Consider the following 210,193-nt stretch of genomic DNA (forward strand, 5'->3'; position numbering starts at 1 on the left):
GAGCTTGAAGTGATGGATCAGCGCTTCCATCGAGCGCTTCATCGCCGCGCGCTTCGGCGGCACCACCTTGCCGTCGAGGTTGGACACCGGCCCGCTGCCCTCCTTACCGAGCAACAGGTCGACGCATTGGCGCATGATCTTGGCCGACTGGCGCATCTCTTCCATGCGCACCAGATAGCGGTCGAAACAGTCACCGTTCTTGCCGATCGGAATGTCGAAATCCATCTCGGCGTAACATTCATAGGGCTGCGATTTGCGCAGGTCCCAGGGTGCACCCGAGCCGCGCACCATGACGCCCGAAAAACCCCAGGCCCAGGCGTCGGCCAGAGACACCGTCGCGATGTCGACATTGCGCTGCTTGAAGATACGGTTGCCGGTCAAGAGTGAGTCGAGGTCGTCGACCGATTTCAGGAACGGGTCGATCCAGCTGCCGATGTCCTCGACCAGCTTCTGCGGCAGGTCCTGGTGGACGCCGCCGGGGCGGAAATAGGCGGCATGCATGCGCGAGCCGCTGGCACGCTCATAAAACACCATCAGCTTTTCGCGCTCGACGAAGCCCCACAGCGGCGGCGTCAGCGCACCGACATCCATCGCCTGCGTCGTCACATTGAGGATGTGCGACATGATGCGGCCGATTTCCGAATAGAGAACTCGGATCAACTGGCCCCGCTTCGGCACCTCGATGCCGAGCAGCCGCTCGGCGGCGAGCGCAAAGGCGTGCTCCTGGTTCATCGGCGCGCAATAATCGAGCCGGTCGAGATAGGGCACGGCCTGCAGATAAGTCTTGGCCTCGATCAGCTTTTCGGTGCCGCGGTGCAACAGCCCGATATGCGGATCGACGCGATCGACGACTTCGCCGTCAAGCTCCAGCACCAGACGCAAAACGCCGTGCGCCGCTGGATGTTGCGGGCCAAAATTGATGTTGAAGTTGCGAACGGAGGTTTCAGCCATGAGCGTGTTGCTCGCGCGCCACGTGAATGGTGAATGGTGAATGGTGAATAGTCATTGGCCTGAATCGACCTCCAGCGATCGAATGAACGAACGCATCATCTTCCCAACTTCTCGAACCTGACCGACAACAGCCCTGCACTCTTCTCGTCCAACAGTCCCACGCTCATCGAAAGAAGCGTATGGGTTTCCAGTTCCTTCAACGAACCTTGCGCAATACGAAGGAACTGAACGAAGGGCTTGCGCTGACCGCGGCCGAAACCCTCGGCGATATTTGCCGGTATCGACGATGCCGCGCGCCGCATCTGGGATGTCATGCCGAACATTTCCTCTCGCGGGAATGCTTTCGTCGCGAGATAGATGTCCGCAGCCAATACCATCGAATCCTTCCATACGTTCAGATCTCGATAGTCGTTGATTTTCCCGGACGTTCCATCCCGCTTTTCCATTCACTATTCACAATTCACCACTCACTGCTTTGCCTTCTCGTCGCCTGGAAGGACGTAATCCGTCCCCTCCCAAGGGCTGAGAAAATCGAAATTGCGGAATTCCTGTTTGAGCTCGACCGGCTCGTAGATGACGCGCTTGGCTTCGTCGTCGTAACGCACCTCGACGAAGCCGGTCAGCGGAAAGTCCTTGCGCAGCGGATGGCCTTCAAAGCCGTAATCGGTCAGAATCCGCCGCAGATCCGGATGGCCTGAAAACAGCACGCCGTAGAGATCGTAGGTCTCGCGCTCGAACCAGTCGGCGCCGGGATAAATCCCGGTGATCGACGGCACGAGCGTCTCTTCGTCGGCCTGGACCTTGATGCGGACGCGGATATTCTGTCTCGGCGACAGCAAATGATAGACCACGTCGAAGCGCTTTGCCCGCGACGGATAATCGGCGCCGCAAACGTCGATGATCGAGATGAACTGGCATTTCGGATCGTCGCGCAGGAAGGTGACCACCTCGATCAGGTCGCGCGGCTCGACCGAGATGGTGAGTTCGCCATAGGCGAGCACCGCCACGCCGATCCGGCCGATCAGCTTCTCGCCGAGATAGGTCGAGAGGTCGTTCAACGCCTGGGTCATGCCGCTCACCGCTCTATCGTGCCGGTGCGGCGGATCTTCTTCTGCAGCAGAAGGATGCCGTAAAGCAGCGCCTCAGCGCTCGGCGGGCAGCCGGGCACGTAGATGTCGACCGGCACGATGCGGTCGCAGCCGCGCACCACCGAATAGGAATAATGATAATAGCCGCCGCCATTGGCGCAGGAGCCCATCGAGATGACGTAGCGCGGCTCCGGCATCTGATCGTAGACCTTGCGCAGCGCCGGCGCCATCTTGTTGGTCAGCGTGCCGGCAACGATCATGATGTCGGACTGGCGCGGCGACGCGCGCGGCGCGACACCGAACCTCTCCGAGTCATAGCGCGGCATCGACGTATGGATCATCTCGACGGCGCAGCAGGCGAGGCCAAACGTCATGAACATCAGCGAGCCACTGCGCGCCCAGGTGATCAGAGCCTCGGTCGAGGTGACGAGAAAGCCCTTGTCGGCGAGCTCGTTGTTGATCTCCAGGAAGAACGGGTCGTCAGACCCTACCGGCCTGCCGGTGTTGGGGTCGATGAGGCCCTTGGGCTTCGGCGCGACGAGCGTGCCGGAACTGTCGTTCAATCCCATTCCAGCGCTCCTTTTTTCCATTCATAGGCAAAGCCGATGGTCAGCACCGCCAAAAACACCATCATCGACCAGAAACCGAGCATGCCGATCTGACTGAACGACACCGCCCAAGGAAACAGGAAGGCCACCTCCAGATCGAAGATGATGAACAGGATCGACACCAGGTAGAAGCGGATATCGAACTTCATGCGGGCGTCGTCGAACGAGTTGAAGCCGCACTCATAGGCAGAAAGCTTTTCCGGATCGGGGTTGCGGTAGGCCACCAGGAAGGGTGCGGCGAGCAGCGCCAGCCCGACGATCAGCGCCACGCCGATGAACAGGACGATGGGCAGGTACGAACTCAACAATGCGTTCATTCTGCAGCTTTCCGTTGCGGCCAATCCACTCTGATTACAGCACCGGACCCACTTGCGGAAGCGTGACAGTTTAACCACTGAACCGTTTGAAGAGGGCTCTATGCTGCAACGCGGCGAGGGTTAGCGCAGCGCTTTCGGCGAAGCAAGTCAAACCTTGTTCAAATCGCGGTGCTGGACGGCATATCCGGGAAAACTGGTCCGATCCGCTCCTGTTTGATTTCCTTCACTTTTTACTCCACTTTTCTCTCCTGACATGGATGCCGCCAAAACCCTGCTAGCATAGCGCGGAATCGCAGGTCATTTTCTCTGTCCTAAAATCGTCCGGATACCGCCTTCATGAAGGAAAAAATCTCGCTTGCCATGGCCCGTCGCATTGCGCTCGCGGCACAGGGATTCAATGACCCGCGCCCCACCGGCACGCCCGACCGCCGGCATCTGGCCCGCGTGCTTGCCCGTACCGGCCTGCTGCAGATCGATTCCGTCAGCGCCGTGGTGCGCGCCCACTATATGCCTCTTTATTCGCGGCTTGGCCCCTACAAGCTGGCGCTGCTCGACGCCGCCGCTGTCACGCGCAAGCGCATGGTCTTCGAATACTGGGCGCACGAAGCCTCCTTCTTGCCGGTCGAGACCTATCCGCTGATGCGCTGGCGCATGCAGCGGGCCGAGCGCGGCGACGAAATGTACAGCGGGCTGGCCAAATGGGGCCGCGAGCACGCCGCCTATATCGAAGACATCTATCGCGAGGTCGCCGAACGAGGCCCGATCGCGGCGTCGGCTTTCGAAGGGCAGAAGGGTTCGGGCGGCTGGTGGGGCTGGAGCCATGCCAAGCATGCCTTCGAGTGGCTGTTCTGGGCCGGCCGCATCACCACTGCGCATCGCCGCGGCTTCGAGCGGTTCTACGATCTGCCGGAGCGCGTGCTGCCGCCGGCGGTACTCGCGCTACCGGTTCCCTGTCCCGAGGATGCACATCGCGAATTGCTGCGCATCTCGGCCCGCGCCCACGGCATCGCCACGGCAGGAGACCTGCGCGACTATTTCCGGCTGTCGCCCGCCGACATCAAGGGCCGCATCGAGGAACTGGTCGAGGCCGGCGACCTGTTGCCGGTGAGCGTCGAAGGCTGGAACAAAACAGCCTATCTCCACAAGGACGCCCGTTTGCCGCGCAAGATCGAGGCGCGCGCCTTGCTCGCGCCGTTTGATCCTGTCGTCTTCGAGCGGTCGCGCACCGAGCGGTTGTTCGACTTCCACTACCGCATCGAGATCTACACGCCGGCCGAAAAGCGCCGGTATGGCTATTATGTGCTGCCATTCCTGCTCGGCGACAGCATCGTCGGGCGCGTTGACCTTAGGGCCGACCGACCGGCCGGCGTGCTGCGCGTCCATGCCGCCTATGCGGAGCCCGGCGCCTCGCTGCAAACCGCAGCCGAGCTTTTCGAAGAATTGAAGCAGATGCAGGGCTGGCTCGGCCTGGAACGCATCGAGGTGACCGCTGCCGGCGACCTCGGCCGGCCGCTCGCGGATATCGCCGCGTCATAGACGTGCGTTGACACGACTACCCCCACAAGCCTAAATCCGTTCCAGACGGTCCCCTGCCCGCAACGGCAAGGGCCAAGAGGGAATGCGGTGCGAAATCTCGATTTCAAATCCGCGGCTGTCCCCGCAACTGTAAGCGACGAGCCAAGGCCGAAAACCACTGGGATGTTCCCGGGAAGGCGGCACCCAGGCGATGACCCGCGAGCCAGGAGACCTGCCGTCTAGGACATAAGAATCCGATCGCCTGGCGGGTTTTCCGGGCAAGGAGCCTGATTTGGAACGCGACAGCAGTTTTCCGGCTGAGACAGCGGATTTATTGTCCGGCCATGGTGATTCCCCGGCCGGCGTTACCGTCATCGTCTGCTCGTCCTGCCGTGACGAGACCGGTTCGGACGCTCATCCGCGCGCCGGCGAACTGCTCGCAGAGGACACGCGCCGCGCCGCTTCCAGCGAAAACATCAAAATCCGCACCGTCGAATGCCTTGGCAATTGCAAGCGCCGGCTCAGCGCCGCCATGCTGCGCGACGGCTGCTGGAGTTACGTCTTCGGTGATCTGACCACGACCAGCGGCGCCGATCTCGTCACCGGGGCAAAGCTGTTCGCCACCTCGACGGATGGGCTCATTCCATGGCGCGGCCGTCCCGATTGCCTGAAGCGCGGCCTGGTTGCCCGCATCCCTCCCCTTGACCTTCTGAAGGACTTGATATGACCGCTGCCTCCCCTTCGCGCGTTCCCTGCACCGTGGTCACCGGATTTCTCGGCGCCGGCAAGACGACATTGATCCGCCATTTGCTCGAAAACGCCAAAGGCAAGCGGCTGGCCATCATCGTCAACGAGTTCGGCGACATCGGCATCGACGGCGAGATCCTGAAGGGCTGCGCCATCGACACCTGCCCCGAGGAAAACATCGTCGAGCTGGCCAATGGTTGCATCTGCTGCACCGTCGCCGATGATTTCGTCCCGGCGCTGGACCAAATCCTGTCGCTGACGCCGAGGGTCGACCACATCCTGATCGAGACATCCGGCCTCGCTTTGCCCAAGCCGCTGGTCCAGGCCTTCCAGTGGCCGTCGGTGAAAAGCCGCGTGACGGTGGACGGCGTCATTGCCGTGGTCGACGGACCGGCGCTGGCTGATGGCCGCGTAGCCAACGACATGGACGCCCTGCAGGCCCAGCGCGCGCAGGACGAGACGCTCGACCATGACGATCCGGTCGAGGAAGTGTTCGAAGACCAGCTCGCCTGCGCCGACCTGATCATCCTGTCGAAGAGCGACCTGATGGACGCAGCCGGCTCGGCCCGTGCCAATGCCGTCATCGGCAAGCACGTTGCGCGGGCGGTGAAGATCGTACCGACTTCGCAAGGCAAGGTCGACCCGTCGGTGCTGCTCGGCCTCGGCCTCGCCGTCGAGGACGACATTGAGAACCGCAAGACCCACCACGACGACGAGCTCGACCACGAACATGACGATTTTGACTCGTTCGTCATCGACATCGCGTCCGTGTCCAACCCGGACGAGCTCGCACAACGGGTCGCCACGGCGGCGGAGGAAGAAAACGTGTTGCGCGTCAAGGGTTTCGTCGAAGTCGGCGGCAAGCCGATGCGGCTCCTGCTGCAGGCCGTCGGTCCGCGCGTCAACCACTATTACGACCGCGCCTGGACCGCTGAAGACGACCGCCGCTCGCGCCTGGTCGTCATCGGCCTGAAAGGGCTGAACCGCCCGGCCATCGAGCGTATCCTCGCCGGCTGACCCCAGGTACGAGCCGCGATGCACATCCTCACCACCACATCCGCCTCGCTCGACGATCTCGCCGAGCCTGTCGATCTCAGGCAAACGCCTGCGGATGTCGTGGCGCTGTCCTTCACCGACAGCGACCTGGCCGGGCTGGCGGCGGCGTGGAAGGCAGATGCGCACCGCCTGCCGTCGATGCGGCTCGCCGCCTTGCGCGACCTGCGCCATCCGATGTCCGTCGACCTGTGGATCGACAGCGTCGCCCGCCACGCCAAGGTCATTCTGGTCCGCATCCTCGGCGGCTATGACTGGTGGCGCTATGGCTGCGACCAGCTCGCCGTTATCGCGCGAAATCGCGGTATCAAGCTGGCGCTCCTACCGGGCGAGAGCCACGACGAGGATTTGCGACTGATCGAAGGCTCGACGCTGCCGCGGGAGGAGTTGGACGCCCTGCTTGGCTATTTCCGCGAGGGCGGGCCGGCAAATATGACGGCGCTGGTGCAGAGGCTGGCAAGTCTCGCTGGATCGGGTGCGGCGGTAGCCGAACCTGTTAGCGTGCCAAAGGCGGGATTTTACGAGCCGGGACTGGGGGTCGTAGAACGCGACGTCCCCCTCCCCCTCGAGGGGAGGGTCCGGCCGCAGGCCGGGGGTGGGGTCCTCTCCGAAGCGCGCCTACACAAAACGTCGCGCACTGCCGTGACGACCCCACCCGGCCCTGCGGGCCACCCTCCCCTCAAGGGGGAGGGAGACGCCGCGCCCATCATCCCCATCCTCTTCTACCGTTCGATGCTGCTGGCCGCAGATGTCGCGCCGATCGACGCGCTTTTTGCAGCGCTCAGGCAACGTGGTATGGCGCCGGTGCCAATCTTCGTCTCCAGCCTCAAGGACCCGGCATCGCTCGCCTTTGTCGAGACCGCGCTCTCAGCCCTGAAGCCAGCTGCCATCATCACCGCCACGGCCTTCGCCTCCGGCGCGGAACCCGGCATCGAAACCCTGTTCGACCGTGCCGGGGTGCCGGTCTTCCAGGTCATCGTCGCCACGACACGCCGTGACATCTGGCAAAACAATCAGCGCGGCCTGGCGCCTGCCGACCTCGCTATGCATGTCGTCCTGCCCGAGCTCGACGGCTGCATTCTCGCCGGTGCCATCTCCTTCAAGGGCGAAAGCGAGACCGATCCCGCATTGGCCTTCCGCGCCTTCGCCAACCGGCCGGAGCCGGATCGCGTCGCGCAAGTGGCGAACCGTGTCGAGGCCTTCGTGCGCCTGCAGCGGACGCCGCGTGCGGAGCGCAAGCTCGCCATCCTGATCCCCGACTATCCGAGCGCCCCCGGTCGCACCGGCTACGCGGTTGGTCTCGACGTGCCGTCCAGCGTGCTGGCAATGCTGCACGACCTGAGCGAACACGGCTACGCCGTTGAAAGGATTCCGCAAACGCCGCGCGAGTTGCTGGAGGTGCTGGAGCGTGGAGGTGAAGGGTTGGGGTTTGAGGACTATCTCGGGTACTCGGCGGAATTGCCTGCTGAAGCGATAGCTGCCGTGACGGCCGCATGGGGGAATGCGGCAGATGACACAAGTTTGTGCGAGGCACCCCCCTCTGTCCTGCCGGACATCTCCCCCTCAAGGGGGGAGATTGCGCTGTCATCTCTGTTTTCGCCAATCTCCAACGTCGCAGGGGTGGACAGAGCGCCGAAGCTGCCAATCTCCCCCCTTGAGGGGGAGATGTCCGGCAGGACAGAGGGGGGTGTTCAAGCGTCTGCCGCCGCAAAATTCGCCTTCCGCGCAGCCACCTTCGGCAACGTCACCGTGGCACTCGCACCTGACCGCGGGCGCTCAGCCGACCGCCGCGCCGACTATCACGACCCGACGCTGCCGCCGCGCCATGCGCTGGTCGCCTTTGGCCTCTGGCTGCGCAAGTCGCTCGGCATCCATGCAATTGTCCATGTCGGCGCCCACGGCACGCTGGAGTGGCTGCCCGGCAAGACCGTGGCGCTCAGCGAAAACTGCTTTCCCGAGATAGTCACCGGTCCCCTGCCCGTCATCTATCCCTTCATCGTCTCCAACCCGGGAGAGGCAGCGCAGGCCAAGCGGCGCATTGCCGCCGTCACGCTCGGCCATCTGCCGCCGCCGCTGACCGGCGCCGGGCTGGACGAAAACCAGCACAGGCTTGAACGACTGGTTGACGAATATGCTCAGGCCGACGGGCTCGACCGCCGCCGCCGCGACCGCCTGGCGAAGCTGATCGTCGAGACGGCGGAAAAGACCGGCCTCGCCTCAGAGGCAGGCGTCGCCAGGACCGACGCAGCCGACGAGGCTTTGCGCCGCATCGACGCCTGGCTCTGCGATCTCAAGGATTTCGCCATCAAGGACGGCCTGCACATTTACGGCCGCTCGCCGGAAGGCGAGGCTGATCCGGTACGGCGGCAAAGTGCGGCAGCTGAAAAAACCGCGCTGCTTGCCGCCCTCGACGGCCGCCACGTCGCTGCCGGTCCGGCCGGTGCGCCGGCACGGGGTCGGCGCGATGTGCTGCCGACCGGCCGCAATCTGTTCACCGCCGACCCGCGCACCATGCCGACGCCGACCGCCTATGATCTGGGCAAGGTGGCAGCGGAAGAAGTGGTCCGCAGCTACATGCAATCGCATGGCGACTGGCCGCGCTCGCTGGTCATCGACCTGTGGGGCTCGGCCTCGCTGCGCACCGGCGGTGAGGAGATCGCGCAAGGCCTGGCGCTGATGGGCTGCCGGCCGCAATGGGATTCCGCCACCGGCCGCATCACCGGCATAGATGTGCTGCCGCCGGCAACACTCGGCCGTCCGCGCATCGATGTCACCTGGCGCATATCGGGCCTGTTCCGCGACATGTTCCCGACCCAGATCGCGCTGATCGACGCCGCGGCCAACGCGGTGGCGACCCGCGACGAGGACGCTTCGGAAAACCCGCTCGCCGCTAGGACCCGCATCGACGGCAAGATCAGCCCGCGCATTTTCGGCACCTCGCCGGGCACTTACGGCGCGGGCGTCGAGGACTTGTTGTCGAGCGGCGACTGGGCCGCGCGCGAAGAGATCGGCCGCACCTATCTCGCCGCCACCTCGCACGCCTATGGCGGCTCCGAGGGCAAAGGCATTTCGGCGCCCGGCGCGTTCGAGGATCGCCTCGCCGAGGCCGACCTTCTGGTTCATACCGGCGACGACCCCGGCCGCGACATCCTCGAAGGCTCGGCCGACGTCGCCTTCATCGGCGGCTTTTCGGCAGCGGTTGCCGCGCTCGGCAAAAACGCCGACGTGATCGTCCTCGACACCACGGACCCGCAAAGACCGAAGCCGCGCTCGATCAGTGAGGCCGTGTCGCGCGTCGTGCGGGCACGCGCCGTCAATCCGCGCTTCATCGCCGGCCAGATGCGTCATGGCCCGCGCGGCGCCTCGGAATTCGCCGAGACGGTCGACCGGCTTGTCGGCTTTGCTGAGACTACCCATGCCATATCGGGCACGCTGATCGAGGCGGTGCACGACGCCTATCTTGGCGACCCCGTGGTCCGCGCCTTCATCCTGCGCGAGAACCCGGCGGCGGCGAAGGTGATTGCCGAGCGTTTGCTGTCGGCACGGCGGCGCGGGCTCTGGCATCCGCTGCGCAATTCGATCGATGACGATCTCGCCGCACTGATTGCCGAAGCGCAAGCTCTGGGAGTGGCGGCATGAACGCTTTCTCGCGCCGTGGCGCCTGCCCCGCTTTGTCGGCGCCGATGCAGACCGGCGACGGGCTGCTGGTGCGGCTCAATCCGGTCGCTGGAGGACTGTTGCCGAAATCGTTGATCGGACTCTGCGAATCCGCCTTGCGCCATGGCAACGGCATCATGGAAGTGACCGCCCGCGGCAGCCTGCAGATCCGCGGCCTGACGCCGGCAAGCGCGCGGCTGCTGGCGATGGAGGTCGATGCGCTCGGCATCGCGGTGCGCACCGGCGTGCCGGTCGAGACCGGCCCGCTGGCTGGGCTCGACCAGGAGGAGATAGCCGACCCGCGCCCGATGGCGGAGCGGATTCGGGCGGCAATTGAGGACGCCGGTGTTACGCAACGCCTTGGCCCGAAGGTTTCGGTGATCGTCGACGGCGGCGGGCAGCTGACAATGGATGCGGTTACGGCCGATGTCAGGCTGGTCGGGGTGCGGGCCGCCGACGGAATTAAGTGGCGGGTATCGCTCGCCGGAGATGCGCAGGGTGCCACGCCGCTGGCGATGTCCGAGGAAGATGCGGCTTGTGACATCGCCGTCGCCATTCTCAGGATGGTTGCCGAAAAGGGCCGCGATGCCCATGCGCGGGATTTGACGGCGAGGCAGCTGAGATCTCTCGCAAGTTGGCGATCCGTCGCGCCCCCCTCTGTCCTGCCGGACATCTCCCCCACAAGGGGGGAGATTGCGCCCTCATCTCGGCTTTCGCCTATCACCCGAGGTCCTGAGCCGCCGCTGAAGCTGCCGATCTCCCCCCAAGTGGGGGAGATGTCCGGCAGGACAGAGGGGGGCGCGACGGAACGCCAGCCCATCGGAGTTCTTAACCTAGCCACCACCGCAATCGCCCTTGGTATTGGCCTGCCGTTCGGCAGCATACCAGCGCCAAAACTTATCGATCTCACCCAATACGCCCTCACCCTCGGCACCACCGAAATCCGTCTGGCGCCGGGTCGCACGCTGCTTTTGCTTGGCCTCTCCCCAGCCGCATGTCTTTCACTCCAGAAAACCGCCGCAACCCTCGGCTTCGTCACCGACGCAGCCGACGCGCGCACCAGGATCGCCGCCTGCCCGGGTGCTCCCGCCTGTGCCTCGGGCCGCATCGCGACACGCGACATCGCCGAGACCATCGCCGTGGAAAACCTCGATATCCTCGATTCCTCGCTGACGCTGCACATCTCCGGCTGCGCCAAGGGTTGCGCCCATCCCGGTCCGGCGGCGCTGACCCTGGTCGGTGGCGAAAACGGAGCCGGACTTGTCGTGGACGGGACGGCAAAGGCATTGCCCGCCGGATACAGGCCGGGCTACGACGCCGCGCACGGCATCGGCCGCGTTGCAGCGGTGATCCGCAGCGCACGACATCCCGGCGAAACCGCTGCCGCCTGCCTGGCGAGGCTCGGCGCGGCCGGCATCACCGAAATCTATCGACAGGAATGAGCATGCCCGCCCTGAACGCCTACGACTACATCCATGATGGCACGGAGATCTACGAGCGCTCCTTCGCCATTATCCGCGCCGAGGCCGACCTGTCGCGCTTTTCCGAAGCCGAGGCCGAAATCGCTATCCGCATGATCCACGCCTGCGGCCAGGTCGAGGCTGTGCGACACTTCGTTTTCTCGAGCGATTTCGTCGCCGCCGCGCGCACGGCGTTGGGGGCCGGCGCGCCGATCTTCTGCGACGCGCAGATGGTCTCGCATGGCGTCACGCGCGCCCGGCTTCCGGCCGGCAACGAGGTGATCTGTACGCTGCGCGATCCGCGGACAGCCGACATCGCGAAAAAGATCGGCAACACCCGCTCGGCCGCGGCGATCGACCTGTGGGGCGAGCGCATGGCCGGTTCGGTCGTCGCCATCGGCAATGCGCCGACCGCCCTGTTTTATCTGCTGGAAAAGCTGCGCGACGGTGCGCCGAAGCCGGCGGCGATCATCGGTATGCCGGTCGGGTTTGTCGGCGCCGCTGAGTCGAAGGATGCGCTGGCCGAAAATTCCTATGGCGTGCCTTACGCCATCGTGCGCGGCCGGCTGGGCGGCAGCGCCATGACCGCCGCCGCCCTCAATGCATTGGCGAGGCCGGGCCTATGAATGCGATTGCAAAAGGCAGGCTTGTCGGCGTCGGCACCGGTCCTGGCGACCCGGAACTTTTGACGCTGAAGGCAGTGCGTGCTCTGGCCGAGGCCGATGTCGTTGCGCATTTCGCCAAGCGCGGCAACAACAGCAATGCGCGCGCCATTGTCGGCGCACATTTTCGCCCTGATCTGATCGAACTGCCGCTGCTCTACCCGGTGACGACCGAGATCGACAAGGACCACAGTGATTACCGGTCGCAGATAACGGATTTCTACGAGCAGTCGGCCGAAAAGGTCGCCGAGCACCTCAGCGCCGGCAGGATGGTCGCGGTGCTTTCGGAAGGCGATCCGCTTTTCTACGGCTCCTACATGCATCTTCATGTCCGGCTGGCGCACCGTTTTCCGACCGAAGTCATTCCTGGCGTCACCGCCATGTCCGGCTGCTGGTCGGCGACCGGCCTGTCTATCGTCCAGGGCGACGACGTGCTGACGGTGCTGCCGGGCACCATGAGCGAATTCGAGCTGACGCGTCGCCTCGCCGATACCGACGCTGCGGTGATCATGAAGGTCGGCCGCAACCTGCCCAAGATCAGGCGCGCGCTGGAGGCAACCGACAAGCTGGCGCGGGCCATCTATGTCGAGCGCGGCACCATGCCGGGCGGTGTCTCGATGCGGCTTGCCGACAAAAAGGATGGCCAGGCGCCTTATTTCGCCATCGTGCTGGTGGCCGGCTGGTCGGGCCGGCCAAACGCATTGAGAGCCGAAGCATGAGCGGCCGCCTCACCGTCATCGGCCTCGGGCCCGGCGACGCCGACCAGGTGACGCCGGAGGCAAGCCGCGCCGTTGCCGAGGCAAAATTCTTCTATGGCTACAAGCCTTATCTTGACCGGCTCGATCTGCGCCCCGACCAGATTCGCGTCGCTTCCGACAATCGCGAGGAACTCGCGCGCGCCAAGGACGCGCTGCTGAAGGCTGCGGAAGGCCACGATGTCGCCGTCGTGTCGGGCGGCGATCCCGGCGTCTTCGCCATGGCCGCGGCCGTCTGCGAGGCGATAGAGGCGGGCCCACCCGAATGGCGCGCGGTCGACATCGCCATCGTGCCCGGTATCACCGCCATGCTCGCCGTCGCCGCCCGCATCGGCGCGCCGCTCGGCCACGATTTCTGCGCCATATCGCTGTCCGACAATCTGAAGCCGTGGGACCTGATCGAGCTACGCCTGCTGGCGGCAGCGGGCGCCGGCTTCGTCATCGCGCTCTACAACCCGATCAGTAAGGCGCGCCCATGGCAGCTAGGCCGCGCCTTCGAATGCCTTGCTGCGATCCTGCCCGGCACCACGCCGGTGATCTTCGGCCGTGCCGCCGGCCGTCCCGACGAGCGCATCGAGGTTTTTCTGCTGGCGGACGCCGATGCCGCGAAGGCCGACATGGCGACCTGCATCATCATCGGCTCGCCGGAAACCAGGATCATCAAGCGGGGTGACAAGGCCGCGCTGGTCTACACGCCGCGTTCGGCAGCTGGCCCAAGAACATGACCGACCAGAAAATGATCGACCATCGCGGCAAGAGATTCGACGGTCTCAGCCGACGTGACGTCCGGCAGCGCCGGCCTGCGGATCATCACCACCTCGATTCCCAGCGCTCGCGCGGCCGCGATCTTGCCGTAGGTTGCCTCGCCGCCGCTGTTTTTGGAAACAACGACTTCGATGTGGTGTTGCAGAAGCAGGGCATGTTCGTCGACTTCCCGAAACGGCCCGCGCGCCAAGAGATAGGTCGCGTCGGGCACAGCGAGCCTGGGCTCGACCGGGTCGACACTGCGGATGAGATAATGATGCTGGGGAGCGGCCTTGAAGGCAGCGACCTCCTGTCGCCCGAGCGCCAGGAATACGCGGCGCGGCACCGATCCCAAAGCCGTCACCGCGCTGGCAACGGTGTCGACCAACATCCAGCGATCACCTTCGACCGCCTCCCATCCGGGACGCCTGAGCGTAACGATAGGCACGCCGGTCATGCGCGCTGCTTCCGCCGCATTGGCGGAGATTCGCGCCGCATAGGGATGCGTGGCGTCGATCAGCAGGTCGATCTTGTTCTGGCGGAGATACGCCGCCAGCCCGCCGGCACCGCCGAAGCCGCCGACCCGCACCGGCACCCCCTGCGCGGCCGGGTTTTCGGTGCGGCCGGCCAACGACAGTATGACCGAAATATCCGGGCGCGCGGCCAGCTTTCCGGCCATTTGCCGGGCTTCGGTGGTTCCGCCGAGGATCAGAATGCGGTGGGTCATCATGCCTGCTGAAGCTCCGCGCGGCGCCAAGCTCACCTCAAAGTGGCTCACGATCATCGGCATCGGCGAGGACGGTGTAGCGGGTCTCGGCGACGAGGCCAAGCGGTTGATCGCGGAGGCCGAATTCGTCTTCGGCGGCAAGCGCCACCTTGCCCTCGTCGCGTCGCTCGCCAAAGGTGAAGCGCGCGCCTGGCCGACACCTTTCGATGCCGAGCTGCGCGACGTGCTGGCGCTCTCCGGCAGACGCGTCTGCGTGCTGGCCTCCGGCGATCCCTTCTACCACGGTGTCGGCGTCACCCTCGCCCGCAAGGTCGCGGCGGAGGATATGCGGGTGATCCCCGCGCCCTCGGCCTTCTCGCTGGCCGCCGCCCGCCTTGGCTGGCCGCTGCAGGATATCGAGACCGCCTCGCTGCATGGTCGCTCGCTCGACCTGATCCGGCCGTTGCTGCATCCTTGCACCCGCATTCTCGCGCTGACCTCGGACAGCGATGCACCGGGAGCGATTGCCGGTCTGCTGACAGAGCTCGGCTTCGGCGCCTCGCAGCTGACCGTTCTGGAGGCGCTCGGCGGTCCGAACGAAAGGCTGCGCTCGGCGAGCGCCGGCACTTTCGACCTCGAAAAGATCAACCCGCTCAACGTGCTCGCGATCGAAGTTGAATCGACTTCGCAAGCACGCATCCTGCCGCTGACAGCGGGACTTGCCGATCATTTGTTCGAGCATGACGGCCAGATCACCAAGCGCGAAGTGCGCGCCGTCACCCTGTCCGCTCTCGCGCCAAGACGCGGCGAACTGCTGTGGGACATCGGCGCCGGATCGGGCTCCATCGGCATCGAATGGATGCTGGCCCATCCATCCATGCGTGCGATCGCCGTTGAGGCCGATCCGGCCCGCGCCGCGCGCATCCGACGCAACGCCGCGGCTTGCGGCGTTCCCGGTCTTGCCGTCGTTGAAGGTTCGGCACCGCAAGCGCTTGCCGGGCTGGAGACGCCCGCGGCGATCTTCATCGGCGGCGGCGGCAGCGATGCCGGCGTGCTGGAAGGAGCCATCGATGCCTTGCCTGCCGGAGGCCGCCTCGTCGCCAATGCGGTGACCCTGGAAATGGAGGCGCTGCTGCTTTCCCGTCACGCCGCGCTCGGCGGCGAACTCACCCGCATCGCTGTATCCCGTGCTTCGCCGGTCGGTTCGATGCAGGCGTGGCGGCCGGCTATGCCGGTTACCCAATGGAGCTGGGTGAAGCCATGATGGTCGCGGGCATCGGCAGCCGCAAAGGCGTCAGCGCAACGGACGTGCTTGCCGCGGTAGAAACCGCGCTGGAGGCGCACGGGCTTGCCCTGTCGGCGCTTTCGGCCCTCGCGACCGCGTCTCTCAAGCAGGATGAAGCGGCAATCTTCGCCGCCGGACGCGAACTCCGCCTTCCGGTGATCGTCGTCGAGCAGGATGAACTCAAAGCCGCATCTACGACCAGCCGTTCCGACCTATCGCAGGAGCATGCCGGCACGCCGTCGGTTTCCGAAGCCTCGGCGCTTGCCGCCGCCGGCAAAGGCGCAAAACTGCTCGGGCCGCGCACCGTGCTCGGTGCTGTCACTTGCGCCATCGCCATCAGCGGAGATGCGGCATGACCGTTCACTTCATCGGTGCCGGCCCGGGTGCTGCCGACCTCATCACCTTGCGCGGCAGCCGCCTGCTCGGCAGTTGTTCCGTCTGCCTCTATGCCGGATCGATCGTCGCGCCGGAGCTGTTGCAGCACTGCGCGCCCGGAACGCGGTTGATCGACACCGCGCCGATGTCGCTCGACGAGATCGAGGCCGAATATCTGGCCGCCCACGCGGCCGGCCATGATGTCGCCCGCCTGCATTCCGGCGATCTTTCGGTGTGGAGCGCCGTTGCCGAGCAGATCCGCCGGCTGGAAAAGCACGGCATTCCTTACACGCTGACGCCGGGCGTGCCGTCCTTCGCCGCTGCGGCGGCAGCGCTGCGCCGCGAGCTGACCATTCCAGAAGTCGCGCAAAGCCTGGTGCTGACCCGCATCTCCGGCCGCGCCTCGAAAATGCCTCCCGGCGAAACGCTGGCCGGCTTCGGCCGCACCGGCGCCACGCTGGCCATCCACCTTGCCATCCACGCTATCGACCGGATCGTCGCCGAACTGACGCCGTTCTATGGCGCCGATTGCCCGGTGGCGGTCGTCTTCCGTGCTTCCTGGCCGGACGAGCGCGTGCTGACCGGCACGCTGGCCACTATCGAGGCGCAACTGGCCGCCGATCCGATGGAACGCACGGCAATCATCTTCGTCGGCCGCTCGCTGGCGGCGGAGGGCTTTGGCGAAAGTTCACTGTACGACGCGCACTACCAGCGACGCTTTCGCGGACGGGACGGATTGTGAGCGGCAGCAACAGAAACACCATCGTCGAGCAGGCGCTCACCCGGCTCAACTTCAAGCCGCGCCAGCTTGAGCCCGGCCACGTCTGGCTGGCCGGCGCCGGCCCCGGCGATCCCGGCGGCCTGACGCTGGAAGTGCTGGCCGCCCTCGGACAGTGCGACGCGCTGGTTTATGACGCGCTGGTCTCGCCAGAAGTCGTCGCTGTCGCCGAGGGCGCGGAACTGTTCTATGCCGGCAAGCGCGGCGGCAAGCCGTCGATGAAGCAGGACGACATCACCGCTCTGCTGGTCCGGCTGGCGCGCGAGGGCCGGCGCGTCGTCAGGCTGAAGGGCGGCGACCCCTATATTTTCGGGCGTGGCGGCGAAGAGGCGCTGGCGCTGGCCGGGGAAACTATCCCGTTCCGCATCCTGCCTGGCCTGACGTCCGGCCTCAGCGCGCTGGCCGCGACCGGCATTCCCGGCACCATGCGCGGCATCAACAAGGCGCTGATCCTGGCGACCGGCCATGCCGCCGGCACCGATGATGATCTCGACTGGGCGGCAATCGCCCGCACCGGCCAGCCGGTGGTCGTCTATATGGGTATGGCCAACCTGCCGCTGATCGCCGCTTCGTTGCTAGAGGGCGGCCTGCCGTCTTCGACGCCCGCCGCGGTCATCGTTGCCGCGACGACGCCGCAGGAGCGTATCGTCGTCGCCACGCTCGCCACGATTGCCGAGGAAACGGCCGCAGCCGGCTTGACCTCGCCGGCGCTGATCGTCGTCGGCGGCATCGTCGGGATGCGCGCGGCACTAGCGGGTGAGCCATGACCCGCGCCATCATCATCGGCGCGCCGCGCTCGGGCTCGGGCAAGACCAGCGTCACCATCGGCATTTTGCGCGCACTTGCCCGGCGCGGCCTGAAAGTGCGCGGCGCCAAATCCGGCCCGGACTATATCGATCCTGGCTTCCACACCGCAGCCACTGGCCTGTCCGGTGTCAATCTCGACAGCTGGGCAATGCCGCCCGCCCTGCTCAACGCACTGGCCGGCGAAGCGACCGAAGATGCCGATTTTATCTTCCTCGAAAGCGCCATGGGCCTGTTCGACGGGATCCCTGCTGCTCCAGGCCGTTCCGGCTCGGCTGCCGATCTTGCCCGGCTTTACGGCCTGCCGGTGCTGCTTGTGCTCGATGTCTCCGGTCAGTCGACCACGGCAGCGGCCGTCACCAAGGGTTTTGCTACCTACGATCCGGATGTGCGCATGGCCGGGGTCGTACTCAACCGGCTGGGCAGCGAGCGCCACCGCCGGCTATGCGGCGATGCCATCGAAGCACTCGGTCTGCCTGTCGTCGGCGCTATCCTGCGCGATCCCTCGCTCAACCTGCCCGAGCGCCATCTCGGCCTCGTCCAGGCCGGCGAATATGAGAATCTGATGGCGCATCTCGACCGGCTGGCCGACATGGTCGAGCGCTCGCTCGACCTCGACTCCATTATGGCGCTGGCGGCGCCATTCACGCCCGCGCCGGGCAATTTCGACGACGCGCTGCCGCCGCCCGGCCAGCGCATCGCATTGGCCGAGGACGCCGCCTTCACCTTCCTCTATCCGCACGTTGCCGCGCATTGGCGCAAGGCCGGCGCCGAGATCGTTCCGTTCTCGCCGCTCGCCGATGAAGCGCCTGGCGACAATTGCGATGTCTGCTGGCTGCCCGGCGGCTATCCCGAACTTCATGCCGGCCGCCTCGCGGCCGCGGCGAATTTCAGGGCCGGCATGGCGCGGTTCGCCGCCACGCGGTCGGTGCACGGCGAGTGCGGCGGCTTCATGGTGTTGGGCGAAGCGCTCGAGGACGCGTCGGGCGAGACGCATCGGATGCTTGGCCTCCTCGGCCATTCGACCAGCTTCGCCAAGCGCAAGATGAATCTCGGCTACCGCGAGGCGCGGCTGCGGTCCGGCTGTCCGCTCGGCGGCCAAGGCACGCTGATCCGCGGCCATGAATTCCACTACGCGCAGATGATTGCGACCGGCAATGACGAGCCGTTGGCCGACCTCGCCGACGGTCAAGGAAATCCGCTCGGCGCCTCGGGCTACCGGCGCGGCAATGTCAGCGGCACGTTCTTCCATGCCATTGCGAGGGGCGGATGAAGGCCTCGCAACAGCAAATTCTCGACGACATCGCGCTTTGCCTCGTCTTCTTTACCCGGCTGCCGCTGCCGCGAGCCGACTTCCGTGGCCGCAGCCTTGCCGCTGCGATCTGGGCTGCACCCGTTGCCGGTCTCGCCGTCGCTCTGGCCGGTGCGCTGGTCTACGCCGGCGGCACGAGGCTCGGCCTCGCCGCTGGCCCTGCTGCAGCGTTGGCCCTTGCCGCGATCTTGCTCGCTACCGGCTGCCTGCATGAAGACGGGCTTTCGGATGTCGCCGACGGCTTTGGCGGCGGCAAGACGCGCGACAGGAAACTCGAGATCATGCGCGACAGCCGCATCGGTGCCTACGGCGCCTGCGCGCTCGGCATCTCGCTGCTGATCCGCTGGAGCGTACTCTCTGGATTCGTCGGCCCGACTCATGTCTTCTGGGCCCTCATTGCCGCGCATGCCGCGTCGCGCGGCCTGCCCGGCGCCTTCATGCACCTGCTGCCACCGGCCCGCAGCGATGGCCTCTCGGTTGATGCAGGCGCAGTCACGGCCGAAACCGCCGGTATCGGTACCGTACTCGGTGCGATCGCGCTGCTGGCGCTTGGGTTCAGTGCTGCCATGTTCGCGCTCATCCTGCTTGCGTTCTTGTTTGCCGCGTTTCGAGCGCTTTGCCTCAACCAGATCGGCGGCCAGACCGGCGACACCGTCGGCGCCCTGCAGCAGCTCGGCGAGATCGCAATCCTGCTCGTCGCTTCCGTTTCCCTGTCTTGACTCTGTTTCGGAGATTTTGCCCCCATGCCTTTCAAATCGCTCGATGAACTGCGCGCCGCCTGCCTCGACCTGCACAGCGGCAGCGACGCCGCGGCCAACGCCGTCGCCCACCGCCAGGACACGCTGACCAAGCCGCAAGGCAGCCTCGGCCGGCTGGAGACAATTGCCGCCTGGCTGGCGCGCTGGCAGGGCCGCGACATGCCAAAACTCGACCGCGTCAAGGTCTTCGTCTTCGCCGGCAACCACGGCGTCACCGCGCAAGGGGTGTCGGCTTTCCCTTCGGAAGTCACCGTGCAGATGGTGGCGAATTTCGCCGGCGGCGGCGCCGCCATCAACCAGCTTGCCCGCGTGGCCGGCGCCGAACTCGACGTCATCCCGCTCGACCTCGACCGCCCGACCGGCGACTTCACGCAAGAGCCCGCAATGGACGACGAGGCCTTCCTTGCCGCCGTCTCGGCCGGCTACGACACGGTCAGCAGGGAACTCGACCTCGTCTGCTTCGGCGAAATGGGCATCGGCAACACCACGCCGGCCGCGGCCATCTCGACCGCGCTGTTCGGCGGCGGCGCGGAAAGATGGACCGGACGCGGCACCGGCGTCGACGACGCCGGCCTCGTGCGCAAGATCGTCGCGATCGAGGCCGGCCTCAAGCGCCACGCCGAGGCGCTAGCCGATCCGCTGAAGGTAGCGGCAGCCCTCGGCGGCCGCGAGCTCGCGGCGATCCTTGGTGCGACGCTGGCAGCGCGTCATCTCGGCGTGCCGGTATTGCTCGACGGCTTCGTCGGCACCGCTGCCGCGGCACCATTGGCGAGATTGCATCCTGCCGGCCTCGCGCACACACTGGCAGCCCATGTCTCGGCCGAATCCGGCCACCGTCGTCTGTTGGAGGCGCTCGGCCTGCCGCCGCTGCTCGACCTCGGCATGCGGCTCGGCGAAGGCTCCGGCGCCTGCCTCGCAGTCAACATTGTTCGTTCAGCGCTCGAATGCCACGCCCGCATGGCAAGTTTTGCAGAGGCAGGGATCTCGGAGAAGTAAGGACCAGACGGCTGCGATGAATGAACCGCCATATCCTTTTCGTGACCCGAAGCAGGGCATTCGCGAAATCTATGCCCGAATTGTCCGCGATTTCGATCGGAAGGCTGGGGCCTTTGCCGGGCTCACATACAGTTCACCATGGATGTTGGCCACAGAGGATTGGGCTGAACGATCAGGTCATTCGGTCGAGGACCTATGCGAGATGATTTCTCAAAAGCGGATTTCCTACTTTTCCAAGGAACCCGCGGATCCAGAAACCGTCCGGATTTTTGAGGATTTTCGCAACGCGGCTGAGGAGTGGAGAGAAGAGACCGGCTACGCTGATCTGCCCACGCGCCTCACCCCCGAGATGAGAAGTTTTACGAATTACAAGGAGTTAAAAGCACACACGTGGAGACTGTGGAGTTCCATGGGGCTGGATCGACCGTCACACGATTATTTTCTTCGTGACCTCAGCTTTAGGGGCATGATGGAAGATGCTTTTGGCCACGAGGTTCTAGTCGGGATGAAACTAAAGCTTGGATATGGTGGGCCTATCCGGCTGGATTTTCACTTTCCTTACTACGCAGACGATGAACCTACATCCTTTGGACTGGGCGGTCTCTCGGGCGAGGCGCTATTCAATGCACTTCGACTGCCCAGGCATCCTGAACTCGAATGGATCGCAGGCAAGAGCAAAACAAACTTCGATGCCGTCGACGGCGTGATAGCCATAACGCGAGCAATCCTGACCTATCTGAGGCCCACCATCCAATAGTCGGGCGAGTCGACTAGTCGCTGGCCGACATGTGCGACGGGCAAAACGCTGTCTCGCGCCGCGGCTCGTTCTAAGGTCTTTCCACCAAATCCTGGAGATTTTTGGTGGGTGCGCACAGGATTGAACTGTGGACCCGCTGATTAAGAGTCAGCTGCTCTACCAACTGAGCTACGCACCCACTCGGCCGGCAAAACCGGCGTTGGCGGGCATATAGCCGCCGACATCCGCCATGTCCAGCCCCGTGGGATTCATTTCCCGACAAATCGCCGAAGTGCCGAGGTCGTCAAACAAAAAGCCTGCCTTCAGCCACCTTCACCGCATGGCCGCCGATGCGGGCGGCCGCCAGTTTGCCGCCTTCGACATTCAGTTCGAGGCGAATGCGCGAAGGCCGGCCCATCTCCAGCCCCTGCTCGATCCACAGTTGTGAAACGCCGTCGGTCGGGCCGTCGAAATGCATGATCGCGCCAGCGAACGCGGCCGCCGCTGAGCCGGTCGCCGGGTCTTCGTAGGACGGATTGCCGGGCACCATCATGCGGACATGGAAGGCACTGTCATGGTGCACCGTCTCGCGGCAATAGACATAGGGGCTGGCGAAGGCCCATTCGCTCTTGCGTGGTGCGAGCTCCGACCAGGCCTGGTTGTCCAGCCTGATCCGGGCGGCCGCCTCCAGATTGGCGACGGGGATGGTCACGTAGGGCACGCCCGCCGACCAGAACGAAACGCGGTGGTTCTCGAAGCCGATCTCGTGCGGCCCAAGGCCAAGGGCCGCGCCGATCGCCTCGGGATCGGCCGACAATGCCAGCTGCGCCGGCAGTTTCGCCAGGTCGAACTCGGCAAAGGTCGAACCGTCGTGCTTGCTGACAGCGCAGCGCACCGGGCCGATATTCTCCTCGAGCACGAAGATGCCGGCGGCCTCTCCCGCCATTTCGGCGAGCGCTATCGCCGAGCCGACGGTTGGGTGGCCGGCGAACGGCATTTCATAGTCGGGCGTGAAGATACGGATGCGGGCCCGGTGCTTCGGGTTCTCCGGCGGCAGCACGAAGACGGTTTCGGACAGGTTGAACTCGCGCGCCACCGCCTGCATCGCCGCAACGTTGAGCCCGTCACAGTCGAGCACGACGGCCAGCGGATTGCCGGCCAGCCGGTTGGTGGTGAATACGTCGTAAAGCAAGTAATTCCGCGGCTGCATCTCAGTAAGTCCTCTGCCTCATTCCAAACATGAGCGAAATTTAATTTGAATTTTGAACCATAAGGCCTGATTTGTGCACTGATGGGATATCACTGAACATAGGGGTCCGGCGTGGACCAGATTGTCAATCTGCCAAAGACGGAATCCGCTTCCGCCATCGAGACGGCGCTCGGGCTCGACCACCAGGGCCTGAAGACAAAACGTCGCGGTTGGCTTTACGCAGTGTTCGCACTGCTTGCCGTCGCCGCGAGTGTCGTCGGCTACCAGTGGTATGCGGGCTCGCCCGCCAAGATCGAGTATACCACGACACTGGCCGCCATGGCCGACCTTACCGTCGCGGTTTCGGCTACCGGCACGCTGCAGCCTCTCACCCAGGTCGATATTTCCAGCGAACTCTCCGGCGTCGTCCGCTCGGTTTCGGTCAACGAGAACCAGCTGGTGAAGAAGGGCGATGTGCTGGCCGCGCTCGACACCGCAAAGCTGGAGGTGCAGATAGAGCGCGCCCAGGCCTCCGCCAAGGCAGCGGCGGCGAGCGTCGAGGACGCCACCGTGACCCTGGCCGAAAACGAAAAGGCGCTGGTGCGCGCGGCGCAACTGACCAAGCGCGGCATGGCGACGGACCAGTCGCTTGAAGCGGCAACCGCCACGCGCGACCGCTCGAAGGCAGCGCTCGATATCGCCAAAGCCAACCTCGCCATGGCCAATGCCGATCTCAAGGCGCAGCAGACGGATCTTGCCAAGAGCACAATCTACGCTCCGATCGATGGCATCATACTGACGCGCTCGGTCGATCCCGGCCAGACGGTCGCCTCCTCGCTGCAGGCGCCGGTGCTGTTCGTCATCGCTGCGGATTTGAAGAACATGGAATTGAAGGCTGCGGTCGACGAGGCCGATATCGGCGCCGTCAAACCCGGCCAGCATGCGCGCTTCACCGTCGACGCGTTCCCCGAACGGCCATTCGACGCCGAAATCCGCGACATTTCCTATGCCTCGGTCACCACCGACGGTGTCGTTACCTATGATGCAAGGCTCGACGTCGACAATAGCGAGCTTCTGTTGCGGCCCGGCATGACAGCCACCGTCTCGGTCGTCACCAAGCAGGCCAAGAACGTGCTAACCGTGCCATCGATCGCCTTCCGCTACCGGCCGGCGCAAACGGCGGAGCGCGGCTGGAGCCTCACCGACCTGTTCACCGGCCGCATGGGGCGCCCGGGCGGCAACCGCCAGCGCCAGGCGGCGACGAAGCCCAGCGACGGCTCGCGCACGCTTTACGTGCTGGAGAATGGCCGGCCGCATCCGGTCAACGTCAGGGTCGGCTCGACAGATGGCGAACTGACCGAGATCGTTTCCGGCCTGGAGAAAGGCGCGCAAGTCATTACCGCCTCGCAGCAGCGGAGCTGATCGTGGCATCGGGCGCGACCCTCATCGGCTTCGACAAGGTCTGGAAAAGCTATGGCCAGGGCGAGGCCCGGGTGCATGCGCTGGCCGGCGTCGACCTCGCCATCAGGCGCGGCGAATTCGTCGCCATCATGGGCCCGTCCGGTTCGGGCAAATCGACGGCCATGAACATCATTGGCTGCCTCGACACGCCGACCGCTGGGACTTACAGCTTCGAAGGCATCGACGCCGGCCGTCTCGACCGCAACCGCCGCGCTCAGCTGCGCAACCTCTATGTCGGCTTCGTCTTCCAGGGCTATAATCTCTTGCCGCGCACCACGGCCGCCGAGAATGTCGAACTGCCGCTGATCTATCGCGGCGCCGGTGCCCGCGAGCGCCGCGGCCTTGCCATGCAGGCACTTGCCGAGGTCGGCCTTGTCGGCCGCGAGCATCATACGCCGGCCGAGCTGTCCGGCGGCCAGCAGCAGCGCGTGGCGATCGCGCGCGCCATCGTCACCAGGCCGACGCTGCTCGTTGCCGACGAACCGACCGGCAATCTCGACACCGCCCGCACGCACGAGATCATGGAACTCCTGACGCAGCTGAACAGCGAGCTCGGGCTGACTATCGCCATGGTCACGCACGAAGCCGATGTTGCCGGCTATGCGCAGCGCACGATCCGTTTCCTCGATGGCCATGTCGCCTTGGACACAGCCAATCTCGAGATGGCCTAGCCATGATCTGGGAAACCGTTCGCCTCTCGCTCCGCTCCATCCGCCGCAACGTGCTGCGCTCGTTCCTGACGCTGCTCGGCATCGTCATCGGCGTTGCCGCCGTCATCGCCATGCTGACCATCGGCTCGGGCACCACCGAAAAGGTCAAGTCCGATATTTCCAAGCTCGGCAGCAATCTGCTTGTCATCCGTTCCGGCCGTCCGGCCGGGCCTGGCGGACCTGGAGGGCTCGACCAGGTGGTCCGACCGCTGGGCGACAAAGATCTTGCAGCGCTTGCCGCGCATCTGGACGGCGCGCGCGCCATCTCGCCGGCGTCGCAAAAGCAGGTGCGCGTCATTTTCGGCACCGAAAGCCTGACCTCGGGCGTCACCGGCACCGACAGCGCCTATCTCGATGCCCGCGACTGGAAGCTGGTTTCGGGCCGCCCGTTCAGCGATTCGGAAACCCGCTCGGGCACCGGCGTCTGCCTCATCGGCGAGACGGTGCGCCAGCAGTTCTTCGGCGCCGGCGACCCCGAAGGCGAGATCATCCGCGTCAACCGCACTTCCTGCAAGATCATCGGCCTGCTCGAACCGAAGGGCTATACCGGCTTCGGCCAGGACCAGGACAATGTCGTGCTGATGCCGCTTGCGGCCTATCAGCGTCGCATTGCCGGCAATCGCGACATCGAATCGATCTATGTCGCCGCCGACGACGGTACGCCAACCACGGTGCTGCAGCAGCGCGTGGAGGACATCTTGCGCGACACACGCCGCATCACGCCCGACCGTGACGATGATTTCTCGATCCGCGACATGACCCAGATCGCCGATGCCATGGCCAGCGCCACCACCACCATGACTGGCATGCTCGGCGCCGTCGCCGGCGTCAGCCTGCTCGTCGGCGGCATCGGTATTATGAACATCATGCTGGTGTCGGTAACCGAACGCACGCGCGAGATCGGCATCAGGCTCGCTATCGGCGCCCATGAAAAGCATATCCTCATCCAGTTCCTGGTCGAGGCAACCGTGCTGTCGCTGCTTGGCGGCATTATCGGCATCCTGATCGGCCTGGCCCTTGCCGGCCTCGCCTCGGTGACGCTGACGATCCCGTTTGCGCCAAGCCCGGCGGTCATCCTGCTTGCGGTCGGCTTCTCCGCGCTGATCGGCATGGTGTTCGGCTTCTTCCCGGCGCTGCGCGGCGCACGGCTCAACCCGATCGACGCGCTGAGGCACGAGTAGCGCGCGCCTCCAGACGCTGCCAATTTTTTATGCAACCTGCCCTTGTCGCAGCACATTCTGCAATGATAACAATGCTGTTGGGGACTAAGGGGGGAACAATGGATGAGCAAGAAAGCGCGACTGGCTCTGGCGATGGTGATCGTCGAAGCCGCCTTGGCAGGGCTTTGGTGGAATTTGATCCTTTATGGGATGGAGAATCCCGATCGCGTCACCGCAGACTTTCAGCAGGTAATTGGGCAGACGATGGGAACGGCGATGGGCGCGCTCCTGGGTCTCGGCGTGCTGTTGTATTTTGTTGCCGCCCGCAACGACCCCAAGGCTATTGAAGGCAGGTCTCGACGTTAGAGTCGGAATCCTTGCCCGCAAAGTGCCATTCGATCAGCGGTCTCATATGCGGCATCAACCCGTCCGGCAGGTCGGCTGCATTGCGGATGATGATGGGGCCTTCGATTTCAGGCTCTGACTCGGCCGCGACGAAAGCGCTGATCCGCTGCGCCAGGTCGTCGGCGGAAGCCGTCTCACGATAGCGGCGAAAGATCACCGTGCCGCTTGCCGTCGACAGGGCGTAATGGCGCCTGCCGCGTGTCGCGCCTGACAGGTCGAGACCGGTCTCTTCGCGCACCTCGCGGATCATGTTGAAGTCGACGTCGACAAGGCCGTCGCGGAAATCGGTTGGCTCGAACGAACCGGCGGCGAAGTAGACGCGCCCGGCATTGACCGTATGCGGCGCCATGCGGATCGCCACCAACGTGTTGTCGCCGGCGACCAGCATGGCGTGAGCGTAGGCATGTTCGGCGCCAAGCACCTGTCGATTGCTGCGCCAAAGCATGAAGGTCGAATAACGCACCGCATGGCAACGGCCGACGAGGCGATTGTCGCGATAGCTGAGAGCGGAAAGCAGCACCACGGTGCCGTCGAAAAGCGCCGGCTTGGCCGCGGTCTCACGCCGCCAGTTCTCGGCGATCGCGTCGGCATGATCGCGCTCGAACGGATGCGGGCCGGAATCGAGCCTGACGTCGATGGCATCGACCGGCAGGATGACGTTGCGCGGCAGATCGAAACTCACGCCTGTCTCACACCATGTCGAGGGCAATTGCTACCGGGCAATGGTCGGATGCCTTCGGCCGGTCCCACCCGGCGCGTGGGAAGCGCTCGACCTCCTGGCCCGCCGGAAATATGGTGCGCCAAGGCTGGCCGTTGCGGATGATATCGGGAACCGCGGTGGCGTTCTGCCTGGCCAGCGCGCTCGACAAAAGGATGTAGTCGAGCTGGCAGAGATGCCGCTCTTCCGGTCCGCGCGTGTGATAGAAAGTCCAGCGGTCCATTTCCGGCCGCCGCTCGACCGCGTTTTCGCAAAAACCGCCGGCAGTGAGCACATCGATGCAGGACCGGCTCTCGTCGATGACCTCGAAACGGTAGCCGTCGACGGCATCGCCGGTAATCTTCACGCGCTGCCGGTAGTCGTTCATATCGCCGCAGATTGCCCAGCGCTTGTCGGCGGCATGGTCCTTGCCGAAGCGCTCCTCGATGATCCGGCGCACCGCTTGCGCCTCGGCGATGCGCAGCGGCATTGTCGCCTCGCGGCCGTCGAGGCCGTTACGGGGCGAGCCCATCGACTTGAAATGAACGAGGTAGAGCGTCAACGGCGCGCCAGCCACCGTCAGATCGATTTCCAGGCAGTCGCGCCGGAAGATGCGCTCATTGGCCTGATACCCAAGCGCTGCCAATTCCGGCGTGTGCAGGCCGAATTGCTCGAACGTGACATAGGCGTAGCTGGTCATGCGCACGAATTCGATCGGCTGGCCCTGCGCGGTCTCGTTGCGCATCATCACGGCGACGTCGATGCCGCGCGAATCATTGCCGGCGGTGGTGTATTTCTGCCGGTAGCCTTGCCCCACCATCTTGAACAAATAGCCATATTCGAAGGCCCTCAGCGCCTCGATATTGTCGACCTCCTGCATGCAGATGATGTCGGCGCGGGTGGCCGCGATCGCCAGCGCCGTCAACTGCCGCGTGTCGTCGGACTGCGCGATGGCCCGCGCCTGCTCGAGCATCTTGTATTCGGCCTCGCTCTGGATGTCGAAAAGCGCCAGCGTGCGATCTTCGTTGAGCTGATTGCGGTATCCGGAATAATCAAACCTGTTCATCAGGTTTTCGACGTTGAAGGTGGCAAGGCGCAGCGACATGGCTTTGACCTTTGCCCGCAAGCGCGCCCGAAAACAAGGGCGCAGAAATCAGGCGGCTCTGATTGATCGCGCGCTCGTTATGGTTGACGGAACCTTTTTGTTCATCTTCCGTTCAGATGGAAAGTTCCATCAATAGGCCCTTCCCCGGGGTATTCTGGGCGTGGGGCCTGAATCTTCGGAGAGTGCGATGAAACCGCTCTTTTTATCTTCCGCCAGATCCGGGCTGATGGCCCTCGGTCTGATCGCCGGCCTCTCGGCCCCGTCGCTTGCCGGGCCGATGCCCAAACCTCTGCTGCCGGTGGCGGGCAATGCCGCCGACATCGTGCAAATTCGTGAAGATTGGGCAGGCGGCAATGACAGGCAGATCTGGCGTTGGCGCAATCACGGCGTTCGGCAATGGCGCGGCGACGATGGTTGGAGATGGCGGTCCAACAATTTCCGCGGCCGTCATTTCTCGAGACACTGGGACAATGGCGGCTGGAATGACAACTGGCGTTGGCGCCATCACCGCCGCCATTACCGCGGCGGTTATTACGATGATGGTGCCGGCGCCGCGATTCTTGGGCTGGGCCTGGGGTTTGGCCTCGGCAGCCTATACAACAATTACAACTACTACGATGCGCCCGCACCGCGGCGCTACTACCGGACACAGCGGCTTTCCAGCGCGCATGTCCAATGGTGCTACAATCGCTACCGGTCGTACCGCGCCTGGGACAACACGTTCCAGCCCTATAACGGGCCGCGCCAGCAATGCTACTCGCCCTATAGCTGAGCAGGCCGGTAATAATATCGTCTGGCGCCGCGCGTTGCGGCGCCGATTTTTTCTTACGGCCAGCAACCGCGAAAAATCGCCAGCCTCCACTGGTGATAACGTTATTTTTATCAGGCAGGTCTAATAATCCTCCCGATCAGAACGCCCGAGACGCGAAGATGGCTGGATTGCGTGCGATGGCCGAGGACGAACAGAGGGACAAACACCGGCAGCGCGTCTTGAAGGGCGCGGCGATCCTGACCGGCATGACCAACTCCGAGGTCACATGCACACTGCGCAACATGCATGCGGGCGGTGCCGAATTAAAGGTCTCGATCGACGCGCGCGTGCCCGATGAGTTCCTGCTCTATGTTCCGACCGACGGCATTGCCTACAAGGCGGTGGTTCGCTGGCGCCGCGAGGACCGAATTGGGGTGATGTTCACCGGCACCGAACCAAAGCCCAGCTGGCACTACGGCTGAGATCCCGGCGCTATCCGGGTGGCAGGACTCGCAGTGTCTGCTCGTCAAACAGCGGCTCATCCTGGCCGACGCGAACGAATAGAAGCTTTCGCAGTTCGGGTGATTGCACCTCGAAATACTGAATGCCGTCCGGGGCTTCGCCCCATTCGCCGCAAGGCGGTTCGCCGACCTCGTCAGGGTCGGCAACGGCTTTCAATTCACTGAGATAAACGGCATCGGGACTGAAGACATACCGCAGGGTGCGCGTGGGCGCGACCCCTTCGGTGTAAGGCATGAGCACGCAACGTGTGCTGATGGCTTTCTCGGTCTTCTGCGTAAAAATGCGCTGCAACGCAGCGTCAGCGGCCTCGCCCGGCAGCATATCGAAGACTTCGACGACGGGATCGGCCGGCCCGCCGTCGCTGTATTTGATGGCAAGAGCATTGCCGCCAAGCTCGAAATGAATCCGGCGAAAACCGAAATCGCAGCGCTGCACCCAGGCAGCCAGCCCGACATCCTTGTCCGCCAGCCGTTCCCAAGCGCATTTGTCGACAGGCGGACGCGACGGCTTGCTTTGGTCGGCACGAGCGCCGGTTGCCATGGCCATAAGGACCGGCAGGGCGAAGATGCAGGCCGGCAGTCTCTTGCTATTCATCGCTACAACCCGTCAAGCTAAAGGCGTCCCAGGCTGAACCATCGGGATTGGCTTTGGCGAAATCGGGCCATTCGGTAAAAATCGCGCCGAAGTCAGGCAACAGCAACCCTGCCGGCGCCGGCGAGGCTTCGCGGGAACTCAACTGCTCGGCACCGCCTGCATTGAACGCATAGACCTGCCCATCCCACACTCTGCACAGCCCGGTGCCGTCCTCGAGACCAGCCTCACGATCGTCGTCGGTGCAGGTGTGCCGGATCGTGCCCACAGGAAACGAGTACTTGCCATTGGTCCAGGTAATGTCCGACGGCAGACGAATGTCGGTGTTGGGCACGATCAACGAAAAGACCTCGGTCGTCAGCGCGGCCGGCTCGTTGTTGGTTGGCCGGAACTGTATCGTCGCTCCCGAACGCGGCTCGCGATAGGTCGCATGGCTGAGCGAACATTCTGTTGCGTTCGCTGCTTGCAACAGGCTCAGCATGCTCAGAAAAATAGCTGCTGCTTTGTGGATGATCATTTAAGTCCCTTGGAGCAGCATCATTGTGAAGTCTGAGCACCGATGCTTTAGCATGGCCCAAGGCCACGTCGAAAAGAAGAAACGATGATGCGAAATCTCTTGATGCTCATTTCGATCTTAACATTTTCGTGCGGCAGCGCCTTTGCCGCGGAACAGTATGTGGGCATATGGTCCGGGAACAGATCGAACTGTACCGCCGTTGCGGATGTTCAACGCCAGACTGTCTACACATTATACCGCGACGCGCTGTCGGTCCCTGCTCTCGGCTGCGAACACGCAACGTTCCTCAAGACGCCCACGGGCTGGGTGGCGCGGGCCAGCCAATGTTACGGATCCGACCCGTCGGCCGAAGAGCCGTTCTCCCGTGTCATCCATATTGTGGTCGACGGGGCGACGTTGAGACTGACATGGCCGGGCTTCGACAGCGGAGTTCTTGTCAGGTGCTGACGACAAGTGTCCTCTTTCTCTGGATCTACAGCGTCTAGGACGGCAGCTTCAGCATTAGATCACCCCGACAAGCAGCGCGGCTCCGCCTATCAAGCCAACGGCGCAGACCCACAGGAGCCAAAGCCCGCTCACCCTGCATTCGAGAACCGCTGCAACTGGGTTGTCGGGGTCGTAGTGGACCTCGACCTTGTCGCCCTGGAGGTAGCGCTGCGATCGACCGCTGACGAGGCTCGGCAGCGAAGCCGTCACGTTTGCGCCGAAAGCGATGCGATCGGCGGCGTAGCGCTGGCCGGCGACGCTATAGCTGTAGACGATGCGGGATTTGAAGACTGTTCGCCAGGGCCGATAGCCGCCTCCGGACCTGTCGCGGGTCTCGAATTTCTGCAGGCCCGAGGCGTCGATGCGTCCTGCCGTGATCGGCCATTTGGCCGCCTGTTCCGCAAGTGACTTCTGGGCAAAGCCCATGCGCAGGACAAATAATCCCATGAAAAGCAGCAGGGCAGCGGCGCCGAGGTTCTGCGGCCTGGGCAAAAACGGCCGGATCGCTTCGAGGACGCCGCCGACGGAGAAGACCAATACAAGCGCGCCGACCACCAGCCCGGCCGAAAGCTGGACCATGAACTTGAAGGAGCCGTCGGGCATGGTGCGTTCGATCACGGCCTTGGCTGGATCGGCCGGATTGTAGAAGACGGTTACGCCGGCCCCGTTTGGAAATTTCGCAAGGGTTTCCGCCACGGCAAAGTTTCCAAGGTTCTCCTGCACGCTGTAGTGCGAACTGCGAAATGTCTTGCCGTTCACCTTGTATTCGAAGGTGATTGCCGGGAAGTTGCGGATTTCGGTCGACCCTCTGCTGTCCGAACCGGATCCCGAACTGGTCACCTCGCGAGCCTCGACCCGCGACGAGATGATCTTTCCCGGCGTCGGAGACCAGCGGCTGACCGCCCTCACCTCCCACCACTTCAGCAAGGTGATGAGGGACAGCATGCCGGCAACCGCGCAGGCAAACCCGACCAACAGAAATTTGAGTTCCAACTCTCACCCCCTTGGCACTTTTGTGCCATGCCCCGCACAGGCATATCACGGTGATGAGGATAGTGCGCCTGTCCAGAAGCCTAGAAACCACACAATCTTGATGCGAAAAGGCCGGCGGATCGCTCCGCCGGCCTTTCTTGATCGGCAATGAAATTGCGATCAGTTCTTGGCCTTGTCGACCAGCTTGTTCATGGAAATTCCCACGCGCCCGCAGGGCGAAGCCCGAGGACGGGTAACGAAACGAACGTGGATTTCCTTCAGTTCTTGGCCTTATCAACCAGCTTGTTCTTCGAGATCCACGGCATCATCGCGCGCAGCTTGGCGCCGACTTCCTCGATCTGGTGGCTGTCGTTGTTGCGGCGGATGCCCTTGAAGCGCGACATGCCGGCGCGGTATTCCTGCATCCATTCCGAGGTGAACTTGCCGGTCTGGATATCCTTCAGCACGCGCTTCATCTCGGCCTTGGTCTCGGCAGTGATGATGCGCGGGCCCGAGACATATTCGCCCCATTCGGCGGTGTTCGAGATCGAGTAATTCATGTTGGCGATGCCGCCTTCATAGATCAGGTCGACGATCAATTTGACCTCGTGCAGGCACTCGAAATAGGCCATTTCCGGCGCGTAGCCGGCTTCCACCAGTGTCTCGAAGCCGGCGCGGATCAATTCGACCAGGCCGCCGCACAGCACCACCTGCTCGCCGAACAGGTCGGTCTCGCACTCCTCGCGGAAATTGGTCTCGATAATGCCCGAGCGGCCGCCGCCAACGCCGCAGGCGTAGGAGAGCGCCAGGTCGAGCGCATTGCCCGAAGCGTCCTGGTTGACCGCGACCAGGCACGGCACGCCACCGCCCTTCTGGTATTCGCCGCGCACCGTATGGCCAGGCCCCTTCGGCGCGATCATCACGACGTCGACCGAAGCTTTAGGCTCGATCAGGCCAAAATGCACGTTGAGGCCGTGGGCGAAGGCGATTGCCGCGCCATCGCGGATGTTTGGCGCGATCTCGGATTTGTAGATGTCGGCCTGCAGCTCATCCGGCGTCGCCATCATCATCAGGTCGGCCCATTTGGCGGCATCGGCTACGCTCATCACCTTGAGCCCGTCGGCCTCGACCTTCTTGGCGGTCGCCGAGCCGGCCTTGAGGCCGATGGCGATGTCCTTGACGCCGGAATCCTTGAGGTTGAGCGCATGCGCCCTGCCCTGGCTGCCATAGCCGATGATAGCGACCTTCTTGCCCTTGATCAGGTTGAGATCGGCGTCGCGATCGTAATAGACACGCATTTTTCTTCCTTCCCGTTTTGAACCAGAGCATGATGCCGAAAAGTGTGAAGCGGTTTTCGGACGACATCATGCTCCATCTTTTAGTGTAGAGCCGGTTTCAGATTTCAGGTCGATTTGACCTGAAATCATCCGGCTCTATGGGCCCTGCGGCCCGGTTTTTGCCCGAAAAGAGCGAGAAACTGCTGCGTCGCCCGGACGGCATCGCCGCCGATCGCCACATCAGTCAATTCCAGCCGGTCGCCAAGCAGCAAGCGGATCTGCACGTCACGGGCGACCAGCCCGAAAAAGGTGCGGAACGCCGTCTCCGCGTCCGAAAATTCAAGGAACCCGGCCTGTCTCCCGGCCTCCAGCACCGGCTTGAGGCGCTTGGCCAGCGCAAATCGACCGTTCTCCAGCACGATGGCGCCGAGATCGTCCTTCCCCGAACTAGCATGGCCGACCGCCACCCTGTTCAGCGCGATCGAGGTGTCGCTCGAAATTACCTTGAGCCAGTCCGAAGCGAAGCGTTCGAGGCTCGCCGTCAGCGAAGGGAGGTCGAGCCCCTTGCGGTCGACCGGCACTACCCGCACCTTGGACGCCTGCCATTGTACCGTTGCCGTCAACAGCCCGTCGCGATCGCCGAACCATTTGTAGAGCGTCTCCTTCGAGCAGCTCGCCCGCCGCGCCACGGCGGTCATGGTCAACTGATCGCCCTCTTCGACCAGCAGGCGAAGGGCGGCGTCGAGCACGTCCTTCTGCCGCTCCGTCAGCGCCTCGCTGGTGTCGATGTCGGTCACAGCGTGCAACACAGTTTTTCCTCCGGAGGCAAACTCACCCGCAGTTCAGATACGAGCTCGATGGCGTACCGTACGTTACGGTTCGGCTTTATGGCGTATTGCCCGACCCGACGCAACCCTTTATTTCTGTTTGCTCCATGCGGGGCATCACGGGAGACACGGATCATGCTCGCCGGATTGCTTGCCTTGACCGTTGCCGCAGTGTTCGCCGGCGCGGCTATCTACGTCAGCGTCGCCGAGCAGCCGGCGCGGCTTCGCCTCGATGACAAGGCATTGCTGCAGGAATGGCAGCCTTCCTACAAGCGCGGCGCCGCCATGCAGGCCTCGATCGCCGTCATCGCCTGTATTCTGGGCCTCGTCGCCTGGTGGCTGACCGGCAATCTCGCTTATCTGGTCGGTGCCTTGCTGATCATCCTGCCTTGGCCATGGACGCTGCTGGTGATGATGCCGGCAAATAGGTTGCTGGAGGCGATGGACGCGAACTCCGTCAATCCTGAAGCTCGGACATTGATCGCCAAATGGGGCAATCTGCATCTGGTCCGCGTCGGGCTTGGCGTTCTGGCGACGTTGGCATTCCTCTTGGGCAGTGCCTGACCTCGCCAATCGGTGCCATCTTCGTCATGAAGGCGTGTCACTCCAGGGCAGGCGGATCTCGCAGGCGCCCAAGCAGAGCTGACAGCGCGTCGAGCTCATCATTGGAAAGCCGGGAGCCGACCAACTCCGCGATCGACCGGCCGTAGACAGCCCACATGCGGCGGCGCGTCTCGCGTCCCTTGTCTGTGACGCGGACTGTTTGCCCGCGGCCGTCATCGGCAACTGGAAGCTTCTCGACCTGCCCGTCGGCTTCGAGCCGCGCCAGCAGCCGGGAGATGTTGTACTGCGCAAACAGGGTGCGCTCGGTGAGTTGGAACGGCCGCAATCCGCCCTCGCCCGCCTCGGCAAGCTCATGCAGGACGTCGTACCAGGCAAGCGGCGGCAGGCCACTGTCCTTCAGCGCGTCCTCGGCTCGTTCCAACAACTGGCGCGAAACCCGCATCAGGCGGGCCCAGGCCTTGATGGCTGGAGGTGAAGGAATCCCGGTCATGATTGCATCGTAGGTGATAGATGCAATTGCATCAAGCTTGACGATCGATGCAAATGCATCTATATAGATGCAATCGCATCAATCATGAGAGGCAATTCCGATGAAGCATGAAATCTGCAAGATCGCCGACATTCCGGAAACAGGCAGCCTGATCGCTCCGTTCTTCGGCCGCGAGGTCCATGTCTACCGCAGCGGCGAGCGTATCCGCGCCGCCGCCAACGTCTGCCTGCATTTCGGTGGCCCGCTCGACTGCAAGGACGGCAAGCTCGTCTGCCAGTGGCACGGCGCCTCGTTCGACATGGCGAACGGTGATCGCCTCGAAGGCCCGGCGCGGAAGGGCTCCCGCCTGATGTTTCTCTCCACCCGCGTCGAGGACGGTGCCTTGAACTATGTCTGGGGGGAGTGAGATGACCGACAAGCTCACTCTCGTCAGCCATCATCTTTGCCCCTATGTGCAGCGCGCGGCGATTTCACTTCGCGAAAAGGGCGTGCCGTTCGAACGCATCACGGTCGATCTCGCCAACAAGCCTGCCTGGTTCAAGGCGATATCACCGCTCGGCAAGGTGCCGCTGCTCCGCGTTGAGCATGACGGCCAGGAAACGGTGATCTTCGAATCGCTCGTCATCCTCGAATTCCTCGAGGAAACCCAGCCCAATCCGCTGCATCCCACCGACCCCTATGCCCGTGCCCGGCATCGCGCCTGGATCGAGTTCGGCTCAGCAATCCTCAATGCCATCGGCCGCTTCTATTCAGCACTCACCGAAGCCGCCTTCATCGCCGAACGCGGGGCTCTGGCAGCAATGTTCGATCGCCTGGAAGTGGAACTGGCGAACGGCGCGGCTGGACCATGGTTCGACCGCGAGCGTTTTTCACTGGTCGACGCGGTCTACGGGCCGATCTTCCGCTATTTCGACATCTTCGACCGGATCGGCGATTTCGGCATCCTGGACCGAAAGCCATTTGTCTCGGCCTGGCGCAAGGCATTGCACGAACGCCCATCCGTGAAGGACGCGGTCGCTCCCGATTATCCGCAACGCCTCCACGCATTCTTGCAGGCTAAGGGTTCGCACCTTTCGGAAATCATCCGCCAAAACGATCCGGCCACAGCGCTTCCGCAAGCCCGATCGGCTTGAATGGATTGAGCACCGTTCCTGTAACCATGGAAGCAAGAAACTCCGGCGCCGGCGGGACTTTTGCCAGCGTCGCCACCAGCCTGTCGCGGACGAACGGCATCACAATCGAATCCGATTGATAAAACGGCGTCAGCACCAGCGACAGCGCCTGGAAGACCCGCACATGCCATCGCCGCGCCCGAACGTAAGCTTCCAGCGCAGTATCGATACGGGCCGTTCCTATGAGTGCGTAGTTGAGCGCGGCTGCATCGAGCAGCGCCATGTTCGCGCCCTGGCCGAGCTGCGGGCTTGTCGAATGGGCCGCGTCGCCGATAACGGCCAATCGCCGTCCGGCTGGCGTCTTCATCGTGTGATGGCCATAGCGCGCCAGCGAGAGCTGCTCGAAACTGTCGATCTGGTCGATGAAGGCCGCGCATTCAGGCCACAGCCCGGCCAATCTCGCCTTCCATGCATCGAGACCTGCCGCCCATACGCACTCGGCATCCGCCGGCTTCAGGCTCCAGAAGAATGCCGCCATCTTCCCGGCACCGGGCTCAGGCCGGCCGATCGGCAGCACGCCGATCATCACGCTCGCTTTGTCGTAGCGCTGCAGCAGGGCGTGCTCGTCGAAACCCTCGCCGCGCCAGCCGAGCGATGCCCATAGGCGAGCGATCGCGGTTCGCCCGGATTGGTTACGCACCGCCGCAGTTTGGAGCGCGAACCGCTGGCATCCACTACCAGGTCGAACGACCCTATCCGTCGTCCGTTGCCGCAGATCAATGTTGCCCGTTCGCCGGTTTCCAGCGTCTCGAGCTCGATACCTGTCTCGATGGTGATCGCCTGGCGCCGGGCGGCGCGGAAAAGCACGCCGAACAGAGCCGCGCGGTGCACCGCCAGCCCGAAGCGACCGCCGCGCTGGGCATCATAACGGACATCGAGCACGGTGCGGCCAGTTCTGGCGTCTGCACCATGCAGGCGGTCTATGCGGCTGCCCAGCGCCAGAATGTCGTCGAGCAGGCCGAGATCGGCAAGCACCGTCAGCCCGGTCGGCTGCAGGATCAGCCCGGACCCGACCGGCTTTGGCTGGTCGAAGCGCTCGAAGATGGTGACCCTATGTTCGGCGCGCGTGAGATAGAGCGCGGCGGCACGTCCAGCCGGCCCGGCGCCGGCAATCGCGATGTCCAGAGAATTGCCCATCTGCCCGACCCAACCCAGGCCGGACAATCCTTCAGCGCTGTCGCTAAATCAAGCCGCTGTCTCGGCCTTGAGGCTCAGCCCTCGGCAGCATCGAAAATCTTCCGCGCCTCGCGTACAGCGCCGTGATTGAGCTCGGCCCATTGGATCAGCTGATGCAAGGGTCCAAACATCGAGCGCCCGAGATCGGTGAGGCTGTATTCGACGCTCGGCGGTTTGGTCGGAAACACCTGGCGATGCACATAGCCGTCGCGCTGCAGATCGTGCAGCGTCTGGGTGAGCATGCGCTGTGAAATATCGGGCACCAGCCGCCGCAATTCGCCGAAGCGGTACGGCTTCTCGGCCAAGGCCTCCATCAGCAGTGAACTCCATTTATTGCTTATGCCCTGGATCACGTCGCGAACCGGGCAATCCGCAAGGTTTCCGCCACCGCTGCCTGCTTTGTATATCTCGAGCTTCGATCTCAGATTGACGATCTTGCCGTCCATGGCTGGTTCCCTGGATGTGCCTACCTCCCGCAAAACTGCCTTCTTTACGAGGATGGGTCAATTCCTATTTTAGTGCTGGTCTCTTTTTGAGACTAACATATGCACCCGCCGCTCCGGCGCAACGTCAGGACATCTCATGACCGACACCCTTCTCGTCACCGGCGCCTCCGGCCAGCTTGGCCGCGGCGTCATCAATCATCTGCTTGACACGCTCAAGGTCTCCCCTCAGCGCATCATCGCCGCCACCCGCAATCCGGAAAATCTGGCCGATCTGGCAGCCCGAGGCGTCACCATCCGGGCAGTCGACTTCGACGACACCGCGTCGTTGGCCAGTGCATTCACCGGCGCCGACAGGGTTCTGATCATTTCGACAAACGAGCTCGCCGTTCCGGGCAAGCGCCTGAAGCAACATGAGGCCGCGGTCGCCGCCGCAAAAAGCGCCGGCGTTTCGCATCTGCTCTACACGTCGATGCCCAATCCGGAGCCAGGATCGCCGGTACTGTTTGCGCCCGATCACCACGGCACCGAGCAGGCGATCAAGGCGAGCGGTATCCCCTACACCATCTTCCGCAACGGCTGGTATCAGGAGAACCTGTTCATGGCGCTGCCGCACGCCATCGCCTCGGGGCACTGGTACACATCCGCTGGAGACGGCCACATTGCCCATGGCGCGCGCGACGATATGGCAGCCGCGATCGCCGCCGGCCTTGCTTCGAGCGCAACCGAAAGCACGACATACACGCTGACCGGCCCCAAGGCCCACACGATGGCCGAGATTGCAGCCCTCGTCACCGAGGTCACCGGCAAGCCGATCGAAGTTATCCAGCTTTCGGATGAAGCGCTGACCGAGGGATTGAAGGCAGCCGGCGTTCCCGAAGCTTTTGCGCCTGTCATCGTTTCCTTCGACACCAACACCCGCTCCGGCCGGATCGGCATGGTGACCGACGCGGTCGAGACGCTGTCCGGCAGGAAGCCACAGCCGCTGAAGCAATTTCTTGAAGCAAACAAGGCGGCTCTGGTGAGCTGAGCCTCACAATGGCCGTGCCCTCAAAGGGCACGGCCATTTGTTCAGATAGCCACCTGCGTCCCGATCTCGACCACCCGTCCGGTCGGGATCTGGAAATATTCCGTCGCATCGGCCGCCGTGCGCGCCAGCCCGATGAACAGCTTGTCCTGCCAGACCGGCATGCCGGAATTGGGCGAGGCCTTGAGAGAGCGCCGCGACAGGAAGAAGGACGTCGTCATGATGTCGAACTTCCAGCCCTGTTTGCGGCAGATCGCCAGCGCACGCGGGATGTTGGGCTGCTCCATGTAGCCGAAGGTCAGCGTCACCCGCATGAACAGCTCGTTGACCATTTCCATCTTGACGCGCTCGCTGTCGGGCACAACCGGCTGCGGTGCCGTCACCACCGAAAGGATGACGTTCTGCTCGTGCAGCACCTTGTAATGCTTCAGGCTGTGCATCAGCGCGGTCGGCGCGCTCAGCGGGTCGCTGGTCAGGAACACCGCGGTGCCCGACACCAGATGCGGTTTCTTCTTCAGCAGATTGCCGGCGAGGAAATCGAGCGGGACCTCGTTCCTTCGAGTTTTTTCGAACAGGTATCTGGTGCCTCTTATCCAGGTCCACATGGTCATGACAATCACTGCGGCCACCGCCAGCGAGGACCAGCCGCCTTCGAACACCTTGACAATGTTGGCGGCAAAGAAACCGGTATCGACGGAGGCGAACAACGCCGTCAAGGCCACTGCAACGCCGAGCGGCCATTTCCAGATGCGGGTCATGACGACAAAAAGCAGTATGTTGGTCACCAGCATATTGCCGGTCACTGAAATGCCGTAGGCCGAGGCAAGCCTGCTGGATTCGCCGAAGCCGACCACCAGCAACATCACCACCAGCGCCAGCATCAGGTTGATGCGCGGCAGATAGATCTGGCCCGACTGTTTTTCCGACGTATGCTGGATAACGAAACGCGGCAGCATATTGAGCTGCACCGCCTGTCTGGTCAGCGAAAAAGCGCCGGAGATCACCGCCTGGCTGGCGATGACGGTCGCCGCCGTCGCCAGCACGACCATGGGAATAAGCGTCCAGCCCTGGTTCATCTCGAAGAATGGATGACCGACAACGCCGCCATTTGCCAGCACGAAGGCGCCTTGCCCGACATAGTTGAGCAACAGACAAGGGAACACGATTGCCAGCCAGGCGAGTACGATCGGCTTGCGGCCGAAATGGCCGAGATCGGCATAGAGCGCCTCGGCGCCGGTGACGGCGAGGAAGACCGCACCAACCGTGACGAAGGCGACATCGGGCGAGTTGACCAGGAACGACACGATGTAATGCGGGCTGATCGCCAGCAGGATTTCCGGATCGGCGATGATGTGGTTAATGCCGGAAAGGCCGATGGCCAGGAACCACAGCGCCGTGACGGGCCCGAACACCAAACCTACGCCGCCGGTGCCGAATCGCTGTACCGCAAACAGGATCGCCAGGATGGCCAGTGTCAGCGGCACCACATAGGGCTGGAATGTCGGCGTGACGACATTCATACCTTCGACCGCCGATAGCACCGAGATCGCCGGCGTAATGACTGCGTCGCCGAAAAAAAGCGCCGCGCCGACGATGCCGATGCCGAGGATCACCGCCGAGCGCGTCGGGAAACTGTTGCGCGCCAGCGCCATCAGCGACAGCACCCCGCCCTCGCCTCGATTGTCGGCGCGGAGCACGAACATGATGTATTTGATGGTGACGGTGATCGTCAGCGACCAGATGATCAGCGACAACACGCCGAGGATGTCGCCACGGTTGGCGACGTTGCCACCGGCCGATGCATGCAACGCCTCGCGAAATGCATAGATCGGGCTGGTACCGATATCGCCGTAAACCACGCCGAGCGCGCCCAGCATCAGCACCTTGGTGCTGTGCTGCTCGACCTCAGAATGGCTGGATTGTTCGACAGGTTCTGCCTCGTTACCAGCATTGGTAAGGGCCATGGACGACACTCCGGTAAGCGGGCGGTGCTCTACGCTTGCTGCGCTGCAATATCAAGTGCCGTCACGTAATGGCTCCGTCCCGATATTGCGAGTCCTCCACGACTTGGCAGACTCAGTCCGATCGGCAGACCACCTGGAATGTCGCAACGGACACATTTTTAAATAGCCACCTGCGTCCCGATCTCGACTACCCGTCCGGTCGGGATCTGGAAATACTCCGTCGCATCGGCCGCCGTGCGCGCCAGCCCGATGAACAGCTTGTCCTGCCAGACCGGCATGCCGGAATTGGGCGAGGCCTTGAGAGAGCGCCGCGACAGGAAGAACGATGTCGTCATGATGTCGAACTTCCAGCCTTGCTTGCGGCAGATCGCCAGCGCGCGCGGAATGTTGGGCTGCTCCATATAGCCGAAGGTCAGCGTCACCCGCATGAACAGCTCGTTGATTTGCTCCATCTTGACGCGCTCGCTGTCGGGCACGACAGGCTGCGGTGCCGTCACCACCGAAAGGATGACGTTCTGCTCGTGCAGCACCTTGTAATGCTTCAGGCTGTGCATCAGCGCGGTCGGCGCACTCAGCGGGTCGCTGGTCAGGAACACCGCGGTGCCCGACACCAGATGCGGCTTCTTCTTCAGCAGATTGCCGGCGAGGAAATCGAGCGGGACCTCGTTCCTTCGAGTTTTTTCGAACAGGTATCTGGTGCCTCTTATCCAGGTCCACATGGTCATGACAATCACTGCGGCCACCGCCAGCGAGGACCAGCCGCCTTCGAACACCTTGACAATGTTGGCGGCAAAGAAACCGGTATCGACGGAGGCGAACAACGCCGTCAAGGCCACTGCAACGCCGAGCGGCCATTTCCAGATGCGGGTCATGACGACAAAAAGCAGTATGTTGGTCACCAGCATGTTGCCGGTCACTGAAATGCCGTAGGCCGAGGCAAGCCTGCTGGATTCGCCGAAGCCGACCACCAGCAGCATCACCACCAGCGCCAGCAGCATGTTGACGCGTGGCAGGTAGATCTGGCCGGACTGTTTCTCCGACGTATGCTGGATCTCGAAACGCGGCAGCATGTTGAGCTGCACCGCTTGCCTGGTCAGCGAGAAAGCGCCGGAGATCACCGCCTGGCTGGCGATCACGGTCGCGGCGGTCGCCAGCACGACCATGGGAATGAGCGTCCAGCCTTCGTTCATCTCGAAAAAGGGATGACCGACAACGCCGCCATTTGCCAGCACGAAGGCCCCCTGCCCGACATAGTTGAGCAGCAAGCAAGGGAATACGATCGCCAGCCAGGCGAGTACAATGGGCTTGCGCCCGAAATGGCCGAGATCGGCATAGAGCGCCTCGGCGCCGGTAACGGCGAGAAAGACCGCGCCAACCGTGACGAAGGCGACGTCAGGCGAGTTGACCAAGAACGAAACGATGTAATGTGGGCTGATTGCCAGCAGGATTTCCGGGTCGTCGATGATATGGTTGAGGCCGGACAGTCCGATGGCCAGGAACCACACCGCGGTGACGGGCCCGAACACCAGTCCGACGCCGCCCGTGCCGAATCGCTGCACCGCGAACAGCATCGCCAGGATGACCAGCGTCAGCGGCACCACATAGGGCTGGAACGCCGGCGTGACGACGTTCATGCCTTCGACCGCCGATAGCACCGAAATTGCCGGCGTGATGACTGCGTCACCGAAAAAAAGCGCCGAGCCGACGATGCCTATGCCGAGGATCACCGCCGACCGCTTCGGGAAGCTGCCGCGTGCCAATGCCATCAACGACAGCGTGCCACCCTCGCCCCGGTTGTCGGCGCGCAGCACGAACATGATGTATTTGACGGTGACAGTGATGGTCAGCGCCCAGATGATCAGCGACAGCACCCCGAGGATGTCGCCGCGGTTGGCGACATTGCCGCCAGCCGAAGCATGCAACGCCTCACGGAACGCATAGATCGGGCTGGTGCCGATGTCGCCATAGACCACGCCGAGCGCGCCGAGCATCAGGATCTTGGTGCTGTGCTGCTCGGCCTTGGAGTGGCTGGATTGTTCGATGGGTTCCGCCTCGCTACCAGCGTTGGCAAGGGCCATGGACGACACTCCCATAGACGTGCGGCGCTCTATGCTGCGGGGATGGAAAGGACGCGCTGCCGTGCCGGGAACGCACGGCCTATCGGCTCGCCTTTCTCTACCAGCCACAAGCCTTCAGAAACCGCCTGACCGTTGCGGCCATGCCATACTCCAACGCATCGGCTGTCAACCCATGTCCGATCGACACTTCGGCCAATGCCGGGATACACCTGGCCAGTGCCGGCAAATTGCTCACCACAAGGTCGTGCCCGGCGTTGACCTGGAGCCCTGCAGCCAGTGCGGCATCCGCCGTTTTTCCCAATTTCTCCAATTCCTTAGCCGCTTTTGCCGAATCGGAATGATAGCTGCCATATGGACCCGTATAGAGTTCGATCCGGTCGGCGCCGGTGTCGCGAGCGGCTTTCACGCCAGCGGGATCCGGATCGGAAAACAGCGATACGCGAAAGCCTCCCTTCTTCAGGCGCTTGACGACCGGTGTCAGGAACGCAGCCTCGGCGGCGAAGTTCCAGCCATGGTCGGAAGTCGCCTGCGCCGGGTCGTCGGGCACCAGCGTCACCTGCTCCGGCTGGTGCTTTTCCACAAGTGCCAGGAAATCCTCGGTCGGATAGCCCTCGATGTTGAATTCCGCATTCGGGAACTCGTCGTCGATCAGCGCCCTGATCTCAGGCAGATCGGAATGCCTGGTGTGCCGCTCGTCGGGTCGCGGGTGCACCGTGAGCCCATGCGCGCCGGCGGCAAGGGCAATGCGTCCGAGCCCGGTCACGCTTGGCCACGGCAGGTCGCGCCGGTTGCGCAGCATGGCGATCGCATTGAGGTTGACGGAAAGCTTTGCAGGCATTTGCACGGCTCCAGGCTGATCTTGGCGCGCATCTATACCGCCTTTAACGGGAACAGACAGAGGGTTTCAGGTGTTCCAAGGTGTGCGAAGAAAATCGAGCGCAAGGAGTTCCCTGTTGAATTTTCTCGAGGCCGTGCCGGCGGTTCGCCGCATCGACACCGATCGCGAAGATCTTTTCGCCATCGATGTCGTCGGCCATGTCGCAGCGGCTGACGCCGAAAACCTGTTCGGATTGCTGGAGGCGGCCTATGCGCTGCATCCGAAGATCGACGTGCTGGTGCGCCTGATCGACCATGAGGGTGTCGACTGGGCCGACGTATCGGACGAGACGATCGAACAGGGCATAGCTCATGCCGTGGAGCATATCGGCCGCTGCGCGGCGATCGGTGAGCCGAACTGGATACCGGAGGCAAGAGCCTTTTTGCCTGCCTCTTTGCCTATCGAACTCCGGCATTTCGAGGCCAAGGACGAAGCCGCCGCCTGGGAATGGCTTGACGCCAGACCGATCGCCCAGCGCTGATACGACGGACCTGACAGCCCTATCGGACGATCGTCAGCCGTTCGGCCGCGCGCGTGATCGCGGTGTAGAGCCAACGCTGGCGAGTTTCCTTGAATGCCCAGCTTTCGTCGAAAAGCACGATCTCGTTCCATTGCGACCCTTGCGCCTTGTGCACGGTCAGCGCGTAACCGTAATCGAAATCGTCGAAGCGCTTCTTCTGCTGCCAGGGAATGTCGGCGTCGGGATCCTCGAATGCGGCTTTGAGCAGCTTGATCTTGGCGACGCCGCGATCCGGGTCATCTTCCTCTGGTGAGACCAGCAGATTGATGCCGGGCTTGACCGTCTCGCGCGACGAGGTCATCACCTTCCACAGCGAGCCGTTGAGCAGCCCCTTGGCCGGATCGTTGCGCAGGCAGACCAGCTTGTCGCCGGCCTGCGGATAATCGGCGTTGAACCCCTTCAGCTCGCGCAGCCGCTGGTTATAACGGCGGCGCGTACGGTTGGTACCGACCAGCACCTGGTCCGCCTTCAGCACCAGTTCCTGGGTGACGTCTTCCTTGCCGATCACTTGCGCCGCGCCATAGTCGCCACGCATGAATTCGCGGCCCTCGCGCACGTCGAGCGCCAGCCTGATGATCGGGTTGTCTCGCGCCTGGCGATGGATTTCGGTGAGCAGAATGTCCGGCTCGTGGTCGGTGAAGAAGCCGCCGCCGGAGATTGGCGGCAACTGGCCGGGATCGCCGAGCACCAGGATCGGCGTGCCGAAGCTCATCAGGTCACGGCCGAGTTGCTCGTCGACCATTGAGCATTCGTCGATGACGACGAGCTTGGCGCGCGAGATCGGGCTCTGCCGGTTGAGCGAAAATGTCGGCGACATCGATGTCTTGCCGGTCACCTCGTCCGCTACCGATTCTTCGCCCTTCGGCCGGTAGATCAGCGAATGGATGGTGCGGGCATTGACCGCGCCCTTGGAACGCAGCACCTGCGCCGCCTTACCCGTAAACGCGGCGAACTGCACCTGGCCGTCGACATGCTCGGCGAAATAGCGCGCCAGCGTCGTCTTGCCGGTGCCGGCATAGCCGAACAGCCGGAACAGCTGCGGCTTGCCGGCTTTCAGCCAGCCGGCCACCGCCTTCAGCGCTTCGTCCTGTTGAGGAGAGAATTCCATCAGCGCGACAGACCGGATTCGCGAGGGAAAGACAAGGTGACTGCCGTCACCATCAATTTTCATCGCCGGCAATCACGCCGCTGCGACAGGGTCAGGCTATCAGTGACGAACAGGAACGTAAAGAGAACAAGGCCAGGCGGCCGCAGCTTACCCGGCCCGCTGTGGATCGTTCTCCAGCTGGATCGGCTTGCCATGCGGCGTTGCGTGCGCGGCGCGTTCCCAGGCAGCGGCGAGCGCATCGACGTCGCGCTTTCCGGCAACGCCCTTGGCCAAAAGCAGCTTTTCCAGCGCTGCCAGCCAGTGCTCGTAGTAATCGTGACCGTCGCGCGCGGCGCCCGGCTGCTTCACCTCTGCCGACAAAGCATCCGCCCATTCGCTCCACGAAAACAGCCCGTTGTCGTGCAGTGCTACCGTCATGGCAAAGGCCTCTGCTTGCCACGGCTCGGCAAACACAGGCGCCTCGACACCGGTGGGCAGCATGGCGGCGACTGAGCCCGTCTCACACCGGCTCAAGGTAGCTCTCCCAGGCATCGATCGACACGACAAGTGTCGGATCGGCGCCCTCGCCCCAGATTTCGCCGCCGGTAAAGGCCACCGTATAGACCCATTGCGGGTTTTCGCCCTGGCCGTGCGCATTGCTGTCGGGAAAGACAAAGCCGTCGCGCACAGCCTCGACGACGCCTCGCTTGCCGCGTGCATAGCGCGGCAGTCTGGTGTGGCCGGTCGGATGAAAGTTCTTGGTTCGCACGGGGTCGCCCGCCTTGAACCGCGCAGGCGCGGCGACAGGCCGGTCGCAGTGCCCGCCCTTGGCCAGCACCGCCGGAACGTCCTTAGCCTTCAGCACCCGTTTGGGTGTCGCTGCCGGATCGACTGCGTCGCCCGTAGCCAGGTCGCGGTCGCTGACGAAACCATGGCGTTTGAGCAGCACCTCCAGCGCCTTGATCCATATCTGGTAGTAGCTGGAGGCATAATAATCCGCTGGATGCAGCGATTCCCGCGCGTGCCGGCTCTCGTCGATGGTCCAGGCGCCCATGGCGCCGGCGCATAACGTCACGCCCAGCGCCCGCCTTTCCCAATCGGCATGGAAATAGGGTTCGTCAGGTTCGGGCGCGACCGGCCCGAAACCCATCTGGCCGCCGAGATCCTGCGGCCCGTTCATGCTGGCTCCCGCGCCAGCGCCGTGCCGATCATGGCATCGCGCGTCACCAGATCGGCGAGCCGTGCCTCATCCCAGCCCTCCGTACCCCGGGGGCGCATCGGCACCACCAGATAGCGCAGCTCGGCGGTCGAATCCCACACCCGGATTGTCGTCCTCGCCGGCAAGGTCAGACCGAATTCCTCGAGCACGCCGCGCGGATCGATCACTGCGCGCGAACGGTAGGGCGGCGCCTTGTACCAGACCGGCGGCAGGCCGAGCACCGACCACGGATAGCAGGAGCATAGCGTGCAGACGACGAGGTTGTGCGTGTCGGCCGTATTGAACACCGCCTGCATGTGCTCGCCTTGCCGGCCGGTGTAGCCGAGCGATTCGATGGCCGCCGTCGCATCACGCTTCAGCCATGCGGCAAACCCGGGATCAACCCAGGCCTTCGCCACCACCTTTGCGCCGTTGCGCGGCCCGATCTTGGTCTCATAGGTGTCGACGATAACATCGATCGCCGCCGGATCGATCAGGCCTTTGCGGGTGAGAATCGTCTCCAGCGCGCGCACCCGCGCCGCAAAAGGATCAAGCTCGTTGTCGTGGTCGTGATTGTGCGGCATGGCGTCAAATTACGATCGCGGACCCCCGGCCGCAAGCACCACGGCTTGGGCCAGCGCTATTCGGCTGCCGCCTTCTGCGGCACCGGTTCTTCCTCCTCGTCGAACAGTGACGGCTGGTCGACCGCTTCGACCGGGCTCGGCTCGCCCCGGCGCCGTGCCCACAGCCTGACCAGCCAGCCGGAAAAATGCTCCATGTAGACGTAAATGACGGGCGTGACGAACAGCGTCAGTGCCTGCGAGGCGACAAGACCGCCGACCACCGCCACGCCGAGAGGCTGGCGCAATTCCGCGCTGGCGCCGGTGCCGAGCGCGATCGGGATGGTGCCCATCAGCGCGGCAAGCGTGGTCATCATGATCGGCCGGAAGCGCATCAGGCAGGCCTTGTGGATGGATTCGACAGGCGACATCCCCTCGCGCCTGAGTTCCAGCGCCACGTCGATCATCATGATGCCGTTCTTCTTGACGATGCCGATCAGCATCAGGATGCCGATCACCGCGATCACCGAAAGATCCATCCCCGCCAGCCGCAGTGCCACCAGCGCGCCGAGCACCGCCGATGGAAGCCCGGTCAGGATGGTGAGCGGGTGGATGAAGCTCTCATAGAGCATGCCGAGAACGATATAGATGGTCAGAATCGCGCCGCCGATCAGCAGCCCCTGGTTGGAAAGCGAATCCTGGAACGTCTTGGCCGTGCCCGAGAAGGCGGTCGAGATCGTCGGCGGCATGCCGATCTTGTCCTTCAGCGCGTTGATGTGGCTCACGCTGTCGCCGAGGGCCACGCCTTGCGGCAGATTGTAGGAGATGGTCACTGCCGGAAGCTGGCCGAGCTGGTTGACGGTCAAAGCACCGGCGGTCCGATCGACGCGGGCGAACGCACCGAGCGGCACCAGGCTGCCGCTCGCCGTTCTCACCTTGATGGCCAGCATCCGCTCGGGCGACCACTCGATCTTCGGATCGAGCTCCATGATCACGTCGTAGCTGTCGGCCGAACCGAAGATGGTCGACACCTGCTGGGTGCCGAAACCGCCATAGAGGCTGGAGCGCAGCGTGTCGGTATCGACGCCGAGGTTCGCCGCCTTGTCGCGGTCGATCACCAGCGTCGCCTGTAGCGCGTTGTTCTGCAGGTCATTGGTGACGTCGGTGAAGGCGGCATGATCGGCAGCCATCGCGTCCGTCAGCCTCTGCGCCCAGACGTTCGTCAGGCCGGTATCGAGGCCCTGAACGGCAAGCTGGTAGGCACTCGCCGAAGAACGCGCGCCGAGCCGCAGGTTCTGCACCGGCTGCATGTAGGTTTCGATGCCGGGCACATTGGCCAGCTGGCGCCGCAGGTCCGTAAGCACCTTGTCGATGTTCGGTCGCTGGTCCTTGTCTTTCAGCTGCACAAACAGCTGGCCCTGGTTGAGCGCATTGTTTCCACTGCCCGCCGACCAGCCGACATGCGCGACGTAGGGCGAATGGGTGAAGACATCCGCCACTTGCCCCTGCAGCTTCACCATCGCGTCAAACGAAATGTCCTGGCGCGCGATGGTCGTCACCGAGACCTGGCCGATATCCTCCTGCGGGAAGAAGCCCTTCGGCGAAATCTGGATCAGCCACACCGACAGCCCGGCGGTCACCAGGAAGACAAGGAAGACAAGGAAATTGTGGCGCAGGCAGAATGTCAGCAGCCTGTCATAGCCCTGCATGAAGACGTTTTGTCTATGGCCTTCACCGTGCGCTGCTTTCTGCTCGGCTTTCGATAATGACAACAGCCGCGAGCACAGCATCGGCGTCAGCGTCAGCGAGACGAACATCGACGCCAGGATGGCGACCGTCACCACCACCGCGAATTCGTTGAAGATGCGCCCGATCACGCCGCCCATCAAAAGCACCGGAATGAACACGGCGACCAGCGAGATCGAGATCGAGATGATGGTGAAGCCGATCTCGCGCGCGCCCTTGAGCGACGCCTCGAGGGCAGAGAGCCCGTCCTCCTCCATATGGCGGAAAATGTTTTCGAGCATGACGATTGCATCGTCGACGACAAGACCGACCGCCAGCGTCAGCCCCATCAATGAGACGTTGTCGATGGAAAAGCCGAACAGGTACATCACGCCCAGCGTGGCGATGAGCGAAATCGGCACCGCCACGGCCGGGATGACCGTCGCCGTTACCCGGCGCAGGAACAGGAAGATCACCGTCACCACCAGCGCGATGGTGAGCAAGAGCGTGAACTGCACGTCATCGACCGCCTCGCGGACCGATGTCGAGCGGTCGTTTAGCAACTGGATGCTCGCCGCTGCCGGCATCTGATCGTCGAAGGAAGGTAGCATCGCCTTGACGCGGTCGACGACGTCGACGGTATTGGCATCCGGCTGGCGCTGCACCGCCATAATGATGGCGCGGGTGCCGTCATACCAGCTTGCCGTCGTCGTGGTCTCGACCGAATCGATGACGCGGGTCACCTCGCCGAGCCGCACCGGATGGCCGTTCTTGGTTGCGATGATGATGTTGGAGAATCCTGCCGCATTGGTCAGCTGCGTGTTCGCGGTGATCGTCAGCTGCTGTTTGTTGTTCTTGAGCACGCCGAGCGGCGTGTTGCTGTTGGCCGAGGCAATGGCCGTCTGCAGCTGGTCGATCGAGATGCCGCGAGCGGCGAGCGCCGTCGGATCGATCTGGACGCGGACGGCATATTTTTGCTGGCCATAGATCGAAACCTGCGCAACGCCGTCGATCGTCGACAGCGACGGCGAAATCACATTCTCGGCAAACGCGTCGAGATCAGTCAGCGGAATTGTGTCGCTGACCAGCGACATCAGCAGGATCGGCGCATCGGCTGGATTGACCTTGCGGTAGCTCGGCGGGCTGGTCATCTCCGGCGGCAATTGTCGTTGCGTGCGTGCGATCGCTGCCTGCACGTCGGCGGCGGCTGCATCGATGTCGCGGTTGAGCACGAACTGAATGGCGATCGAGGTCGAGCCGAGCGAGTTGGTCGTCGAGATCGAATCGATGCCTGCGATAGTGGCAAACTGCTTGATCAGAGGCGTTGCCACCGAGGTCGCCATGGTTTCCGGCGAAGCCCCGGGCAGCGAGGCCGAGACGTTGACAACCGGAAATTCGGCGCTTGGCAGCGCCGCGACCGGCAGGAATTTGTAAGCAAATAGCCCGCCCAGAACCAGGGCGAACGACATGAGCAGCGTGGCGACGGGCCTGCGGATGCAGAATTCGGAAATCATGGCTGTGTTCCGCCCGTCCGGTCAGCCTCGGCAACCTTCGGAGCCGCCTGATCGCCGGTGCCGGTCGAAGCCTTGCCTTCGCGCACCGCCGCGCCGTTCTTCAGTTTGGTCTGACCCTCGACGACGACACGCTCGCCGCTTTTCAATCCTTGGCTAATTGCGGTGTTGGTGCCTTCTGTCAGCGCGACCTGCACGGGCCGCATTTCAACGGTGTTGTCCGGCTTGATCACATAGACGAACGGGCCCTTCTGGCTGGGCTGGACGGCGACCGTCGGAACGGACGTCATTTGTGGCATGATGCCGGCATCGAGCACGACGTTGACGTATTGGCCCGGCCATAGCGAAAGATCGGCGTTGGGCACACTGGCCCGCGTTGCGATCGTGCCGGACGCCGTGTCTACGCTGGAATCGACGAAATCCAGCGTTCCCTTGCCGATCGGCTTCGGGTCGCCGTCCTTGGTCAGCGTCACCGCACCTTGCTGCGGCGCTGCCAGCGCCTTGTGCAGCAAGGCAAGATCGCTTTCGGGGAGATTGAAGTTCACCTGCAGCGGGTCGACCTGCGTGATCGTCACCAGTGGAGTCGACGTGCTGCTGCCGTTGCTGGTGGTGACGAGATCGCCGACGGCGACGCTGACTGCGCCAAGCCTGCCGGAGATCGGCGCCCTGATCGTGGCGAAGCCAAGCTGGATTTGGTCCGCATCGATCGTTGCCTTGTCGGCGTCGACGGTGGCCGCGGCGGATTTCTGTGCCGCGACGGCCTGATCGTAGGTCTGCTGTGTTCCGGCCTGCCTGGCGACGAGATTTTTGGCGCGCTGAAGATCGGCCGTGGCGCTGGCAAGCAGCGCCTGGTCTTTTGCGAGCGTCGCCTGATCGCGTGCCAGTTGCGCCTTCAACGAGCGATCGTCCAGCGAGAAAAGAACGTCGCCGGCCTTCACCATCTGTCCGTCCTTGACCGCGATTGCGACGATCTGGCTCGAGACCCGCGCGTTGATGCTGACCACGGCAGGAGAGGACACAAAGCCGATGGCATAGCGCCGGACCGGGAAATCGGCCGTCGAAGCGGTGGCGGCAACCACCGAAGTCGAACGAGCGGCATTTGCTGCTGCAGCGGGTTTGTCCGCCGCCGCCGTGGTCTGCTTCGCCGACAGCATCTGCTGAAGACCGGTCATTGCGGTGGGCGAAAAATAGAGCCACGCCGCCGCAAGGCAGGCTGCAGCGATCACCGCAAATACGATCTTTCCGCGCATCGACAAAAGGCCTTCTCAACGCGACACGCCGATTTCCGCTGGTCGCACTCTAGCTCAACTCGCAGCCTCTTGCCGCGATTTTGCCAGATAATAGAGGATGCCGAAGGCGAAAAAGGGCCAAAACCCGTCATTACGAAGATTTAATGTGCAGTGCACAATAAAACGGCAGCTAGCGCAGCATCGGCCACAATGTCGCCGCCAGCATCACACCCATGGCGATGTTGAACCATTTGAGCCGCGCCGTATCCGCCAGAAAACCGCGCAGCGCCATGCCGAAACCGGCCCAGGTCGAAATGCTCGGCAGCATGACGACGGCGAACGCGGCCGCGATCAGCACCACGGACACAAGCGGGCGTTCCGGGTTCGTATAGACGGCCATGGCTGTAATCGCCATCACCCAGGCTTTGGGATTGACCCACTGGAAAGCCGCAGCCTCGATGAAGCGCATCGGCTGGCCCTTCGCCTCGCCTTCGCCGCCGAGCGAGCGCGACATGGCGATCTTCCAGGCGAGATAAAGCAAGTAGAGGCCGCCGGCGATCTTCAACCCGGTATGCAGGACCGGAAAGGCCGTCAACACGGCGCCAAGCCCGAAGCCTACGGCAAGCAACAGCACGAGGAAGCCGAAGCCGATGCCGAGCATGTGTGGCACGGTTTTGACCAAGCCGAAATTCACGCCCGAGGCCAAAAGCATGAAATTGTTCGGACCCGGCGTGATCGAGGTCACGAAGGCATAAACCAGCAGAGCAAGGAATGCATCGAAGGTCATGGAGGATCGCAATGATCAATAATACTGAAATACTGACTTAAATCGATGAAGTGCTGAGTGCAAATGCAATTCGTTGGTCCACGCGCCCTAAGCGTTCCTTCATTTCTTAGGCCAATATCCGCTGAGAACATCTATCTGCGGTAGGCTGCACCGACCATAGATCTGAATCCGGGGCAGTTTCGCGCTGACGGCGCACGCGTCGCAGCCCTTTGCGTCTCGGCGTATTCTCCGGAATCTTGACGCTGTGCGCCAGACCCAGGATCGCCAGAACCTGAATGAATAGCCAGCCGAGATCGATCTGTCCGTGTTCCAGACCAAGCCGTGCAGACTCGGGAAACGCGTGATGGTTGCCGTGGAAACTCTCGCCGAACGTTACCAGCCCGAAACGCGGCAAATTGTATCCTTGCACGGCAACGTCGTCGACGCGCCATCCTTGCTCCCCATCTCGGTGCGCAAAATGCCCAACCAACCAATGCCCGGTAAGCGACACTGAAACGCGCACCGCGATTCCCCATACCACCCAATCCCAGCCGCCAAGCGCGAAAAAGAGGATCGCCCAGGGCAGTTGTTGCAGCATCCAGGTGCGTTCGACGAACTTGTAGAACAGGTCATTCCTGATCGAGGGTTCGATGACGAAGGTGGGTGGATTGCGCAAAGCGACCGCGCAATGCATCTGCCAGAAGGCATCGGTGAAAAATGGCCGACGATGGGCATGGAGATCGTGACATGCGGTCTGGCGCTGAGCCCAGTCACGAATATCGTGAGCATAGATCATCCCAAAAGGACCGGCCATGCCGACGAGCACGCCAAGGTAGACCAGCGCATGCTCGACCCAGATATGAACCTTGAACGAACGGTGGATGAGCAGACGGTGCATCCCCACCGAGTGTCCGGCGCAGATTGTCGCCGCCGTTGTCGCAACGAATAAGGCGAAGGCACTCCAGCTAAATGTCATCGGTCCCAACACAATGGCGGCGATCGTCATCGCCCCGACCCAGATCGACTTTGCCGGCACCCACACGACTTTGCCGTCTTCGGCGTCACTGTCCTGTTGGGAAATCATTCTGCCCGTGGATATGGTTTTCATCGGTACCCCTCCTCCTGCATGAACATTTCCGGACCACAGCCTTGCCTTCTGGCGCGTCTTCCGTTACTTAGGCAGTAAGCTAATCGTCTACTACTACGAATTAGGTATTTAGGCAATAGTCTAAATGAAAATAAGAAAAGCGGACCGAGGCGCAGCCAACACCTCGGCATCACAAGGTGGCAGACAGTGATCGAAGATGCAGAGCACGCAGCGGATGCCGAAACGGCTGCTCACGCAAATGGCGCGATACAGCGCGTGTTTGAAGCGCTATCTTCAGCGCCCCGGCGCAAGATCCTCGCCTATCTTGCGCACTCTTCCCTAACGGCGGGCGAGATCGCGGCGCGCTTCGAGATGTCGAAGCCGTCGATCTCGCAGCATTTGAGCATTCTGGAGACGGCCGGGCTCATCGCCAAGGAGCGGCACGGACAGTTCATCCACTATTCTCTGGTCCAGAACAATCTTGTGAACACGCTGAATGGATTTGTTCAGGATGTCTGCCCGGTATCGCGCCCTATCAAGAGAGAAAGCAAAGAACTTGGTCGAGGCGAGGCAGCGCAAAGATCGCACTTGCGCAAATCTGAAAAGCCCTAGCGGCTTTGCATCGTTTTCATGAGCGCCTTGGCGTATCGGCAGGCGTCAAATTCCACAGCGATCTCGCAAGACTTTTTGTAGGCGGCCATCGCCTCGGCTTCGTCCACAGAGACGCCTTCACCATGCTGAAGGGCGCTGCCATACATGGTGCAACCCCAGGCATCGCCCTCATTGCAGCTCAGCTTGAATGTGCGATAAGGGCAAGATTCATTGGCACTACCGGCGGCAAGCAGTTTGTTTAGCCCAAGCCGACCCAAGAGAATTCCCGCGCCGCGATTTGTGCAGCCGCCGATACTGCCAGTAGCGCAGGCCTGGGCGAACATCTCCTCGGTCCATTGCTTGTCTTCTGGCGAGTGCTCCTGGATGACCCTGGCCGTCTCGAAACAGGCTTCGCCCCTGCGTCCGTCGAAACACCGCTTGGCACAGGCCAAGACGTCTTTCTCACAACCTTGGTAATCTATTCCCGGCGTGGAAAAGAGCGCGTCATCGACGCCCGACGCCCTGCGCCAAATATCGGCCGGGCATTGTTGGAAATAGTAGCTCGGTGTGCCCCTGCGGTCGATTTCTTCAAACAATTTCGGCAGCACTGACTTGTCGAATACCGGCTCCTGGCTGGCCGCCGCCGTCGTGACCGCAAGAACGATTGCGCCGGCGCCTGCTAGAATTGCCGCCGCGAGCATTATGATCACATCCCTTGCGGGCCGCGGTTCATCGCCGCCACTCCGGTACGGCAGATTTCAACTAGCCCGAGCGGTTTCATGATGGCGATGAACTGATCGAGCTTGGAGCCCTTGCCGGTGATCTCGAAGATGAAATGCTCGGTGTTGGCATCGATGACGCTGGCGCGGAATGCATCGGCGAGCCGGAGCGCCTCGACGCGGGCTTCGCCGGTGCCGGCGACCTTGACCAGCGCGAGTTCCCGCTCCAATGGCCGCTCCTGTCCGAATTCCTGCGACCGCACGGTGAGATCGACGACGCGGTGCACCGGCACGATGCGCTCGAGCTGGTGCTTGATCTGCTCCAGCACGTGCGGCGTGCCGCGCGTCACGATGGTGATGCGCGACAGGTGCTTTTCGTGCTCGGTTTCCGAGACCGTCAGGCTCTCGATGTTGTAGCCACGTCCGGAAAACAGGCCGATGACCCGCGCAAGCACGCCCGGCTCGTTGTCGACCAGGACCGAAAGCGTGTGGTTCTCTGGTTTTTCCGTCTCCTTGGCGATAAAATAGGCGGAGCCGGTCGGTTGCAACTGTGCGTTCATGATATGGATCTCGATTTCAAACTTTTGCGCTAATCTGCTGTTTCCGCACAGCTTCCTCGAACCAGGCTACACCAGTTCCCTGCCCTTGGCGTCGATCGCGTTGGCTACAGCTTCGTCGGTCGCCTCGTCAGGCAACAGCATCTCGTTATGCGCCTTGCCCGACGGAATCATCGGGAAGCAGTTGGCGAGCGTCGCCACGCGGCAGTCGAACAGGACGGGCTTCTTGACCCCGATCATCTCCTTGATAGCGTCATCGAGCTCGTCCGGCTTGTCGCAGCGAATGCCGTGGCCGCCATAGGCTTCGGCGAGCTTGACGAAATCCGGCATCGCCTCGGTGTAGGAGTGCGACAGCCGGTTGCCGTGCAGCAGCTGCTGCCACTGCCGCACCATGCCCATATATTGGTTGTTGAGGATGAAGATCTTGATCGGCGCCTCGTGCTGCACCGCCGCGCTCATTTCCTGCATCGTCATCTGCACCGAGGCGTCGCCGGCGATATCGATGACCAGCGCATCCGGGTGCGCGATCTGCACGCCGAGCGCGGCCGGCAGGCCGTAGCCCATCGTGCCCAGTCCGCCGGAGGTCATCCAGCGGTTCGGCTTCTCGAAATGATAGTGCTGTGCCGCCCACATCTGATGCTGGCCGACCTCGGTGGTGATGTAGGTGTCGAGGTCCTTGGTCAGCGCATAGAGCCGCTGGACGGCATATTGCGGCATGATCACCTCGTGGTTCATCTTGTAGGCGAGCGAATCGCGCGCGCGCCATTTGGCAATCTGCTCCCACCACGGGTGAAGCGCTTTCTTGTCGGCCTTGGCGGTTGCCCGCCACAGCCGCACCAGATCCTCCAGCACACGCCCGACATCGCCGATGATCGGCACGTCGGTGTGGACGTTCTTGTTGATCGACGACGGGTCGATGTCGATGTGGATCTTCTTCGAATTCGGCGAGAACGCGGTGAGCCGCCCGGTGATGCGGTCGTCGAAGCGCGCGCCGATGCAGAGCATGACGTCGCAATCGTGCATCGCCATGTTCGCTTCATACGTGCCGTGCATACCGAGCATGCCCATCCAGTTCTTGCCCGACGCCGGATAGGCGCCGAGGCCCATCAGCGTCGAGGTGATGGGAAAGCCGGTGAGGTCGACCAGCTCGCGCAGCAGATGGCTCGCCTCCGGGCCGGAATTGATGACGCCGCCGCCCGAATAGATGATCGGCTTCCTGGCGCCGGCCATCAGCTCGACCGCCGCCTTGATCTTTTCCAGATCGCCCTGGACCTTCGGTTGGTAGCTGGTGCGCGGCGCCGTCTGCGGCGGGACATAGATACCCTTGGCGAACTGCACGTCCTTCGGAATGTCGACGACGACCGGACCGGGGCGCCCTGTGGTTGCCACATGGAAGGCCTCGTGGATCGTTGCCGCGAGCTCGTTGACGTCCTTCACCAGCCAGTTGTGCTTGGTGCAGGGCCGCGTGATGCCAACCGTGTCGCACTCCTGGAACGCATCCGAGCCGATCAGCGAAGTCGGCACCTGGCCGGTCAGGCAGACCAGCGGGATCGAATCCATCAGCGCGTCCTGCAATGGCGTCACCGCATTGGTGGCGCCCGGCCCTGAGGTCACCAGCATGACGCCGGCCTTGCCGGTCGAGCGCGCATAGCCTTCCGCCGCATGGCCCGCGCCCTGCTCATGGCGGACGAGGATGTGCTCGACCTCGTCCTGCTGGAAGATTTCATCGTAGATTGGCAGAACCGCGCCGCCCGGATAGCCGAAAACATGCTTGACGCCGTTGTCCTTCAGCGCCTGCACCACCATTTCGGCGCCAGTCATTTCGCCCCTTGGCATTTCAGTTCTTGGCATCTCGCGCCGCTCATTCTGTCCACTGCTCATCGGTCTGGTCCCGTACTGTTCGCCATCTGGCGATTGCTGGTCGTTTAGTCGTATTTCGGGCAATAAAAAAGGCCCCCGAGGGAGCCTGTGTCTTGCGCATGGGAGGTCACCGCCCGGCGGTTACACCGCCTTGCCCACGCGCTTTCCTACGAGAATGAGTGCCTTTTTCATGGTGGCGGACAATAGAATTGGTTTGACGCCGCTGTCAACGGCGAATGTGCACTTGGCCTGACGTCGGCACATCCGCCCATTGTGCACCCGCGCCGCCTTTCCGCCGCGCGGGTCTTCCGTTTCAGGCGCAGAGCACCACACCCCTCGCCTTGGCCCAGCGCTCGATGATCTTGCGCTCCTCGAGCGAGGCGAGACGGTTGCCGAAACCGCGCACCTGCACCGCACGGTTTTGCGGGTCGAGTTCGATCGTCAGCAACCGCTCGATCTTGCCGAGCGCCGAGCGCCGCAGCACCCAGATCGAGGCATTGCCGGTGATGCATTTGGCCGCGTATATCGAGACGCAATGATGCATCGCCCGGCTCTCGGCGACCAGATCCTCGGCTGTCTTCAACTGACGGATGAAGAAACGCTCGCCATGCGCCTTTGCCTCCTTGGTCGACGGCTGCCAGTCCCAATCGTCGAGGCGCGAGCCGTCCCAGGCGCGACCCTGCGACTGCGTCCCGGCAGTATGCGTGGCCCGCCCGGCAGCCCGGCGGCGCATTGCCTCGATGCGTTCGATCGCGGCAATGTCTCGATGCCATTCCAGCATCTGCCGACGCAGCGAGGCGAGCGTGCGACCCTTCAGGCTGTACGCCGCATCGCGCTGGTGCACGGCGCCGATATAGTCGCATAGATCGTCGATCTCCTCCTTCGACGCGGGTTGCCCGCAGAAGAACCGTGTCACCTCGCGCCAGAAGGCCAGATCGTTACGTGGCGTGCGCGCGATTTTCGACTTGGCAAGTCGGGCCGCCAACCCGGAATCATCCGTGTAGGACCGGACGATCGCCACCCAAAAGGCCTCGTCGAACGTGAAATCGCCGGGCAAGTTCAAGAAGCAATGCACCTCCTTGCGAGACAGCCACGCACAGGCGCCCGCCTTGTAAAGCGAGTCACCACGCGCCACTGCGATATACCAAGCCTTGCGAAGCGCGATCTCGCCGGCATTCAACGCCGAGCTGTCCAGCCAGATCCCCTCGAGCGCGGCTGTAACCGGGTAGCGCGCATAGAGATGACGCGCCGCGGCCAGCCGCAGCCGCGCGGGGTCGCGCGTCTTCAGCTTTGGACGCCACAGCGCGCCGTCGCGGATTGCCATGCCGGCAAAGCCCCGACGTGCCTCGTCGAGCGCCCGCTCGAAATCCGGAGCGGGACGCGGGACGGGAAAAACCCGCCGCAGCGTTACGGCATATGCTTCAATGCGTTCGCGCTCGGCATCCTGCCTGCGCTGGATCATGGACTTTGCCATGGCCGTTCTTCCTGATTGGAACCCTGTCGGCCGCACGCAATTCCAGCGTCGGCACGGAATGTGTCGATCTGGATCGCCGGGTCATTGACAGGTCTCCTTTCAGGACGACGGATCAGAATGGGCGGCTTCTCTAAGGTCGCCGCCAATTTGACGCAAGAGCTATTCTTTCCATGCCCGCGATGGTCTGACTGGTGTTGCAAAGGTGCATCGTTGTCGCCATCAGCGTGTCCGGCCGACGCGTTTCCAGTAGATGAGGGTGCCTGTCAGCCCGCCATGCGGCATCAGCGCATAATCCGGTATTTCGCCGGCCAGCGTGAAGCCGAGCTTTTCATAGAGGCCGGAAGCCCCCTCCTCTTTTGCCGTGTCGAGGACCAACAGCGTGCGGCCTTTCTCCACGGCAACGGCTTCCGCCGCCTCCATCAGGCGGGTTGCGATGCCCTTGCCGCGATAATCGAGGCGGGTCATCAGCTTGGCGATCTCGGCCCGGTGCGGCTGGTTGGGAGGGCAGTCGAGCAGCAAGGTGACGGTGCCGACCAGAGCCTCGCCGTTCCAGGCCCCAAGCACCGCCCTTTCGCCTCTGGCGGCCGCATGAAGCGACCTGTTCCAGAAGGCCGCGGCCATCTCCGGCGCCAGCGGATGCATGAAGCTGACCGAGCCGCCGGCGGCGACTGTCCCGATCAGCAGATCCGCCAGCATTTTTTGCGTTCCGTCAGTCCTGGTGAGTGGCCTGATTTCGATCGAACTCATGTGGTTCCCCTGCGCCGTCCGTCAATCGAAATGACTGATCCGCTTCCGCTTCCTGGCCCGCCGGATTTCCGCGATGCGATCGGCGTCTTCCTCTTGCAGATGTCGCCCGCGTTCCAGCAGTTCGAGCGTGTATTCCTCATAGGTCAGGCCCAGCCGCTCGGCCTTGTCCAGCCGCATCAGCATGATCTCGCGGCTCGGCACTTTCCATGCCTGGGCATGGGCGGTCCGCCAGGCAAGAAACACATAGGGCTCACCCTTGCCCCAGGGCGGACCGTTATAGTCGTCAAGCGGCGGACCGCCATTGTCGGAGCGTTTCGGACGGCGCGCCTTCACCTCAGCTCCTGGCCAACGCAACCAGATAGTCGGCGGCGTCCGGCCCCGGAGCGTGAAAGACGCAATCGGATGGCGCGCCGAGCGCCAGGCAGTCGCCGGGTTCGAGCCGGTGAACGATGTCCCCCTCGGTGAATTCCAGCCGCCCGGAGATCAGCCATATCTGTTGCCTGATGAAGGCATAGGACGCCGCCGGGAAACTTACCTTGGCGCCGGCCGGCAACTGTATCCGGATCAGTTCGAGGGGTATGTCGGAGACCGGCGAAAGATGCCGCCGCACATAACCCGTAGCCGGATCGCGCCAGAGCGGCTGGTCACGTTCGCGAAGCAGGCCACCGCCCTGCAATTCCGCCCTTGCGATCAATGTGGACAGCGTCATGCCGAAGGCGGCCGCAATGCGCACAAGGAGCGCCGCCGTCGGGCTGGTCATACCGCGTTCTACCGTGCTCAGCATGGCTTTCGAAACATCGGACCGCTCCGCCAGCTCTGCCAGGGACCAGCCTCGAGCCACTCTTTCGGCATGTATTCGTCTGCCGATGGTCGAGGAGATGTCGTTCGCTATATCATCCATTAATCCAATATATCGAAATTTTTCTACCGAGCAACGGCCGTTTCATCCATTTTTCGCAAACTCCTTAATGTCCGCTAAACCATCCGGCCTCATCCCACCTTAACCCCGTTCGCCTAGGCTCATCGCTTGGAAAAAGGGATCGGCGTGTCCATGCTCGTTGAACGCGAAGCCTCCATTGGGGAACCAACTTTGCTGGAGCGCCGCAGGGCGGAGCAGAACGACAAGCGCATTCTGGGCAATGTCGTGCAATGCGACGGCGCGCGCGCCACCATCAGCGCCTATGCCGACGATATCGAAGGCACGGTCACCGGCCTGTGGAGCGTCGGCAAGATGATCTCGATCAATCTCGGTACATCACGAACCGTCGGCCTGGTCTATGAAATCGGCAAGTCGGATCGTGCCTGGAGCAGCGAGGGCCAGAATCCGATCGAGGTCAGCATCGAATTGATCGGCGAGGTGCGCGACGGTGCCGAACCCGGCGCGAAGCCGATCTTCGACCGTGGCATCACAACCTACCCGCATATCGGCGCCATTGCCCATCGTATCCGCAGCCGCGACCTGCAGGCCGTCTACGATCTCGCCGGTCGTCATTCGATCACCATCGGCACGCTGTCGCAGGACGAGGCCATCGACGCCAATATCGCCATCGACGATACGCTGGCGCGCCATTTCGCCATTGTCGGCACCACCGGGGTTGGCAAATCGACCGCCGTGTCGCTGCTCTTGCGCAAATCGATCGCCGCCCGGCCCGACCTGCGCGTGCTCATCCTCGATCCACACAACGAGTTCGCCGCGTCGTTGCCCGAACATTGCGTCAGGGTCGATTCGACGACCCTCGACCTGCCCTTCTGGATATTCAAGCTAGAGGAATTTGCCGAAGTGCTGTTTCGCGGCCGCGAGACGGTCCCGGAAGAGGTCGACGCCTTGCGCGATCTCATCCCCGCGGCCAAGAACCTCTACCGCAATCCGAACTCCGGCAACTATCTACGGCGCAGCACCGATGCGCTGACCGCAGACGCGCCGGTGCCCTATCGCATTGCCGACCTCATCAAGCTGGTCGACGAGCGCATGGGGCTGCTGGAAAGCAAGAACGATCGCCCGACCCTCAGGTCACTGAAGACACGTATCGAATCGGCGGCATCCGATCCGCGCTACCGTTTCATGTTCAACTCGCGCCTGATCGAGGACACCATCCACGAGACGATCGGCAACATCTTCCGCGTGCCGCATCACGGCCGCCCTGTGACCTGCTTCGAAATGGCCGGCATGCCGTCCGAGGTGGTCAATTCCGTATGCTCGGTGCTGGCGCGGCTGGCCTTCGACCTGGCGTTGTGGAGCGAAGGCCGCCTGCGGCTGCTCTTCCTGTGCGAGGAAGCGCATCGCTATATGCCGGCCGATCCGCGCCTCGGTTTCGCGCCGACGCGGCACGCGCTGTCGCGCATCGCCAAGGAAGGCCGCAAATATGGCTGTTATCTCGGCGTCGTCACCCAGCGCCCGGGCGAACTCGACCCGACCATCCTGTCGCAGTGCTCGACGTTCTTTGCCATGCGGCTCGCCAACGAGCAGGACCAGGCGATCATCCGCTCAGCGATCGCCGACTCCTCGGCTTCGACGCTGGCGTTCCTGTCTTCCATGGGCCAGCGCGAGGCCATTGCCTTCGGGGAAGGCGTGGCGACGACGATGCGGATGAAGTTCGAAAAGCTCTCAGAGGATTTGATCCCCGGCACCGCCAAGCGCGCGGACGCCTTGCGGTCCGAAACCGGCGACGAGGTCGACCTCGTGGCGATCGTCGAACGGCTGCGCAACGTGCCGAAATCACAGCAGGCAATGCCTTTCGCGGAAGTCGTCGATCAGGGCCGGCAGGCCGGCGATTCGGACTATCGCAAGCCGTCGGCCGCACGCACCCAGCGAAACGACGATTTCGACTTGCGCTACGGCCTCAAGCCGGCGACCTTCGGCCTGCGTCCCCCAGAATGATTGAGCCGAGCGACTTTTAGGCAGCGCTCGCAGATATCAAAGCTGAGTTTCGATGGCTGTCTTGTCTATAACTGACCACACCTGGCGAATTTTCCCTCTCTGAAACTCATAAAATACGTTCTCGGCAAACGAAATTCTCTTCCCGCTTACATCGAGCCCAAGGAACGTTCCCCTTGGCGCGCAGTCGAAGCTTAGCCGGCTCGCTACATAAGGCGGATCGGCAACCAATAGCTGAATGTCGAAGTAAAGGTCCGGAATTTCGTCGAAGTCTCTCACCAACATTTCGAGATAGCCGGACAATCCGAGCTTGCGACCGTTGTGGGTCACTTCATCATGAACAAACCGCCCCAGATTTGGCCAATCCTGCTTGTTCAGGCATGCAATATAGCCTCGGTAAAGACCGGAGAGATCGGATTTAGTCACGGCAACACCTCTATTTCCGCCAAGCCCCGCAAAGGCAGCATCTCAGCTTGACTGGGTGACGTCGGTCTGCGTGCACCGGAAACACAGAAAACGATACCAGACGGCCGGCATCACGAATTCAATGACGGAATTTCAGGCACAGACGCGGTTGCGCCCTTGCCTCTTCGCCTCATAGAGCTGGCGATCGGCGCGGCGATAGAACTCCTCGGCGGTTTCCTTGCGATCCCAGACGGCAAGCCCGACGCTGGTGGTGATTTTCAGTCGGACATTGCCCGTCAGCACCGACATGTTGGCGATCGCCTTGCGGATGCGCTCCGCGAATTTGGATAGCAGCTCGGCGTCCATATTGGGCGTGACCACCGCGAACTCCTCGCCGCCCAGGCGCGCCACCACGTCGTGATAGCGTGTCATGTCCTTGAGACAGTTGGCGACCGCCCGCAACACCTCGTCGCCGACATCGTGGCCGTGGCTGTCGTTGACCTGCTTGAAATGGTCGAGGTCGAGGATCATCAGCCCTACTGGTTTCTCGATGCGACGGAACTCTTCGAGATATTCCTTCAGCGCATCGTCGAAATAACGCCGGTTCTGCATGCCGGTGAGGCTGTCGGTGAGCGCCGCATGCTCTAGCGTCTCCGAACGCGCGCTGAGCGAAACGGTCATGGCGCGCAGCTTGCCTTCTTCCGTCGCCTGCTTTCGGATCAGCGGGTAGATGAAGAAAATGCCGAAGAACAGCGCAGTCGCCAGCAGCACGCCCGTCGCAAACAGCAGCTTGTTGAGATAGACGATTTCATCGAGTTCCGAAGGCGTATTGCTAATGTCGGCGGCCAGGGTTTGCAGGAGCCCATAGGCGTAAAGCGTCACCAGGCCGGCGGCCAGGATCACAAAAATAAAGACGAAAAAGGCTGATTCCGCCTTGTGGAAACGCATCTGCTCCCCGTTGGAAAGTTCGTAACGATCTTATGGCATGCGGGAACTTACGGACAGTTAACCTGGACAACTTCAACGCGAAATGTCCCCTCGGTGTCGACTTTTCAGGTTGCGCTCGAATGAGGGAGTGAGAGCATCGAGTCGATCCCCTCACCAGGACGCAATCTCTGCCATTCCGGGCCCAATTGGTGCCTGAACCAGGTCGCCTGCCGTTTGGCATATTGCCGCGTCGCGATTTTCGCGCGCTCGATGGCCTCGGGAAAACTGAAGGCGCCGGCCAGCGCGGCCTGAAGCTCGCGAACACCGATTGCTTTCATCGCCGGCAGGTCGGGATCGAGGCCGAGCGCTGAAAGCTGTTTCACCTCGTCCAGTGCCCCCTTGTCCAGCATGCGGTCGAAGCGAGCATCGATCCGCTCCACCAGCGCCGCTCGCTCCGGCTCGATGACGAAAAAGCGCGCGCTGCTCCTGTCGATCAACGGCCGGCCACGCGCGGCCTGCCAGTCCAGGATGGAACGCCCCGACGCGTCGAGCACCTCCAGCGCCCGCACGATGCGCTGGCCATCCGTCGGCTTAAGCATCATGCCGGCCGCAGAATCCTCGCGCAACAGGATGCGGTGCAATCTCACTGCGCCCTGTTCCTGGAGCTCGTAGCGCCAGCGATCGCGGATCGACTTCGGAATGTCGGGCATCTCCGAGATACCTTCCGTGAGCGCCCGGAAATAAAGCCCGGTACCGCCGACGAAAATCACTGGCCGCTCCGAGAGCGTGCCGTCGTCGATGAGCTTCGTGACATCACGCAACCAGGCGCCGGTGGAATAGGCGGTGGACGGATCGACGTGTCCATAAAGAAAGTGGGGGACGCGGGCGAGTTCGGCAGGACCAGGCCGCGCCGTCAGCACGTCGAGCACCGAATAGCCTTGCATAGAATCGGTGTTGACGATGACACCGCCATTGCGCTCGGCGAGGTCGAGTGCGAGCGCCGACTTGCCGCTGGCGGTCGGCCCGGCTATCAGGATCGCGTTCTTCACGCGGCCTTCGCCCGCCTGTCCGCTGGAATTTTCGATGCCGCTGATCGCCACGCTTCTATCCCATCCCGCCGGCCGCGCATTGACGCCGACGCTAGCGAATATGGCCTCGCGGTCGGTCGGCGCAAGCGCTGTTCGCTGGCTGGCCGAAGGCATCGCCTGCGAACTCGACTTGCCGGAGACCGCCGACGCTTCCGAAATAACGGCGCGCCTGCAGGCCGCGCTTGCTTCCGAACCGATCGACGTGGCCGTCCAGCCGGCTGAGAACAGGCGCAAGAAGATCCTGATCGCCGACATGGATTCGACAATGATCGACCAGGAATGCATCGACGAGCTTGCCGACGAGATCGGCGTCAAGGATCGCGTCGCCGCCATCACGGCGCGATCGATGAACGGCGAGATCGCATTCGAGCCGGCCTTGCGCGAGCGTGTGGCGCTGCTCAAGGATCTCGATGCCGCAATCATCGACCGCATCATCGACAATCGCCTGACGCTAGCCTCCGGCGGCCGCACGCTCGTCCAGACAATGGCGGCCAATGGCGCCTGGACGGCGCTGATCTCCGGTGGTTTCGACATCTTCACCACCCGCATCGCAGCATTGCTCGGCTTTCACGAAAATCGCGCCAACCGCCTGATCGAGCAGGATCGCCGCTTCACCGGCTTGGTCGCCGAACCGATCCTCGGCCGCGCCGCCAAGGCCGAAGCCCTTATCGAGATTTCCGCCCGCCTCGGCCTGACGCCTGCCGATGCCATTGCCGTCGGCGACGGCGCCAACGATCTCGACATGATCCGTCTTGCCGGCATCGGCGTCGCCTTGCACGCCAAGCCGGCCGTGGCAGCCGAGGCAAAGATCCGCATCGACCACGGCGACCTCACCGCCTTGCTTTATCTGCAGGGTTATCGCCGGGAGGAATTTTTCGAATGACGCCGATCCGCACGGAGCGCCTGATCCTGCGCAACTGGGGAGATCGTCACCGCGAGCTCTTCCATCGCATCAATTCCGACGAGCGCGTCATGGAATTCTTTCCGTTTCGGCGCGACCGTGCCCAGTCGGACGCCAAGATGGAGGAGTTGCGCGCGGCTATCGATCGCGACGGCTTCGGCTTCGCGGCCGCTGAGATCGCAGCCACAGGTGAATGCATCGGCTTCGTCGGCATAACCCGAACCGATCATTTGCCATTCCTGCCGCCCGGCACGATCGAGATCGGCTGGCGGCTGGCACCCGAATTCTGGGGCCGCGGCTATGTCACCGAAGCAGCCGAAGCCTGGCTCACCCATGGCTTTGAAAGACTTGGCCTCGACGAAATCGTGTCCTTCGCAGTCAAGGATAACAGCCGGTCCACTGCCGTCATGGAGCGCCTGGGCATGATCGCCGACCCGGCCTCCGACTTCGACCATCCCGGTGTTCCGGACAGCCACACCGCACTCAGGCGACATGTTTTCTACAGGCTGCCGCGCACAGACTGGCAGGCAAGAAAAAGGGCGGCCCGCTAGCCGCCCTTTTTCGTTTCAAGATCAGAGTGTTGCAGGCTCTTCCGGACTCAATCCATCCGGATTGTCACAAACCGCAGCTCGCCGGTCTTCGACGCCAGCATCAAAAGCGCGTTCTTGCGCCCCTGCTCCTTCAGCGCGCCGATCCGGTCCATGACGTCCTTGGGCGTTGCGACCGATTCCTGCGCGATCTCGGTGATCACCTCGCCCGGCTGGATACCGCGTTCGGCTGCCGCCGAATCCTTGGCGACGTCCGTCACGACGACGCCGGAGACATCGGTGGCGATGCCGAATTTCGTGCGCGTCTCCTCATTGAGCTCGCCGATCGTCATGCCGAGCACGGCAGCCGTCGAAACCGCAGGCGCCTTGTCGGCATCGTCCTGGTCGGTGTTGCCGTTTTCACCGCCGCTGGCAAGCTTTTCGCCGTCCTCGAGCCGGCCGAGCGTCACCTTGACGGTCTGCTCGACCCCTTTGCGCACGATGATCACGTCGACCGCCTTGCCGACCGGGCTCTCCGCCACGACGCGCGGCAGGTCGCGCATTTCATGGATGTCCTTGCCGTCGAATTTGATGATGACGTCGCCGGCCTGGATTGTGCCGTTGTCGACCGGCCCGCCCTTGATGACGCCGGCGACCAGCGCGCCCTTGGCGGTCGCCATGCCCAGGCTTTCGGCAATGTCGTCGGTCACCGGCTGGATGCGCACGCCGAGCCAGCCGCGCCGCGTCTCGCCGAACTGGCGAAGCTGGTCGACGACGCCCGAGGCAAGCTGCGACGGGATCGAGAAGCCGATGCCGATCGAGCCGCCCGATGGCGAGATGATTGCCGTGTTGATGCCGATGACCTCGCCGCTGCTGTTGAACAGCGGTCCGCCGGAATTGCCGCGGTTGATCGCGGCATCGGTCTGGATGAAGTCGTCATACGGGCCGGAATTGATGTCGCGATTGCGTGCCGAGACGATGCCGACCGTCACCGTGCCGCCGAGACCGAACGGATTGCCGATCGCCATCACCCAGTCGCCGACACGCATCGTGTTGGAATCGCCGAACTTCACCGCTGTCAGCTTGTGCCCTTTCGGATCGACCTTCAGCACCGCGACGTCGGTCTTGGTGTCGGTGCCGACCAGCGTCGCCTTGAGCGTCACCCCATCGGAGAAATTCACCTCGATGTCGTCGGCATCGGCAATGACGTGGTTGTTGGTCACCACGATGCCCTGCTCGGCGTCGACCACGAAGCCGGAGCCCAGCGACTGCACCTTTTGCCCGCCGCCGCCCTTGTCGCCGCCACGGTTCTTGAAGAAATCGTCGAAGAAGTCCTGGAAGGGCGAGCCTTCCGGCAGCTGCGGCATCGGCACTGCGCCCGGCCCCTCAGTGCCTTTAACAGTCTGCGACGTCGAGATGTTGACCACGGCGCCAAGCAGGCCGGCGGCGAGATCGGCAACCGAGGGCGGCCCGTCGGCTGCCATCGTCGGCGCCACGAACGACGGAACGGCAACGGCGCCGACCAGAAGCGCAGCGGCCCCGGCGATGAACGTCCGCCTCGCTGCACGCAGAAGGGTGGTGGATGTCATCGAAAGGCCTCCGGGTGTTCTGAAAAAAACCGCTTCGGCAAAAATGCCGGTCCGCGTCATGTTGGCAAGAAATAAGGCACGTTTGCGGCTATGGCTACCGCCAGAGAATAAATCCTCTGTTACGCCGGCTATCCCTGCACCGGCCCTACTGGCCGGTGCTTGGCTGCGCTGCCGGTGGGGCGGGAGCGGCAGGTGCTGGCGCTGGTGCCGCCGGTGCCACAGGCGTTTCCTTGCTGTCCGGGTCGCGGAAGAAGCGGAAGAACTCGGAATTCGGCGACAGCACCATCGTCGTTCCGGCGCTGTTCAGCGCCGTGCCATAGGCATTCATCGACCGATAGAAATCGAAGAAGGCCGGATCGCGCTGATAGGCCCCGGCAAACGTGGCACTGCGCTGGGCTTCACCTTCACCGCGCAGGATTTCAGACTCTTTTTGCGCTTCGGCGACGATTTCGACCACTTCGCGGTCGGCGCGAGCCCTGATCCGCTGCGCTGCCTCATTGCCTCGCGCCCTCAGCCGCTCGGCTTCGGCGAGACGTTCGGCCTTCATGCGATCGAAGGTCTGCTGCGAGACTTCGGCCGTGAGATCGGTGCGGCGGATGCGGACATCCTCGATCTGCAGGCCAAGCGAGGTGGCATCGGGCCTCAGCTGATCGCGCACCTCGCGCATCATCACCGCGCGCTCTTCCGAGAGCGCCGCCTCGAAGTCTCGCAGGCCATAGACGCGGCGCAAGGCGGCGTCGAGACGCGTCCTCAGCCGGGCCTCGGCCAGTTCGATCTGGCCGGACACCGCGGCGCGGAACACGCGCGGATCCGAGATACGATAGGCGATAAAGGCATCGACCTCATAGAATTTGCCGCCCGAAACCTGGACACGGATGTTGTCGAGGTCGAAGCGCAGGACCCTGTTTTCGATCAGCTGCACGGTGTCGGCATCGAAGAAGGAGAATGGCGCCTTGAAATAGATGCCCGGCTGGTTCTTGACGTCGACGATTTCGCCGAACCTGAGCACCAGCGCCTGCTGGCGCGCATTGACGACGAAGACCGACGAGTAGAGCAGGAACAGGATGACCGCGGCGATGACCGCAATGACGGGAAGACGGTTGGCCATCACTGGTTTCCTCCGGTGGCCGGTGTCGGCGCCTTCTGCTGCAATGCCGGCAGCGGCAGGTAGGGAACGACCCCTTGCCCGTTGCCTTGCTCGACGATGACCTTGCTCGAATCCTTCAGCACCCTCTCCATCGTTTCCAGGTAGAGTCGCTTGCGCGTCACCTCCGGCGCCTTGGCATATTCGTCATAAACCGAGATGAAGCGCTGCGCCTCGCCTTCGGCCTCCTGCACGACCCGGTTTTTGTAGGCGGCCGCGTCTTCGCGGATCTGTGCGGCCGCACCGCGTGCCTGGCCGAGCTTCTGATTGGAATACTGATTGGCCTGCTCGACGAACTTGTCCTCGTCCTGCTCGGCGCGCTGCACCTCGTCGAACGCGTCTGCCACCTCGCGCGGTGGCGCGGCGTCCTCGATCGAAATGGCGTTGACGTTGAGGCCGGCCTTGTAACCGTCCAGCGTCGTCTGGATGATCTCACGCACCGACGCCGCGATGCCTTGCCGGTCGTCGCGGAAAATGTCTTGCGCCGGGCGCCGGCCGACCGCTTCGCGCATCGCGCTTTCGGCGACCTGCTGCAGCATGCCGTCCGGGTCGGACACGTCGAACAGATAGGCCTTAGGGTCGGAGACCTGATAGGCCACAGAGAACTGCACATTGACGATGTTCTGGTCGCCGGAAAGCATCAGGCCATTGCCGCTGGAACTGCCGCCGCCGATACTGACAAGCTGCTCGGCGATGTTGGCGGTCTCGACCGTTTCGATAGGCCACCAATGGAAATGCAGGCCAGGCTGCGACAGCTCCGCCTTCGGCTTGCCGAACCTGAGTTCCACCGCAACTTCGTCGGGCTGCACGGTGTAGACCGCCTTGAACGCCCATAGCACCACCAGCGCCGCGGCAATCAGCCCGAACACGGCAGGGCTCGCGCCACCGCCGCCCGGCAGCGCGCGCCGCAACCTGTCCTGCCCGCGCCGGATGATATCCTCGAGATCGGGAGGCGAGCCCTGCGGGCCGCTGGGTCCTTTTGGTCCCTGACCCCAAGGCCCCTGATTGTTGCCGCCGCCCCACGGGCCGCCGCCGCCGCTCTTGTCGTTCCAGGGCATAAATGTCCTTTCGCTTGGAATTCCCTCAAGCGCCGGCTCACCGGCGCAAAATCCAATATTATTATTCTATAGGGATGCAGCGGCACGCTTTCAACGCGATCGGCTGCCGCCACTGTCCGCCTTTTGGGTCCATCTAGACCTGTCGCGACCCCTTTGTCGCCTTCAATGCACGTCGCGGCGCCGCTCGTAAACCGAATAGCGTGTCGCATGGCTGTCCTTTTCGCCAGCCTCCACCTCCTGCGAGCGGACGATCCGCCACAGCGCCGGATCGATCGGCGGGAAATGGGCATCGCCGTCGACCGCGGCCAGAACATGGGTCACGTGCAGCCGATCGGCCAACGGCAGCGCCTGAGCGTAGATCTCGCCGCCGCCGATGACGCAGATCTCGTCGGCGCCGGCCATGCAGCGCCCGCGCACCGTCGCCAGCGCGATTGCGTCCTCGATCGAGTGCGCGACTTCGACGCCCTCGGCGCGCCATGCCCTGTCTCGTGTCACCACGATGTTGAGCCTGCCCGGCAATGGGCGGCCGATGCCTTCATAGGTCTTGCGGCCCATGATGATGGGCTTGCCCATCGTATCGGCTTTGAACCGCTTGAGATCGGTGGACAGCCGCCACGGCAACCCACCCTCGCGCCCGATCACGCCGTTCTCGGCGATGGCGACATAAATCGCGAGGTCCATCAGCCGCCGTTTCCGCCATCGGATGGCTCCAGCAGCAATATGTCGATATCGTGCTCGGGGTAGAAGTTCTGCGCCTTCATCTCGAACGTCGTCGGTCCGATCTTCCTGACGTTTTCGCCGCAAAACGAGACCAGGTTCTTCGCATCGCCCTTGTCGACGGTCAGCTTGAAACTGCCGATGTTTCCCGACGCCCAGTTGCCGCCCGTGGTCAGGATATAGGCGATGCGGTTCTCGAAATATTTGGGGTAGCCGTCGGGATCGTCCTTGGCTGCCTTGCGCACGGCATTCTCGAAGGCATCGTCCATGCAGTAGCGTGTCTTGTAGGCGGCATACTGACCCTGGAACTGGCCGTCATAGAAGAAGCTGACCGAGGAGGTGCCGCCGACGCTCGGCTTGTAGCGATGCGAGACATGGACCGCCTTGTTGGCCGGAAACGTCGAGCGCCACCAATAGGTCGAGCGCAATTGCCAGAACGGCGTATAGACGGTCTTCATGCCCGAACCGTCGTCGGCAGTGTCCTCGATGATGATGCCGCGGTTGACCCAGTCGCCGGCGACCGCTTGCGGCAGCTTTGCCAGCGCTGCCTTGGCCGCATCGCCGAACGGATAGAACGGCACGCCCTGCGCCTTCAGGTCAGCGCCGATGTCGATGCCGAGCGCGAACACCTTCTGCTCGAGCTGCGGCTTTGCCGGTACCCCGTCGATCGTCACTTCGAAGCCGAGGAAATTGTCGCTCTGTGCCTCCGGAATCGCCGGTATTTCTTCGGGGTCGCCTTCGATGTCGGGCATCGGAAAGGCGACGATCGCATCGACATCCTTGTCGGTGTTGTTGCGGAAGACGTAATCGACCATCACTTTTTCCGGCGAGATGTAGAGATCCTCGCTTTCCATCGCCACCGCATCGCTGCGCGAAAGGATCAGCCCACCAGTGCCGAGTTCGGCCACCGAATCATTGGCGAGCGCAGGCGTAGCCGAGAGCGCCAAGGCTGCGGTCAGGACGTAACGGAACATGGAAACTCCCCCGGCGAGAATGCCAACATGACTCTAGCTGTTCAATGTGGCGTTTCAAAGCTTTTCGGCAAATGTGCCGGCGCCTGCCGGCATGTCGTGTCGGTCTAGACACGCCGGTCCCGATCGGGCAGGAGTTCGCCCATGCGCAAGCTTCTCGTCATCGGCATCGGCGCCGGCAATCCGGAGCACATGACGGTCCAGGCCATTAACGGTCTCAATCGGGCCGACGTGCTGTTCATTCCCGACAAGGGCGCCAAGAAGAACGATCTCGCCGAATTGCGCCGCCAGATCTGCGACCGCTTCGTCATTAATCCGAACTCGCGCCGTGTCGAATTCGAGGTGCCGGTGCGCGCCGAGCCGGCGCCTTCCTACCGCTCGACCGTCGACGACTGGCACGAGGCGATCGCCGCGATCTACGAAGGCCTGATCCGCGACGAACTCCCTGAAGATGGCTGCGGCGCCTTCCTGATCTGGGGCGATCCGTCGCTCTACGACAGTGCGCTGCGCATCCTCGAGCGCGTGCGCCTCAGAGGCAATGTAGCGTTCGAGCTGGAGGTCATCCCTGGCATCACCGCCATCCAGGCACTCGCAGCCAGCCACAAAATGGCATTGAACCGGATCGGCGACGCCATTTTGATCACCACCGGCCGCCGGCTCGCCGAGGAAGGTCTGCCCGAAAACGCCGGCAGCACCATCGTCATGCTGGACGGCAAATGCGCCTTCAACACGCTGGACGACAACGACGTCACCGTCCACTGGGGCGCCTATCTCGGGACGCCCGACGAGATCGTCATCTCGGGCCGGATTGGCGACGTCGGCGACAAGATCGTGAGCACCCGTGAGCAGGCCCGCCGGAAAAAAGGCTGGATCATGGACACCTATCTGCTGCGCAAGCCGGGCGAGCCAAAGAAGTAACAGGGATCACACGCGGCATGAATTCCGCCGGCGTCACGCTGCGTCGATCTCGGCCTGCAGCGCCTCCATATGCGCCGCCGCTGCTGAAGACGCAGCCCGCTCGATCGCGCGGAAGCGGCTGACCACAGCAAGCCCGACCGACGTCAACTGGGCGCCACCGCCTTTTTTGCCGCCCGTCTGTGCCGCAACCAGCGGCTTGCCGAACACGCGGTTCATGTCTTCGACCAGATCCCAGGCGTGCTTGTAGGACATCTCCATGCCGCGTGCTGCGGCCGAAATCGAGCCGAAGGCGGCGATCTGTTCCAGAAGCTCGATCTTGCCCGGTCCGATGCGGCCATCTGGATCGAGATTTATCCGCAAACTCAGCGACGGCATTTGCTCCTCCGCGGTCACGCTATTCTACAAGTTCTCCAGCGATACCGCTATTCCAAAACGATATAGCGAATCATCGGCCGTTCACTCATCCGCCTCGGCGGGCAGGCCGGCGCCGGTATTCGCCCGGTCGAAGCTCACCGTCTTGACCACGGCGAAGACCTGTCGACCAAGCCGAAGCCCCAGTGTCTGCCGCGACTGTTCGGTGATGCGGGCAAGCACGGTTGCGCCATTGCAGTCGAGGCCAATCTCGACCGTAGGTCCTTCGCCCGGCTCTATCGCCACGATCATGCCCGGCAATATGTTGAGCGCGCTGAGGCCAACCGGTTGCTCGGTGGCGATCATCACGTCGCGGGCACGGATGCGGACGCGCACCGGCGCACCGACTGGCGTTGCCAGAAGCGGCACCCGGATCTCGCCCGCCAATGAGCCTAGCACCGTCATGCCAAAGGCTTCGTCGTGGCGCAGAACCGCGGTATCCAGCACGGCACCGCCCTCGCCGCGCTCTTCGGCCGGCAATAGATCCAGACGCTGCATGATCGCTCCGGTCGGACCGGAAGCGGCGACCTTTCCTTGCATCAGCACCACGACGTCGCTCGCCAGCCGCGCCACTTCGGCGATCGAGTGGCTGACATAGACGATCGGGATTTTCGTCTCGTCGCGCAGCCGCTCGATATAAGGCAAGATCTCGGCCTTGCGCCCCTCGTCGAGCGAAGCCAGCGGCTCGTCCATCAGCAGCAATTTCGGACTGGCAAGCAGCGCCCTGCCGATTGCCACACGCTGCTTCTCGCCACCGGAGAGTTTTGCCGGCCGCCGGTCGAGCAAATGGCCGATCCCGAGCAGTTCGACCACGCCATCGATATCCGCGTAACGCTCAGCAGCCGGCGTGAACCAGCGGCCATAGCGCAGATTGCTCGCCACGCTCATATGCGGAAACAGCCGCGCATCCTGGAACACCATGCCGATCCGCCGTTTGTGCTTCGGCACGAACAGACCGGCATCGCTATCGACCAGCACGCGGCCCTCGGCCGCGATACGACCTTTGTCGGGGCGGATCAGCCCGGCAATCAAATTGATCAGCGTCGTCTTTCCGGAGCCGGAAGGCCCGAACAGCGCAGTCAGCCGCCCGGCGCTTTCGAAGCGGGCATTGACGGTGAAACCGCCAAGCCGGTGGCTGATGTCGACCTGAACCGTCATTCGATGTCCATCCGCCGGCCGACGCGCCGCGCCAGCACTTCCGAGGCAACAAGTGCCGCCATCGAGATGACGATCGAGATCAGCGTCAGCCTGAGCGCGCCGGCGTCGCCGCCGGGAACCTGCGTGAAAGTGTAGATCGCCGACGGTAGCGTCTGCGTCTCGTTCGGAATGTTGGAGACAAAGGTGATCGTCGCGCCGAATTCGCCCATCGCCTTGGCGAAGGAGAGGATCGCACCGGCGATCAGCCCGGGCAGGATCAGCGGCAGCGTGATCGTGCCAAATACCCATAGCGGATTGGCGCCGAGCGTGCCGGCGGCCGCCTCGATTTTGCGGTCGACGGCCTCGATCGACAGCCGGATGGCCCGCACCATCAGCGGAAAGCCCATCACGCCGCAGGCGAGCGCGGCGCCAGTCCAGCGGAAGGAAAAAACGATGCCGAAATGTTCGGCCAGGAAAGCGCCGGCCGGACCACGCTTGCCGAAAGTCAAAAGCAGCAAATAGCCGGTCACCACCGGCGGCAGGATCAGCGGCAGATGCACCAGACCATTGAGCAGCGTCTTGCCCCAGAACTGGCCGCGGGCAAGCACAAGAGCGATCAGAATGCCCGGCGGCAGGCTGGCAATCATCGCGACGGTCGCCACCTTGATCGACAGCCGGACCGCATTCCATTCGTCGGGAGCGAGATCCAGCAGCCAGTTCATGTGCGGTGCCGTACGTCAGTTGCTCGGCGCGAGGATTGTAAAACCTTGCGCCTTGAAGAGTTCGCCAGCCTTGGCGGATTGCAGGCATTTCAGGAACGCCGGGGTATCCCTGCTCTTCGAATCCGCAAGCTGGGCGACTGGATAGATGATCGGCGGATGGGTACCCGCGGGGAAAGTGCCGATCACCTTGACGCCGGGCTCCGCATGCGCATCCGTGGCATAGACGATGCCGAGTGCTGCCTCGCCGGTCGACACCAGCTTTAGGGCGGCGCGCACATTCTCGGCCTGCGCCACCTTGCCTTCGACGGAAGACCAGACACCGAGCGATTCGAGCGCCGCCTTGCCGTATTTGCCGGCTGGCACCGCCTTGACATCACCCATGGCAAGTTTGCCGTTACCGACCTGCCCGGCAAGATCGAACCCCTTTTCGATCCTGGTCTCGACCTTGGAATCCCGCGGAGCAATCAGCACGATCTGGTTACCGAGCAATTTCACTTGGGTTTCGGGCTTGGTCAGCTTCCTGTCGGCAAGATATTTCATCCAGTCGAGATCGGCCGAGATGAACAGGTCTGCCGGCGCGCCGCTTTCAATCTGCCTGGCCAGCGCCGAGCTCGCCGCGTAGGAAATGGTCGCCGCCTCGCCGACATCGGCCACGCAGGCCTTGTTGACGGCATCGAGCCCATCCTTCAGGCTCGCCGCGGCAAACACGACCACCTTGTCATCGGCATGGGCCGCCGGCACCGCGGCCATCAGCATGGCGGCGAGACCCGCGATGGCAATCGTCGTCGAACCTTTGCGCGCCAGCATGAAACTCTCCTCGTCTCAGAACGCCCGAAGCCGTCCATCGATATATCCATGTGAACATAACAAGGAAAGGCTCTTTACCGCCGACGGCATTCTGAGCTGAGGTTTTCCCGGCCTGCGATAATCTTCGTTGGATACAGCGGTACCGAGGCCGAAGGAAATATTCACATGAAAATCAGCGACCAGGGATTGCGCGTCAAGTCGACGTCGGCCAATCAAGATGGATGCTGACAACGCCCGAAGGCGCAGCAGCAGTAGGCAATGTCGACATGCACGGTCAGCTATGGTGCTAGACCGCGATCGGCGCCTTGATCGTCGCGTCGGCGAAATAGTTCTCGAGCCGGAAATCCTCGAAGCGGAAGGCAAAGAGATCCTTCACCTCGGGATTGATCCACAGCGTCGGCAACGCCTTGGGCGTGCGCCGCAATTGTTCGCGCGCCTGCTCGAAATGATTCGAGTAAAGATGCGCGTCGCCGAGCGTGTGGATGAAATCGCCGGGTTTCAATCCGGTCACCTGCGCCACCATCAGCGTCAGCAACGCATAGGAAGCGATGTTGAACGGCACACCGAGAAAGATATCGCCCGAACGCTGGTAGAGCTGGCAGGAAAGCTTGCCTTCCGAAACATAGAACTGGAACAGGCAGTGGCAGGGCGGCAAGGCCATGGCCTCCACCTCGGCCGGGTTCCACGCCGAAACGATCAGCCGCCGCGAATTAGGATTTTTGCGTATCTCCTTCAGAAGATTCGCAATCTGGTCGATGGCGCCGCCATGGCCGTCCGGCCACGACCGCCATTGTTTGCCATAGACCGGGCCGAGATCGCCGTTCTCGTCGGCCCACTCATCCCAGATCGAGACGCCGCGATCGTTGAGATATTTGATGTTGGTGTCGCCGGCCAGGAACCACAAAAGCTCGTGGATAATCGACTTCAGGTGCAGCTTCTTGGTGGTGGTGACCGGAAAGCCGCGGGCCAGGTCGAAGCGCATCTGGTAGCCGAATACCGAGCGCGTTCCGGTGCCGGTGCGGTCGCCGCGATCGGCGCCGTTTTCCAGCACATGCTTCAGAAGGTCGAGATACTGGCGCATCGGCTCCGGTCCGATTCGGGTTGTCAGCCATCATAGCCGAATGACCGTCGGCCGAACACAGCAAAGCGAGACGATTCCAGCAGAAGCTTCACCAGCACCGGCGGCGAGATTGCTCAGAGCGAGCCGAGCATGCCCAGATCCTTGGCGACGAGGTAATAGAATGTCACCCGGCTCTTGCTGTTGTCGGCCGCCATAGCCTTGCAGGTCTTTTCGATAGCCGCATCCGCCTTGGCACCGTCAGTGACGCCGAGCTTGCCGGCGACCCAGCTGTTCCTGACGCGCTTCAGTTCCTCCGGGTCGGTGCAGGACACCAGCGAGGAATCGCGGTTCCTGAGCGCGATGCCCAGATGCTTGACGATCTTGGCGACCGCGTCGGCATCCGCCGCCGCATCATATTTCTTTACGTCTGCGAGATAATCGGCCATCGAATTTCCCCTCGTCGGCGCCACGGGATCCGGTCAATGAGGATTGTGGCGCGCTGCCGCAAGTATGCGCTAGGTCTCCTCACCGCCACAAAGCTTCGGTTGAGACCGGCTGCAAGTCAACCCCTTGATGATCCACTTTGACACGGACGAAAGTGGCATTCCGGCCTTTCATTTTCCACCGTCAGTCCCTATATTCGCCTCGTCGGCTCGACCGACTATGGCGATAAACAGGCGATGAAATAAGCCGTTCGGACCCGGGGGCGGTACCCGGCGCCTCCACCAAAAACCGCTGCTCAGGAGCGGCTTTTGCTGGGGGCGAAATAGGATCGACGAAGGTGTAAAGATCGTACTTTTGCCCGGCATTGTACCACCGTTATCGGGCTAAACTTATAGTTGCCAACGACAACTATGCGGAAGCACGTCTCGCCGCGTAAGCGGTGCGATAGCTTCAATTCAAGCCCTAGTGGTTCGCACTTCTAGGCGGGGTTCGGAGGTACCTGGCAACAGAAACCTCCATTTCTCCCTCTCGACATATGCAGAAGCAGGCCCCGCCGGCCGGGCTTTCATGTGCCCTGACGGGTCCAAAAAACCCCTGTCTTCATACTTCCCCATCCAATCCATGGATCAGAAATGCGAAACGATTCCAATCGGTTTTTCGTGCTGACCGGCGGTCCGGGCTCAGGCAAGACAACGTTGATCGACTCTTAAGGTGGCAGGCCTCGCACCTCGGGCGAAGCCGGGCGCAGCATCATCACGACGAATTGGCGATAGGCGGCAAGGCCCTGCCCTGGCGGCTCTGTTCGCCGAGTTGATGCTGTCTTGGGAGTTGCGCTCCTACCGGATCGCGGGCGAGCAATCCGGCCTGGTCTTCTTCGATCGCGGCGTGCCGGACACTCTTGGCTATCTGCGCCTGACCGGGGGCCGGTTCCCGATCACGCCACGAATGCCGCCCGACGCTTCCGCTATGCCAGGCGCGTCTTCGTCGCGCCGCCATGGCCGGAAATCTTTCGGCAGGACAACGAACGCAAGCAAACGATGGACGAGGCTGAACGCACCTTTCACGCACTCGTCGCCGTTTACACGGAACTAGGCTACGAGCTGGTGCCGCTGCCCTTGGCGCCCGTCGAAACGCAGCTGCGGTTCGTCCTCTCCGAGACAGCGTCGTAGCGAAGCGCCGCAAGCGACGGTTTTGCGAAAGCCCAAGGGCCTCCCATCATCGGAACCTCCGATGGCAGCATTCGTATCTTCCCGTTTCCCTTCTCTCATGCCTTGCGGGACAAGGCCTCAGTTTCTCGCCGCATATCAGTCAGGCCCCGGCGAGCTATCTGATGGAGATAAGATGAACCAGGAAACCACACCAAAACACGAACGCATCCTGATCGTTGGCGGCAGTTCCGGTATGGGGCTGTCGCTTGCCGAACAGCAGCTTGCCGCCGGCGCCGAGGTTACGATCGTCGGCCGCTCCGAGGACCGGTTGTCGGCCGCACGGCAGCGCGTGCCTCACCCGGAAAGGCTGAGGACGATCGCAGCCGACGTCACTAGCGAGGACGAGGTCCAGCGCCTGTTCCAGGATGCCGGCACGCTCGACCACATCGTCTCGACCGCCGCCGACGTTACCGGCGTCTATGTGTTGCTTCCCGAGATGGATATCTCGGTGGCGCGGAAAGTGATGGATTCCAAAGTCGTCGGGCCGCTTCTTCTTGCCAAGCATGGCCCGCCTCGTCTGACGCCCGGGGGATCGATCACGCTGACCTCGGGCATCGCCGCCTATCGTCCGGCGGCGAAAGGCTCGGTGGTGGCAGCCGTTAATGGGGCACTTGGCTCACTCGCCTACGCGCTTGCCGTCGAACTGGCGCCGATCCGCGTCAACGTCGTCTCGCCGGGCTGGGTCGACACGCCGATTTGGGATGCCGTCGTCGGCAGCGGAAAGACAGCCGCGCTGGACGCCATGGCAAAGCGTCTGCTCGTCGGCCGGATCGGCCAGGCAGCCGACATTGCCCAAGCCATCACGTCCCTCATGCACAACGGCTTCATCACCGGAACCGTGCTTCATGTCGATGGTGGCCAGCGGCTGGTCTAGTGATGGCCAGATTTCGCGGACCATTGCGAGGAACAGCCGCAAGACCGGCGCTTGAATGCGCCGGTGGCGCCATACCATGGTGACCGGCGTCACCGGACTGCTTCCGACCCAAGGCAACACGACAATATTGGCGTCAGCCGCGGAAGCCACGAGACGCGGGACCAGCGCGCATCCAAGACCGCCTTCAACAAGGCTCCGTATCGCGCTCATGCTGGCGAACTCGCCGACGAGTTTTGGACGGTCAGGCAATGTTGCGGCAAACGTTTCGTCGAACATCCGCCTATAGACGCAACCGGGCTGGGTGACGAGGAAGGCCTCGTCGGCCAGATCGTCGGGCGTTATGGCAGAATATCCGGCCAACCGGTGATTTGCCGGCATTATGGTGACGAGCTCTTCCACTGCCACTTGCTCGCTTCGCAGCTCCGGCGCCGCCGCCGGGACGGCTCCGAAATGGAAAGATACGTCCAGCGCCCCGCTTGTCACGCCGGCACGCAACCCACTGCTATCGTCCGCCCTGAGGTTCAGTTCCACATCGGGATGGCGCCGATGGAATTCCGCCAGCAGAGCTGGCAAGCGTGTCGAGCAAAGCGTCTCCAGGCCGCCGACCGTCAGGCGACCGGCAACCGTGCCGCTCGCGTCGGCGACTGCGGAACGGGCTTCGTCCGCGAGGTCGAGGAGATCGTTTGCGTAGTCCAGCAGGCGTTGTCCCGCCGCCGTCAGCTTCAAGCCACGCCGTGATCTGTCGAACAGCGACGTGCCTAGATCGCTTTCCAGCGCCTGGATCTGTTCGGACACGCTCGATTGGGCAAGATGAACCCGCTCGGAGGCGCGTGTGATGTTCAAGGTGGTGGCGACGGCCACGAAGGTTTTGAGATGTCGAAGCTGCATGTCCTGAACCCGTCATATAGGCATAGGCTGCTTTGAACCGGGACCGCAAACGTGAAAAGGCCGGGAACATCGCCCGGCCTTTTTGTCTCGATAGGCGAAGTTTACTCCGCCGGCGCTTCCGCGACGTCCCGGCTGCGGCCGAGCGTTATTTTGGCCAGTGTGAAGGAGATCGCCGCGCAGAGCGTGATGCCCGCCACCATCGGCAGCGGCGTGCCGTCGAAAAACACGCCGGCGACGCCCATGGCGACCGCCCCGATGGCGAAGTGCAGCGTGCCCATCAGCGCCGACGCGGTACCGGCGATCTCGCCATGCTCTTCCATGGCCAGCACCGACGTCGTCGGGATGACCAGGCCGAGAAAGCCGTAGCCGATGAACAGCAGCGCCGCCATCACGTCGAGCCGGTCGACACCCGATGCCATCACCGCGAACAGCACCACCATCGTCGTCGCATAGCCTGTCACCGCGACGCGCACCACGCGCTGCAGCCCGAACCGCTCCGACAGCAACCCGGTCAGCTGCGACATGCCGATGAAGGCAACCGCATTGATCGAGAAGAACACGCTGTAGACTGAAGGCGACAGCCCGTAATGATCGATCAGGATGAAGGACGAGCTCGACAGATAGACGAAGAAGCTCGCAATGCCGAAGCCGGCGATGGCCGTCAGGCCAAGGAAGTTGCGGTCGCCCATCAGGAAGCGGTAGCCGGAAAGTGCCGTCCCGAAGGACGAACCGGCGCGCTCTTCGACCGGCCGTGTCTCCTTGAGCGAGGTCGCCAGCAGGATGGTGGCGAGCACGGCCGCGCCCGTCACCGTCCAGAACACGGCGCGCCAGCCGAAATTCTCGATGATCTGGCTACCGGTCAGCGGCGCTAGGATCGGCGACACCGAAAACACCAGCATCAGCAGCGACATCAGCTTGGCGGCCTCGGTGCCGGTATGCAGGTCGCGCACGATCGCACGCGGCACGGCCATGCCGGCGCTGGCGCCGAGCCCTTGCAGGAAACGGAAGGCGATCAGCCATTCGATCGAGGGAGCCAGCGCCGAGCCGACGCCGCCGACCATGAACAGCGCCAGGCCGCCGTAGAGCGGCAGCTTGCGGCCGACCATGTCGGAGATTGGTCCGACGACGATCTGGCCGAAGCCCATGGAAAGAAAGAAGATCAGCAGGCTCATCTGCACCGCGGCAGTGCTGGCATGCAGATCCTCGCCGATTGACGGCAGGGCCGGAAGATACATGTCGATGGCAAACGGGCCGATCGCGGACAATAGGCCGAGCACGACCGCAATGCGGAGGAATTTGGCGTTCATGATAGCAGGCTCTTTCGAATTCTGGTTGCCGCCGAGGACCGGCGTGTAACCCTAGGACGTTCCATCCCGTGGAGTTCCGACTCTTCTGCGGAACGAAACCCCCTTCTTGCAAGTCCACAAATTTAGACAGGCTTGTCTAATTCGTCAACCATCTCTATATAGTTTTGCATGAAGGCCAACGTCTCTCCTGACATTTTCCCGCCGCGAGGCCACGAGGCCAAGCGCATGTCGATTGTCGATGCCGCCGCCTCGGTCTTCTGCCGCGAAAGCTTTGCCGGTGCCAATATCGACATGATTGCCGCCGAGGCCGGCGTCTCCCGCCAGACCATCTACAATCATCACGGCGACAAGGAAAAACTCTTCGTTGCCATCGTCCGCGACCTCACCGAACGTTGCAATGCCGGCATCTTTGCTACGATTTCCACTTTTCCCGATCAGCCGAAGGATCTCGAGGCCGACCTCATCGCCTTTGCTGTGCGGATGAACCACAACTGCATCTGCAACCGCGACGGCAAATTCTTGCGCAAGCTGATCCAGACCGAGGGCGGGCGCTATCCCGAGTTGTTCGCCGAATGGCGCGAAGAAGGACCGGGCAGGACATGGCCGGCGATCGCCGCCCGCTTCGCCCGCCTCGCTCATGCCGGCTTCCTTGACATCGACGATCCCGATGTCGCAGCGCGCCAGTTCATGGCGCTTGCCAATGCCGAGTTGCAGACGACGTTCATGCTCGGCGGCACACCGACCGAGGACGAGGTGGTGCAGTCGGCGACAAATGGCGTGCGCACCTTCCTGCGCGCCTTCGGCAAGCGGCAGCCTATGGCCCGGGCAAGCAAACAGGGCGCGCTCGCCAGCGCTTGACGATCAAAGCCGTTTGACGATCAAATCGTCGCCAATGGGCTTCGCTTCCGCACGCCGGCGATCTATATCCGGTTTACGCCGCGCTCAAGCTTGATTACAGCTATCAGGACGATTCAACGGAACCCGACAGCCACATGGCCGACGACCACATCCGCTACGACATTCTGGCCCAGGAGGCGTTGCGCGGCGTCATGCGCAAGGTCCTGGCCGAGGTCGCGCGCACCGGTCTCCCGGGCAACCATCATTTCTTCATCACCTTTCTCACCGGCGCGCCGGGCGTGCGCGTGTCGTCGCGGCTGCGCGAGCGCTATCCCGAACAGATGACCATCGTCATCCAGTTCCAGTATTGGGACCTGAAGGTGAGCGACACCGGTTTCGAAGTCGGGCTGTCGTTTTCCGACGTGCCGGAGAAACTGGAAATCCCGTTCTCGGCCGTACGCGGCTTTTACGACCCGTCCGTCAACTTCGAGCTCGAATTCGACGTCAAGACCGATACCCCGGCGGAACAGGAGACAAAGGCCAAGCCTGCTCCCGAACCGCTGGCCATCGTCGCCGAGAAAAAGCCCGAGACGAAGAAGAAAACCGCCGAGGCGGAAAAGAAGCCTGCCGCGGCCGACGCCGGCGCCAAGGGCGCCGACGTGGTGTCGCTTGACGCCTTCCGCAAGAAGTGACCCGACGGGCGGCGTGACATGGCCGAGATCGTCAATCTCCGTCAGGCACGCAAGCAGAAGGCGCGAGCCGAGAAGGAGCGCCTGGCCGAACAGAACCGGGCGCTGCATGGCCGTTCCAAACCCAGCCGGGATCGCGACCGCCTGATCGCCGACAAGGCCGATAAATTCGTCGCCGGCCATCGCCGCGAAAATTCGGGCGATTCGGACAAATCCGATGCTTGAAGTGTGAGTAGGATCGTCTCGTGAGCCCGGTGGAAAAGCGCTCGGTCACCATTCGCGGCCACCGCACCAGCTATTCGCTCGAAAAGCCTTTTTACGACGACCTGGGCGCCATCGCGGCCGTGCGAAAACTGACGCTCGCCGCCCTTGTCGCCGAAATCGACGAGAGCCGCCCGCGGGATGCCAATCTCTCCTCGGCGCTCCGGCTCTATGTGCTGGATTGGGCCAAGCGCGGCAAGTTGTAGCCTTCAGGCAACGCTATCCTGTTTCCTGCGCCGGATACGGAAGCCCAGCAAAGCCGAGCGGTCGCGTTCTTCGGCCTGCCAAGCGGCGTATCCTGCAGTTTCAGGTCGGCGAGCGTGAACTGGCCAAAATAGGCGATGTTCGTGGCAAGCCGGATCAGCTTCAAAAGGGCAATGCCGGCAAACAACCCCGCCGTCGCAACCACCACTGCTATGCCGGCAATGAGCAGCACCCGGGCATCGGTGGTAAAATCGCGCAGATGGCCGGGGTTGGCGTGATCGGACTTCATTTGCAAACCTTGCTTTCTGGCGGCGTGCCGACTTGCGGATGGGTCGCCGGCCGTGCCACCGAAGATGGCGGGCACGAGCCATGTTGGTGCGCTCTGTATCGTAACGCGATATAAATGTTCAAGGCCCGTTTGCGGCTTTGTCGGAAAGGAATCGATGGCAGACACTTCGAAGCCACAAAAGCGCGGCGCAACGATCGGGCCGGCCGACTACCAGAGGCTGTCCGAATTTCGTTACCTGATCCGCTGCTTTCTCGAATTCAGCCAGATCCAGGCGCAGGAAGCCGGCCTGACACCACGCCAGCATCAGGCCCTGCTTGCAATCAAAGGGTTCCCCGGCGGAGGGCCGGTGACCATTGGCGACCTCGCGGAGCGCCTGCGCATCCGCCATCACAGCGCAGTGGAATTGGTCAACCGTCTTTGCGAAGCCGGGCTCGTCGCGAGGGACCACGACGAGGAGGACCACCGCCGCGTGCTGCTGCGGCTGACCGAGCGCGCCGACGACAGTCTCGCCAACCTGTCAGCCGCTCATCTCGACGAACTCGGGCGGATCGAGCCGATGCTGAAGCGCTTGCTTGCTGGACGCGACACATAAGGGATGCGCCGTCACCCGCCATTCAGCGATTTTAGCAGATCGTCGATCGACGAGGGATCGAACTTGAGCTTTGGCGGGGGCTGCACTGGCGGTGGCACGTTATTTGCGGCCGGTGGCGCCCGTTCCGCTCGCTCCGCCGCGGCCTTGCGTTCGGCGTCGAGCCTTGCCTTCTCTTCCGAGGCGATCCGCAACGCCTCTTCCGCCCTCTGGCGTTGCTGTTCTTCGGCCTGCGCTGCTTCCTCGGCAGCCTGTTGCGCCGCCTTGGCTTTGGCTTCGGCCTTTGCAGCCGCCTCGGCTTTCGCCCTGGCCTCGGCTTCGGCCTTCGCCGCTGCATCCGCCTTCGCCTTGGCTTCAGCCTGCGCCCTGGCCTCCGCTTCGGCTTGGGCCTGCGCCTCAGCTTCGGCCTTTGCCTTGGCGTCCGCTTCAGCCTTCGCTTTGGCCTCAGCCTGCGCCCTCGCCTCCGCATCCGCCTGTGCCTTGGCGTCCGCTTCAGCCTTCGCCTTGGCTTCAGCCTGCGCCCTCGCCTCGGCTTCGGCTTGGGCCTGAGCCTCGGCTTCGGCCTTTGCCTTGGCGTCGGCCTCGGCCTTCAGCCGCGCTGCTTCCTGTTGTCTGCGCAGTTCCTCCGCCGCTCTTTCACGCTCGGTTTGCAGCGCAGCGTAGTAGCGCACCTCACGCCGCAGCCTTTGTTTCTCGAGCAGTGCGGCTTGCATGGCTTCGACCCGCTGCTGCTCCTTTTCCAGCGCACGCTGGGTCAGGAACTGTGCCAGCGGCTCGCTGTCGAACTGCCGTTTGGTGGCGCCAAACGGCCCGTCGACGCTGAAATTCAAAATCGGTTCGGAGCCGACCAGCGCCTCGTCGCCGGGCCGGTAAGCGATCTCGCCCTTGGCATCGACGGTGCTGGTATTCAGATCGGCGGTGATGTCGGCGGACAGCGTCGCGCCCGGGCTTTCGAATTTGACCGGTGGCGTCCTCAGCGTGCCGCCCGCGATGGTGAAGGCAATATCGGTGTCCTGCGCCGGAAAACTGCCCGACGCGGCGATCTGCGGCACAAAGCCGGCGGTCTTCGACGCGTCGATATCGCGCCCTATCGCGTCGGCCTTGGCGATGAATGCGCCAAAGGCATCGGGATTGAAGCCGGCAATAGTCATGCCCTTGAGCGTTGCCGTGCCGGAACCGGACAGCGCCGCAACCATCGCGTCGACCGATTTGCCGCTGGTCGAAAGCGCCGTCGAGAACTCGCCGCTTCCGCTGATGCCGGCCTCCGGCAGCACGGCTGCCAGATCGGCGCCGGCGAGTTTCATCTGACCGGAGAAAAGCCCGGTGCCGTCATTGTTCTTGAGCTCGAACAGGCCACTCAACGCGCCGCCGAGGAACTTTGCCTTGAGGTCGGAAACGCGGATGCCCTCCTGGTCGAGCTGCAGCGACAGCGCAGTGTCATAGGCGGTGGCAAGCGGGCCGGCGGCAAGCGACGCCGCCGTCAGATCGAGATCGGCGGTAAATGGCAGACTGGATTTCTGGCTGAACGGTGCCGTCGGCCAGGTCCTGTCATTGACAAGGAAGGCCTGGTCACCGAACAGCATCACCGCCATCGGATCGAGGTCCAGCTCGTCCAGCGACAGCGCGCCGGCAAGATGCGGCAGCCCCTCTTTGATGTCGATATTTACGTCACCGGAAACCGCCGCTTCGTTGACGGCGCCGCTGAGGCCGCTCAGCACCAGGAGACCATTGCCGTAATCGGCATCGGCCGCAAGCGACGTCGACATGCCGGTGCCCATGCCGGGCAGGCCGACGCCGGTCGTCATCAGCCATGGCTCGATGTCGGCCGTTTCAAGGCTGACCTTGCCCTTGGCGGCCGCGCCTTGAGGCGTGTCGGCAATTGTCCCGTCGAAACCAGCTTTGAAGTCGTTGCCGGCCAGGCTGAAGCGTGTCGCCAGGCCGCCGCCAAGCGTGCCTTTGGCCGAGACGTCGGTGGTCGCCTCGCCGAGCATGCCGAGTGGCAGCGCCGGCAGACCGTAAAGCGCCAGCAGCGCGGTGGCGTCGGCGTTCCTTGCGTTGAAGGTCAGCGTCACCGGCGCTTCGAGAGGCCGGTCGAGCGCCCCTTTGCCGGACAACGACGCCGAAAAGGCCGAGCCACCGGCCTTGCCCTGTGCGCTCATTGCCAGTCCGGTCGTACCGTCGCCATTGTCTGCGGCACTCGTGACCGCGTCGATACGCGCATCCTGGAACAGCTCGGGATAGGCACCAGCACGCTCCGCCAGCCCCTTCAGCACCGCATTATCCGGATAATGCCGGACGGCGACGTCGATCAGCGGCTTGAGGTCGACGGCGACCACCGAGGCGTCGAGCTTACCGGTCGGGCTCGCCGGGAAATCCTTGATCCGGCCGGTAGCGCTGATCGAGGCGCCGGCAAGCCCGCCAACCGACAGCCGGTCGATCTCAAGCAACCCGTCGCGCAATCTCAGCGCGGTGTCGACGCTATCGGCGGTCAACCCACCGGCGCTGACCGGCCCGGCCTTGATCTGGAAATCGAGGTCGCGGTCGGAAAAGCGGTTGGCACCCTTGTCGCTGACGAAGATCGAGGCGAAGGCGGCGAGCCCATCGACGTCGAGTTCGCCACCTTCCAGTTGCATCAGCACCGATGGCCTTGTGTCGTCGGGCTGGCTGGAATCGATGCGGCCGGAGAACTTCGCCTTGCCGAGGATGAGTTCGAGATCGCTGAAGGCCTGGTGTTTTTCGCTCAAGTCGACCTTGGCCTTGAAGCCGGCAGCCGGCAAACGGCGGATCGCCTCGTCGACGTCCTTAGACAGCCATGCGGCAAAGCCGGAGGGCTGCGCCACCGCCAGAAGCAGCGATCCGGTGAAACCGAAATGGTCCTCGACGCTGACCAAGCCATTGGCTTCCAGCTTAGCGCGGCCGGGCAGCGTGGCGGCCAGCGATTTTACCGCCCAGCCGCCCTCGGCCGGTTCGGCGGACAGGTGCACGTCGCGAACGGTGGTATCGCCTGCCACCACGGCCGGCAGTTTCACCTCGACCGTGCCCGGTATGGTCGGCTTCGGCAGATCGAGCAGCGCCTGCTCCAGCGCCGCCACCCGCTCGGACAGCGTCAATCCGGCACCGGCCGCCGCCCCCACGGCCTCGTCGAACTGCACCTGCGCGCCATTGGCCTCGATCGAGAAATGCGGCTTCAGCCCAAGGTCGACCGCAGCCTTGCCGTCGGCGGTGTAGGGATTGTCGAGCGGTCCGGTCTCGAAGCGAAATTCGTCGACGCCGAGCTTCTGATGGTCGAGCGAAAACTTGCCGTTCAGCCTGAAGCCCGGGTCCGGTTTGCCGGCGCTGACTTTCAGTGCCTCGCCGCCGGTGCCGCGCAGCTGCGCCGCAGTTCGGTCTGCGCCCGATATCTTGAACTGGCCCGAATAGACCGCGGCGCCCTCGACGAGGCCCACATTGCCGTCGGTCTCGATGACCAGCGGATAGTCATCCGGATCGGCCTTGAGCCTGAGCCGCATTTGCCCGTCCGGTTCGGTCTTGCCGGTGGAAGCGGCGATCGTGGTCCGCAACCCGTCCAGCAACAGCGAGCCGTCCAGCCGCCAGGGGCCGGCCAGCGACTTGGCCGAGATCGTCGAGTTGATCTCGGAAATAAGATGGCTGCGCCCGCCGGCGGCGTGGCTGAGCGCGATCTGTCCTTCCGTCACCGTCAGCTTCTCGATGGAGATCTGGCCGGGATCGAAGGGCGAAGACGGCCGTATCGTCCAGTCGACCGTGCCGTCGGCGGCGATGTCGATCGTCGCCTTCGGCCGCACCAGCCGCATGTCGAAGATCAGCACCTCGCCGCGCAGGAATGGCGCGAGTTCTGCATCCATCGAAAAGGTTTCGACGGTCATCGCCGGCTGGCCGTTAGGGCCACCGGCAACGGCGACGTTGGAAAAGGTCACCGAGGGGAACGGCAACAGCCTTGCCGTTGCATCGCCTCGCACGGTCACCTTGCGGCCCAGGACGGCACTGGCCTCGCGCTCGAAATCGGCACGGTAACCCGTCCAGTCGACAAAGTACGGCACCACCAGCGCCGCACACAGCACCAGCACAAGAAGCCCACCGAAGATCACGAACAGGCGTGCGAGCATGAACTCCTAGACAGTTGATAGTAAAGTCAGTGGCACTCTACCCGCATCAGCGTGTCGATAAAGAGGCAAATCGGGGCGCGGCAGCGGCCTGATGTCAGTCCTTTCCCGGCAATATCTTGCCCGGGTTCATGATGTTCAGCGGATCGAGCGCCTGCTTGATCGTGCGCATGATGTCGACGCCATGGCCAAGCTCGTGCCGCAGGAAGCCGATCTTGCCCTGCCCTATGCCATGCTCGCCAGTGCAGGTGCCGTCCATGGCGATGGCCCTCATATTGAGCCGCGCCACGAATTTTTCCGCCAGCGTGATCTCTTTCGGATCGTCCACGTCCATCAGCACCAGCACATGGAAATTGCCGTCGCCGGCATGACCGACGATCGGCGCGATCAGGCCCATCTCCGCGATATCCGCCTCGGTCTCGGTGACGCATTCGGCAAAGCGCGAGATCGGCACGCAGACATCGGTCGAGAGGCCCTTGGCGCCCGGCCGCAGCGTCAGCGACGACCAATAGGCATCGTGCCTGGCTTTCCACAATTTTGTCCGCTCTTCGGCGACGCTGGTCCACAGGAACGGGCCGCCGCCATTTTCCTCGGCGATCATGCCGAAGGTCTCGGCCTGCTCGGCAACGCCGGCATCGCTGCCGTGGAACTCGACGAACAGGCAGGGGCTCTCCGGATAGTCGAGCTTCGAATAGGTCTTCATCGCCCGCATCTGCAGCGCGTTGACCAATTCGATGCGCGCCACCGGAATGCCCATCTGGATGGTCGCGATCACCGCGTTGCAGGCTGCCTCGACGCTGGGAAACGGGCAGACGCCGCCCGAAATCGCCTGCGGAATGCCCTGCAGCTTCAAGGTCAACTGGGTGATGATGCCAAGCGTGCCCTCCGAACCGATCAGCAGCCGCGTCAAATCATAGCCGGCCGAGCTTTTCTTGGCGCGCTTGCCGGTCGTCACTGCTTGCCCGTCGGCCATCACCGCCGTCAGCGACAGGACGTTTTCGCGCATCGTGCCGTAGCGCACCGCGTTGGTGCCCGACGCTCGCGTCGCAGCCATGCCGCCGAGCGAGGCATTGGCACCCGGGTCGATCGGAAAGAACAGGCCGGTGTCGCGCAGGTGCCGGTTGAGATCCTCGCGCGTCACGCCGGGCTCGACGGTGCAGTCGAGGTCCTGCGGATTGACTGCAATGATGCGGTTCATGCGTGACGTATCGAGTGAGATGCCGCCGCCCGGCGCATTGGTGTGGCCTTCCAGCGAAGAGCCGACGCCGAAGGCAATCACCGGCACGCGATGCGCCGCGCATGCGTGCACGATCTCCTGCACTTCCTCCGTCGTCTCGGCAAAGGCGACGCCGTCCGGCGCCTGCGTCGGAATATAGGTCGTGGTGTGCGCGTGCTGGGCGCGGATCGCCTGGCCGGTCTGGAATCGCTCGCCGAGCCGCTGCTTGAGGATGCCGAGTACGGCGGCAATGCCTGCTTCGTTGCGCTCGACCGGATTGAGGTCGCTTAGAGCCATCGATTCCTCCGCGAATGGACCAGCGTCCACCCTTGTTCTGCTTCTACGGATGCGTAGTCTCACCAAGCACGCTCTGTCCAGTCCACGCTCACCCCGGCATGACGAGAAGGAAGTTTCCGATGCCCATCCCCGCCCCTTTCGTCTCTCGCGCCATGGACATCGAGGAGGCCTGGATCGACTACAACGGCCATCTCAACATGGCCTATTACAACGTGCTTTTCGATCGTTGCTCCGACGAAGCATTCGAGATGATGGGGATGGGGCCGGATTATGTGAAAGAACGGCGGCTGACCATCTACACCGCGGAAGTCCATGTCTGCTACGTCCAGGAGTTGCATCTCGACCACAAGGTCACGGTCTCGTTCCAACTCCTCGACCATGACGAGAAGCGGCTGAGAGCCTATCAGGAAATCCGCCATTCCGACGGCTGGCTTGCCGCCACGTCCGAAACGCTGTCGCTGCATGTCGACATGGCTGGCCCGAAGGTAGCGCCCTTCCCCGCCGACGTCCTGGCCAGGGTGGAAGCGATGCGCGCCGCCCATGCCGCCCTGCCGATGCCGGAGCGCGCCGGCCGTTCGATCGGTATTCGTCGTAAGCCGGCTTGAACCACGGTCCAACCGCCGTTAACCTTACCGAGGTTTTAACGTGAACAAGCCGAATTGAGACGTTGAACGACTCAGCGCGGCGTTGGAAAACCGTCCGCATCGAATTGCGATACGGGCGGCGGAGCAGCAGCGGTTCGGGGAACGTGCATGAAAACCGACATCAAGGTCGAGGCGGACAGGCTGGCGGCTGACCCACGCATCACCGACTATGATTTCTGGCGCTCGCTGAAGAACCTCAATAACGAGATCTTCCACATCGCCAACAACAACGAGCCGATCCCATTCGCCATGATCCGCTGGCGCGCCATCCTGAAGCAGGCGCGGATGAAACGCGGCCACGCCTGAACGGTGGGGGAAGAAACAGACCGGCCGTCCGGTTTGCATTTGGTATATTTGCGCCGCCCGTCATTGCCACGCCGTGCACTTCTCCCCATCGCGCCAACGCGTTCCGCGACGGTTACAGCGTCGGTGAATTGCATTGCCTACTCCCTGCCGATATGGATTGCTGGCGGATCGCAATGGAGATGCGAGATGGCGAACGGCTCGCTGTCTGAAATCGAACCAGGATTGCCGACATAGGCGGCGGCGATATCAGTCAGGCTTGACTTCTTACAGCGCAGGCGCTCCGGCAAACGCGGCGTTAGCGAATTGACAGTCGTTCTGGCTGCGCTTCGCCGTCGCGTCGCGGCACCAGGTGGCGGAGACCAGGCTCTCCTTGCCTTTCTGCACGCCTGCCTGGCGTTGCTTGAAGAGGCAGCGGCCTCGCGAACGGACCTCGCGAGCATCTCCCGTGACCTGGCGACGATGTGTGACATGGCGCGAACATCCCTTGAGGGCGATTGCGACGATAGGCCGTTAATGGCCTATGAGGACAATATGACAGGTTTGTCTGGTGCATCGCGCTGGGCCGCCCGAGTCCCGGGTCGTGTGGTTTGGTTGGCCGCCATGGCTGCCGAAGTTCCTGATGCAGAAGCCGAAGCCGCCATTATGCTGGTGAATGACCTGTCTGCCGTTGATGCGGACTTTCCTCTGCGCGCCCTTGATGTGGCGACGCGAGCTTGAGCACCGTCTAGCGGCGCCAGCAACGCGTTGACATCAGGGCGGCCGCTTCACCGCCCCGAGCGGCGACCGCGGCGCCACCGGCGACGACTGGATGATCGCCGTGTTGGTCATCGCATAGGGAATGATGCGGTCGATCACCCGTTCGAGTTCAGCCACCGAGCCGACATGCGCCAGCGCGATGAAACAGTCTTCACCGGTGACCCGGTCGCATTGGGCGATTTCCGGCAGGTCGCGGATGATCTCGGCGACGACGGCGAGCTGCCCCGGCACTGGCCGAATGCGCAGCCATGCCGACAATTTCATGCCGAGCGCGGCCGGATTGATGCGCACCGTGTAGGCCTCGATCACACCGCTTTCCTGCAGTCGCTTGATGCGCTCGGCAACGCTCGGCGCCGACAGGCCGACCGAGCGGGCCAGTTCAGCGGTGCTGGTGCGTGCATCCTCTTCCAGCAAGCGCAGGATTTTCAGGTCAGCCGCATCCAGATCGGAATTTTCATTTCGAAGGCGTTTCAGCGCAATGTTCCTTGCTTTCAGAAAGGGAAAAGGCGTAATGCCCGGCCATCATCCATATCAATGGCAAAAATCGCCTGCGATACTGATCCTATGGAAGATCGGACGCAAGCCCCAGCAGCAAGTCCGGCACTCGCCGGCCCCGCCTTTACCCTGGCGAACTCGGTGCCACCGCATCTCTGGTTCGGCGTCAGCGCCGTGTTCCACTATCTCGGGCCGGCCTTCGCGGTGCTGCTGTTCCCGCATGTCGGCGTGCTCGGCATGGCTTGGCTGCGCATCGCCACCGCGGCACTCGTCTTTGCCCCATTGACCCGGCCATGGGCGGTCTTCGCCCGCGCCGATCGCGCGACGCGGTTGTTGCTTGTGGCTTTCGGGGTCTGCCTTGGGGTGATGAATTGCTCGTTTTACCTGGCGCTCGACCGGCTGCCGATCTCGCTGGTGGCGGCGATCGAATTCGTCGGCACCATCGGCGTTGCGCTTGTTGGCCTCAGAAGCCCGCGCAATCTCGCCGCCCTCGCAATCGCTGTCGCCGGCACCCTGTTGCTGATCGACGTCAAATGGTCGAGCGATCCCGTCGGCCTGTTCTGGGCCTTCCTCAACGGCACGCTGTTCGTTGGCTACATCGTGCTCGGCCACCGCGTCGCGCGCGCCGGCGCCGGCGATGGCATCGCCGGGCTGGGTGCCGCCATGGCGGTCGCCCTTCTCGTCGTTCTGCCGATCGGTTTCGCCGATGCTCTGCCGGCTTTCTCGGCGCCGCCGCTGCTGCTTGCGGGGGTCGGCGTCGGCATCTGCTCGTCGGTCATTCCCTATATTTGCGACCAGCTTGCCATGTCGCGGCTGCCGCGCTCCAGCTTCGCGCTGATGCTGTCATTGCTGCCGGTCACCGCAACGTTGATCGGCGTCATTGTGCTGCGGCAGGTGCCGAGCCTCACCGACTGCATCGGCATCGCGCTGGTGGTGGCCGGCGTCGCCCTTCACAAACCGGCGCCGGCGCCCACCTGATCAGGCCAGCTTCTCCTTGAGGAAAGCGATCGTCCGGCCCCAGGCGAGGTCAGCCGCCTTCTTGTCGTAGCGGGCCGCCGACGTGTCGTTGTTGAAGGCATGGTTGGCACCTTCATAGACATAGACCGAGTATTCGACATGAGCCGCGTCGAGTGCCTTCTTGAAGGCATCGATGCCGGCATTGGTGCGGGTGTCGAGCCCGGCATAATGCAGCATGAGCGCGGCCTTGATCTTCGGCACGTCCTCGGCCTTTGGCTGCATGCCGTAATAGGCGACGGCGGCGGCGAGGTCCGGCGCGTTGGCGGCCAGCATGTTCACCGTGCCGCCACCCCAGCAGAAGCCGACGGCGCCGACTTTGCCGTTGCCGTCCTTGTAGCCTTTGAGATAGGCGACGGTTGCCACGGCATTGGCGGCGACCTGTGCTGGATCGAGCTGGGAAAACAGGTCACGTGCCCTGTTTTCATCGTCCGGCGTGCCGCCGAGCGGTGTCATGAAGTCCGGCGCAAGCGCCACGAACCCTTCCAGCGCCGCGCGCCGCGCCACATCACGAATATGCGGGTTGAGACCCCTGTTCTCGTGCACCACGATGACCGTGCCAAGCTTGCCGGTCTGGTCCGCCGGCCTGACCAGATAGCCCTTCATCTCGCCGGCGCTGCCGGGATAGCTGATGTCCTTGCCTTTCAGACGCGGATCGTCTTCCGCCACGATTGCCGCCTGGGCCGAGTTCGCCGCCAGCAGCGGCGCGATCGCGGCAGCTGCCGCACCCGATCCGGCAAGCCTGGTCAATTGCTCCATGAAGCGCCGTCGGTCGAGCGTCAGATGCGTGTATTCGTCATAGGCATCGATCATCGCCTGGGTAATGACAGGCTCGGCGACGGCGGGTTCGGCAGGTGTTGTCATGGCGCGCTCCTCGTCGGCGCCCCCCGCGGCAACATAGAGCCGAAGCTTGCCTGGTCCAGTCACGGCTGAGTGAGGCTGCCATAAGTCCCTGCACGAGGGCCGTGATGCCGCTAGCCCCACTGTCGTTAAATTTTGGTCCTTTGTGGCAATGCTAAATGCACGCACCACAATGTAAAAAGAAGTTACCGGGCTATGCCTCACTCGGGCCATTTGGCGAACGACAATGGCCATTTGGCGGGAAAAGAATGCCTGATTGACGAAGGAACACGCCCATGACCTTTCCCTCCCCGCTTCTGGCAAGTGGGTTCGCCCTCGCCGCTATGGCTTTGCTGGCGCTGCGGTTCACTGCCTTCACCGCATTCAAACGATCGTTGATCAAAATCCGCGCCAACCGGCACCCGCCCGCAAACACCAAAGCGTGAGGAAAGGTCATGGACGTTCAGGACATCATCAACACCGTCTCCCAGAAATCCGGTCTCAACCAGGCTTTGACGGAAAAGATCGCCGGCACGATTTTCTCGGTGCTCGAACACGAGGCGGAAGGCACGACCCTGTCCAGCTTCTTCGCCAAGATCCCGGGCGCCGACGCCCTGGCCAAGCAATATGATGTCATGGCTCCCGGCGCGGCTTCCGGCGGTGGCCTCCTGTCCTCGCTGGAGGGCGCGCTCGGTGGCGCTCTCGGCGAAAAGACCGGCGCGCTGATCAACGGCGTCGCCATACTCAAGGCATCGGGCCTCACGCTGGCACAGATCAGCCAGGCCGGCACGATGCTGGTCCAGCAGGCCGAGACAGCCGCCGGCCCGCAGCTGACCAGTGAGGTACTTGCATCTGTACCCGACCTGAAAGGGCATCTCGGGCTCTGAAGGAACTTCTCTATTTCGGCAGCGTATAGGCCATCACATAGTCGCCCGGCTTGGTACCGACCGAGCCGTGGCCGCCGGCAACGATGACGACCAACTGGCGCCCGTCGGCTACCGTGTAGGTCATCGGTGTCGACTGCCCGCCCGCCGGCAGCCGCGCCTGCCAGAGCTGTTTGCCGGTCGTCAGGTCATAAGCGCGCACATAGTCATCGACCGCCGCACCGAGGAAGGCGACGCCGCCGGCAGTGATCATCGGCCCGCCAATGCCGGGCACGCCGACCTTGAATGGCAGCGGCAATGGCGTCATGTCGTAGACGGTGCCGTTGCGGTGCTTGTAGACGATCTTTCCGGTCCGAAGGTCGGCACCCGCCACATAGCCCCAGGGCGGCGCCTGGCAGGGAATGCCGAGCGGCGACAGGAACGGCTTCAATATTACTGCGTAAGGCGCACCGTCATTGCGGTTCAGGCCCTGTTCGCTGCCCTTGGTGTCGCCGGGCGGCGGCACGTCGGCGCGCGGCACCAGCTTGGAGATGAACGCCAGGTATGTCGGCATGCCGAACATCACCTGCCGGACCGGATCGACTGCCACGCCGCCCCAGTTGAAGGTGCCGAAATTGCCGGGGTAGATCAGCGAGCCCTGCAGCGACGGCGGCGTGTAGCGGCCCTCATAGCGCAACTTCCGGAGCTCGATCCGGCAGGCCAGCTGGTCGAACATGGTGATGCCCCACATATCCGCGCCGGTCAGCGGTTTCGGACTGAAGCTGAGATCCGAGACCGGCTGCGTCGGCGAGGTATGGTCGCCTTCGATCGCGCCGCCCGGCGCCGGCACTTCCTTGACCGGAACGATCGGCTCGCCGCTGCGCCGGTCGAGCACATAGAGGTCGCCCTGCTTGGTCGGCCCGACCAGCGCCGGCACCACGCCACTTTCCGTGGTGATGTCGACCAGCGTCGGCTGCGCCGGCACGTCCATGTCCCAGAGATCGTGGTGCACGGTCTGCCGCACCCAGCGCAATTGTCCGCTGTTGAGATCGAGCGCGGTGATCGAAGAGGAGAATTTCTCGTCATTGGCGCTGCGTCCGGCACCGAGTTGGTCCGGCGTCTTGTTGCCGAGCGGCACATAAAGCAGCCCGAGCTTCTCGTCGACGCTCGCCGTCGACCACATGTTGGGCGAGTTGTTGGTGTAGGTCTGGTCCGGCGGCAGCGGCGTCGTCTGGTCCGGATTGCCGGAATCCCAATTCCACAACAGCGCGCCGGTGTCGGCATCGTAGGCACGGATGACCCCGGACGGCTCCTGCGTCGAATAATTGTCGTTGACCGCGCCGCCGACGATGATCTTGTTGGCGACGATCAGCGGCGCCGAGGTCGAATAATAATAGCCCGGCTTCGGATATGGCATGTTGGCGAGCAGGTTCAGCGTGCCGCCTTCGGCGAAAGTCGGGCAGACCTGGCCATTCGCCGCATCGAGCGCGATCAGCCGGGCGTCGGATGTCGGCAGGTAGATGCGTGTGGCGCAGGGCTGGCCGGCGGCGACCTTGGCATCGGCATAATAGGACACGCCGCGGCAGGTCTGGTGCTGGCGGTCCTTGTTGAGCTTGACCTGCGGATCGAAGCGCCATTTCTCCTTACCGCTCGCGGCATCGATGGCGATGGCGAAATTATGCGGCGTGCAGATGTAGAGCGTGTCGGCGATTTTTAGCGGCGTCACCTGATAGGTCGTCTCGCCAATGTCGTCGGGCCCTTTCACGTCGCCGGTGCGATAGGTCCAGGCCGGCTGCAGATTGGCAACGTTTTCGGCGGTGATCTGGTCGAGCGGCGAATAGCGCTGGCCATATTGCGTGCGACCGTAATAGTGCCATTCGCCAGCCGGCACGTTGCCGCCGAGATCGGCCGTCGGCGTCACCTTGTCGGTGTTGAGTTCACCCGCAATATCCTTTGGATCGGTCGTCATCGAATAGCCGGCGACCGCAAGCGAGGCCAGCACGGCGAGGATCAGCGGCGCGCGTCCGTCGGGACCGGTAAGCCCGCGCCGCGCCCATGGCGTCAACAGCCATAGCGCGACAAGCACGATGATGCCGCCGCGCGGGCCGAGCTCCCACCAGTCGAAGCCGATCTCCCAGACCGCCCAGGCGAGCGTGCCGAGCACGATCGCCGCGTAGAGCCACAGCGCCGTGGATCTGCGCCTGTAGAGCAGCCAGGCCGCGACAAGGAAAGCTAGACCGACGATGACGTAATACCAGCTGCCCCCCAGCGTCACGAGCCAGATGCCGCCGCCGCCAACCGCCAGGCCGATGAGGAAAAGGATCAGGGAGGTGATGACCACAGCCAAGACGGTGCTCCTTCGACTGGTGCGCTCCGCGACGCGTCCATGGGCAACCCCGCATTGCGTTCCTGCCCCCACGCAACTTTCTCCGGCCCGCCTCCCCTGTCAAGCAAGCTCGGCGTTTTACGGCGCCGGCCCATCGCAAGCCCGGCGTTTTGGTTAGCGGACCCATTCAGATTGTGAGTCTACCGACTGGACAGAGAACAAAACGGAGACACTTCTGGCCTTTCGCTGCCGAATCACTACATTCGGGGGGAGATGTCCGGCTTTTCGGAAGACATGCCCTTTTTTGACGAACCGAACGCGCGGCCCGTGGCCCCGTCGGGCATTGCCGCGCGCGCCATGGCTGCCCGCAGCAACCAGAACAACGCGCCCGATTATCTCAACGGCCTCAACCCCGAGCAGAGGCTGGCGGTGGAAACCACCGAAGGCCCGGTGCTGGTGCTGGCCGGCGCCGGCACCGGCAAAACGCGCGTCCTGACCACCCGCATCGCCCACATCCTTGCCACCGGCAAGGCTTTCCCCTCGCAGATCCTCGCCGTCACCTTCACCAACAAGGCGGCGCGCGAGATGAAGCAGCGCATCGGCCTGTTGATCGGCGAAGGCAATGTCGAGGGCATGCCGTGGCTCGGCACCTTCCACTCGATTGGAGTGAAGCTGCTGCGCAGACATGCCGAGCTGGCCGGGCTCAAATCCGACTTCACCATTCTCGACACCGATGATGTCGTGCGCCTGATCAAGCAGCTTATCCAGGCCGAAGGGCTGGACGACAAGCGCTGGCCGGCCAAGCAGTTCGCCCAGATGATCGACGGCTGGAAGAACAAGGGCCTTGGCCCCGCCGACATCCCCGAGGGCGATGCCCGTGCCTTCGCCAACGGCAAGGGCCGCGAGCTCTACAAGGCCTACCAGGAGCGGCTGAAAACGCTGAACGCTTGCGACTTCGGCGATCTCCTGTGCCACCCGATCCGCATCTTCCGCGCCAATCCGGACGTGCTGAAGGAATACCACAAGCGCTTCCGCTACATCCTCGTTGACGAGTATCAGGACACCAACACCGCCCAGTACATGTGGCTGCGGCTCTTGGCGCAGCGGCCGCAATCCTCCCCCCTTGAGGGGGAGGTGCCCGCGAAGCGGGCGGAGGGGGTTGCCGCAGAAGGCACCGCTAGAGCGTCGAGCACTGCCGCCGGTAGGTCGAGCACTGCCGCACGGACCCCACCCGACCGGGCTTCGCCCGGCCACCCTCCCCTCAAGGGGGAGGGAAGCCCGCGCCTATCCACCGTCAACATCTGCTGCGTCGGCGACGACGACCAGTCGATCTATGGCTGGCGCGGCGCCGAGGTCGACAACATCCTGCGCTTCGATAAGGATTTCCCCGGCGCCACCATCATCAGGCTGGAGCGCAATTATCGCTCCACTGCGCACATCCTCGGCACGGCGTCCCACCTGATCGCCCACAATGAGGGCCGCTTCGGCAAGACGCTGTTCACCGAAAAGATCGCCGAGGACGACGAGAAGGTGCATGTCCATGCCGCCTGGGATTCCGAAGAGGAGGCCCGCGCCGTCGGCGAGACGATCGAGGCCTACCAGCGCCAGAAGCACAATTTGAACGATATGGCGATTCTCGTCCGCGCCTCCTTCCAGATGCGCGAGTTCGAGGACCGCTTCGTCACGCTCGGCCTCAACTACCGCGTCATCGGCGGCCCGCGCTTCTATGAGCGGCTCGAAATCCGCGATGCGCTGGCCTTCTTCCGCGTCGTTGCGCAAGGCGCCGACGACCTCGCCTTCGAGCGCATCGCCAACGTGCCGAAGCGCGGCTTGGGCGAGGCCACCATCCGCCAGATCCACGACACCGCACGGGCGCTGCGCATCCCGATGCTGGAGGCGGCGGCAAAACTCGCCGAGAGCGACGAGCTGAAGCCGAAGCCGCGCGCCGCGCTGCGCGAGGTATCGGCCAATTTCGAACGCTGGCAAAAGGCTCTCGAAACCACGCCGCACACCGAGCTCGCCGAGACCATTCTGGAGGAGAGCGGCTACACCGACATGTGGAAGAACGACCGCTCGGTCGAAGCACCCGGCCGGCTGGAGAACCTCAAGGAGTTGATCCGCTCCATGGAGGAGTACGAATCGCTGCGCTCCTTCCTCGAACACGTCGCACTCGTCATGGACGCCGAGCAGAATGCCGAGCTCGACGCGGTCAACATCATGACGCTGCATTCGGCCAAGGGCCTCGAATTCGAGACCGTATTCCTGCCCGGTTGGGAGGAAGGCCTGTTCCCGCACCAACGGTCACTGGACGAAGGCGGCCGCTCCGGGCTGGAGGAAGAGCGCCGCCTTGCCTATGTCGGGCTGACCCGCGCCAAGAAGAACCTGCATCTGTGGTTCGTCTCCAACCGACGCATCCACGGTCTGTGGCAATCGACCATTCCCTCACGCTTTCTCGAAGAACTGCCGGAAGCTCATGTCGATATCGCCGAGAGTGGCAACAGCTACGGCGGCTACGGCAATTCTTATGGCGGCGGCTCGTTCGCCTCGGGCCGTGGCGGCCAAGGAGCAGGAAGGCAGAATCCCTATGGCGCCTCGCGCTTCGACAATGTCGGCGCGGAAAAGGCGGGAAGCTTCTCCAGCACCTATGCGACGCCGGGCTGGCAGCGCGCTCAAGCCAACCGCACCGAGGCCACAGACCGCAATTGGGGCACGCGTTCCGGCCACCAGGTCGAGCGCATCGGCTATGGCGAGACCGACTCCGGCTACGGCGCTGGCCGCACCTCGGTCAAGGGCCGCACCATCGACGGCGAACTGGTCGCCAAATCCGTCGCCGACACGCCGTCCCCCTTCAGCGTCGGCGACCGCGTCTTCCACCAGAAATTCGGCAACGGCAACATCTCGGCCATCGAAGGCAACAAGCTGACCATCGACTTCGACAAAGCCGGCCAGAAACGCGTGCTGGACGGGTTTGTGACGGGGGCGTGAGGCATATGGAAAATTGTCTGGCACCCCAGAACAAATAGGGTACAATCGCTTGCATGGCTTACGACTCGCGGTATATTGCTAACTTGGTGCTCGATCGCGCGGATGGCGAAGGGCTGGGAATTACAAATCTTGAGATCAACAAGATAATATATTTTCTGCATTCCACATATCTAGCCAATTTTGGAGAACCGTTGATTGAGGCAAAGATAGAAGCCTGGGACTACGGTCCAGTAATTAGAGAAATATATTCGGAATTTAAATCTTTTGGGGCTGCAGATATTAGGACAAGGGCTACAAGGCTCGACTTAAATTCGTTAAAAAGAGTGCCTGTATACGAAACGATGAGCGGTTCTGATGCAAATTTCCTGTATCCGATAATTGACAAATACATGCGCTTGGGGGCGACCAAACTTGTGAACATGTCCCACGAAAAAGGCGGGCCGTGGGACCTAGTGTATAATGCTTCGGGGAGGAGCAATCCTGGAATGGAGATATCCGACGATCTCATCCAGCGATATTTCTTACGTCAAACCCGGCACTAATGAGGAACGCTCGTGCAGATAAGCAAACTTAGCAGGCCTCCCTACGCTCACAACTGGGTCCGATATGTTTTCCCCGATCGCGTTCGAACCACGAAAGAACTCGTCAGGTTCGTGACCGGATTCCCAACGACTACATATTCTGCCGCGTCGCCGATTATTCGAGATCGAATTGTCTACGGGCTCGATCGGCGCACGGCGTTAATTGCGGCAATGTCGAAGGGACGAGCAAATAGTCGTGGCATCGTCGCCGAGTATGTTGAGGCATTTTATGACTACGATGAAAAAAGGGGCTACTTCGGCAAGCCCTGTTTTGACGAAATAGTTGAGCCATTTCGAGTTGGAAAAGGTCTTGTTGTTCCTGTTAAGCCTCTAATTACAATCGTTGAAAATGGGCTTCAGGTTCCAATTTTCACTGTGGGTTGGGCGAACTTCCCATTGACTAACTGGCAAATGCGTCTACTTGCCACGATTTTCGAAGATGCCGTGTTTTCGCTTACCGATTTTAGAAAATCGCCTGGCGAATTTCTCTGCTTTCCAAAAGTAGGAAAAGGTGATTCGGCCAAACGCCAGCCTTTGGTTTGGAAGCGCGGTGATTTTGAGCTTCTTTCAAGAAATGAATTGCGTGAGTGTCTCGATGAATTTTTGCTGGCGCTAGAAGACGCGAAAATTATTCTGGAGGAAGCACTTCGTAAGGAGCAGGCTGAAGCCCCGGTTGTTGAAGAAAAACCAATGGGTGAAACGCCGCTACTCGACTGGCGGTAGAATGCTCAAGACGGTTCGTCTCATACTTGTGCTCGGCTGAACTACCGATACCGCGCCTGGTTCCACTTATGGCCGAGCAGCGACAGGATGATGATCAGGCCGTTGAAGAACTGGACGTAGAAGCCGCTCAGGCCTGCCGCGACGACGCCTGTCTGGATGAAGGAGACCGTGACCGCGCCGATCGCACCGCCGACGACGGTGCCGATGCCGCCCCAGGTCGGAGTGCCGCCGACGAACACCGATGCCAGCACCGGCAGCAGGTATCCGTCGCCCGCCGTCGGCCACCAGGTGAAGTTGATCATCACCGAAAACGTGCCGGCGATCGCAGCCCCGATGCCGACGAAGACGAACACTTTTACCCGCACGCGCTTGACGTCGATACCCATCTGCTGGGCGCTGTCGGGATTGTCGCCGACCACCTTGACCTGCGCGCCGAAGCGATGGCGGTTGTAGAGCAGCGCCGACAGCACGACGAAGCCGATGGCCCAGAAGATCTGCACCGGAATGCCGTAAAGCTGGCTGGAGAAGATCTTGTAGGCCCAGCTGTCGGCAAGGCCGGTCAGCGCCGTCGACCTGCCCTCGTTGATGATCTGGATCAGGCCGCGCAGCAGGAAATTCATGCCGAGCGTGGCGATCAGCGACGACAGCCCGCCATAGACGACCAGTGAGCCGACCAGGAAGCCGAGCAGCATGCCGGTTATCATTGCGGCGGCGATGCCGAGGAACGGGTCGTAGCCGGCCTGCACGACCAGCGCAAACACCCAGGAGGCAAAGCCCATCGTCGCCGGAAACGACAGGTCGATCTCGCCGCAAGTGACGACGAAGACCAGCGGCACCACCACGAACAGCGCCACCGGCAGCGTGGTCAGCACGGAACTGTAGAGATACCAGGTGGTGAACACGATCGGGTTGGCGATCATGAACACCGCCATCATGACGATGAACACGGCAAGCGTGCCGAGCGCGGCGCGGTTGTCGAGGATGAACCCGCGCAGCCAGTTGTCGGACGGGTGTCTCCACTCTTTCCCGGCGGTTTCGCCATGCGTGCCGCCGAGGGGGCTCTGCAGATCGGGTTCCATGGTCTTGCTCATCGTGCCGCCCTCCCCGCATCGCCCGCGTCGTGCAACCCCGGCAATCCGCTGGGGTGGGCGACGTCTTCCATGAAATTGATCAGATCCTCGGCCGATTTGACCTCGCTGCGGTCGGCGGTGAGCGCGACCTTGCCACGGTCCAGCACCACGAAGCGATCGGCGATATCGTAGACATGGTGGATGTTGTGGCCGATGAACAGGATCGAGCGCCCGCTCGCCCGCACCTGGCGCACGAAGTGGAAGACCTTGGCGGTCTCGGTCAGCGATAGCGCGGTCGTCGGTTCGTCGAGGACTATCAGCTCCGCCTTCTTATAGATGGCCCGCGCGATCGCCACGCCCTGGCGTTCGCCGCCCGAGAGCTGGCCGACGATCGACTGTGGCGTGAACACTTTCGAGGTGAAGCCGATCTCGCGCATCAGCCGGCTCGCCTCCGCGATCTCCTTGTTGACCTTCAGCCAGCCAAGCCAGCCGGTGAGCTCGCGGCCCATGAAGATATTGCGCACGATCGTCTGCTGCACGGCGAGCGCCCGGTCCTGGAACACGGTCTCGATGCCGGCGTCGCGCGAGCGCGCAGGGCTCCATCCGGTCACCGGCTTGCCGCGGACGAGAATCTCGCCGCTAGTCGGTTTGACCACGCCGGACAGGATCTTGATCAGCGTCGACTTGCCGGCGCCATTGTCGCCGATCAGGCCGACCACCTCGCCGCGATCGACGCTGAGATTGACCCCGCCCAGCGCATAGACCTGGCCATAGGACTTGCTGATGTCGCGCAGTTCGATGATGCGTTCGGCCATGGCGATCCTCGCTTGATTGTCGCGTGCCGGCCTTTTCGCCGGCGGTCCCGCCGGCCGGGCTCGATCCCGGCCGACGGCTTGGGAGGTCAGCGCAACGCCTGCTTGGCGAGCTCGGCGACGATCTCGTAATTCTGCGGCGTGACGAAGCCGGCGCCGGTGTCGACGTTCATCGGCGCAAGGCCGAGCACCACCTGCTGGCAGAGGCTGAGGATCGGCAGATAGCCTTGCAGGAACGGCTGCTGGTCGGCCGTCAGCTGCACCCAGCCGCCCTTGAAGCCCTCGACGATCTGCGGGCTGGTGTCGAAGCCGAAGTTGAAGATATCGCCCGGCTTCCTGCCCGCCGCCTGCATGTAAGTCGGGACGTTGCCCAGCATCTGCCCGCCGGGATAGCCAACCGCCTTGACGTCGGGATTGTTGAGCAGTGCCGCGGTGATCACCGGAAGGGCCAGATTTGGGTCGGAAGCCCATTCGCCGCTTGGCGGCGAGGAGAGCTGTATGACCTCGACGCCCGCTTCCTTGAGGGCAGCGACAGTGCCGCGCTCGCGCGCGCCGCGGCTCTCGTTCTCGAACGGGCCGATCATGATTGCCTTATCGCCGGCCTTGAGCCCGGCCAGCTTGACCGCCTCGGCGCCAAGCGCGCGGCCCTGCTGCTCCTGCTGGGCACCGACATAGCCGCCGCCGAACGCCGCCGTGACCGTCGGCACCGGCACGTTCTGGTACATCATCTTGATGCCGTCCTTGTGCGCCTGTTCGGCCAGCGGCATGATCGCGGCGTCGCCGGGGTGGCCCATCATGGCGATGCCTTGGGGCTTGACCGCGACAGCCTCGCGCAATTGCTGCACCATCTTCTCGACATCCCACTGGGAAAAGATGTAGTCGACCTTCGGCCCGAGATCGGCCGCCGCCTGCTTCGCGCCATTATAGACGATCGTGCCGAAGGCATCGCCCTCGGCACCGCCGACGAAGAAACGGATATGGACATCCTTGCACCACTGGGCATCGAGCGCCTGCGCCGGCAAGGTCGAGAGTGCGGCGGCGAGCGCCATCGCGGCCGCCGCGACGGTCGAGCGCAGAACTGTCCTTCTCATCGTAATGCTCATGCACTTATCCTCCCTTTGTTCCCTCGCTAGCCGAGGGGTTTTGACGATCGCTTCGGCATTGCGCCGCAATCTTTCGCTGGCCGGCACCTCCCGCCGGCTTGTCCTGTTTTTATGCATGTCGTTATCGCAAAACCGCTGGGCACTTTTGCGCGACATGCATTAGCCTCACACCGGGTTCGGCAGGTAGCTCGCGCCTCCCCGGCATTGTTGGAGATAATCCAGTGCCCGCGCCTGGCCGGTGATCTCGAGATCGCCGCGATAGACCGGGTCGTGCCAGCCCTCAATGTCGATGGCGCCCTTGTAGCCGGCCAGCCGCAGCTCGCTGATCACCCGCGTCCAGTCGCTATCGCCGAAGCCAGGGGTGCGCATCTGAACGAACGGCAGGCGGCCGAACACGCCATGTTCGCGGATCACGTCCCAGCGCACCGTCGCGTCCTTGCCGTGGACGTGGAAGATACGCGGCGCCCATTTGCGGATCTGCGGGATCGGATCGATCAGATAGACCAGCTGGTGGCAGGGCTCCCACTCCAGGCCGAGATTGTCGTCCGGCAATTCGTTGAACATCAGCTCCCAGGCGTCCGGATTGTGGGCGATGTTCCAGTCGCCGCTGGCCCAGTTGCCGTCCATGGCGCAGTTCTCGAAGGCGATGCGCACGCCCTTGTCGGCGGCCCGCTTTGCCAGCTTCCCCCAGACCTCGCGGAAGCGCGGCAGGCTGTCGGGCAGCGGCTTGCCGCGGATGCGGCCGGTAAAGCCGCTGACCACATTGGTGCCGAACAGATGCGCGTTGTCGATGATCGTTTCCCACGCCTCGAGCACGCCGCGATCGATCTCGCCGCTCTCCAGCGGATTGCCGAACACGCCGATCGACGAGACGATGACATCGGCATCGCCGATCGCCTCGCGGATCTCGCCCGCCAGCCGCGGAATGTCCTTGCCGCCCAGCGTCTGCCAGAAGAACGGCTGGATGCTCTCGAATCCGAGCGGCAGGATCTGCCTGACATAGGCGGCCGGGTCGTCGAGGTTGGCGCGCACCATGGTGCCGATCCTGATGTCGAGCAGCGGGTTTGGCATCATGATCCTTCCTGTGAGGCGATAGCGACCCGGCGCCCGGTTTCGGCGCTCTCGATCGCAGCGAAAACCATGGACAGGCTCTTGATGTTGTCGGCGCCGCGCGTCTCCGGCGCGGTGCCGGTCTCGACGGCGCGGACGAAATCCTGGATGATGCCGAGATGGCCGCCGACGCGATCTGCCGGGTCGAGCGGCGGCACGGCTATCGATTCGGTGCGGTCGAACAGGCCTTCACGGACCGGCCGCACGACTTCCGCCTTCAACCCGTCCGCGCCGTCCCAGACAATGCTGCCGCGCTCGGCGACGATCCGCCATGTACTGTCCCAGCTGGTACGGAAGCCGGCCGCGCACCAGCTGCCGGCATAGGTGAACAGCTTGCCGCCGCCGAGGTCGAAGCTTGCGGCTGCCGACGACCCTTGCCGATACCAGGAATTGGCCGGCTCCCACTCGTGGCAATAGACGCCGGCCGGTTCGCCGGCCACCATGTAGCGGGCCGCATCGAATGTGTGGATCGCCATATCGAGCAGCAGCACATGGCGCATCTCTTCGCGAAAACCGCCGAAATGCGGCGCAACGAAGAAATCGGCGTGGATGCTGGTTGGCGCACCAATGGCGCCGGAATCGAGAAAGCGCCGGATGCGCCTGACATTGGCGACATAGCGGCGGTTCTGCACGACGGCATGGATGCGGCCGGCGCTGCGGGCCGCCTCGACAATGGCACGCGCATTGTCCGGGCTGTCGGCCAGCGGCTTTTCGGTCAAGAGATGGCAATGGTGGGCAAAGGCGGAAAGCGCGACCTCGCGGCGGGCGGCGGGAACCACCACGTCGAATACCGCGTCGGGCCTGGTCTGGTCGAGCACGGCGTCGAGGTCGGTTCCGATGACGGCGCCGGAAAGCTCGTATTCGCGCGCCCTCGCCCGCGCCCTTTCGGCGTCGAGATCAACCAGGCCGACAATGGCGAGCCCATCGATCTGCTTGGCTGCATCGAGCCAGGCTTTGCTCATCGCGCCGCAGCCGACCAGGACGACATTGATCATCCAGCACTCCTCCCTCTCGGCCCCTCCAGACCGATCGTCACGGCGTTCACGGCAGGGCCGCAAACGTTCTTCCGTAAACGTTTACGAGAACACACCCGATGGCGTAGAATGTCAATTGGCCGATAGCGAAAAACGTGATGCCGGCTTGGCCTGAAGAGCGGCCGGTGCTAGCCAAGCAAGGGGGAGAACTGTCCTTTGGCGTCCAGTATTCACGACCTTGCACGTCACCTGAACATTTCGATCGGCACGGTGTCGCGCGCACTCAACGGCCGCGCCGACGTCAATGCCGACACACGCCAGCGCGTGCTCGATGCGGCCAAGAAGCTGAATTATTCGCCGAACCAGTCCGGCCGCAGCCTGCGGCGCGGCGCCACCCATTCGATCGCCTTCATGCTGCAGCCTCATCCGGGCGACCAGGAATATGGCGAGCCGTTCTTCATTCCGTTCCTGACCGGGTTGCAGGCCAAGCTCGCCGAAAGCGGCCTCGACCTGATCGTAGTGATGGGCGCGCCGGGCGACTATCAGCAGGAGCGCCTGCGCCGTGTCGTCGAGACGCGGCGGGCCGATGCGGTGGTGCTGGCCTGGACGCGGCGCGAGGACGAGCGCATCGACTATCTGACCCAGGCCGGTTTCCCGTTCGCGACGCTCGGCCGCAGCCGCTCCGGCGGCGATTCCTATCCCTCGCTCGACCTCGATTTCGAAAAAGCCGGGGCTGACGCGGTCGATCGTCTCGTCGCGCGCGGTCACCGCCGCATCGCCGCCATCCGCCCGTCGCTCGACCTCAATTTCGGCTATCTGTTCCTCGCCGGCTATCGCAAGGCGTTGCGGCGGCACGGCATCGAATTCGACCCCGAACTGATCGCCGACGGCTTCATCAACGAGGCCGGCGGCTACGCGGTGACGCCGAAGGTCATGCACTCCAAGGACCCGCCGACGGCCATCATCTTCAACAACGACGCGATGGCGCTTGGCGGCTGCAAGGCTCTGGCCGAGGCGGGCATCAGGCCCGGCCACGACGTTGCGGTGATCGTCATCGTCGACACGCCGCTCTGCCGCTATTTTTCGCCGGCGCTGACCGGCTTCCGCCCGGCGCTTGAGCCGATGGGCGAGCGGTTGGCCGAAATGCTGCTGGCATCGATCCCGGCTTACGCCGGCGCCGAAGGCGCACGCATCATCCGTGAAGTCTGGCCGCTGGAACTGATCGCGCGCGACAGCGATTGAATCGCGGCGGTCACTGAGCAGGCTCAGATTGATCAAGACCCCCGCGCCCGCGCTCTGGCGTTGCGACCAGCGAGGCAGCGGCGGCATTGGCGGCGGCAAGTGCCGCCTCGACGGGCTGCCCACGCGCAAGCCCAGCCGCGAAGGCCCCAACGAATTCATCGCCGGCACCGTGGGTGCTGATGACCTTCACCGGCATCGCAGGCAGTGCGAACGCCTGGCCGCCACGGTCGCGATAGGCAACGCCCTCGCCGCCTGCCGTGACGATCGCGGCCGGATAGGAACCGACGAGCATACCGGCCGCCTTCGCAGCCCCCTCGAGCGTGTCGACGACCGCAACGCCGGTCAGGAATTCCGCCTCGATGGCATTGACGATGACGATATCGGTGAGTGCGACCAGTTCGGCTGACAGCTTTCGCGCGGGTGCCGCGTTGAGGACGACGCAGCCGCAATGCGCCTTCACCGCCCGCGCCGCGGCAATGTTGGCGCCTTCCGGTACCTCGTTTTGCAGCAGCAGAACCGCCGTTTGCGCGATCAGCTCGGCCGCCTCAGTAATGTCCTTTTCGCCGAGAGTGAGATTGCTGCCCGAGACGATTACCGCGCCATAGTCGCCGCTGTCGTCGAAGATCGCTACGCTCATGCCCGAGCCGGCGCCCGCAGCCACTCCCACGAAGCGCTGGTCGACGCCGTTGCGATCGAGATTGTCGAGAAGCGCGCGGCCGAAATCATCGTCGCCGACAGCGCCGATCATTGCCGCACGCACGCCGGCCCGCGCTGCCGACACCGCCTGGTTGCCGCCCTTGCCGCCGCATTTTGGATGCCAGGCATGGCCGGTGACCGTTTCGCCCTTGCGTGGGCGATCGGGGGCTTCGACCATGATATCGTAATGCAGACTGCCGAATACGGTCACCAGCGGCGGGGAAGCCGTCATGTGCCCTTATCTTTCCGTTTCGACGTCACCGCAGACATGGTGCGGCCGAGATTGCGCTCCGCCGCCTGGTAGTCGCGTTGCGCGACCGCCACGAACAGCGCGTCGAGGATGTTGAGCTGGGCAATGCGCGCCGCTGCGTTCTCACCCATCAACGGCGAGCCTTGCGCGGTCGAGCAGAGCACGATGTCGGCGACGGCTGCCAATGGCGAGTTGTCATAGTTGGTGATGGCCAGCGTGCGCGCGCCGCTTTTGCGCGCAAGCTGGATGGCGTCGATGACGGCGCTGGTATTGCCGGAATGCGAAAAGCCGACGGCGATGTCGTCGGCGCCGAGCAGCGAGGCGGACATTAGCATCATGTGCGAATCGTCGTAGACAGAGGTGCGGATGCCGATGCGCAGGAATTTGTGCGAAACGTCGCGTGCGATCTGCGCCGAGCCGCCGACGCCGTAGAAATCGCGATTCCTGGCGCGGTAAAGCAGATCGGCGGCACGGTCGAAATCGTCCATGTCGAGGATGGCCAGCGTCTCCTCCAGCGCCTGGATGGAGGTGCGGAACACCTTCTGCACGATCTCGGCCGAACTGTCGTCCACCGACAGCTCCTGATGCATCTCGGCGGTCGGCAGGCGGCTGTATTCATAGACCGCCGTGCGAAAGTCGCGATAGCCGGAAAAACCCAGCTTCTTGGCGATCTTGACCACCATCGCCTCCGAGACACCGGCCTCCTCGGCGATCTGCTTGAGCGGTATGGTCTCGTCGAAGCCGCGCCGTCCGAAGACCGTTTCAACCACCTTCGCCTCGAGCGGCGTCAGATGCGGCATCATCATGCGAATGCGCGGTCCTACTGCTTTCAGGTCCAGCCCGGTCAAGGTCATCCACGTCCCCTCGTCACGCGATCGATAAGCATCGCGGCGAGGATTATAAGGCCAGTTGCCAGGAGCTGATAGAAGGACTGCACGTTCATCAGCGTCAGGCCGTTGCGCATGCTGCCAAGAATGACGGCACCCAGGATGGTGCCGACGACGCTGCCCTTGCCGCCCATCAGCGAGGCGCCGCCGATCGCCGCCGCTGCTATGGCGTCGAGCTCCCAGAGATTGCCCAGAATGGGTTCGGCCGCACCCAGCCGGCCGATCAGGATCTGCGCTGCAAGCGCTGCCAGCAGGCCCGAGATCATATAGGCGGCGATCTTGGTGCGGGCGATCGGCACGCCGGCTATGTAGGCCGCCTCCTCATTGCCGCCGACGGCGAGCAGATATTCGCCGAACGGCGTCTTCTTGAGGATGATCCAGGCAATCAGCGCGACCACCGCCACGATGATGACCGCCAACGGCAATCCGAACAGCGAGCCGTTGAAGATGGCACGGAAGCCGGCAGGCAGGCCGAGCACCGGATTGCCGCCGGTATAGATCAGCGCCAGCGCCCGGTAGGTGCTGAGCGTTCCCAGCGTGACGATGAAGGGCTGCAGCCCGACATAGGCGACCAGCACGCCGTTGAGCAGTCCGCAGGCAAGGCCGATGGCGAAGCCGGCGGCGATGGCCAGCGGAAACGGCACACCGGCAACCAGCATCGAGGCCGAGATGACCGCCGAAAGGGCTGCCGTCGGCCCGACGGACAGATCGATGCCGCCCGAGATGATGACCAGCGTCATGCCCAACGCCAGGCAGGCATTGATGCTCGATTGCTGCAGGATGTTGATCAGATTGCGCTCGGCAAAGAAGCCGGGGACCAGTGCACCGAAGACGGCGAGGATCACCACCAGTCCGATCAGCGTGCCGGCGTCGCGCACGGAAAACCGGTGCAGGAGATCTGCCCTTGGGCGCGCTGCTGTGTGTTCGATTATATCGGTCATCCGCTGGTCCTGTCCGTTATGCACCGGCCCGATGGCCTTGCGCCTTGCCGGCCTCAATCTCCGTTTGGGGTATGGCGTGCGCGGCGATCGCCTGTTCGCTGAGACTTGCACGGCCCAGTTCGGCGGCGACCGTGCCGTCGCGCATGACCAGCACGCGGTCGGCGAGCCGGATCACCTCGGGGAGTTCGGACGACACGACGATTACCGAATGGCCTTCGGCGGCGAGTTCCTCGATCAGGTGGTAGATCTCCGCCTTGGCGCCGACATCGATGCCGCGCGTCGGCTCGTCGAACAGAAGGATCCGTGTTCCCGCCGCCAGCCAGCGGCCGATGATCGCTTTCTGCTGGTTGCCGCCGCTGAACAGGCGGATCGGCCGGTCGAGCAGGAACGGCCTGAGATTGACCCGCTTCATCTTCTCGGCTGCGACCCGTTTCAGCCTTTTGTGATCGATGACGCCGCGCGGCGCGAACACGCCCATCGAGGCCAGCGCCATGTTGCTGGAGATCGACCGCAGCGGCACGATGCCTTCGCGCTTGCGCTCCTCCGGCACCAGGCCGATGCCGGCCGCGATGGCGTCGCGCGGACTGGAAAGCTTTACCGCCTTGCCGTCGATCTCTATTGCGCCTGATGAGGCCCGGTCGGCGCCGGCCAGGAGCCGCAGCAGTTCGGTGCGGCCCGAGCCGACCAGGCCGGCAACGCCCAGCACCTCGCCGCGATGCAGGTCGAACGAAACGTCACGGACCTTGGTTGCCGAGGTGAGGCCACGCAAGCTCAGCCTGACCTCGGGGGAAGCATGCGAGCGGTGTTGTTCCTGGGCAAGCTCGCGGCCGACCATCATCGAAACGACGGCCTTTTCCGACACCTGCGCGAGATCGACGGTTTCGACCACAACGCCGTCGCGCATGACAGTGGCGCGCTCGCAGATGCCGAACACCTCGTCCAGCTTGTGCGAGACATAAACGACGGCGACACCGTCGCGTGCCAGACCGGCAATGACTTCCGCCAGCCGTTCGAACTCGCTCGGCGTGAGGCTCGACGTCGGCTCGTCCATCGCCACGATCCTGGCGCGGTCGAGCAGCGCCCGGGCGATCTCGACGATCTGCCGCTGCGCCACCTTCAGCGAGCCAAGCGGGGCTGCCGGATCGATGGTCGGGTCGATGGCGGCCAGGGCTTCCGCAGCGCGGCTTTCCTGCTCGCCCCGTGCGACGAAGACGCCGCCGCGCGTCAACGGATGGCCGAGAAACATGTTCTGGGCGACGCTGAGGCGTGGCACCTGCTGTAACTCCTGATGGACCATCGCCACGCCGGCGGCGCGGGCCGCGACCGGGGTGTTCAGCGTCACCGGTTTGCCGTCAATAAGCACGCTTCCCGCCGTCGGCCGGTAGACGCCTGACAGGATGCGCAGCAGCGTCGACTTGCCGGCGCCGTTTTCACCGAGCAGCCCATGGATTTCGCCGGCGCCGACCGAAAAGGACACATCGCTCAGCGCCCGCACGGCCGGAAACTCTTTGGAAATGCCTTCGAATTGCAGCCGGGAGATGACTGACATTGCTTCGGTTCTCCAGGCAAGGTGCCGACCCAAGGCCGGCACCTGCCGGCCCTGCTCTACTGGCCCGCTGCCGCGTCCTCGAGCAGCGCCTTGCGCACGGCGTCGCCGGCGCCAGAGTAGCGGTCGGCATTGTCCTTGGTGATCAGCGCCTGCGGCGTGGCGACGACGCGCGGCAGCTTCTGCCCGGCCACCAGTCGCAGCGCCGATTCCAGCGCCACCTCGCCGGTCAGCACCGGGAACGAATCGACGGTGCCGGTCAGCTCGCCGGCGCGGATCGAGGCATAGGCGTCGGAGATGCCGTCGGTGCCGAACACGGCGACCTTGTCCTGCAGCCCGGCAGCCTTGACCGCCTCGACGATGCCCAGCGCCATGCCGTCATTGTTGGCATAGAAGCCGATCAGGTCGGGGTGCTGCTGCAGGATGTTGGTGGCAGCGTCGTAGGAGGTCTGGCGATCCCAGTTGCCGGGGACGCTGGCGACGACCTCGAACTTGCCGGCCTCGGTGACCGTGGTCTTGAAACCGTCGGTACGCTGGACGGCGGCGTAGACGCCGGCCTGGCCTTCGACGATGGCGACCTTGCCGCCGTCCGGCCGATTCTTGATGAACCATTTGGCGACGCGCACGCCGTTGTCGCGCTGGACATTGCCGACATAGTGCTCGGCCTGCGGGATGACCGCGTCGTTGACGTTGACCACCGGCACATTGGCGGCCTTGGCCTGTTCCATGATCGGCTGCAGGTTGGAGTCGGTCTGCGGCGAAACGAGCAGCACGTTGTAGCCTTGCGTGACCAGGCCTTCGGCGATGGTGAGCTGGCCGAGCTGGTCGCCCTCGCTCTGCGCCGCCTGGTAGACCACGGGCACGCCGGTGCGGTCGCCGAACGATTTGTAGCCCTCTCCCAGCGAACGCCAGTATTCGTTGGTCAGCGTCTTGGAGACCGCACCCGCCTTGGTGCCCTCGGGCAGCTTGGGGAAAGCCCCGAACTTGGCCTCGACCTGCGACCAGTCGATGCGATCCTTCTCGGTGTCGGAATTGAGCGGCGCGAGGTCCGCGGAAAACGACGAGCCTATAGACAGCGCCATCAGGGCAGCGGTGGCGGTGGCAAGCAGAAATTTCATGGTCTTTCCTCCCTGGTTGAAAACGGCGATGGCGCCGGAGCTTCAGCTGTCCGGCCCGAGCATGGCTTCCTGGATGATGGCCTGCGAGGCGACCGCGTCCTGACGGTCGACGGCAGTGGACAGGCGATTGTCCTTTTCCAGCCGATCGACGACGCGCAGCATGCGCTTGACGGTCGCGATGTTGACTTCGCATTCGTGGACCGGATCGAGCCCGGTCATGTCGGGGAACGTGTCGAAGTAGATGGCACCGGCGTAGCCGTCGCGGCGGATCTGCCTGAGCAGCTCGATCGTCTGCAGCGTATGCACCGCGCCGACCATCAAGCCGTCGTCGCGCTTGGCGTAGCCATCGTTGAGATGCACGCCGAGCAGCTTGCTATGACGCGCCACAAGTGCTGCGGCAAAGGCCGGCTGCTCGTCGGCATAGAGCACATGGGCGAAATCGAGCGTCACGCCGAGATTGGGCAGGCCGATCTCACGGATCGCCAGCAAAGTCGTCGCCGCGTCGGGCATCAGGCTGTAAGAGCGCGGCTCGTTGGGCTTGTACTCCAGGCTGATCTGGCAATCGGGGTCATGCGCCGAAACTTCACGAATTCCATCGATTTCGTGTTGCCAGAGCGTCGCATAATCGGCCTGGAAAGCATAATCGAAGCCATCCTGCCCGAGCCACAGCGTCATCAGGCTGGCGCCAGCCTCGCGCGCGGCGTCGATCCCGGCCTTGGTCATGTCGATGGCCTCGCGGCGAACGGCCGGATCCGGATTGGTGAAGGCGCCGAGCTTGAAGGCCGGGTTGGAGTAGTAGCGCATGGCGAAACCATTGATGGAAAGCCCGAGATCGCCGAGTTTGCGCGCCATTTCCGCAGGATTTTCATCGACATGGTCGGGAAAGTTGAGGTCGAGATCGGTCAACTCTGCAACCTTCGCCGTACGTGCCGCCATTTGCAGCATGGACGGTTTGCCGACAAGATCGGGCCACTCGGCCTGTGGCCGCGAGGCAAAGGAATTGAGGCGGGTGGCGAAACGGCAGACTGTCATCGGTGACCTTTCATCGTCATGACTTCACATAAAAACGATCATTTGTAAAGTTGCTAATTGTGTTCTCGGCGGCGGCGGATTCGCCATGCCCAGCCAGTTGCCACCACGCTGGGACAAGCAAGCGCGGCACTGTCACGCAAGTATCATGTTCGCATCCTAGATCGCTTCTCCGAAGGCTTTCGCGGCATCCTCGATGCGACGCGGCGCTTTTCGGGCCCCGGCAGCTTTGTCTCAAAAGAGGATATCCATGAAAAACCTGCACCGAACCGCGTCCCTCGCCGTCGCGCTGGCGATGTTCACCGCCTTGACGCCGGCCTTGGCTGAAAACGCCGCGACCGTCGGCGGCGTCAGCTTCGTCAACAAGGGCCTGGTCGGTGTCGGCCGCATCCCGGCCAGCCAGAAGGACAAGTTCGGCGAGACGTTTGGCTCGGGCTCGGGCATGTCGATCGACGCTGCCGGCTGGACGCATGGCGCCGATGGCTACAAGGGCTCGTTATGGCTGCTGCCGGATCGCGGCTACAATGTCGTCGGCACCACCGATTACCGTCCGCGCCTCAACACGATCGCCATCGAGTTCGCCCCGATCGCGCCGGGTGCGGCACCGGCCACCGGCCAGGAACAATCGGGCCTCAAGGCGACGCTTGCCGACACCATGCTTTTGACCGACGACAAGGGCGCCGACGCAACCGGGCTCGATCCGCTCAACGGCGTGCGTGCCGCGACCGACGACATGCCGATCCTGCCCGAAGCCAACGGCAAGCTCGCGCTCGATAACGAAGCGATCGCACGGCTGCCCGACGGCACGATGTTCATCTCGGACGAATACGGTCCGAACATCTACCGCTTCTCCGCCGATGGGCGTCTGATGTCGGCAACGCAGCCGCCGGCGGCGCTTGTCCCGATGCGTCACGGGACGCCAAACTTTGCTTCCAACAATCCGGGACCTGGCGCGGCAGACCCAGATCCGAAGGATCCCGAAACCGGCCGTCAGAACAACCAGGGCCTCGAAGGCATGGCGCTGACGCCGGACGGGAAGTTCCTGATTGCCGTGCTGCAGTCGGCCCCAAGGCAGGATGGCGGCGATTCCGCCTCGACGCGCCAGAACACGCGCGTGCTGGTCTACGATGCCTCGGATCCCGGCCAGCTCAAGCTCGCGCATGAATATGTCGTGCCCCTGCCGGTGTTCACCGATGCCAAGGGCAAAACCAAGATCGCCGCGCAGAGTGAAATCGTGGCGCTGTCGGACAAGACCTTCCTGATGCTGGCGCGCGACAGCGGCAACGGCCAGGGGCTGAAGGGCGACACCTCGCTCCATCGCGAGATCAGCGTCGTCGATGTGTCGGCGGCAACCGACATCGCCGGCACAGAGTTCGACAAGGACAAGCCGCTGGCGCCCAAGGGTGAGCTCGATCCATCGGTGACGCCGGCCAAGCTGACGCCGTTCATCGACATCAACGACAAGAGCGAGCTCGGCCGCTTCGGGTTGCACAATGGCGCGCCCAACGACCGCAACAACCTTTCGGAGAAATGGGAGGCGATGTCGGTGGTGAGCGTCCTCGATCCAAAGCTGCCCGACGACTATTTCCTGTTCGTCGCCAATGACAATGACTTCCTCACGCAGGACGGCTTCCAGGTCGGCGCGGCCTACAAGGCCGAGGATGGCGCCGATGTCGACACCATGTTCCTGGTCTATCAGGTCACGCTCCCAGGCCTCACCGGGAAGTAGCGGCAGCCATACAGGCGGAGGCGCCGAACGCGTCCGCCTGAGCTGGCGCGATTGAACGGTCGTGCCCCTTCAGTTGCGGCTCGCCCGCGAAAAGACGGTGTCCTAAGCATCGCAAAACCTGCGACTGACGATCCAGTCGAAGGCACTTACCTCAACATCTCCGCGTCCCTTGGCACGCCTGCATCGATCGGCTCGGCCGTCCTGTTTGACACGGCGGCGATCTTCCCGGCGGCCGACAGGTTCGGGCGCACGAAGACCGGCACGACGCCATCGACGCGGCTGTAGAGGTCGATAATGTCCTGATTCATGAAGCGCACACAGCCGGAGGAAGCGTTCTTCCCGATGGAATCCCACTCCGGCGTGCCGTGCAGCCTGTACATCGTGTCCTTGCCGTCACGGAAGAGATACAGCGCGCGGGCACCAAGCGGGCTCTGCGGGCCGGGCGGCATGCCGTCCTTGTATTTCGCCAGTTCCGGCCGGCGTTGGATCATTTCCGGCGGCGGCGTCCAGACCGGCCACTTCTTTCTCGCCTGAACCACGGCGCTGCCGGTCCATCCGAAACCGGCCTTGCCGAGGCTGACGCCATAGCGAATTGCCTTGCCGCCGTCGCGCACCAGATAGAGGAAGTGCTCGGAAGTATCGACGACGATCGTGCCGGGTTTTTCTCCAGTCGGGTCGGCCACGATTTGACGCACGAATTTCGGATCGACCTTGGCTACCGGAATTGCCGGCAGTTGATAGCCCTCGTCGATGCGCGCGGCATACATGCTTGCGGCATCGCCGAGAGCCGGATCGCTTGGTGCCGCGGGCACCGGCGGCGCCGCCACGTCCGTCGTGGTGCACGACGAAAGAGCCACGGAGGCCGCGCCCAGAGCGGATGCACCAAGAAAGGCGCGCCGGTTCAGGCGCTCAAAAAACAACGGAATATCGGACATGAGCCCCCCGGCTTACCGATGAGATCCAGGAAAATGCGGCCCCACGCGTGTGGGATCAATATACGATTCCGAAAGGTTTGAGAAATGCTTAGATCAAGGCACGCCAGGCGGAATTTACAGCGCCGCATCGACCTCTCCCGTTAAATCGGCAATCATTGCGGACTCAGACAAGCCTTCGCCGAGTTGCCTGCCATGGACGACAACATGCCCCCGCGCCGGCAGACCGGCGACCTCACCAGTGGGCCTATCCCGCGCACCCTTTTGCTGTTTGCCCTGCCGGTGCTCGGCTCCAATGTGCTGCAGTCGCTCAACGGCTCGATAAATGCCGTGTGGGTCGGCCGTTTCCTCGGTGAAGCGGCGCTGACCGCCACGTCCAATGCCAACCTCGTGCTGTTTCTCATCCTCGGCACCGTCTTCGGCATCGGCATGGCGGCGACCATCCTGGTCGCACAATCCGTCGGCGCTCGTGACCTGCCCGAAGCCCGGCGCATCGTCGGAACCAGCGCCACCTTCTTCTTCCTCGTCTCGGTGGTGTTCGCGGTCTGCGGCTGGATCTGGGTCGATGCGATCCTCGATGCGCTCGGCACGCCGGCCGATGCGTTGCCGCTGGCGCGCTCCTATCTGCGCATCATCTTCCTCGCCGTGCCGATGATGAACCTGCTGTCCTTCGTCATGACGGTGCTACGCGGCGCCGGCGATTCGCGCACGCCTTTCCTGTTCATGGCGCTGGCCGTCGTGCTCGACGTCGCTTTGAACCCGTTGCTCATCCTCGGCATCGGCCCGTTCCCCGAACTCGGCATCGCCGGCTCGGCCGCGTCGACGCTGATCGGCCAGACGGTAAGCGTGGTTGCCATCCTGATCGTGCTTTATGCGCGCAAGCACCCGCTGCGGCTGGCCGGCGCCAATCTCGTTCTGCTGCGGCCGGACCCGGCGCTGCTGCGCATTGTCGTCTTCAAGGGCGTGCCGATGGGCCTGCAGATGATCGTCGTTTCGGCCGCGGCGCTGACGGTGATGGGCATGGTCAACTCGTACGGCTCGCAGGTCGCGGCTGCCTACGGCATAGCCGCACAGCTCTGGACCTATATCCAGATGCCGGCGCTCGCCATCGGCGCCGCGGTGTCGTCCATGGCGGCGCAAAATGTCGGCGCCGGGCGCTGGGACCGGATTGGACGCATCGCCGCCTCCGGCGTCGGCTTCAACCTTGTGCTCACCGGCATGCTCGTCGCGCTGCTGTTCGTATTCGATCGCGCGGTGCTCAGCCTCTTCCTTGGCAGCGACAGTGCAGCAATCGAGATCGCCACTCACATCAACAAGATCGCGTCGTGGTCCTTCATCCTGTTCGGCATCACCATCGTGCTCTTCGCCACCGTGCGTGCCACCGGCGCGGTGATGCCGCCGCTGATCATCCTGGTGATCTCGGTGCTGCTGGTGCGCACCAGCTTCGCCTATTTCTTCCGAAGCGTGATCGGCGAGGAAGCTCTGTGGTGGAGCTTTCCGGCTGGCTCTATAACCTCGCTCGTGCTGGCCGCGGCCTATTATCGCTTCGGCCGCTGGCGCAGCCTGCACATGATCGAGAGCCGGCCGGCTGCCGGCGAACCGCCGGATACCGGCCTCGGCGTACCGCGCCAGCGCGCGCATCTTTCGCCCGAGACACCGAACGGCTGAAAGGTCGGCTCAGCGCGCGTATTTCGCGCCAAACCCGAGAGCGACCAGGGAAAAGACGACAATCATGCCGGCAAAGGCCAGGCTTGCCACGGTCGCACCTGCCACCGTCGACAGAACGCCGATGCCGATGACCGGCAGCGCGTTGCCGCAAAAACAGCAGATGAAGAAGGCCGAGACGACTTCGGCGCGCCGGTCCGCCGGCGCGATCTCGTTCACCACTTGCAAGCCGCCGCGATAGCCGAGCGCTGCCGCCCCGCCGCACAAGGCGGTCCCGGCAATCATTATGGCCATCGAGGCGAAGACCTGCGCCGCAACGACCAGTGCGACGGTTGGGATCATCAGCGCAAGTGCCGCGAACATCGCGGCTCGGCTCGAAAGACGTGCCGTCGCTACAATGGTGGCGGCCGTCACGATTGCCAATTCAAAGAACAGAGCGCCGGCTTCGGCATGGTTGGTTACCTGCAGTTGCTGCGCCAAAATGCTCGGTGCGAGTGCTGCATAAAAGCCGACCAGCGCCATTGCGCCAAAGCCGGTCACCGCCGGCGCAACGAAACTTGCGCGGATGTCATCGGGCACGGAAAGCCGCGGTCGCATCGAAACGTCAGCCAGTTTCCCCGGCCGCGAAACGGTTTCCCGCGTGCGCCAGACCAGCAGGGTTACAGTCGCGAGCATCGCCAGGTAGACGACGAATGTCAGCCTGAGCGGCCAGGGCGCGTATTCGGCGAGCAACCCGGCCCCCAGCGCACCGAGGCCGAGCCCGAGAAAATTGGTGCTGGTGGCAATCGTCGCCGCCTGTGACTTGTCGTCGGTCGGGAGCAATTCGGCGAGCCAGGCGGTGCCGGTGCCCGCGCCAACGCCGATTCCCAGTCCGCTCAGAATTCGGGCGATATCGAGCCAGGCGACATTTTCGGCGAAGAGGAAAACCACCGCGCTGACGACGGCCACCGCCATCCCGGCCAATGCCATTGGACGGCGCCCGATGACATCGGACACACGCCCTAACATCAGAAGCGCTGCCAGATTGCCGATGACATAGACGGCGTAGACCAGCGTCAAAGTGATCTGCGAGAAGCCGAAGAGCTGCTTGTAGATGATGTAAAGCGGCGTCAGCGCCGTGCTGCCGGCGAAAAGAGCCGCAATCATGGCGGCCACGGCGGCCGCTGCAGCGCGGCCGCCGAGTTCGTGATCGCGCGTCATGACTTGAGCGTGAGCTGTCATTTTTTCGACCTTTTGCTGTTCGGGATCTGACATCCTAACGCCTTTTTCGCGTCAGCCGTTCCCCCCCCGGCTTGCTCCTGACAAGTTTGGCAGCTTTGCCGATGGCGCTGAGCGAGATCCTCTTTTAACTTCAGCGGATTGTCAGGGGAGATTCATGGGCAAGGGACGAGTCGAGGCATTCACCGATGGCGTGGTCGCCATCATCATCACCATCATGGTGCTGGAATTGAAGGTGCCGCATGGCGAGGATTTTTCCGCGCTGGCACCACTCTGGCCGATCTTCCTCAGCTATGTGCTGTCCTTCATCAATGTCGGCATCTACTGGAACAATTTGCACAACATGTTCCATACCGTGCAGCGGGTCGACGGCCGCGTGCTGTGGGCGAACCTCAACCTGCTGTTCTGGCTATCGCTGATGCCGGCGACGACAGCCTTCATGGGTGAGAACCATTTCGCGCCGGTGCCGGTTGCCGTCTATGGCGTCGACCTGGCGCTCTGCGCCATCGGCTTTAACATCCTCACCATGGCCCTGCATCGACTGCACGGCAATGAGACTCTCTTCGCCAGGGCGTTGGGCAATGACCTCAAGGGAAAGATCTCGCTGGTCCTCTATCTTTCCGCCATCGCGCTGACCTTCGTCAATCACTGGATCGGTGTCTCGATCTATGTCCTGGTGGCGATGATCTGGTTCGTGCCGGACAGGCGCTTCGAGCGGCTGATCGAGAAATAGGCCCCCTCTAGCCTCGCATTGCTTTCAGCTTTTCCGCTACCGAAGCGGCAAGGTCGGCGTAGCGCTCCTCCAGCCGCTCGGCCGCCTTGATCACTGAAAAATCATGGCCGAATTTTTCCAGCGCCATGCGCAGCTTTTCGACGAATTCGGCCTGTTTTTCGAGCGCCGAAAACAGCGTCATAACTTGCGCTTCGCTGATGTCGGGATTGGCGAGCATTTGTGGCACCTCGCGGCTCATCTGGTCGCCGGTGGCGGTCTGTTCTTTCAGGATCTCGATCCAGTCGGTCAATCGTCAGGTCTCCTTTTCGATATCAGCATGCGCAGCGCCCGCCGATGCGGTCAACCCGAAGATGCCGGCACCGGCTTGCGCGAGCCTCTTTCCGCGCTAAGTTCGCCGCGGCCAGAACAGGAGAAAATCATGACCACCGACGCCGAGATCCAGACCGCCCTGCCCGCACTTGCCTCCGGCAATGTCGCCGTCATCACCGGCGCGGCCAGCGGCATCGGCCTTGCCGCGGCCAAACGGCTGGCGGCGATGGGCATGAACATCGTGTTGGTCGATATTGGCGGCGCACGCCTCGATGAGGCCCGGCGCGCCGTCGCCGCCATCGCCGGCGACAGCGCCGTGATTGCCATTGCCACCGACGTTTCGAAAGCCGACGAACTCGACCGCCTCGCCGAAAGGACATCCGGCACTTTCGGCGACGTGTCGCTGCTGATGAACAATGCCGGCGTCGGCAACAACCCCGGCAAGCCCTGGGAGAACCATGACGCCTGGAAGCGACTGCTGGACATCAATTTCTGGGGTGTCGTGCATGGCGTAGAGGCGTTCGCGCCACGCATGCTGGCGGCGGGAAAGCCCGGCCTGATCGTCAACACCGGCTCCAAGCAAGGCATTACCACGCCGCCCGGCAACCTCGCCTACAACGTCTCCAAGGCTGGCGTGAAGACCTATACCGAGGGCCTTGCACACGCGCTGCGCAACGAGCCGGGCGCCAGTGTCGCGGCGCATCTGCTTATCCCCGGGTTCACTTTTACCGGCCTGACCGAAGGTGCGACCGAAAAGCCGGCCGGCGCCTGGACCGGCGAGCAGGTCATCGACTTCATGCTGGCCTCGCTACTACGTGGCGATTTCTACATCCTGTGCCCCGACAACGAGGCGACCCGGTCCATGGACGAAAAGCGCATGGCCTGGGCGATTGGCGACCTCATCGAGAACCGCCCTGCCCTGTCGCGCTGGCACCCGGACTACAAAGATGCTTTCGCGGCATTCATGACACGCACCGCATGATCCCGAACCGAAGATCACCGTAGCAAAGAATCGGATCCGATCTTCGCAGGTATGCGCCGGACCTTTATATCACGCCGCCGCGTGCTTCTTCGTGTTCCGCTTCTTCGCCATGGCTTTCTCGGCTGCCAACTCGGCAAGCTTCTGATCATGCCGCTTCGCTGCCTGTTCGCATTTCTTGCGGATCTCTTCGACCTCGGTCTCAGTCAGGTGTTCGATACCGATGAAGGTGTTCTGGGCTGTGCTGACCCGGATCAATTCGTCGAGCTTCGCCTGGATCGCAGCGCCATCGCGGTTCTGGGTGTTCTGGATGAGAAACACCATCAGGAAGGTGACGACCGTCGTGCCGGTGTTGATGACGAGCTGCCAGGTGTCCGAAAAGCCGAACATCGGCCCGCTTGCCGCCCAGACGACGATGATCAGGAAACAGACGGCAAACGTCGGCGGCAGGCCGGCAAAATGGGCGACGTTGTTGGCGATCCTGGTGAAAAGCTTCTCAATCATTCAAACTCCCTCAACAGCCGGGCGACGAACCCGGACGGAAGCCGAGTTCATTGTGTCTGCAGAAACAGTTGGCAGCCGCTCCTGGTTCCCTCGTGGCGGAAGGTCGCGGGTACATTGTTGGAGGAGCAGATCGCGCAGGCCGTCGGACCGCTTGCAGATACGCCCGAAGTCAGGCGGCGCCGTTTTCCCAGCGGTCGAGGAAAGCCTCGATGGGCAAGGCCTGCATGTCGGGGACTGCCCTGGCCAGTTTCTCGAGCGGCCAGTCCCACCAGGCAAGACGTTCGATCCGGGCCGCAGTTCCCGCGCTGAAGCGCTGCCGCAATGGCCTGGCCGGAACGCCGGCGACGATTGCATAGGCCGGCAGGTCTCGCGTCACCACCGCATTGGCACCGACGATCGCGCCGTTGCCGATCACTATGCCAGGCATGATCACGGCGCCATGGCCGATCCAGACATCATGGCCGATGCTGACGGCTCTCGCCCGCCGCCGGTCGCGGAATGCCTGATCGACACCCAGCCAGCGGAAGTACTCGTTGGGCCGATAGCTGATTTTGTGCTGCGTCAGCCGCTCGACCGGATGCTCCAGCGCATTGATGCGGCTGTTGGCGGCGATCGAGCAGAATTTGCCGATCGTCGTATAGATCGCCTCGGCGTGGCGCTCGAAGTAGGAGAAGTCGCCGACCGTCACCTCGCGCAGGATGACCCGCTCGCCGATCGACGCGTGGCGTCCAAGCTTGCACGCCTTCAGCTCCGCCGTCGGATGGATGCGCGGCTCGGGATCTTTCAGGACAAGGTGTTCGGGACGGTCCATGCGCGCGCTTTACGCCCGCGCGGATAGTCTCGCAAGCCGAGTGCAGCGCCGCGCATCCGTTTGGACGCGCCGAGGACCCTGTAGCACCTTAAGTCTCTATTTCGGCTTGCCGCTGGTCCACACCACGTTCTGGCCGTAGAGCGGCACGGTGGTGACCGACATTTTTGCCGAGCCGTCCTGCACCTGGCGTGAATGCGACAGGTAGATCAGGGTCTCGTTGGCCTTGTCGTAGATGCGGTTCACCACCTGCTTCTTCCAGATCAGGCTGATGCCTTGCTTGAACACCTCCTCGCCGGCCTCGCTCATGTCGATGTCGCCAATGGTGATCGGCCCGGTCTGGCGGCAGGAGATCGAAGAATCGGACGGGTCCTCGAACCAGTTGCCTTTCTGCAGGCGGTCGATCACGCCACGGTCGAAATAGGAGACGTGGCAGGTCACGCCCTCGACCTTCGGATCCTTGATCGCCTCGACGATGATATCGTTGCCGAGCCAATCTACGCCGACCTTGCCGACTTCCTCGGCGGCGGCCGCGCCGGCGCCAATGACAAGGCATGCGGCCAACGCGCCGCCAATCAGTTTTCGCAAAGAGGCCTCCTGCGGTTCGAATTTTGCCGACCTCAGGTGGGACGAACGGCAGCGCTTTGCAAGCAGATCGCCTCCCACAGGATTGCCGGTTGCGGCAACGCGACATCTTTGCGTCGGCGCGACCGAACCGCTAAGAGTGTTCGCCAAGCCAGGGCCTTCACGGCGCCAACCCGGCGCCCGATGGAAATAACGACGGACTTCACTGATGATGCGTTCAATTCTGGTCGGTATTCTCGTCCTGATGGCCGCCGGAATCGGCTGGCTCACCTTCGACTGGTACCGCGGACACTATGGCGGCGAGCCGTTCGGAGCACCTTTCACGCTGGTCGACCAGAAGGGCGCGCCGGTCACCGAAGCCGCCTTTCGCGGCCACCCCAGCGTCGTCTTCTTCGGCTTCACGCACTGTCCGGAAGTCTGCCCGACCACGCTTTTCGAGTTGGCCGGCTGGCTGAAGACGATGGGCGACGACGGCAAGAACCTGCGTGCCTATTTCGTTACGGTCGACCCGGAGCGCGATACGCCCGAAATCATGAACACCTATGTCAGCAATTTCTCCGATCGCATCCTCGGCATATCAGGCGATCCCGACAAGGTCCACGCCATGGCCAAGTCCTTCGGCATCTACTGGAAGAAAGTCGACACGAACGACGGCGACTACACGATGGACCACACTGCTTCGGTGCTGCTGCTCAACGCCAAGGGCGATTTCGCCGGCGCCATTGCCTATGGCGAAAGCCCGGATGCCGCCATCGCCAAGCTCAAACGGCTGGCGGCGGAAGGTTGACACATCCGGTAATGACGCAGACGCGTTTGTATTTCACCGCGGGCAAGATCGAGGCTGACCGCATCTTTGCGGCGCTCGGTGCGGCATTCGACGATGAGGGCCTGCCGATTGCGGTGCTCGAGGTCGACGAGGACCGCGACATCCACGAAGTATCGCTCTATGCCGACGACGACGTCGATGCGGTCGAGGCGCGGCTTAGGGACATCCTTGCCGGACTGTCGCTGTCGAAACCGATAGCGCGCGAAGCGCTGCCCGACATCGACTGGGTGGCGCGCTCGCTGGAGGGATTGAAGCCGGTGCGGGCCGGGCGCTTCTTCGTCCATGGCGCGCATGACCGCAGGAAGCGCCACAGCGGCGAGCTCGCCATCGAGATCGAGGCCGGCCTTGCCTTCGGTACCGGCCATCACGGCACCACCGCCGGCTGCCTCGAAATGCTGGAGCAGGTCATACAGCGCGAGCATCCGCGCAACGCGCTCGACCTTGGCACCGGCAGCGCGGTGCTCGCCATCGCAGCGGCCAGGCTCGCGCATATACCGGTGCTGGCGACCGACATCGACCCGGTCGCCGTCAAAGTGGCCGCCGCCAATGCGCGGCTGAACCAGGTCAAGGGGCTCATTGAAACGGTGGCGGCGCCCGGTTTTCATCATCCGATCTTTGCCGCGCGTGCGCCCTTCGACCTGATCGTCGCCAACATATTGGCGCGGCCGCTGATGCGTCTGGCGCCGCAAATGGCCGGACATATCGCGCTCGGTGGCTCGATCGTTTTGTCGGGCATCCTCGAGCGCCAGCGCGATGCGGTAATCGCGGCCTATGTCGGCCAGAAATTCCGGCACGTCCGCACCTTGCACCGCGGGGGCTGGGTGACGATTCACCTCAAGCGCTGAGGCGCAGCGCCTTCAACGCAAGCCGGAATCAACTCGGACCTAGCGCGAGTTCGCCGCTTTCTTCAGCTGTTCGCGATCGTAGCCGTGAGCTTTCAGCGTTTCGTCGTCAAAGCCAAGCAGAACGCCGCTCACATACCGGCTCGCTTCGCGCTGGCGAGCTTCGATCAGCGCTTTCACAGCGTTTCTGAAAAATCCGCGTCTACGTGAAATCGTGGACATGACGGTCTCCTTTGCAGGGCAATAGGACTCTTTCCTCCACGTGAAGAAGGTAAGCCTTGCTGACGCTTTTTGAAATCGACGATTCTGCATGGCCCCCATGCGCAAAGAGACACGCAGCAACCGGGAATGATCGTTCCGAAAATCGATTCCGATTTTCGAGGTCATGCGCTACGGTCGCGCCAGCATTCGAGGAGAGCCGACATGTTCCAGACCTTCGATTCCGCCGGCGATCCGGCCGTTGGCAAGCCGCGCGTGGCAATGCTGCGCCAATGGTTGGCGGCGAACGGGCTGGATGGCTTCATTGTGCCCCGTGCCGACGAGCACCAGAGCGAATATGTCGCCGATCGCTCGGCACGGCTGAAATGGCTGACCGGCTTCAGCGGCTCGGCCGGAGTCGCCATTGTGCTTGGCGAGCGCGCCGTCATGTTTGTCGACGGGCGCTACACGCTGCAGGTGCGCCAGGAGGTCGATCTCGACATCTTTTCGATCGAGAGCCTTGTCGACAACCCGCCGGCCAACTGGATCAAGGACAATCTCGGCAAGGGCGTGCGACTTGGTTTCGATCCGTGGCTCCATACGATCAGTGACGTCAAGGCGCTGAAGGCCTCGGCCGAGAAATCAGGCGCGACTTTGGTGCCGCTCGAACAAAATCCAGTCGACGCCATCTGGCAGGACCAGCCCGGGCCGCCACTGGCGCCGGTCGAGATCCACCCGATCGGCTTTGCCGGCGAACTGGCCAAGGACAAGCTGGCGCGGCTGGCGGCGGCCATCGAGAAGGACGGCGCCACCCATGCCGTACTGACCGACCCCTCCTCCATTGCCTGGGCGTTCGACATTCGTGGCGGCGACGTACCGCACACACCGCTGGCGCTCGGCTTTGCCGTGCTCGCCGCCGACGGCTCGCATCTGCTTTTCATGGACCAGCGCAAGTTTTCGCGCACCGTCGCGGCCTACCTGACGCAGCTCGCCGAATTGCACGAACCAGGTGAATTCGAATCGGCAATCGTCACCCGGGCCAAGGGCGGCGCAAAAATCGCGCTGGACCCGGTTCTCGCGGCGGACAAGCTCAGAATGCTGGTCGAGGATAATGGCGGCACCGTCATTGCCACGGCCGATCCGGCCCGCATTCCACGCGCAACAAAGAACAAAGCTGAGATCGCCGGCGCACGCGCCGCACATCGCCGCGACGGCGCCGCGGTCGCCAAGCTGCTGTGCTGGCTCGACCGCCAGAAGCCCGGCACGCTCGACGAAATCGCCGTTGTCACCAGGCTTGAGGAGACGCGCCGTCAGACCGGCGAAGAAACGCAGATGCCGCTGCGCGACGTATCGTTCGATACCATCTCCGGCGCTGGTCCTAACGGCGCTATCATGCACTACCGCGTCTCCCGCGCCACCAATCGCAAACTGGAGCATGGGGAGCTGTTCCTGCTCGACTCCGGCGGACAGTACCAGGACGGCACCACCGACATTACCCGCACCGTGCCGATCGGCACGCCAACCGAGGAGATGCGCGAGCGCTTCACGCTGGTGCTGAAAGGCATGATCGGCATCTCCATGCTGCGCTTCCCCCAGGGCACGCGCGGCTCCGAAATCGATGCCGTGGCGCGCCTGGCGCTATGGAGACACGGCTGCGATTTCGCCCATGGCACCGGGCACGGTGTCGGCTCCTATCTTGCCGTGCATGAGGGCCCGCAGCGTATCGCCAAGACCGGTACCGAAAAGCTGCTGGCCGGCATGATCGTCTCCAACGAGCCCGGCTATTACAAGGAAGGTTCCTACGGCATCCGCATCGAGAACTTGATCCTGGTGACACCGGCCGAGGCAATCGAGGGCGGCGACATCGCCATGCACGGCTTCGAGACACTGACGCTGGCGCCGATCGACAAGCGGCTGGTCCGATCGGACCTTTTAACCCGCGACGAGTTGCATTGGCTTGACGAATACCATGCGCGCGTACTGGCCGAGATCGGACCGATGCTCGACGGCGAGACGCTGGACTGGCTGGAAAAGGCAACCGCCCCGCTGCCGCACGACTTCAAGCAATAGCCGCGGCGGCAACGCCGGTTGACAGGCTTTGCTCCGCAAGCAGTCCCTGCAAAGCGGTGACGTTGGGAGAACCGGCTCCCTTGCGCCAGAACAACACCGTGACGGCATTGTCTTCGTCAGAGGGCAGTTCGTGCAGCTTTAGCCAGCGGCTTTCCGGGAAACCCGAAAGCACGCTTTTCGGCATCAGCGCTATGCCCATGCCAGCCACCACGCAACCAAGGATGGCATGGTATGAACCAAGCTCGATGGTTTTCTCGGCCATGAACCCTCTGCGCGCATACCATTGTTCCAGCCGCTTGCGGTGCGGACAGCCGTGCTCGAAGGCTATCATGGTTTTGGGCATGTCCAGGTGGTCTTCGACCGAAACGCGCGATGCCGCCGAGACAATGACCAGCTGCTCGTGGAATGCGGGCAGCTTTTCGAACGGAACGTCGGCGATCGGCTCGGCGGCGAACGCTGCATCGAGCTCACCGGCAAGCATGGCGGTCGCGAGAACCTGCGGATTGCCGGTGCGCAACTGGATTTCCACTTCGGGATGCCGTGCATGGTATTCGGCGAGCAGACTTGGAAGCCGTGCCGCGGCGGTGCTCTCCATAGCACCTAGGCGAAGAGTGCCGCGCGGGCGTGGATCGAGCATCGCCGTTCGCGCCTCCTCCGCAAGCGCCAGCAGCCGATCCGCATAGCCGACCAATTTGTGACCGGCCGGCGATACGTGCAGGCGCTTGCCCTCCCGGATAAACAGCTGCACGCCGAGATCCTCCTCGAGCTGCCGGATGCGTGTGGTCACGTTCGACTGCACGCGAAACAGTTTTTCCGCCGCCTTGGTGATTCCGCCCTCGCGCACCACCGTGCGGAAGATGCGCAGATCGGCCAAATCCATACATCTCTCCTGGAGAACATAACGATCTTAATTATTCATTTTAACTGATTATGCCTTTCCCGTAAATCGCCGGTGTAGCTGCCGATCAACACGGCAAACCAGGGGAGATGGAAATGTCGCGTGAGCCCTTCGGCATCCAGCCGACCGATCTAAGCGCATTGACGCCGAAGCAGCGCGAAGCGCTCTATACCGACGCCGTGCGTCGCGCCCACCAGGAGAGATCGGAGGCGATCCGGCTGAGCCTGTCGCGGGTCGGCGCGGCAATAGTCGCTGCGGTAAAACGCATGTGTGCTCTCGCCGCCAAGGCAAAAGTCGATCAGCCGACGAGCTGCCGCGCGAGGATCAGCACGGCAGCACCCGCCAGGAACATCGCCATCAGGCCGCCGCGCAGTGAGACCAAGCCGGCAACGATCAAGGCTGCCCATTCCGCCGGCCCGGCGCTGAGCGCCGCCGGCGCCACCAGCGTGGTCAGCACCGCCGCCGGCACGGCGCTGAGCCCGGCTTCGACGCGCGGGTGGATTTGATCGAAACGCGAGATCACCAGATGACCGCCGATGCGGGTCAGATAGGTCGCGATCGAAGCGGCGACGATGATCCACAAGGTCGTGCTCATGGCCGTGCCTCCACGCCGCTGTGGCGGGGCGGCAGGATGACGGCGAGCAGCACGCCGGCCAGCGCACCTATGGAGACATGCCAGGGCGAGCCGACCGTTTTGTATGCAATGATGGAGGCGGCAGCGCTGGCGATGACCACCGGCAGCCACAGCGGCCGCTTGCGGAAGCTCATGACCAGGCCGAGAAAATAGATCGGCAGCAGGAAATCGATGCCCAACGCATGGGTGTCGGGAATAAGCTTGCCGAACATCGCGCCGAGCGCGCTTTCGATGATCCAGAACACATAGACCGGCAGCCCAAGCCCCATATACCAGGTGAACCCGACGGTCTCGCCGGCCTCCGCCTTGCGCTCGGCCACCGCGAACTGCGGATCGGTAAGCACGAAGTAGCCTATCGCCTGCTGGATCAGCGGCCAATGCGCGATGCGCCGGCCGATGCCAGCCGAATAGAGCACATGGCGAAAATTCACGGCGAAGATCGACAGCACGATCAGCCACGGCGCGACATGTTGGCCGAACAGCTCGATGCCGACCATCTGGCTGGCGCCGCCGAACACCGTTGCGCTCATCAGGAACGCTTCGAGCACGGAAAACCCGTTGTCAACTGCGAGCGCACCGAACAGCAATGCAAACGGCGCCGACGCCACCACGACGGGCATGCTGAGCCGCACGCCGTCCCAGAAATCGCTTTTCGCTCCGTTTTCGGAGATTGCTTCCGCCGACATCGATCGCTCCTTGGGAACGGCCGTATGTAGAGAGAGCGGCCCGGCTTGTCACACCAATTTGCTTGAGGCAAACGATCAGCGGAAATGATGGCTGAAGCGTCGCGGCAAGCTCGCTTCCGAGCCTAGCGCGGCGAAGCCTTGCCATCGATCGCCCTGCCCCAGTCGAGCAGCGGTTTTGCCCGCATGACGAAGTCGACGAGTTCGTCGACCAATCCAGCTCCGTAGATATCCGCCGGCTCGATTGCGTGCCGGACGGCAAAATGCCGGTTGCGGATCGCAGCAGCGAGATCGGGCTCGGCGATATGCTCGAAGCCGCGCGGCGTGCGCTTCATGCAGCCGTCCGGGTCGAGCTCGAGGCCGTTCTTCTTCAGCGCCGCGACGAGGCTGCGGAATTCAGCGGGCCGCTTCGCGATCGCGTTGCGCAGCGCCAGCAATAGCTCCGGTCCGGGCTGCCACCAGGCAATGGCGGCAAAGCATCGCTCGAGCCCGATATGGACGTAAAACACGCCCTGTTCCATCTTGGTGCCGTCGGGCGAAAGGATCGCCGACAAATGCCGGTTATAAGGCCGTTTGTCCTTGGCGAAACGCACATCGCGATTAATCCGGAACAGCGACTTCTTGCGGTCGCCGCGCAGGCCGAGCCCCAATGCCATGAAGCGCTCGGAGAGCGTCTCGACCAGATCGCCGAAAGGATCGCGCAGGTCGCGTTCGAAAAGGTCGCGGTTTTCCAAAAACCACTCCCGGCTCTGATGAAAATCCAGCGCCTTGAGGAAGGGAATGGCCTTTTGCCCAAAACCGTTGAACGCAGCCGCCATCACCCGCCCTTGCCGATCCGCTGCAGCCAGGTGTCCTCGTCGATCACCTCGATGCCGAATTTGGTCGCATCCTTCAGCTTGGAACCGGCGCCTGGCCCTGCCACCAGGAGATCGGTCTTCGCGGAAACCGAGCCGGCGACCTTCGCGCCGAGACGTTCGGCCATCGCCTTGGCCTCCGGGCGCGTCATCTTTTCCAGCGTGCCTGTAAACACGATTGTCTTGCCGGCGACCGCACTATCGGCTGAGACGTTCACAATGTACGGCTTCGGGTGGACCTGTGTGAGCAGCGCTTCAAGTACGGCGTCGTTGCGTTCATTGCCGAAGAAATCGCGAAGCGCGCCTATCACCGTATCGCCGATGCCGTTGATCGAAGGAAAAACGCTGTGTGGATCGGCTGCCGCTGCCGTCTCCTTGCCAATGCGGATCAACTCCTCGATCGTCGAGAAGGTTCGGGCCAGCACAGCGGCCGTCGTTTCGCCGATATGACGAATGCCCAGCGCGAAGATGAAGCGATCAAGTTCGGGTTCGCGGCGGGCGTCGATGGCAGCGAAGAGCTTGTCGAGGCCGTCATAGTTGCGTTCCTCGACGCTGCGTACATTCTTGCGCGTTTTGCCCGATGCGGCCTCGCGCTGCCTGGCCTGCTCCTCCCGTCGCTCCGCCAGCGCCTTGGTGACGGCGGGACGGCGGTCCCGGAGGGTGAAGATATCGGCGGCAGTCTTGACCAACCCGGCATTGAAGAACAGGTCTATGTTTTCAGCGCCCAGGCCTTCGATATCCATGGCGCCGCGCGACACAAAGTGGCGTAATCCTTCCACGGCCTGCGCGGGGCAGATCAGCTCGCCGGTGCACCGTCGGCGGGAATCCTCCTTGCCGGTCTTCTCGTTGATCTCGCGCGTTGCGGGTGAGCCGCAGATCGGACATTTGTGCGGGAATTCGTAGGGCACGGCATCAGTCGGCCGCTTGTCGGCGACGACACTCACGATTTGCGGAATGACGTCCCCTGCCCGCTGGATGACCACCGTGTCGCCGATACGCACGTCATAGCCGTCGCGGATCGGCTGGCCGTTGCTGTCCAGACCCTTGATGTAATCTTCGTTGTGAAGCGTGACGTTTTCGACCACGACGCCGCCGACCGTGACGGGTGCAAGCCGGGCAACGGGCGCCAGCGTACCGGTACGGCCCACCTGAATGTCGATCCTGAGCACGGTTGTCATCGCCTGTTCGGCCGGAAATTTGTGAGCGATCGCCCAGCGTGGTTCGCCAGTGACAAAGCCCCATCTGCGCTGCAACTCCAATTGGTCGACCTTGTAGACGACGCCGTCGATGTCGTAGCCGAGCGATGAGCGCTGGGTCTCGATTAGGTGATAGTGCGCGACCAGTTCCTCGACCGATCTTGCCCGGACCATCAGCGGGCTGACCTTGAATCCCCACTCCGCGAATTTTTGCACGGAATCGTATTGGGTCGGAGCTGGATCCTTTGAAGTATAGCCCCAGGCGTAAGCAAAGAATTTAAGGTTGCGGCTGGCGGTAACTAACGGGTCCTTTTGGCGGAGCGACCCGGCCGCCGTGTTACGCGGATTGACGTAATCCTGGCCACCTATCGCCGCCGAACGTTGCTTCAGCGCCTCGAATTCCGCGTAGGTCATATAGACCTCACCGCGTATTTCGATGACCTCGGGCCAGTCCGATCCCTTCAAGGTCTTGGGAATATCGGCGATGGTCTTGAGATTGGCGGTGATGTCCTCGCCGACGACGCCGTCGCCGCGCGTTGCTCCCTGCACGAACACACCGCCTTCATACCGCAGGGAAGCCGATAGCCCGTCGATCTTCGGCTCCGCCGTGAAGGCGATGTTCAGATCCTTGTCGCGGTCAAAGAATCGCCGGCCCCGTTCTATGAAGTCCGCGACGTCCTGGTCGGTATAGGCCTTGGCAAGGCTGAGCATCGGCACCGCGTGGCGCACCTTGGCAAAACCTTCCGCCGGCGGCGCGCCGACCCTGCGTGAGGGCGAATCCTCACGCACCAAAGCAGGGAAGCGCTGTTCGATGGCCAGGTTGCGCCGCGTCAGCGCGTCATATTCCGCATCCGTGATTATCGGCGCGTCCTCGCCATGGTAGCGCCGGTCGTGCTCGGCGATCTCCTGCGCCAACCGCTTCAACTCGCTTGCCGCCTCGCTTTCGCTGAGCGAATCGACTGGTTTTTCGTCCATGCACGGCTCCCTTCACGGTGGCGCGACACAATAGAACAGGATTCTCTCATGAGGGAGAGACCAGACACGGAAAATCATGCCTGAACAGCAGGATGGAGCCATACCCTGACTCAAGTCGCGAGCGCCGGAAACGAACTTGTCTAGGCTGCCGCGGTGTTCTCCCGCAGCAGCCGCTCGGCCGCCGCACGCGCCTCGTCGGTGATGGTGGCGCCGGCGAGCATGCGTGCAATCTCCTCCTGCCGTGCCGCCCGGTCCATCTCGGCGATGCCGGTCGAGACCCGGTCGGCGCCGCCCGATTTGGAGATCAGGAAATGCGTCGCCGCGCGCGCCGCCACTTGCGGTGCATGCGTGACCGAAAGCACCTGCACGCGTTTTGCCAGCCGCGCCAGCCGCTGGCCGATGGCGTCGGCAACCGCGCCGCCGACGCCGGTGTCAATTTCGTCGAAGACCAAGGTCGGCGCCGAGCCCCGGTCAGCGAGTGCTACCTTCAACGCCAGCAGGAAGCGCGAAAGCTCACCGCCGGAAGCGACTTTCATCATCGGGCCGGGCCTGGTGCCGGGGTTGGTGCGCACCCAGAACTCGACCTGGTCGATGCCTTCTTCCATGCGGCTCTCGGCATCGCTTGCGATCTCGACGATGAACTCGGCCCGTTCGAGCTTCAGCGCCGGCAGTTCGGCCATCACCGCCTTGGTCAGCCCGACGGCCGCCGCATGGCGACGCGACGATAGCTGGGCCGCCGTAATGTCATAGGCCTGGCGCGCCGCCGCAGCCTGTGTCTCCAGCGCATGCAGGCGCTCTTCGCCGGCGTCGAGATCGGCAAGGTCGGCCGCCATGGTGTCACGCAATTGCGCCAGGTCATCGACGGCGACGCTGTGCTTGCGCGAGGCGGCACGCAGCGAAAACAGCCGCTCCTCGGCTTTCTCCAGCCGCTGCGGATCATATTCGGTGGCGCGCAGTGCGGCTTCGACGCCCGACTGCGCCGCGTCGAGCGACAGCATCGCCTCGTCGAGCGACTTGACGACATCCTCGAGCAAGCCGGGCGCTTCCGTCACCTTGCGCTGCAGCCGCCTGAGCAGGCTGGCCAACTGCGGCAAGGGCGAGGACGGGCCCGAGAGCACATCCTGCGCATCGTGGATTTCCGAGGCGATCTTTTCGGCACGCATCATCGAGGCGCGCAGTTCGGCGAGCTCGGTCTCTTCGCCCGGTTGCGGATCGAGCCTGGTCAATTCGGCGACCGCCGCACGCAGATAATCGGCCTCGCGGGAAGCCGCCTCGACTTTGGCCCGGTGCCGTGAAAATTCCTGCTCGCAGGTACGCCAATGCCGCCACGCCTCGCCGGTTGCCCGAGCAGCGCCGAGATGGCCGCCGAAACTGTCGAGCAACTCGCGATGGGCGCCGGGATCGACCAAAGCGCGCTCGTCGTGCTGGCCGTGGATCTCGACCAGCGCACGGCCGATGTCGCGCATCAGCGTCACGCTGGACGGCTGGTCGTTGACGAACACGCGCGTGCGGCCGTCAGCCGTCTGGACGCGGCGCAGGATGATGTCGCCGTCGTCCTCGATGGCATTCTCGGCAAGCAGCATGCGAGCCGCGTGGTTGCGCGGCACGTCGAACACGGCGATGATCTGGCCTTGTGCCGCGCCATGCCGCACCAGCGAAGCGTCGCCGCGGGCGCCAAGCGCCAGTGACAAAGCGTCGAGCAGGATGGATTTTCCGGCGCCGGTTTCGCCGGTAAGGACCGAAAGGCCGGACGAGAAGTCGATGTCCAGCTTCTCGATCAGAACGATATCGCGGATCGACAGTCTGGAGAGCATGGGGACGCGCCGCTCAGGCGCCGGTGATCAGCTTCCCGGCCTTGGAGATCCACGATCCGGCATTCTCGCGCGGCTCGAGCCCACCACTCTGCAGGAGCTTGTAGGAGTCCTTGTACCACTGGCTATCGGGATAGTTGGTGCCGAGCACGGCCGCAGCGGTCTGCGCTTCCGACGTCAGCCCCATCGCATAGTAGCTCTCGGTAAGACGCGCCAGCGCTTCCTCGACATGACGTGTGTTGGAATAGTTCTCCACGACGTTACGGAACCGTTTGACGGCCGCGATGTATTCGCGGCGCTCGAGATAATAGCGGCCGATCTGCATCTCTTTGCCGGCGAGCTGATCGTTGGCGAAGCGGATCTTCTCCTTGGCGTCGTCGGCATATTCGGACGTGGGCCAGCGCGTCACGAGGTCCTGCATCGTCTGCACGGTAAGACGCGCTTCCTTCTGGTCCTGGGTGACGTCCTTGATCTGACGGTAGTAGCTCAGCCCGATAATGTACTGGGCATAGGCTGCATCGTCGGTGGACGGGTAGAGGGTCAGGTAGCGCTTGGCCGAACCGATCGCCTCGTCGTAATTGCCCTGACGGTAGTCGGCAAAGGCACCCATCACCATCGATTTGCGGGCGAATTCGGAATAGGGATGCTGGCGGTCGACGGCATCGAACTTGCGGCTTGCCTCCTGCAGTCGCCCGGCATTCAGATTGGCGAGACCCTGATTGTAGAGCACGTCGGCCGGCTCGGTCTGATCGACATAGGTCGACAGATCGACGTCCTTCTCGGACGACATGCAGGCCGACAGAAACAGCGATGGAACGACCACCGAAAGCGCCAGGAAAACAGCCCGCCGCAGCGCCTTCGATTGACCAACTCGCTTGAAAAACATGTTTGGATTCCGCCCTTTCGGCGTCATTTCAGTCGACGGCAGCAGCCATAAACCATAATTGCCTTGCCCGGCAACGCTATCCCCGGCCAATCGCACATTTTTGTGGCGGTTTGGCGCCACCTGGAAAGCTGCGTAATTTGGCCGGCCGGTGATGCATCCATGCAACACAGCTTGACCGCAACGGGAGCCGCAAGACCTTAAGAATCAGATCATCCAGGGTGCGTAGAGGGGTGCGTTGACGGCGCTCATCTCGGCGGTACGCCCGCGCTCGCGGCGCGTCGTCTCAACGATCTCGAAAGCCGAACGGTCGGACAAGAGACGGCGCAGCGCAGCTGCGTTCAGCCTGTGGCCGCCACGATAGGAGCGGAAGCAGCCGATGAACCGGGCACCGGCGAGCGCCAGGTCGCCCATCGCATCCATCGTCTTGTGGCGCGCGAACTCGTTGGGATAGCGCAGGCCTCCCATGTTGATCACGCGGTTGTCGTCGCCGATCACCAGGGAGTTTTCCAAAGACGAGCCGAGCGCATAGCCGGCCGCCCACAGCCGCTCGACGTCCTTCATGAAACCGAAAGTGCGGGCCCGCGCGACGTCGCGGCGGAAAATGTCGGCGTTCATGTCGGATGCAAAAAGCTGGCGCCCGATCGCCGGGCTTTCGAAATCGATCTCGATCTCGAAGCGCGTGCCGTCATAGGGCCTGAACTCCGCCCAGCAGGCGCCGTTCTCGATGCGAACCGGCTTGACCACCCTGATGTAGCGACGCTTGACCGGCAGCGTTTCGATGCCTGCCTGGTCAATGGCCTCGACGAACATCACTGCGCTGCCGTCGAGGATAGGCACCTCATGGCCGTCGATTTCGATGACGAGATTGTCGATTCCAAGCCCGAAAAGCGTCGCCATCAGATGCTCGACCGTGGCAATGTGCTCGCCTTGCGGATCGCCAAGCATGGTGCAGAGATCGGTGGCGCCGACCTCGGAGACGAGCGCGCGAAATTCGTGGCTTCCGCTTGCATTCGAAAGCTGGAAGACGACACCCGTATCGGCATCCGCCGGCAGGAAATGGACGGTGACCGGATTGCCACTGTGAACGCCGATGCCAGTCAGCGTCGCGCGCGATTTAAGTGTCGTCTGATAGTCGTGCAAAACAATCCCCATAGCCCGTACTGCCTAGGTCCGCTTCGTTTGCCCTGAGGGCGCGGCTCTTGATTGATCGGCAGGCAGGGCCACTTCCCCGAGACTCCCAGCAAACCGACTTTGGTCGGTGGCGAAGATAATGATCCCGCAGGGAGACTCCAAATCACGGTTTCTTACTCTTTGTAACTGCGGTCCCGGGAGGGAACGCCTCATAAGTCCTTGTTCTGAAATCGTTTTTAACGTTGACAGGCGAACAGTCTCCTGCTCGCCTGTTAACAACTGTTACGAACCGTTAACAGATCAATTGGCCTGTCGGCGCAGAAAGGCGGGAATCTCCAACTGATCGTCTTCCTGGACAGCCCGGCTCTGCGGCGTCAGGCGGCCCTGCTCGTCCAGCTGGCCGCGGCGCGGCGCGTAAAGTTGCGGATCCTGGCTGGCTAGGCGGCGCACTTCGGCCGGCGCCTGGCGCAGTTTCGGTTCGCGAGGCTGCGCCGGCTGCAGTCTTGCAGGCTCCTCTTCGCGGCGGGTCAAGCCGTTGGTCAGGCGCTTGAGCAAGCCCATCGGGCCGCTGTTCTCGTGGTCGGCGGGGCGGGCCTTGGCTTCCACTTCGGCCTTCACCTGCGGCGGGAAATCCTCGACCCGCGGCATGCGCTGGGGTGCCGCGGCAACCGGCTGCGGCATTTCACGATGCGGAGCGGGCTGCATCGCTTGCTGAACCGCTGGCTGCATCATCGGCTGCGGCTGAGCGGGAGGCGCCTGGAAAATCTTGCTCTGCGGACGGAAGTCTTCCGCATGGGCGACCGGTGCCGGGCGGGCCTGCGCCATCGCTGCCGCATTCGCCTCGGCGAGCTGAATGGCCTCGGCGACCGGGTCGGCAGCACGTGGTTCATAGATCGGTTGCTGGACAGGCGCCGGGCGCATTTCCGTGACCTGGGCCGCCGGGCGGCTGACCGGCTTCGGCGGAGCCGTGCGGATGGCGATCGGCGCGGCAGCGATTTCGGCCGCCGATTTGTCGATGCCGGTGGCGACCACTGACACGCGGATAACGCCTTCGAGTTCCTCGTCGAAAGTGGCGCCCAGAATGATGTTGGCATCCTGGTCGACCTCTTCGCGAATGCGGGTTGCCGCCTCATCGACTTCGAACAGGGTCAGGTCGCGGCCGCCGGTGATCGAAATCAGCAAGCCCTTGGCGCCCTTCATCGAGGTCTCGTCGAGCAGCGGATTGGCGATGGCAGCTTCCGCCGCGGCCATTGCGCGGCCCTCGCCCGAAGCCTCGCCGGTTCCCATCATCGCCTTGCCCATTTCGCGCATGACCGAGCGGACGTCGGCGAAGTCGAGATTGATCAGGCCTTCCTTGACCATCAGGTCGGTGATGCAGGCAACGCCCGAATAGAGCACCTGGTCGGCCATGGCGAAGGCATCGGCGAAGGTGGTCTTGTCATTGGCCAGCCGGAACAGGTTCTGATTGGGAATGACGATCAGGGTATCGACGCATTTCTGCAGTTCCTCGATACCCATGTCGGCCGTCTTCATGCGGCGCTGGCCTTCGAAGTGGAACGGCTTGGTGACGACGCCGACGGTGAGGATACCCTTTTCGCGAGCAGCGCGCGCGACCACGGGGGCCGCCCCGGTGCCGGTGCCGCCGCCCATGCCGGCGGTGACGAAGCACATATGCGTGTTGGAGAGATGATCGATGATCTCGTCGATGCACTCTTCCGCCGCCGCGCGCCCGACTTCAGGCTGCGATCCGGCGCCAAGACCCTCGGTGACATGCGCGCCGAGCTGGATCAGCCGCTCGGCCTTCGACATCGTCAGTGCCTGCGCGTCGGTGTTGGCCACCACGAACTCAACGCCGCGCAAGCCGGCGGTGATCATGTTGTTGACGGCATTGCCGCCGCCGCCGCCGACACCGAACACGGTGATGCGCGGCTTGAGCTCGGTGATGTCCGGCTTCTGCAGATTGATGGTCATTGTCTTCGTCCTTTGCCTTTCCCGCCGCTTCGCCGCCGCGGCCGCCTATGGGGCTGTCCCCGTCAAAATTAAAAACTGTCTCTCAACCACTGACTCATTCGATGCAGTTTTCCGCCTGTTCCGGTCATCCGGAGACCGGAAATTCCCTTCGCCGGCCGGCTCTCGAAGCTCGCCATCTGTGGATAGATCAGAAGTCCGACCGGGGTCGAGAAAGCCGGCCCCTTGGCCGCCTCGGGCAAGCCTGCCACGCCGAGCGGGCGTCCGATGCGCACATTGCGGCCGAGAATGCGGCGTGCTGCTTCGGGCAGGCCGGCAAGCTGGCTGGCGCCGCCGGTCAGCACCACGCGCTTGCCGACGGCATTGCCGTAGCCGGATTTGTTCAGCCGGTCGCGCAACAATTCCAGCGTCTCGTCGATGCGGGCGCGGATGATGCGCGCCATCACCGAGCGCGGGATCTGCAACGGCACCTCGCCGTCCTCGCCGATCGGATGGATGGAAACCAGGTCGCGGTCGTCGGCACTGCCAGGCAGCGCCGAGCCATGCATCACTTTCAGCCTTTCGGCGGCATCGAGCGAGGTCGACAGGCCCTTGGCCATGTCCAGCGTGACGTGGTTGCCGCCGATCGCGATGGCATCGCCATGGACGAACTTGCCTTCCGAAAACACCGAGATCGTCGTCGTGCCGCCGCCCATGTCGATGCAGGCCGCGCCCATTTCGAGCTCGTCGTCGACCAGCGCAGCAAGCCCACTGGCATAGGGCGTCGCCACCATGCGTTCGACCGACAGATGCGAGCGGTTGATGCAGAGCTCCAGATTGCGCAAGGGCGCTGCGTCGCCTGTCAGCACGTGCATGTCGACGCCAAGCTGGTCGCCAACCATGCCGCGCGGATCGCGCACACCGCGCTCGGCATCCAGCGAAAAGGCTACGGGAAGCGAATGGATCACCTCGCGCTCGGCCCGCAACGCCTGCTTGGCGCCGGCGGCAAGTACGCGCTTGATGTCGGCCTCGTCGGCCTCATGGCCGCCGAGATTGATGGTGGCCGAAAAAGCCTCGCTCTTCAGCCGGCCGGCAGTCATGTTGACGATCAGCGAATCGACCGTCAGTCCCGCCATGCGTTCGGCGGCGTCGACGGCAAGACGGATGGCGTGCTCGGCACGGTCAAGATCGATGACGACGCCCGATTTCACGCCTTGCGATTTCTGGTGGCCGATGCCGATCACCTGGACGCGATGCGAGCGTCCGCGCAGCAGCTTGCCATCGTCGCGCGGCTTGAGTTTGGCCACCACGCAGCAGACCTTGCTGGAACCGACATCCAGCACCGTCAGGATGCCGGACCGGCGCGACGAGGCATCGCTATTGCCGCCAAGCCAGCTCATATCTTCGTCTCCGGCTTGCGCTTCAGCATCTTGGGCTTTTCGTCGAGCGCGGCTTGGCGCTGTGTCGCCGCTTCCGGCGTCAACTGGACGACCAGACGATCGGAAAGGCGCATGTCGACGGCGGCGATGTCGCGCGTCAAAAGCCCGTTCTCGTGATCCATCCTGACCAGGTCGGCAATCGCCTGATCCTCACCGTCTTCGGGAAGCTTGATCGTGATGCCGTTTTCAAGCTTGAGATCCCAGCGCCGTTCGCCGATGCGGATATAGCCCTTGATCCGCGCGGCGAGCTCCGGATAATTCTTGATCTTGGCCAGGAAATCCGGCGCTTTGGCCGGTGCGCCGGTGCCGATGATCAGCGGCAGCAATATCTGCTTGCCGCCGGAGAACGGCGCAATGACGGTGCCGGATTTCTCGATGACCGAAAGCGCGCTGCCTTGCTGCCACAGCGCGAACGGCTCGCGCTCCTCGACGCGCACTTCCAGCGTATGCGGGTAGACCTTGCGCACTGCCGCGGCTTCGACCCAGGGTAGCGTGGTGATGCGTTCGCGCGCGGCTTCGGCATCGAAGCCGATCAGCGAGGTCCAGCCGTCGAGTTCCAGCCTGTCGAGAATATCGATCTCGGACGTTTCGCGGTTGCCGACGACCTTGACCTGGTCGACGGCAAAGCCGGTGCGGGCGGTAACACTCTGGACGATGGCGTCGGAATATCCGCCGAGATAGGCGCCATAGGCACTGCTCGAAACAAGCAGTGCCGCCGACAGCATGGCAGCGCAATAGGGCGGCGCTTCGAAGTCGCCCTCGCCGAGGCGCGCCAGCACGCGCACCGGCCGGCGGAGCAGGCGTGGCAGCACGAAATGGTCGAACGACAACGGCATGCCGAACAGCGCCGGCCCGGCAGCGCCCTTCCCCTTGCCCTGTCCCCACTTCAACGCAGACACGAAGCGTCCTCCACCATCCAACTCAACAAATCGCCGAACGAGTGTCCCGCTTGCGCGGCGATTTCCGGCACCAAAGACGTCGGCGTCATGCCCGGCTGGGTGTTGACCTCGAGCCAGACAATTTCGCCGTTTTCGGAGTGACGATCGTCATAACGGAAGTCCGACCGGGAAACGCCCCGACAGCCGATAGCTTGGTGAGCCTTGAGCGTCAGTGTCTGTATTTTTTGGTAAATATTCGGTGAAAGTTTTGCCGGGCATTCGTGTTTTGATCCTCCCGCGACGTATTTTGAATCATAGTCGTAGAAGGAATGGCCGGTCGGGATGATCTCGCAGACACCGAGCGCCACATCGCCCATCACCGCGCACGTCAATTCCCGCCCGTGCACATAACGCTCGACCATCACCGCGTCGCCATATCTCCACTCGGACGAGCCGATGATCTGCGGCGGATGCGACTGGCCTTCATGCACGATGACGACGCCGAAGCTCGATCCTTCGTTGACCGGCTTGACTACATAGGGCGGCTTCATCGGGTGCTTGTTCTGGATGGCGAAGCGATTGGCCACCTTCGATTCCGCCACCGGAACGCCGGCCGCCTTCGCGACCTTCTTGGCCTGTTCCTTGTTCATCGCAAGCGCCGAGGCAAGCACGCCGGAATGGGTGTACGGAATGGCGAGGTACTCGAGGATGCCCTGGATGGTGCCGTCCTCGCCGAAGGGGCCGTGCAGCGCATTGAAGACGACGTCAGGCTTGAGCTCGGCAAGCACCGAGCCGATGTCACGCGAGACGTCGACGCGGGTGACCTGGTAGCCCTCCCCCTCCAGCGTATCGGCGCAGGCTTTGCCCGACGACAGGGATACGGGCCGCTCGGACGAGAATCCCCCCAGAAGGACGGCCACGTGCTTGCTTGTCATTCCCCGTCATTTCCTCTCACAGCAGGCCTGCACCATCATGCATGGCCCGAAAAGCATCGCGCGCACTCAAATACGCCGAGCAGCTTTGCTCCCGTGTTTCCGCAACATTGAGTCCGAGTCTCCCGGCAGGTTGCCCCCCAGACGGAAACGCGAGTAACGCGTCGAAACGACTCAAATCAGGAAACGCTTCAGGGCAGAGAATCAGAGAGTTGATTCGCTGGCAAGTGCTTACGATTCCGATGGATTCACTTTCCGCAAAAACGGCAGCAAAATGTGAATTCATGAGTCCGAAAGGCAACGGCGGGTCAGCTTGCCTAAAGCAACTGCCCGAGAAATTCCTGGACGGCATGGCCCGGCCGAAAATTACCGATGCGCTTGATCTCCCACTGCAGCCGGATGCCTGATCTTTCGAGCACGCGCGCACGCACCGTCTCACCGAGATATTCAAGCTCGTAGCCCGTGGCGGTTCCGGTGTTGATCATGAAGTTGCAATGCATCGGCGACATCTGCGCCCCACCAACCATCAGGCCGCGGCAGCCGGCCTTGTCGATCTCCTTCCAGGCCGAGGTGCCCTCAGGATTCTTGAAGGTAGAGCCACCGGTCTTTTCGCGGATCGGCTGCACGGTCTCGCGATGGTTCTGGACAGCATCCATCGCGGCCTTGATCGCCGCCTTGTCCTCAGGAATGCCTTCGAGCAGCGCCGACGTGAAGATCAGCCCGGACGGCGCCGCTGAATGGCGATAGGCATAGCCCATATCGGCATTGCTCAGCGTATGAACATTGCCCTTGCGGTCGAGTGCCCGCACCTCGACCACGCGCTCGCGCGTCTCGACGCCATTGGCGCCGGCGTTCATCCTCAGCGCTCCGCCAATGGCGCCGGGAATGCCGTGGTAGAAATGAAAGCCACCGATGCCTGCCTCGTAGGCAACGGCCGCAAGGCGCTTGTCGGGTGTCGCGGCGCCCGCCTTGATCGTGGTCGGCGCAATTACTTCGGTCTCGCCAAAGCCTTTGGCCGAAAGCCGGATGACAAAGCCCGCAATGCCGCCGTCACGGACAAGCAGGTTCGAGCCGACGCCGACGATGGTCAGCGGAATTTCCTCCGGCACCGCCTTCAGGAACGTGGCAAGATCGTCCTCGTCGGCCGGCTGGAACAATGCGTCCGCGAGCCCGCCGGCTCGAAACCAGGTGATCTTGTCCATCTCGGCATTGGGCGTGATGCGGCCGCGCAGTCCGGCAAGCCGGTCGCCAAGCTTCTCGATCAACGCCTGGCCGCGCATCATGAGATGGTCCCGCCGAGTTCCTTGGGCAGCGCATAGGCCCATTGGGTGATGTTGCCGGCGCCGAGGAAGACGACGAAATCGCCCGGCTTCGCCACCTCGCGCACGATCGGCGCAATCGCCGCCGGACCTTCGATGTAGCGTGCGTCGCGATGGCCGCCGGAGCGGATGCGCGACACCAGTGCGTCGGACGTGACGCCGTCGATCGGTTCCTCGCCGGCCGCATAGACGGGCGCCACCATTACCGTATCGGCGTCGTTGAAGCAGACGGAAAACTCGTCGAACAGATCGCGCAGCCGGGTGAAGCGATGCGGTTGTGTAACGGCGATGATGCGACCCTTGGTAGCGCTGCGCGCAGCTTTCAGTACCGCCGTGATCTCGACCGGATGATGACCGTAATCGTCGAACACATCGACACCGTTCCACGAACCGGTATGGGTGAAGCGCCGCTTGACGCCCGCGAAAGACGACAGGCCCTTCTTGATTGCCTCAGCCGAAAGGCCGAGCTCATGCGCGACGGCAATCGCCGCCGTCGCGTTGGAGACATTGTGGCGCCCGGGCATGGGCAGCCGCAGGCCTGATATCGTTATCTGGCCGTGCGTCTTGCGGTCGCGGATCACCACGTCGAATTCCGAGGTCGGGCCGTCCATGCGGTGATTGGTGAAGCGCACGTCGGCCTGCGCATTTTCGCCATAGGTGATGACGCGCCGGTCCTCGATGCGGGCGACCAGCGCCTGCACCTCGGGATGGTCGGTGCACATCACACCAAAGCCGTAGAACGGCACATTCTCGACGAACTGACGAAACGCTTCGCGCACTTTGTCGAAGGAGCCGTAATGGTCGAGGTGCTCGGGGTCGATATTGGTGACGACGGCAATCTCGGCCGGCAGCTTGAGGAAGGTGCCGTCGCTCTCGTCGGCCTCGACCACCATCCATTCGCCGTCTCCCATGCGGGCATTGGTGCCATAGGCATTGATGATGCCGCCATTGATTACCGTCGGGTCGAGCCCGCCGGCTTCGAGTAGCGTCGCCACCATCGAAGTCGTCGTCGTCTTGCCATGCGTGCCGCCGATCGCGACCGCCTGCCGGAAGCGCATCAGCTCGGCCAGCATTTCGGCGCGCCGCACGATCGGCAGCAACTTCTCTCTCGCCGCCTTCAGCTCCGGGTTGGATTTCTTGATTGCGGTGGAGACGACGACCACTTCGGCCTCGCCGAGGTTTTCGGCCTGATGGCCGACGAAGCATTCGATGCCCTTGTCGCGCAGCCGCTGCACATTGGCGCTGTCAGCCTGATCGGATCCCTGCACCTTGTAGCCGAGATTGTGCAGCACCTCGGCGATGCCGCTCATGCCGATGCCGCCAATGCCGATGAAATGCACGAGGCCGATCGTCTGTGGCATCTTCATGCGTGCGTCTCCTTCCTGAATTCCGAAACGGATTTCCTGGACGCAATAGCCTCTGTCAGATCGGCGAGCAACCGCGCCGCGTCGGGTCTTCGCACCGAGCGGGCCGCCGAGGCCATGGCGGCGAGCCTGTCGCCGTCGCCCAGCAACTCCACGATCTCGCCTGCGAGCGCCGCCGCGTCGAGGCCGGGCTGGCGCCGCATCACCGCGCCCCCCGCATTGACGAGGATCTGTGCATTGTGGCCTTGATCGTCGTCGAGGGCATGCGGAAGAGGCACGAGGATGGCCGGCCGGCCGATCACCGAAAGCTCGAGCACCGTCGACGCGCCCGAGCGTGAGACGACGAGATGCGCGGCGGCCATGCGCGCCGGCAGATCGGAGAAGAACGACGCGACCTCGGCCTCGATGCCGAGAGCGCGGTAGTGCTCTCTCACCCGCGCCTCGTCCTCGCCGCGTGCCTGCTGCACGATGCTCAGCCGCGAGCGCATTGCGCTGGGCATCGCCGCCACCGCCTCAGGCACAGTGTCGGAAAAATAGCGCGCGCCCTGGCTGCCGCCGAAGACGAGCAGCCGCAGCGGTCCGCCGGGCTCGGGCACGGCATAGGGCCTGCCGGCCACGTCGAGCACCGCCTGCCGGACCGGATTGCCAGTCTCCACGATCTTGGCCGAGAAGGGACCGGAGGCCTTGAGGAAGCCCCCCGCAATCGCCGTCACCCGCGGCGCGAGCGCCTTGTTGGCGCGGCCCATTACCGCGTTCTGCTCATGGATCAGCGTTGGCGCACCGCGTCGCGTCGCCGCGAACAGCGGCGGCAGCGTCGGATAGCCGCCGAAGCCCACCACCGCATTCGGCCTCAGCCGGGCGATCAGGGCGGACGACTGGCGGAATCCACGCCACAGGGTCCAGAAGGTCCGCGCGACAGTCAGCGGATTTCTCGACCCGAAGGTAGCGGAGGCGATAGCGTGGACGCCGTCGCCGGGGAACCTGCCGGCATAGCGCTCGGCGCGGTCGTCGGTGGCCAGATGTACCGCCCAGCCGCGCGTCTTGAGCTCATGTGCCAGCGCCTCGGCCGGGAACAGATGTCCGCCGGTTCCGCCTGCCGCCAGAAGGATGACCCCCTTCGCCATCTCACTCCGCCGGCATCGCACGCGGCGACGGCATGAAGCCCAGCTGCTTGCGCTTTTCCGGGCGCTTGCGCGTCAGCGCCAGCACCATGCCCATCGAGATGGCGATCGCGATCTGCGAAGAGCCGCCGTAGGAGATGAACGGCAGCGTCATTCCCTTGGCCGGCATCAGCTGCAGATTGACGGCCATGTTGATGACCGACTGCAGGCCGAAGACCGTGACCAGGCCGCCAACCGCGTAGCGGGTGAAATCGTCCTGCTCCCTGAGCGCCGTGTTGAGACCGCGCAGCACGATGAAGCCGAAGATGGACATGATGAAGAAACACATGATCAGCCCGAATTCCTCGCCGGCGACAGAGAAGACGAAGTCGGCGTGGCTGTCGGGGATGACCCGCTTGACGGTACCCTCGCCCGGCCCGACGCCGAACCAGCCGCCATTGATCAGCGCCTCGCGGCCCATGTCGACCTGGAACGTGTCGCCCTCGCCGGTCATGAAGCGGTCGATACGGCCGGCAACGTGCGGGAACACTGCATAGGCGGCGAACACGCCGCCGACGCCTGCAGCACCCAGCGCGACGATCCACAGCCACGGCAATCCGGCCATGAAGAACATCACCCCCCAGGTGCCGAGCACCAGCATGGTCTGCCCAAGGTCAGGCTGCGCCACCAGCAGCGAGATGACCAGTGCAAGCAGCAACATGGCGAACAAATTGCCCGGAATGTCGGGCTGGCGCTTGTGCTCGGCGAACAACCAGGCGCAGATGATGACGAAGGCCGGTTTCAGGAACTCGGACGGCTGGATCGACAGGCCGGCTAGCGACACCCAGCGCCGCGCGCCCTTCACCTCGACGCCGATATAGAGCACCGCCACCATCAGAAACAGCATGATGCACAACATGACCAGCGCCATGCGCCGGATCTGCCTGGATTCAAGGAACGAGACGGCCAGCATTACCCCAAGCGCCGGAATGGTGAAGATAATCTGGCGTGTCGCGAAGTGGAAACTGTCTAGCCCGATGCGCTCGGCCACCGCCGGGCTTGCGGCGAAGGACAAAACGATGCCGAGCCCCATCAGCGACAGGAACGCCGCCAGGAACCAGCGATCGATCGTCCACCACCAGGTCGCCACAGGGCTTTTGTCGAGACGGCTTTGCATTATCGTGTCCCTCCGATGGGCTTCACGCCATCAATGGCGGTTGCGGCTTGCCTGAACGCCTCACCGCGCACTTCGAAATTCTTGAACTGGTCGAAACTGGCGCAGGCCGGCGACAGCAGCACCACTGCCTCGCCGCTACTATCCCTGGCCGCATCGCGGGCGGCGTGTTCGACTGCCGCCGCCAACGTGCCTGATATCTCGTAGGGCACCGCTTCGCCCAGCGTCGCCGAAAAGGCCGGTGCGGCTTCGCCGATCAGATAGGCCTTGGCGATGCGCGGGAAGAAGCCGCGTAACGGCTCGATGCCGCCCTCTTTCGGCAGGCCGCCGGCAATCCAGTAGATACGCGCAAAGCTCGACAGCGCCGGTGCAGCGGCATCGGCATTGGTCGCCTTGGAATCGTTGACGAACAGCACATGCCCTTTGCGGCCGACCTGCTCCATGCGGTGCGCCAGCCCAGGGAAACTCTCAAGTCCGGATTGGATCTCGCCGAGCTCGAGCCCGACCTTGAGGCAGGCGGCGGCGGCGGCCAGCGCGTTCTGCGCATTGTGCTGGCCGCGCAACGAGCCGATGCCTTCGAGGAAGGCGACACGGCTGTAGCGGCCGTGCACGGCTTCCATTAAGTTGGTGCCGTCAGCGAAATAACCGTCGGTCAGCGGCAGGCGCTTGGAGATGCGGATGACCTGCCGGCCGGCCCGCTCCAGCCGATCGGCGATCTGGGCGCACCAGGAATCGTCGACACCGATGATTGCCGTCTCGCTGCCGGCCACCAGCCGCTCCTTGATCGAGGCGTAGTGTTGCATCGTGCCATGGCGGTCGAGATGGTCCGGCGTCAGGTTGAGCAGCACACCGGCCGTCGGATTGATCGAAGGGGCAAGATCGATCTGGTAGGAAGAGCACTCAACCACATAGTGCCGTTCAGGCTGCGGCGGATCGAGCGTCATCACCGCGCGGCCGATATTGCCGCCCATCTGCGTGTCGCGCCCAGCCGATTTTAGGATGTGCGCCGTCAGTGCCGTGGTCGTCGACTTGCCGTTGGTGCCGGTAATGGCAATGAAAGGTGCTGCCGGTGCCAGCAGCATCCGCTCGCGGCAGAAAAGCTCGATGTCGCCGATGATCTCCACGCCTGAGCCCCGCGCCAACTCGACGGTCCAGTGCGGCTTGGGATGCGTCAGCGGCACGCCGGGCGACAGCACGAAGGCGGAAAACCTCGCCCAGTCCGCACCACGCAGGTCCGCTGTCGTGATGCCGACCGCGCCGGCCTTGGCGACGCTGTCGGGATTGTCGTCCCACGCCAGCACATCCGCGCCGCCCTCGATCAGCGCGCGCGCCGTGGCAATCCCCGAGCCACCGAGCCCGAAGAGCGAAACGCGCTTGCCTGAAAAGGATGCGGCGGGGATCAAGCGGCCTCCTATCTGAGCTTCAGGGTCGACAGGCCGACCAGCGCCAGGATGACGGCGATGATCCAGAAGCGGATCACCACCTGGCTTTCGGTCCAGCCGAGCTTTTCGAAATGATGGTGGATCGGCGCCATCAGGAAGACGCGCTTGCCGGTCATCTTGAAGTAGCCGACCTGGATGATGACCGAGAATATCTCGACGACGAACAGGCCGCCGACGATGACCAGCACGATCTCGTGCTTGGTCGCCACCGCGACCGTGCCGATCAGCCCACCCAGCGCCAGCGAGCCGGTGTCGCCCATGAAGATCGCCGCCGGCGGCGCATTGAACCAGAGGAAGCCAAGCCCGGCGCCGATCACCGCTCCAAGGACCACCGCAAGTTCACCGGTGCCGGGCACGAAATGGATCTGCAGATATTCGGCGAACACCGCGTTGCCGGAGAGATAGGCGATGACGCCGAAGGATGCGGCGGCGATCATGATCGGCACGATCGCCAGCCCGTCGAGACCGTCGGTCAGGTTCACCGCATTGCCGGCGCCGACGATGACGAAGCACGAGAACGGGATGAAGAACCAGCCGAGATTGACGAGAAACTCCTTGGCGAAAGGGAATGTCAACGATGACGAGAACGGCGCCTGGCCGTTATGCATGATCACCCAGGCGGCGATGCCGGCGATGACGAATTCGAGCCCCAGCCGCGCCTTGCCGGAAAAGCCGAGATGCGATTGCTTGGTTACTTTGAGATAATCGTCGTAAAAGCCGATCGAGCCGAATCCCAGCGTCACCAGCAGGACCACCCAGACGTAGATGCTCGACAGGTTCGCCCACAGCAGGGACGAACCGACGATGCCGGACAGGATCATCAGTCCGCCCATTGTCGGCGTTCCCGCCTTCTTGAAATGCGTCTGCGGCCCGTCGGCACGGATCGGCTGGCCCTTGCCTTGCCGCAGCCGCAGCGAATTGATGATGGTCGGTCCGAAGATGAACACGATCAGCGCCGCTGTGATCAGCGCTCCGCCGGTGCGGAAGGTTATGTAGCGGAAGACGTTGAAGACCGAGATCTTGTCCGCAAATTCGACGAGCAGTGTTAGCATGCGCTTGCGTCCCCCGGACCGATCCTAGGTCTGTCTGCTGGTTGTGGCTTCCGCCGGAAACTTGCCGAGCAACGCCTCGACCAGCTTTGAAAAGCCTATGCCCTTCGACGATTTGATCATAACCACGTCGCCGGGCTTCAATTCCGATAGAAGAACCGGTTTCAGATCTTCCGCACCGGCGCGGTACTCCGTCCTGATCTCGCCGGGCAAAACGTCGGCCAGCGCCCGCATCTCCGGGCCGCCGAGAAAGACCGTGCGCGTGTCGGTGCCGACGATCAGACCGGCAAGCGCGGCATGCAATTTCGCCGAATGGCTGCCGAGCTCGAGCATATCGCCGAGCACGGCAATGCGCCTGCCTTCGCCCGACACCGGCGTCGTGTTGAGCAGTGCCATTGCAGCGCTCATCGACGCCGGATTGGCGTTGTAGCTCTCGTCGATCAGCGTGATCGGCCCGTTGGGGTGACGCAACACATAGCGCTTGCCGCGTCCGCGTTCGGGCGAAAGATCGGCCAGCGCCTGCGCAACTCTGGTGACGTCGGCGCCGACCAGATGCGCGGCACCAAGCACCGCGAGCACGTTCTGCACCATATGGCGGCCCGGCGCGCCGATCCTGGCGACAATCTCGTGCCCGCCAATCTTGGCGGTGATGACCGAGTGATCGGCATTGAGCTCGCATTTGATCAGTTTGAAGGTCGCCCGGGCATTCTCGCCGAACCCGTAGACATGCTCGACGCCGGCCTCTTTGGCCATCTTCTCCAGCAGCTTCCAGCGCGCATCGTCGCGGTTGAGAAGGGCGGCGCCACCGGGCTCCAGTCCCTCGAAAACCTCTGCCTTGGCCTTGGCGATCTCGTCCAGGTTGCGGAAGAAGCCGAGGTGAGCCGCCGCGATCAACGTTACGATGGCGACATGCGGCCGGACCATCTTGACCAGCGGCCGGATCTCGTCCGGATGGTTCATGCCGATCTCGAAGACGGCATAGTCGAAACCCTGCGGCATGCGCGCCAGCGTCAGCGGCACCCCCCAGTGATTGTTGAACGACTGGGCCGATGCATGCACCGTACCGACCGCGGAGAGAGCGTGGCGCAGTGCTTCCTTGGTGGTGGTCTTGCCCGCCGACCCGGTCACGGCAATCACCCTGGCCTTTGAGCGTGCGCGCGCGGCAACGCCGAGCTTTTCCAGAGCGACAAGCACGTCCTCCACGACGATCATCGGTGCCGTCAGCCGCCCCAGCGACGGCAGCTTGCCCTCGGCGACGATCAGCACGCCGGCACCCGCCTTGATGGCGGCGGTGACGAAATCATGGCCGTCCATAGCCTCGCCCTTGATGGCGAAGAAAGCGTCTCCCGGCTGCAGGCTGCGGCTGTCGATGGAAATGCCGGCGATGCCTTCAGGCATCGGACCGAGCGGCCGGCCATCCATGGCGGCAACCAGCGCCTCGGAGGTCCACAGATAACTCACGCTGCTTGCTCCCGCAGCGCCGAGCGAACTTCTTCATGATCGGAAAAATGCAGCGTCTCGGTGCCGATGGTCTGGCCTTCCTCATGGCCCTTGCCGGCCACGATCAGCGTGTCGCCAGCGTGAAGCATCCCGACCGCCTCGTGGATGGCCTTGCGCCGGTCGCCGATCTCGATGGCGCCAGGTGCGGCCTCCAGGATCGCGGCGCGGATCGTCTCGGGTACTTCCGAGCGGGGATTGTCGTCGGTGACGATGACGACGTCGGCCAGCCTTGTGGCGATCTCGCCCATGATCGGCCGCTTGCCCCGATCGCGGTCGCCGCCGCAACCGAATACGACGATGACGCGGCCGGTGGTAAAGGGGCGCACCGAAGCCAGCACGTTTTCCAGCGCATCCGGCTTATGAGCGTAGTCGACATAGACGGGCGCGCCGTTGGCGGCTGTCCCGACAAGGTCGAGCCGTCCCGGCGCGCCCTTCAATTTCTCCAGCGCCATTAACGCCTTGGCAACAGATGTTCCAGTCGAAATGGCGAGGCCGGCCGACACCAGCGCATTTGCAATCTGGAAGTCGCCGGCCAGCGGCAAGTCGACTTCATGGAGAACGCCGTCCGCTTCGACCTCGGCGCGCTGGCGGTGGCGCTCGTGCTCGACCCGCTTCAGCCGCAGGAAATCGCCGTGGCGGCCGACCGTCAGCACATTCAGTCCCCCTGCCCGCGCCGCCTTGATCGTCGGCTCCGACCACGGGTCGTCGGCAAAGATGACCGCCGGCGCGCCCTTCGGCAGCAGCGCGTCGAACAGACGCAATTTGGCGCGATGATAGTCCTCGACCGTCGGATGATAGTCCATATGGTCGCGGCCGAGATTGGTGAAGCCGCCGGCCGCAAGCTTGACGCCGTCGAGCCGGCGCTGGTCGAGGCCATGGCTGGACGCTTCCATCGAGGCGTGGGTGACGCCGGCCTCCGCCAGCTCCTTGAGCAGCCTGTGCAGTGCCACCGGATCCGGCGTGGTCAGCGAGCCATATTCGTTGCAGCCCGGCGCCACCACGCCGGTCGTGCCAATCGAGGCGGCGGCGAAACCCGCCTGCTCCCATATCTGCCGGGTGAATGCGGCGACCGAGGTCTTGCCGCTGGTTCCGGTCACCGCGACCATGGTTTGCGGTTGCATACCGAAAAAACGTGCAGCACTCAGGGCCAGTGCAAGGCGCGGATCGTCTACGACAAGAACCGGGACTGGCAGCCCGACGACGGCACTGCCCTTGCCGACCACGATCGCTGCAGCGCCTCGGCTCGCGGCATCGGCTGCGTAGGCTGCGCCATCCGCCTTGGAGCCGGTGAGCGCGAAAAAGACGACGCCCCGTGTTACCTGGCGGGAATCCGACGAAATCCCTGTAGCCTCCATGTCGAAGGAAGCTGTCCCCTCGACAGGCAGGATACCGGCTAGATTTTTCAGCTTCATCGAACCCCGTTCATCGCAACAAAATAGCGCGCAGTTGCCGGCGCGCCCCAAGAATCACTGATAGGAAACCAGCGTTGCACCATTTTCATGGCTGAAATCTGGCTTCACGCCAAGCATGGAAGCCGCACGTCGGATGATGTTTGCAGCCATGATGCCCGCGTTCGAGGCGGCCGTAGCACCCATGCCGGGCTTTTCCGGCTTCGGTTCGTCGGCGATCGTAAGCACTATGTATTGCGGATCGTCCATCGGGAAAGCCGCAACGAAGGCGTTGAAATTCTTTTCCTTCGAGTAACGGCCGTTGACGACCTTCTCCGCCGTTCCCGTCTTGCCGCCCACCCGGTATCCTGGCACCCGTGCATTGCGGCCGGATCCCTTTTCAGCATTGAGTGCATAGAGATAGCGCATGCCCTCGACCGTCTTGTCGCTGACCACTTTCTTGGCCACCGCCATCGCCTGCTCCTGCGTGCGCGGCAGGAAGGTCGGGTCCATCAGATAGCCGCCATTCATCAGCGCGGCGCAGCCGACCGCTGTCTGCAGCGGCGTCGTCGACACACCGTGGCCGAAGGCGATGGTGATCGAATTGACCTGCTTCCAGACCTTGGGCTCGGTCGGCCGAGCGACTTCCGGCAGTTCGGTCTGCATCTTCTCGAGGATTCCCAGGCGATGCAGGAATTCGCGGTGTCCGTCGATGCCAACCGCTTCGGCTTCCTTGGCAGAGCCGATATTGGAGGAGTAGATGAACACTTCCGGCACCGACAGTACCCGGCCCTTGCCATGGAAATCATGGATGGTTTGATGGCCGATCCTGATCGGGCGCGACGCGTCGAAACGGCTTTGCAGCGTTATCTTGCCGGAATCGAGCGCCATGGCGGTGGTGAAGCTCTTGAAGGTCGACCCCATTTCATAGAGGCCGGCCGACATACGGTTGAGCCGGTCCTTGTCCTGCGCGTTATAGGGGTTGTTCGGATCGAAATCCGGAACCGACGCCATCGCCAGCACCTCGCCGGTCTTGACGTTGAGCACAACGGCGCCCGCCGCGATGGCGTGGTACTTTTCCATGCCGGTGGCGACCTCGTCGCGCACGATATGCTGGACGCGCAGGTCGATCGAGAGCTGCACCGGCTTCAAATCCTTGGCCACCGCCAGGCCCGACGCCTGAAGATCGCTCAAGCCCTGTTCGTCGATGTATTTCTCCATGCCGGAGATGCCCTGATTGTCGATGTTGGTGAGGCCGACAATGTAGGACGAGGTTTCGCCGGCCGGATAGAACCGGCGCTTTTCGGTGCGAAAGCCGAATCCGGGGATGCCGAGTTGCATGATGTCGGCCTGCTGCTTCGGTGTCAGTTGCCGCTGCAGCCAGACGAACCCGGCGCCGCTCTTCAGCTTGTTATATGTCTGCTCGTAGTCGATCTCGGGAAGCACCGTCGACAGCTTTTCGATCGCCTCGTCGGCATCGACGATGCGGCGCGGCTCAGCAAACAGCGACGCGGTCTTGATGTCGGTCGCCAGCACTTCGCCGTTACGGTCGACGATGTCGGGTCGCGATGCCGTCACCCGGCTCTGCGGCCCGCCCGACAGGTCGGGATTCTGGAAACCCAGATAGACCAGCCGCCCGGCAATGGTCGAATAGATGCCGAAGAACACCGCCATGGTCATGACGATGCGGGTCCTGCCCTTGCCACCGGTCGCCTTGCGGGCACCTTCGACCACGATCGATCCGCCTGCGCCGGGCTTCGAACCGCGCTTCAGCAGCCTGCCAATCTTTGGAAATCTGGCGGCCATTGGAAATCCGGTGATCATTGGACGATGCCTCCGGTCACCACGGGATCTTTGCCGCCGATATCGGCCATGCCGCCCAGCCGCTGCGATGAAAGGTCCTCGATGTTGACGGGTTTCGCCGGCAGATCGTCCAGCCCGACGATCTGGCGCGCATTGACCGGCTCGAGTCCGAGTTGCGATTTGTAGATTTCGGTGAGCTTCTGCAGGCGCGACGGCTGGGTAAGCAGGCTCCAGTCCGCCTTGAGCAGGTCGATCGTGTCCTCCTCATAACGGATCTGCGCCTGGATCTTGTGCACTGCCGCCAGTTGCTCCTCGGCCTCGCGCTTGGTCTTGTAGGTCAGGGCAGCCGCCGAAACCATGACGGCGATCAGGACTATGTCGCTGGTACGAAACACGTGCTCACCTCTCTCCCGGTCGATCGGCGCCGGGAAGCTTTGGGCCAGGCAGTTTTGGCAGGCCGAAGATCGAAAAATCGCCGGCACGCGCCGGCGCCTCTGTACGGATCGCAGCGCGCAGCCTTGCCGAGCGCGCCCGCGGATTTGCCGATATCTCGGCATCGCCAGGCGTCACGCCGCCGCCCTTCTTGGTGAAGGTGGCGGTGCGCGCCCGCGCCTCGGGCAGATGCCGCGATCCGGTCGCTGAATCGGCTCTGTCGGCGATGAAGCGCTTGACGATGCGGTCCTCGAGGGAATGGAAGGTCACCACGGCAAGCCGCCCGCCCGGTTTCAGGACGCGCTCGGCGGCAAACAGTGCCTTGGCCAGTTCGCCGAGTTCGTCATTGACGAAGATGCGCAGCGCCTGGAAAACGCGGGTGGCCGGATGGATCTTGTCTTTCGGCGCGCGACCGATATGCGTCTCAATGGCATCGGCAAGGTCGAGCGTGCGCTCGAAGGGGCGTTTTTCGCGACGGCTCTCGATCATGCGGGCGATGCGCCCGGCATGGCGTTCCTCGCCGAGAAAACCGAAGATGCGGGCAAGATCGCCCACCTTGAAGGTGTTGACGACGTCGGCGGCGCTCAGGCCCGCCTGCGCCATGCGCATGTCGAGCGGTCCATCGGCCCGGAACGAAAAGCCGCGCTCCGGCTGGTCGATCTGCATGGAGGAGATGCCGATGTCGAGCACGACGCCATCGGCGCTTTCAACCTGCTCGTCGAGCGTCGAGAACGGTGCCTGGACAAGCCTGAGCTTGCCGCCGGACTGCTGTTCAAGGGCCCGCCCCGCCGCGATCGCATCCGGATCGCGGTCGATGGCGACGACCGAGGCTCCGCTTGCCAGAATGGCCTTGGTGTAGCCGCCGGCACCGAACGTGCCGTCGACGATCATCTCGCCTTTTGTCGGGGCCAACGCCTCCAGAACTTCGGCAAGGAGGACCGGAATGTGGCGGGCTGGTCCGCCAGCGGCATGAACTTCATCGCCGTCGCCCGCCATCATTCCGGCCGCTCCCCGGGCTTCGTCCCCTGCCGAAGCTGCAAAAGCCGGGCGCGTGCTTCCGTCCCATAGGCGCTGAGCCGTCCCGGCTCCCAGATCTGAAAGAAATTGCCGCGGCCAACGAAGGCCACTTCCGCTGAAATGCCGGTATGCTCGCGAATGAAATCGCTCATCGTGATACGGCCGTCCTGGTCGAGCTTCAGAAACGTTCCATCGCCATGGCAGAAGAACGACATGTCGTCCGCCGTCTGCAGGAACGGGTCTTCCTGGGCGATACGCTGCTCGTAGCGATCGAGCAGGTCGAGCCCACCGACATCCATCGCCGGGCGATCCAGGCAGCGTAGCGCATAAAGTTCCGAATAGCCGCGTTTCTGCACAACGGCACGGAAATGCGCCGGCACGGACACCCGTCCCTTCGCATCGATCCTGTTCACCGCGTTCGACAGAAACCGGTCCATTACGCGTTACGGCCGCTTGCGCCGCCGCACCCCTCTGCATCTTCCTGTCCGCGCCGCCCCAGCCCGGTCGGCGTCCAAAACCCGCTTCGTTATATCGGGCGAACGCAGGCAAACGCGCAGCCGCCGCGGCTGCCCGATTGGCGTACGCTTCACCCTGACACGGAACGAAGGCTTGAGTATCGGAATGGGATATCATGGGGTGTTATGGGCGTCAACGGGAACAGTCTTCAAAACGCGCCTGCCACGACTGGGGAGAGCAGCTTTGACGGCACTCCGGTCTTTATCGTCTATTAAGCCTAACGAAGCGTTTAGAGCCGTGTGGCCCAACCGGAGCCGACTTGCTGCGGATCGCTGCCGCGCATAGCCTCGGCATCTCCTTTTCCGGTCAGTAACGAGGTTTGAAATCATGTCCGAAACAGCCAAGTCACGCGCCGCGGCACTTCCCCATCTGCGCCGCGGCGGGCTGGCCAAGGGCGACCCGATCCCCTTGCCCCTGACGATGGCCGCCATCTTTCATGCGCCCGGCGACGCCACCGGCTTCGATCAATATGGCCGCTTCAGCAATCCGACCTGGGATGCGGTCGAGCACATGCTGGCGCATCTGGAAGACGCCCCATGCGTCGCCTTTCCCTCGGGGATGGCTGCCATCTCGGCGGTATTTTTCGGCCTGCTCAAAGCCGGCGACCGTATCCTGCTGCCGTCCGACGGCTATCACACGACGAGAGCGCTGGCAGAGCGCTTCCTGAAGTCCTTCGGCGTCGCTTACGATGTCCGGCCGACGTCGAACTTCCTCGACGGCGGCTTCGACGGATACCGGCTTGCCTTCGTCGAAACGCCCGCCAACCCAGGACTGGACATATGCGACATCGCAGCCGTCGCCGAGGCCGTGCATAGAGCGGGTGCGGTGCTTGTGGTCGACAACACGACGATGACGCCTTTCGGCCAGCGCCCGCTCGATCTCGGCGCAGATATCGTCATTGCCGCCGATACCAAGGCACCAAACGGCCATTCCGATGTGCTGTTCGGCCATGTCGCCAGCCGCGACGCGGACATTATCTCGAGGGTGACCGACTGGCGCGAGACGTCGGGCGCTATCCCCGGGCCGTTCGAGGCATGGCTGGTGCATCGCGGCCTCGAAACGCTGGACGTGCGCTTCGACCGCATGTGCGCTTCCGCCGAAATGATAGCGCGACGGCTGAAAAACCATCGCGCGATCAGCGGCTTGCGCTTTCCGGGACTGGAGAGCGATCCATCGCACAATCTTGCCCGCGCCCAGATGGAGCGCTTCGGCTTTCTCATCTCGTTCGTGCTCGCCTCGGAGGACAAGGCCGAGGATTTCATCAACAACTGCGCCTTGATGCAGGCAGCGACGTCGTTCGGCGGCGTACACACTTCGGCCGAACGGCGATCAAAAAGGGGAGATGCCGTTCCGCCCGGCTTCGTTCGCCTGTCGATCGGCTGCGAGCCGGTGGAAGAGCTTTGGCAGGCGATCGAGGCGTCGCTAGACGCAATCGGTGGCTGAATCGGCAATCACGAATTCAGATCGTCGGCATCAATCTTGCGCCGGCCGTGCAGCACGCGAATGATTTCGATCGCCTCTTCGCGGACACGATACAAGGTGAGGTATTCGCCGACGATCAGGTGACGGATTCCGGTTGCGATGTCTTCGCGCGGCGCACCTGAGAAGGGGTGCAGGGTCAGCAAATCCCACCGCCTTTGCAAGAGATCCACGAGCCGAACCGCCGCATTTGGATTCTGTTCGGCAATGTAGTCGCCGATGGCTTCGAGGTCGATCAATGCCTGAGGAAGCAGGCGGTATTTCACTCCTCAAGGCCTTTGGTTCCGGCCATTTTCAGATATTTGGCGCGCAGCCGTTCCATGATTGGCGGCCCGTCCAGCCCCGGTCCGCTGTCGATCCCCTCCTGCACCAGCTTGCGCAATTCCTCGACCGTGTAGCCGAGCAGGTCGCGCCGGTCCTTCCATTGCCTCAGCGCGTCGCGGATCACCTCGCTCGCCGAGGCATATTCGCCGGCGGCGACCACGTCGTCGACTGCCGCGGCCAGTTCCGGCGACAGCGTGATGCTGCGTTTATCGACCTGTCCCATGACGCGCTCCTGAATACCGTCATCCAAATGGTACGATTTAATCGCACCATTTTCAAGGAATGTCGCGCTCGATTGCGGGTCGAAAACTGAATCAACTGCTGCGCCCGAAGACGCAACCTGCTGATATCAGGAGATTTCCTTTATAGGGAAAACTGCCAGCTGGCCTGTAAGCCGGGTTCTGTATGGCCCTCGCCCCTTACGGGGCGAGAACGTGGCGGCCATTCATCTTGGGCGCATGTTGCCATGCGCCTCACGCAACCTACCCGGACGGTGAGCCGGAAACAGCCCTCGAGGGTTTCCCCTCGCACCGCCCCTATTCGGTCTTGCTCCCGGTGGGGTTTACCGTGCCGCTCCTGTTGCCAGTCGCGCGGTGGGCTCTTACCCCACCCTTTCACCCTTGCCACGATTGGATCGTGGCGGTTTGCTTTCTGTGGCACTTTCCCTGGGGTCGCCCCCGCCGGCCATTAACCGGCACCGTGTCTCCATGGAGCCCGGACTTTCCTCACCCGCAGCCTTTCGGCTTCGCGGGTGCGGCCGCCCGGCCAGCTGGCAAGGCGTATAAAGGGGTTCAGGCCCGAAAACGCAAACGAAAAAGCAAGTTGTCGCTTGTCAGGCGGGCGCTCCAAGTGCTGCCAGCTGCACCTTGACCTTGCCGCAATAGGCTGCGGACACCGGGTTCATCCGTGTGGCGGCGTGGCCGGCATTGTATTTCAGGATCGTGCCGCAGGTCGTGCCGCCGCCGAGATCCCGCGCCATGGCAAGGTACTTCATGCCGTATTTGATGTTGGTATCGGGATCGTAGAGACCCTGAGCCGAACCGCTATAACCCATCATCCGCGCCGTCGCCGGCTTGATCTGCATCAGGCCGATCTCGCCGGCGCTGCCGACCTGGTTCGGCTGGTAGTTGCTCTCGATCTTGATGACGGCATTGGCGAGCGACACCGGGACGCCATAGCTGGCGGCATAACGCGCAATGATCGCCGAATACTGTCCGCTGCCGCCGACAACCACCGCCTGAGGCGCTGGCCTGCTCTTCGGAGCGACTGACGCCGTTGCCATGCGGTCGATGCGTTTGCGGTTACGCTTCACATGCTGTTTGGCGATTGTCTTTCTTGCAGCGGTTGGCCTTTTCGCGGAGACTGGCTTTTTCGTCCTTACCGCGGCCGCTTTTTCCACTTTTGCGGTGGCGGTCTTCTCTACTTTTGCACCACCACGGGTGGCTTTCGGCACGGCGGTTTTGCCGGCTGCGGCACTGAAGCCCTGATCGGCCCGCTGGCTCAGCGGTGCGCTGTTCGCCGCACTGAAGGCAAAAGTCATTACGCCGGCAGCAATGGCTGCCGTTAAAACGGTCAATTTCTGCATGTGATCCTGTTCTGTTTGATCTGCACAAAGAACTTCGCGCAGATACCCTCAATCAACATCGGAACATGTGGGGGGATAGACGTCCGACAATCTGTACGGATCGCCTTTGACGACGGAATTGGCGCCAAAGAAGGCGACGCAAGTCACTTTGAGTAACAGATTGTAACTTTTAAGCTGGCAAAAGATTATTTGAGAGAGGCTATCCTTGCGTAAGCGAGCAGCCTTTCCAGCGTGCGGATCGTCGATCCGTCAGCCATGCCATCGACCAGGCGCAGCCGGAAATGCCGCTGAAATGCCTCGACCACGATTTCGGTCTGCCGGTCGAAAGTGCCGGTGATCTCGACGCCATAACCATAGAGCGCCAGCATCGACTGCAGCGCCTCTACCTCGGCGCCGGTATCGCCTGGCTTCAGCACGGCGCCGCGCCGGATCGGTGCTGCCGGCACAACATGGCCGATACCGGCAGCAAACAAGGCCTTCCATGGAAATTTCTCGCCTGGATCGACCTTTCGCCCCGGTGCCACGTCGGAATGGGCAAGCACCCGCTGCGCCGGAATGGAATGGCGCTCGATGATCCCAGCGCACAGGCCGATCACCGCGTCGATCTGCGGTTTTGGAAAGTTGCGATAGCCGAGCGTATGCCCCGGATTGACGATCTCGATGCCGATCGAACAGGAGTTGATGTCGCTCTGTCCGAACCACGAGCTCTTGCCGGCATGCCAGGCGCGGTCGCTTTCCCTTACCATCTGAACAATTCGGCCGTCCTCATGGACCAGGTAGTGCGACGAGACCTCGCTTGCCGGATCGCACAACCATGCCTCGGCACCGGCGCCGGTAGCCATGCCGGTGTAGTGCAGCACGATCATATCGGGTCCGAGCGTCCCGCGCCGTGGTCCGAAATTCGGCGATACCCTGACCTCGGCGCTCGGCTCATCGGGCGGAAAGCCGCTCATGCGTGCCGCAGGCCTCGCTCGATCATTTCATAGGCCGCGTTGATCGCCGCCAGCCTGGTCGTCGCGATCTTGATGAATTCCTGCGGCAGGCCGCGTGCGATCAGCCGGTCCGGATGATTGTCGGAGACCAGCTTGCGGTAACGCCTGCGGACCTCCTCGAACGGCTTCCCACGCTCGATGCCGAGCACAACATAGGGATCGGCGGCACCCAGATCGACATGCCGGGCCAGGATGCTCTGGTAATGCGCCTCATCGATGCGGAATATCTCGGCGATGCGATGCAGGAATTGGCCCTCGCGCTCATGCACCAGCCCGTCGGCCTTGGCGATGTGGAACAGCCCGTCGAGTATGTCCTCGAGCATCAGGCAGTTCGAATGGCCCGAACCGCAAAGCTGCGCCATCCGCTCGGCATAGGTCTCGAAACCGGCAATGTCGCGTTTGGCCAAATCGTAGAGCCGCGCCACATTGCGCCTCTGTTCCTTCGGCACCTCGAATATTTCCTGGAAGGCGCGCACCTCGTCTTGCGTGACGATGCCGTCTGCCTTGGCCATCTTGGCCGACAGGGCGATCATCGCCACCGAGAAGGCGACGCGCCGGCGCAGATCGGCATCGCCGGAGAAAACCGTGCGCACGGCCTCGACCACTTCGGCGACGCCTGACGACGCTGAAGATGAAACGCGTGTGACGAAGTCGCCAAGGCGGTCCCAAATCGACATGGGGGCTTCATAGGGCCAACTACCCATCGCTATCAAGCCAAGACAGTGCCGCAGGGGCTGGCCCAATCGATTTGGCGCAATGCCTGAGGCGGCTGGCGCCAGCGCTCACGTCGTCGCACTCGGCCGCCAGGCGCTGGTATCGTAAGCAGCAGAAAGGCCGGCCTGTGAGGCCAGCCTTTCCTTGGTTGTCACATTGACTACTGAGCCGGAGCAGCCGGCGCAGGCGCCGGAGCCGGAGCCGGCTCGGCAGGCTTGTTGGCGTCAGGAGCAGCCGGCTTCATCGTCTGGTCGGATGCCGGCGGGTTGGTGCTCTGCGTCGTGGTGTTGTCGGTGCCGCTGTTGCTGCAGGCGGCAAGGCCAAGCAACGCAAGCGCCGACACCGACGCAAGAATGAGTTTCTTCATGATATCTCTCCTCTAATCACGCCTCCGTTACCGGCGGCGGTCGAGGACACAATGCGTAAGCTGCGCATGAGTTTCGTAACGTTGCATTTCTGCCTGTAACATATTCCAATCATTTGACGATTGCCGGTCAGGGCCTCGCGAGCTAACAGATCGAACAGGGAAAAATCCCGGGAGCCGCCGCAGTGACTGCAAAATGGGATTTCTGGATCGACCGTGGCGGCACCTTCACCGATGTCATCGGCCGTGACCCGCAAGGCGCGCTGCACCCGCGCAAGCTGCTGTCCGAGAATCCCGAAGCCTATGCCGATGCTGCCATCCATGGCATTCGCGAGCTGCTCGGCGTCCAACCCGGCGCTCCAATCCCCTCCGCTCTGATCGGCAATGTCAAGATGGGCACCACGGTTGCCACCAATGCGCTTCTCGAGCGCAAGGGCGACCGTGTGCTGCTGCTCATCACAAAAGGCTTCCGCGATGCGCTGAGGATTGCCTATCAGGCCAGGCCCGATATCTTTGCCAAGCAGATCATCCTTCCCGAACAGCTCTACGAGCGTGTCGTCGAGATCGACGAAAGGGTTCGCGTCGACGGTAGTGTCGAGCGCCTGCTCGACATTGCTTCGGTACGCCAGGCTATTGAGCAAGCCAAGGCGGATGGCATCGATGCGGTCGCGATCGTCTTCATGCATGCCTGGAAACATCCCGAGCACGAAAAGGCGGTCGCCAAAGTCTGTCGAAAGCTCGGATTCTCGCAGGTCTCGGTCAGTCACGAGGTCTCGCCTCTGATCAAGCTGGTCGGCCGCGGCGACACCACGGTGGTCGACGCCTATCTGTCGCCGATCCTGGCTAGGTATGTGCAAAGGGTTGCGGCGGAACTGGGTGCCGCGCCAATCTCCCCCCTTGTGGGGGAGATGGCTGCGCAGCAGCCAGAGGGGGTCATCTCAGAAGGCACCGCCAGAGTGTCGAACCCAGTCGAGCCGACCCCACCCGGCGGCTTCGCCGCCACCCTCCCCTCAAGGGGGAGGGAAAGCCCTCGCCTCATGTTCATGATGTCGTCGGGCGGCCTCACCGCCGCCGACATGTTCCAGGGCAAGGATGCGCTGTTGTCCGGCCCGGCCGGCGGTGTCGTCGGCATGGTCGAGACGGCAAAACTCGCCGGTTTCGGCAAAGTCATAGGCTTCGACATGGGCGGCACCTCCACCGATGTCGCCCATTACGATGGTGACTACGAGCGCGCCTTCGACACCGAGGTCGCCGGCGTGCGCATCCGCGCGCCGATGATGCGCATCCACACCGTTGCTGCAGGCGGCGGCTCGATCCTCCATTACGAGGCCGGCCGCTTTCGCGCCGGGCCGGATTCGGCCGGCGCCAATCCCGGCCCGGCCGCCTATAGGCGCGGCGGCCCGTTGGCCGTCACTGACGCCAATGTCATGCTGGGCAAGCTGCAGCCCGAGTTCTTCCCGGCTATTTTTGGACCGGGCCAGGACGAACCGCTCGACGTCCAGACGGTTCGCGAAAAATTCACCGCACTTGCCGCCGAGATCGGCGACGGCCGCTCGCCGGAAACCGTCGCCGAAGGGTTCATCACCATCGCCGTCGAAAACATGGCCAACGCCATCAAGAAGATTTCGGTGCAGCGCGGCTACGATGTCACCGAATACCTCCTGAACTGCTTCGGCGGCGCCGGCGGCCAGCACGCTTGCCTGGTCGCCGATGCGCTCGGCATGGAGGCGGTGCTGATCCATCCCTTCTCAGGCCTGCTCTCGGCATACGGCATCGGCCTATCCTCTGTATTTGCGTCACGCCAGCAGGCGCTGCTGAAGCCGCTGGCGGACAATTCCGGGCCAGCGATCGATGAACTCATCGCAACGCTGCGCAAAGCCGTCATCGACGAACTCGCCGCGCAAGGCATCAGCGAAGACGCGGTCGCCTCGAGACCGGTGCTGCAGATCCGCTACGACGGCACCGATACCGCGCTGCCTGTGAACTTCGGGCACGGCTCGATTGCGCAGGCCAAGGCGGACTTCGAACTGGCGCACAAGGCGCAGTTCGGTTTCGTCTACGACGACAAGCCGATGATCGTCGAATCGGTCGGCGTCGAGGGTACCGATACCGGCGGCACCGGCCGCGAGGAACAAAGCCTTCCTGGCGTTCGCCACTCCAGACCAGCGCAGAAACGGGTGCGCCTCTACTCTGAAGGTCAATGGCGCACCGCTGGGGTTTATTTCCGTGAGTATGACAACGGCATCCCTGATCTCGACCCCGGTTGCCAGATCGCCGGCCCCGCTTTGATCATCGAGCCGAACCAGACCATTATCGTCGAGCCGGGCTGGCAGGCCGAGATCACCGCCAAGGACCACGTATTGATGCGGCGCGTCGAGAAGAAGCGCCGACAGGCCGCACTCGGCACCGAAGCCGATCCGGTGATGCTGGAGGTCTTCAACAACCTGTTCATGTCGATCGCCGAACAGATGGGCGTAACGCTGCAAAACACTGCCTATTCCGTCAACATCAAGGAGCGGCTCGATTTCTCCTGCGCCGTCTTCGACCGGAATGGCGCGCTGGTCGCCAATGCACCGCATATGCCGGTGCATCTCGGTTCCATGGATCGCTCGGTGGAGACCATCATCCGGCTCAATTCCGGCGACATTCACCCCGGCGACGTGTTTGCGCTGAACGCACCTTACAATGGCGGCACCCATCTGCCTGATATCACAGTGGTGACACCGGTGTTTTCCCTCCCCCTTGAGGGGAGGGTGGCCGCGAAGCGGCCGGGTGGGGTCCTCGCAGAAGGCACCACAAGTGCGTCGAGCACTGCCGCAACGACCCCCTCCGGCGGCTTCGCCGCCACCTCCCCCTCGAGGGGGGAGGAGATCCTCTTCTACGTCGCCTCGCGTGGCCATCATGCCGACATCGGCGGCACCGCGCCCGGCTCGATGACGCCGCTTGCCACAACCGTCGACGAGGAAGGCGTGCTGTTCGATAATTTCCGCATCGTCGATCGCGGCCGGTTCCGCGAGAAGGACCTGGAGACGCTACTCACCAACCACCCCTACCCGGCGCGCAATCCGCACCAGAACATCTCCGACCTCAAGGCGCAGATCGCCGCGAACGAAAAGGGCGTCGCCGAGCTGCGCAAGATGGTCGCGCATTTCGGCCTCGATGTGGTCGAAGCCTATATGGGCCATGTCCAGGACAATGCCGCCGAAAGCGTGCGCCGCGTTCTGGAGCGGCTGCCCGACAGTTCCGAATACGAATATCCGACCGACACCGGCCAAATGATCAAGGTGAAGATATCGGTCGACCGGCGGAAGCGCGAAGCGACCGTCGACTTCACCGGAACGTCGCCGGTGATGAAGAACAATTTCAATGCGCCAGAGCCAGTCGCCCGAGCCGCTGTGCTTTATGCCTTCCGCGTCATGGTCGAAGACAACATCCCGATGAATGCCGGATGTCTGCGGCCGATCAACATCGTCATTCCCGACGGCTCGATGCTGAAGCCCGCCTATCCCGCGGCAGTCGTCGCCGGTAACGTCGAGACCTCGCAGCACGTCACCAACGCGCTGTTCGGCGCCATGGGCGCGATGGCCAATGCGCAAGGCACGATGAACAATCTCACCTTCGGCAACAAGCAGTACCAGTATTACGAGACGATCTGCTCGGGCTCGCCGGCCGGCCGGATGAACGACGGCCGCGGTTTTGCCGGGACCTCCGGCGTCCACACCCATATGACCAATTCGCGCCTGACCGATCCGGAAGTGCTGGAACTGCGTTTCCCGGTATTGCTCGAGGATTTTCATATCCGCGAAGGCTCCGGCGGCGAAGGCAAATGGAATGCCGGCGACGGCACCAGGCGCACCATCCGCTTCCTCGAAAAAATGGAATGCGCGATCCTGTCCTCGCATCGCAACCGCCCGCCGCGGGGACTGGACCGAGGCGGCGATGGCGAGGCCGGTTCGACCAAGGTCCGCCGCAAGACCGGCGCGATCGAGACGCTGAAAGCCTGCGATCAGACCATCCTCGACACTGGCGAGGCGGTCATCGTGACGACGCCGACCCCAGGTGGATTTGGCAAGGCCTGAACTCGCGTCAACAGGCTGTCACTGGCCTGTCATCACCCTGCGCTACCCGCTTGCGGCAAAGCAAACGGGGAATCGCCTTGCCATGACGGACATTTCTGGGGACCTGGTTTTTCGCCGCGGCAAGGAAGTCGGCAAGGCCGTCTACCAGAACCGCCCGCTGTCGAAAGCCGGCATCTCCGAGCGCCTGTTCGCCTTCCTGTTCTCCGGCCTCGTCTATCCGCAGATCTGGGAAGACCCCGAAATCGACATGGACGCGATGCAGCTCGGGACGGGCCACCGCATCGTCACCATTGCCTCCGGCGGCTGTAACATCCTTGCCTATCTCACCCGCTCGCCGGAAAGGATCGATGCCGTCGACCTCAACGCTGCCCATATCGCGCTGAACCGCATGAAGCTCGAAGCCGTCCGTCACCTGCCGTCGCAAGGCGACCTGTTCCGTTTCTTCGGCGCGGCTGGGACCGGGCACAATTCACAGGCCTACGACCGCTTCATCGCACCGCATCTCGACCCGGTCAGCCGCCACTATTGGGAGCGCCGCAACTGGCGCGGCCGTCGCCGCATCGCTGTCTTCGACCGCAATTTCTACCAGACCGGGCTGCTCGGCTTGTTCATCGCCATGGGCCACCGCACCGCAAAATTCTTCGGCGTCGACCCGGCCGGCATCATGGACGCCAAGAGCATCGCCGATCAGCGCCGCTTCTTCGACGAAGAGCTGGCGCCGGTCTTCGAAAAACCGCTGCTGAAATGGGCGACATCGCGAAAGGCTTCGCTGTTCGGCCTCGGCATTCCGCCGGCCCAGTACGATTCGCTGATCACCTCGGGTGACGGCACCATGGCCAGCGTGCTGAAGGCACGACTGGAAAAGCTCGCCTGCGATTTTCCGCTGAAGACCAATTATTTCGCCTGGCAGGCTTTCGCCCGCCGCTACCCTGATCCGGGCGAGGCCGCCCTGCCCGCCTATCTCGAAAAGCGCAACTACAAGACGATCCGCAACAATGTCGATCGCGTTGCCATCCACCACGCCAATCTGATCGAGTTCCTTGCCCGCAAGGATGCCGGCTCGGTGGATCGCTTCGTGCTGCTCGATGCACAGGACTGGATGACCGACGACCAGCTCAACGAGTTGTGGGCCGAGATCACCCGAACCGCCTCCACCGGCGCCCGCGTCATCTTCCGCACCGCAGCGGAACCCAGCCTGCTGCCCGGCCGCGTCTCGAATTCGCTGCTCGATCAGTGGCGCTACGAGAACGACGCCTCGCGCGAGTTTTCGGCGCGCGACCGCTCGGCCATCTATGGCGGCTTCCATCTCTATGTGAAGCGGTCCGCATGAGCACGACCGACTTGCCGGCCAGCCATGCCGAACTGATGGACGGCGTCTACCGCTGGCAGCGTCATATCTACGACCTGACCCGCAAATATTATTTGCTGGGCCGCGACCGGCTTATCGCCGGACTGGATGTGCCGGCCGGCGGCACCGTGCTCGAGCTCGGCTGCGGCACCGGCCGCAACATCATCCTCGCCGCCCGCCGCTATCCCGGCGCGCGCTTCTTCGGCCTCGATATTTCGGCCGAGATGCTGGAGACGGCCACTGCCGCCCTCGCGCGCGAAGGCCTCTCCGGCCGCGTCACGCTGGCGCGCGGCGATGCCACGAATTTCGACGCGAAAGCGCTGTTCGGCGTCGAAAGTTTCGACCGCGTCTTTGTCTCATATTCGCTGTCGATGATCCCCGGCTGGGAAAAGACGGTATCCGCGGCTCTTGCTGCTCTGTCACCGGGTGGCTCGCTGCATGTCGTCGATTTTGGCCAGCAGGAAGCCTTGCCCAGCTGGTTCCGCAAGCTGTTGCGCGGCTGGCTGAAAAAATTCCACGTCGAGCCGCGTCAATCGTTGCGCGCGATTCTGGATTCGGAATCTGCAAGAGTTGGCGCAAGCGTTCGATTCAAAACACTTTATCGCGGCTACAGCTGGCTCGCCGTGAGCAAGATCGCCATCTAATATCAATTTTGCCGTGGAAGGTTTTGGGGCTCCAATCCTAAATGAGGGCCGTGGCTGAAATCAGTTAATTGGCTAAATCACACATTGCCATATGACCCAAGGAGTGGTACATTATCTCCTCGCCGGAAGCATGGGATGATCATCGGCTTTAGAGATGGATGGCTGCGGGCTTTCTTCGTGGACGACACCCACTCCCGCAATATTCCGTCCGATCTCGAAAGCCGCTTGTTCCGCAAGCTCCAGATGATTGACGACGCGGCGATCGATCAGGATTTGCGTGTGCCGCCCAGCAACCATTTCGAGAAGTTGCGCGGCAATCTCGAAGGCTTCCATTCGATCCGTGTCAACAAACAATGGCGGCTGGTCTTCCGCTGGGACGGGGGCCGGGGCGAGGCGTCGGACATCTATCTCGACGACCACAGTTATATATAAGTGAGGTGAGACATGTTGATGACCGCACGCAAGCCAGCAACGGTTGGCGAAATTCTTACGGAAGAATTCATGCAACCACTCGGCCTGACACAGGCGGCTTTGGCCGAAGCTATGAGCGTCCAGCGCAAGCATGTGAACGAATTGTGCAACGGCCGCCGCAACGTGACGGCGGCTACCGCGCTCATTCTGGCGCGGGTGTTTGGCAACAGCCCGGATTTCTGGTTGAACGTCCAGCGCCGTAATGATCTTTGGACGGTTATGAACTCACCCGACGAGCGGGCGCGTGTTGATCGCGCCAAACCTTTGGCGACAGCCGCATAGACAAGACTGCGACCGCCGCATTCCTCAGTGCAGCGCCTTGATCAGCGCCGCCACCATCGCCTGCGGCCGATAGCCGAGCCTGGCCGGCGTCAGCCCGAGCCGCACCACAACCAGCTGCTCCGAGGGGATGATGGCAACCGTTTGCCCATCATGCCCCTCCATCCAATAGGTGTCCTTGGGCAGGCCGGCGGCAGTGCCGGCGCCGGGGTTTTCTTCGTCGCCCGGTCCTTCTATCCATAATTGCCCCTTGCCGTAGACTTTCGAGGCAGTTGCCGGTTCCCGCATCCAGTCGACGAAGCCGGCGGGCAGGATCTCCTGGCCGTTCCAGACGCCGCCCTGCAGCAGGAACTGGCCGAAGCGCGCCCAGTCGCATGCCGTGGCATAGAGATAGGACGAGCCGACGAAGGTGCCGTGCTCGTCGGCCTCAAGCACAGCGCTCTGCATGCCGAGCGGATCGAACAGCGCGGTCCTCGGCCACGCCAGTGCCTTGTCCTTGTCGCCGATTGCGTCCTGCCACAGCCTGGACAGCATCACCGCCGTGCCGCTCGAATAGGAAAACACCTTGCCGATCTCGCCGGTCAGCGGCTTGGATCCGGCAAAGCCCGCCATGTCCGGTTCGAGATAGAGCATGCGCGTTACGTCGGCGACGTCGCCATAATCCTCGTTGAATTCCAGCCCGCTCGACATCGCCATCATGTCGGCGAGGCTGATCACGGCGCGACCATCTCCCTTCCAGGGACCGAACAGACCCTGGTTGGTCATCGCCAGCTTGCCCTCCTTCACCAGCGTGCCGACGATCGCCGCATTTACGGTCTTGGTCATTGACCAGCCCAATAGCGGCGTCTTTTCGGAAAAGCCGTCGCCATAACGCTCAGCGACGATGCGGCCGTTCTTGACCACCACGACGGCCCGCATGCCGGCGCCGGTCATTGCTGGATCGTCGAGGACTTTCGCGACCTCGGGATCCTGCGAGGCATCGGCCTTGTCGCCCTCCGGCCAGATCAGATCGGGCAGCGGCGCCGGCGTCGGTGCAGCTCCGGCGACAGCCTTGGCGGCGGCAATATCGCCGTCGGGAACCGAGGCGCAGCCGAGCCCGTCGCGCGCAACCGCGACACTTTTGCCGAGCACACCGAACAGGCCGGCCGAAACCGTTCCCTTCTCCTTGTCGACCGACACTCTCATCAGCTTCAGCAGCGGGTGACCCGGCGCCTGCACATCGACGGCAAGCACATCGTCGGCGTCTCGCCCGGCGATGAAGACGTTCGAACAGACGATCTTAGCCGCATAGCCGGAACCGACGCGGATCAGTTCCGGCGGCGCAAAATACAGCCAGCCGGCGAGTACCGCGGCGGCCAGCACAGCCAAGCCGAGCAGCCATTTGACGAACTTCAAAAGGATCTGCATTTGAGTTCCCCCGGGCGCGCTCGATCTATGTCATCGATTTGCCGCCATTGTTTCGGCAAAATCGCGGCTCTTGTCGAGCGCCGTCAACCGAATATCAACCATGATCGGCGATCACAGGTGAATGTCGCCCAGAAGTGCGCAGCGGTTTTGGGACAACGACATGCATAGACAAAAGAGCTAAGCGCGTCGAAGCGACGCGCTTAGGACAGACCGGGCGATCCTGTAGGGTGACCGTCCGGCGGGGCTTGAATGCATGCGTCCCAAACTGCGTAACGGTTTGGGAATGCATGAAACGAAGATCCAGGCGCGTCGCGTAAGTCGGTTTCAGACACGCTGCGCCTGGTCGAGGGGCACCCGCGGAAAGACCCATCAGCGGCCGGCTGAAACCGGCTCGGGAAGTAGCGATGCGCCGTTTCGCGGTTCTCATCACGCTGACGCTGCTTGGTGCCTGCTCGACAGTCGAGGATCTGACGCCATCGCTGTCGTCGTCCAGCGCCTCGATGGTTGCGGTACGCGCGCCGCGTTTTGCCGATTCCGACCCGCATGAATGGGATAGCGGCGCACCGTGGAGCTACGCCGTCCACGGCACCGACGTCTCCAAATACCAGACCTCGATCGACTGGCCGGCGGCCAGGGCCAGCGGCATCTCCTTCGCCTTTATCAAGGCAACCGAAGGCGGAGACCGTTTCGATGAAGCTTTCAACGAGCATTGGAGCCGCACCAAGGCCTCGGGCGTCCCCCGTGCCGCCTATCATTTCTTCTACTTTTGCACGCCGGCCGCTACCCAGGCGCGCTGGTTCATCCAGAACGTTCCCAGAGACGGTTCGGCGATGCCGCCGGTTCTCGACATGGAATGGAACCCGAAATCGCCGACCTGCAAGCTGCGGCCAGATCCCGCCACGGTACGCAGCGAGATGAGCACATTCCTCGAAATCGTCGAAAAACACTACGGCAAGAAGCCGATCATCTACACGTCGGTCGACTTCTTCGAAGATAATGGTTTATCGGGTTTCCGCGGCTACCCCTACTGGCTGCGCTCCGTCGCCGGGCACCCGCGCCAGAAATACGGCAGCCATCCCTTCACCTTCTGGCAGTATACCGGAACGGGTGTCGTGCCGGGCATGGCCGGAAACGCCGACATCAACGTCTTCAACGGCTCCGAAGCCGCCTGGAAGAAGTGGTTGCGGCAGAACACCCGTTGACACCAGGCCTGCCGCCTGCTTTTCGACACAGCCAATGACGAATGCCCGCAACCGCTGGTAATCTTCTCGGAAGGATGGCGATGCGATCGCGCTTTGGAATTATCGCGGCGCTGCTCCTGACCGCCGTGCCGGCCGCGGCACAGCAATGCGGCGGGGATTTCGAGTCATGGAAGCACGGCGTGGCGGCGGAGGCCAGGGCGGCCGGCGTCGGCGCTGCCGGCCTTGATGCGCTGGAAAACGCCACCCTCGATGAGAAGGCGTTGGCACGCGACCGCGCCCAGGGCGTCTTCACCCAGACCTTCATCGAATTCTCGAACCGCATGATCTCGTCCCATCGGCTGAAGCAAGGTGCGGCCAATCTGCAAAAATATGCCGAGGTCTTTGTCCGCGCCGATCGCGAATACGGCGTGCAGGCGCCGGTCATCGCCGCCTTCTGGGCCCTGGAGACCGATTTTGGCGCCGTGCAGGGCGATTTTCATACGCTGAACGCGCTGGTGAGCCTCTCGCATGACTGCCGCCGTCCGCAGTTGTTCCGGCCGCAGATCGTGCCGCTGCTGATGTTGATCGATCGCGGCGTGGTGCCGGCCGACGTGACCGGTGCCTGGGCCGGCGAGATCGGCCAGACGCAGATGTTGCCTTCCGACTATCTCGGCCACGGCGTCGACGGCGACGGCGATGGCTTGGTCGACCTGCGCGGCAGCGCGCCGGACGTGATCATGAGCACGGCCAGCAAGATCCAGTCGCGCGGCTGGAAGCGCGACCAGCCCTGGATCGAGGAAGTCCGTGTGCCTGACGATTTGCCGTGGGAGCAGACGGGACGCACCAACAAGCTGCCGTTGACGCAATGGAGCCAGTGGGGCGTTACCAGGCCCGACGGTACGCCGCTTCTCGACAACGGCCTGAAGGCCGGCCTGGCGCTGCCCATGGGTCGCAAGGGGCCAGCCTTCCTGACCTACGACAATTTCGACGTCTATCTCGAGTGGAACCAGTCCTTCACCTATGCCCTGACCGCGGCAAATCTTGCCGCCCGACTGGGGGGCGCGCCGCGATTCGATCCGCGCAACCCCGAACCCGGCCTCGACGGCGACCAGATGAAGGCGCTGCAGACCAAGCTCGAAGCGAAAGGCTATGACGTCGGCACCGTCGACGGCATCCTGGGCACCAACACCCGCGAAGCCATCCGCAAGGAGCAGATGCGTCTGGGCCTGCCGGTCGACGGCTGGCCGACTCCGGAGCTGCTGGACAGGCTGTGAAGGTGGTGAATGGTGAATGGTGAATGGTGAATGGTGAAAAGAATAGAACAGGAGCCGCATTGAGCACCAGAGCTACCACTATTCACTATTCACTATTCACATCACCGCCTGGCAAGCAGGAAATCGATGAACGCTCGCAACGGCGCCGGAACTTGGCGGGAACTCGCGTGATATAGATAAAAACCCGGAAATCTCGGCGACCAGGCTTCGAGAAAACGGATTAGCTTTCCCGCTTCGATCCACGGCCGGACCTGGTATTCCAGCATGTACGCCACGCCGACCCCATCCAGAACCGCCCCGATCATCAGTTCCGTATCGTTGACCGTCAGGCCGCCGCTGACGGCCACTTCCAAGGCACGCTGGCCTCGGGCGAACTCCCAGCGGTAGAGATTGCCGCCGCTCGGCCATTGGAAATTGATGCATTGGTGATGATGCAGGTCCGCGGGGCGACGGGGTATCGGGCGATGCGCCAGATAGCTCGGCGCCGCCACTGCGGCCATCTCGAGTTCCTCGCTGAGTTTCACCGCCACCATGTCCTTGTGCAGCCGCTCACCCAATCTGATTCCGGCATCGAAGCGGCCCTCGACGATGTCGGTGAGCATGTCGTCGACAATGATTGTGAGGGCGATATCGGGATAGGCGCGGCGGAAATCGCCGAGGATCGGCGCGATGAAACGCGTGGCGGCAATGCGCGGAACATTGATGCGCAGCGAGCCTGCCGGCCGGCCGCGTGATGCATGCGCGTCGGCGACGGCCCCTTCCAGTTCGCTGAACGCCGGTGCGATGCGGGCAAACAGCTTCTCGCCCTCAGCCGTCGGCGACATGCTGCGCGTGGTGCGGTTGAGCAGGCGGACACCGAGACGCTCTTCCAGCCCACGTATCGTCTGGCTGAGTGCTGGAGGCGAAATCCTGAGTTTGGCCGCGGCGCGGACGAAGCTGCCCTCTTCGATGATTGCTGCAAATGCCGTGAGTTCGGAAAACTCGGTTCCGCGCATTATGTACCCCAGGCTTAACAAGTCAGTAAGATAATAGGCTATTCTCTGAGCAATAGCATGCCCATAGCTTTCCCTGGAACGCCGCTCGATCGAGGCGGCCGTAATCAGACGGAAGGAACAGCCATGCATCGTCCACTCGAAGGCAAAACCGCACTTGTGACCGGCAGCTCGCGTGGCATCGGGCGCGCCATCGCCGAGGGGCTCGCGGCCAAGGGTGCTGCCGTGGTCGTCAACTATGTGGGCAACGAGAAAGCAGCCAGGGAAGTGGTTGCCGCCATTGAAGGGATTGGCGGAAAAGCGATCGCCATCCAGGCGGACGTCTCCAGCATCCCCGACATTCGCAAGCTGTTCGACGAAACCGAGAGGCAGATGGGGCCGATTGACGTCGTCGTCGCCAATGTCGGCGTCGCCGTCATAAAACCGCTCGTCGAGGCTACCGAAGCGGACTTCGATCATGTGTTCGGCACCAATGCCAAGGGCACCTTCTTCACGTTTCAGGAGGCGGCGCGCCGCGTTCGCAACGGTGGCCGCATCATTGCCGTTTCCACCGGTGGAACCAGGATGTTCTTCACGCACACGGCGCTCTATCTCGGCAGCAAGGGAGCCGTCGAACAGTTCGTCCGCGTCCTCGCGCGCGAACTCGGCCCGCGCTCCGTTACCGTGAATGCGCTTTCACCAGGCTTCACCGACACCGACCTGCTTCCCGAACGGGACCGCGCCGTGGCCGCCGGCATGTCGCCCTTCTGCCGGATCGGAGCGCCGCGCGACGTCGCCGATGTCGCGGTTTTCCTGGCCTCGGACGAGGCTCGCTGGCTTACCGGCGAGAATATCCAGGCCGGCGGCGGCGTGGCCTGACTGAATGGTGAATGGTGAATGGTGAATGGTGAATGGTGAATGGTGAATGGTGACGATTCACGGGAGCGGGACGGAAGCAATAACTACTTCTATTCACTATTCACTATTCACTATTCCACCATTAACTAATCCGCCATCGTCTCCAGGCTGGCAAACCCCTGCGGCGCATCGCCTTCGTCGAATGGCGTCGCCACCTCGACGAAAGTGTCGGGATAGAAGCCGTTGAACCGTGTTCGGAGCGACAGCGAATAGGCGCCGATATGGCCGATCTCGATCCAGTCACCGGTATCGACGGTTTCGGGCAGCCAGAACGGCCGCGACAATATATCGACGGAATCGCAAGTCGCGCCACAGACCTTGAACGGCACGATGGTCTTGTCCTCGCCATTGCGCGAGCGGATCGCCGGATCGGGGATGAAGCGCGCCGGCAACGTGATCTTGCCGGTCCATGAATCCGACAGCGACGCCCAGATGCCGTCATTGATGTAGAGCCTTTTGCCCTTGCGCAGCAGCACGCGCACGATCAGCGACAGGCAGCGCGCCACGATCACCCGGCCCGGCTCGGCCACCAGCGGCATCTGGTCGAACTGGTACTCCTGGAGGTCGCCCGACAACCGCGACATGATCTGGCCGAGCGACGGCATTTCCGGCTTGCGGCTGTTCGGATCATGACCGTATTCGGCCGGAAAGCCGCCGCCGACATCGAGCCCGGCAATGTCGAAGCCGACGCGGTTGCGCACCCAGTCGGCGGAGGCCAGCGCCCGCTCGTAGGTGTCGGGATCCTCGATCTGGCTGCCGACGTGAAAGCACAGCCCGACCTTGTAGCCCGTCCGGTTCAGCCGTTCGGCCAGTTCGACCGCATTGGCCGGTCCGGCGCCGAACTTCTTCGACAGTTCGTAAGCTGCCGAGCCTTTCGTCTGGATGCGCACGAACACGGTAATCGCGCCCGGATCGATGTCGAGCGCCCGCACCACCCTGGTCAGCTTGGTGATCTCGTCCTCATGGTCGAGCGAAATGACGCGGACGGCGTATTTTTCCAGCGCCAGCCTGATGTCCGACTGCGCCTTCACGGGGTGCATGTAGAGCATCTCGGCGTCGGGCGAGACGGCGCGCACGGCAGCGAATTCGCCGGGCGAGGCCACATCGAAGGCACTGACGCCGGCCTCGACCAGGGCGTTGAGCACGATCCGCTCGCCATTGGTCTTGACCGCATAGGCAGTCTTGCCGGGAAACATGCCCATGAACTGTTTGGCGTCCGCCTTCAGCACCTGCGGGCGGAAGCAATAGATCGGATCGTCCGGGCGAAGCGCCAGCGCTGCCTCGCGGGCATTTTCGAATCGCTGCATGGACGAATCCCTTGACTGAGGCTGCGCACAATTAATCCAAGCTAGCGGCTAATGAAAACAATTCTATGTCTCGCCGCCCTAGCTTCGCGGCGCTACGCCGTTCTGTACGCCGGTTATGAGCGAGCTAGGCCATCGCTCAGGTTTCGGGTGGCCCTTGCCGCCGGACCGGGTGGAGCGTGAACAGATGCCTGAAGAGAGCAAGGCATCTCGTCTGGGAGGACGACCAATGGCGATAGCTGCCACCACCACAATGCGCGGGCCGATGGTGCTCAAGGACTGGGCGCAGCTTCTGCTGCTCGGCGCGATCTGGGGCGGCTCGTTCTTCTTTGCCCGTATTGCGGTAGCGGAACTTCCGCCGCTGGTGCTGGTGCTGTTCCGCGTCACCATAGCTGCGATCGCGTTGCAGCTCTATCTTGCGGTCCGTGGCCCGTCGTTTCGCCTCGCCTTGCCGCATGCCGGCCTGTTCTTCCTGCTGGCGCTCGCCAACAATGTCATCCCTTTCTCGCTGATCTTTGCCGGCCAGACCGAGCTCGGCGCCGGTGTCGCCTCGGTGCTCAATTCGACGACGCCGTTCTGGACGCTGATCCTCGCCAACGCCCTGACCAGCGACGAAAAGCTGTCGTGGAACAAGCTTGCCGGCATCGCCCTCGGTATCGCGGGAACGGCGGTGATGATCGGCCCCGGCCTCGTCGCCGGGCTCGGCGGTCCGGTCTGGGCGAAATTCGCGCTCATCGGAGCGTCGCTATCCTATGCGGTTGCACTGATGATTGCCCGCCGCTTCAGGGGTGTGCCGTCGCCGGTCATTGCCACCGGACAATTGACCTGCTCGACCGTTATCATGGTTCCGGTCGTTCTGTTCACCTATGATGCCGCCAATCTGTTTTCGGCTTCACCGCCGGTCTGGGCGGCGGTGCTGGCACTGGCTCTGCTGTCGACGGCCTTCGCCTACATCCTCTATTTCAATCTCGTCGCCTCGGCCGGCGCCACCAACGCCTCGCTGGTCACGCTCATCGTGCCGGCCAGTGCCATCCTGCTCGGCTTCCTGTTCCTGGGCGAGCGGCTCGAACTGTTCGAATTCGGCGGCATGGCGCTGATCGCCCTCGGCCTCGTCACCATCGACGGTCGACTGTTCTGGCGGCGTTAGAGATGGCGCAGCGAAGTTGTCGCTCCCGATCGTGCACTATATGGGCGTGATCGCGGGAACAGATGAACCCTGCCATTCCAGACGCCAGATACCGCCTTGCCGGAGATTCTGAACGAGATCGGGAAGGAAGGCGGCAAGGCAGGTCCCGCCGACATGTCTCACGGAAGGATAGACAAAGCCGCTCGCGGCGTCTTGCTTGCGGAGTTGCTTCGCCAGCGCCTGACCGGCAGGATAGGCTAATACAGTATCCGGATCGAGCACCGGGTCCTTGCTGAACTCAGCACCGCGCAGATCGTGAAACGAGCCTATGAAGTCGGCAACGAGCTCCGCGTAGTCGGTGACGTTTTCGAACCGTTCGATCGCGGCAAGCTCGCGCGTCAGATGAAACGAGACCTCGCCGAGCGCGGTTTCGGCATCGAACCCACAATACCAGACGCCCCTGGCATCATCGTTGAAACGATTGCCGCCCGGACGGGTGTAAGCGAACGCCGCATTGATGAAGGTGTAGCCCGGTCTCCCGAAAACCAGTTCGCGCGGATCGAGGTCGGGCAATCCCCCTTGCTGCGCCTGAAGACGGCCGCTGGTGGCCCCTTCGAGTTCCGCAAGGTCCTCCAAATCTCCATGATTCCTGGCCAACGGCATCAGGACCGGTTCCTTGAGCCTGCCTGTCGAAATGAGCCGGATCGGGTCGCGCTGGGAAATGTCAGCGCGCGGCGGGATCGGCATTCAAAGTCCACCGCGCAAAGCGTCGATATGTTGGCGAACCTGCAGCAGCTTCGGAATGCCGCCCTCGATCATTACGTCCAGGGGGCGCCGGCCACCATAAAGCGGCCCTTTGTTCGGCAACCGCACCCATTCATCGGCAAGCGCTTCGGAGAACAGAAGCCGCAGTCCCTTGAAGATGCCGATCAGGGCGCTGATGCGTGTCAGCGAATCCTGGGAGAGAACGCCCTCCCACTCGCCTTTCTTCATGCGGAACCAGGTTCTCTCCGACACGTCGCCGATCAAGGTACAGATCTCGGCGCTGGTCAGATGCCAGATGTCTGCGAGCCTGACGATGCCGGCAACAGCCGCTGGCGTGAGCCGCGCCCGTGCCGAGGCATCCGCCAGATTTGCCGGCAAAGCCTGATTTGCAGGATCGCGAACCGCATAAGCGACACTCATTCCGACCTCCATCACTTGGCAGTCAATATACTGCCAATTGGCAGAAAATTCAAGTCCTGGCTATCTCACAACGCTGCCGATTGCCCACCGCATTCGTATAGCGTGCGTATAGCGTGCAGCATCCGGTTGGATGCGCAAAGGATGCGTCGAATCTTCAGTCGGTCCGAAAATCGATTCCGATTTCCGCCGCGGTAGCGCTGCCATTCTCGTTGCTGCCCCGGCTTTGCCACAAATTATTCACAGGTCCCGGGCCGGCTTTTGACAAAGAGTTTCAATGCCTAACGGCAAACGGCAGGTCGCAAATTCCACAATCTCGTCGCATTGCAGCAAAGTTTCTGCTTGCCTGTGGCACAAATGACCCTAGACTCTCGCCATAGCTCTTTAAGAGGAGGCTATGACATGGGACTGACGAGGCCGATCAACGCATTGATGATTTGTGCTGCGTTTGCATTCATCGGCGCCCTCATTATGGGCGTCCTTCCATAAGGCCGCTGAGCGGGGGAAGACCAGCACAGAATATTCCAAACCATTGAAAAGGCCGGGCATTTTGCCCGGCCCTTTTGCATTCCCCCGATCTTTGACATTTCAAAAAGTGCCTGCCGCCTTACGCCGCGGCTGATCCCGCCGCCTCGACTTCGTGCGACCTGATGCCGATCATGTGGCAAATGGCAAAGACCAGATCGGCCCGGTTCATCGTGTAGAAGTGGAAATCGCCGACGCCGCGCTCGACAAGGTCCAGCACCTGCTCGGCCGCCACGGCAGATGCCACCAGCGCATGCGTTTGCGGATCGTTCTGCAGCCCATCGAAACGCTCGGCCAGCCATGCCGGCACCAAGGCGCCGCACCGCGCCGAGAAGTTGGCGACCTGGGTGAAATTGTGCACCGGCAATATGCCCGGCACGATCGGTATGTAGATGCCGGCCCGCCGTGCCCGCTCGACATAGCGCTCATAGAGATCGTTGTCGAAGAAGAACTGGGTGATCGCCCGCGTCGCGCCGTTGTCGGCCTTGCGCTTCAGCATGTCGAAGTCGGTGGCGAAATCCGGGCTTTCCGGATGCTTTTCCGGATAGGCCGAGACCGATATGTCGAAATCGCCGGCGCCCTTCAGCGCATCAACCAGTTCGGCGCCATTGGCATAGCCTTCCGGATGCGGCCGGTAGGCCGCGCCGACGCCCTCGGCCGGATCGCCGCGCAGAGCGACGAAACGCTTGACGCCCATATCGGCGAACTCCCGGATCACCGCATCGACCTCGTGACGCGCCGCATCGACGCAAGTCATGTGCGCTGCCGGCGTCAGCGTCGTTTCATTGAGGATGCGCTTGACGGTGCGGGCCGTCCGCTCGCGGGTCGAACCACCGGCGCCATAGGTGACCGAGACGAATTTCGGCTTGAGCGGCTCAAGCCGGGTGACCGTGTCCCACAGCCTTGCTTCCATCTCATCGTTTTTCGGCGGAAAGAACTCGAACGAAACCCTGACCTTGTCGCCGATGTCGGGGCGGCGGGAGAAGCGGAACTGGTTCATCAGGCGGTTTCCCCTATCGGATACGCATTGGCCGGTTGTCTGTCGTTGGAAGGCTCGGCAATCAGCATGCGCCGATCGCGGCCGAGCCAGAGTTTGACGGTGAGCTTGGCCTCGTTGCCGCCGCGCGGCTCGAATTCCTGGCTGTCCTCAAGGTCGAGGCCGGCCTCGGTAAACCAGTCGCCAATCTGCCGGTCGGAAAAGCCGAGACGCATATGCGCGTGCTCCTCGCGCAAGAACTCCAGCGCGTGCGGCGCGAAATCGACGATCACCAGCCGGCCGGCCGGGCGCAACAGACGCGCCGCCTCGCGGATGGCGCGGGCGGGATCGTCGAGATAATGCAGCACCTGATGGATGGTAACGAGATCAAAGGCGTCGCGTTCGACCGGTGGCGCAAAAATGTCACCCTGGCGCACTTGCGCATTCGAAACGCCGGCCTTGTCGAGATTGGCGCGCGCCACCGTCAGCATCTCGCGCGACATGTCGATGCCGACACCGCGCCGATAGAGCGGCGAAAAGATCTCGAGCAGCCGTCCGGTGCCGGTGCCGAGATCGAGCATCGACTGGAACGGCCGCTTGCCGACGAGCTTGATGAGAGCTGCTTCGACCGCGCGATCCGGCACATGCAGCGAGCGGATATGGTCCCAGCTTGCGGCGTTTACCGAGAAATATTCGGCAGCCCGGTCCTGCCGCTTGCGCTTGACCGCGGCCAGCCGTTCGAGATCACGCTCGACCTGCGGATCGGCGCCGCGGATGCCGGAGACCAGCCTGAGCACGAAATCGCGCGACGCGTCGGAATCCGATAGCCGGAAGAACGCCCACGAGCCCTCCTGGTAGCGGCCGATCAGCCCGGCCTCCAGCAGCAATTTCAAATGGCGCGAGACGCGCGGCTGCGACTGGCCAAGGATTTCGGTGAGATCTGAAACGGTCAGATCGCCGCGCGACAGCAGCGCCAATATGCGCAGCCGGCTGGATTCCGCCGCCGCCTTCAATGTATCTACCATCGTGTCGAGAGCGACATGCATGCGAGCATTCTCTTTGAAAAGATATAAACATATGTTTATGTCGGTTTGGATAGGCTTGCAAGCGCTATGTCGCTTCCGGACAAGAAAATGACGCATGCGTGGCGGATCGCGCAAAAACGGACGCATGATCGGGGCGAGAACCATGTTCGAAACGCGCAGCGGCGAAAAGCTTCTGGAAACCGACCCGGCAACGATGCCGCCGGATGGCAATGTCGTCTTCATCGGCCGCATCGCTTCGCCTTGGGTCACGCGGGAGACCTGCCCCAAGAACATGAAGGCAGCGCGGGAGACGGGACAGCCGGCGGTTCTCACGATCGATCCGCTCTATCGGGACGGCCTGCTTGGGCTGGAACGCGCCAGCCACGTGATCATCCTGTCCTGGCTGCACCATGCGCCGCGGCAACTGATTGTCCAGAAACCCCGCCATGCCACGGAGCCGAAAGGCGTCTTTTCGCTGCGCTCCCCTGCCCGGCCGAACCCAATTGGGCTGCATGTCGCCAGGCTGGTTGGCGTCGACATCGACACCGGCCGCGTCGATCTCGATGCCATCGACGTGCTCGACGGCACGCCGGTCATCGACATCAAGCCTTATTTCGCCTCGACCGATGCCTTCGCCGAGGCGACCATGTCCGGGCGGGACGAGTCGTCCAGATCGGGCGAGCCCCCCAGATGGGATGAGCAGTGAGCGCGCCGACCGGCCGCCGCCGCGCTATCGCCAAGGCGCTGACAGCGCTCCTGCCGCTGGCGCCCTATGCCGACATGGAAAATATCCGTGCCGATGCCGGCGCCGTGCACATGAAGAGCTTGCCGCCGAGCATTGCCGTATGGCTGGCGACGATTGCGCATATTCGCCACGCCCACACCGACTACGAAAAGCTGCTGGCCGAAGGCTATGACCGCGATTCCGCGCGCTTCTTCGTCATCGAACAGACCAACATCGTGCTGACCCGCTGGCGCGCCACCCGGCTGCTCGACGATGAGGATGAGGCGTAGAGAATGGCAGGCACACGCGTCGAGTTCTACGGCGCCCCCCTCTGGCCTGCCGGCCATCTCCCCCTCCAGGGGGAGATCAGCAGCTTCGCCCTAGCCGCCAATCCTGCAACGTTGGTGATTGGCGGAAGCAGACAAGATACCCAATCTCCCCCTTGAGGAGATGGCCGGCAGGCCAGAGGGGGGTGCTGTCCAGGGCGCTGTCCCGCCAACATCAGGTCGGCAACACCGGAACCTTCAAAGCTTGAAATAAAAAACCCGCCTCGGTGGGCGGGTCGTTGGAGCCAATTGGCACCATACCGAAATTAGTAGCATAGCTGCCGGCACAAAGCAAGAACAAACTTGCTGTGTTTTAGGGAAATCGCTTCAGGTTGGCATCGCGGCTTCATTCCAGCTTGGGTTCCTCGCCCCCACGAAAGTGGGGGAGAGGTGGCTCGGCGAAGCCGAGACGGAGAGGGGGAACCGCGCTCTACGAAGGCCCCTCTCCGGCCGCGTCGCGGCCACCTCTCCCCCGCTTCGCGGTGGGCGAGGAACCCAGGTTCTCAGAGGTCGAGGGACAGTGCCTCCCTGCCCTGCAGGATAGCGGGGTACGAAGGAACGCGGCTTTGACTGGCAATGCCGCCTTGCCTGGAAAACAACTAGGCCCGGTAAATCCACTGCTCCGGCACGCGTACCGAAATCTCCTCGCCGGCCGCGATCGTGCCGGGCTTCTCGACCCAGGCGACGAGCCCACGCAAGCGCTTCGCCGCCTTCGGGAACAGCAGCGCTCCGGCCTCATGGTCGGGCATCCCGGCATTTTCGGCGACCGACCGGCCGGCGATCCGGCAAGGCCCGTTCTGCGCGTCGATCTTGACGGTCGCGCCGCCTTTGAAGAACAGCTGCGTGCCGGTCGGCAGCATCGAGAGGTGCGGCAGGCCTTCGATCAGGAGATTGGCGCCGATCCATTCCGGCTTGATCTCGGCGATGCCCATCCGTTCGGCGACGATTGCCAGTTCGTCCGCTGCCACGATCGACAATTGCCGCTCGTTGCGCATCTCGGTGCCGCGCGGATACCAGGGTTCCCGCCCGCCGGAGCGCCGCGTCGTGCCGGCATGGAAATCGCCTTCAATGCCGTCGAAACCGAGTTGCAGCGTATCCACCGCTCGTGTCTCAAAACGATCGAACGGTGCGAGGTAAAGCGCTGCCACCCTGGCGGCGAGTTTTCGCGACGGGACGATCTCGACCGGAGTTTCGGCTTCGGGAAAAAGATCCAGCATGGGTTCGTGCCTCGCGTGATACGCGCAATTAGCCGCGGTCAGCTCATCAGGTCCAGTCGAAAGCGCTGATGCTCCGATCAAGACGGCTGATGCGACTATGCCAGGCGCGTTCCGATGCTGGTGCCGTTCGCGCCGAGCTAATGCATGTCGCCCAAAAGTGTGCAGCGGTTTTGGGACAACGACATGCGTAAAACAAAATCTAAAGCATGCGCAATAGCGCGCCGCCGATCGAGTAGCCGGCGCCGAAGGCGCAGAGCAGGCCGTAGTCGCCGGCCTTCATGTCGGCATGGTTCTCCGACAGGGCGATGATGGCACCGGCGGCGGCGGTGTTGCCGAGGCGCTCCAGCACCATCGGCGCGCGGTCGTGGTCGACGTCATGGCCGAACGACAGTTTCAGGATCATGGCGTTCATCCGCGCATTGGCCTGATGCAGCCAGAAGCGCCGGATCGCTTGCGGCGTCAGCCCGTGCTCGGCCAGGAATTCGACGATGAATTTGTGGCCGGCAACGGTGACTTCCTTGAACACCTTGTTGCCGATCTGCTTGATCAGATTGCCTTCCAGATCGATCATATACGGATCGTCCTGGGTGGCGCGGGTAAAGTAACCGAGATTGGTGCGGATGCTGTTCGACATCTGCGTCCAGGCGCGCGTGTCGAGCACCTCGAAGCGCCCCGGCCGCTTCTCGCCCTGGGCAAGCCCTTCGACGATCATCGACACGGAAGCGTCGCCGAAGATGAAATGCGTCTGCCGGTCGCGAAAATTAAGATGCCCGGTGATGATCTCCGGCGTCGTCACCAGCACGCGCTTGTGCGCCCCTGCCCGCACCAGATTGACGGCGATGTGCAACGCCGCCGCTGCCGAAGAGCAGCCAAGCCCCATATCGAAGCCGGCGCCTTTCGTCCCCAGCGCCTGCTGCATTTCGATGGCGATCGCCGGATAGGGCCGCTGATGGTGCGAGGCCGAGCAGATCACCAGGTCGATATCCCCCGGCTTCAGCCCGGCATGATCGAGCGCCTTGCCGGCCGAAGCGATGCCGAACTCGGCCTCCAGCGACAGCGCATCGTCGGGCCGCGCCGGGAAGCGCGGCGCCATGCGGGTCGGGTCGAGGATGCCTTCCCGTTCGATGACATGGCGGGTCTGGACGCCCGAGGCATGGACGATGAAGGCACTGTCCGATTTCTGTACCAGCGGCTCGCCCGAGACCTCGCGGCGGATGTTCTCCATGTCCACCCAGCTGTTGAAGCTGGCGACGAGTTCCTCATTGGTGATCGAAGCTTCGGGGATTTCAACGCCGATGCCGCTGATGATGACGCGATGCATTTCCAGTTCGTCCCGTGCGCAGGCGTTGCGGCTTCATGTCGACGCCGCAAAAAGCTCGGCGCAACCTCTTTTGCACCTAGCCAGTTTATGCCGGCTTAAATCAAGTCCCTGGGACGGGTCTTTACCAGGCGCAGAGCTTGGTATTGGTCTGCGGGTTGTTCCAGCAGGCACCGTCATCGCGGCTGCGCACGAATTGCCCGGGCAGCGGCACGTTGCGGCGGCCGAGATTGACATAGCCATAGGCAAAACCCGGTCCGTCGATTTCCAGGACGTAGGTCGGATAACCCGGCGCCGAGATGCGAAAGCTGCCGGCATCGTCCAGCGCCCGATAGCTGCACGAGAAATAGCCGTCGTCGCTGGTGAAGCAGCGCGCTCGCTTGGCCTCCGCCGATATAGACAAGGCAAGCACAGCGGCCGCACAAACGCTGCCGCCGAAACCCATCTTTTTCAGTGTCATCATCCATCCCCATGGCCCATGAAGGGCCTTATCCCTGCCCCAGCGAGATGCGCATGACGGCGAAAGCCGGTCAAGCATCCGCTGCTGGCTGTTTTTGGGTGTAGCTAAGAGCTTCTAAGCAGAACGCCGCGCCACGATGAAGAGACGGGGAAAGCGCAGCAATACCTTGCCGCTTGCCGTTTTCGGATAGGCTTCGCTGATCCTGGCCGTGTAGCGCTTCAGGAAAAGCTGCCGCTCGTTCTCGTCGAGCGGATCGAGGAACGGCTTCAGCCCCGTCGACTTCACCCATTCGACGATCGCCTCGGCATCGGCCAGCGGATGGTTGTAGATCGTGTGCCAGATATCGAGCCGATCCGAGAATGGCGACAAAAGGTCGTAATAGAACGCGACCGGCGGCAGCGGCGCGCGGGCCGCGCGCTCGAGCTTTTCGGCAAACGGCATCTCGGCCGCGGTCTCCCGCATCAGCCGGTGCGAAGGCTCGGCCATATTATCCGGCATCTGCACGGCAAGCGCGCCGCCGGGCGCCAAAAATCCCATCAGCCGCTGGAAGACCGCCGGATGCTCCGGCAGCCATTGAAACACCGCATTGGCAAAGATCACGTCGACCGGTTCGTTCGGCTGCCACGCCGCCGCATCCGCCAAGGCAAAGGTGACGCCGGGCAGGCGCGCCTTCGCCTTCTCGATCATGTCGAGGGAGGTATCGAAGCCGCTGATCTGCGCCTGCGGCCAGCGCTCGACCAGCAATTCGGTCGAATTGCCCGGCCCGCAGCCAATGTCGACCACCCGGCGTGGTTCCGGCACCGGCACCTGCGCAACGAGATCGCGCGCGGGGCGGGTGCGCTCGTCCTCGAATTTCAGGTAGAGGGCGGCGGACCAGTCGGCCATCTTGGTTCCTCAGATCATTTGAGAATTCGCCGCCCTGTAAATGTCTTACCGCGTCAGCCGCTTATACGTCATGCGGTGCGGATTGACCGCGTCCGGGCCGAGGCGGCGGATCTTGTCCTGCTCGTAATCCTCGAAATTGCCTTCGAACCATTCGACGTGGCTGTCGCCCTCGAAGGCGAGGATGTGCGTCGCCAGGCGATCCAGGAACATGCGATCGTGCGAGATGATGACGGCGCAGCCGGCGAAGCTCTCGAGCGCGTCTTCAAGTGCAGCCAGCGTTTCGGTATCGAGATCGTTGGTCGGTTCGTCGAGCAGCAGCACATTGCCGCCGGTCTTCAGCATCTTGGCCAGATGCACGCGGTTGCGCTGGCCGCCGGACAGGTTGCCGACCTTCTGCTGCTGGTCGCCGCCGCGGAAATTGAACGACGCGCAATAGGCGCGGGTGTTGGCTTCGAACTTGCCGAGCTTGACCACTTCGGCGCCGCCCGAGATCTCTTCCCAGACCGTCTTGGTCGGGTCGAGCGCGTCGCGGCTCTGGTCGACATAACCGAGCTTGACCGTCTCGCCGACGCGGATGGTGCCGGCATCGGGCTTTTCCTGGCCGGTGATCATGCGGAACAGCGTCGTCTTGCCGGCGCCGTTCGGGCCGATGACGCCGACGATGCCGCCGGGCGGCAGCTTGAATTCGAGATCGTCGATCAAAAGCGTGTCGCCAAAGCCCTTCGACAAGCCCTCGACCTCGATCACCACATTGCCGAGCCGCTCGCCATGCGGAATGACGATCTGGGTGTCGCTCGGACGCCGCTTGTCGGCTGCATCCAGCAGATCCTGGAACGCCTGGATACGGGCTTTCGACTTGGTCTGCCGGGCTTTCGGGCTGGACTGGATCCACTCGCGCTCGCGGCCGATCGCCCGCTGGCGCGCATCGTCCTCGCGGCCTTCCTGCTTGAGCCGCTTGGCCTTGGCTTCGAGATATTTGGTGTAGTTGCCTTCGTACGGGATACCGCGGCCGCGATCGAGCTCGAGGATCCAGCCGGTGACATTGTCGAGGAAGTAGCGATCGTGGGTGATGATCATCACCGCGCCCGGATAGGCCCGCAGATGCTTTTCCAGCCACGCCGTCGTCTCGGCGTCGAGATGGTTGGTCGGCTCGTCGAGCAGCAGAAGGTCGGGCTGGCGCAGCAAAAGCTGGCAAAGCGCGACGCGACGGCGTTCGCCGCCCGACAGCTTGGTGACATCGGCCTCCTTGGGCGGGCAGCCGAGTGCCTCCATCGCCATCTCGACCTGCTGTTCGAGATCCCAGAGGTTGAGCCGGTCCATCTCGTCCTGCAGCTTGGCCGACTCGTCCGCCGTCTCGTCGGAATAGTTCATCATCAATTCGTTGTAGCGCTCGATGATGGCGGTCTTGGCGGCGACGCCTTCCATGACGTTTTCGAACACGTTCTTGTTCGGATCGAGCGCCGGCTCCTGCGCCAGGTAACCGACGGTAGCACCCTCGGCCAGCCAGGCCTCGCCGCTCCACTCCTTGTCGATGCCGGCCATGATCTTGAGGATCGTCGACTTGCCGGCGCCGTTGGGACCGAGGATGCCGATCTTGGCGTCCGGATAGAAGGACAGATGAATGTTCTCGAGCACCTTCTTGGTGCCGTAGGCCTTGTTGAGGCCGGCCATGTGATAGATGAACTGGCGTGCCACGCGCGCTTTCCCTGAAAAGTCGACTGATGTCGGATTGAATGGAAGTTGGGGGCTATGTAAGCGATGCGGCCGCGAACGGCAAACAGTTTTGGCCCCAAGCGGATTTGGTCGCACCCACAAACGCTTAGCCGCTTCATTTCGTGCCGGCGCCCAGGCGAAAGCTCCGGTTAACCATTCCGCGTCAAACAATGTTGGATGGGAAATCGCTGGCAGCCGCGATTTCGGGGAGAGAGATCGGGCCGTGTTGAACAGTTTCCTGCTTTTTGCCGAAGCGGTTCTCTATTTCGGCATCATGGTCACGCTTTTCCGGTTCCGGGGCCGCATCGGCCTCGGCGTCTTTGTTTGCGCCGTTGGCGTCATGCATTTCCTGGAAACCTATCTCGCCAGCGTCTTCTACGTCGCGCTGCCGTTCGGCATGGTATCGCCGGGTTCGGCCGTGCTGTTTTCCGGCAAGCTGGTCATGCTGCTCCTGCTCTACATCAAGGAGGACGCGGCAACTGTCCGGCAGCCGATTTATGGCCTGCTGCTCGGCAATGCCCTGATGATCGGGCTCGTGCTGATCCTGCGCCTGCACGACATCGCACCGCTGCCCGACGGCAAGCTTCCCGACATCGGCTTCATCGACGAGATGGGCTGGCTGATGGTGTGGGGCACGACGCTGCTGTTCGTCGACGCCATCCTGATCATTCTGCTCTATGAAAAGCTCGGCAAATATCTGCGCAAGGCGCTTTTCACCCGCATCCTGGTCTCCGTCGCCTGCGTGCTCACCTTCGACCAGGCAGGCTTTTTCACGGCGCTGCATTTCGTCACCGGCGCGCCGGTCGCGGTGTTCTTCGGCGGCTGGTTCGCCAAGATGGCAGCGGCCCTGGTCTACAGCACCATGCTGGTCGGCTATATCAGGTGGTTCGAGGCGCGGCAGGTGCCGGCGGCGCGCGGGCTTTCCGACATTTTCGACACGCTGACCTATCGCGAGCGCTACGAGGCGCTGGTCGAGCATGTCGGTCGCGACGGCCTCACCGGCCTCCTGCACAGGGGGCGCTTCGACAGCGATGGCGAGGCCGCCGTCGCCGCCAGCCTGCGGACCGCCAGGGCGCTCAGCCTGCTGATCATCGATGTCGACCACTTCAAATCGATCAACGACCGCTTCGGCCACGCCGAGGGAGACAAGGTGCTGAAAGCCCTGGCAATTTTGCTTGGCGAACTTGTCGGGACCGAAGATCAATTGTTCAGGATCGGCGGTGAGGAATTCGCCATCCTCGGCTGGCGTCCGCAGCCGCTCGCCAGACTGCTGGGCGAAACCGTCAGGCAAGCGGTCAAGACGTCCGCGAGCACCAGCCGGTTCGACATTACCGTCAGCGCCGGCATCTCGACGGTCAGCGAGACGACCCGTTGCCTTGCCGATCTCTTTGCGCTGGCCGACCAGCGTCTCTACAAGGCCAAATCCACGGGACGCGATCGCGTTGTCGGCGAACCGGGCGGCAACGAAGCAGACGCCCGCAACACATGGACCAGGCCGGAGCGCAGCGCCGGCGCGTAACGCTGCCCAGGCCTGCGATTGGCTCAATCAGGATTGTTTGCGCCGCTGCCATCCGCCGATCGCAACCGAAACCGCCATCAGCGCGATCGCCAGCCATTTCAACGCGGTAATAATCGGGCCGGCTTCGATGTCGTAGGCAATGAACAGAAGAATGCCCGGTACCAGCAGGCCGCAGAGCACGAGCGTGATCCGGTTGATCTGCCATGACACTTTTGCCGCAAGCGCCTGGTCGCCGGGCACGGCGACAAGCGCGGCCCGTATTGCCTTCGGCGCCACCAGCGTGGTCGAAAGACGCAGCGAAATCGGCAGGCCGATGCCGATGATCAGGAAGGCGCATGCCGCCAGGAGCAGCGAAAACTTGATCGCACTGGTTTCGGCCGGTACCGGGAACAGCAGCGCCGCCAGCGGCAGGAAGACACAGAATATCCCGAGCGCGGCAATGGCGATGAAGATCGCCGCGTTGACCAGCGTGAACAATTGGTAGGTGCCGCCGCCGACGGGTTTGGCGAGCGTGGTCATGCGCGCCCACTCCACTTCGGTGTAGGAAAAGCCCGGCCACTCCATATGGCCGTCGCGGATCGCCGTCATGCCCTTGGCCCAGAACGCCAGCCGCGCCAGCGCGCCGCCCGTCATACCACTCATCGCCACCCCCTATGAATGATGCCCCCGGGATCATACCATCCCCGGTGCAAAGCGACAGTCGCGTACGGCCTGTTTACTGCAACCCGACGGCATCGACCGCGCCCTTCGGGCAGCCAGCCTTGGCTGTCGGCGCCGAGGCAAGCAGCAGGGCACCGAGCGAAGCGTTCGAAGCGATCGGGCCGGTCAGGCCGAGCGTCAGTTCGCCGATCAGCCGCCTGCCGTTCGAAGGATCGACCACGCAGGACACGCGGACCCGGTCGCCCGCGCCTTTGCCGAAGGCACTGTCGAAGGTGCTGCGGATCTGATCGGACGTGAGCTGCTTGCCGATGTTCCTGGCGAAGAGATCGCGCACCGGCGACGCGTTCACCGCGCGCATCAGGTTCAAAGCGACGGAGAAATACTCCTGCTGGCTCTTGCCGTAGCAGGTGCCGTGCTTGATCCATTCATGCCTTTCGAGGGCGGATGCGGTGCCCGGCATCACCTGGTCGAGTTCCGCTCGCGTTTTCGGGTCAAGGGTGACCGGCGGCAAGTCTCGCCAGTGCGCCGGATCGTCGTTCGCCTTGTCGCTTGCGGCGACCTGGCAATAGAAATTTCCGTTCGGCTGCGGCCACAACCCATGCAAGGTGAAGTGGGTCGCCTCGAAACCGGCGGCGGTCTGCGCACGGCATTCGGCCTTGCTGGATTTGGTCTCGCAGAAAGCCGGCTGCCAGCTCAGCGCGAAGACATATTCCGGCTTTCCGGACGCCGATGGCTTGTTCGGCTCGGCAGGCGCCGGTGCAGCCGGCATCGTCGACGCGCTGCCGCCCGAAACACGACCGCAGCTGATCTTAACCCAGCGGCGCTCCGGATCGGCGCCCGGCACGCGAATGAGATAGTGCGTGGGCGCGTCCTTGTTGCCGGCCAGCAGATCATAACTCTGACCAGCCGCGGTCGAGACATTGCCGGGATTCTTGCCGTTCTTGATCGCCTGCGTTGCCGGACAGGCGGCATCGGCGACGAAAGAGCCGGTCATCTTCACATCGGCCCGCGCCGCGCTTGCGCCAGCAAACGCAACAAACACCGCCCCCCATATCGCCCAAATCCGCATTCCGGCACTCCTCGTGATTCACGCCGCAAGCTAGAAACTTGCGACATGTCAGAATTACGATTTCTTTCGCCGGCCGTAAAAACAATCGCCAGCGCATTGAGACGGCTCCCGCGCGGTCGATCAGGATCCGCCCGCCTCCACCCGTTCCGTCAGGGTGCGCAGCAGATCAAGCGAGGCTTTCAGCGCGTCGGCGTCCATACCCTCCGAAACGCGGTTCGCCCAAACATGCTGGCGTGTGCCGATATTCTTGACCGCTGCCCGGCCGGCATCGGTTATCGACAACAGCTTGGCGCGGCGATGCGCCGGGTTGTCGGCGTAGGCGGCAAGCCCCTCCGCAGCCAGTATGTCGGCCAGCCGCTGTACACTCTGACGGGCGAGACCCATGTCGCGGGCGATGTCGGCCACAGATTTCGGCTCCTTCAAAACTGCACCCAAAACCTGCCAGCGCGCTGCCGTCAGCCCGGTTGGAGCGGCCAGCCGGTCGGCCGCATCCAGAAAACTGCCGTTCATCCTGAACACGGCAAGCACCAGTTCGGTGAGCACATTTGCCGCTTCGGTCCTGGTCGTCATTTCTGGCCGGCCTCGATGGTCGCGACGAAATTATTAACGGCTTCGGCTACGACCTCGGGCTTGTCAAGCATCACCCAATGGCCGCTGCCCGCCACGATCTGGCGCGGAATGTCCGTGCGCAGCCGGTAGAGCGCGGCTGGAGTGTCACTGGCCTCGGTAGCCAATACGAACATAGGCCCGCGATACGCATCGAGTGCCGGCTCCGGGTTCCATTCGGCCAGTGCCTTGCCGACACCTGCCCTCGCCGCCGGATCGACCACTGCCGCATCGGCCAGAACACGCTGGCGAACAGCCGCGTTAGGGCCGGCAATCGACGTGTAATAGGCGTTCAGGACATCACGGCCTTGCGGACCGGCCAGATCGCGGACAAAGCCGTCACGAATCGCCTGCGGCAGCGCACGAGGATCGGTCGCCGGGTCGACGAGCAAGACACCGGCGACCCGGTCGGCATGGCTGGCGGCATAAGCGAGCGCCACGCCACCGCCGCCGCTGTGCGCGACAATGAGAAACCGCTTCAGGCCAAACGCGTCGGCCACGGCACCGACATCCATTGCACGACCGTCATAACCATAGTCACCGTCCTGCGCCGGCGCGGAGGCGCCATGACCGCGAAAATCGAAGGCTACCGCCTCGCGGCCTTCGACGGAGAGCTGCATCACCCGGTTCCAGTGGGAAGCGCGGCTGCAATCTCCATGCAGGAACATGATCGGCAGGCCATTGCCGGCGTTGATCCTATAAGTGGCAAGCTGGCCTTGCGGGCCTGGAACAGTGGACGTCATCATGGCCATCTCCCTGGTTTCCTGACTGAACGCAGCAATCCCTGACAACAGGGTGACCGTCGTGAAGGCGAAGCCCGTCAGCAAGATTGCACGCCGCGAAATGGCCCCGGTGGTTTTCATAGTCATACCCCCAATCTGCCGCTGACCATTTGACAGTATGCTGTCATGTAATCACATTGACAGCATGCTGTCAACTACCGTCGAATGGGTACCCTACGTCCCTTGACGTCGATCGCTGCGTCGCCCAACAGTCGCCGACGGGAGCGAGACATGCCATTTGACAAGCAGAGGATGCTGGCATCGCCGACCGGCGCCGAGCTCAACCTTTATGTGAAACACGCCATCGGCCAACCGCGCGCCATTGTCCAGGTCAATCACGGGTTGGCCGAGCACGCGGCGCGCTATGCCCGTTTCGCCGATTTCCTTGGCGAGCGCGGCTATCAGGTCTACGCGCACGACCACCGTGGCCACGGCGCCACCAAGGCGCCCGACGCGCCACCTGGCAGGTTCGCCGATGCGGATGGCGGTGCCAAGGTCATCGCCGATGTCGCCGCCGTCCATGATCTCATTGCCAGGGAACAGCCGGGCCTGCCGGTCATCGTCTTCGGTCACTCCTTGGGCGCGTCGGTCGCGCTGAACTTTGTCCTCCGCCACTCGGCGCGCATCCATGCCGCCGCGATCTGGAACGGCAATTTCTCGGCCGGACTGCTCGGCCAAATCGCGTTGGCCATGCTTGGTTGGGAAAAGTTCCGGCTTGGCTCAGACGTGCCGTCGCGCCTGCTGCCCCGGCTGACGTTCCGGGCCTGGGGCAAGGCGGTGCCCAATCACCGGACGCCGTTCGACTGGCTGTCGCGCGATGCCGCTGAAGTCGAGAAATACATCGCCGACCCGCTTTGCGGCTGGGACGCATCGGTGTCGATGTGGCAGGACATCGTCATGATGACGCTGCATTGCAGCAGCGACCGCAATTTTTCCGGCGTGCGGCGCGACCTGTTCGTCAATCTGGTCGGAGGCGAGCAAGATCCGGCCTCGGACGGCGGCAAGGCGGTCAGCCATCTTGCCGGCCGGATGCACATGATGGGTTTTTTGAATCTCGTTTCAAAGGTTTACGCCAAAACCCGCCACGAAAGCCTGAACGAGATCAACCGAGACATCATCATGGAGGATTTTGCCGCCTGGGCCGACCGCGTGCTGAGGGCACAGTGATACTGGCCCATTGCAAGGGCCGTGACAGCGGCGCGCGGGATTGATAGAGGCTGCGCTTTCGATCAACCACGGTGATCCATGACTGAGCCTCCGCTCAAAGGCATCCGCGTCATCGAACTCGCACGCATCCTCGCCGGGCCATGGGCCGGACAGCTGCTTGCCGACCTCGGCGCCGACGTGATCAAGGTCGAGAGCCCGGACGGCGGCGACGACACCCGCAAATGGGGACCGCCCTTCGTCATCGGCCATGACGGCGAGAACCTTTCGGCCGCTTATTACCATTCCTGCAACCGCGGCAAGCGCTCCATCGCCATCGACTTCTCGACGCCCGAGGGTGCCGAGACGGTGCGCCGGCTGGTCGCGACATCGGATGTGCTGATCGAAAACTTCAAAGTCGGCGGACTGAAGAAATACGGCCTCGACTATGACAGCCTGAGGAAAATCAACTCGCGGCTGATCTATTGCTCGATCACCGGTTTTGGCCAGTCGGGACCGTATGCGCCGCGTGCCGGCTATGATTTCATCATCCAGGGCATGGCCGGCATGATGTCGATCACCGGCGAAGCCGGCCGCGAACCGCAAAAGGCGGGCGTCGCTATTTCGGATGTTTTCACCGGGCTTTATTCGGTCATCGCCATCCAGGCGGCGCTTCGCCATGCCGAGAAGACCGGCGAAGGCCAGCATATCGACATGGCGCTCTACGACACCCAGATCTCGACGCTCGGCAACCAGAACCTCAACTATCTCGTCTCCGGACAGTCGCCGGTGCAGATGGGCAATGCGCATATGAACATCGCGCCCTACGAAGTGGTGCCGGTGAAAAATGGCCACATCATCCTGGCGGTCGGCAATGACGGCCAGTTCGCAAAGTTCTGCGCTGCCGTCGGCCTCGACGAGCTGGCGTCGAACCCTGACTTCGCCACCAATCCCGCCCGCGTCGCCAACCGGGCAAAGCTGCGCGAGCATATGATCGAGGCGCTGAAAGCCTTCGATCGCGACCCGTTGCTGGCCAGACTTGAGACTGCCGGAGTGCCGGCCAGCCCGATCAACAACATCGGCCAGATGTTTGCCGACCCGCAGACCATAGCGCGCGGCATGCGGCTCGACCTCGATGACGGCCATGGCAATCTCTTGCCCTCGGTGCGGGCGCCGATGGTCATGTCCGGCACGCCACTGGTCTATGAGCGCCCGTCGCCGCGTCTCGGCGAACACACCGAAGAAATCCTTGCCGAACTGGAGAGGTCAGGAAAATGAAGACCGGCGGACAACTCATCGTCGATGCGCTCGAAGCCAACGGAACGGACCGTATCTATTGCGTACCTGGCGAATCCTATCTGGCGGTGCTCGACGCGCTGCATGATTCACCGATCCGCACAATCGTCTGCCGCCAGGAGGGCGGTGCCGCAATGATGGCCGACTGCCATGGCCGCCTAACCGGCAGGCCCGGCATCTGCTTCGTCACCCGTGGCCCAGGCGCCACCAATGCCTCGGCCGGCATCCACATCGCGATGCAGGATTCAGTCCCCCTCATCCTGTTCATCGGCCAGGTCGCCAGCCACGCCAAGGGGCGCGAGGCCTTCCAGGAGGTCGACTACGTCAGGTTCTTCGGCGATATCGCCAAATGGGTGGTCGAGATCGACGACGCCGCACGCATACCCGAATTCGTCACACGCGCCTTTGCGGTGGCGACGTCCGGTCGCCCGGGCCCGGTCGTCATCTCGCTGCCCGAGGACATGCTGACCAGCCTCGCCGAGGCACCGGACGCCCGGCATTATACCCCTGTCGAGACGCGGCCTGGCGAAGTCGAGCTCGACGCACTGGAAGTGTTGCTCAACAAGGCAAAGCGGCCCTTCGTCATCCTCGGCGGTACGCGCTGGGACGCGGAGGCCGTTGCACGGATGCGGACGATAGCCGAAGCCTGGTCGCTGCCGGTCGGCTGCTCCTTCCGCCGCCAGATGCTGTTCGACCATCTCCACCCGAACTATGCCGGCGATGTCGGCATCGGCATCAATCCCAAGGTAGCAACCGCCATCAAGCAGGCCGACCTTGTGCTGCTGATCGGCGGCCGCATGGGCGAGATGCCGTCATCCGACTACACGCTGCTGAAGAGTCCCTACCCCGACCAGACGCTGGTCCATATCCATGCCGACGCCGGCGAACTCGGCCGCGTCTACCGGCCGGCGCTGGCGATCAATGCCTCGCCTGCCGCTTTCGTCGAAGCCTTTGCCAGACGCAAGCCGGCCGCAACGCCGGTGTGGGCGGCTGAGGCAGCGAAGCTGCACGCCGCCTATCTCGACTGGTCGACGCCTCCGGAGAGCGGCCCCGGCGCCGTCCAGATGGGGCCGATCATGAATTATCTCGAAACGATGCTGCCGGACGACGCCATCCTCACCAACGGCGCCGGCAACTACGCCACCTGGGTGCATCGCTACCATCGCTTCCGGCGTTTCGGCACGCAGGCAGCACCCACATCCGGCTCGATGGGCTACGGCACGCCGGCGGCGGTCGCCGCCAAGCAGCTTTTCCCCGACCGCGACGTGATCGCCTTCGCCGGCGACGGCTGTTTCCTGATGAACGGCCAGGAATTCGCCACCGCCGTGCAATACGGGCTGCCGATCATCGTCATCGTCGTCAACAATGGCATCTACGGCACCATCCGCATGCATCAGGAGCGCGAATATCCCGGCCGTGTCGTCGCCACGGACTTGAAGAATCCCGACTTTGCTGCTTTGGCCCGTGCCTATGGCGGCCATGGCGAGACGGTGGAAAAGACCGCCGACTTCGCCGCGGCCTTCGAGCGAGCGCGGGCCAGCGGCAAGCCGTCGATCGTAGAGATCAGGCTCGACCCTGAAGCCATCACGCCGACCCGCACGATGACCCAGATTCGCGACAAGGCCTGACAAAACAGGATGATTGCCCTGTTTTGTCGTCGTGATCTGCCTATTTGGCCTTCTCGATCTGGCCGCGGATCTCGCCGTCCGCGTGGGCCGCGGTGTGGATGTTGACGTAATATTTGCCAGCCTCAAGATCGGTGGCCTGGGCATCAGTCAATGTCGCCGAACCCTTGATCGGGCTCTTCAGCTTGCCTTCGAACGGCACCACTGGATCGGCGTTTTGACCCTTTTCCGCTGGGCCGTGAATGTGTGCGGCCTTCGCCGGCCCGCTGAGGCCGGAATATCTCACGGTCCAGCTGAGTTTCTTGGTGGCGGTGTTGAACCTGAGCGTGGCGGTGCCCTTGCCCTTCGTGGTGACGGGCGGGTTCTGCTGAGCACCATCGAGCGTCGCCGTCATCTTTATGGTTTCGGCCAAGGCCGGTGAAGCAGAGAAGATGGCTGCAGAAATGGCCAGCGCCGAAAGCATCGGCGTGAAGGACTGGATGCGCATGGAAACCTCCGTTGTGACACCCTTGGGCGGGTGCACCGGCACAACGATTTTGCGAGCGGATGTTTCCGCCGGTAACGTTCATTTTACCTCCCACTAAAAAGGGGCGGTCGCCCGCCCCTTTTCCGCTACAAGCCAGTTTGACAGCCCTATTTGATGGCCTTGTCGGTGATCGCCGTCGTGTAGGCGCCGGTAGGCTCCTTGCTGATGATCTTCTGGTCGAGCAGCGCCTTGGCGGTGCGCTCGTAGGTCGCCGGATCGAGCTTGCCATCGGCATTGTCGATCAGCTTGGCGACTTCGCCCATCATGCGCTTCTGGTGATTCTCGTCCTGGCCGCCATTGTCCATGACGATGCCGGCCGCTTCGTCGGAATTGTCGACGGCGTATTTCCAACCCTTCATCGAAGCGCGCACGAAACGCACCATCTTATCCTCGAAGGCCGGATCCTTGAGCTTGTCCTCCAGGGCATAGAGCCCGTCTTCGAGCAGATCATTGCCCATGGCGGAATAGTTGAAGACGGTCAGCTCTTCCGGCTTGTAGCCGGCGTCGATGAGCTGCCAGTACTCGTTATAGGTCATGACCGAAATGCAATCCGCCTGCTTCTGGATCAGCGGCTGCACGTCAAAGCTCTGCTTGAGCACGGTGACGCCGTCCGGCCCGCCATCGGTCTTGAGGCCAAGCTTGTTCATCCAGGCATAGAACGGATACTCGTTGCCGAAGAACCAGACGCCGAGCGTGTGGCCCTTGAAGTCGGCTTCCGTCTTGATCGGACCGTCCTTCGGGCAGACCAGCTCCATGCCGGCCTTCTTGAACGGCTGGGCGATGTTGACCAGCGGCACGCCCTTCTCGCGCGCAGCCAGCGCACCGCCCATCCAGTCGACGATGACGTCGGCGCCGCCGCCGGCAATAACCTGCTCCGGTGCAATGTCCGGTCCGCCGGGCTTGATATCGACGTCGAGGCCCTCGGCGTCATAGAAGCCCTTGGCCTTGGCGACATAATAGCCGGCGAACTGTGCCTGGGTGACCCATTTCAGCTGCAGCGTCACCTTGTCCGCGGCCAACGCCTGGAACGCGGCAAGCGACATCGCGCCGGCCAGCATCGAAACAACAAGTCTTTTCATGTTTTTACCCTCTGAAGTTAGCGCCCTAAACCCACCGCCCCTATCCACCACGGACAGAGGGATGCCAAAACGTGACTGCTCTCTCGAAAAGAGCGACCACGCCATAAAAGACCGAACCCGCAAGTGCTGCAACTGCGATTTCCGCCCACACCATGTCGATGTTCATCCGCCCGACTTCCGTCGAAATGCGGAATCCCATGCCGACCACCGGCGTGCCGAAGAACTCGGCGACGATGGCGCCGATCAGCGCCAGCGTCGAATTGATCTTCAACGCATTGAAGATGAAGGGTGCCGCCGCCGGCAGCCGCAGCTTGAACAGCGTCTGCCAGTAGCTCGAGGCATAGGTGCGCATCAGGTCGCGCTCCATATGGCCGGAGGCGGCAAGCCCGGCGACGGTGTTCACCAGCATCGGGAAGAAGGTCATGATGATGACCACCGCTGCCTTCGACTGCCAGTCGAAGCCGAACCACATGACCATGATCGGCGCGACGCCGATGATCGGCAGCGCCGACACCATATTGCCGATCGGCAAAAGCCCGCGCCGCAGGAACGGCACGCGGTCGGCGGCGATGGCAACGAGGAAGCCGGCGCTGCTCCCCGCCACATAGCCGAAGATAACCGCCTTGAAGATGGTCTGCCTGACATCGGCCCCCAGCACCGGCAGCGAGCCGACGATGCGTGCACCGATGGCGCTTGGCGGCGGCAACAGGATGAAGGGAATGCCGGCACCACGCGTCACCGCCTCCCAGATGATCAGGATCCAGGCGCCGAAGATGGCCGGAATGATCAGGCGCAGGGCGGTTGACGCCCAGCGCGATGTCGGGCGAAACGACGACAGGACCGTTACGCAGCGCCAGGCCAAAAACCACGCCGCGACGAGCAGCAGATAGAAGGATGCGCGAGCGCTGCCCTCATTGCCGGTTATGCCGGCGAGCAGCATCCACGCTGCGCCGTGCGCGCCAAGGAACAGCAACACCACCCCGATCATCGGTGGAAAGTTGTCGGCCTCGATTGCCACGAGCAGCAAAATGAAAATCAAAACCGTAGTTGCCATGCCGTAACCGGGCGTAGCACTGACGAGCGGCCAAAGAAGCAGCGCGCCGGCAAGCAGGACAAGCGCGGCATACCCCTGCCAGGATCGAGGCGTGATTGAGGAAAGGCTCAGGATGGAGCTCATGCCGGCCTCCCGCCCATGGCGCGGTCGACAAGGCGCCCGGCGATGCCGACGACCATCACCAGCAGCGCCGCGACCACCGACCCGGCAACCAGAGCCGACCAGATGTCGATGGTCTGGCTGTAATAGGCGCCGGCGAGCAATTTGGCGCCGATGCCGGCGACGGCGCCGGTCGGCAACTCGCCGACGATGGCGCCGACCAGGCTGGCGGCCACCGCCACCTTCATCGAGGTGAACAGGAACGGCACCGAAGCCGGCACGCGCAATTTCCAGAAGGTCTGCGAGGCACTGGCATTATAGGTGTGCATCAGGTCGAGATGGGTGAGCTCGGGCGAGCGCAGTCCCTTCACCATGCCGACCGCCACCGGGAAGAACGACAGATAGGTCGAGATCAGCGCCTTCGGGATAAGCCCGGTGATGCCGACCGCCGCCAGCACGACAATGATCATCGGCGCCACCGCCAGGATCGGAATGGTCTGCGAGGCGATGATCCACGGCATCAGACTGCGGTCGAGCGTCGCCACATGCACGATGCCGACGGCGATGACGATGCCGAGCGCCGTGCCGAAAGCAAAGCCGAGCAGCGTCGACGACAACGTCACCCAGGCATTGTAGACAAGGCTGCGGTTCGAGGTGATGCTACGCAGAAAGGTGTTTTCGAAAAAATTCACCGCCACCTGATGCGGCGCCGGCAGCGTCGGCTTCGGCTGTACCAGCGTCTTGCCGATGAATTCCACAATACCCGGTGTCTGATTGGCGCGGCGGTCGAGATCGCGCTGGAACGGCGCGTTGAGGATGACAGCCATGACGTACCAGACAACGACGACGCCCAGAAGGATCGAGGTCACCGGAACGATCTTGTCGCGAAACGAGTCCATCTAGCAGGCCTCGCAGGATGGGTGCCCTCCTCTCCCCAACGGGGAGAGGGTGGCCGGAGCGAAGCGGAGGCCGGGTGAGGGGGTAGAAATCTTTCCGTCGAGGCAAGCCAAGATCGTATCAAGGACCGCTCGGCGTTCGGCCAAGACTTCATGGTTCCAGAACCGAAGAACGGAATACCCGTGACCATTCAGCCAAGCAGTTCTCGCGGCATCGGTTGGAGATTCCGCGTGCTGGCTGCCGTCGATTTCCACGATCAGCGCGCTCTCACGACAGACGAAATCTGCAAAGAACGGCCCAAGCGGCACTTGCCTCACAAATTTGTAGCCGTTGAGATGGCGCCCTCTTAGTTCCCCCCAAAGCCTGTATTCAGCCTCGGTCTCGTCAAACCGCAGCTTTCGAGCGCGAGCGGTCGCCCCGATCTTTCTTTTGGTCGGATCCGCCAAGGCCCCCTCACCCGACCTCCGCTTCGCTCCGGCCACCCTCTCCCCGTTGGGGAGAGGAGGGAGCTCATCTTCCGCCGCCTCAATCATCATAGCTGTGCCCTGCCCTCAGCCCGTCCCGCACGCGTGCCGCGATGGCCAGGAACTCCGGCGTCTCGCGGATATCGAGCGGCCGCTTTTTCGGCAGCGTCGATTCTATGACGTCGCTGACACGCCCCGGGCGCGGCGACATGACGACGATGCGCGTCGACAGATAGACCGCCTCAGGGATCGAATGGGTGACGAAGCAGATAGTCTTGTTGGTCCGCTCCCAAAGCTCCAGCAACTGTTCGTTGAGGTGATCGCGCACGATCTCGTCCAGCGCGCCGAACGGCTCGTCCATCAACAAAAGGTCGGCATCGAAGGCGAGCGCCCGCGCGATCGAGGCGCGCTGCTGCATGCCGCCCGAAAGCTGCCAGGGGTATTTCTTCTCGAAGCCGCTGAGGTTGACAAGGTCGAGAGTGCGCTTGATGCGCGCCGCCTGCTCCGCCCTGGACAGGCCCATGATCTCCAGCGGCAGTGCCACATTGCGCTTGATCGTGCGCCACGGATAAAGTGCGGCCGCCTGGAAGACATAGCCATAGGCGCGGCTCTGGCGCGCCTGCTCGGGCGTCATGCCGTTGACGGAGATGGCTCCCGATGTCGGCTTCTCCAGATCGGCGATGACGCGCAGCAAGGTCGTCTTGCCGCAGCCGGAGGGCCCGATGAAGGACACGAATTCCCCCTTGCCGATGGTCAGGTCGACATTCGACAGCGCCTGCACCGGACCATCATTGGTCTGGAAGGTCAGGCCAAGCTTGCTTGCCGAAACAACGGCTGGCGATACTCCCGTCATCGGCCGTAGCCTGTCGCTTCCGGCCACTGCGGCGCCGGCCGGAATCCCATTGATTTTACCCTGATGTTGCTTTCCACTCGCCCAGTCCTACTCGCCCAGTCCTACTCGCCCCAGTTCTACTCGCCCCAGTTTTACTCGCCCCAGTTCTACGCGCCCTTGTCCCATCAGATAGACGCCCGGAGTTGCCCCGATGTCGCCCAAACCGACTTGCCATCTTATCCGCCCTGAAAGCTCTTATGAAGGCAAGCAGGGCCTGAGTTATTTCGCCGGTATCGCCGCCGAAACAGTCGGCTCGTCCGGCATCTGCATGCATCTGCTGACCATGCCGCCGGGTGCCCGCGCCAGGGCGCATATGCACGAAAACCATGAAACCGCGATCTATGTGCTCTCCGGCGAAGTCCATACCTGGTATGGCGACCGGCTCGAACAGCATATCGTGGTCAAGGCCGGCGATCTTTTCTATATTCCCCCCGGCGTGCCGCATCTGCCGGCCAATCTGAGCGACGGCCCCGCCTCGGCGGTCATTGCCCGAACCGATCCCAACGAACAGGAAAGCGTCGTCCTGCTGCCGGAACTGGACGGGTTGGTCGCCTGACGCCGGCATCGAGGCAGCGGTCGTCATCGGCACCGTCACGAACATGATTTCAGCGGCCCTATCTCCTCAAGGCCGGGAATGGTCACGAAGAAACCGTCCCCTCCTCTGTTGATGACCTTGACGACATCCGTGGTCGTGCCCTCCTCGCCCTCGGCGAAACAGGTGGAGCTCAACAACAAGGTGCCAGGCGCTGTCGTCAGTCGCTGTGCGAACTGGCAGCCGCTGCCATAGGTTTCGACGCCGTCGGCGGTCAGCACGACATAATCGTCGCTGTCCTGATAACCGAGCCGTACACCAGCGCAACCGACCTCATTGCCAAAGGAGCCGGCAAGGACGTCAGCCGCCGCCGGCCCGGCGGCAAGGATCACCGCGGCCATTGAGATAATCGCTCCGTGGCTCGCCAAGCTCAAACGCCCGTCGCCGGGATGCCCGTCCGTTCCACCTTGCGCGGCGCGGAAATTTCCTTCCACGTCGACAGCGCCCGGTTGACCGCCGCGTTCGGCTCGCGAGCGACGAACTCGCCATGGCCGGGCTTCGCCTTGACCTCGTTTTCCTCGATCGACAGTTCGCCGCGCGAGAAGACGAAGCGCGGCAGGCCGGTTACCTCAAAACCTTCGAAGACATTGTAGTCGATCACCGACTGCTGCTTCTTGGCCGTGATCTTCTTCTTGCGCTTCGGGTCCCAGACGATGATGTCGGCGTCCGCGCCTTCGACGATGGCGCCCTTCTTCGGGTACATGTTAAGGATCTTGGCGATGTTGGTCGAGGTCACCGCGACGAACTCGTTCATCGTCAGCCGGCCGGTCTTAACGCCGGTCGTCCACAGCACCGGCAAACGATCCTCGAGCCCGCCCGTGCCGTTCGGGATCTTGGTGAAGTCGCCGACGCCGTTGCGCTTTTGTTTGGTGGTGAAGGCACAATGGTCGGTCGCCACCACTTGCAGCGACCCGGCCTGCAGGCCGGCCCACAGCGAATCCTGGTGCAGTTTGTTGCGGAAGGGCGGGCTCATCACCCGGCGCGCCGCGTGGTCCCAGTCCTTGTTGAAATATTCGCTCTCGTCCAGCGTCAGGTGCTGGATCAGCGGCTCGCCGAATACCCGCATGCCTTTCTGGCGCGCCCGGCGGATGGCTTCGTGCGCCTGCTCGCAGGAGACATGCACGACATAGAGCGGCACGCCGGCCATGTCGGCGATCATGATGGCGCGGTTGGTCGCCTCGCCTTCCACTTCCGGCGGGCGCGAATAGGCGTGTCCCTCCGGACCACTATTTCCCGCCGCAAGCAGCTTCTGCGACAGCGCCGCCACCACGTCGCCATTCTCGGCATGGACCAGCGGCAGCGCGCCAAGATCGGCACAGCGCTGGAACGACGAATAGAGCTCGTCGTCATCGACCATCAGCGCGCCCTTGTAGGCCATGAAATGCTTGAACGAGGTAATGCCCCTGTCGACGACGGTGGCCATCTCGTCGAACACCTGCTTGCCCCACCAGGTGATCGCCATGTGGAAGGAATAGTCGCAGGACGCTTTCGAGGTCTTGTTGTCCCACATCTGCAGGGCCTCGAGCAGCGACTGCTGCGGCGCCGGCAGACAGAAATCGACGACCATCGTCGTGCCGCCGGCAAGGGCCGCGCGGGTACCGGATTCAAAGTCGTCGGCCGAATAGGTGCCCATGAACGGCATTTCGAGATGGGTATGCGGGTCGATGCCGCCCGGCATCACATAGCAGCCGCTGGCGTCGAACTCATGGTCGCCATGCAAATCCGAGCCGATGCCGATGATCTTGCCGTGCTTGAACAGCACGTCGGCCTTCCACGTGCGGTCGGCGGTGACGATGGTGCCATTCTTGATGACTTTGGACATTTTCATGTTCCCTTTGTTCTCTTCGCGCTTCTTGTGAGCGGCGTTGCGAGGCTATCCCATCATTCGACAATCACCGCCGTGTCGACGACCGCATGGAACAGCACGTCGGCGCCGGCCGTTGCCCATTCCTTGGTGATTTCCTCGGCCTCGTTGTGGCTGAGACCGTCGACGCAGGGGCACATCACCATTGCGGTGGGTGCGACGCGGTTGATCCAGCAGGCGTCATGGCCGGCGCCGGAGACGATGTTGCGATGCGTATATCCCAGGCGCTCCGCCGCATCCCGCACAGCCTTGACGCAGCCCGCGTCGAAAGTGACCGGGTCGAAATGGCCGACCTGCTCGATTTGATATTTGATGTCGAGCGCGTCGCAGATCGTGTCGATGCCTTCGCGGATGCGCCCGTCCATGGCGTCCAGCACCTCCTTTTCCGGCGAGCGGATGTCGATGGTGAAGACGGTGCGCCCGGCGATGATGTTGCGCGAGTTCGGATAGACCTCCATATGGCCGACCGCGCCGACGGCGTCGGGCTGATAGTCCATGGCGATCTCGTGCACCAGTTCGATCACCCGCGCCATGCCGAGCCCGGCATTGCGCCGCTTCGGCATCGGCGTCGAGCCGGTGTGCGCCTCCTTGCCGGTCAGCGTCACCTGCAGCCATTTCAACCCTTGCCCGTGGGTGACGACACCGATATCGATGCCCTCGTCCTCAAGGATCGGGCCCTGCTCGATGTGCAATTCGAAGAAAGCGTGGATCTTGCGCTCGCCGACTTTCTCGGTGCCCTTCCAGCCGATCCGTTCGAGCTCCTCGCCGAATTTCTTGCCGTCCTTGTCGACATGCGAATAAACGTCGGCCTGGTCGAGCACGCCGGCGAATACCCCGGACGCCATCATCGCCGGCGCAAAGCGGGCGCCTTCCTCGTTGGTCCAGTTGGTGACGACGATCGGGTGCTTGGTCTTGATGCCGAGATCGTTGAGCGAGCGCACGACCTCCAGGCCGCCGAGCACGCCGAGCACGCCGTCATACTTGCCGCCGGTCGGCTGGGTGTCGAGATGGCTGCCGACATAGACCGGCGGCAGGCTGGGGTCGGTGCCTTCGCGACGGGCAAACATCGTACCCATCTCGTCGACGCCCATTTCGAGCCCCGCCTCATCGCACCAGCGCTTGAACAGATGCCGCCCTTCGCCGTCCTCGTCGGTAACGGTCTGGCGATTGTTGCCGCCGGCAATGCCGGGGCCGATCTTCGCCATCTCCATTATCGAATCCCACAAACGGTCTGAATTGATTCGCAAATTCTCGCCGGGGGCGGCCATATTCTAAAACCTCATTGGTTGTGGCACGCCAGCGTCCCCCTCCCCCTCGAGGGGAGGGTGGCCGCGAAGCGGTCGGGTGGGGTCGGCTGACATGCGCGCGACCTTCTCCTTGACCACCTGTGCGACATGCCAGGCGCTGTTTATGACATCGGGCTCATCGACGCGAAAGATATCGAACCCGAGCGATCGCAGATAGGCATCACGGACGGCGTCGTGCCGTTTGCCCTTCTCCTGTTCGTGCAGATCACCATCGACTTCAACGACCAGCTTTACCGCAAGGCAAGCAAAGTCGACGATATAAGGCCCGATCGGACACTGGCGGCGGAACTTGATGCCGGCCGATTTCAATTCGCGCAGTTCATACCACAGCAGGGATTCGCCTTTGGTCGCATGAACTCGAAGCGCGCGCGCCTTTTGGCGCATTTCGAAGCTCACGCGGGTCCGGGGCATCATAGGCACCTATGCGGCCGAAGGTCAGGCTGGCGCACTGCCGCACCGACCCCACCCGGCCGCTTCGCGGCCACCCTCCCCTCGAGGGGGAGGGAAAGCTGCGGCAAATTCGTCAATCCACGGCCCTCAGCACTTCGCGCACATGGTCGATCAATTCGTTGATCTGACCTTTGGTGATGATCAGCGGCGGCGATAGCGCGATGATGTCGCCGGTGGTGCGGATCAATGCACCACGCTCGAACGCCTTGACGAAAGCCGAGAAGGCCCGCTTCGTCGGCTGGCCGGTGATCGGCGCCAGCTCGATCGCGCCGATCAGGCCGATGTTTCTGATATCGATGACGTTCGGCTCGCCCTTCAGCGAGTGCAGCGCGTCCTCCCAGTACGGCGCCAGTTCCTCGCCGCGCGTCAGCAGCCCCTCTTCCTTGTAGGTGTCGAGCGTGCCCAACGCCGCCGCGCAGGCGATCGGATTGCCCGAATAGGTGTAGCCGTGGAAGAACTCGATCATGTGCTCGGGCCCAGTCATGAACGCGTCGTGGATTTCCTTCTTTACGAACACCGCGCCCATCGGGATGACGCCGTTGGAGACGCCTTTGGCGGTGGTCATGATATCCGGCGTGACACCGAAATAGTCGGCGGCGAACGGCGTGCCGAGACGGCCGAAACCGGTGATGACTTCGTCGAAGATCAGCAAGATGCCGTGCTTGGTGCAGATCTCGCGCAGCCTCTCGAGATAGCCCTTCGGCGGCAGGATGACGCCGGTGGAACCGGCCACCGGCTCGACGATGACGGCGGCAATGGTCGAGGCGTCGTGCAGTGCGACGATGCGCTCCAGCTCGTTCGCCAGTTCCGCGCCATGCTCCGGCACGCCCTTGGTGAAAGAGTTCTTTTCCGGCAGATGCGTGTGTGGCATGTGATCGACGCCGCCGAGCAGCGTGCCGAACATCTTGCGGTTGGTGACAATGCCGCCGACGGAGATGCCGCCGAAATTGACGCCGTGATAGCCGCGCTCGCGGCCGATCAGACGGGTGCGCGAGCCCTCGCCTTTTACGCGGTGATAAGCGATTGCCATCTTCAGCGCCGTCTCGACCGATTCCGAGCCGGAATTGGTGAAGAACACATGGTCCATGCCCTTCGGCGCGATGTCGACCAGCCGGTTCGCCAGCTCGAACACGATCGGATGGCCCATCTGGAACGCGGGTGCGTAGTCGAGCTCTGCCGCCTGGCTCTGGATCGCCTCGGTGATCTTCGGGCGGCAGTGGCCGGCATTGACGCACCACAGGCCGGCGGTGCCGTCGAGCACCTTGCGCCCGTCGCTGGTCGTGTAGTGCATGTCCTTGGCCGACACCATCATGCGCGGCGCCTGCTTGAACTGCCGGTTTGCCGTGAACGGCATCCAGAATGCGCTGAGATCGTTCGGCGTGACTTTCAGCCGGTTGGACATGACCAAGACTTCCCCTTGTAACCTGTTTCGGTGCGGCTAACGCTTGGTCTTTCCAACGCTTGGTCTTCGCGACGTTTTCGTGCTACGCAAATTTTTGACCGGTTGGACAAACGTTAGCACCGCCTTATCAGCGGTCAAGGGATTACTAGCGGAAATGCGGCTTTCGAAGTGCGCTCCACAGGGCGAGGAAAAACTGGTCCAGAGAATTGGTCCAGACACTCCTCACGGCGAAGGTTTTGCGGGGTGACGGGGGCGGTCGAAAGCTCCCCTCCTCGCCGCACCCGCATTCAGCTGGAAAAGCGCGAGCTCATCCTGGAGGCGGCGCTAGAAGTCTTCTCCACCAACGGTTTTCGCGGCTCGACCATCGACCAGATCGCCGAAGCCGCCGGCATGTCGAAGCCGAACCTGCTCTATTATTTCCGCCGTAAGGAGGACATCCACGAGACGCTGATGCAGCGGCTTCTCGACACCTGGCTGGCGCCGCTGCGCGAACTCGACGACATCGGCGATCCGCTAACCGAACTGCGCAGCTACATCAGGCGCAAGCTGGAAATGGCGCGCGATTTCCCGCGCGAGAGCCGGCTGTTCGCCAATGAGATCCTGCAGGGCGCGCCGCGCATCATGCCGATGCTGGAAGGGGAGTTGAAGACGCTGGTCGACGAGAAAGCCAACGTCATCAAGGGCTGGATGCGCGCCGGCAAGATTGCCCGCACCGACCCCTGGCACCTGATCTTCTCGATCTGGGCGACGACGCAGCATTATGCCGATTTCGACGTGCAGGTCCGCGCCGTGCTCGGCCCCGATCGCGGCGGCGACGGCCGCTTCGAGGACGCCGCAAGATTTCTCGAGCAACTGTTCATCGACGGGCTGAAGCCGAAGGGCTGAGGCAGCTCGGCTGTCGCAAACCTCCCCCATTGCTTCGTCATCCTGGGGCGCAGCAAGGAGCGGAGCGACGCAGCGCAGACCCCAGGATCCATGCCGTGACCTCAGAGCGTTGCTGCGGTGCAGGATTCTGCTCCGCTGCACTCTTCCGTTAAGGTTACGGCATGGATCCCAGGGTCTCCGCGACGCCGCTTCGCGGCTGCTACGCCCCAGGATGACGAAGCTGGGTTCAGGCGCTGCGCCGCTCGGCCGGAAGCGTCTCCAGCAGCTGTTCGAGCTTGGCGATCGAGTTCTGCTCGGCGAGCGGCGTGTAGACGATCAGCTTCATGTCCGAGCCGTCGTCGATCGACAGGCTCATATGCTCGAACGCCATGGCGCCTGCCGTCGGATGCCTGACATGCTTCACACCCGACAGGTTGCGGGCCACATCGCGCAGCGGCCACCATGCCCGAAACTCCGGGCTCGAGCGCGTCATCAGCGCGATCAGCCGCTCGAAATCCGGATCGCCGACATATCTGGCGCTTTCTGCCCGGAATGACGCCAGCACGGCACGCGCCAGTTCCTCCCAGTCAACGAGCAGGCGCCGATGCTGCGGGCTGGTGAAAACCATATGGACGATGTTGCGGGCATCGCCCTCCAGCAGGCCATAGTCGCCAAACACGGCTGCCGCGGCAGAATTCCAGGCCAGCACGTCCCAGCGCCGCCCAAGGACATAGGCCGGCTGCAGGACCAGGCTCTGCAGCATGTGCAGCAACGGGCTATCGACCTTTTCCGGCGCGTCGACGCGACGCTCCGGCTGCGGGCGGCCGGCAAGGATGAACAGATGCCGTTGCTCGGCCGTGTCCAGGCGCAGCGCTCGGCTGAGCGCCGTAAGCACTTCCACCGAGGGCCGAACGTCACGGCCCTGCTCCAGCCAGGTGTACCAGGTCGTGCCGACGCCGGCGATCATCGCCACCTCCTCGCGCCGCAGCCCGGGTGTGCGCCGGCGCAGGCCGGTCGAGATGCCCGTGGCCGATGGCGTCAGCCTTTCGCGCCGCGAACGCAGAAAGGCGCCAAGCTCGCGGCGACGGCTGCCTTCGGCAGAATGCGTGGTGGAATCCATCGGCGCTATTATAGCAGTACCGATACCAGGATAAAGTTTGAACTGTTTGGCATGCGTCTGGTGCCCCATCTTTCTGCTCAGAGCGATGACATGGAGGCTCTGAACATGGAACTGAAAGACAAGACGATCCTGATTACCGGCTCGACCGACGGCGTCGGCAGAGTCGTGGCGCAAAGGCTCGGCGCCGGCGGCGCCCGCATCCTGGTGCATGGCCGCGACGCGACAAGGGGCAAGGCGACCGTGGCCGAGATCGAAGCCGCCGGCGGCAAGGCCGAGCTGCTTGTCGCCGATCTCTCCTCCCTGGCCGAGGTCCGCCGCCTCGCCGAAGCCGTCCGCGCTAGGACCAAGCGGCTCGATATCCTCATCAACAATGCCGGCGTCGGCACCGCCGGCCCCAACGCGAAACGACAGGTCAGCGCCGACGGCTACGAGTTGCGCTTTGCCGTCAACTATCTCGCCGGCTTCCTGCTCACTACGGAGCTGCTGCCGCTGCTCAAGTCCAGCGCGCCGACGCGCATCGTCAACGTCGCCTCGGCCGGCCAGCAGGCGATCGACTTCGACGACGTCATGCTGACCCGCTCCTATGACGGCGTCCGTGCCTACTGCCAGAGCAAGCTGGCGCAGATCATCTTCACCATCGATCTGGCGGAGCAGCTGAACGGCACCGGCGTCACGGTCAACAGCCTGCATCCGGCAAGCTACATGAACACCACGATGGTGCGGCAGGCGGGCGTCACACCCTGGAGTTCGGTCGAAACCGGCGCCGAAGCCATCATCAATCTCGCCACATCGCCCACGCTGGAAGGGCGAAGCGGCCTCTATTTCGACGGCCAAAGGGAATCCCGCGCCGATGCGCAAGCCTATGACGCGAAGGCGAGGCAGCAGTTGCGTGAATTGAGCCTCGGTCTTGTCGGGCTCGCACCCGCTTCCGCTACATCGAAGAAAGAAAATTCATGATCGAGAAAACGCAGCACGCCGTGATCGTCGGCGGCTCCTCCGGCATCGGCCTCGCCACCGCGAAAAAGCTGCTCGGCCCGGGCATGAAGGTGACGATCACCGGGCGCAGCAGGGAAAGGCTCGACAATGCATGGCAAAGCCTTGGCGGCGCCGTCGAAAAAGCTGCCTTCGATGCCGCGAAGCCGGACGAGGTTCGCCGGTTCTTCAGCGATCTCGGCCCTTTCGATCACCTGGTGCTGGCCGCCAGCGGCGGCAAGGGGCTCGGTCCGTTCGAAACACTTGACCTGACCGATATCGGCGGCGGCGTCGACGAGAAGGTCCGGCCACAGCTCTCCTGCCTGCAGGCCGCCTTGCCGACGCTGAACAAGAGCGGCTCGGTGACTTTCATCTCGGCGGTGTCGGCGCAATTGTCGGCGCCGGGTATCGCCGGCATCGCCGCCGTCAACGGCATGCTGCTGACCGTGGTGCCGATCCTGGCGATGGAGCTGAAGCCGTTACGCGTCAATGTCGTGGCACCGGGCGTCATCGACACGCCGTGGTGGGATTTCCTGCCCGATGAACAGCGCCATGCGGTGTTTGCCGAGTATGCCGGCAAGACGCCGGTCGGCCGCATCGGCCGCGCCGAGGACGTCGCTGAGGCGATTGCGTTCCTGGTTTCGAACAGCTTCGTCACCGGCCAGGTGCTGACCTGCGACGGCGGCTTGCGGTATGCGGCCTAAGGCGGCTGCCTCCACGAGGCGTGTCAAAGCGACTGCGCGATCAGCGCCAGAAATCCTCCGGTCAGCGCGACGTTGCCGACAAAGCCGTTGATGCGGGACGCGCGCTCGGGCCCCTGATGATCCCAGAAATTGTGGAACATCGGCGTAGCAAAAACCAGGAACAGGATCAGGCATGCCGCCGCCGGAGCGGTCCAGATGCCCGCGATCACCAACGCTCCGGCGATGATCTGCAGGACGATCCCCAGCCACAGCACCGGCCGCGCCTGCGGCACGCCGCGCGTCGTCATCAATTGGCTCACCAACGCCGCATTCTGGATGTTGCGCAGGCCGGCAAAGACAAAGGCGCCGCCAAGCAGCAGGCGGGCGGCGAATAGAATCTCACTATCAAAGTTTGAAAACATGCTGTCGGTCCTTGGAAAAGAGGCGCGCGGCCCAAGGC

At 63.1% G+C, this 210,193-nt stretch carries 207 protein-coding genes, 1 tRNA gene, 2 other RNA genes, 3 pseudogenes and 1 riboswitch (1 of these 214 running past the window's edge); of the genes and pseudogenes, 77 read left to right on the top strand and 136 right to left on the bottom strand.

All coding sequences use genetic code 11. The features are described from left to right. From NKI70_RS16805 to NKI70_RS16825, 5 genes are all read right to left on the bottom strand, one after another. Positions 1-951, bottom strand: the 5' portion of a protein-coding gene (locus NKI70_RS16805; RefSeq protein WP_352699369.1) for an NADH-quinone oxidoreductase subunit D. It extends 240 nt beyond the left edge of the window; only the first 951 of its 1,191 coding nucleotides appear in the window; the start codon lies at positions 949-951; its stop codon lies beyond the left edge, outside the window. Between the two features lie 95 nt (positions 952-1,046). After that, the gene (locus tag NKI70_RS16810) at positions 1,047-1,397 is read right to left on the bottom strand and encodes a four helix bundle protein (protein ID WP_352699367.1); all 351 of its coding nucleotides are present in this window, start codon (positions 1,395-1,397) and stop codon (positions 1,047-1,049) included. 21 nt (positions 1,398-1,418) lie between these two features. Beyond that, positions 1,419-2,021 (bottom strand): NADH-quinone oxidoreductase subunit C, encoded by a 603-nt coding sequence (locus NKI70_RS16815; protein WP_023676630.1) that lies wholly within the window; start codon positions 2,019-2,021, stop codon positions 1,419-1,421. 5 nt (positions 2,022-2,026) lie between these two features. Further along, positions 2,027-2,608, bottom strand: a complete 582-nt coding sequence (locus tag NKI70_RS16820; protein ID WP_023670824.1) for a NuoB/complex I 20 kDa subunit family protein — start codon at positions 2,606-2,608, stop codon at positions 2,027-2,029. Beyond that, positions 2,599-2,964 carry an NADH-quinone oxidoreductase subunit A gene (locus NKI70_RS16825; protein WP_352699365.1) on the bottom strand — a complete coding sequence of 122 codons (366 nt, stop codon included), beginning with the start codon at positions 2,962-2,964 and terminating at the stop codon, positions 2,599-2,601. Before NKI70_RS16825 ends, NKI70_RS16820 begins: the two co-directional genes overlap by 10 nt. 336 nt (positions 2,965-3,300) lie before the next feature. Between NKI70_RS16825 and NKI70_RS16830 the strand changes: the two genes are divergently transcribed. The 8 genes from NKI70_RS16830 to NKI70_RS16865 all read left to right on the top strand — a co-directional run bounded on the left by NKI70_RS16830 (position 3,301) and on the right by NKI70_RS16865 (position 13,538). After that, positions 3,301-4,500, top strand: coding sequence for a winged helix-turn-helix domain-containing protein (locus NKI70_RS16830; RefSeq protein WP_352699362.1), 1,200 nt, complete (start codon positions 3,301-3,303; stop codon positions 4,498-4,500). Between the two features lie 29 nt (positions 4,501-4,529). Further along, positions 4,530-4,733: riboswitch (cobalamin riboswitch) on the top strand. A gap of 38 nt (positions 4,734-4,771) precedes the next feature. After that, the gene (locus NKI70_RS16835) at positions 4,772-5,206 is read left to right on the top strand and encodes a DUF1636 family protein (protein ID WP_352699360.1); all 435 of its coding nucleotides are present in this window, start codon (positions 4,772-4,774) and stop codon (positions 5,204-5,206) included. Next, positions 5,203-6,243, top strand: a complete 1,041-nt coding sequence (gene cobW / locus NKI70_RS16840) for a cobalamin biosynthesis protein CobW (RefSeq protein ID WP_352699358.1) — start codon at positions 5,203-5,205, stop codon at positions 6,241-6,243. Before NKI70_RS16835 ends, cobW begins: the two co-directional genes overlap by 4 nt. Positions 6,244-6,261: 18 nt before the next feature. Next, entirely contained in the window at positions 6,262-9,918 is a 3,657-nt protein-coding gene (locus tag NKI70_RS16845; protein ID WP_352699356.1) for a cobaltochelatase subunit CobN, read from the top strand. After that, positions 9,915-11,378: a precorrin-3B synthase gene (cobG, locus tag NKI70_RS16850; RefSeq protein ID WP_352699354.1), complete on the top strand. Its 1,464-nt coding sequence runs from the start codon at positions 9,915-9,917 to the stop codon at positions 11,376-11,378. Before NKI70_RS16845 ends, cobG begins: the two co-directional genes overlap by 4 nt. A gap of 11 nt (positions 11,379-11,389) precedes the next feature. Continuing rightward, positions 11,390-12,022, top strand: a complete 633-nt coding sequence (locus tag NKI70_RS16855) for a precorrin-8X methylmutase (RefSeq protein ID WP_352699384.1) — start codon at positions 11,390-11,392, stop codon at positions 12,020-12,022. Continuing rightward, positions 12,019-12,777 (top strand): precorrin-2 C(20)-methyltransferase, encoded by a 759-nt coding sequence (locus NKI70_RS16860; RefSeq protein WP_352699352.1) that lies wholly within the window; start codon positions 12,019-12,021, stop codon positions 12,775-12,777. Before NKI70_RS16855 ends, NKI70_RS16860 begins: the two co-directional genes overlap by 4 nt. Continuing rightward, positions 12,774-13,538, top strand: coding sequence for a precorrin-3B C(17)-methyltransferase (locus NKI70_RS16865; protein WP_352570393.1), 765 nt, complete (start codon positions 12,774-12,776; stop codon positions 13,536-13,538). Before NKI70_RS16860 ends, NKI70_RS16865 begins: the two co-directional genes overlap by 4 nt. Here the strand turns inward: NKI70_RS16865 and NKI70_RS16870 are convergent. Then, complete coding sequence (locus NKI70_RS16870; RefSeq protein WP_352636681.1) at positions 13,502-14,284, bottom strand: cobalt-precorrin-6A reductase; 783 nt, start codon at positions 14,282-14,284, stop codon at positions 13,502-13,504. The genes NKI70_RS16865 and NKI70_RS16870 overlap by 37 nt on opposite strands. A 1-nt stretch (position 14,285) precedes the next feature. Between NKI70_RS16870 and cbiE the strand changes: the two genes are divergently transcribed. From cbiE to NKI70_RS16910, 8 genes are read left to right on the top strand one after another with little or no spacing between them, the layout of a single operon-like run. Next, positions 14,286-15,527 (top strand): precorrin-6y C5,15-methyltransferase (decarboxylating) subunit CbiE, encoded by a 1,242-nt coding sequence (gene cbiE / locus NKI70_RS16875; protein ID WP_352699350.1) that lies wholly within the window; start codon positions 14,286-14,288, stop codon positions 15,525-15,527. Beyond that, entirely contained in the window at positions 15,524-15,904 is a 381-nt protein-coding gene (locus NKI70_RS16880) for a cobalamin biosynthesis protein (protein WP_352589663.1), read from the top strand. The genes cbiE and NKI70_RS16880 overlap by 4 nt, the downstream gene beginning before the upstream one ends. Continuing rightward, complete coding sequence (gene cobM / locus NKI70_RS16885; protein ID WP_352589660.1) at positions 15,901-16,665, top strand: precorrin-4 C(11)-methyltransferase; 765 nt, start codon at positions 15,901-15,903, stop codon at positions 16,663-16,665. Before NKI70_RS16880 ends, cobM begins: the two co-directional genes overlap by 4 nt. Next, on the top strand, positions 16,662-17,468 hold the full coding sequence (gene cobA, locus NKI70_RS16890) for a uroporphyrinogen-III C-methyltransferase (protein WP_352724757.1): 807 nt from the start codon (positions 16,662-16,664) through the stop codon (positions 17,466-17,468). The genes cobM and cobA overlap by 4 nt, the downstream gene beginning before the upstream one ends. After that, positions 17,465-18,778, top strand: coding sequence for a cobyrinic acid a,c-diamide synthase CobB (locus NKI70_RS16895; RefSeq protein ID WP_352699346.1), 1,314 nt, complete (start codon positions 17,465-17,467; stop codon positions 18,776-18,778). Before cobA ends, NKI70_RS16895 begins: the two co-directional genes overlap by 4 nt. Then, a complete protein-coding gene (locus NKI70_RS16900; protein ID WP_352589653.1) occupies positions 18,775-19,536 on the top strand; it encodes an adenosylcobinamide-GDP ribazoletransferase in 762 nt (253 codons plus the stop codon). The genes NKI70_RS16895 and NKI70_RS16900 overlap by 4 nt, the downstream gene beginning before the upstream one ends. A 24-nt stretch (positions 19,537-19,560) precedes the next feature. After that, on the top strand, positions 19,561-20,571 hold the full coding sequence (cobT, locus tag NKI70_RS16905) for a nicotinate-nucleotide--dimethylbenzimidazole phosphoribosyltransferase (RefSeq protein WP_352699344.1): 1,011 nt from the start codon (positions 19,561-19,563) through the stop codon (positions 20,569-20,571). Positions 20,572-20,587: 16 nt separating this feature from the next. Further along, positions 20,588-21,328 (top strand): hypothetical protein, encoded by a 741-nt coding sequence (locus NKI70_RS16910; protein ID WP_352724758.1) that lies wholly within the window; start codon positions 20,588-20,590, stop codon positions 21,326-21,328. Positions 21,329-21,430: 102 nt separating this feature from the next. Here NKI70_RS16910 and NKI70_RS16915 read toward each other — a convergent pair. Both NKI70_RS16915 and NKI70_RS16920 read right to left on the bottom strand, forming a co-directional pair. Then, positions 21,431-21,506, bottom strand: a tRNA-Lys gene (locus NKI70_RS16915). A gap of 105 nt (positions 21,507-21,611) precedes the next feature. Further along, on the bottom strand, positions 21,612-22,517 hold the full coding sequence (locus NKI70_RS16920) for a PhzF family phenazine biosynthesis protein (protein WP_352699342.1): 906 nt from the start codon (positions 22,515-22,517) through the stop codon (positions 21,612-21,614). A gap of 111 nt (positions 22,518-22,628) precedes the next feature. On the opposite strand from NKI70_RS16920, the gene NKI70_RS16925 reads away from it, so the two are divergent. The 4 genes from NKI70_RS16925 to NKI70_RS16940 all read left to right on the top strand — a co-directional run bounded on the left by NKI70_RS16925 (position 22,629) and on the right by NKI70_RS16940 (position 26,193). Continuing rightward, positions 22,629-23,918, top strand: a complete 1,290-nt coding sequence (locus NKI70_RS16925) for an efflux RND transporter periplasmic adaptor subunit (protein WP_352699340.1) — start codon at positions 22,629-22,631, stop codon at positions 23,916-23,918. Between the two features lie 2 nt (positions 23,919-23,920). Next, positions 23,921-24,628 (top strand): ABC transporter ATP-binding protein, encoded by a 708-nt coding sequence (locus NKI70_RS16930; RefSeq protein ID WP_352699338.1) that lies wholly within the window; start codon positions 23,921-23,923, stop codon positions 24,626-24,628. 2 nt (positions 24,629-24,630) lie between these two features. Next, complete coding sequence (locus tag NKI70_RS16935) at positions 24,631-25,848, top strand: ABC transporter permease (protein ID WP_352699336.1); 1,218 nt, start codon at positions 24,631-24,633, stop codon at positions 25,846-25,848. Positions 25,849-25,950: 102 nt separating this feature from the next. Beyond that, positions 25,951-26,193 carry a hypothetical protein gene (locus tag NKI70_RS16940; protein ID WP_352699334.1) on the top strand — a complete coding sequence of 81 codons (243 nt, stop codon included), beginning with the start codon at positions 25,951-25,953 and terminating at the stop codon, positions 26,191-26,193. Here NKI70_RS16940 and NKI70_RS16945 read toward each other — a convergent pair. Together NKI70_RS16945 and NKI70_RS16950 are read right to left on the bottom strand one after the other, a co-directional pair. Beyond that, entirely contained in the window at positions 26,168-26,914 is a 747-nt protein-coding gene (locus NKI70_RS16945) for a hypothetical protein (protein WP_352699332.1), read from the bottom strand. The two genes, NKI70_RS16940 and NKI70_RS16945, sit on opposite strands and share 26 nt — an antisense overlap. 7 nt (positions 26,915-26,921) lie before the next feature. Then, on the bottom strand, positions 26,922-28,034 hold the full coding sequence (locus NKI70_RS16950) for an endonuclease/exonuclease/phosphatase family protein (protein ID WP_352636667.1): 1,113 nt from the start codon (positions 28,032-28,034) through the stop codon (positions 26,922-26,924). Between NKI70_RS16950 and NKI70_RS16955 the strand changes: the two genes are divergently transcribed. The 3 genes from NKI70_RS16955 to NKI70_RS16965 all read left to right on the top strand — a co-directional run bounded on the left by NKI70_RS16955 (position 28,033) and on the right by NKI70_RS16965 (position 29,267). Further along, a complete protein-coding gene (locus NKI70_RS16955; protein ID WP_352570411.1) occupies positions 28,033-28,170 on the top strand; it encodes a hypothetical protein in 138 nt (45 codons plus the stop codon). The two genes, NKI70_RS16950 and NKI70_RS16955, sit on opposite strands and share 2 nt — an antisense overlap. Positions 28,171-28,221: 51 nt before the next feature. Continuing rightward, entirely contained in the window at positions 28,222-28,806 is a 585-nt protein-coding gene (locus NKI70_RS16960) for a BA14K family protein (RefSeq protein ID WP_352570412.1), read from the top strand. A gap of 176 nt (positions 28,807-28,982) precedes the next feature. Continuing rightward, positions 28,983-29,267: a PilZ domain-containing protein gene (locus NKI70_RS16965; RefSeq protein WP_352570507.1), complete on the top strand. Its 285-nt coding sequence runs from the start codon at positions 28,983-28,985 to the stop codon at positions 29,265-29,267. A 10-nt stretch (positions 29,268-29,277) separates the two neighbouring features. Here NKI70_RS16965 and NKI70_RS16970 read toward each other — a convergent pair whose 3' ends face one another. From NKI70_RS16970 to NKI70_RS16990, 5 genes are all read right to left on the bottom strand, one after another. Beyond that, positions 29,278-29,901 carry a hypothetical protein gene (locus NKI70_RS16970; RefSeq protein WP_352570413.1) on the bottom strand — a complete coding sequence of 208 codons (624 nt, stop codon included), beginning with the start codon at positions 29,899-29,901 and terminating at the stop codon, positions 29,278-29,280. Further along, on the bottom strand, positions 29,894-30,415 hold the full coding sequence (locus NKI70_RS16975; protein ID WP_023676659.1) for a hypothetical protein: 522 nt from the start codon (positions 30,413-30,415) through the stop codon (positions 29,894-29,896). The genes NKI70_RS16970 and NKI70_RS16975 overlap by 8 nt, the downstream gene beginning before the upstream one ends. A 501-nt stretch (positions 30,416-30,916) precedes the next feature. Continuing rightward, entirely contained in the window at positions 30,917-31,894 is a 978-nt protein-coding gene (locus tag NKI70_RS16980) for a DUF3592 domain-containing protein (RefSeq protein WP_352570414.1), read from the bottom strand. Between the two features lie 257 nt (positions 31,895-32,151). Further along, positions 32,152-33,171, bottom strand: coding sequence for a ketol-acid reductoisomerase (gene ilvC / locus NKI70_RS16985; RefSeq protein WP_023676662.1), 1,020 nt, complete (start codon positions 33,169-33,171; stop codon positions 32,152-32,154). 125 nt (positions 33,172-33,296) lie between these two features. Beyond that, a complete protein-coding gene (locus tag NKI70_RS16990; RefSeq protein ID WP_502897780.1) occupies positions 33,297-33,947 on the bottom strand; it encodes a TetR/AcrR family transcriptional regulator in 651 nt (216 codons plus the stop codon). A gap of 165 nt (positions 33,948-34,112) precedes the next feature. Here NKI70_RS16990 and NKI70_RS16995 point away from each other — a divergent pair, with 165 nt between their 5' ends. Continuing rightward, complete coding sequence (locus tag NKI70_RS16995) at positions 34,113-34,541, top strand: anthrone oxygenase family protein (RefSeq protein ID WP_023676664.1); 429 nt, start codon at positions 34,113-34,115, stop codon at positions 34,539-34,541. Positions 34,542-34,578: 37 nt separating this feature from the next. Here the strand turns inward: NKI70_RS16995 and NKI70_RS17000 are convergent, their stop codons facing one another. After that, complete coding sequence (locus tag NKI70_RS17000) at positions 34,579-35,031, bottom strand: MarR family winged helix-turn-helix transcriptional regulator (RefSeq protein ID WP_023676665.1); 453 nt, start codon at positions 35,029-35,031, stop codon at positions 34,579-34,581. Positions 35,032-35,131: 100 nt separating this feature from the next. Between NKI70_RS17000 and NKI70_RS17005 the strand changes: the two genes are divergently transcribed. Both NKI70_RS17005 and NKI70_RS17010 read left to right on the top strand, forming a co-directional pair. Further along, complete coding sequence (locus tag NKI70_RS17005; RefSeq protein ID WP_352570416.1) at positions 35,132-35,437, top strand: Rieske (2Fe-2S) protein; 306 nt, start codon at positions 35,132-35,134, stop codon at positions 35,435-35,437. 1 nt (position 35,438) lies between these two features. Further along, complete coding sequence (locus tag NKI70_RS17010; protein ID WP_352699327.1) at positions 35,439-36,164, top strand: glutathione S-transferase family protein; 726 nt, start codon at positions 35,439-35,441, stop codon at positions 36,162-36,164. Here NKI70_RS17010 and NKI70_RS17015 read toward each other — a convergent pair. Continuing rightward, a pseudogene (locus NKI70_RS17015) lies at positions 36,112-37,340 on the bottom strand (FAD-dependent oxidoreductase). The gene NKI70_RS17010 and the pseudogene NKI70_RS17015 overlap by 53 nt on opposite strands. A 74-nt stretch (positions 37,341-37,414) precedes the next feature. Beyond that, positions 37,415-37,825, bottom strand: a complete 411-nt coding sequence (locus NKI70_RS17020; RefSeq protein WP_352450047.1) for a winged helix-turn-helix transcriptional regulator — start codon at positions 37,823-37,825, stop codon at positions 37,415-37,417. 136 nt (positions 37,826-37,961) lie between these two features. Between NKI70_RS17020 and NKI70_RS17025 the strand changes: the two genes are divergently transcribed. Further along, on the top strand, positions 37,962-38,852 hold the full coding sequence (locus NKI70_RS17025; RefSeq protein WP_084641112.1) for an SDR family oxidoreductase: 891 nt from the start codon (positions 37,962-37,964) through the stop codon (positions 38,850-38,852). A gap of 41 nt (positions 38,853-38,893) precedes the next feature. On the opposite strand, the gene NKI70_RS17030 is transcribed toward NKI70_RS17025, so the two are convergent. From NKI70_RS17030 to NKI70_RS17040, 3 genes are all read right to left on the bottom strand, one after another. Next, a complete protein-coding gene (locus NKI70_RS17030; protein ID WP_352699325.1) occupies positions 38,894-40,813 on the bottom strand; it encodes a potassium transporter Kup in 1,920 nt (639 codons plus the stop codon). 158 nt (positions 40,814-40,971) lie between these two features. Next, on the bottom strand, positions 40,972-42,891 hold the full coding sequence (locus NKI70_RS17035) for a potassium transporter Kup (RefSeq protein ID WP_352456499.1): 1,920 nt from the start codon (positions 42,889-42,891) through the stop codon (positions 40,972-40,974). 97 nt (positions 42,892-42,988) lie between these two features. Further along, positions 42,989-43,729, bottom strand: a complete 741-nt coding sequence (locus NKI70_RS17040) for a pyridoxine 5'-phosphate synthase (protein ID WP_352699323.1) — start codon at positions 43,727-43,729, stop codon at positions 42,989-42,991. Positions 43,730-43,844: 115 nt separating this feature from the next. Here NKI70_RS17040 and NKI70_RS17045 point away from each other — a divergent pair, with 115 nt between their 5' ends. Then, a complete protein-coding gene (locus NKI70_RS17045; protein WP_352450052.1) occupies positions 43,845-44,249 on the top strand; it encodes a SpoIIAA family protein in 405 nt (134 codons plus the stop codon). A 19-nt stretch (positions 44,250-44,268) separates the two neighbouring features. Here the strand turns inward: NKI70_RS17045 and NKI70_RS17050 are convergent, their stop codons facing one another. The 8 genes from NKI70_RS17050 to NKI70_RS17085 all read right to left on the bottom strand — a co-directional run bounded on the left by NKI70_RS17050 (position 44,269) and on the right by NKI70_RS17085 (position 53,472). Continuing rightward, complete coding sequence (locus NKI70_RS17050) at positions 44,269-45,396, bottom strand: ATP-dependent DNA helicase (RefSeq protein WP_023720791.1); 1,128 nt, start codon at positions 45,394-45,396, stop codon at positions 44,269-44,271. Between the two features lie 147 nt (positions 45,397-45,543). Next, positions 45,544-45,876, bottom strand: a complete 333-nt coding sequence (locus NKI70_RS17055; RefSeq protein WP_352699382.1) for a nitrile hydratase accessory protein — start codon at positions 45,874-45,876, stop codon at positions 45,544-45,546. A gap of 19 nt (positions 45,877-45,895) precedes the next feature. Beyond that, positions 45,896-46,555 (bottom strand): nitrile hydratase subunit beta, encoded by a 660-nt coding sequence (nthB, locus tag NKI70_RS17060; protein ID WP_352699321.1) that lies wholly within the window; start codon positions 46,553-46,555, stop codon positions 45,896-45,898. Next, the gene (nthA, locus tag NKI70_RS17065) at positions 46,552-47,157 is read right to left on the bottom strand and encodes a nitrile hydratase subunit alpha (RefSeq protein WP_352570421.1); all 606 of its coding nucleotides are present in this window, start codon (positions 47,155-47,157) and stop codon (positions 46,552-46,554) included. The genes nthB and nthA overlap by 4 nt, the downstream gene beginning before the upstream one ends. A gap of 56 nt (positions 47,158-47,213) precedes the next feature. After that, positions 47,214-50,372 (bottom strand): efflux RND transporter permease subunit, encoded by a 3,159-nt coding sequence (locus NKI70_RS17070; RefSeq protein WP_352699319.1) that lies wholly within the window; start codon positions 50,370-50,372, stop codon positions 47,214-47,216. Next, positions 50,369-51,619: an efflux RND transporter periplasmic adaptor subunit gene (locus NKI70_RS17075; protein WP_352699317.1), complete on the bottom strand. Its 1,251-nt coding sequence runs from the start codon at positions 51,617-51,619 to the stop codon at positions 50,369-50,371. Before NKI70_RS17075 ends, NKI70_RS17070 begins: the two co-directional genes overlap by 4 nt. A 169-nt stretch (positions 51,620-51,788) precedes the next feature. Further along, positions 51,789-52,385, bottom strand: a complete 597-nt coding sequence (locus tag NKI70_RS17080; protein ID WP_352644859.1) for a LysE family translocator — start codon at positions 52,383-52,385, stop codon at positions 51,789-51,791. Positions 52,386-52,491: 106 nt separating this feature from the next. After that, positions 52,492-53,472: an acyl-CoA desaturase gene (locus NKI70_RS17085; RefSeq protein ID WP_352699313.1), complete on the bottom strand. Its 981-nt coding sequence runs from the start codon at positions 53,470-53,472 to the stop codon at positions 52,492-52,494. A 186-nt stretch (positions 53,473-53,658) separates the two neighbouring features. Here NKI70_RS17085 and NKI70_RS17090 point away from each other — a divergent pair, with 186 nt between their 5' ends. Next, the gene (locus NKI70_RS17090) at positions 53,659-54,063 is read left to right on the top strand and encodes a metalloregulator ArsR/SmtB family transcription factor (RefSeq protein ID WP_352570428.1); all 405 of its coding nucleotides are present in this window, start codon (positions 53,659-53,661) and stop codon (positions 54,061-54,063) included. Here the strand turns inward: NKI70_RS17090 and NKI70_RS17095 are convergent. From NKI70_RS17095 to NKI70_RS17125, 7 genes are all read right to left on the bottom strand, one after another. Further along, positions 54,060-54,743, bottom strand: a complete 684-nt coding sequence (locus NKI70_RS17095) for an SEL1-like repeat protein (RefSeq protein ID WP_352589592.1) — start codon at positions 54,741-54,743, stop codon at positions 54,060-54,062. The two genes, NKI70_RS17090 and NKI70_RS17095, sit on opposite strands and share 4 nt — an antisense overlap. A gap of 5 nt (positions 54,744-54,748) precedes the next feature. Beyond that, on the bottom strand, positions 54,749-55,321 hold the full coding sequence (gene ilvN, locus NKI70_RS17100; RefSeq protein ID WP_023676680.1) for an acetolactate synthase small subunit: 573 nt from the start codon (positions 55,319-55,321) through the stop codon (positions 54,749-54,751). Positions 55,322-55,387: 66 nt separating this feature from the next. Then, positions 55,388-57,139: an acetolactate synthase 3 large subunit gene (locus NKI70_RS17105; RefSeq protein WP_352570430.1), complete on the bottom strand. Its 1,752-nt coding sequence runs from the start codon at positions 57,137-57,139 to the stop codon at positions 55,388-55,390. 352 nt (positions 57,140-57,491) lie between these two features. Beyond that, a complete protein-coding gene (locus NKI70_RS17110; RefSeq protein WP_352691995.1) occupies positions 57,492-58,652 on the bottom strand; it encodes a PcfJ domain-containing protein in 1,161 nt (386 codons plus the stop codon). A 219-nt stretch (positions 58,653-58,871) separates the two neighbouring features. Further along, positions 58,872-59,399 carry a GNAT family N-acetyltransferase gene (locus NKI70_RS17115; RefSeq protein WP_352699307.1) on the bottom strand — a complete coding sequence of 176 codons (528 nt, stop codon included), beginning with the start codon at positions 59,397-59,399 and terminating at the stop codon, positions 58,872-58,874. 21 nt (positions 59,400-59,420) lie between these two features. Next, the gene (locus tag NKI70_RS17120) at positions 59,421-59,732 is read right to left on the bottom strand and encodes a hypothetical protein (RefSeq protein WP_352575156.1); all 312 of its coding nucleotides are present in this window, start codon (positions 59,730-59,732) and stop codon (positions 59,421-59,423) included. Position 59,733: 1 nt separating this feature from the next. Beyond that, complete coding sequence (locus NKI70_RS17125; protein ID WP_352644866.1) at positions 59,734-60,300, bottom strand: helix-turn-helix domain-containing protein; 567 nt, start codon at positions 60,298-60,300, stop codon at positions 59,734-59,736. A gap of 150 nt (positions 60,301-60,450) precedes the next feature. Here NKI70_RS17125 and NKI70_RS17130 point away from each other — a divergent pair, with 150 nt between their 5' ends. Then, positions 60,451-62,277, top strand: coding sequence for an ATP-binding protein (locus NKI70_RS17130; protein WP_352724759.1), 1,827 nt, complete (start codon positions 60,451-60,453; stop codon positions 62,275-62,277). A 36-nt stretch (positions 62,278-62,313) separates the two neighbouring features. Here NKI70_RS17130 and NKI70_RS17135 read toward each other — a convergent pair whose 3' ends face one another. The 3 genes from NKI70_RS17135 to miaA form a co-directional block, all read right to left on the bottom strand. Beyond that, positions 62,314-62,700, bottom strand: coding sequence for an ester cyclase (locus tag NKI70_RS17135; RefSeq protein WP_023676687.1), 387 nt, complete (start codon positions 62,698-62,700; stop codon positions 62,314-62,316). Between the two features lie 132 nt (positions 62,701-62,832). Then, on the bottom strand, positions 62,833-63,627 hold the full coding sequence (locus NKI70_RS17140) for a GGDEF domain-containing protein (RefSeq protein ID WP_023676688.1): 795 nt from the start codon (positions 63,625-63,627) through the stop codon (positions 62,833-62,835). Between the two features lie 104 nt (positions 63,628-63,731). Beyond that, on the bottom strand, positions 63,732-64,700 hold the full coding sequence (gene miaA, locus NKI70_RS17145; RefSeq protein WP_352456562.1) for a tRNA (adenosine(37)-N6)-dimethylallyltransferase MiaA: 969 nt from the start codon (positions 64,698-64,700) through the stop codon (positions 63,732-63,734). Between miaA and serB the strand changes: the two genes are divergently transcribed. Together serB and NKI70_RS17155 are read left to right on the top strand one after the other, a co-directional pair. After that, positions 64,690-65,577, top strand: coding sequence for a phosphoserine phosphatase SerB (gene serB / locus NKI70_RS17150; RefSeq protein ID WP_352456513.1), 888 nt, complete (start codon positions 64,690-64,692; stop codon positions 65,575-65,577). The two genes, miaA and serB, sit on opposite strands and share 11 nt — an antisense overlap. Further along, positions 65,574-66,146: a GNAT family N-acetyltransferase gene (locus tag NKI70_RS17155; protein ID WP_352724761.1), complete on the top strand. Its 573-nt coding sequence runs from the start codon at positions 65,574-65,576 to the stop codon at positions 66,144-66,146. The genes serB and NKI70_RS17155 overlap by 4 nt, the downstream gene beginning before the upstream one ends. 47 nt (positions 66,147-66,193) lie before the next feature. On the opposite strand, the gene NKI70_RS17160 is transcribed toward NKI70_RS17155, so the two are convergent. The 5 genes from NKI70_RS17160 to NKI70_RS17180 form a co-directional block, all read right to left on the bottom strand. Next, positions 66,194-67,711 (bottom strand): DegQ family serine endoprotease, encoded by a 1,518-nt coding sequence (locus tag NKI70_RS17160; RefSeq protein WP_023676691.1) that lies wholly within the window; start codon positions 67,709-67,711, stop codon positions 66,194-66,196. Positions 67,712-67,856: 145 nt separating this feature from the next. After that, positions 67,857-68,819: a protease modulator HflC gene (gene hflC, locus NKI70_RS17165; RefSeq protein WP_023676692.1), complete on the bottom strand. Its 963-nt coding sequence runs from the start codon at positions 68,817-68,819 to the stop codon at positions 67,857-67,859. After that, a complete protein-coding gene (hflK, locus tag NKI70_RS17170) occupies positions 68,819-69,913 on the bottom strand; it encodes an FtsH protease activity modulator HflK (RefSeq protein ID WP_352456516.1) in 1,095 nt (364 codons plus the stop codon). The genes hflC and hflK overlap by 1 nt, the downstream gene beginning before the upstream one ends. Positions 69,914-70,075: 162 nt before the next feature. Next, positions 70,076-70,594: a dihydrofolate reductase gene (locus NKI70_RS17175; protein ID WP_023676694.1), complete on the bottom strand. Its 519-nt coding sequence runs from the start codon at positions 70,592-70,594 to the stop codon at positions 70,076-70,078. Then, positions 70,594-71,604 (bottom strand): DUF4424 domain-containing protein, encoded by a 1,011-nt coding sequence (locus NKI70_RS17180; RefSeq protein ID WP_352724762.1) that lies wholly within the window; start codon positions 71,602-71,604, stop codon positions 70,594-70,596. The genes NKI70_RS17175 and NKI70_RS17180 overlap by 1 nt, the downstream gene beginning before the upstream one ends. Before the next feature lie 141 nt (positions 71,605-71,745). Between NKI70_RS17180 and cobF the strand changes: the two genes are divergently transcribed. After that, entirely contained in the window at positions 71,746-72,519 is a 774-nt protein-coding gene (gene cobF / locus NKI70_RS17185) for a precorrin-6A synthase (deacetylating) (protein WP_352680226.1), read from the top strand. A gap of 33 nt (positions 72,520-72,552) precedes the next feature. On the opposite strand, the gene NKI70_RS17190 is transcribed toward cobF, so the two are convergent. From NKI70_RS17190 to NKI70_RS17215, 6 genes are all read right to left on the bottom strand, one after another. Further along, the gene (locus tag NKI70_RS17190; RefSeq protein ID WP_023676697.1) at positions 72,553-72,894 is read right to left on the bottom strand and encodes a winged helix-turn-helix domain-containing protein; all 342 of its coding nucleotides are present in this window, start codon (positions 72,892-72,894) and stop codon (positions 72,553-72,555) included. Positions 72,895-72,975: 81 nt separating this feature from the next. Next, a complete protein-coding gene (gene modC / locus NKI70_RS17195) occupies positions 72,976-74,088 on the bottom strand; it encodes a molybdenum ABC transporter ATP-binding protein (protein WP_352724763.1) in 1,113 nt (370 codons plus the stop codon). Next, entirely contained in the window at positions 74,085-74,789 is a 705-nt protein-coding gene (gene modB, locus NKI70_RS17200; protein WP_023676699.1) for a molybdate ABC transporter permease subunit, read from the bottom strand. Before modB ends, modC begins: the two co-directional genes overlap by 4 nt. A 15-nt stretch (positions 74,790-74,804) precedes the next feature. After that, on the bottom strand, positions 74,805-75,596 hold the full coding sequence (modA, locus tag NKI70_RS17205; protein ID WP_352724765.1) for a molybdate ABC transporter substrate-binding protein: 792 nt from the start codon (positions 75,594-75,596) through the stop codon (positions 74,805-74,807). A gap of 286 nt (positions 75,597-75,882) precedes the next feature. Next, the gene (locus tag NKI70_RS17210; RefSeq protein ID WP_352724766.1) at positions 75,883-76,677 is read right to left on the bottom strand and encodes a thymidylate synthase; all 795 of its coding nucleotides are present in this window, start codon (positions 76,675-76,677) and stop codon (positions 75,883-75,885) included. A 113-nt stretch (positions 76,678-76,790) separates the two neighbouring features. Beyond that, the gene (locus NKI70_RS17215) at positions 76,791-77,102 is read right to left on the bottom strand and encodes a DUF2853 family protein (RefSeq protein ID WP_023676702.1); all 312 of its coding nucleotides are present in this window, start codon (positions 77,100-77,102) and stop codon (positions 76,791-76,793) included. A 162-nt stretch (positions 77,103-77,264) separates the two neighbouring features. Here NKI70_RS17215 and ssrA point away from each other — a divergent pair. The 3 genes and pseudogenes from ssrA to NKI70_RS17230 all read left to right on the top strand — a co-directional run bounded on the left by ssrA (position 77,265) and on the right by NKI70_RS17230 (position 79,182). Then, positions 77,265-77,620: a transfer-messenger RNA gene (gene ssrA / locus NKI70_RS17220) on the top strand. A 293-nt stretch (positions 77,621-77,913) separates the two neighbouring features. Next, positions 77,914-78,269, top strand: a pseudogene (locus NKI70_RS17225) (AAA family ATPase). 172 nt (positions 78,270-78,441) lie between these two features. After that, entirely contained in the window at positions 78,442-79,182 is a 741-nt protein-coding gene (locus NKI70_RS17230) for an SDR family oxidoreductase (protein WP_352724767.1), read from the top strand. A gap of 72 nt (positions 79,183-79,254) precedes the next feature. Here the strand turns inward: NKI70_RS17230 and NKI70_RS17235 are convergent. Both NKI70_RS17235 and NKI70_RS17240 read right to left on the bottom strand, forming a co-directional pair. Then, positions 79,255-80,070, bottom strand: a pseudogene (locus tag NKI70_RS17235) (LysR family transcriptional regulator); the annotation flags it as partial. Between the two features lie 101 nt (positions 80,071-80,171). Beyond that, the gene (locus NKI70_RS17240; RefSeq protein ID WP_352456523.1) at positions 80,172-81,377 is read right to left on the bottom strand and encodes a multidrug effflux MFS transporter; all 1,206 of its coding nucleotides are present in this window, start codon (positions 81,375-81,377) and stop codon (positions 80,172-80,174) included. A 168-nt stretch (positions 81,378-81,545) separates the two neighbouring features. On the opposite strand from NKI70_RS17240, the gene NKI70_RS17245 reads away from it, so the two are divergent. The 4 genes from NKI70_RS17245 to NKI70_RS17260 all read left to right on the top strand — a co-directional run bounded on the left by NKI70_RS17245 (position 81,546) and on the right by NKI70_RS17260 (position 83,370). Further along, positions 81,546-82,235: a TetR/AcrR family transcriptional regulator gene (locus NKI70_RS17245; protein WP_352456524.1), complete on the top strand. Its 690-nt coding sequence runs from the start codon at positions 81,546-81,548 to the stop codon at positions 82,233-82,235. A gap of 134 nt (positions 82,236-82,369) precedes the next feature. Then, positions 82,370-82,906 carry an SspB family protein gene (locus NKI70_RS17250; RefSeq protein WP_023676707.1) on the top strand — a complete coding sequence of 179 codons (537 nt, stop codon included), beginning with the start codon at positions 82,370-82,372 and terminating at the stop codon, positions 82,904-82,906. Between the two features lie 18 nt (positions 82,907-82,924). Continuing rightward, positions 82,925-83,128, top strand: coding sequence for a DUF4169 family protein (locus NKI70_RS17255; protein WP_023676708.1), 204 nt, complete (start codon positions 82,925-82,927; stop codon positions 83,126-83,128). Between the two features lie 20 nt (positions 83,129-83,148). Continuing rightward, on the top strand, positions 83,149-83,370 hold the full coding sequence (locus tag NKI70_RS17260) for a ribbon-helix-helix domain-containing protein (protein WP_352456525.1): 222 nt from the start codon (positions 83,149-83,151) through the stop codon (positions 83,368-83,370). Here the strand turns inward: NKI70_RS17260 and NKI70_RS33980 are convergent. Next, the gene (locus tag NKI70_RS33980; RefSeq protein ID WP_502898925.1) at positions 83,334-83,822 is read right to left on the bottom strand and encodes a hypothetical protein; all 489 of its coding nucleotides are present in this window, start codon (positions 83,820-83,822) and stop codon (positions 83,334-83,336) included. The two genes, NKI70_RS17260 and NKI70_RS33980, sit on opposite strands and share 37 nt — an antisense overlap. On the opposite strand from NKI70_RS33980, the gene NKI70_RS17270 reads away from it, so the two are divergent. Next, the gene (locus NKI70_RS17270; RefSeq protein WP_023676711.1) at positions 83,812-84,249 is read left to right on the top strand and encodes a MarR family winged helix-turn-helix transcriptional regulator; all 438 of its coding nucleotides are present in this window, start codon (positions 83,812-83,814) and stop codon (positions 84,247-84,249) included. The two genes, NKI70_RS33980 and NKI70_RS17270, sit on opposite strands and share 11 nt — an antisense overlap. Positions 84,250-84,260: 11 nt before the next feature. On the opposite strand, the gene NKI70_RS17275 is transcribed toward NKI70_RS17270, so the two are convergent. Together NKI70_RS17275 and NKI70_RS17280 are read right to left on the bottom strand one after the other, a co-directional pair. After that, the gene (locus NKI70_RS17275; RefSeq protein ID WP_352570450.1) at positions 84,261-88,370 is read right to left on the bottom strand and encodes an AsmA family protein; all 4,110 of its coding nucleotides are present in this window, start codon (positions 88,368-88,370) and stop codon (positions 84,261-84,263) included. Between the two features lie 94 nt (positions 88,371-88,464). After that, positions 88,465-89,880, bottom strand: a complete 1,416-nt coding sequence (locus tag NKI70_RS17280; protein ID WP_352724768.1) for an FAD-binding oxidoreductase — start codon at positions 89,878-89,880, stop codon at positions 88,465-88,467. A gap of 119 nt (positions 89,881-89,999) precedes the next feature. On the opposite strand from NKI70_RS17280, the gene NKI70_RS17285 reads away from it, so the two are divergent. The 3 genes from NKI70_RS17285 to NKI70_RS17295 all read left to right on the top strand — a co-directional run bounded on the left by NKI70_RS17285 (position 90,000) and on the right by NKI70_RS17295 (position 91,547). After that, complete coding sequence (locus NKI70_RS17285; protein WP_023676714.1) at positions 90,000-90,485, top strand: thioesterase family protein; 486 nt, start codon at positions 90,000-90,002, stop codon at positions 90,483-90,485. Between the two features lie 147 nt (positions 90,486-90,632). Then, the gene (locus tag NKI70_RS17290; RefSeq protein ID WP_023676715.1) at positions 90,633-90,830 is read left to right on the top strand and encodes a hypothetical protein; all 198 of its coding nucleotides are present in this window, start codon (positions 90,633-90,635) and stop codon (positions 90,828-90,830) included. Between the two features lie 468 nt (positions 90,831-91,298). Beyond that, a complete protein-coding gene (locus NKI70_RS17295; RefSeq protein ID WP_352724769.1) occupies positions 91,299-91,547 on the top strand; it encodes a hypothetical protein in 249 nt (82 codons plus the stop codon). A gap of 33 nt (positions 91,548-91,580) precedes the next feature. Here NKI70_RS17295 and NKI70_RS17300 read toward each other — a convergent pair whose 3' ends face one another. Further along, positions 91,581-92,060 (bottom strand): Lrp/AsnC family transcriptional regulator, encoded by a 480-nt coding sequence (locus NKI70_RS17300; RefSeq protein ID WP_352570508.1) that lies wholly within the window; start codon positions 92,058-92,060, stop codon positions 91,581-91,583. 90 nt (positions 92,061-92,150) lie between these two features. Between NKI70_RS17300 and NKI70_RS17305 the strand changes: the two genes are divergently transcribed. Beyond that, entirely contained in the window at positions 92,151-93,059 is a 909-nt protein-coding gene (locus tag NKI70_RS17305; protein WP_352724770.1) for an EamA family transporter, read from the top strand. Here the strand turns inward: NKI70_RS17305 and NKI70_RS17310 are convergent, their stop codons facing one another. Further along, complete coding sequence (locus NKI70_RS17310) at positions 93,060-93,959, bottom strand: dienelactone hydrolase family protein (RefSeq protein WP_352724771.1); 900 nt, start codon at positions 93,957-93,959, stop codon at positions 93,060-93,062. It lies immediately after the preceding gene. A 431-nt stretch (positions 93,960-94,390) separates the two neighbouring features. Here NKI70_RS17310 and NKI70_RS17315 point away from each other — a divergent pair, with 431 nt between their 5' ends. Continuing rightward, positions 94,391-94,822 (top strand): hypothetical protein, encoded by a 432-nt coding sequence (locus tag NKI70_RS17315; RefSeq protein ID WP_023676720.1) that lies wholly within the window; start codon positions 94,391-94,393, stop codon positions 94,820-94,822. A 10-nt stretch (positions 94,823-94,832) separates the two neighbouring features. Here the strand turns inward: NKI70_RS17315 and NKI70_RS17320 are convergent, their stop codons facing one another. Next, positions 94,833-97,145, bottom strand: a complete 2,313-nt coding sequence (locus tag NKI70_RS17320) for a glucose/quinate/shikimate family membrane-bound PQQ-dependent dehydrogenase (RefSeq protein WP_352619533.1) — start codon at positions 97,143-97,145, stop codon at positions 94,833-94,835. A 252-nt stretch (positions 97,146-97,397) separates the two neighbouring features. Between NKI70_RS17320 and NKI70_RS17325 the strand changes: the two genes are divergently transcribed. The 3 genes from NKI70_RS17325 (at position 97,398) to NKI70_RS17335 (ending at position 101,413) form a co-directional block, all read left to right on the top strand. Then, on the top strand, positions 97,398-100,109 hold the full coding sequence (locus NKI70_RS17325; protein WP_352724772.1) for an ATP-dependent helicase: 2,712 nt from the start codon (positions 97,398-97,400) through the stop codon (positions 100,107-100,109). Between the two features lie 53 nt (positions 100,110-100,162). Next, positions 100,163-100,651 (top strand): Panacea domain-containing protein, encoded by a 489-nt coding sequence (locus NKI70_RS17330; protein WP_352619531.1) that lies wholly within the window; start codon positions 100,163-100,165, stop codon positions 100,649-100,651. 111 nt (positions 100,652-100,762) lie between these two features. Beyond that, complete coding sequence (locus NKI70_RS17335) at positions 100,763-101,413, top strand: hypothetical protein (protein ID WP_352619530.1); 651 nt, start codon at positions 100,763-100,765, stop codon at positions 101,411-101,413. A gap of 41 nt (positions 101,414-101,454) precedes the next feature. On the opposite strand, the gene NKI70_RS17340 is transcribed toward NKI70_RS17335, so the two are convergent. The 5 genes from NKI70_RS17340 to NKI70_RS17360 all read right to left on the bottom strand — a co-directional run bounded on the left by NKI70_RS17340 (position 101,455) and on the right by NKI70_RS17360 (position 106,503). Then, the gene (locus NKI70_RS17340; protein ID WP_023676723.1) at positions 101,455-102,504 is read right to left on the bottom strand and encodes an ABC transporter permease; all 1,050 of its coding nucleotides are present in this window, start codon (positions 102,502-102,504) and stop codon (positions 101,455-101,457) included. After that, entirely contained in the window at positions 102,501-103,298 is a 798-nt protein-coding gene (locus NKI70_RS17345) for an ATP-binding cassette domain-containing protein (RefSeq protein WP_023676724.1), read from the bottom strand. Before NKI70_RS17345 ends, NKI70_RS17340 begins: the two co-directional genes overlap by 4 nt. An 86-nt stretch (positions 103,299-103,384) precedes the next feature. Then, complete coding sequence (locus NKI70_RS17350; protein WP_023676725.1) at positions 103,385-104,398, bottom strand: substrate-binding domain-containing protein; 1,014 nt, start codon at positions 104,396-104,398, stop codon at positions 103,385-103,387. A gap of 165 nt (positions 104,399-104,563) precedes the next feature. Beyond that, the gene (locus NKI70_RS17355) at positions 104,564-105,469 is read right to left on the bottom strand and encodes a sugar phosphate isomerase/epimerase family protein (protein WP_502897779.1); all 906 of its coding nucleotides are present in this window, start codon (positions 105,467-105,469) and stop codon (positions 104,564-104,566) included. Then, a complete protein-coding gene (locus NKI70_RS17360; RefSeq protein ID WP_352699280.1) occupies positions 105,469-106,503 on the bottom strand; it encodes a Gfo/Idh/MocA family protein in 1,035 nt (344 codons plus the stop codon). The genes NKI70_RS17355 and NKI70_RS17360 overlap by 1 nt, the downstream gene beginning before the upstream one ends. Before the next feature lie 195 nt (positions 106,504-106,698). On the opposite strand from NKI70_RS17360, the gene NKI70_RS17365 reads away from it, so the two are divergent. Continuing rightward, positions 106,699-107,724, top strand: coding sequence for a LacI family DNA-binding transcriptional regulator (locus tag NKI70_RS17365; RefSeq protein WP_352539542.1), 1,026 nt, complete (start codon positions 106,699-106,701; stop codon positions 107,722-107,724). Between the two features lie 10 nt (positions 107,725-107,734). Here the strand turns inward: NKI70_RS17365 and NKI70_RS17370 are convergent, their stop codons facing one another. The 6 genes from NKI70_RS17370 to NKI70_RS17395 are packed head-to-tail and all read right to left on the bottom strand — an operon-like array spanning position 107,735 to position 114,194. After that, positions 107,735-108,652 (bottom strand): ribokinase, encoded by a 918-nt coding sequence (locus tag NKI70_RS17370; protein WP_352699278.1) that lies wholly within the window; start codon positions 108,650-108,652, stop codon positions 107,735-107,737. After that, positions 108,649-109,524: a MurR/RpiR family transcriptional regulator gene (locus NKI70_RS17375; RefSeq protein WP_023676730.1), complete on the bottom strand. Its 876-nt coding sequence runs from the start codon at positions 109,522-109,524 to the stop codon at positions 108,649-108,651. Before NKI70_RS17375 ends, NKI70_RS17370 begins: the two co-directional genes overlap by 4 nt. Further along, a complete protein-coding gene (locus NKI70_RS17380; RefSeq protein ID WP_352570464.1) occupies positions 109,521-110,498 on the bottom strand; it encodes an ABC transporter permease in 978 nt (325 codons plus the stop codon). The genes NKI70_RS17375 and NKI70_RS17380 overlap by 4 nt, the downstream gene beginning before the upstream one ends. A gap of 16 nt (positions 110,499-110,514) precedes the next feature. Then, on the bottom strand, positions 110,515-112,047 hold the full coding sequence (locus tag NKI70_RS17385; RefSeq protein ID WP_352724773.1) for a sugar ABC transporter ATP-binding protein: 1,533 nt from the start codon (positions 112,045-112,047) through the stop codon (positions 110,515-110,517). 56 nt (positions 112,048-112,103) lie between these two features. Next, positions 112,104-113,162, bottom strand: coding sequence for a sugar ABC transporter substrate-binding protein (locus tag NKI70_RS17390; RefSeq protein WP_352570466.1), 1,059 nt, complete (start codon positions 113,160-113,162; stop codon positions 112,104-112,106). Between the two features lie 42 nt (positions 113,163-113,204). Continuing rightward, on the bottom strand, positions 113,205-114,194 hold the full coding sequence (locus NKI70_RS17395) for a TIM barrel protein (protein WP_352724774.1): 990 nt from the start codon (positions 114,192-114,194) through the stop codon (positions 113,205-113,207). 247 nt (positions 114,195-114,441) lie between these two features. Between NKI70_RS17395 and NKI70_RS17400 the strand changes: the two genes are divergently transcribed. After that, positions 114,442-115,920, top strand: a complete 1,479-nt coding sequence (locus NKI70_RS17400; protein WP_352699272.1) for an esterase-like activity of phytase family protein — start codon at positions 114,442-114,444, stop codon at positions 115,918-115,920. 146 nt (positions 115,921-116,066) lie between these two features. On the opposite strand, the gene NKI70_RS17405 is transcribed toward NKI70_RS17400, so the two are convergent. Beyond that, complete coding sequence (locus NKI70_RS17405; protein WP_023676737.1) at positions 116,067-116,855, bottom strand: L,D-transpeptidase; 789 nt, start codon at positions 116,853-116,855, stop codon at positions 116,067-116,069. A 192-nt stretch (positions 116,856-117,047) separates the two neighbouring features. On the opposite strand from NKI70_RS17405, the gene NKI70_RS17410 reads away from it, so the two are divergent. Beyond that, the gene (locus tag NKI70_RS17410) at positions 117,048-118,520 is read left to right on the top strand and encodes an MATE family efflux transporter (protein ID WP_352699270.1); all 1,473 of its coding nucleotides are present in this window, start codon (positions 117,048-117,050) and stop codon (positions 118,518-118,520) included. 9 nt (positions 118,521-118,529) lie between these two features. Here NKI70_RS17410 and NKI70_RS17415 read toward each other — a convergent pair whose 3' ends face one another. Further along, entirely contained in the window at positions 118,530-119,738 is a 1,209-nt protein-coding gene (locus NKI70_RS17415; RefSeq protein ID WP_023676739.1) for an MFS transporter, read from the bottom strand. Positions 119,739-119,892: 154 nt separating this feature from the next. Between NKI70_RS17415 and NKI70_RS17420 the strand changes: the two genes are divergently transcribed. Continuing rightward, on the top strand, positions 119,893-120,468 hold the full coding sequence (locus NKI70_RS17420; protein WP_023676740.1) for a TMEM175 family protein: 576 nt from the start codon (positions 119,893-119,895) through the stop codon (positions 120,466-120,468). A gap of 7 nt (positions 120,469-120,475) precedes the next feature. Here the strand turns inward: NKI70_RS17420 and NKI70_RS17425 are convergent, their stop codons facing one another. Further along, a complete protein-coding gene (locus tag NKI70_RS17425; protein WP_023676741.1) occupies positions 120,476-120,757 on the bottom strand; it encodes a hypothetical protein in 282 nt (93 codons plus the stop codon). Between the two features lie 129 nt (positions 120,758-120,886). Here NKI70_RS17425 and NKI70_RS17430 point away from each other — a divergent pair, with 129 nt between their 5' ends. Continuing rightward, positions 120,887-121,759, top strand: coding sequence for an SDR family NAD(P)-dependent oxidoreductase (locus tag NKI70_RS17430; protein WP_352636630.1), 873 nt, complete (start codon positions 120,887-120,889; stop codon positions 121,757-121,759). A gap of 69 nt (positions 121,760-121,828) precedes the next feature. Here NKI70_RS17430 and NKI70_RS17435 read toward each other — a convergent pair whose 3' ends face one another. The 3 genes from NKI70_RS17435 to NKI70_RS17445 form a co-directional block, all read right to left on the bottom strand. Then, entirely contained in the window at positions 121,829-122,260 is a 432-nt protein-coding gene (locus NKI70_RS17435; protein WP_031211766.1) for a low affinity iron permease family protein, read from the bottom strand. 169 nt (positions 122,261-122,429) lie between these two features. After that, on the bottom strand, positions 122,430-123,071 hold the full coding sequence (locus NKI70_RS17440) for a DapH/DapD/GlmU-related protein (protein ID WP_352589494.1): 642 nt from the start codon (positions 123,069-123,071) through the stop codon (positions 122,430-122,432). Positions 123,072-123,167: 96 nt separating this feature from the next. Beyond that, entirely contained in the window at positions 123,168-123,656 is a 489-nt protein-coding gene (locus tag NKI70_RS17445; RefSeq protein WP_023676745.1) for a CreA family protein, read from the bottom strand. 205 nt (positions 123,657-123,861) lie between these two features. Here NKI70_RS17445 and NKI70_RS17450 point away from each other — a divergent pair, with 205 nt between their 5' ends. Next, positions 123,862-124,440 carry an SCO family protein gene (locus tag NKI70_RS17450; RefSeq protein WP_352724775.1) on the top strand — a complete coding sequence of 193 codons (579 nt, stop codon included), beginning with the start codon at positions 123,862-123,864 and terminating at the stop codon, positions 124,438-124,440. Positions 124,441-124,451: 11 nt separating this feature from the next. Then, positions 124,452-125,324: a 50S ribosomal protein L11 methyltransferase gene (locus NKI70_RS17455; RefSeq protein WP_352570474.1), complete on the top strand. Its 873-nt coding sequence runs from the start codon at positions 124,452-124,454 to the stop codon at positions 125,322-125,324. A 39-nt stretch (positions 125,325-125,363) separates the two neighbouring features. Here NKI70_RS17455 and NKI70_RS17460 read toward each other — a convergent pair whose 3' ends face one another. Beyond that, positions 125,364-125,708 (bottom strand): hypothetical protein, encoded by a 345-nt coding sequence (locus NKI70_RS17460; RefSeq protein WP_352699268.1) that lies wholly within the window; start codon positions 125,706-125,708, stop codon positions 125,364-125,366. Between the two features lie 36 nt (positions 125,709-125,744). Here NKI70_RS17460 and NKI70_RS17465 point away from each other — a divergent pair, with 36 nt between their 5' ends. Beyond that, a complete protein-coding gene (locus NKI70_RS17465) occupies positions 125,745-127,589 on the top strand; it encodes an aminopeptidase P family protein (RefSeq protein ID WP_352699266.1) in 1,845 nt (614 codons plus the stop codon). On the opposite strand, the gene NKI70_RS17470 is transcribed toward NKI70_RS17465, so the two are convergent. The 24 genes from NKI70_RS17470 to mraZ all read right to left on the bottom strand — a co-directional run bounded on the left by NKI70_RS17470 (position 127,579) and on the right by mraZ (position 155,878). Next, the gene (locus NKI70_RS17470) at positions 127,579-128,469 is read right to left on the bottom strand and encodes a LysR family transcriptional regulator (RefSeq protein ID WP_352699264.1); all 891 of its coding nucleotides are present in this window, start codon (positions 128,467-128,469) and stop codon (positions 127,579-127,581) included. The two genes, NKI70_RS17465 and NKI70_RS17470, sit on opposite strands and share 11 nt — an antisense overlap. A gap of 316 nt (positions 128,470-128,785) precedes the next feature. Then, positions 128,786-129,082 (bottom strand): AzlD family protein, encoded by a 297-nt coding sequence (locus NKI70_RS17475; protein WP_352699262.1) that lies wholly within the window; start codon positions 129,080-129,082, stop codon positions 128,786-128,788. Further along, complete coding sequence (locus NKI70_RS17480) at positions 129,079-129,807, bottom strand: AzlC family ABC transporter permease (protein ID WP_352699260.1); 729 nt, start codon at positions 129,805-129,807, stop codon at positions 129,079-129,081. Before NKI70_RS17480 ends, NKI70_RS17475 begins: the two co-directional genes overlap by 4 nt. Before the next feature lie 122 nt (positions 129,808-129,929). Then, positions 129,930-130,622 carry a DUF2461 domain-containing protein gene (locus NKI70_RS17485; RefSeq protein ID WP_352699258.1) on the bottom strand — a complete coding sequence of 231 codons (693 nt, stop codon included), beginning with the start codon at positions 130,620-130,622 and terminating at the stop codon, positions 129,930-129,932. After that, positions 130,622-132,829, bottom strand: a complete 2,208-nt coding sequence (ligA, locus tag NKI70_RS17490; RefSeq protein WP_352699256.1) for an NAD-dependent DNA ligase LigA — start codon at positions 132,827-132,829, stop codon at positions 130,622-130,624. Before ligA ends, NKI70_RS17485 begins: the two co-directional genes overlap by 1 nt. A 140-nt stretch (positions 132,830-132,969) precedes the next feature. After that, the gene (gene recN, locus NKI70_RS17495) at positions 132,970-134,643 is read right to left on the bottom strand and encodes a DNA repair protein RecN (RefSeq protein WP_352699254.1); all 1,674 of its coding nucleotides are present in this window, start codon (positions 134,641-134,643) and stop codon (positions 132,970-132,972) included. 13 nt (positions 134,644-134,656) lie between these two features. Further along, complete coding sequence (locus tag NKI70_RS17500; protein WP_023676756.1) at positions 134,657-135,526, bottom strand: outer membrane protein assembly factor BamD; 870 nt, start codon at positions 135,524-135,526, stop codon at positions 134,657-134,659. A gap of 204 nt (positions 135,527-135,730) precedes the next feature. Then, positions 135,731-136,678: a UDP-3-O-acyl-N-acetylglucosamine deacetylase gene (lpxC, locus tag NKI70_RS17505; RefSeq protein WP_254818982.1), complete on the bottom strand. Its 948-nt coding sequence runs from the start codon at positions 136,676-136,678 to the stop codon at positions 135,731-135,733. A 279-nt stretch (positions 136,679-136,957) separates the two neighbouring features. After that, positions 136,958-138,628 (bottom strand): cell division protein FtsZ, encoded by a 1,671-nt coding sequence (gene ftsZ, locus NKI70_RS17510; protein ID WP_023676758.1) that lies wholly within the window; start codon positions 138,626-138,628, stop codon positions 136,958-136,960. A 68-nt stretch (positions 138,629-138,696) separates the two neighbouring features. Next, positions 138,697-140,004, bottom strand: a complete 1,308-nt coding sequence (gene ftsA / locus NKI70_RS17515; RefSeq protein ID WP_352699252.1) for a cell division protein FtsA — start codon at positions 140,002-140,004, stop codon at positions 138,697-138,699. After that, the gene (locus tag NKI70_RS17520; RefSeq protein ID WP_352456163.1) at positions 140,001-140,942 is read right to left on the bottom strand and encodes a cell division protein FtsQ/DivIB; all 942 of its coding nucleotides are present in this window, start codon (positions 140,940-140,942) and stop codon (positions 140,001-140,003) included. Before NKI70_RS17520 ends, ftsA begins: the two co-directional genes overlap by 4 nt. Next, the gene (locus tag NKI70_RS17525; protein ID WP_352619502.1) at positions 140,930-141,856 is read right to left on the bottom strand and encodes a D-alanine--D-alanine ligase; all 927 of its coding nucleotides are present in this window, start codon (positions 141,854-141,856) and stop codon (positions 140,930-140,932) included. Before NKI70_RS17525 ends, NKI70_RS17520 begins: the two co-directional genes overlap by 13 nt. A 314-nt stretch (positions 141,857-142,170) precedes the next feature. Then, a complete protein-coding gene (gene murB / locus NKI70_RS17530; protein WP_031211769.1) occupies positions 142,171-143,136 on the bottom strand; it encodes a UDP-N-acetylmuramate dehydrogenase in 966 nt (321 codons plus the stop codon). Next, positions 143,133-144,539, bottom strand: coding sequence for a UDP-N-acetylmuramate--L-alanine ligase (gene murC / locus NKI70_RS17535; RefSeq protein WP_352456166.1), 1,407 nt, complete (start codon positions 144,537-144,539; stop codon positions 143,133-143,135). Before murC ends, murB begins: the two co-directional genes overlap by 4 nt. After that, a complete protein-coding gene (murG, locus tag NKI70_RS17540) occupies positions 144,536-145,660 on the bottom strand; it encodes an undecaprenyldiphospho-muramoylpentapeptide beta-N-acetylglucosaminyltransferase (protein WP_352456167.1) in 1,125 nt (374 codons plus the stop codon). Before murG ends, murC begins: the two co-directional genes overlap by 4 nt. Position 145,661: 1 nt before the next feature. Beyond that, the gene (gene ftsW, locus NKI70_RS17545) at positions 145,662-146,813 is read right to left on the bottom strand and encodes a putative lipid II flippase FtsW (protein WP_352456168.1); all 1,152 of its coding nucleotides are present in this window, start codon (positions 146,811-146,813) and stop codon (positions 145,662-145,664) included. Beyond that, positions 146,813-148,213 (bottom strand): UDP-N-acetylmuramoyl-L-alanine--D-glutamate ligase, encoded by a 1,401-nt coding sequence (murD, locus tag NKI70_RS17550; RefSeq protein WP_352570481.1) that lies wholly within the window; start codon positions 148,211-148,213, stop codon positions 146,813-146,815. Before murD ends, ftsW begins: the two co-directional genes overlap by 1 nt. Positions 148,214-148,221: 8 nt before the next feature. Beyond that, positions 148,222-149,304 carry a phospho-N-acetylmuramoyl-pentapeptide-transferase gene (gene mraY, locus NKI70_RS17555; protein WP_023676767.1) on the bottom strand — a complete coding sequence of 361 codons (1,083 nt, stop codon included), beginning with the start codon at positions 149,302-149,304 and terminating at the stop codon, positions 148,222-148,224. A gap of 24 nt (positions 149,305-149,328) precedes the next feature. Further along, positions 149,329-150,762: a UDP-N-acetylmuramoylalanyl-D-glutamyl-2,6-diaminopimelate--D-alanyl-D-alanine ligase gene (locus NKI70_RS17560; RefSeq protein ID WP_023676768.1), complete on the bottom strand. Its 1,434-nt coding sequence runs from the start codon at positions 150,760-150,762 to the stop codon at positions 149,329-149,331. Next, positions 150,759-152,213, bottom strand: coding sequence for a UDP-N-acetylmuramoyl-L-alanyl-D-glutamate--2,6-diaminopimelate ligase (locus NKI70_RS17565; RefSeq protein WP_352724776.1), 1,455 nt, complete (start codon positions 152,211-152,213; stop codon positions 150,759-150,761). The genes NKI70_RS17560 and NKI70_RS17565 overlap by 4 nt, the downstream gene beginning before the upstream one ends. Before the next feature lie 54 nt (positions 152,214-152,267). Further along, entirely contained in the window at positions 152,268-153,995 is a 1,728-nt protein-coding gene (locus NKI70_RS17570) for a peptidoglycan D,D-transpeptidase FtsI family protein (RefSeq protein WP_352524267.1), read from the bottom strand. Between the two features lie 14 nt (positions 153,996-154,009). Then, the gene (ftsL, locus tag NKI70_RS17575; RefSeq protein WP_023676771.1) at positions 154,010-154,387 is read right to left on the bottom strand and encodes a cell division protein FtsL; all 378 of its coding nucleotides are present in this window, start codon (positions 154,385-154,387) and stop codon (positions 154,010-154,012) included. A 4-nt stretch (positions 154,388-154,391) separates the two neighbouring features. Beyond that, positions 154,392-155,423 (bottom strand): 16S rRNA (cytosine(1402)-N(4))-methyltransferase RsmH, encoded by a 1,032-nt coding sequence (rsmH, locus tag NKI70_RS17580; protein ID WP_352724777.1) that lies wholly within the window; start codon positions 155,421-155,423, stop codon positions 154,392-154,394. Beyond that, positions 155,420-155,878, bottom strand: coding sequence for a division/cell wall cluster transcriptional repressor MraZ (gene mraZ, locus NKI70_RS17585; protein ID WP_254818997.1), 459 nt, complete (start codon positions 155,876-155,878; stop codon positions 155,420-155,422). Before mraZ ends, rsmH begins: the two co-directional genes overlap by 4 nt. A 406-nt stretch (positions 155,879-156,284) precedes the next feature. Between mraZ and NKI70_RS17590 the strand changes: the two genes are divergently transcribed. Then, entirely contained in the window at positions 156,285-157,400 is a 1,116-nt protein-coding gene (locus tag NKI70_RS17590; protein WP_352622678.1) for a cystathionine gamma-lyase, read from the top strand. 8 nt (positions 157,401-157,408) lie between these two features. Here the strand turns inward: NKI70_RS17590 and NKI70_RS17595 are convergent, their stop codons facing one another. The 7 genes from NKI70_RS17595 to NKI70_RS17625 all read right to left on the bottom strand — a co-directional run bounded on the left by NKI70_RS17595 (position 157,409) and on the right by NKI70_RS17625 (position 161,418). Further along, complete coding sequence (locus NKI70_RS17595) at positions 157,409-157,702, bottom strand: type II toxin-antitoxin system RelE/ParE family toxin (RefSeq protein WP_352456175.1); 294 nt, start codon at positions 157,700-157,702, stop codon at positions 157,409-157,411. Further along, positions 157,699-157,983 carry a type II toxin-antitoxin system ParD family antitoxin gene (locus NKI70_RS17600; RefSeq protein WP_352456177.1) on the bottom strand — a complete coding sequence of 95 codons (285 nt, stop codon included), beginning with the start codon at positions 157,981-157,983 and terminating at the stop codon, positions 157,699-157,701. Before NKI70_RS17600 ends, NKI70_RS17595 begins: the two co-directional genes overlap by 4 nt. A gap of 151 nt (positions 157,984-158,134) precedes the next feature. Continuing rightward, positions 158,135-158,533: RNase P RNA component class A (gene rnpB, locus NKI70_RS17605), an RNA gene on the bottom strand. Between the two features lie 59 nt (positions 158,534-158,592). Next, positions 158,593-159,345, bottom strand: coding sequence for a lytic transglycosylase domain-containing protein (locus tag NKI70_RS17610; RefSeq protein ID WP_352724778.1), 753 nt, complete (start codon positions 159,343-159,345; stop codon positions 158,593-158,595). A gap of 185 nt (positions 159,346-159,530) precedes the next feature. After that, entirely contained in the window at positions 159,531-160,298 is a 768-nt protein-coding gene (locus tag NKI70_RS17615) for an N-acetylmuramoyl-L-alanine amidase (RefSeq protein ID WP_352622672.1), read from the bottom strand. Continuing rightward, the gene (locus NKI70_RS17620; RefSeq protein ID WP_352453144.1) at positions 160,295-161,014 is read right to left on the bottom strand and encodes a TerB family tellurite resistance protein; all 720 of its coding nucleotides are present in this window, start codon (positions 161,012-161,014) and stop codon (positions 160,295-160,297) included. Before NKI70_RS17620 ends, NKI70_RS17615 begins: the two co-directional genes overlap by 4 nt. 197 nt (positions 161,015-161,211) lie before the next feature. Further along, a complete protein-coding gene (locus tag NKI70_RS17625) occupies positions 161,212-161,418 on the bottom strand; it encodes a hypothetical protein (protein ID WP_023676780.1) in 207 nt (68 codons plus the stop codon). A 182-nt stretch (positions 161,419-161,600) separates the two neighbouring features. Here NKI70_RS17625 and NKI70_RS17630 point away from each other — a divergent pair, with 182 nt between their 5' ends. From NKI70_RS17630 to NKI70_RS17650, 5 genes are all read left to right on the top strand, one after another. Continuing rightward, complete coding sequence (locus NKI70_RS17630) at positions 161,601-165,494, top strand: hydantoinase B/oxoprolinase family protein (RefSeq protein ID WP_352724779.1); 3,894 nt, start codon at positions 161,601-161,603, stop codon at positions 165,492-165,494. An 82-nt stretch (positions 165,495-165,576) separates the two neighbouring features. Continuing rightward, positions 165,577-166,824: a BtaA family protein gene (locus tag NKI70_RS17635; RefSeq protein ID WP_352699232.1), complete on the top strand. Its 1,248-nt coding sequence runs from the start codon at positions 165,577-165,579 to the stop codon at positions 166,822-166,824. Beyond that, positions 166,821-167,486: a class I SAM-dependent methyltransferase gene (locus NKI70_RS17640; protein ID WP_023676783.1), complete on the top strand. Its 666-nt coding sequence runs from the start codon at positions 166,821-166,823 to the stop codon at positions 167,484-167,486. Before NKI70_RS17635 ends, NKI70_RS17640 begins: the two co-directional genes overlap by 4 nt. Positions 167,487-167,621: 135 nt before the next feature. After that, positions 167,622-167,918, top strand: coding sequence for a type II toxin-antitoxin system RelE/ParE family toxin (locus tag NKI70_RS17645; protein WP_352456184.1), 297 nt, complete (start codon positions 167,622-167,624; stop codon positions 167,916-167,918). A gap of 12 nt (positions 167,919-167,930) precedes the next feature. Beyond that, on the top strand, positions 167,931-168,239 hold the full coding sequence (locus NKI70_RS17650) for a HigA family addiction module antitoxin (protein WP_352453138.1): 309 nt from the start codon (positions 167,931-167,933) through the stop codon (positions 168,237-168,239). A 24-nt stretch (positions 168,240-168,263) separates the two neighbouring features. Here the strand turns inward: NKI70_RS17650 and NKI70_RS17655 are convergent, their stop codons facing one another. Then, entirely contained in the window at positions 168,264-169,643 is a 1,380-nt protein-coding gene (locus NKI70_RS17655; protein WP_352589427.1) for a serine hydrolase domain-containing protein, read from the bottom strand. Positions 169,644-170,047: 404 nt separating this feature from the next. Here NKI70_RS17655 and NKI70_RS17660 point away from each other — a divergent pair, with 404 nt between their 5' ends. Together NKI70_RS17660 and NKI70_RS17665 are read left to right on the top strand one after the other, a co-directional pair. Further along, positions 170,048-170,845 (top strand): glycoside hydrolase family 25 protein, encoded by a 798-nt coding sequence (locus tag NKI70_RS17660; RefSeq protein ID WP_502897774.1) that lies wholly within the window; start codon positions 170,048-170,050, stop codon positions 170,843-170,845. 80 nt (positions 170,846-170,925) lie between these two features. After that, complete coding sequence (locus NKI70_RS17665) at positions 170,926-172,098, top strand: lytic murein transglycosylase (protein WP_352680278.1); 1,173 nt, start codon at positions 170,926-170,928, stop codon at positions 172,096-172,098. Between the two features lie 101 nt (positions 172,099-172,199). Here the strand turns inward: NKI70_RS17665 and NKI70_RS17670 are convergent, their stop codons facing one another. Next, a complete protein-coding gene (locus tag NKI70_RS17670; protein WP_352680279.1) occupies positions 172,200-173,093 on the bottom strand; it encodes a LysR family transcriptional regulator in 894 nt (297 codons plus the stop codon). A gap of 123 nt (positions 173,094-173,216) precedes the next feature. Here NKI70_RS17670 and NKI70_RS17675 point away from each other — a divergent pair, with 123 nt between their 5' ends. Further along, positions 173,217-173,948, top strand: coding sequence for an SDR family oxidoreductase (locus NKI70_RS17675; protein ID WP_352699228.1), 732 nt, complete (start codon positions 173,217-173,219; stop codon positions 173,946-173,948). A 125-nt stretch (positions 173,949-174,073) separates the two neighbouring features. Here the strand turns inward: NKI70_RS17675 and NKI70_RS17680 are convergent, their stop codons facing one another. After that, positions 174,074-175,294 carry an alanine racemase gene (locus tag NKI70_RS17680; RefSeq protein WP_352465177.1) on the bottom strand — a complete coding sequence of 407 codons (1,221 nt, stop codon included), beginning with the start codon at positions 175,292-175,294 and terminating at the stop codon, positions 174,074-174,076. Between the two features lie 226 nt (positions 175,295-175,520). Between NKI70_RS17680 and NKI70_RS17685 the strand changes: the two genes are divergently transcribed. Further along, the gene (locus NKI70_RS17685) at positions 175,521-176,438 is read left to right on the top strand and encodes a DMT family transporter (protein WP_352699225.1); all 918 of its coding nucleotides are present in this window, start codon (positions 175,521-175,523) and stop codon (positions 176,436-176,438) included. A gap of 36 nt (positions 176,439-176,474) precedes the next feature. Here NKI70_RS17685 and NKI70_RS17690 read toward each other — a convergent pair whose 3' ends face one another. From NKI70_RS17690 to NKI70_RS17705, 4 genes are all read right to left on the bottom strand, one after another. Then, a complete protein-coding gene (locus NKI70_RS17690; RefSeq protein WP_352724780.1) occupies positions 176,475-177,164 on the bottom strand; it encodes an RES family NAD+ phosphorylase in 690 nt (229 codons plus the stop codon). Continuing rightward, entirely contained in the window at positions 177,165-177,602 is a 438-nt protein-coding gene (locus tag NKI70_RS17695) for an antitoxin Xre/MbcA/ParS toxin-binding domain-containing protein (RefSeq protein ID WP_352495783.1), read from the bottom strand. 604 nt (positions 177,603-178,206) lie between these two features. Continuing rightward, positions 178,207-179,124: a methylenetetrahydrofolate reductase [NAD(P)H] gene (metF, locus tag NKI70_RS17700; protein WP_023676795.1), complete on the bottom strand. Its 918-nt coding sequence runs from the start codon at positions 179,122-179,124 to the stop codon at positions 178,207-178,209. Continuing rightward, on the bottom strand, positions 179,124-180,146 hold the full coding sequence (locus NKI70_RS17705; RefSeq protein ID WP_352699222.1) for an ArsR/SmtB family transcription factor: 1,023 nt from the start codon (positions 180,144-180,146) through the stop codon (positions 179,124-179,126). Before NKI70_RS17705 ends, metF begins: the two co-directional genes overlap by 1 nt. A gap of 142 nt (positions 180,147-180,288) precedes the next feature. Here NKI70_RS17705 and tsaA point away from each other — a divergent pair, with 142 nt between their 5' ends. Together tsaA and NKI70_RS17715 are read left to right on the top strand one after the other, a co-directional pair. Beyond that, positions 180,289-180,831: a tRNA (N6-threonylcarbamoyladenosine(37)-N6)-methyltransferase TrmO gene (gene tsaA, locus NKI70_RS17710; protein WP_352699221.1), complete on the top strand. Its 543-nt coding sequence runs from the start codon at positions 180,289-180,291 to the stop codon at positions 180,829-180,831. Next, a complete protein-coding gene (locus NKI70_RS17715) occupies positions 180,828-181,139 on the top strand; it encodes a DUF2293 domain-containing protein (RefSeq protein WP_023676798.1) in 312 nt (103 codons plus the stop codon). The genes tsaA and NKI70_RS17715 overlap by 4 nt, the downstream gene beginning before the upstream one ends. Before the next feature lie 635 nt (positions 181,140-181,774). On the opposite strand, the gene NKI70_RS17720 is transcribed toward NKI70_RS17715, so the two are convergent. The 5 genes from NKI70_RS17720 to ettA all read right to left on the bottom strand — a co-directional run bounded on the left by NKI70_RS17720 (position 181,775) and on the right by ettA (position 186,750). After that, positions 181,775-182,392 carry an MOSC domain-containing protein gene (locus tag NKI70_RS17720; RefSeq protein WP_352465185.1) on the bottom strand — a complete coding sequence of 206 codons (618 nt, stop codon included), beginning with the start codon at positions 182,390-182,392 and terminating at the stop codon, positions 181,775-181,777. A gap of 199 nt (positions 182,393-182,591) precedes the next feature. Continuing rightward, on the bottom strand, positions 182,592-183,713 hold the full coding sequence (locus NKI70_RS17725) for a beta-ketoacyl-ACP synthase III (protein WP_023675888.1): 1,122 nt from the start codon (positions 183,711-183,713) through the stop codon (positions 182,592-182,594). Between the two features lie 121 nt (positions 183,714-183,834). Continuing rightward, a complete protein-coding gene (locus NKI70_RS17730; RefSeq protein ID WP_023675887.1) occupies positions 183,835-184,170 on the bottom strand; it encodes a hypothetical protein in 336 nt (111 codons plus the stop codon). A gap of 114 nt (positions 184,171-184,284) precedes the next feature. Further along, complete coding sequence (gene tam, locus NKI70_RS17735; protein ID WP_352637259.1) at positions 184,285-185,055, bottom strand: trans-aconitate 2-methyltransferase; 771 nt, start codon at positions 185,053-185,055, stop codon at positions 184,285-184,287. A 45-nt stretch (positions 185,056-185,100) separates the two neighbouring features. After that, positions 185,101-186,750 carry an energy-dependent translational throttle protein EttA gene (ettA, locus tag NKI70_RS17740; RefSeq protein WP_292659428.1) on the bottom strand — a complete coding sequence of 550 codons (1,650 nt, stop codon included), beginning with the start codon at positions 186,748-186,750 and terminating at the stop codon, positions 185,101-185,103. Positions 186,751-186,991: 241 nt separating this feature from the next. Between ettA and NKI70_RS17745 the strand changes: the two genes are divergently transcribed. Then, positions 186,992-188,287, top strand: a complete 1,296-nt coding sequence (locus tag NKI70_RS17745) for a GGDEF domain-containing protein (protein WP_352700635.1) — start codon at positions 186,992-186,994, stop codon at positions 188,285-188,287. Positions 188,288-188,314: 27 nt separating this feature from the next. On the opposite strand, the gene NKI70_RS17750 is transcribed toward NKI70_RS17745, so the two are convergent. The 4 genes from NKI70_RS17750 to NKI70_RS17765 form a co-directional block, all read right to left on the bottom strand. After that, positions 188,315-188,929, bottom strand: coding sequence for a hypothetical protein (locus NKI70_RS17750; RefSeq protein ID WP_352700634.1), 615 nt, complete (start codon positions 188,927-188,929; stop codon positions 188,315-188,317). 73 nt (positions 188,930-189,002) lie between these two features. Then, positions 189,003-190,016 carry a ribonuclease T2 family protein gene (locus tag NKI70_RS17755; protein WP_352700633.1) on the bottom strand — a complete coding sequence of 338 codons (1,014 nt, stop codon included), beginning with the start codon at positions 190,014-190,016 and terminating at the stop codon, positions 189,003-189,005. A 120-nt stretch (positions 190,017-190,136) separates the two neighbouring features. Beyond that, positions 190,137-190,586, bottom strand: coding sequence for a MarR family winged helix-turn-helix transcriptional regulator (locus NKI70_RS17760; RefSeq protein ID WP_023675882.1), 450 nt, complete (start codon positions 190,584-190,586; stop codon positions 190,137-190,139). After that, the gene (locus tag NKI70_RS17765) at positions 190,583-191,368 is read right to left on the bottom strand and encodes an alpha/beta fold hydrolase (protein ID WP_352700632.1); all 786 of its coding nucleotides are present in this window, start codon (positions 191,366-191,368) and stop codon (positions 190,583-190,585) included. The genes NKI70_RS17760 and NKI70_RS17765 overlap by 4 nt, the downstream gene beginning before the upstream one ends. A 267-nt stretch (positions 191,369-191,635) precedes the next feature. Between NKI70_RS17765 and NKI70_RS17770 the strand changes: the two genes are divergently transcribed. The 3 genes from NKI70_RS17770 to NKI70_RS17780 all read left to right on the top strand — a co-directional run bounded on the left by NKI70_RS17770 (position 191,636) and on the right by NKI70_RS17780 (position 195,471). Beyond that, positions 191,636-192,571 (top strand): alpha/beta fold hydrolase, encoded by a 936-nt coding sequence (locus tag NKI70_RS17770; protein WP_352700631.1) that lies wholly within the window; start codon positions 191,636-191,638, stop codon positions 192,569-192,571. Between the two features lie 78 nt (positions 192,572-192,649). After that, the gene (locus tag NKI70_RS17775; protein ID WP_352571797.1) at positions 192,650-193,825 is read left to right on the top strand and encodes a CaiB/BaiF CoA transferase family protein; all 1,176 of its coding nucleotides are present in this window, start codon (positions 192,650-192,652) and stop codon (positions 193,823-193,825) included. Beyond that, positions 193,822-195,471 (top strand): thiamine pyrophosphate-binding protein, encoded by a 1,650-nt coding sequence (locus NKI70_RS17780; RefSeq protein ID WP_023675878.1) that lies wholly within the window; start codon positions 193,822-193,824, stop codon positions 195,469-195,471. Before NKI70_RS17775 ends, NKI70_RS17780 begins: the two co-directional genes overlap by 4 nt. Positions 195,472-195,511: 40 nt before the next feature. Here NKI70_RS17780 and NKI70_RS17785 read toward each other — a convergent pair whose 3' ends face one another. From NKI70_RS17785 to NKI70_RS17810, 6 genes are all read right to left on the bottom strand, one after another. Beyond that, entirely contained in the window at positions 195,512-195,955 is a 444-nt protein-coding gene (locus NKI70_RS17785) for a CHRD domain-containing protein (protein WP_352700630.1), read from the bottom strand. Positions 195,956-196,101: 146 nt separating this feature from the next. Next, complete coding sequence (locus NKI70_RS17790) at positions 196,102-197,073, bottom strand: ABC transporter substrate-binding protein (RefSeq protein ID WP_352700629.1); 972 nt, start codon at positions 197,071-197,073, stop codon at positions 196,102-196,104. A 40-nt stretch (positions 197,074-197,113) separates the two neighbouring features. Then, positions 197,114-198,250, bottom strand: a complete 1,137-nt coding sequence (locus tag NKI70_RS17795) for an ABC transporter permease (protein ID WP_031211556.1) — start codon at positions 198,248-198,250, stop codon at positions 197,114-197,116. After that, positions 198,247-199,125 carry an ABC transporter permease gene (locus NKI70_RS17800; RefSeq protein WP_352471508.1) on the bottom strand — a complete coding sequence of 293 codons (879 nt, stop codon included), beginning with the start codon at positions 199,123-199,125 and terminating at the stop codon, positions 198,247-198,249. The genes NKI70_RS17795 and NKI70_RS17800 overlap by 4 nt, the downstream gene beginning before the upstream one ends. Next, a complete protein-coding gene (locus NKI70_RS17805) occupies positions 199,126-199,659 on the bottom strand; it encodes an endonuclease domain-containing protein (protein ID WP_352724781.1) in 534 nt (177 codons plus the stop codon). Then, entirely contained in the window at positions 199,649-200,440 is a 792-nt protein-coding gene (locus NKI70_RS17810) for an ABC transporter ATP-binding protein (RefSeq protein ID WP_352589388.1), read from the bottom strand. The genes NKI70_RS17805 and NKI70_RS17810 overlap by 11 nt, the downstream gene beginning before the upstream one ends. A gap of 190 nt (positions 200,441-200,630) precedes the next feature. Between NKI70_RS17810 and NKI70_RS17815 the strand changes: the two genes are divergently transcribed. Continuing rightward, positions 200,631-201,035 carry a cupin domain-containing protein gene (locus NKI70_RS17815; protein WP_352700628.1) on the top strand — a complete coding sequence of 135 codons (405 nt, stop codon included), beginning with the start codon at positions 200,631-200,633 and terminating at the stop codon, positions 201,033-201,035. A gap of 35 nt (positions 201,036-201,070) precedes the next feature. On the opposite strand, the gene NKI70_RS17820 is transcribed toward NKI70_RS17815, so the two are convergent. From NKI70_RS17820 to aptA, 5 genes are all read right to left on the bottom strand, one after another. After that, a complete protein-coding gene (locus NKI70_RS17820) occupies positions 201,071-201,412 on the bottom strand; it encodes a hypothetical protein (RefSeq protein WP_031211553.1) in 342 nt (113 codons plus the stop codon). Positions 201,413-201,441: 29 nt separating this feature from the next. Continuing rightward, complete coding sequence (gene hydA, locus NKI70_RS17825; protein WP_352621211.1) at positions 201,442-202,893, bottom strand: dihydropyrimidinase; 1,452 nt, start codon at positions 202,891-202,893, stop codon at positions 201,442-201,444. Positions 202,894-202,952: 59 nt separating this feature from the next. Further along, positions 202,953-204,203, bottom strand: coding sequence for a Zn-dependent hydrolase (locus NKI70_RS17830; protein WP_352700627.1), 1,251 nt, complete (start codon positions 204,201-204,203; stop codon positions 202,953-202,955). Positions 204,204-204,206: 3 nt separating this feature from the next. Then, the gene (locus tag NKI70_RS17835) at positions 204,207-204,653 is read right to left on the bottom strand and encodes an endonuclease domain-containing protein (protein WP_023675867.1); all 447 of its coding nucleotides are present in this window, start codon (positions 204,651-204,653) and stop codon (positions 204,207-204,209) included. Between the two features lie 112 nt (positions 204,654-204,765). Continuing rightward, the gene (aptA, locus tag NKI70_RS17840) at positions 204,766-206,094 is read right to left on the bottom strand and encodes an omega-aminotransferase AptA (RefSeq protein WP_352589376.1); all 1,329 of its coding nucleotides are present in this window, start codon (positions 206,092-206,094) and stop codon (positions 204,766-204,768) included. Positions 206,095-206,337: 243 nt separating this feature from the next. Between aptA and NKI70_RS17845 the strand changes: the two genes are divergently transcribed. Then, entirely contained in the window at positions 206,338-206,979 is a 642-nt protein-coding gene (locus NKI70_RS17845; RefSeq protein ID WP_023675865.1) for a TetR family transcriptional regulator C-terminal domain-containing protein, read from the top strand. A 226-nt stretch (positions 206,980-207,205) separates the two neighbouring features. Here NKI70_RS17845 and NKI70_RS17850 read toward each other — a convergent pair whose 3' ends face one another. Further along, on the bottom strand, positions 207,206-208,078 hold the full coding sequence (locus tag NKI70_RS17850) for a helix-turn-helix transcriptional regulator (protein ID WP_352700626.1): 873 nt from the start codon (positions 208,076-208,078) through the stop codon (positions 207,206-207,208). 105 nt (positions 208,079-208,183) lie between these two features. Here NKI70_RS17850 and NKI70_RS17855 point away from each other — a divergent pair, with 105 nt between their 5' ends. Further along, the gene (locus NKI70_RS17855) at positions 208,184-209,035 is read left to right on the top strand and encodes an SDR family NAD(P)-dependent oxidoreductase (protein WP_352700625.1); all 852 of its coding nucleotides are present in this window, start codon (positions 208,184-208,186) and stop codon (positions 209,033-209,035) included. Next, a complete protein-coding gene (locus NKI70_RS17860; protein ID WP_352700624.1) occupies positions 209,032-209,754 on the top strand; it encodes an SDR family oxidoreductase in 723 nt (240 codons plus the stop codon). Before NKI70_RS17855 ends, NKI70_RS17860 begins: the two co-directional genes overlap by 4 nt. 23 nt (positions 209,755-209,777) lie before the next feature. Here NKI70_RS17860 and NKI70_RS17865 read toward each other — a convergent pair whose 3' ends face one another. Then, positions 209,778-210,155, bottom strand: a complete 378-nt coding sequence (locus NKI70_RS17865; RefSeq protein WP_352700636.1) for a DoxX family protein — start codon at positions 210,153-210,155, stop codon at positions 209,778-209,780. Between the last annotated feature and the right edge of the window lie 38 nt (positions 210,156-210,193).

The organism is Mesorhizobium sp. M0500, from assembly GCF_040321165.1.
GTDB lineage: Bacteria > Pseudomonadota > Alphaproteobacteria > Rhizobiales > Rhizobiaceae > Mesorhizobium.

What these genes read in the sequence shown, in the direction of transcription:
- NKI70_RS16810 (WP_352699367.1), bottom strand. Translation starts at nt 1,397, where the DNA reads ATGGAAAAGCGGGATGGAACGTCCGGGAAAATCAACGACTATCGAGAT.
- NKI70_RS16815 (WP_023676630.1), bottom strand. Translation starts at nt 2,021, where the DNA reads ATGACCCAGGCGTTGAACGACCTCTCGACCTATCTCGGCGAGAAGCTG.
- NKI70_RS16820 (WP_023670824.1), bottom strand. Translation starts at nt 2,608, where the DNA reads ATGGGATTGAACGACAGTTCCGGCACGCTCGTCGCGCCGAAGCCCAAG.
- NKI70_RS16825 (WP_352699365.1), bottom strand. Translation starts at nt 2,964, where the DNA reads ATGAACGCATTGTTGAGTTCGTACCTGCCCATCGTCCTGTTCATCGGC.
- NKI70_RS16830 (WP_352699362.1), top strand. Translation starts at nt 3,301, where the DNA reads ATGAAGGAAAAAATCTCGCTTGCCATGGCCCGTCGCATTGCGCTCGCG.
- cobW (WP_352699358.1), top strand. Translation starts at nt 5,203, where the DNA reads ATGACCGCTGCCTCCCCTTCGCGCGTTCCCTGCACCGTGGTCACCGGA.
- NKI70_RS16845 (WP_352699356.1), top strand. Translation starts at nt 6,262, where the DNA reads ATGCACATCCTCACCACCACATCCGCCTCGCTCGACGATCTCGCCGAG.
- cobG (WP_352699354.1), top strand. Translation starts at nt 9,915, where the DNA reads ATGAACGCTTTCTCGCGCCGTGGCGCCTGCCCCGCTTTGTCGGCGCCG.
- NKI70_RS16860 (WP_352699352.1), top strand. Translation starts at nt 12,019, where the DNA reads ATGAATGCGATTGCAAAAGGCAGGCTTGTCGGCGTCGGCACCGGTCCT.
- NKI70_RS16865 (WP_352570393.1), top strand. Translation starts at nt 12,774, where the DNA reads ATGAGCGGCCGCCTCACCGTCATCGGCCTCGGGCCCGGCGACGCCGAC.
- NKI70_RS16870 (WP_352636681.1), bottom strand. Translation starts at nt 14,284, where the DNA reads ATGACCCACCGCATTCTGATCCTCGGCGGAACCACCGAAGCCCGGCAA.
- cbiE (WP_352699350.1), top strand. Translation starts at nt 14,286, where the DNA reads ATGCCTGCTGAAGCTCCGCGCGGCGCCAAGCTCACCTCAAAGTGGCTC.
- NKI70_RS16880 (WP_352589663.1), top strand. Translation starts at nt 15,524, where the DNA reads ATGATGGTCGCGGGCATCGGCAGCCGCAAAGGCGTCAGCGCAACGGAC.
- cobM (WP_352589660.1), top strand. Translation starts at nt 15,901, where the DNA reads ATGACCGTTCACTTCATCGGTGCCGGCCCGGGTGCTGCCGACCTCATC.
- NKI70_RS16895 (WP_352699346.1), top strand. Translation starts at nt 17,465, where the DNA reads ATGACCCGCGCCATCATCATCGGCGCGCCGCGCTCGGGCTCGGGCAAG.
- NKI70_RS16900 (WP_352589653.1), top strand. Translation starts at nt 18,775, where the DNA reads ATGAAGGCCTCGCAACAGCAAATTCTCGACGACATCGCGCTTTGCCTC.
- cobT (WP_352699344.1), top strand. Translation starts at nt 19,561, where the DNA reads ATGCCTTTCAAATCGCTCGATGAACTGCGCGCCGCCTGCCTCGACCTG.
- NKI70_RS16910 (WP_352724758.1), top strand. Translation starts at nt 20,588, where the DNA reads ATGAATGAACCGCCATATCCTTTTCGTGACCCGAAGCAGGGCATTCGC.
- NKI70_RS16920 (WP_352699342.1), bottom strand. Translation starts at nt 22,517, where the DNA reads ATGCAGCCGCGGAATTACTTGCTTTACGACGTATTCACCACCAACCGG.
- NKI70_RS16935 (WP_352699336.1), top strand. Translation starts at nt 24,631, where the DNA reads ATGATCTGGGAAACCGTTCGCCTCTCGCTCCGCTCCATCCGCCGCAAC.
- NKI70_RS16940 (WP_352699334.1), top strand. Translation starts at nt 25,951, where the DNA reads ATGAGCAAGAAAGCGCGACTGGCTCTGGCGATGGTGATCGTCGAAGCC.
- NKI70_RS16955 (WP_352570411.1), top strand. Translation starts at nt 28,033, where the DNA reads ATGGCTTTGACCTTTGCCCGCAAGCGCGCCCGAAAACAAGGGCGCAGA.
- NKI70_RS16950 (WP_352636667.1), bottom strand. Translation starts at nt 28,034, where the DNA reads ATGTCGCTGCGCCTTGCCACCTTCAACGTCGAAAACCTGATGAACAGG.
- NKI70_RS16960 (WP_352570412.1), top strand. Translation starts at nt 28,222, where the DNA reads ATGAAACCGCTCTTTTTATCTTCCGCCAGATCCGGGCTGATGGCCCTC.
- NKI70_RS16965 (WP_352570507.1), top strand. Translation starts at nt 28,983, where the DNA reads ATGGCCGAGGACGAACAGAGGGACAAACACCGGCAGCGCGTCTTGAAG.
- NKI70_RS16970 (WP_352570413.1), bottom strand. Translation starts at nt 29,901, where the DNA reads ATGAATAGCAAGAGACTGCCGGCCTGCATCTTCGCCCTGCCGGTCCTT.
- NKI70_RS16975 (WP_023676659.1), bottom strand. Translation starts at nt 30,415, where the DNA reads ATGATCATCCACAAAGCAGCAGCTATTTTTCTGAGCATGCTGAGCCTG.
- ilvC (WP_023676662.1), bottom strand. Translation starts at nt 33,171, where the DNA reads ATGCGTGTCTATTACGATCGCGACGCCGATCTCAACCTGATCAAGGGC.
- NKI70_RS16995 (WP_023676664.1), top strand. Translation starts at nt 34,113, where the DNA reads ATGCTCGCCGGATTGCTTGCCTTGACCGTTGCCGCAGTGTTCGCCGGC.
- NKI70_RS17000 (WP_023676665.1), bottom strand. Translation starts at nt 35,031, where the DNA reads ATGACCGGGATTCCTTCACCTCCAGCCATCAAGGCCTGGGCCCGCCTG.
- NKI70_RS17005 (WP_352570416.1), top strand. Translation starts at nt 35,132, where the DNA reads ATGAAGCATGAAATCTGCAAGATCGCCGACATTCCGGAAACAGGCAGC.
- NKI70_RS17010 (WP_352699327.1), top strand. Translation starts at nt 35,439, where the DNA reads ATGACCGACAAGCTCACTCTCGTCAGCCATCATCTTTGCCCCTATGTG.
- NKI70_RS17020 (WP_352450047.1), bottom strand. Translation starts at nt 37,825, where the DNA reads ATGGACGGCAAGATCGTCAATCTGAGATCGAAGCTCGAGATATACAAA.
- NKI70_RS17025 (WP_084641112.1), top strand. Translation starts at nt 37,962, where the DNA reads ATGACCGACACCCTTCTCGTCACCGGCGCCTCCGGCCAGCTTGGCCGC.
- NKI70_RS17030 (WP_352699325.1), bottom strand. Translation starts at nt 40,813, where the DNA reads ATGGCCCTTACCAATGCTGGTAACGAGGCAGAACCTGTCGAACAATCC.
- NKI70_RS17035 (WP_352456499.1), bottom strand. Translation starts at nt 42,891, where the DNA reads ATGGCCCTTGCCAACGCTGGTAGCGAGGCGGAACCCATCGAACAATCC.
- NKI70_RS17040 (WP_352699323.1), bottom strand. Translation starts at nt 43,729, where the DNA reads ATGCCTGCAAAGCTTTCCGTCAACCTCAATGCGATCGCCATGCTGCGC.
- NKI70_RS17050 (WP_023720791.1), bottom strand. Translation starts at nt 45,396, where the DNA reads ATGGAATTCTCTCCTCAACAGGACGAAGCGCTGAAGGCGGTGGCCGGC.
- NKI70_RS17055 (WP_352699382.1), bottom strand. Translation starts at nt 45,876, where the DNA reads ATGCTGCCCACCGGTGTCGAGGCGCCTGTGTTTGCCGAGCCGTGGCAA.
- nthB (WP_352699321.1), bottom strand. Translation starts at nt 46,555, where the DNA reads ATGAACGGGCCGCAGGATCTCGGCGGCCAGATGGGTTTCGGGCCGGTC.
- nthA (WP_352570421.1), bottom strand. Translation starts at nt 47,157, where the DNA reads ATGCCGCACAATCACGACCACGACAACGAGCTTGATCCTTTTGCGGCG.
- NKI70_RS17070 (WP_352699319.1), bottom strand. Translation starts at nt 50,372, where the DNA reads ATGATTTCCGAATTCTGCATCCGCAGGCCCGTCGCCACGCTGCTCATG.
- NKI70_RS17075 (WP_352699317.1), bottom strand. Translation starts at nt 51,619, where the DNA reads ATGCGCGGAAAGATCGTATTTGCGGTGATCGCTGCAGCCTGCCTTGCG.
- NKI70_RS17080 (WP_352644859.1), bottom strand. Translation starts at nt 52,385, where the DNA reads ATGACCTTCGATGCATTCCTTGCTCTGCTGGTTTATGCCTTCGTGACC.
- NKI70_RS17085 (WP_352699313.1), bottom strand. Translation starts at nt 53,472, where the DNA reads ATGAAAACCATATCCACGGGCAGAATGATTTCCCAACAGGACAGTGAC.
- NKI70_RS17095 (WP_352589592.1), bottom strand. Translation starts at nt 54,743, where the DNA reads ATGCTCGCGGCGGCAATTCTAGCAGGCGCCGGCGCAATCGTTCTTGCG.
- ilvN (WP_023676680.1), bottom strand. Translation starts at nt 55,321, where the DNA reads ATGAACGCACAGTTGCAACCGACCGGCTCCGCCTATTTTATCGCCAAG.
- NKI70_RS17105 (WP_352570430.1), bottom strand. Translation starts at nt 57,139, where the DNA reads ATGACTGGCGCCGAAATGGTGGTGCAGGCGCTGAAGGACAACGGCGTC.
- NKI70_RS17110 (WP_352691995.1), bottom strand. Translation starts at nt 58,652, where the DNA reads ATGGCAAAGTCCATGATCCAGCGCAGGCAGGATGCCGAGCGCGAACGC.
- NKI70_RS17115 (WP_352699307.1), bottom strand. Translation starts at nt 59,399, where the DNA reads ATGAGTTCGATCGAAATCAGGCCACTCACCAGGACTGACGGAACGCAA.
- NKI70_RS17125 (WP_352644866.1), bottom strand. Translation starts at nt 60,300, where the DNA reads ATGGATGATATAGCGAACGACATCTCCTCGACCATCGGCAGACGAATA.
- NKI70_RS17130 (WP_352724759.1), top strand. Translation starts at nt 60,451, where the DNA reads ATGCTCGTTGAACGCGAAGCCTCCATTGGGGAACCAACTTTGCTGGAG.
- NKI70_RS17140 (WP_023676688.1), bottom strand. Translation starts at nt 63,627, where the DNA reads ATGCGTTTCCACAAGGCGGAATCAGCCTTTTTCGTCTTTATTTTTGTG.
- serB (WP_352456513.1), top strand. Translation starts at nt 64,690, where the DNA reads ATGCCGCTGATCGCCACGCTTCTATCCCATCCCGCCGGCCGCGCATTG.
- NKI70_RS17155 (WP_352724761.1), top strand. Translation starts at nt 65,574, where the DNA reads ATGACGCCGATCCGCACGGAGCGCCTGATCCTGCGCAACTGGGGAGAT.
- NKI70_RS17160 (WP_023676691.1), bottom strand. Translation starts at nt 67,711, where the DNA reads ATGACATCCACCACCCTTCTGCGTGCAGCGAGGCGGACGTTCATCGCC.
- hflC (WP_023676692.1), bottom strand. Translation starts at nt 68,819, where the DNA reads ATGGCCAACCGTCTTCCCGTCATTGCGGTCATCGCCGCGGTCATCCTG.
- hflK (WP_352456516.1), bottom strand. Translation starts at nt 69,913, where the DNA reads ATGCCCTGGAACGACAAGAGCGGCGGCGGCGGCCCGTGGGGCGGCGGC.
- NKI70_RS17175 (WP_023676694.1), bottom strand. Translation starts at nt 70,594, where the DNA reads ATGGACCTCGCGATTTATGTCGCCATCGCCGAGAACGGCGTGATCGGG.
- NKI70_RS17180 (WP_352724762.1), bottom strand. Translation starts at nt 71,604, where the DNA reads ATGTTCCGTTACGTCCTGACCGCAGCCTTGGCGCTCTCGGCTACGCCT.
- cobF (WP_352680226.1), top strand. Translation starts at nt 71,746, where the DNA reads ATGCGCAAGCTTCTCGTCATCGGCATCGGCGCCGGCAATCCGGAGCAC.
- NKI70_RS17190 (WP_023676697.1), bottom strand. Translation starts at nt 72,894, where the DNA reads ATGCCGTCGCTGAGTTTGCGGATAAATCTCGATCCAGATGGCCGCATC.
- modC (WP_352724763.1), bottom strand. Translation starts at nt 74,088, where the DNA reads ATGACGGTTCAGGTCGACATCAGCCACCGGCTTGGCGGTTTCACCGTC.
- modB (WP_023676699.1), bottom strand. Translation starts at nt 74,789, where the DNA reads ATGAACTGGCTGCTGGATCTCGCTCCCGACGAATGGAATGCGGTCCGG.
- modA (WP_352724765.1), bottom strand. Translation starts at nt 75,596, where the DNA reads ATGCTGGCGCGCAAAGGTTCGACGACGATTGCCATCGCGGGTCTCGCC.
- NKI70_RS17210 (WP_352724766.1), bottom strand. Translation starts at nt 76,677, where the DNA reads ATGCGCCAGTATCTCGACCTTCTGAAGCATGTGCTGGAAAACGGCGCC.
- NKI70_RS17215 (WP_023676702.1), bottom strand. Translation starts at nt 77,102, where the DNA reads ATGGCCGATTATCTCGCAGACGTAAAGAAATATGATGCGGCGGCGGAT.
- NKI70_RS17230 (WP_352724767.1), top strand. Translation starts at nt 78,442, where the DNA reads ATGAACCAGGAAACCACACCAAAACACGAACGCATCCTGATCGTTGGC.
- NKI70_RS17240 (WP_352456523.1), bottom strand. Translation starts at nt 81,377, where the DNA reads ATGAACGCCAAATTCCTCCGCATTGCGGTCGTGCTCGGCCTATTGTCC.
- NKI70_RS17245 (WP_352456524.1), top strand. Translation starts at nt 81,546, where the DNA reads ATGAAGGCCAACGTCTCTCCTGACATTTTCCCGCCGCGAGGCCACGAG.
- NKI70_RS17250 (WP_023676707.1), top strand. Translation starts at nt 82,370, where the DNA reads ATGGCCGACGACCACATCCGCTACGACATTCTGGCCCAGGAGGCGTTG.
- NKI70_RS17255 (WP_023676708.1), top strand. Translation starts at nt 82,925, where the DNA reads ATGGCCGAGATCGTCAATCTCCGTCAGGCACGCAAGCAGAAGGCGCGA.
- NKI70_RS17270 (WP_023676711.1), top strand. Translation starts at nt 83,812, where the DNA reads ATGGCAGACACTTCGAAGCCACAAAAGCGCGGCGCAACGATCGGGCCG.
- NKI70_RS17275 (WP_352570450.1), bottom strand. Translation starts at nt 88,370, where the DNA reads ATGCTCGCACGCCTGTTCGTGATCTTCGGTGGGCTTCTTGTGCTGGTG.
- NKI70_RS17280 (WP_352724768.1), bottom strand. Translation starts at nt 89,880, where the DNA reads ATGGCTCTAAGCGACCTCAATCCGGTCGAGCGCAACGAAGCAGGCATT.
- NKI70_RS17285 (WP_023676714.1), top strand. Translation starts at nt 90,000, where the DNA reads ATGCCCATCCCCGCCCCTTTCGTCTCTCGCGCCATGGACATCGAGGAG.
- NKI70_RS17290 (WP_023676715.1), top strand. Translation starts at nt 90,633, where the DNA reads ATGAAAACCGACATCAAGGTCGAGGCGGACAGGCTGGCGGCTGACCCA.
- NKI70_RS17295 (WP_352724769.1), top strand. Translation starts at nt 91,299, where the DNA reads ATGGCGCGAACATCCCTTGAGGGCGATTGCGACGATAGGCCGTTAATG.
- NKI70_RS17305 (WP_352724770.1), top strand. Translation starts at nt 92,151, where the DNA reads ATGGAAGATCGGACGCAAGCCCCAGCAGCAAGTCCGGCACTCGCCGGC.
- NKI70_RS17310 (WP_352724771.1), bottom strand. Translation starts at nt 93,959, where the DNA reads ATGACAACACCTGCCGAACCCGCCGTCGCCGAGCCTGTCATTACCCAG.
- NKI70_RS17315 (WP_023676720.1), top strand. Translation starts at nt 94,391, where the DNA reads ATGGACGTTCAGGACATCATCAACACCGTCTCCCAGAAATCCGGTCTC.
- NKI70_RS17325 (WP_352724772.1), top strand. Translation starts at nt 97,398, where the DNA reads ATGTCCGGCTTTTCGGAAGACATGCCCTTTTTTGACGAACCGAACGCG.
- NKI70_RS17330 (WP_352619531.1), top strand. Translation starts at nt 100,163, where the DNA reads ATGGCTTACGACTCGCGGTATATTGCTAACTTGGTGCTCGATCGCGCG.
- NKI70_RS17340 (WP_023676723.1), bottom strand. Translation starts at nt 102,504, where the DNA reads ATGAGCAAGACCATGGAACCCGATCTGCAGAGCCCCCTCGGCGGCACG.
- NKI70_RS17345 (WP_023676724.1), bottom strand. Translation starts at nt 103,298, where the DNA reads ATGGCCGAACGCATCATCGAACTGCGCGACATCAGCAAGTCCTATGGC.
- NKI70_RS17350 (WP_023676725.1), bottom strand. Translation starts at nt 104,398, where the DNA reads ATGAGCATTACGATGAGAAGGACAGTTCTGCGCTCGACCGTCGCGGCG.
- NKI70_RS17355 (WP_502897779.1), bottom strand. Translation starts at nt 105,469, where the DNA reads ATGCCAAACCCGCTGCTCGACATCAGGATCGGCACCATGGTGCGCGCC.
- NKI70_RS17360 (WP_352699280.1), bottom strand. Translation starts at nt 106,503, where the DNA reads ATGATCAATGTCGTCCTGGTCGGCTGCGGCGCGATGAGCAAAGCCTGG.
- NKI70_RS17370 (WP_352699278.1), bottom strand. Translation starts at nt 108,652, where the DNA reads ATGACGGCTTCCCCGCCGCTGGTGACCGTATTCGGCAGTCTGCATTAC.
- NKI70_RS17375 (WP_023676730.1), bottom strand. Translation starts at nt 109,524, where the DNA reads ATGACCTTGACCGGGCTGGACCTGAAAGCAGTAGGACCGCGCATTCGC.
- NKI70_RS17380 (WP_352570464.1), bottom strand. Translation starts at nt 110,498, where the DNA reads ATGACCGATATAATCGAACACACAGCAGCGCGCCCAAGGGCAGATCTC.
- NKI70_RS17385 (WP_352724773.1), bottom strand. Translation starts at nt 112,047, where the DNA reads ATGTCAGTCATCTCCCGGCTGCAATTCGAAGGCATTTCCAAAGAGTTT.
- NKI70_RS17390 (WP_352570466.1), bottom strand. Translation starts at nt 113,162, where the DNA reads ATGAAATTTCTGCTTGCCACCGCCACCGCTGCCCTGATGGCGCTGTCT.
- NKI70_RS17395 (WP_352724774.1), bottom strand. Translation starts at nt 114,194, where the DNA reads ATGACAGTCTGCCGTTTCGCCACCCGCCTCAATTCCTTTGCCTCGCGG.
- NKI70_RS17400 (WP_352699272.1), top strand. Translation starts at nt 114,442, where the DNA reads ATGAAAAACCTGCACCGAACCGCGTCCCTCGCCGTCGCGCTGGCGATG.
- NKI70_RS17405 (WP_023676737.1), bottom strand. Translation starts at nt 116,855, where the DNA reads ATGTCCGATATTCCGTTGTTTTTTGAGCGCCTGAACCGGCGCGCCTTT.
- NKI70_RS17410 (WP_352699270.1), top strand. Translation starts at nt 117,048, where the DNA reads ATGGACGACAACATGCCCCCGCGCCGGCAGACCGGCGACCTCACCAGT.
- NKI70_RS17415 (WP_023676739.1), bottom strand. Translation starts at nt 119,738, where the DNA reads ATGACAGCTCACGCTCAAGTCATGACGCGCGATCACGAACTCGGCGGC.
- NKI70_RS17420 (WP_023676740.1), top strand. Translation starts at nt 119,893, where the DNA reads ATGGGCAAGGGACGAGTCGAGGCATTCACCGATGGCGTGGTCGCCATC.
- NKI70_RS17430 (WP_352636630.1), top strand. Translation starts at nt 120,887, where the DNA reads ATGACCACCGACGCCGAGATCCAGACCGCCCTGCCCGCACTTGCCTCC.
- NKI70_RS17435 (WP_031211766.1), bottom strand. Translation starts at nt 122,260, where the DNA reads ATGATTGAGAAGCTTTTCACCAGGATCGCCAACAACGTCGCCCATTTT.
- NKI70_RS17440 (WP_352589494.1), bottom strand. Translation starts at nt 123,071, where the DNA reads ATGGACCGTCCCGAACACCTTGTCCTGAAAGATCCCGAGCCGCGCATC.
- NKI70_RS17450 (WP_352724775.1), top strand. Translation starts at nt 123,862, where the DNA reads ATGATGCGTTCAATTCTGGTCGGTATTCTCGTCCTGATGGCCGCCGGA.
- NKI70_RS17455 (WP_352570474.1), top strand. Translation starts at nt 124,452, where the DNA reads ATGACGCAGACGCGTTTGTATTTCACCGCGGGCAAGATCGAGGCTGAC.
- NKI70_RS17460 (WP_352699268.1), bottom strand. Translation starts at nt 125,708, where the DNA reads ATGACCTCGAAAATCGGAATCGATTTTCGGAACGATCATTCCCGGTTG.
- NKI70_RS17465 (WP_352699266.1), top strand. Translation starts at nt 125,745, where the DNA reads ATGTTCCAGACCTTCGATTCCGCCGGCGATCCGGCCGTTGGCAAGCCG.
- NKI70_RS17470 (WP_352699264.1), bottom strand. Translation starts at nt 128,469, where the DNA reads ATGGATTTGGCCGATCTGCGCATCTTCCGCACGGTGGTGCGCGAGGGC.
- NKI70_RS17475 (WP_352699262.1), bottom strand. Translation starts at nt 129,082, where the DNA reads ATGAGCACGACCTTGTGGATCATCGTCGCCGCTTCGATCGCGACCTAT.
- NKI70_RS17480 (WP_352699260.1), bottom strand. Translation starts at nt 129,807, where the DNA reads ATGTCGGCGGAAGCAATCTCCGAAAACGGAGCGAAAAGCGATTTCTGG.
- NKI70_RS17485 (WP_352699258.1), bottom strand. Translation starts at nt 130,622, where the DNA reads ATGGCGGCTGCGTTCAACGGTTTTGGGCAAAAGGCCATTCCCTTCCTC.
- ligA (WP_352699256.1), bottom strand. Translation starts at nt 132,829, where the DNA reads ATGGACGAAAAACCAGTCGATTCGCTCAGCGAAAGCGAGGCGGCAAGC.
- recN (WP_352699254.1), bottom strand. Translation starts at nt 134,643, where the DNA reads ATGCTCTCCAGACTGTCGATCCGCGATATCGTTCTGATCGAGAAGCTG.
- NKI70_RS17500 (WP_023676756.1), bottom strand. Translation starts at nt 135,526, where the DNA reads ATGTTTTTCAAGCGAGTTGGTCAATCGAAGGCGCTGCGGCGGGCTGTT.
- lpxC (WP_254818982.1), bottom strand. Translation starts at nt 136,678, where the DNA reads ATGGGGATTGTTTTGCACGACTATCAGACGACACTTAAATCGCGCGCG.
- ftsZ (WP_023676758.1), bottom strand. Translation starts at nt 138,628, where the DNA reads ATGACCATCAATCTGCAGAAGCCGGACATCACCGAGCTCAAGCCGCGC.
- ftsA (WP_352699252.1), bottom strand. Translation starts at nt 140,004, where the DNA reads ATGAGCTGGCTTGGCGGCAATAGCGATGCCTCGTCGCGCCGGTCCGGC.
- NKI70_RS17525 (WP_352619502.1), bottom strand. Translation starts at nt 141,856, where the DNA reads ATGACAAGCAAGCACGTGGCCGTCCTTCTGGGGGGATTCTCGTCCGAG.
- murB (WP_031211769.1), bottom strand. Translation starts at nt 143,136, where the DNA reads ATGATGCGCGGCCAGGCGTTGATCGAGAAGCTTGGCGACCGGCTTGCC.
- murC (WP_352456166.1), bottom strand. Translation starts at nt 144,539, where the DNA reads ATGAAGATGCCACAGACGATCGGCCTCGTGCATTTCATCGGCATTGGC.
- murG (WP_352456167.1), bottom strand. Translation starts at nt 145,660, where the DNA reads ATGGCGAAGGGGGTCATCCTTCTGGCGGCAGGCGGAACCGGCGGACAT.
- ftsW (WP_352456168.1), bottom strand. Translation starts at nt 146,813, where the DNA reads ATGCAAAGCCGTCTCGACAAAAGCCCTGTGGCGACCTGGTGGTGGACG.
- mraY (WP_023676767.1), bottom strand. Translation starts at nt 149,304, where the DNA reads ATGCTAACACTGCTCGTCGAATTTGCGGACAAGATCTCGGTCTTCAAC.
- NKI70_RS17565 (WP_352724776.1), bottom strand. Translation starts at nt 152,213, where the DNA reads ATGAAGCTGAAAAATCTAGCCGGTATCCTGCCTGTCGAGGGGACAGCT.
- NKI70_RS17570 (WP_352524267.1), bottom strand. Translation starts at nt 153,995, where the DNA reads ATGGCCGCCAGATTTCCAAAGATTGGCAGGCTGCTGAAGCGCGGTTCG.
- rsmH (WP_352724777.1), bottom strand. Translation starts at nt 155,423, where the DNA reads ATGATGGCGGGCGACGGCGATGAAGTTCATGCCGCTGGCGGACCAGCC.
- mraZ (WP_254818997.1), bottom strand. Translation starts at nt 155,878, where the DNA reads ATGGACCGGTTTCTGTCGAACGCGGTGAACAGGATCGATGCGAAGGGA.
- NKI70_RS17590 (WP_352622678.1), top strand. Translation starts at nt 156,285, where the DNA reads ATGTCCGAAACAGCCAAGTCACGCGCCGCGGCACTTCCCCATCTGCGC.
- NKI70_RS17600 (WP_352456177.1), bottom strand. Translation starts at nt 157,983, where the DNA reads ATGGGACAGGTCGATAAACGCAGCATCACGCTGTCGCCGGAACTGGCC.
- NKI70_RS17610 (WP_352724778.1), bottom strand. Translation starts at nt 159,345, where the DNA reads ATGCAGAAATTGACCGTTTTAACGGCAGCCATTGCTGCCGGCGTAATG.
- NKI70_RS17615 (WP_352622672.1), bottom strand. Translation starts at nt 160,298, where the DNA reads ATGAGCGGCTTTCCGCCCGATGAGCCGAGCGCCGAGGTCAGGGTATCG.
- NKI70_RS17620 (WP_352453144.1), bottom strand. Translation starts at nt 161,014, where the DNA reads ATGTCGATTTGGGACCGCCTTGGCGACTTCGTCACACGCGTTTCATCT.
- NKI70_RS17625 (WP_023676780.1), bottom strand. Translation starts at nt 161,418, where the DNA reads ATGAAGAAACTCATTCTTGCGTCGGTGTCGGCGCTTGCGTTGCTTGGC.
- NKI70_RS17635 (WP_352699232.1), top strand. Translation starts at nt 165,577, where the DNA reads ATGACGGACATTTCTGGGGACCTGGTTTTTCGCCGCGGCAAGGAAGTC.
- NKI70_RS17640 (WP_023676783.1), top strand. Translation starts at nt 166,821, where the DNA reads ATGAGCACGACCGACTTGCCGGCCAGCCATGCCGAACTGATGGACGGC.
- NKI70_RS17645 (WP_352456184.1), top strand. Translation starts at nt 167,622, where the DNA reads ATGATCATCGGCTTTAGAGATGGATGGCTGCGGGCTTTCTTCGTGGAC.
- NKI70_RS17650 (WP_352453138.1), top strand. Translation starts at nt 167,931, where the DNA reads ATGTTGATGACCGCACGCAAGCCAGCAACGGTTGGCGAAATTCTTACG.
- NKI70_RS17655 (WP_352589427.1), bottom strand. Translation starts at nt 169,643, where the DNA reads ATGCAGATCCTTTTGAAGTTCGTCAAATGGCTGCTCGGCTTGGCTGTG.
- NKI70_RS17660 (WP_502897774.1), top strand. Translation starts at nt 170,048, where the DNA reads ATGCGCCGTTTCGCGGTTCTCATCACGCTGACGCTGCTTGGTGCCTGC.
- NKI70_RS17665 (WP_352680278.1), top strand. Translation starts at nt 170,926, where the DNA reads ATGCGATCGCGCTTTGGAATTATCGCGGCGCTGCTCCTGACCGCCGTG.
- NKI70_RS17670 (WP_352680279.1), bottom strand. Translation starts at nt 173,093, where the DNA reads ATGCGCGGAACCGAGTTTTCCGAACTCACGGCATTTGCAGCAATCATC.
- NKI70_RS17675 (WP_352699228.1), top strand. Translation starts at nt 173,217, where the DNA reads ATGCATCGTCCACTCGAAGGCAAAACCGCACTTGTGACCGGCAGCTCG.
- NKI70_RS17680 (WP_352465177.1), bottom strand. Translation starts at nt 175,294, where the DNA reads ATGCAGCGATTCGAAAATGCCCGCGAGGCAGCGCTGGCGCTTCGCCCG.
- NKI70_RS17685 (WP_352699225.1), top strand. Translation starts at nt 175,521, where the DNA reads ATGGCGATAGCTGCCACCACCACAATGCGCGGGCCGATGGTGCTCAAG.
- NKI70_RS17690 (WP_352724780.1), bottom strand. Translation starts at nt 177,164, where the DNA reads ATGCCGATCCCGCCGCGCGCTGACATTTCCCAGCGCGACCCGATCCGG.
- NKI70_RS17695 (WP_352495783.1), bottom strand. Translation starts at nt 177,602, where the DNA reads ATGAGTGTCGCTTATGCGGTTCGCGATCCTGCAAATCAGGCTTTGCCG.
- metF (WP_023676795.1), bottom strand. Translation starts at nt 179,124, where the DNA reads ATGAACCAGTTCCGCTTCTCCCGCCGCCCCGACATCGGCGACAAGGTC.
- NKI70_RS17705 (WP_352699222.1), bottom strand. Translation starts at nt 180,146, where the DNA reads ATGCATGTCGCTCTCGACACGATGGTAGATACATTGAAGGCGGCGGCG.
- tsaA (WP_352699221.1), top strand. Translation starts at nt 180,289, where the DNA reads ATGTTCGAAACGCGCAGCGGCGAAAAGCTTCTGGAAACCGACCCGGCA.
- NKI70_RS17720 (WP_352465185.1), bottom strand. Translation starts at nt 182,392, where the DNA reads ATGCTGGATCTTTTTCCCGAAGCCGAAACTCCGGTCGAGATCGTCCCG.
- NKI70_RS17725 (WP_023675888.1), bottom strand. Translation starts at nt 183,713, where the DNA reads ATGCATCGCGTCATCATCAGCGGCATCGGCGTTGAAATCCCCGAAGCT.
- NKI70_RS17730 (WP_023675887.1), bottom strand. Translation starts at nt 184,170, where the DNA reads ATGACACTGAAAAAGATGGGTTTCGGCGGCAGCGTTTGTGCGGCCGCT.
- tam (WP_352637259.1), bottom strand. Translation starts at nt 185,055, where the DNA reads ATGGCCGACTGGTCCGCCGCCCTCTACCTGAAATTCGAGGACGAGCGC.
- NKI70_RS17750 (WP_352700634.1), bottom strand. Translation starts at nt 188,929, where the DNA reads ATGAGTGGTATGACGGGCGGCGCGCTGGCGCGGCTGGCGTTCTGGGCC.
- NKI70_RS17755 (WP_352700633.1), bottom strand. Translation starts at nt 190,016, where the DNA reads ATGCGGATTTGGGCGATATGGGGGGCGGTGTTTGTTGCGTTTGCTGGC.
- NKI70_RS17760 (WP_023675882.1), bottom strand. Translation starts at nt 190,586, where the DNA reads ATGACGACCAGGACCGAAGCGGCAAATGTGCTCACCGAACTGGTGCTT.
- NKI70_RS17765 (WP_352700632.1), bottom strand. Translation starts at nt 191,368, where the DNA reads ATGATGACGTCCACTGTTCCAGGCCCGCAAGGCCAGCTTGCCACTTAT.
- NKI70_RS17770 (WP_352700631.1), top strand. Translation starts at nt 191,636, where the DNA reads ATGCCATTTGACAAGCAGAGGATGCTGGCATCGCCGACCGGCGCCGAG.
- NKI70_RS17775 (WP_352571797.1), top strand. Translation starts at nt 192,650, where the DNA reads ATGACTGAGCCTCCGCTCAAAGGCATCCGCGTCATCGAACTCGCACGC.
- NKI70_RS17780 (WP_023675878.1), top strand. Translation starts at nt 193,822, where the DNA reads ATGAAGACCGGCGGACAACTCATCGTCGATGCGCTCGAAGCCAACGGA.
- NKI70_RS17785 (WP_352700630.1), bottom strand. Translation starts at nt 195,955, where the DNA reads ATGCGCATCCAGTCCTTCACGCCGATGCTTTCGGCGCTGGCCATTTCT.
- NKI70_RS17790 (WP_352700629.1), bottom strand. Translation starts at nt 197,073, where the DNA reads ATGAAAAGACTTGTTGTTTCGATGCTGGCCGGCGCGATGTCGCTTGCC.
- NKI70_RS17795 (WP_031211556.1), bottom strand. Translation starts at nt 198,250, where the DNA reads ATGAGCTCCATCCTGAGCCTTTCCTCAATCACGCCTCGATCCTGGCAG.
- NKI70_RS17800 (WP_352471508.1), bottom strand. Translation starts at nt 199,125, where the DNA reads ATGGACTCGTTTCGCGACAAGATCGTTCCGGTGACCTCGATCCTTCTG.
- NKI70_RS17805 (WP_352724781.1), bottom strand. Translation starts at nt 199,659, where the DNA reads ATGATGATTGAGGCGGCGGAAGATGAGCTCCCTCCTCTCCCCAACGGG.
- NKI70_RS17810 (WP_352589388.1), bottom strand. Translation starts at nt 200,440, where the DNA reads ATGACGGGAGTATCGCCAGCCGTTGTTTCGGCAAGCAAGCTTGGCCTG.
- NKI70_RS17815 (WP_352700628.1), top strand. Translation starts at nt 200,631, where the DNA reads ATGTCGCCCAAACCGACTTGCCATCTTATCCGCCCTGAAAGCTCTTAT.
- NKI70_RS17820 (WP_031211553.1), bottom strand. Translation starts at nt 201,412, where the DNA reads ATGGCCGCGGTGATCCTTGCCGCCGGGCCGGCGGCGGCTGACGTCCTT.
- hydA (WP_352621211.1), bottom strand. Translation starts at nt 202,893, where the DNA reads ATGTCCAAAGTCATCAAGAATGGCACCATCGTCACCGCCGACCGCACG.
- NKI70_RS17830 (WP_352700627.1), bottom strand. Translation starts at nt 204,203, where the DNA reads ATGGCCGCCCCCGGCGAGAATTTGCGAATCAATTCAGACCGTTTGTGG.
- NKI70_RS17835 (WP_023675867.1), bottom strand. Translation starts at nt 204,653, where the DNA reads ATGCCCCGGACCCGCGTGAGCTTCGAAATGCGCCAAAAGGCGCGCGCG.
- aptA (WP_352589376.1), bottom strand. Translation starts at nt 206,094, where the DNA reads ATGTCCAACCGGCTGAAAGTCACGCCGAACGATCTCAGCGCATTCTGG.
- NKI70_RS17850 (WP_352700626.1), bottom strand. Translation starts at nt 208,078, where the DNA reads ATGGATTCCACCACGCATTCTGCCGAAGGCAGCCGTCGCCGCGAGCTT.
- NKI70_RS17855 (WP_352700625.1), top strand. Translation starts at nt 208,184, where the DNA reads ATGGAACTGAAAGACAAGACGATCCTGATTACCGGCTCGACCGACGGC.
- NKI70_RS17860 (WP_352700624.1), top strand. Translation starts at nt 209,032, where the DNA reads ATGATCGAGAAAACGCAGCACGCCGTGATCGTCGGCGGCTCCTCCGGC.
- NKI70_RS17865 (WP_352700636.1), bottom strand. Translation starts at nt 210,155, where the DNA reads ATGTTTTCAAACTTTGATAGTGAGATTCTATTCGCCGCCCGCCTGCTG.